Source organism: Gordonia westfalica (assembly GCF_900105725.1).
In the GTDB taxonomy this organism is placed as follows: domain Bacteria; phylum Actinomycetota; class Actinomycetes; order Mycobacteriales; family Mycobacteriaceae; genus Gordonia; species Gordonia westfalica.
Genome location: NZ_FNLM01000034.1, coordinates 1,152,262 through 1,382,947, shown reverse-complemented (window position 1 = coordinate 1,382,947; position 230,686 = coordinate 1,152,262). Strand labels below are relative to the sequence as shown.

Below are 230,686 nucleotides of genomic sequence, written 5' to 3'. Positions count from 1 at the left end.
TCACGGCGACCTCGAGCCCGGCGCGCTCGGCGATGGCGGCCCGCAGCCGCTTCGCGCTGCCGTCGGGATCCTCGGGGAGCAGGGCCAGCTGGTCGGAGCGCACGTTGGAACCGTCGATGCCTGCCGCCGCCTGCACAAGACCCAGACGGTTCTCGGTGATGAGGGTGCGGTTCTTGCGGGCGAGCACCCGCACCGACTCGGCCTCGACGAGCTTGCGACGCAGCGCATCACGCTCCTCGGGGTCGGCCGGTGCGTCCACCATGCGTCCCTCGGCCTTGGAGATGATCTTGCTGGTCACCACCAGCACATCGCCGGATTCCAACCATGGTGCGGCGGCGAGGATCTCAGCGGCGACATCGGAGTCCTCGGTGAACTCGGGGAGCCCGGCGACCGGCCGGATGTCCAGGCCGTCCGGGGCTCGATGATCGGCGAGGTCGGTCACGCGGTGCCCACGTTCCGGTCCGGCAGGGCGACGTCGACGAGTGCGCATGCGGCGCGGATCATCTGCGCGGTGGCCTGCGGGTCGGTCATCAGCAGCGGGGCGGAGCCGATGGCGATGCCGTCGACGCGGGCGTGATCGCCCTCGGCGATCAGCCAGCCGTCGAGGATGCCGTTGCCGCTGCGGGCGCCGTAGTGCCCGGCGATGGCCTCGGCCGACGACTCCACACCGATCACCGACAGGCATTCGTCGGCCATGCCGCGCAGCGGCCGGTTGTCGATGACCGGCGAGACGCCGACCACCGGTGCCTTCGCGGTCCGCAGTGCGCTGCGCATCCCCGGAACGCTCACGATGGCACCGATGCTCACCACCGGATTCGACGGTGCGAGCAGTATGACGTCGGCGTCGGCGATCGCGTCGAGCACGCCGGGTGCGGGAGTGGTGTCGTCCGAACCGACCTGCGCGAAGCCGAAGGTCGGGACCTGCGCCCGGTGGCGCACCCACCATTCCTGGAAGTGGATGGCGACCCGCTCACCCTCGTCGCCGTCCGGCTTGGCGATCACCACGTGGGTCTCGTGACGGTCGTCGGTCACCGGCAGCAGACGCACGCCCGGATTCCAGCGGCGGGACAGTGCGGCGGTCACATCGGACAAGCGGTACCCGGCGTCGAGCATCTGGGTGCGGATCAGATGGGTCGCCAGGTCGCGGTCGCCGAGCCCGAACCAGTCGGGATCGGCACCGTAGGCGGCGAGTTCCTCTTTCGCGTTCCAGGTTTCGTTGCGCCGGCCCCACCCGCGTCCCGGGTCGATGCCGTCGCCGAGGGTGTACATGCACGTGTCGAGGTCGGGGCAGATCCGCACGCCGTGCATCCACGCGTCGTCGCCGACGTTCACGATCGCGGTGATCTCGTGTTCGCCGACACCGAGTGTGGGGTCGTCGGGATGCGGTGGGAACGGGGTGACGCCGAGCAATTCGCGCAGCCCGAGGAGGAAACGTGCTCCCCCCACGCCGCCGACGAGTACGGTCACCTTCACAGCAGGTACTCCTTCACACCGCCACTCTAGTGGTCGGCCGAGATGGCTCGTACGCCGCTGTCGCGCCCGCCGCGGTGGGCGGGGAGGAGGGCTCGCCAGTGTGATCTTCACTGCGGCTTCGAGCCTTCGTCGTGTCGAGTCACAGATTTGTCGGCACGCGATGGTAAAGGGAAATCTTCGATTCAACTTGACCGCGACCACCCTCGGCGTGTCTAATCACATCAGTGTCATTCCGAGTTTGAGATCGAGAACATTCGAGGTCGAGAACCACTGGCCTCCAATGGATTCGATCGTATGTTCGAACTTGGCAAGAGGGTCGGTGCCGGCATTGAGGGGCCGTCGCTCGGGCGCTGTGTACGACTGGTGCAGGAAGTTAACGCACTTCGAGTACAAGTGGTGTGGCAGCAGTGGTGGGTACGGCAGCACGTCGTGTTCGCAAAGGACAGTCAAACGACCAACATCCCGAGCTAGGAGGCGCCGACGATGGCTTTGGAAAATCCGATCGGCAATCCGCTTGAACCACATGATCGCCCGCAATTCATCGCAGAGTCGCGCGTGATGACAACCACCCCGGAAATCGATACCGCGGAATTCCGCACCCTCGGCCCTGTCGACGAGTCGATGATCGGTGGTACCGCGCGTATCGCCGCCGTCGAATCCGGGTCCGACGCAAGCGATCTCGTCGACATCGACGCGGACGGTCCGTCCGGTCGTCGCCATCTGGCCTTGGTGTCCAACGACTTCGACGACCTGTTCGACGCGGTCGAGGAGCAGTGGCAGGACCGCGCGCTGTGCGCGCAGACCGATCCCGAGGCGTTCTTCCCGGAGAAGGGCGGATCGACGCGAGAGGCCAAACGCATCTGCCAGGGCTGCGAAGTCAAGGCCGAATGCCTGGAGTATGCGCTTCACAACGACGAACGCTTCGGTATCTGGGGCGGGCTGTCGGAGCGCGAGCGCCGTCGCCTCAAGCGCGGCATCATCTGATCGAACGGCGCCCGACGCCGTCATCCGAACAAGCGAATTCAACAGCGACAGCTGGACGCTCGACGAGCATCGTCGAACGCGATCATCGACCGCGGATCACTCTGGTCCGCGGTCGATCGTGTCTTCGTCGACACCCAGGTGCGTCGCAACCTGCTGGACGAGTACCTCGTGTACGAGCTCGAGAAGATCCGAGCCCTTCTTGGCCCGGGACTCCAGTGGGCGGCGGAACAGGATGATCTGAGCCCGCGTCGGCACCCCGTGGACGTCCATCCCCGCCGGGATCAGTCGGGCGAGCGGTACCGCGCCGTCGGCGGTCACCTCGTCGGGCCACTCGACGGTCTCGGGATCGCGGGGGAGTAGTCGCGGGATCTCGTCGACCGCGATGTCCAGTCCGGAGAGCTGGTCGTGCCACTGTGCGTCGATCTCGGCGAAGGCCTCGAGCGCGACGGCGTCGAACTCATCGGAGCGGGTGTTGTAGGCGGGGACGTTCTGGGGCAGCAGCGGGGAGCGCAGGCCGCGTCCTCGCCGGTCTCGGTATCGTCCGACCCGTCGTCGGCCACGACGGGTTCCCGGCAGGCCGTAGGAGCCGCGCGGCGTCGGCTTCGGGTGGATGCGCATGGCGCGAGTCTATGAGGTCGCGGTGGCTCATGTCGCCCCCGCCTGCCACCCGTTCTGAGCGTGTCGAGTCCGTGGTTGCGGACAGGGAGGGCTAATCTCGTCACGTGAAGCTTCCCCGTCTGTGCTGCCGACCCGGCTGCGCCCGATCCGCGGTGGCTACCCTGACCTTCGTCTACGCCGAATCGACTGCGGTGATCGGTCCGCTGGCGACCTCGGAGGAGCCGCATTCCTGGGATCTGTGCGACGACCATGCTCGTCGGATCACCGTGCCGCGGGGCTGGGAGATGTTGCGCAGTGAACGGGGATTCTCGGTGCCTGCCGAGGATCACGAACTGACCGCGCTCGCCGAGGCCGTCCGCGAGGCCGGCGCCGTCGCCGGTGGCGGGCGCCCGGGCTTCGTCGATCGCGGACCGCTCGGCCGGGGTGCCGACCGGATGCCCGTCGACTCCCTCGACGCATTCGACGACGCGCGCTCGGCCGACGATGCGGCCTACGAGGCCGCTCTCGCCGATCGCCGCTCCGGCCGTCATCGCGCCGGGCCGGTCGACTCACCGGGGCAGCAGCCGTCGGCCACCCAGGGCGTGCCGCGCCACCAGACGCGGCCCCGGCCGGGTCGCCGCGGTCATCTCCGAGTGCTCCCGGATCCGGTCGACTGACCGGACACCACCACGCGGGGGCGTGGAACCCGTTGTCGCCGTCGGGGGCCGCGGACCGTTCGTGCTCCGGTCCGAATCCGGCCTCTCGCCCGATCCCGCTCCGGGGGCCGATCGAGTGACTGTGCCGCGTACCCGGGCGCGTGTCCCCGTGGCTGGCTACGCTGGTTCCATGCGTACCGGTACACCCGACCTCGACGATGCCGAGGAGTTGTTCGCCGCGGACGTCGACGGGCTGCTGCGGGCCGTCGCGCTCGCCGGGGCGCAGGTCCGTGCCACCGCCGAAGCCGTCCGCGAGGGTGTCCTGGCCCCTCTCGCGGACCTGCGGCCGCGCAGCGTCGTGATCGTCCACGGCTCGAGCGAGGTCTCGCATCGCGCGGCCGAGCTGGGTGTCGCGACCCTTGCGGCACGCGTCGACGTCCCGGTCGTGACCGGTCCGGTCCTGCCCGGCTGGGTCGGTCCTCTCGACGTGGTGATCGTGGCCGGCGAGGACGCGGGCGACATGGCGCTGGCGGATGCCGCCGCGCGTGCCCAGCGTCGTCGGGCCGATGTGGTCGTGGCCGCGCCGATCGCCGGACCGCTCCAGGATGCACTGGGCGGCAACGGGATCAACCTCTCCCCGCGGTTCGACATCGAACCGCGCTTCCGGTTCGTCGGCTTCGTCGCCGCACTGCTGGCGGTGTTCGGTGCGCTGACCCAGGTCCGGGTCACCGGTCCGGTGCCCGCTCTCGACGACCTGGCCGACGCGCTCGACTCCGAGGCCTCGGGATCGCATCCCTCCCGCGAGACCTTCCACAACCGGGCCAAGTCGCTGGCCGTCCGGGTCCAGGGCCGTCCCGTCGTCTGGACGTCGGACTCGCCGGCGGGTTCGGTGCTGGCCGCGCATGCCGCCACGAGCCTCGTCGGCCTCGCCGGGATCGTCGGCGCCGTCGCCGAGCTGGGTGACGTGGCGAGGATGTCCCGACTCCTGGAATCGCGGCCGGGCGGAGCGCCGGCCGCCGACTCGATCTTCTACGATCCGGAATTCGACGGTCCCGCCCAGGACCCGGCCCCCAGGATCATGGTGGTGTCGACGGCCAGGCGCGAGTGGTACACGCGACAGCGGGTGATGGGACTGGGCGACGTCGATCTGGTGGTCGGGGCCGATGCCGCCGACACGACGCCGCAGGGTGACGGGCAACCGTGGGACGACCGTCGTCCGGTGCCGGGTGAGGACCCGGTGGCCGACGGCCCGGGTGACCTGCTCGACTTCCTGGTGGTGGCGTTGCGGGTTGAGATGGCGGCGGTATACCTCCGCCTGATTGGGAACACGGTGCAATGAGGATTCTCGACGGAGTGGTGCGCCCCTACGCGTGGGGTTCACGGACGGCCATCGCGTCGATACAGGGCAGGCCTGTCCCGTCGGCGCATCCGGAAGCCGAACTGTGGTTCGGCTCGCACCCGGCGGGCTCGGCGCGATGTATCGACCCCTCGGGTCCCGAACAGGACCTCGTCGAGGTGATCGACGCCGATCCGGTCGCGACACTCGGCGCGGCGAGTGCTGCCGAGTTCGGGAACCGGCTTCCGTTCCTGCTGAAAGTTCTCGCCGCCGAGGAGGCGTTGTCGCTGCAGGCGCACCCGTCCGCCGAGCAGGCGCGCGAGGGCTTCGAGCGGGAGAACGGACGCGGCCTCGCCATCGACGCCCGCGACCGCAACTACCGCGATCCGTGGCACAAGCCGGAACTGATCGTCGCCACCACGCCCTTCGACGCCCTGGCCGGATTCCGCGATCCGCACAAGACCGTCGCCCTGCTGCGCGAGCTGCAGGTCAGCGAACTCGACCATTACCTGGGGATGCTTGTCGGGCAACCTGATTCAGAGGGTCTCCGCGCGTTGTTCACCACGTGGCTGACGCTGCCGGAGTCGTTGATCCGTCAGCTCGTGCCCGCGGTACTGCACGGCGCGATCGAGGTGCTGAGCGCAGGGAAGACCGAGTTCGCCGCCGAGCTGCGCACCGTGTGCGAACTCGGGGAGGACTACCCGAACGATCCCGGAGTGCTCGCCTCGCTGTTGCTCAACAACGTGCATCTCGAGCCGGGCCAGGGCCTGTACCTGCCCGCGGGCAACCTGCACGCCTACCTCCGCGGTACCGGCGTGGAGATCATGGCCAACTCCGACAATGTCTTGCGCGGCGGCCTCACGCCCAAGCACATCGACGTGCCGGAGTTGTTGCGCGTCCTCGATTTCACTCCGGTCGACGCCGCCCAGCTGGCGCCGCCGGTGCGCACGATCGGCGCCGAACGTGTCTACCTCACGCCCGCGCCGGAGTTCCGACTGTCGCGAATCGAGTTGGACGGCACCGGATTGCACCACTCGTCGTCGATCTGCTTCGACATGCCGGGACCGCAGATCCTCGCGGTGCTGAGCGGTGCGGTCGAGGTCCGGCCCGCTGACGGCGCCCCGCTGACCGTGACATCGGGTCACGCCCTGTGGATCACCGACGACGATCCGGACGTGATCGTGCGGGCCGCCTCCGCACGGGCGGTGTTCTATCGCGCACTCGTGCCGGTCGCGGTGCCGGCCTCCGACGGGGTGTCTGCATCCGCGTCGGCCGCGGCGACCGCCGCTGAATGAACCCGCTTCGGCCGCTGCGGGATCCGGGCTAGCGCCGAACGGGTGCGGCCGGTGCCTGTGCCGCAGGTTCGGGGTAGCCGCCGATCAGGTTCCACTCGTCGGGGGTCGCGACCATCGTCACGAGGACCGGCTGTCCGCCCGTGTCGAGTGAGAGGTCCTGCGGCGCACGCGGATTCTGCATCAGGGCCACGGTGTGGCCACCGGCCGCGTCGTCGACGCCGGGTGCGGACACGATCATCCGCGTCGTATCCGGCTGCGGGGACGGGGGAGTGACACCGTCGACGATGACGAGCGCCGGTCCCGGACGGGCTGGTGTGCGATCGCCGGCGAGCGACAGGGCGCCCGGGTCGGCGACCGCCGTCACCAGCGGAGCCCAACGGTGCGGGCGGTCGGTGTGAACACGGACCGACGCGCCGACGGCGACCGCTCGCAGGGCGATCTGTGCGACGACGTGGATGCCGGCGGCGACCGAAACGGTGGCGATGCCGGGCCCGACAAGTCGGGTGGCGACGGCGCGGCCGGCATGGTCGGCGCCGATGAGCTGACCGCATCCGCCGGCCGGGAGACGCACCGATTCCAGGAAGGCCTGGGCTGCTTCGCCGGTGAGTGTCGGCAGGTTCCGGTCGAGACGCGTGGATGTGGCGATGGGGAGGCTGACGGCGAGGGCGTCGAACTGGCGGCCGTCGAGCGGTTGCAGGCCGGCCGGCCATGACGGCACCGCGCGGCGGGCGTCGGGGAACTCGTTGAACCGGACGAATGCGGACACCTCGACCTCGGGTCGCACGGTCCGGTGGCGCCGGTCGGCGGCGACGTGGCGGAGCCGGACGGTGAGCGTCGTCGAGACGGACGAGTTGACCCAGACGTCGCGGACGACCGCAGACAGTGATTCCGGTTCGACGGCGGCGGTGCGGATGCGGAGCCCGGACACCCCGACCGATTCCCATTCCTCGGTCAGGGAGTCGATACCGGCGCCCTCGGTCAGCTGGGTGGTGACCGAGGTTATCTGGGCGGCGGACAGGACGGTGGTGGTCAGTCCGCTCTCGGCGAGGCGTTTGGCGACCCGCCGGGTGGTGACCGTCGCGGTGCGCAGGGCCCCGGTCGCGCCGCCGCCTCGACGGGCCACGGCGTCGGGGCAGTCGAGCGGATCGAGTCGCAGCACGACGAACACCGAGCGCTGGGCGGTGGCCGACAGCGGGCCGAGGGTGCGGTCGTAGGTCGCCGGTGCCACACCGGAACCCCACACGCGCACACCGTGACTGATGACCTCGATGGAGCTCAGCGCGATGTCGTAGCGGTCGATGCATTCGGCGAGGACGTCGAGCGGGACGAGCTGTCCCGCCTCGTCGCCGAGCGTGCTGTCGCCGGGGGTCAGGTAGGTGACCGCGGGGCCGCCGGGGTCCACCCGCACCACGGTGACCAGGGTGTCGCCGACCCACCGGGCACCGATGGTGGTGGGTGCCGACGAACGACGCGCCGACGGGCGGGTCGAGGGGCCGGCCAGCGGGACGTCGAACGGTGCGGGATTCAGATCGGCGGCGCTCCGACGCATCCGCGACCAGGAGAACGACATCCGGGCGGCGAGCCGGCCGAACAGCGACTGCCGACCGCCGACGCCGACCAGTCCGGCCGCGATCACGACCGCCACGATCAGGGCCGACAAGCCCCACACGCTGCCCGACAGCGCCCACACGACGAGACCTGCAGCGAGGATCACCTCGATCACCACAAGTGTGCGCAACCCCGACGCACGCGTGTTCCGATCCACGATCCCCCCTCGATCCCGGTGCCGCGCCGAACGCGGCGTCGCCCGTCGGTGTGTCCACAGGCGGCGGAGCCCCGCACGTGAGGGGCATGTTTGTCGGTTAGGCTACTACCGCGCGGCAGGGGGTACGCCGCGAGACATCACAACCGGTCCACACCGTCGCGGAGTTCGTGGGCGCGTGGGATCGGTGCGGACAGGGGGAGTCGTGGCACGTCAGCTGACGACCAAGGCTCAGGTCAACGGCTATCGTTTCCTGATCAAGCGGCTCGAACACGCGCTCGTCCGCCGCGATGTGCGGATGCTGCACGACCCGATGCGGTCCCAGCTGCAGGCGCTGCTGGTCGGCACGGTTCTCGGTCTGCTCGTCCTCGGCGGTTGCGGGGTGTACGGCCTGATCCGCCCGCAGGGTTCGGTCGGCGACGCCACCATCATCGTCAGCAAGAACAGCGGCAGCATGTATGTCCTCGTCGAGGACACGCTGCACCCAGTGCTCAACCTCGCCTCGGCTCGGCTGATAACCGGGAGTTCCGAGAAGCCGACCTCGGTGGCGGACAAGAAACTCCAGCCCTATCCGCGCGGGCCGCTGCTGGGCATCCCGGGGGCGCCCGCGTCACTGCCGGGTTCGGCGCACAAGGGCACCTCGATGTGGACGGTGTGCGACTCCGCCGCCGTCTCGTCGGATACGTCGAGTGAGTCGATCCAGCAGACCGTCATCGCCGACGAGCCCGCCCTCGGCGCGTCGACCGTCGAGACCGCGCGCCCGGCCGACGCGGTGCTCGTCGATGCCGGCGACGAGACCTTCCTGATCTATCAGCTGTTCCGCGACGGTGCGTGGAGCCCGGTCCGGGCGGCGGTCGACACCGACAGCGCCCCGGTCATGCGGGCACTCGGACTCGAAGGCGTCGCACCGCGCCGGATGACGCCCGGTCTGCTCAACAGCTTCCCGCTCGTCGATCCGCTGGAGGTGCCCACGATCCCGGGCGCCGGAGCTCCGGGCGCCGTGGAGTCGGCGACCGTCGGTTCGGTGGTGAAGTCGGTCGACGTCGACGACGAGACGACCTACCACGTCGTGCTCCGCGGTGGGGTCCAGGAGATCAGTGCCCCGACGGCCGAGATCCTGCGTCTCGCCGACCGCGACGGTGCCGCACCCGTCATGACGGTGGCGCCCGGCCGGCTCGCCACCCTGAAAGTGGTGGAGGAGTTGCCGATCGGCGATTTCCCCCAGCTCACCCCGTCGATGCTCGGTCTCGCCGCCGATCCGACCCTGTGCCGCAGCTGGTCCCGCGGCACCGACGAGCCACGGGCCGAGACCGCGCTGCTGGCCGGTCGGGCACTTCCGTTGAAATCAGATGCCCGGCCCGTCCGTCTCACCTCGGCCGACGGCGCCGGACCCGGTCTCGATCAGGTCTATTTGCCGCCGGGTTCCGGGGAGTACCTGCAGGTGACCGGTAACGAGGCCGACAGTGCCCGCACCGAATCGCTGTTCTACGTGAACGATTCGGGTGTGCGCTTCGGGATCCCCGACCTCGAGACCGGTGGGACCCTCGGACTCGGCGACTCGCCGGCGCGCGCACCGTGGTCGGTGGTGTCCCTGCTGGCGCCCGGGCCGACGCTCTCCACGGAGGCGGCGCTGGTCGCACACGACGGGCTGAAGACGGCCGAGATCGACCGGGACGGCGAGTAGCGGCCCGACCCGGAGCCGGCCACCCCGCTCCTAGACGGTAGAGGGATGCGCGGTGGGCATCACCAGGGTGGTGAGATCACCGCGGTCCGCGGAACGGACGGTTGCCGGTTGTGCGTCGCCGCGGAAGTCGATCAGCACCTCCGCGCCGATCGCGGTGCTGATACCGGGGTACAGCGTGATCATCTCGAACCAGATGTCGAGCTCTGGGCCCAGGACACGAGCATCCAGCCGAATGTCGTTGCCCGACTCACCGTCCCGTAGCGTCACCGCCGATGCGCCGACGGCCAGTTCGATTCGATCCGAATGCAGGTCCTCGAGTGCCCGCAGAAGCGCGGTGGTGGAGATCTCGACGCGGGTCGTCACCGGGGGCAGGGTGTCCAGCATCGACCGGTGGTCGGGGAAGGGGTCGGCGAGCAACCGGCAATGGCGATCACCCCGGTCGGGTGATCGAAGCGACATCCCGTTCGCGGTGGCCTCGATCCCGACCCGTGGGCTCCGCCGGAGATCGGTGAGTGCGTTGCGCAGATCCTCGCCGTTCACCGTTGCAGCCCAGGCGGTCTGGCGGACGCTCGCCGGAACCAGGGTGCGGCTGGCCAGGCGGAAGCGGTCGGTGGCGGTGACCGTCAGACCATCGGGGCCGGCTTCGACCCGCACCCCGCCGAGCACCGCGATGTCGGGGTCGTCGGTGGTCGCGGTGAGGACCTGCCCGATCGCCGCAGCCAACACCGGACCACTGATGACAGCGACCGGTTCGGCGGACCTCGCGAGGAGATCGTCCTTGATGTGGACGGCCTGCCGTCGTGCGGCCGCGGCGTTGTCGACGACGGAGTCGACGTGGTCGTCGACGAGCCGGATGGCCTCGGCGGGTCCGGCGTCGAGCACGGTCTTCACCATCGGCAGCGACATCCCGATCTCGCGTAACCGGCGGAGGAGAACCGCACGTTCGAACTGTTCTTCGCCGTAGTACCGGTATCCGGACCCCGGGGCGACCTCCGCCGGGGTCAGCAGGCCGGCATCGGCGTAGAAGCGCAGCGCGCTGGCGGTCAGCCCGCATCTCTGTGCGAACGAACCGATGGGCATCAATGCGGGAGTGGTCACCGTCCCATCATTCGGCTTCGACCCGGGTGAAGGTCAACCCCGGAGAAGGCGTCAGGAAGTGAGGGGACCGCCGACGATGTTGCCGACGAGCCCGCGGATGATGTTGGTGCCGTCCTCGCCGCGCAGTTCCTCGTACCAGGCGGCGGTCTTCTCGGGGTCCTTGCCGTGGGTGACGTCGCAGCGCTTGCGGGCGCGCAGCACGAGGTCGCCGGCGCGTTCGGTGCGTGCGGACTCGTAGGCGGCGAGCGCGGCGAGCGGGTCGTCGGGGTGGTCGCGGAAGGCGAACTGCAGCGCGACCGCGTCCTCCATCGCCGAGCATCCGCCCTGCCCGATGTCGGGGGTGGTGTTGTGCGCCGCGTCGCCCAGCACGGCGACCCGTCCCTTGACCCAGGTGTCGAACGGGTCGAGGTCGAGGATCTCGACCCGATTCGTAGTCGCGGGGTCGAGCTTCTCGATGAGCGTCTGGACGCCGGGCGCCCAGTCGCCGAACTCCGCGGCGAGGACCTCGCGGGCGGTGCCGCGTTCGAACTGAACGCCTTCGGGCATCGGGACGTCGAAGAAGAAGTAGAAGCGGTTGCCCGCCACCGGCATCACCGACACGCGACGCGAATCGCCCACGTAGGTGGTCCATTCGGTGGCCGGACCGATCTTCTCGTCGACCTCGACGAGTCCGTTGAAGTTGACGTATCCGGCGTAGCGGCGCGCGACGGGGCCGCCCAGGACGTACTCGCGGGTGAGGGACTTCGCGCCGTCGGCGCCGATCACGATGTCGGCGGAATCGGTGGTCCCGTCGGCGAATTCGACGGTGGCACGGTCCTCGCCGTCGTGCACCGCGACCATCTTCTTACCGAAGTTGATGGCGTCGTATCCGTAGGCGTTCATCAGCATGAGCTGCAGTTCGGCCCGCGCGATCGGATACGGGCGCTGACCGACCTCGTCGATGAGCGGCTGCATGCTGAAGCGGCACATGGTGTCACCGGTGAATCCGTCGACGTAGCTCATCGAGTCGACGATGCCGCCGAGTTCGGCGGTCTCCTTCTCCAGACCCAGGTGGTTGAGGCACTTGACCCCGTTGGACCACACCGAGATCGCCGCGCCCACCGGCTTGTTCTCGGTGACCTGCTCGTAGACCGCGACCTCGATGCCCAGCTGCTCCAGTGCGATGGCCGCCGACATGCCACCCATACCTGCGCCGACGATCACTGCCTTCACACTCATCACCGCTTTCTCGAGATCACCTACCGGCCGCTTTCGTTCGCCGGCACGACACAAGGCTAAGGCGCGGCGGACGGTGGCGCGCGACGAAGGCGTCCGCGGTGGCGCGCGTAGATGTCAGAGCGAACCGCGGGAGGCCACGAGTGCGGTGACCATCTCCTGCCACTGCGTGGTGATGGTCTCGAGATCGAGGCCGACCTCGACCATCAGGTACCGCACCGACCCGGCCGAGAGCGGCGCCTGCACGGCCAGCGACATGAAATCGAGCCGATCCGCGAAACCCAACTGCCGCAGCAGGATCTGTACGTGCTGGGTGGACGCGCGACCCACCGGGTGGGTCATGAAGTCCTCGGCGGCGGCCCCGGCTTCGAGCAGGATGTCGAGGTGGTCGCAGGTGAGCTTGAGCCGAGCGCGGCCGTAGGCCAGCAGCCGATCGAGTGGCGGCGCGCCGGGACCCAGGGGTTCGGGTCCGGACAGGTAGGCCTGCTGCATCTCGGATTCGGAGTGGTCGAGCAGTGCGAGCATCAGCCCGGTGCGACTGCCGAAGCGACGGAACACCGTGCCCTTTCCCACCCCGGCCTCGCGGGCCACCGCCTCCATGGTCACCGCGGCGGCACCGTGGTGATCGATCAGGTTCTTGGCGGCAGCCAGCAACAGACGCCGATTGCGTGCGGCGTCGGCACGTTCGGTCCCCGAGTTGTTGAAGGAGATATGGAGCGGGGAGTGGTCAGGCCCGTTCGGCACGTGATGAGGGTAACTCTTCACCCCGATCGGGAATCAATCGGACCCGGGTCCGGTTCCTGCTTGCGTATCCACGGCCCCCACCGGGCCGGTGTCATCGTCGAAAGGAATGTCATGTCGGATCGAGTTGTCGAACTGGTAGCACTCGTCGGAAGCCTCCGTGCTGCCTCCATCAACCGGCAGCTGGCCCAGGTCGCGGCCGACAACGCTCCCGCCGGAGTGAACGTCACCGTCATCGACAACCTCGGGTCGCTGCCGTTCTACAGCGAGGACGTCGATGTCGAGGGCACCCTCGACGCCGGTGTGATCGCCCTGCGTGAGGCCGTCGCCAAGGCGGACGGCGTGCTCATCGCCACCCCGAGTACAACGGCACCATCCCGGCCGCGCTCAAGAACGCCATCGACTGGCTGTCGCGCCCGTACGGGAACGGCGCCCTCACCGGCAAGCCGGTCGCCGTCCTGTCCGCCGCGCTCGGCCAGTTCGGCGGCCAGTGGACCCGCGAGGACACCCGTAAGTCGGTCGGCATCGCCGGCGGCCGTGCGATCGAGGACGCCGACCTCGGTCTGCAGATCCCCGCGCTCCCCGAGGGCGGCCTGACCGATCCCGCGATCGTCGAGAAGGTCGTCGCCTCTGTCTCCCGCATCGTCGACGAGGTCGCCGTCACCGCCTGATTCCTCTCGCAGTGCTTCGACGCCGCGCCGGGCCACGCCCGGTGCGGCGTCGTCGTATCTGCGGGCACATGGAGAGGGGCACATATAGAGGTGCGTCGAACGGGTCGCTGTGGACCTGGCTCTGTGGACTGACGGTGGACATGTTGTGGAGCATCGCTGGACAACCTGTGAGCGACACGCCGTACCTGCCTGTGACACGCCGGAGTTTATGATCCTGCACCTCTCCGACCTGCAAGTCTTCCAACGATGTTATTCACAACCCCTTGTGGTGACCAGAAATGTCAGCCACTAGGTGTAGTGTTTGCGTTACCAGTCAGGCGGACAAGAGGAAGCGGATCCACTCCTCCGGAAACGCCAGGAATTCGGTGACGCAGGTCACCATCTTCACGCTGGGAAACTGCACGTCACTGGCGATTCCTACGACCGAGGAGAACCTCTAGATGTCTTCCATCACCGTCTACACGAAGCCGGCATGTGTCCAGTGCAACGCCACCTACAAGGCCCTGGACAAGCAGGGTCTGTCCTACGAGATCGTCGACATCAGCCAGGACCCGGAAGCCCGCGACTACGTGATGGCGCTCGGCTACCTGCAGGCCCCGGTCGTCGTGGCCGGCGAGGACCACTGGTCGGGCTTCCGTCCCGACCGCATCAAGGCGCTCGCCACCGCTGCCGCCTGATCCTCCGAAGACAGCCGTCACAGCCACCATCGACCCCGGCGCGGGTGCGATCCGAAGGGGAAGCCGGATCCGCCGCGTCGGGATGTGACAGCCCAGAATGAGTGCTCCGATCCCGGCCCCGGGAAATGGTCACGGTGGTTCCGGTGTTGGAACCAGCAGGCGTCTCGATCAGAGAGCTGATCGGCGAACGCAACGAATGTCATGGACACGGTCATCGTCAGCAGAGTTGGAGGAGACATGTCGGCCACGCCGTTGATCGTCTACTTCTCCTCGGTCTCCGAGAACACCCACCGGTTCGTCGAGAAGCTGGGCCTGCGCTCCGTGCGCATCCCGCTGACCGGCGCGGCCGGTGATTTCGGTGTCGACGAGCCGTACGTGCTGATCTGCCCGACCTACGGGGGCGGCAAGGCGACGGGGCAACCCGGCGGCTTCGTCCCCAAGCAGGTCATCCGCTTTCTCAACGACGAGCACAATCGATCCCTGATCAGGGGAGTGATCGCGGCAGGGAACACCAACTTCGGTGAGGAGTTCTGCTACGCCGGCGACATCATCTCGCGTAAGTGTCGTGTGCCCTACCTGTACCGATTCGAACTGATGGGCACCACCGACGACGTCGACCGCGTACGCGCGGGGCTCGCCGACTTCGCCCAGAGCCCGGCGTTCGCGGCGGGTGTGCCGCTCCACGCCACACCCGCCTGACCCGACCGCCGCGCGCGTCGCCGCCGATCTGTCACACCCCGCCAATACTCTGCCCATGAGGCACCTGGTAAGCCCACCACTATCCGCAGGAGTCATCTGTCGTGTCGCCCACCGCCGCCGCCGTTTCGGACACCACTTCAGCAAGCAAGTCGGGCGTGCATGCCGGCCCGTCGGGTCATGAGCCCGGCGAGCTCGACTTCCATGCGCTCAACGCGATGCTCAACCTGTACGACGCCGACGGCAAGATCCAGTTCGACAAGGATCGCGAGGCCGCGCGCCAGTACTTCCTGCAGCACGTCAACCAGAACACCGTGTTCTTCCACGATCTCGACGAGAAGCTCGACTACCTCGTCGAGGAGAACTACTACGAGCCCGAGGTCCTCGCCAAGTACGACCGCGAGTTCGTGAAGGGCCTGTTCAAGCACGCCTACGACAAGAAGTTCCGTTTCCCGACGTTCCTCGGGGCGTTCAAGTACTACACGAGCTACACGCTCAAGACCTTCGACGGCAAGCGCTACCTGGAGCGTTTCGAGGACCGCGTGTGCATGGTGGCGCTGACGCTGGCCGACGGCGACACCGCCCTCGCACGCAATCTCGTCGACGAGATCATCTCCGGCCGCTTCCAGCCGGCCACCCCGACCTTCCTCAACTCGGGCAAGAAGCAGCGCGGCGAGCCGGTCTCGTGCTTCCTGCTCCGTATCGAGGACAACATGGAGTCCATCGGCCGCTCGATCAACTCGGCGCTGCAGCTGTCCAAGCGCGGTGGCGGAGTCGCCCTGCTGCTCTCCAACATTCGCGAGCACGGTGCCCCGATCAAGAAGATCGAGAACCAGAGCTCGGGTGTCATCCCGATCATGAAGCTGCTCGAGGACTCCTTCTCCTACGCCAACCAGCTCGGCGCGCGTCAGGGCGCGGGTGCGGTGTACCTGCATGCCCACCACCCCGACATCTACCGCTTCCTCGACACCAAGCGGGAGAACGCGGACGAGAAGATCCGCATCAAGACGCTGTCCCTCGGCGTGGTCATCCCGGACATCACGTTCCAGCTGGCCAAGGACAACGACGACATGTACCTGTTCAGCCCGTACGACGTCGAACGCGTCTACGGCGTGCCGTTCGCCGACATCAACGTCACCGACCGCTACCACGAGATGGTCGAGGATCGTCGTATCCGCAAGACCAAGATCAAGGCGCGCGAGTTCTTCCAGACCCTCGCCGAGCTGCAGTTCGAGTCGGGCTACCCGTACATCATGTTCGAGGACACGGTGAACCGGTCGAACCCGATCGACGGCAAGATCACGCACTCCAACCTGTGCTCGGAGATCCTGCAGGTCTCGACGGCGTCGACCTTCAACGATGACCTGTCCTACTCCCATGTGGGCAAGGACATCTCGTGCAACCTGGGTTCGCTGAACATCGCCAAGACGATGGACTCGCCCGACATCGGTCAGACCATCGAGACCGCGATCCGCGGTCTCACCGCGGTGAGCGACCAGACCTCGATCACCTCGGTGCCCTCGATCGAGCACGGCAACAACAACTCTCACGCCATCGGCCTCGGCCAGATGAACCTGCACGGCTACCTCGCCCGCGAGCGCATCTTCTACGGCAGCGATGAGGGCGTCGACTTCACGAACATCTACTTCTACACGGTGCTCTTCCACGCACTGCGCGCGTCGAACCGGATCGCCCGCGAGCGCGGCCGGTCGTTCACCGGCTTCGACAAGTCGAAGTACGCCTCCGGGGAGTTCTTCGACAAGTACACCAACCAGGTGTGGGAGCCGGAGACCCAGAAGGTGCGGGACATCTTCGGCCAGGCCGGGATTCACATCCCGAACCAGGACGACTGGCGTGAGCTGAAGGAGGCCGTCCAGCGCGACGGCATCTACAACCAGAACCTGCAGGCGGTCCCGCCGACCGGTTCGATCAGCTACATCAACCACTCGACCAGCTCGATCCACCCGGTCGCGGCGAAGATCGAGATCCGCAAGGAAGGCAAGATCGGTCGCGTCTACTACCCGGCGCCGTACATGACGAACGACAACCTGGAGTACTACCAGGATGCGTACGAGATCGGGTACGAGAAGATCATCGACACCTACGCCGCGGCGACGCAGCACGTCGACCAGGGCCTGAGCCTGACGCTGTTCTTCAAGGACACCGCCACCACGCGCGACGTCAACAAGGCGCAGATCTACGCATGGCGCAAGGGGATCAAGACGCTGTACTACATCCGTCTGCGCCAGATCGCGCTCGAGGGGACCGAGGTGGAGGGTTGTGTTTCATGTATGTTGTGATGCCTTGTCCCACAACACCTTCGAGTAATTCCGGCCCCCACACCACCCGTTAGACGAGGAACAGTCACATGACCTCCACCGAAAGCCACAGCCCCGCCGACGGCGCACCGATCAAGCTGGTCAGCCGGGTCTCGGCGATCAACTGGAACCGTGTCCCCGACGACAAGGACGCCGAGGTGTGGGATCGCCTCACCGGCAACTTCTGGCTGCCGGAGAAGGTGCCGGTGTCCAATGACATCCCGTCGTGGGGCACGCTGACCGAGTACGAGAAGCAGCTCACCATGCGGGTCTTCACCGGCCTGACTCTGCTCGACACCATCCAGGGCACCGTCGGCGCGGTGTCGCTGATCCCGGATGCCACCACTCCGCATGAGGAGGCGGTGCTCACCAACATCGCGTTCATGGAGTCGGTGCACGCCAAGTCCTACAGCTCGATCTTCTCGACCCTGTGCTCCACCAAGGAGATCGACGAGGCCTTCCGCTGGTCGGAGGAGAACGAGCAGCTGCAGCGCAAGGCGCGCATCGTCATGGACTACTACCGTGGCGAGGACCCGCTCAAGCGCAAGGTCGCCTCGACACTGCTCGAGTCGTTCCTCTTCTACTCGGGCTTCTATCTGCCGATGTACTGGTCGAGCCGCGCCAAGCTCACCAACACGGCCGACCTGATCCGCCTCATCATCCGCGACGAGGCCGTCCACGGGTACTACATCGGCTACAAATACCAGCGCGGTCTGGAGACGCAGTCGCCGGAGCGTCGCCAGGAACTCAAGGACTACACCTTCGAGCTGCTGTTCGAGCTGTACGACAACGAGAGCGACTACACCGAGACGCTCTACGACGAGGTCGGGCTCACCGAGGACGTCAAGAAGTTCCTGCGCTACAACGCCAACAAGGCGCTGATGAACCTCGGCTACGAGGCGATGTTCCCGAAGGACGAGACCGACGTGAACCCGGCGATCCTGTCGGCACTGTCGCCGAACGCCGACGAGAACCACGACTTCTTCTCGGGGTCGGGTAGCTCGTACGTCATCGGCAAGGCCGTCAACACCGAAGACGAGGACTGGGACTTCTAGTCCCCACCCGATCTATAGCCCGGAGCCGCGCTCAGCGCGGTTTCGGGCTATAAATCTGTGGCGGTCAGGCGGTCGTAGAGATCACCGAGCTCGTCGATCGCCTCGGCGATGTCTGCCGGCGCCACACCCGTCGCCCGCAGGGCGGCACGCAGATCCGAGCCGTCGAGTGCGGTGAGGGGATTCATCCGCGGCACCGACGGCAGTGGCGGCAGCGTCGACGTGGTGCCGTAGAAGTCGTCGGGCCGCAGCGATTCCGACGACGAACTGTCTTCGACGACGGGAGATTGTGCAGGGCGCGAATCGATCTCGGCGAGCAGATCCCGCAGATCGGTACCCATCACCGTGAGCAACGTCAGCGGCGAGCGGTCGATCTCGGCGGCGATCTCGTAGCTGGTCACCAGCGCGTGAACGCAACGCGGAGCCTCGTCCGGGCAGGTGCAATCGGTGTCCACATCCGCTGATTCGGTGGGCACGAGCAATTCGCCGAGGATCGGTGGCTGCTCGCCGCGCGTGAGCCGCATGAGTTCGTCGACGCCGCCGCGATCGCGGAGCAGCCCGGCGAGGGTAGGGGTGTCGACGGTGCGGGTGGTGATGATGACGTCGAACGGTTCGAGCTGGGTGCCCTCGACCGATGCCGTCACCTGACCCGCACCGATCCGCAGACCGCGCACATGGCGGTCGCGGAAGTATCTGCGCGCCTTGGTGACATGCCGGCTGTCGGCGACCGACTCGCCGTCGGAACTGCGCCCCTCGACGACGTCGACGAACGCCCTGGACCACGGGGTGAGCCCGTATCCGCGGACGGCGATGGTGCCCCGTTCGCCCTTGCGTTGGGTGCCCTTCTTGCGCACGGTCATTCGCTCACCGCCTCGTCGCGGAGCCGGAACAGTTCGAAGAGTTCGTCGTCGGCGAGGTCGGACACCCAGTTCTCGCCGGCCGCGACGGTGAGCCGGGACAGCTCGCGCTTCTTGGCGATCATGTCGTCGATCCGTTCCTCGATCGTGCCGACACAGACGAAGCGGTGCACCGACACCTTCTGGTTCTGGCCGATCCGGTACGCGCGGTCGGTGGCCTGATCCTCGACAGCGGGGTTCCACCACCGGTCCACGTGGATGACGTGGTTGGCCGCGGTCAGGTTGAGGCCGGTGCCGCCGGCCTTGAGTGTCGCCAGCATCACCGGCGGACCGTCGTCGGACTGGAAGTCGGCGACCAGGCGGTCCCGTTCGGTGCGCCCGAGTCCGCCATGCAGCAGCGGGATCTCGGTGCCGAACTGTTCGGCGAGCCAGCCCGACAACATCTCGCCGAACGCCGCGAACTGGGTGAAGACGAGTGCGCGGTCGTTCTCGTCGGCGACTGTGGAGACGATGTCGGCCAGCAATTCGACCTTGCCCGAACGGTGTTCGCCGTCGCGGACGAGGTCGGTGCCGTCGGCGAGATAGTGCGCGGGGTGGTTGCAGATCTGTTTGAGCCGGGTGAGCGCGGCCAGCACGTTGCGGCGGCGCAGCGTGCGTTGCTGTTTGTCGCGCAGTGCGGCCATGAGTTCGTCGATCACGGCACGGTAGAGCGCGGCCTGCTCGACTGTGAGGTTGGCGCGTACCGCGAAGTCCGCCTTCTCCGGCAGATCGGCGGCGATGGCCGGGTCGGTCTTCTCGCGACGCAGGATGAACGGCCGGGTGATGGCGGACAGACGTCGGAGGGCGCCGGGATCGCGATCGCGTTCGATGGGTTCGGCATACCGGGCACGGAACACCGACGCAGACCCCAGGAGCCCTGGGTTGACCAGATCGATCACTGCGCGCAGGTCCTCGAGTCGGTTCTCCACGGGTGTGCCGGTCAGCGCGAGCCGACGATCGGCGGGGATGCTCCGGATCGCCTTGGACGCAATGGTGTTCACGTTCTTGAGATGCTGGGCCTCGTCGACGACGATCCGGTGCCACGGGTGTGCGGAGAGCAGTTCGAGGTCGCGACCGGCGATTGCAAAGGTCGTGACGACGATATCGACGGAATCGCGGATCGTGGTGAAGACCGCGCCGGCGGCTCGCGAGGGGCCGTGATGGATGGCCACACGCAGTCCGGGTGCGAACCGTGCTATCTCGCGAGACCAGTTGCCCACCAGCGACATCGGGCAGACCACGAGCGTCGGTCCGGGCCGGTCGGCGTCGTCGGCGATCACGCTGCGCTCGTGGCACTCGAGTGCGATCACCTGGAGGGTCTTGCCCAGGCCCATGTCGTCGGCCAGTACGCCTCCGACGCCGAGGTTCGACAGGTGTGCGAGCCAGTCGAGCCCACGCTGCTGGTAGGGGCGCAGGACGGCGTCGAGATCGGCCGGGGGAGTGACGGGTTCGGGTCGGATGGCGCCGCCGTCGGCGACATCGTCGAGCCACGACAGCCCCTCGACTCGGGTGACGGGCACCGGGAGCTTGTCGGACTCGCCGGTCACGAGGCCGAACAGTTCGCCGAAGTCGGCGGGCGGCTGGGATGCGGCGAGCGCACGCTGGGTCGCGACGAAGGCCGCCGCGCGCGTCAGTGCCGAACCCTCGGCGCGAACCCAGACGCCGCGCACTCGGACCAGATCGCCCTTCTGACCGGACAATTCGTCGAGATCGGCATCGGTCAGAGTGATGGCGTCGGGTGAATCACCCAGTGCCAGGCGCCATTCGAACTCGCGGATCTCGCGGAGCCCGACCATCGCCGCCGGGGCGCCACCGCCGGGTGGCGGCAGCGCACGCAGGGTGAGGGCGGGCCGGACCTCGGCGATGGTGCGGGGGAGTAGCACCGGAATCCCGGCGGCACCGAGCGCTGCGGCACCGGTGGCGAACAGATCGGCGGCGACGTCGGTGGGCAGCAGGAAGTCGAGCGAGCCGCGGTCCGGGTCGGCGCGGTCGAGTTCGGGGAACTCCCGCACCGCGGTGGCCAGAGCCGTCGTGAGTTCGTCGAGTTCGTGGGCATCGAGGCGATGGGGTGCCACCGGCTCGATCTGACCGTCGATGCTGCGCCGGCAGACCTCGAGCCGCCACCGGGAGGCGTCGGCGACCTCATCGCGAGTCGGCATGTCGAAGGAGTCGTCGTCCCACGCATCGTCCCAGTAACTCTCGGTCAGGTCGTCGTACTCGGGTTCGTGAAGACGGAAGATGAGGGACTGGTCGTCGCGCGGAACGCCGGCATTCCACCGGGACCAGCTCCCGACGGCGGCCGAGAGTCGTTCGGGAGAGCAGGGAGGGCCGACGTCGGTGCCGGGTAGCAGTGCCCGTACGACCGGCGACGCGGGTCGCGGTTCGCCGAGCCGTGGGATCGAGCGGGCGATCGTGGTGCGGCACTCGTGGTCGACGAGCTCGGCGAGGAGGTCGTCGAGTGCGGCATGGGAACCGTTGTGGAGCAGTGCATCCGGCGCGCTACCGAGGACGACGGCATGCCAGCTGCGCCACGTCGGCGTCGGGATGGCGACCCAGCGGAGCAGCCATTCGCCGGCGACCTGCTCGGCCGACGGCGCCACCGAACCGGCGGTGACGAACGCGCGCACGCCGTCGAGCAGGTACCGGTACCAGCGGACGTCGCCGGTGACCGTGACCGACCTCGACGCATCGAGGAGGGACACCGCCGAGGTCAGTCCGAGCGTCGCCGCCCGGACGAACTGCCGGCGGTTGCCGTCGCCGAGGATCGGGATCTCGCTGCGGAACCGGCGGCCGGAGAGTGCGTCCCGGAGTGGCTCCGGCAGGTCGGCCGGTTCGCCGTCGGTCCAGACGGCCATGCCCACACCGGGCCGCCACAGGACATGGAGGGGTGCGACGGAGCGGGGCCGGTTGGCTGAGGGCGAGGGGGCGGAGTCCGGCGGAGTCGGCCCACTGAGCTGCGGTTCTGATGGCATCGAGGATCGTCCGCCAGTCTAACGGCGGCCTCCGACAGAGCCGGTTTCCACGTCGTTCGACGGGGGTAAGGGAGACACAGGCCCAGGAGGCACGAGGAGTGCGAGGAGGCACCGATGGGACAGTCGAAGGACCAGCAGGCCGAACACGACGAGGGCACTGCGGAGGTATGCAAGGACCCGCCCGGTCCCAGGGACCACGGACGCGAGGGCGGCATGGCGACCCGGGAGAACGCGCCCGACGCGGTGAAGCGCACGGACGACTCCGGCAAGGACTGACGAAACGCACCCGACCGGGTACGCAGCAGATGTGCGTACCCGGTCGGTGGTGTCCGAGAGGTCAGGAGACCCTGCTGATGTGAGAGGTCAGGAGACCCCGCTGAAGTGAGAGGTCAGGAGACCTCGCGGAGAAGGCCGGTTGCGACGTCGAAGACGAACCCGCGCAGCGAGCTGGTCTTGGTGATGAACGGGCTGTTCTTGATGCGGGTGAGCGACTGGCGCACATCCTCGTCGAGATCGGTGAAGGACTCGGCGGCCCACTCCGGCTTCTGGCCGATCTCGGTCTGGATCTCGCGCTTGAAGTCGTCGTCGGTGAACGTCAGCATGCCGCAGTCGGTGTGGTGGATCAGGATGATCTCGGTGGTGCCGAGCAGCCGCTGGCTGATCGCGAGCGAACGGATCTCGTCGTCGGTGACGACGCCACCCGCGTTGCGGATGACGTGAGCTTCACCGTCGCCGAGGCCGAGGATGCGGTAGACGTCCAGGCGGGCGTCCATGCACGCGACCACGGCGACGTGCTTGCTCGGCGGCAGGGGCAGGGGACCGTTGAAGGTCTTGGCGTATTCGGCGTTGTTCGCCAGGTACTGATCGGTGACAGTCATGCGCACACAGTGATGGGTTGTGGCTGACCCGGCGAGGGTTTGACCTGGCGTGATCGAAACGGTGGACGTGGGCGTCCCGCGCCTCAGGAGTTCCCGTCCATCGAACCCTTGACGTCGTTGAGCACCAACCACGCGGCGGCCAGGCCGGAAGAGTCGTACCAGACGGCGTCGTCGACGGCCAGGACGCGCTTCCACATCGAGGCGCCCAGACCGAGCCATTCGTCGCTGAGCAGAACCTCTTCGCCGTGCTTCTGGCCCTTCTCGCCCTCGAAGCTGACGTAGATGAGGTCGCCTTCGGCGTCGCGGAAGTTCGCGGAGGTGACGGGGAAGGAGTCCGGGACACGCTGCGGGCCCGGACGCTGCACGCCGATCTCGCCGAGGATCTGGCCGGCGAAGGTGTCCACCCCGGCGATGGTCTCCGAGTCCTCGCCGAAACGCACCAGCGACACCTGGCTGTGCGCGGCGTCCATGCGCTTGCCGGTCTTGGCGGCCTCGGTCCTGAATTCGGCGAGACGCTGTTGTCCGGCCTCACCGCGGCCCAGTGCGTCGGCGACCGCCTGGAACTGCTCCTGCCAGTCGCCTGCCGGGATGGTGACCGACTGCACGCCACCGAAAGGCTTCGACGACGCGACGGTCTCGGGGTGGTGAGGACGAGTTCGGCGTCGGCCTTCGACACGGCGGCGGCGTCGGGTGTGGTCCCGATGGCCGGGACGGACGCCAGCTGCGGTCCGAGGTAGGCGGGCACCGAGCCGGGTGCCGCGGTCACCGCCGTCACCTTGTCGCCGATCCCGAGCGCACACAGGGCGTCGAGGAGCGACGGATCGGTCACGACGATCCGGGCGGCATCGGCGGTGCCGGCGTCGGCGGCGGTGGGTGCGAGGCACGTCTTCGAGAAGTCGCGGTCCGGGGAGACGATGTTGACCTCCGCGACGCGCGTCACGGTGGTCGAGATGGGGAGCCGTCGGGAGTGGTGAGCGGTTCGTCGCCGGAACAGGCCGCCGATGCGACCGCGACCACGCCGAGTAGAGCTGCACAGACGCCTCGACGACCCCGCATGCGACTGACACGACTGATAGTGACCCCGTCACCCCTGCTCTGCACCCGCCCAACCTAGCACCGGTCACATCGCGTCGAGCGTAGGCTTCGGTGGGGTCGCGAGACCGTCGGCCGCAGACGTCGCACATGGCGTCCGGGGCTCCCGGCGCGTCGTACGAAAAAGGGCTTGAGCACGGACGATGCGGTGGGCCCGGCGTCGAATACGACAGATCGTAGGACCCGTTCGGCCCGGGCGTCGGGAAGGGTTTAGGATCAGTATCCAGCGCTCGGTTTGTGTTCATGTGCCGACCGACGTTCGAAGGGGTTCGACGTCGAGCTCGCGCAAGAGGAGGATCTGTGACCGCGGTAGACCAACCCACCACGCAAGTGGCTCCAGTGCGTCCGTTCCCGGAGCGCTATCAGCCCAAGGGTTCGTTCATCTACAAGCTGCTGACCACGACCGATCACAAGTTGATCGGCATGATGTACATCACTGCATGTTTCGCGTTCTTCCTGATCGGCGGCCTCATGGCGCTGCTGATGCGTGGAGAACTCGCGCAGCCGGGCATGCAGTTCTTGTCGACAGAGCAGTTCAACCAGCTCTTCACGATGCACGGCACCGTGATGCTGCTGATGTATGCGACCCCGATCGTCATCGGCTTCGCCAACTTCGTGTTGCCGCTGCAGATCGGTTCGCCTGACGTCGCCTTCCCGCGACTCAACGCGCTCGGCTTCTGGCTGTTCGTGTTCGGTTCGACCATCGCCATCGCCGGCTTCATCACCCCGGGTGGTGCTGCCGACTTCGGTTGGACCGCGTACACGCCGCTGACCGACGCCGTGCACAGCCCCGGCCTCGGTGCCGACCTGTGGATCATGGGTCTGGGCGTGTCCGGCCTCGGCACCATTCTCGGTGCCGTCAACATGGTGACCACCGTGGTCTGCCTCCGTGCACCCGGTATGACGATGTTCCGTATGCCGATCTTCACCTGGAACATCCTGGTGACCAGCGTGCTGATCCTGCTGATCTTCCCGCTGCTGACCGCCGCCCTGATGGGCCTCGAGGTCGACCGCCAGTTCGGCGCCCACATCTACGATCCGGCCAACGGCGGTGTCATCCTGTGGCAGCACCTGTTCTGGTTCTTCGGACACCCCGAGGTGTACGTCATCGCGCTGCCGTTCTTCGGCATCGTCTCGGAGGTCTTCCCGGTCTTCTCGCGTAAGCCGATCTTCGGTTACTCGGGCCTGATCTACGCGACCCTCGCCATCGCTGCCCTCTCGGCTGCGGTGTGGGCGCACCACATGTACGTCACCGGCGCGGTTCTGCTGCCGTTCTTCTCCTTCATGACGTTCCTGATCGCGGTTCCGACCGGCGTGAAGTTCTTCAACTGGGTCGGAACGATGTGGCGAGGTCACATCACGTTCGAGACGCCGATGCTGTTCTCGGTCGGCTTCATCGTGACCTTCCTCTTCGGTGGTCTGACCGGTGTTCTGCTCGCGAGCCCGCCGCTGGACTTCCACCTGTCCGACAGCTACTTCGTGGTCGCGCACTTCCACTACGTGCTCTTCGGCACCATCGTGTTCGCCACCTACGCCGGTATCTACTTCTGGTTCCCGAAGATGACCGGACGCATGCTCGACGAGCGACTCGGCAAGATCCACTTCTGGCTGACGTTCATCGGTTTCCACATGACGTTCCTGGTGCAGCACTGGCTGGGCAACGAGGGCATGCCGCGTCGTTACGCCGACTACCTGCCGTCGGACGGCTTCACGACGCTCAACATGATCTCGACCGTGGGCGCGTTCATCCTCGGCCTGTCGACCCTGCCGTTCCTGTGGAACGTCTTCCGCAGCTACCGCTACGGCGAGGTCGTGACCGTGGACGACCCGTGGGGCTTCGGCAACTCGCTGGAGTGGGCGACCTCGTCGCCGCCGCCGCGCCACAACTTCACCGAGCTGCCCCGCATCCGTTCGGAGCGTCCGGCCTTCGAGCTGCACTACCCGCACATGATCGAGCGGATGCGTGCCGAGGCTCACGTGGGCCCGGGTCACGACGCGGGCAAGGATCGCCAGATGGAGGAGGCTCGTCGCGAGCCGTTCACCGTCGGATCGCACGAGGGTTCGCCGGATCCCGATCCGCGCTGACCTGTGGGCAACGATTCAACAAGCTATCCCGGTACGACCGTCCTCTGCACTGTCACCGGTCCCGACCGGCCAGGTGTCACCTCTGTTCTCATGGGTGCCCTGGCCGGTCAGGCCGTTGCGCTGCTCGACGTGGAGCAGGTGGTCATCCGGGGGCAGCTGACCCTCGGGGTCCTGGTTTCGGCAACGCGAGACCCGGAAGCCCTTCAGGAAGTCGTCGAACAGGCCATGGCCTCGATCGGCTTCGACGTCCGCGTGGAGATCGGTGTCGACCCGGGTAGCCGGTCGACATCCTCGCACGCCGTGGTGATCCTCGGCAGTCCGGTCACCGCCACCGCATTCAGTGCGGTCGCGGCGAAACTGGCCGGCCAGGGCGGCAACATCGACTCGATCCGCGGGATCGCCGACTATCCGCTCACCGGCCTCGAACTGATGGTCAGCGTGGCCGGTCGTGGCGGGGTCGCCGCCGACGCCGCGCTGCGCAAGGGCCTGGCCGAGGTCGCGGCCAGGCATTCGGTCGACATCGCCGTCGAGCGCGGTGGCCTGGCCCGGCGCGCCAAGCGTCTCATCGTCTTCGACGTCGACTCCACGCTGATCCAGGGCGAGGTCATCGAGATGCTCGCCGCGAAGGCCGGCCGCGAGGCCGAGGTCGCCGCGGTCACCGAGGCCGCCATGCGCGGTGAACTCGACTTCGAGCAGTCGCTGCACCAGCGCGTCGCGGCCCTCGCCGGGCTCGACGCCGGGGTCATCGACGACGTCGCGAAGTCGCTGCAGCTCACGCCGGGTGCCCGCACCACGATCCGTACGCTGCATCGGCTCGGATTCCACTGCGGTCTGGTGTCCGGCGGTTTCCGTCAGGTCATCGACGGTCTGGCTCACGAACTCGAACTCGACTTCGTGCGTGCCAACACCCTCGAGATCGTCGACGGCAAGCTCACCGGACGCGTGATCGGCGAGGTCGTCGACCGGACCGGCAAGGCGCGTGCGCTGCGTTCCTTTGCCGACCAGGTCGGGGTGCCGATGGAGCAGACCATCGCCGTCGGCGACGGTGCCAATGACATCGACATGCTCAGCGTCGCCGGACTCGGTATCGCCTTCAACGCGAAGCCTGCGCTCCGCGAGGTCGCCGACGCGACGCTCAACCACCCGTTCCTCGACGCCGTACTGTTCATCCTCGGTGTGTCCCGCGACGAGATCGAGGCTGCGGACGCCGCCGACGGTGTGTACCGCCGGGTGCCGCTCGGCTGACTCCGGGGATGATGCGTGACCGATGATCTGACGTCGACAGGCGAGCAGTCGCCGGCCGAGGTCGGTGATCCGCCCGCGCCCGTCCCGGTGGACCCGGAAGCGGTCGTGGCCGATCACCGGCGCCTCGTCGGATATGTCGGTGGTGGTGAGGATCCCGAGTATCCGGCCGATGTCCTGGCGATGGCGATGGTGCTCCGCATCGAGAAGAGTGATCCACCGGATCGCACCGATCTGCTCACCGCGGCGGCCCGGGCGGTCGCTCTGCTGTGCCTGGATCATCGGGCCGCCGGCGACGGACCGTGGGCGTCGGCGATGGACGACTGGTGCAACGCACGGATTCGCAAGATCGCCCGGCGGGCACGTGGATCGCAATGGGCTGCGGCCCAGGAGGTTTGGGGCGTCACCGCGACCGAAGGCGACGCCGAGGCGCGCGCGTTCGTGCCCGGGCGCGTCGGCGACCTCGATCGTCGGGTCAAGAAACTGCAGATCGGCGGCACCGAGGTCGACGGTCGACTACCGACCGAAGCGCCGGGACACGGCGTGGTGCTGTGGACCAACCCGGGACTCGACATGACCGTCGGCAAACTCGCCGCACAGGTCGGTCACGCTTCGATGCTCGCCGCCAAGCTGCTGACGGCCGACGAGGCGATCCGATGGCGGATCGCGGAATGCCCACTGGCGGTGCGGGAGGCAACTCCCGAACGATGGCGTGCACTACTCGACGCCGACGCTGCCGGAGCTGCGGTCGCGGTCCGCGATGCCGGATTCACCGAGATCGCACCGGGATCGGTCACCGTCATCGCCGAGATCATCCGGAACTGATCACGAGAAGGGGAGCGGATGAGCGCGACCGGGCTACCCGACTGGGCCACAAGCCTTGACCTCCAACCACACCCGGAAGGTGGCTGGTACCGCCAGACCTGGCGGAGCGAGGTCGGCCTGCCGCAGGCGGTGCTCCCGGCGGGCTACACCGGTGACCGGGCCGCCGGGACCGCCATCTACTTCGTCTTGATGCCCGGGGAACAGTCCGCCTGGCACACCGTCCGCGGCTCGGAGATCTGGCTGCACCATCGCGGGGCGCCGGTTCGGCTCGACCTCGGCGGCGACGGCGATGAACCGGGCGAGCCGAGGGCGATCATCGTCGGACCCGACATAGACGCCGGACAACAGCCGCAGGCGCTGGTGCCTCCCGGCGTGTGGCAGCGTGCCCGCCCCGTCGGCGACGAGGCGGCGCTGGTCAGCTGCATCGTGGTGCCCGGCTTCGACTTCGAGGACTTCCGACTCGAAGACTGAGGCTCAGCTCGGGGCCAGGGGTTCAGCTGCCCACGGCGACCGGCGAATTCGCGGGGGCCAGGTGTCCGAGAGTGCTCAGCGAGACGTCGCGGTTGGGTGCCAGAGACGCGACGATGAGCTCGTCGGCGTCGGCATGTCCGGCGAACCAGCTCAGGTATCGCCGCACCTCGTCGGGGGTCCCGACGCCGGCATAGGTGAGCATCTCGTCGATCTGGCGGCCCTGAGGCATGGATAGCACGGCGTCGGCCTCCTCGTCGGTGAAGGTCCGGCCGCGTCCGTAGAGCAGCGAGACGCGCTGGCGTCGAGTGATCTGCAACTGCTGCTGGGCGACGTCGGGATCGTCGTCGGCGATCACTCCGACGCCTGCGATCACGTACGGCTCGGCGAGGACCTCCGACGGCCGGAACTCGCGGCGGTACAACTCGACTGCCTGGGTCAGCGCCTGTGGCGCGAAGTGCGATGCGAAGGCGTAGGGGAGTCCGAGTGCGGCGGCGAGCTGCGCACCGAAGAGGGACGAACCCAGGATGTAGAGGGGCACGTGGGTGCCGGCACCCGGAGTTGCGCGCACACCTTCGATGCGGGACTCGTCGCCGAGGAATGCCTGCAGTTCGAGGACGTCGTGCGGGAAGCGCTCGGCTGACGCGTGCGTGCGACGGAGGGCCTGGAAGGTCTGCTGGTCGCTGCCCGGGGCGCGGCCGAGTCCGAGGTCGATCCGGCCGGGATGGAGTTCGGCGAGTGTGCCGAACTGTTCGGCGATGGTGAGCGGGGCGTGATTGGGCAGCATGACGCCGCCGGCGCCCAGGCGGATCGTCGAGGTGTGGGCCGCGATGTGCGCGATGAGCACAGCCGGCGCCGACGACGCGATCGCCGACATGTTGTGGTGTTCGGCGTACCAGATCCGCTTGTATCCCCACTTCTCCGCATGTTGCGCGAGATCGACACTCGCGGCGAGGCTTTGCGCGACGGTCTCGTCGCGGCCGACGGTGGCGAGATCGAGGATGGACAGGGGGAGCTGTTGAGCGGTCACGTAGTCCATCAACCCGGCGGACGGGTGTTCGTATTCCCTGGACCAGTCTCCGGGACAGCTCGCACACGACTCCGACACGGCTGAGCCGAACCGGTCGAACGTGCGCGCGTGAGGCAGGATAGGGGTCGTGACCGAATCCGATCCCGACCTCTTGATCGACTTCCGCGACGTCGCGATCGTGCGTGGTGGTAAGACGCTTGTCGGCCCGCTGTCCTGGCAGGTCGAACTCGATGAACGATGGGTCATCATCGGCCCCAACGGTGCAGGCAAGACGACGCTGCTCCGGCTCGCCGGTGCGGAGATCCACCCGACCTCGGGCACCGCCTTCGTGCTGAACGAGAAGCTCGGCCGGATCGAGATCCGCGAGCTGGCCACCCGCATCGGCGTCGCGAGCCCGGCGCTCGTCGACCGCGTGCCCGACAACGAGGTCGTCAGCGACGTCGTCATCTCGGCCGGTTACGCGGTTCTCGGTCGATGGCGCGAGGCCTACGACGACATGGATCGTCACCAGGCGGTCGAGTCGCTCGAGTCGATGGGCGCCGAGCACCTCGCCGAACGCACCTTCGGCACGCTGTCGGAGGGCGAACGCAAGCGCGTGATCATCTCGCGTGCGCTCATGACCGATCCAGAGCTCCTCCTGCTCGACGAACCGGCCGCCGGCCTCGACCTCGGCGGCCGCGAGGAGCTCGTCGACCGGCTCGCGACGCTCGCCTCCGACCCCGATGCCCCGGCCATCGTGCTGATCACCCATCATGTGGAGGAGATCCCGGAGGGGTTCACGCACGCGTTGATCCTGTCCGAGGGCGGCGTCGTCGCACAGGGCCTCCTCGAAGAGGTGCTGACCAGCGAGAACCTGACGGCTGCCTTCCGGCAGCAGATCATCCTCGACAAGGTCGACGGCCGGTACTTCGCTCGACGCCGTCGCCGCGCGGGCGGTCATCGTCGAGCAGGAGGCAATTGATGACATCCACCGATCAGGGCGCCGAAGTCGTGTCCGCGCCGATCCGGGACGCCGCGACGGTCGTGCTGGCGCGCGACACCGCCGACGGCATCGAGGTGTTCCTGCAGCGTCGGGTGAAGCAGATGGCCTTCGCCGGCGGCATGACCGTGTTCCCCGGCGGCGGCGTCGACAAGCGCGACGCCGGGGCCCATGTGGCGTGGACGGGTCCGGATGCCCAGTGGTGGGCCGAGCAGTTCAACGCCGGTGCCGAACTCGCCCAGGCGCTGGTCTGCGCGGCCGTCCGAGAGACCTTCGAGGAATGCGGTGTTCTGCTCGCGACCACCGCCGACGGTGCCTTCGCCGATCCGGGAGCCCTCGCCGAGGACCGGCAGCGGCTCGTCGAGAAGTCGCTGTCCTTCGCGGAGTTCCTCACCGGACGGGGCCTCACCCTGCGCGCCGATCTGCTGAGTCCGCTCGCGCACTGGATCACCCCGGTCAACGAGAAGCGTCGCTACGACACCCGCTTCTTCCTCGCCGCGATGCCCGAAGGTCAGAAAGCCGACGCCGAGACCACCGAGGCCGAGGTGGCACGCTGGGTCAACGCCCGCGTCGCGATCGACAGCTGGGCCGACGGCAAGCACTTCCTGATGCCGCCGACCTGGGCGCAGCTGCACTACGTGAGCGGCTTCGCGACGGTCGCAGAGCTGCTCGCCGCCGAGCGGACCGTCGAGTGCATCCTTCCCGACACCACCCCCGGCGCCGGGCTCGCCGGCCTCGGGTTCCCGGGCTCGGATGAGTACTTCCGCACCCTCGGCGATCAGACGCCGCCGGACATCACGCTGTAGGTCGTCAGGCCTCGTCGAGGTCCGCGGTCTCGTCCCTGCTCCTTGAGGTGCGAGGAGCGATAGCGACGAGCCTCGAAAGGCTGGTGACCAGCGGATATCACCTCTCATCGAGGTCGACGGTCTCGTCCTCGTCCTCTCCGATGTCCTCCCGGTCGGCCCATTCGAGCAGGGTGTCGAGGCGGTAGGCGACATCGTCGATCTCGGCGTGCAGATCCCCGAGCTCGGCGAACCGCGCGGGCACCGTGGCGATGGTGAAGTCGTCGGGTTCGATGTCGTCGATCTCGTCCCAGCGGATCGGCGTCGACACCGTCGCGCGCTGATTGCCGCGCACCGAATAGGCCGACGCCATGGTGTGGTCGCGCGTGTTCTGGTTGTAGTCCACGAAGACGGCGGCCGGGTTGCGATCCTTGCGCCACCACGTGGTCGTCACGTCCTTCGGAGCCCGGCGTTCCACTTCGCGGGCGAACGCGAGGGCGGCGCGCCGGACCTGCGGGAATCCCCATTCGGGTTCGATCCGGACGTAGATGTGGAGTCCGCGACCGCCGGACGTCTTCGGGAAGCCGCGCATGCCGAGCTCGTCGAGGACCTCTTCGACGACGTGGGACACCCGCTGGATGCGCGAGAACGTGCAGTCCGGCATGGGGTCGAGGTCGATGCGCCATTCGTCGGGCGATTCGGGGTCGGCGCGGCGGGAGTTCCAGGGATGGAACTCGACCGTCGACATCTGCACCGCCCAGATCACCGACGCCAGTTCGGTCACGCACAGTTCGTCTGCCGTCCGCCCGTAGCGGGGGAAGTAGATCTCGGTGGTCTCCAACCAGTCGGGGGCGCCGGCCGGGACGCGCTTCTGATGAACCTTATTGCCGCTGACGCCCTTGGGGAAGCGGTGCAGCATGCAGGGGCGGTCGCGCAGGGCCCGCACGATACCGTCGCCCACGGAGAGGTAGTACTCGGCGAGGTCGCGCTTGGTCTCGCCGCGTTCGGTGAAATAGACGCGGTCGGGACTCGACAGGCGGACGGTCCGTTCGCCCACATTTAGTTCGATCGGCTCACCTGCGGAACCCGCACCCTTCGCCATGTGGCCACTGTAGGGCGCGAGGATGTGGCGTGTGGGTTGTCCGGCAGTGACACCGGGCTGGGACACCAGGCCGACTTACCAGACGGTAGCCTTCGAGGATGCCTGAGTTCGTGACCCTCGAAACGTCCGACGACCATCCCGGCGTGGGCACCATCCTGCTGGCCCGCCCACCGATGAACGCGCTGAGCCGTCAGGTGCAGGCCGAGCTGGCCGCAGCCGCCGAGGAGGCGACGCTGCGCGACGACATCAAGGCAGTTGTCGTCTACGGCGGACCGAAGGTGCTTGCCGCGGGCGCCGACATCAAGGAGATGAACGACCTCTCCTACGCCGAGATGAGCAAGGTCGCGGGGCGCCTGCAGCGCGACCTGGGTGCGATCGCCTCCATCCCGAAGCCGACGGTCGCGGCGATCACCGGCTACGCGCTGGGCGGCGGCCTCGAAGTCGCGCTGGGTGCCGACCGCCGGATCGCGGGCGACAACGCGAAGCTCGGCGTGCCCGAGGTCCTGCTGGGGCTCATCCCCGGTGGCGGCGGGACGCAACGCCTCGCGCGGCTCATCGGGCCCGCCAAGGCCAAGGACCTCATCTTCACCGGCCGTTTCGTCGACGCCGAGGAGGCGCTGAAGATCGGGCTCGTCGACGAGGTCGTCGCCCCCGACGAGGTCTACAACGCCGCACTCGCCTGGGCGGGACAGTTCCGCAATGCCGCGTCGGTGGCGATCACCGCCGCGAAGAAGGCCGTCGACCAGGGGCTGGGCGTCGACCTCGACACCGGACTCAAGATCGAAGAGCAGCTCTTCGCCGCACTGTTCGCCACGGAGGACCGTGCCATCGGCATGAAGTCGTTCGTGGAGAACGGCCCCGGCAAGGCGGAGTTCACCGGGCGCTGAGCGCCCCGCGGTTCATCCGGCGATGGACCCGCACCGACATCAGTAGTGACCGACCCACGCGACAAGGAAGCGATCATGACCACCGACGCCACCCCGGGTATCGATCCGGCGCCGAATCCGCATGCCACCGAGGAGCAGGTCCAGGCCGCGCTCAAAGACACCAAGCTCGCCCAGGTGCTCTACCACGACTGGGAGGCCGAGACCTATGACGAGAAGTGGTCGATCAGCTTCGACGAACGCTGCATCGATTACGCGCGTGGACGTTTCGACGCCATCGCCGCCGAGGAGCCGCTGCCGTACGGGCGTGCGATGGAACTCGGCTGCGGCACCGGCTTCTTCCTGTTGAACCTCATGCAGTCGGGTGTGGCCGAGAAGGGCTCGGTCACCGACCTGTCGCCGGGCATGGTCAAGGTCGCGCTGCGCAACGCGGAGAACCTGGGCCTCGACGTCGACGGCCGGGTGGCTGACGCGGAGAAGATCCCGTACGACGACAACACCTTCGACCTCGTCGTCGGACATGCTGTGCTGCACCACATCCCGGACGTCGAGCAGGCGCTGCGCGAGGTGCTGCGCGTGCTCAAGCCGGGTGGTCGCTTCGTGTTCGCCGGCGAGCCGTCGACCATCGGTGACTTCTACGCGCGCTGGATGAGCCGCGCGACGTGGGCCATCACCACCAACGTCACCAGGTTCGGCCCGCTGCAGGGCTGGCGTCGTCCGCAGGAGGAGCTCGACGAGTCCTCGCGCGCCGCCGCCCTGGAGGCCGTCGTGGACATCCACACCTTCGACCCCGACGAGCTCGCCGGGATCGCCCGCTCCGCCGGTGCGGCCAAGGTCTCCACCGCCACCGAGGAACTGGCCGCCGCCATGCTCGGCTGGCCGGTCCGCACCTTCGAGGCCGCGGTGCCGCCGGAGAAGCTCGGCTGGGGCTGGGCGCGGTTCGCCTTCGGCGGCTGGAAGCGTCTGACCTGGCTCGACGAGAACGTCCTGCGCAAGGTCGTGCCGCCGAAGTTCTTCTACAACGTCGTGGTCACCGGCACCAAGCCCAGCGATTCGTAGAAAGCGCGGGGTCATAGCGCGCATTTTCTCTACCGATCGGGTCGTCGCTTGTCGCGGCGGCCCGATCGTCGTTTCCGGGGTCGGGCTCGTTCGCCGCGTGCAACCATGGGCTATGGCCACCCTGCTGACGTCCGACGAGTTCGAGATCCGCCTCCTCTTCGGAGAACCGGTGTCGGAGGTGAGACAGTTCCTCCACGAGCACATCGTCAATAGTGAGCCGATCGTCCTCGAGGTCGAGGGCACAGCTCACTCCCTGAATCTCGGCAACGTCAAACACTTTGCGCTGGCCGATCAGGACCCGGACGACGAGTCGCTGGCCACCGGCGATCGGACCACGATCGTCACGTCCATCGCCGAGCTGCGTCAGTAGCGACCCGCGGGCCGGGAGCGTGCATGCCGCGACGGTAGCCTGCAAGGATCATGAGCTACTCCTTCGGTCTCGACGACGTCGCCTTCCTACGGTCGCGGCATGGTGAGAAGGCGCTGGAGACGGTCTCGGGTCTCGCGCTCACGCCGTCGTCGATGCTGTCCGACATCACCGAGGTCCGCAGCCGGTATGCACCTCACGACGCCGCGCTGATCGAAATCGTGCGCTGCCGACGGCGGGCCGCGTCGAAACTGCGTGATCCCGCCGACCTGCTGCTCACCGACGACGGAGTGCAACAGGCGACCGCCTCGGTCGTCGCCGAACACCGCGCGGGCGAGATCGCGTACCGTTTCCCGGCGTCGGTCGTCCACGACATGACCTGCTCGGTCGGCGCCGAGATCCGGGAGTTGGTGCGCGCCAACGGGATCTCCGGAGTGATCGGCAGCGACCTCGACCGTGTCCGGCTCGCGATGGCGCGCCACAACGTGCCCGACGCCACGCTGCTCGTCGCCGACGCACTGACCCCGACCTCGACTGCGGACGTCCTTCTCGCCGACCCGGCCCGGCGCTCCGACGCCGGCCGGATCTTCCGGCTCGACCAGTTGACCCCGCCGCTGCTCGAACTGCTCGCCACCTACGCCGGCCGGATTCTGATCGTGAAATGCGCTCCCGGACTGGACCATCAGATGCTGCGCAACAGATTCGGATTCGACGGCGAGGTCCAGGTGACCTCGCTCGACGGCGGCGTCCGGGAGGCGTGCCTGTGGTCGGGGCCGGGAGTCGAGACCCGGCGTCGGGCAACGGTTCTCCGCACCCGGGCCGACGGATCGGTGGCGGAGTTCGAGATCACCGATCACGAGGACGACGACGTGCCCGCCGGCGAGGCGGGGGAGTGGATCGTCGACCCGGACGGCGCCATCGTGCGTGCCGGTCTGGTCAAGCACTACGCGCACCGCTTCGGGCTGTGGCAACTCGATCCGCAGATCGCTTACCTGACCGGGGATTCGGTGCCCGCAGGGGCGCGCGGGTTCCGGGTGATCGAGCAGGTCGGGGTGACTGAGAAGGTCCTTCGCAAGGCCCTTGCTGCCCATGATTGCGGACCGCTCGAGATCCTCGTCCGCGGCCTCGACGTCGACCCCGACCAGCTCCGCAAGAAGCTCAAGCCCAAGGGCGGCCGGCCATTGTCGGTGGTGCTCACCAGGATCGGACGCAAGGGGACCGCCTTCATCTGCGAGCCGGGCATCAGGTTCTGACACGATTGCTTGTAAACCGGAGCTTGACACCCAGGCGCCTGTAAATCTAATCTTTACAAGTGTCCGAGGTGGAAGAAACAGCACGTGAGATAGAGCGGTACGCGCGCAGTGTGGCAACCGGACCCGGTTCCCAACCGGGTGAGCCGGGCGCTCGCGAGGCGGCCCTGACCAGGGTTCACGACGCACTCCAACTGGGCCGTCGCGCAGAGGAATTGCTCAGTGCCACGGCTCGTTCCGCACGCGAGTTCGGGTGTACCTGGCAGGAGATCGGCGACGTCGTCGGCGTCACTCGTCAGGCGGCGTTCCAACGCTTCGGCAAACCCATCGATCCCAGAACAGGAGCACCCATGCAGAAAGTCACGATTGCCCACGCCGACGCCATGGCCCTCGACATCATCGAGAAGATCACCGAGGCCCAGTGGACGACCGTCACCGCTCGCTTCGACGAGACGATGACGGCTGCCCTGTCGGATGCTGCACTCGCCGACGCCTGGGCGTCGGTGGTCGCCCTGCAGGGCGAACTCGAGAGCACCGGAACGCCTTTCGTGCGCGGGCACGGGCTGCACACCGTGGTCGACGTCCCGCTCGAGCAGGAGGCCGGCGAACTCGTCTTCCGGGTTGCCTTCGACGCCGACGGCCGGATCGCGGGACTGTTCTTCCTCAACCCCGACGCTGCGAGCAAGGAACTCTGACCACCCACGAGAAGAATGCGGGCTGAGTGCAGGTTTCCGGCATCCAGCCCGCATTCGGTGTCCGGGCGCTTATTCCAGGTGCGCCTTGCTGTCGAAGAAGTACACCTCGCCGAGGTTGGTGGCGGTCGCGATCTGGCCCCCGTAGGAGATCGAGACACCGGTCGCGAAACCCGACGAATTCGGGAGCGGCAGAGTGCGTTTGGTCGAACCGTCGTCGGTCGAGACCTCGACCAGCGACAGGGTGTCCTTGCCGGCGTCGCGGACGACGGTCCAGGCGGTCTTCTGCTGGGTGAGTGCCGACAGGCTCACCGTGGCGAGATCGGTACGCTGCCAGACCTTTTCGGCACGGTCACCGGCGTCTCGGAGCAGGGTCAGCGGGGCGCCGAGCGAGCCGGTGGGGATGATCAGGCCGTCGGGCGACACGGTCATCGTCGCGAAGCCGTGGCCGCCGATGTCCTGCGTCCATTTGGTCGAACCGTCCTCGGCGTTCAATGCGACGATCTTGCCGTCCCGCGAGAACGCGTAGAGCGTCGCGCCGTCGGCGGACAGCGTCGGCGTACCGATCACACCGCTCGGGACGTCGGCCGTCCAGGCGGTCCGCACCTCTCGCTTGCCGCCCACCGTGTTGTACTTCATCGCCCGGATCTGCGACGTCGGCGCGCCGGACGGGAAGAAGTTGAGGTAGAAGCGTTCTCGCCCGGTGTCCACCGCCGCGGGGGCGGGGATCGCGCACTGCGGACCGTTACGCACACAGTCGCCGAAGCCGAGCAGCGGCTGATCCGGATCGGCGTCGTCGCGGAGCTTCACCTCGGGTGCGACGAGCTCATTGCGCTGGGTGTCGATCAGCAGGATCTGGCCCTGGGTCGTCGTCACCAGGACCACATTCGGCGCCGCGAACTTCGCCGACAGCGGCACACCTATGACACCGGCGCGCCAGCGGATCGCGCCACCGGCGTTGAACGCGAGGAACGTGGTCTCCTCGCCGAGGTACGGCTGGTCGTACTGGTCGACGAGCATCGCGTTGACCTCGACCCCGCACGCATGTCCTTGCAGAAGTTCTTGCGGCCCGACCGGCTGTCGAGCACCAGCACGTTGCAACCCTGGGCGGCATTCGACGTCACGCCGACGTTACCCTTGCCGGAGATGGTGACCGGTGCGGTGACCGGCCCGCCGGTCGGACGCGTCCAGCTGAGGGTGAGGTCGTCGGGCACGTCCGCGTAGGCGAAGTTCGCGTTGCCCGGGACGCCGCCGTAGCTGGGCCAGCCGACGCTCGGGATCGACCGGACGTCGATGTGGCCGTCGGAGCAGCCGGCGAGCACCAGCGAGCACACGGCCGTGACGGCGACGAACAGGCGGTTCAGCGCAGATCGGCGGGTCAGCGCAGATCGGCGGTGTCGGGACACCTGCGGTCGTGCCAGTGCCATCGGCGCTCCTCATCGTCGGGTGTTCACCGGCACGAGTCGTGCCAGGAGTGAGCCTATCGTGTGCGATTTTCGGGTCGTTTAGGGTTTGTCCCATGACCACCATGTGGAACGCCTCCTACCGGTCCCGGCGCCGTGCGGGCCGTCGCCGTGATCCCGAGCAGGCACGATTCCTCACCCTCGACTCCCTGCGGTGGGTGAAGCGCAACCGGGCGTACACGCCGTGGTACCTGGTGCGCTACTACCGTCTGGCGAAGTTCCGCCTGGCCAACCCGCACATCGTGTTGCGGGGGATGGTGTTCCTCGGCCGCGACGTCGAGATCCACTGCACGCCCGAGCTCGCCCGGATGGAGATCGGACGCTGGGTCCACATCGGCGACGGCAACTCGATCCGCTGCCACGAGGGCAGCCTGAAGATCGGCGACAAGACCGTCTTCGGCTGCAACAACGTCGTGAACGCCTACCTCGACCTCGAGATCGGCGGATCCACCCTCGTCGCCGACTGGTGCTACATCTGCGACTTCGACCACAAGATGGACGACATCACCCTGCCCATCAAGGACCAGGGCATCGTCAAGGGCCCGGTCCGCATCGGGCCGGACACCTGGGTCGCGGCCAAGGTGTCGGTGCTGCGCAACACCGTCGTCGGCCGTGGCTGCGTCCTCGGCTCGCACGCGGTGGTCAAGGGGATGATCCCCGACTACTCGATCGCCGTCGGAGCCCCGGCGCGCGTGGTCAAGAACCGCATGGACGACTGGGCCGAGAACGCCGAACAGCGCGCCGAACTCGAACGCGCACTCGCCGACATCGAACGGAAGAAGGCCGCGGCGGAGAAGGCTGCGGCCGAGGGCGGTAGCGGCCCTTCGTGGCTCGTCGCTTGCGCTCCTCGCACCTGAAGTACCCGCGGCCGGCTGGCCGGAGGTCGTGAAACACAGAAGAACCCGCATCACTGATCGGCAACGGGCTCCACGGAGCACACGCGACGGGCTCGTCACACCCGCGACCCTTGTCCCAGATGAAGTCGCATGCGACACCGCTTCGACTGTGCGACCTCGGCTGAGGTCGTTCACACGGGGCGATGTCGCACGCGACGTCATTCCGGGTGCCGTGCACCGGCTTCGGCTGGTTCTTTCGGATCAGTGCGCGGAGTGGTCGGGTTTCGCCGGGTCTCGCTCCGGCAACGGCCGCATCGGGATGTCTGGTCGCCCGATCGGGTGACGCACGCGGCGTTTGGCGGCGAGATGCACCGACGCGGTGCGTTCGGCGACCTCCGCCCAGGAGAACTCGGCGGTCAGCCGGGCCCGTGCCCGCAGGGCCCGCTGCGCCGCCGCATCCGGGTCCGACAGCGAGGCCCGCACGGCGGTGGCCAGACCTGCCACGTCGGCCGGTTCGAAGGTGAGTCCGGTGTCGGGTTCCTGCACCGCTTCACCCAGGCCGCCGGCGGTCGAGACGATCAGCGGGATACCGGTTGCGGCCGCCTCGAGGGCGACGATGCCGAACGGCTCGTACCGGCTCGGCAGCACGATGGCGTCGCAGCGGTGCATGAGCGTCACCAGTTCGTCGTGGTCGACGGCGCCGACGAACCGCACGGCCTTGCTCACCCGGTGCTTGCGGGCCTGCTCCATCAGCCAGTCGCGCTGCGTGCCCTCGCCGGCGATGGTCAGCGTGGTGCCCGGATGGCTGCGCCGGATGCGGGGGAGCGCGGCCAGCAGATCCTGCACGCCCTTCTCGTACTCGAGCCTCCCCGCGAACAACAACTCCGCGGTACCGATCGTCCGTGTACGAGCCGCGAACGGCCATGTGCGGATGTCGATTCCGTTGTGGATCACCGTGATGTCCGCGGCGTCGTAGGAGAAGAGGCGGTTCACCTCGTCGCGCATGGACGCCGAACACGTGATGAGAGCATCGGATTCGGCGACGAGCCACCACTCGACCGAGTGCACCTGTCGGTTGGTCCGGCCGCTGACCCAGCCGCTGTGCCGGCCCGCCTCGGTGGCGTGGATCGTGGAAACCAGTGGCACGTCGAAGAATTCGGCGAGTGCGATCGCCGGGTGGGCAACCAGCCAGTCGTGTGCGTGCACGACTTCGGGGATCCATCGAGTCGACGAATCCGCGAATGCCCTTTCACCGGCCAGGATCTTGAGTCCGGCGCGGATGAACGCATGGCCCATGGCGAGCGTCCAGGCCATCATGTCCTGACCGAACTCGAACTCCGGCGGATCCTCGGCGACCGCGATCACGCGAACACCCTCGACGACGGTGTCGGTCGTCGGGTGGGAGAGGGCATCGGTGCCCGACGGGCGGCGTGTCAGTACCACCACATCGTGTCCGGCGGCGGCCATCTCGGTGGCAAGGTGATGCACATGCCGGCCGAGGCCACCGACGACGACGGGTGGGTACTCCCACGACACGAACAGCACTCTCATCCCATGTCCCCCTCGCCACCGAACCCCGCGGCATTCATGATCGCGCGCAGTCGGCGCGCGTCGAGTGCGGGGAAGAGATTGTCGGCCCGCGCCCAGTTCTGCGCCAGCATCGTCGCCGCGTCGTCCCGGCCGCGCATCGCGGCGTCGCTGATCTCCCGCGTCGCGTGTGCATGCGTGTGCGCTCGGGAGACAGCGTACTGCGCGGCGGTGTCCTTCGACACCATGAACGGCCAGTCCGAGGACACCGTCAGCAGCGTCTCCCGCACGATCTGATCGGCGACGCGGCTGCGTTCGCCGCCGTCCGCCAGCAGTTTGGCGACGGCGTCGAGGGCCGTCTCCGTCACCTCGGCGTTGAGCGTCACGAGGTGTTCGACCTGCGGACCGTTCCACACCCGCCAGTCCTTGCCTGATCCCCACGACGACGCCGGGAGATCGACCGGCTCGCCGACGAGCCCGGATCGTGTTGCGCCCGCAAGGGTTCCGACCTTCACCCCGACCTCGGGCAGACGACGCAGGACACGTTCGAGCCACACCGGACCCTCATGCCACCAGTGTCCGAAGAGTTCGGTGTCGAAGGCGGCGACCACCAGTGCATCCCGGCCGATGCGTGCCGACTCCTCGATGAGGCGTTCACGGACGTGTCCGACGAAATCCTCGACGTGGCGATCGATCACGGCGTCGACGCGCGCCGGGTCGTAGGGCTTCTTCTCCTCGCCCGGCACCGAGCGGCCGGTGACGCGGAACCGTTTGAGTCCCGATTCGTGGTCGTAGGTGTGGAAGTCGCGGTAGGCGGCGTTCCCGGGGTAGCCCGACTTCGGCGACCACACCCGGTAGCTGACGGTGAGGTCTCGGCCGTAGGCGATGACGCCGCTGTCGCCGACCGGCCGGCCGAGGGCGGTGTCACCGTGCAGGGTCGGGCCGTCGACCATGAAGTGTCCGACACCGGCGCGGGCGTACTCCGCCTCCATGCCCGGTGCGAAGGCGCACTCGGGCGCCCAGATCCCGGCGGGGTCGACACCCCAGCGCGCGTGGGCGTCGGTGAGACCCTCACGAAGGAAGAACATCCGCAGACGCGGATCGAGCAGCGGGGCGAACGGATGCGCGAGCGGTCCGCCGAGGATCTCGGCCACTCCGCTGGAGGCGACGCGCCGGATCAGCGGCGACGCCCCGTGACGCCACTTCGTCTCGAAGGTCTCCAGGGCGCGCTGGGCGGCGAGGTACTCACGGCGCCCGGCGTCGGCGCGGTCGGTGTCGCTCGATGTCGCCGCGTGCATCGCGCGTAGCTGCCAGTCGGCGAGCCACTCGTACATCGACGACGCGCAGTGCGGGTCGTCGAGCTGGGCGGCCAGGACCGGGGTGATGCCGAGGGACACCTGGTCGGTGAATCCGTCGGCGGCCAGGCGCTCGAGCACGTCGAACAACGGCAGATAGGAATCCGCCCACGACTGGTAGAGCCATTCCTCGCCGACGGGCCAGCGCCCGTGATTGGCCAGCCACGGCAGATGCGAGTGCAGGACGAAGGTGAACTGTCCCGGAACCCCGGTGGTGCTGATGGTCATTCTCAGTCCCGGGTCGCCACCGCGAACAGGTCGAGAGAGGCGTCGATGTCTAAGTCGCGCGCGTCGAGCACGGCGAAGTCCTCGGCGGTGACCGCGGCGACGTCGTCGACGAGCTCGGCCGGCCACGGTTCGCCGGCGAGGGCACGCTCGATCTGGGCGTCGATCAGCGACCCGCCCCACTTCTCGTCGAGCGCGGCCAGACGTGGTCCGTGGTGCACGCCGAGCATCGCGTCGAGGGCGAAACCGCCCTCGACGAGCAGTTCGGTGAGTTCGGCGGCGTTCAGCTCACGGGTGTGGAACGGGTTGAGCGGTGTGTCTCGCCCGGGGGAGAAGGTGATGCGGTTGGGGGTCGAGATCAGCAGCCGGCCGCCCGGACGCAGCACTCGGCGGCATTCGGCGATGAACTTGGCCTGGTCCCACAGATGCTCGATCACCTGGAAGTTCACCACCAGGTCCACGGAGGCGTCGGCCAGCGGCAGGTCGATGAGATTGCCCTGGTGGACGACCAGCTCGGGGTAGCGGCGGCGGGTGTGTTCGACAGCCGAGGTGTCGTAGTCGACACAGACCACCGACGACGCCCCGGCGTCGGCGATCATCGCGGCGCCGTAGCCCTCGCCCGAACCGGCTTCGAGGACGTCGCGGCCGGAGCAGCGGTCCAGGATGTGGCGATAGGCGATCTCGTGGCGGCGGAACCAGTAGTTCTCCGCGGGGATGCCCGGAACCGTCCGTTCACCGGTCAGTGCCAGCTGCTGGTCGGTGTCGAGGGCCTCCAGACCGGTCGCCCCGGCCGCAGGTGGAGAACCGAGGTCTGCGTCAGTCACCTGCACGAGCGTAGGGCATGGGCTCGCAGGCTCCGGTTCGTCCCGGCGGCGGAGACTCCGACGAGCGGCCGGTCGCCACGATCGGCGGACTCACCAGCGGGTCCGGTGCTGCATCAAAGTGTGAGGTAGTCGATGTTTAGTGAGAACATAGGAGACGCTAAAGTGGGGAAGACCCATGGCCTTACCCGCCGGTAAGTTGCCGAACCCGACGCAGGAGGTCGACGTAGACCCATGACAAACATTGTCGTACTGATCAAGCAGGTTCCCGACACGTGGTCCGAGCGCAAGTTGTCCGACGGCGACTACACGCTGGATCGCGAGGCTGCTGACGCCGTCCTGGACGAGATCAACGAGCGTGCCGTCGAGGAAGCGCTGAAGATCAAGGAGGCCGACGGCGGCGAGGTCACCATCCTGACTGCTGGTCCCGAGCGGGCGACCGACGCCATCCGCAAGGCGCTGTCGATGGGTGCAGACAAGGCGATCCACATCAAGGACGACCTCCTGCACGGCTCGGATGCGGTCCAGACCGCCTACGTTCTGGCTCGCGCTCTCGGCACCGTCGAGGGTGTCGAGCTCGTCATCGCCGGCAACGAGGCCACCGACGGCCGCGTCGGCGCCATCCCGGCGATGATCGCCGAGTACCTCGAGCTGCCGCACCTCACCCACCTGCGCAAGCTGACCCTCGAGGGCGAGACCCTCAAGGGCGAGCGTGAGACCGACGAGGGCATCTTCCACGTCGAGGCCCAGCTCCCGGCCATCGTCTCGGTCAACGAGAAGATCAACGAGCCGCGCTTCCCGTCCTTCAAGGGCATCATGGCCGCGAAGAAGAAGGAAGTCGCTGTCGTCACGCTCGCCGAGATCGACGTCGAGCCGACCGATGTGGGCCTGGAGAACGCCGGCAGCGTCGTGAACTCCTCGACCCGAAGCCGCCGAAGACCGCGGGCGAGCGCGTCACCGACGAAGGCGACGGCGGCACGAAGGTCGCCGAGTACCTGGTCGGCCAGAAGATCATCTGATCTTCCCCACCAGACAATCCGGCGAACCCCAGACATTCAGGAGATAACCAACATGGCAGAAGTACTCGTGCTCGTGGAGCAGGACGCCGAAGGCGCCCTGAAGAAGGTCACCAGCGAGCTCATCACCGCCGCCCGCGCTCTCGGTACCCCGTCGGCTGTCGTCGTCGGCAAGCCCGGCTCGGCCGACGCGATCATCGACGGCCTCAAGGAAGCCGGCGCCGAGAAGGTCTACGTCGCCGAGTCCGACGACGCGGCCACCCACCTCATCGACCCGCAGGTCGACGTGCTGTCGTCGATCGCCGAGAGCGCCGCTCCGGCAGCTGTCCTGGTCGCGGCTACCGCCGACGGCAAGGAGATCGCCGGCCGTCTGGCCGTGCGTCTCGGCTCGGGCGTCCTCGCCGACGTCGTCGACGTCAAGGAAGGCGGCGTGGGCATCCACTCCATCTTCGGTGGCGCGTTCACCGTCGAGGCCCAGGCCAAGGGCGACACCCCGGTCATCTCGGTCCGCCCCGGTGGCGTCGAGGCCGCTCCGCAGGCCGGTGCCGGCGAGCGTGTCGACGTCGAGGTCCCGGCACCCGCCGAGAACGCCGTCAAGATCACCAAGGTCGAGCCGAACGTCGGTGGCGATCGTCCCGAGCTCACCGAGGCGTCGATCGTCGTCTCCGGTGGACGCGGTGTCGGTAGCGCCGAGAAGTTCTCGGTCGTCGAGGAACTCGCCGATGCTCTCGGCGCGGCTGTCGGTGCTTCGCGCGCGGCCGTCGACTCCGGCTACTACCCGGGCCAGTTCCAGGTCGGTCAGACCGGCAAGACCGTGTCGCCGCAGCTCTACGTCGCCCTGGGCATCTCGGGCGCCATCCAGCACCGCGCCGGCATGCAGACCTCGAAGACCATCGTCGCGGTCAACAAGGACGAAGAGGCGCCCATCTTCGAGATCGCCGATTACGGCATCGTCGGCGACCTGTTCAACGTCGCCCCGCAGCTGACCGAAGAGGTCAAGAAGCGCAAGTGATCACCTGCTGATCACGTGGTACCCACGGTGGCCCCCGACGTTCGCGTCGGGGGCCACCGTGCGTTCGCGGGTCGTTCATCTCACGGTCCGGGTGTATCCCGAGTTCACCGAGGTGGCGCCGACACGACACGTGGACGTGGCCGGGACGACGTCGGAGCTGGCTTTCATTCGGGGCATGAACGCTGTGCAATCCACCGCCTCTGCTCCGCGCAACACCGGTGTGTCGACCACACTGCTGACGGCCGGCCCGGTCCGGGTCATCATCTCCGACGACCCGGCCGACATCGTTGCCGCCCAACGCCTTCGGTACCGGGTGTTCGCCGACGAGCCCGGCTTCTCCAACCGCATCGGTGACGCCGTCGCCGAACGCGACGCCGACCGTTTCGACGCCTTCTGCGAACACCTCGTCGTCCGGCACGACGAGCACGGGATCATCGGGTGCGCACGGTTGCTCGCGCCGCCGCGAGCGATCGCGGCCGGCGGTTGGTACTCGTCCACCGAGTTCGACCTTCGCGAGATGTCCGACATCGTCTCCGAGACGGTCGAACTGGGCCGGGCATGTGTTCACGCGGAGCACCGCGACGGGTCGGTCACCGCGCTCATGTGGGCGGCCCTGCTGCAGTACATGGATCAGGCGGGTTACCGCTACCTGATGGGCTGCGTCTCGGTGCCCCTGCACAGCGCGGGGGAGTGGATGCCCGGTTCGGTGCTGCGCGCGGTGCGCGATCGGCTGCGCGAGGACTACCTCGACCCCATCCGCCGGGCCCACCCGCTGAGCCCCCCGCGCGTCGGCGGACGACTGCTCGACGACGTCACGCCGTCGGACACCATCGGCATGCCGCCGCTGCTGCGTGGGTACCTGCGGATGGGTGCCCTCATCTGCGGTGAGCCCGCCGTCGACGACGTCTTCGATGTCGCGGACTTCCTCACGGTGCTCGATCGGGAGGGCACCAACAAGCGCTACCTCGACCGTCTGCGATCGAGTGCTCAGCGCCTCGGATCGGCGGCGTCGTCGCGATGACCGCGCTCCTGGCCGGTCCGGCAGCCCCGGAACGACACCCGTGGTTCCCGGTCAGCACGTGCGGGGGCGACTGCCTCGGTCCGCGGGCCACGAAGCGGGTTCTCGACGCGGCGGTCATGAGCTGGCGGCTCTGTCGTCTCGGCGCGGTCGTCGGCTGGATCATCGGCATACTCGTTGCCGACGAGGCGATGGCGCGCCTCCGGGGACGGCCGCGGCGACCGTTGCGCGCGCGGGCTTCGGGTCCGTTGCTGGCCGCACTCGGCATCGGCGTCGTCATCGAGGACCGGCGACGAGACCCGCGTGCGACCGGACTCATCGTCGCCAACCACATCTCGTTTCTCGACGTCCTCGCTCTGGCGCTGGTGAGCTCGGCACATGTGGTGGCGAAGTCGGACGTCGTCGACATGCCCGTGGTAGCGCGGATCGCGCGGCGATTCGGCGTGATCGCCGTCGACCGTGGAACGCTGCGCGGACTCCCGGCCGCGGTGGGCGGTGTCTCGTCCCGCCTGGCCGCAGGTTCGTCGGTGATCGTGTTCCCGGAGGGCACGACGTTCTGCGGCCGCACCGGCGGCGAGTTCCGGCCGGCGTTCTTCCAGGCCGCCGTCGACGCCGGGGTGCCGGTGTTCCCGGTCCGCCTGCGCTTCCTCGGGCCGGACGGACATGCCGCCACGGCCCCGAGTTTCATCGGCGACGACTCGCCCCTCGACACCTTGCGCAGAGTGCTCCGGGCACGCGGCCTGACCGCGGCCGTCCGCCTCGAACCCGCCGAATCGCCGGGGACCGACCGTCGTGAACTGGCCCGGCGATGCGAGCGCGTGCTGAGCTCCGGCGGAAAGTGAAATCGATCGTTATCTGATATAGGTTCCTTCGGAGCGGCCGGGTATGTGGCCGAGGAGATCGCCGTATGTCGAAGGAGTCCGACGATGACGTCCACCATGACCCGAGAAGCGGCCCGCGCCAAATTCTTCGAGCTGCGGGACGCGGAAGGCCTCGTCGACGACGCGGTCCTCGACACCGTGTGGGCGGGACTCGCGACGCTGCGTCCAGAGGAGATGTTCGGCGCCTGGAAGGGCGGCGAGTTCACCACCGGCCACGCCGTCAACGGCGTACTGGGAAAGGCCAACTGGTTCGGTAAGACCTTCACCTCGCGCAGTGATGTGCAGCCGCTGGTCTGCCGGGACGAGAACGGCAAGCTGTTCTCCAACGTCAAGCTCGGCAAGGGCGAGGCGAGCCTGTGGGCGATCGAGTTCCGCGGCGAGATCACCGCGTCGATGATCTACGACGGCCAGCCGATCGTCGATCACTTCAAGCGCGTCGACGACACCACCGTCATGGGCATCATGAACGGCAAGGGCGGCGTCGTCGACGGACGTCACCTGTACTTCTACCTCGAACGCGTCTGACGGCAGGAACGCGCGGAATTTGTCGACGTCGGCCGCGCGTTTATCCTTGCTAGCGATGCCTCTGTCAACCCGCGTGCCGCCGCGCACGTCCGTCTACCTCGACCACGCTGCTTCGACGCAGATGCTGCCCGAAGCCGTCGAGGCGATGACGGCTGTCTTCGGCGACCCGGGTAACGCGTCCTCGCTGCACGGATCAGGCCGGACCGCCCGACGCCGCCTCGAGGAGGCGCGCGAGGCGATCGCCGCCGCGCTCGGTGCGCGACCGTCGGAGGTCATCTTCACCGGCGGGGGTACCGAAGCCGACAATCTCGCGGTCAAGGGCATCTATTGGGCCCGACGCCGCGCCGACGAACAGCGTCGTCGCATCATCGTGTCCGCGGTCGAGCACCACGCCGTTCTCGACCCCGCGCAGTGGCTCGCCGCCGACGCCGGAGCCGAGTTGGTGGTGTTGCCCGTCGACGCCGACGGAGTGGTGTCACCCGCCGATCTCCGTGCCGAGCTGGAGGCGCACGCCGATCAGACGGCTCTCATCTCGGTCATGTGGGCCAACAACGAGGTGGGTTCCATCCAGCCGATCGCCGAGATCTCGGCACTCGGGGCCGAGTTCGGTGTACCGGTGCATTCCGACGCCATCCAGGCCGCCGGTCATCTGCCGATCGACTTCGCGGCCAGCGGACTCTCGGCACTGAGCATCGCCGCCCACAAGTTCGGCGGCCCCCAGGGCGTCGGTGCGCTCCTGCTCGGTCGGGAGGTCGCCTGCGTCCCGCTGCAGCACGGCGGTGGCCACGAACGTGACGTGCGGTCGGGCACGCAGGACGTCGCCGGTGCCGCCGGCATGGCTGCCGCGCTGACCTGGGGCGTCGAGCACATGGACGAGAACACCACCCGCGTACGCGCCCATGCGTCGCGGCTCGCCGAGATCCTGCTCGGCGTCGAGGGCACGGTACGCAACGGCGCGGACGCCGACGCACGCCTGCCCGGCAACGTCCACGTCTCCTTCGCCGGTTGCGAGGGGGACTCCCTGTTGATGCTCCTCGACGCCAAGGGCATCGAGTGCTCCACCGGTTCCGCCTGCACGGCGGGTGTCGCGCAGGCCAGCCACGTCTTGCTCGCCATGGGACTCGACATGGCCGACGCCCGGTCGTCGCTGCGCTTCTCGCTCTCCCACACGACCACCGACGCCGACATCGACGCGGTGGCCCAGGTCATCGACGAGGTCGTGGATCGTGCTCGCGCCGCCGGCCTCGTCTCCGCACCCGGCGGAAAGGTTCTGTGATGCGCGTACTGGCAGCGATGAGCGGCGGCGTCGACTCGGCGGTGGCGGCCGCACGTGCCGTCGAGGCCGGCCACGAGGTCGTCGGCGTCCATCTCGCGCTCTCGACCGCGCCGGGCGCCCTGCGCACCGGGTCGCGCGGCTGCTGTTCGCGGGAGGATGCCTCCGACGCCCGTCGTGCCGCGGACGTGCTCGGAATCCCGTTCTACGTCTGGGATTTCGCCGACCGGTTCAAGGACGACGTCATCGACGAGTTCGTCGAGGCCTACGCCGCCGGGCGCACGCCCAACCCGTGCCTGACATGCAACGAGAAGATCAAGTTCGCCGCACTCGCAGACAAGGCGATCGCACTCGGCTTCGATGCACTCGCCACCGGTCACTACGCGCAGCTCGTGGACGGCGAACTGCGCCGGGCGGTCGACGACGACAAGGACCAGTCCTACGTGCTCGCCGTCCTGACCCGTGAGCAGCTCTCCCGTGCGCTCTTCCCGATCGGGGACACCCCGAAGAGCGAGATCCGGGCCGAGGCCGCGCGACGCGGTCTAGCCGTGGCCGACAAGCCCGACTCGCACGACATCTGCTTCATCCCCAGCGGTGACACCCGCGCGTTCCTCGGTTCCAAGATCGGGATTCGTCCGGGCGCGGTGGTCGACGCCTCGTCCGGCGAGCGTCTGGCCGACCACGACGGTGTCCACGGCTTCACCATCGGACAGCGCAAGGGCCTCGGCATCGACGCCCCCGCCGCGGACGGCAAGCCCCGCTACGTCACCGAGATCGACCCGGAGTCGGGCACGGTCACGGTCGGAACCGCAGCAGACCTGCAGGTCTGGGGCATCACCGCGACCCGTGCGGTCTGGACGTCGGGCATCACCCCCGACGAGCCGTTCGAGGCGATGGTCCAGGTGCGCGCCCATGGCGGGCTCGCACCGGTGAGGGCGACCCCGACCATCGTCGCCGGCGAACCCGCGATCGACATCGTCCTGCACGAGCCGCTGACCGGCGTCGCACGCGGTCAGGCGGCCGTCCTGTACCTGCCCGACGCGGAGCGCGGAGACCAGGTCGTCGGATGCGGTCGTATCGCGTCCACCTCGTCGCAGCCGACCGCCGTCGCGACCCGGTGACCACTTCCGGTCTGCCCACCGGCGTCGGAACCGGCGTGGGCTCGATGCCCGGCGCCGACCCGCGCGCGGCAGCGGCGGTGGTCAACGGCGAACTCGACCTCGCCCACCTCGTCGAGCTTCCCGGTCGTGGACTGGGCTCCGATCTGATCGGCCGGATGGCCGCGATCCTCGTCGACCTCCCGATGGACACCGCGATCTGGGGATACCGTCTGGCGCAGCGGGAGTCCCAGCTGACGCGACGGGCCCGGGACTTCCTCAAAGAGGATCTCGACGTCGTCGAGGAGCTGTGGGAGACAGCGGGATTCGTCGGCACCGGCCGACCGTTCAAGGTCCAGGTCGCCGGTCCGTTCACCACGTCGGCCTCGGTGGAACTGCCCAACGGTCATCGTGTGCTGAAGGATCCGGGCGCGGTCCGCGACATCGTGGCGTCGACCGCGGAAGGGCTTCGCGAACACGTCGGCGAGGTCACCCGGCGCCTGGGCGCCCGGGTCGTGGTCCAGATCGACGAACCGATGATCGGCCGGGTCATCGACGGAACCGTCAAACCCCTCACACGATTCGACCCGATACGCGCCATCCCGGCGATCGAGGCGGCGCGGGCCCTCACCGAGCTGATCGGACTCCTCGACGTGCCGGTGGTGCTCCACGACTGCAGCCGGCCGCGCTGGGACCTCCTCGAACACCTTCGGGGAGTGGCATATTCGATCGACGTCACCGCTCCCACCGACGCCGACCTCGACGGCATCGGGATGCTGATCGACCGCGGGGACGTGCTGGTCGCCGGCCGGGTGCAGTCCACCGCGCCGAAGCATCCGGTCAACGCCGACACCGTGGCGACCGGCCTCGCCGCGATCACCGACCGCATCGGCCTCAACCGGAAAGTGTTGTCGGAGAACGTCGTCGTCACACCCACCTGCGGGTTGGCCGGGGCGTCGGAGAGCTGGGCGAAGACGGCGCTCTCGGTCTGTGCCGCGGCGGGTCAACTCCTCGCCGGCGACCCGACTGCGTTGTAGCGAGTTCCGCTACCCATGGTCACCTCGGGGACTTCGACGTGACCGCGAAACGACGAAAATGGTCGAGGGCTTCGGGATCGTCGACGGTGTCGACGCCGATCACCTGACTCGACGGCCGACCCTGGATGAGTCGTTTCACCGGGATCTCTAGTTTCTTGCCGGTCCGGGTGTGCGGAATGGCGGGCACGTCGATGATGTCGTCGGGAACGTGCCGAGGCGATGCATGGGTGCGGAGTTCCTCGACTATCCGCCGGCGCAGGTTATCGTCGAGCACGTGGCCGTCCGCCATGACGACGAACAACGGCATCCAGTATTTGTCTGCGTCGAGTTCGACGCCGACGACGAGGGATTCGCGGATCTGTGCCAGAGCGTCGACCACCTCGTAGATGTCGGCGCTGCCGAGTCTGACGCCCTGTCGGTTGAGTGTCGCGTCGGATCGACCGGAGATGATGACCGAACCGCGGTCGGTGAGGGTGATCCAGTCACCGTGGCGCCATACACCGGGGTAGGTGTCGAAGTAGGCGTCCCGGTAGCGATGTCCGTCGGGGTCGTTCCAGAAGGCGACGGGCATCGACGGCATGGGGGAAACGATCACCAGTTCACCGACCTCGTCGATCACGCTCTTACCCAGGTCGTCCCACGCCTGCAGGTTCACCCCGAGCAGCGGTGCGGAGATCTCACCCGGCCAGATGGGCGTGGTGGGCGCGGAGCCGGCGAAACCGCTCACCACGTCGGTACCGCCGCTGGTGGACGCGAGCTGGATGGACGCTCCCACATTGTCGCGCACCCAGTGGTAGGCATGTGCGGGTAGCGGCGCGCCGGTGGAACCGATGGCCCGCAACGACGACAGGTCGAGGTCGACGCGGGGCCGTATGCCTGCCTTCTCGCTCGCTGCCAGATAGCCCGGACTCAGTCCCATCATCGTCACCCTGTGCTCGGCGACGATGTTCCACAATCGTGCCGGGTCAGGGTGGGTCGGAGCGCCGTCGTAGAGGACGACCGTGCTGCCGACCAGCAAGCCGGACGCCACGAGATTCCACATCATCCAGTTGGTCGTTGTGTACCAGAAGAAGCAGTCTCCTTCCCCGAGATCGTTGTGTAGTCCGAGGAGCTTCAAGTGGTCGAGCGTCACGCCGCCATGCGAGTGCATGATGCCTTTCGGCGCACCGGTTGTGCCGGATGAGAACAGGACCCACAGCGGTTCGTTGAACTCGACCCGCGTGAACACGGGTTCGCGGGGATGCGAGATGACGTCATCCCACCTCGACAGCGTCGAATTCCTGTTCGCTGCGGCAGTATCCAAGGTCTGCACGTGCAAGACCCCACGCAGGTGAGGCATCTGGGACATGAGCTGTGCGACGTCGTCCCGTCGATCGTGTGCGACGCCGTTCCAGTGGTAACCGTCGTCGGCGATCAGAACCACGGGGTCGAGTTGTGCCAGGCGGGCACCGGCGCCGGCGGCCCCGTAGTCCTGGCCGCACGCCGACCAGATCGCCCCCGACGCCGTTGTCGCCAGCATGCAGACGAGCGCGGGAAGCGAGTTCGGTAGGTAGCCGACCACCCGGTCACCCCGGGTGACACCGTGATCCCGCAGCCACTGCTGGACAGCGCCGACCATGCCGCGGAGTTCGTCTCGGGACACGTGCGTTGTGGTGCCGGCTTCGTCGACGGCGATCACCGCGGCGGCGGAACCTCGCCGGCGCAGCGCGTGTTCCGCATAGTTGATGTGGGCTCCCGGAAACCATTGCGCGCCCGGCATCGTCGGATCGGGGAGGATGTCGTCGGGCACGTCGTCGACGAGTACGTCGAAGTGGTCGACAACGCTGGACCAGAACGCGGCCGGCTGGTCCACCGACCAATGCCACAGGTCGCGATAATCCCGAACGTGCTGTCCGGTCGAGGATTCGACACGCTCGGCGAACTCTCCGATGTGCGAGGCGGAGACGGCGTCGGGTTGCCAGATCGGCGGTGGCGAGCATGACATGCGAAGTCCTCAGGGGTGCAGGGATGCGGGAGTGCGGGAGCCGGCGACCGACCACCGGCCCGGTAGAACGCGGAGTTCGCCGGGCCGGTGGCGGTGTCGATCAGACCGCGCTGTGGGCGCCGGTCATCAGGGAGGCGAGATCTTCAGGTGCGAGGAACGACGGCGGCGGGGGCGGGCCCCAGCTGAACAGTCCCTTCGCGCCTTCGACGACTTCGGGAGTCCACAGCTGATCGTCGACGATCGAATCCATGTCGGAGTAGTACTCACTGAAATTGCCCGCCGGATCCTTGAGGTACCAGAAGAAGTTGGATCCTGCGTAGTGGCGGCCGAGACCCCAGACGTGGCGGTCGGGATCGGCTTCGAGCATGCGCATCGCGCCGCGGCCCACCTCGTCGACATCGTCGACCTGCCACGACGTGTGGTGCAGGAAGTTCACCGGCGACTGCTGCACGAGAACATTGTGGTGGTCGGTGGAACAGCGGAGGAACGCCGCGAGGCCGGGGACCTCGTCGCTGATCTTGAAGCCGAGACCGTGGGTGAAGAACCGTTGGGTGACCACGTGATCGGTGCTGCCGAGGACGGCGTGTCCCAGCTTCCGCGGCCGGATCGCGTCGTCGCGGAGTACCCCGGGCGCGCGGCCGGTGCCGCGATCGATCCGGCCGGGACCGTTGTACGGCGTCGGGTCGACGGGGCGCTGGGTGATGCGCGGTTGCACGTCGACCGTCACGGTCACCTCGGTGGCCACCTCGATCGCGGTGACCTGAGAGGCGTTGCGACGGAACGGGATGTCGAGCTCGGACAGGTTGTGCGCAATGCGATCGAGGTCATCGGGATGATCGGCGCCGATGGTCATCGCGACCAGGCGCCGCGCTGGGGTCTCGACGATGCGGAGCTGGCGGCCACCATCGGTGGTGGAGAACCAGCCGTCGGCTTCGGGAGTGAGTCCGAATTCGTCGTAGTACTCAGCGGTCTGCGCGACATTCGGCACACCGATGGTGACCGAGGCGAGTCGATGGAGAGTCATGGTGTGTCCTCGTGGGATGCGATGAAGGTCTGGTGGAGTTCGCCGATTCCGGTGATCCAACTGTCGAGCTGCTCGCCGGGGGCGAGGAATCGTTTCGGGTCACGGGCTGCGCCGACTCCCGCGGGTGTCCCGGTGAAGATGACGTCGCCGGGATAGAGAGTGACATTGCGGGAGAGCTCGGCGACGAGTGCGGGAACCGGGAAGATGAGATCGCGGGTGCGTCCCTTCTGCATGCCCTCACCGTCGATGGCGCAACCCAGTTCGAGGTCGTCGGGATCGGGGAGGTGGTCGGGTGTGACCAGCCACGGTCCCTGCGGCGAGAATCCCGGATGCGACTTCCCGAGCCCGAACTGGGGTGCCGGACCGCGCAGTTGGCCGACCCGTTCGGAGATGTCCTGACCGACTGTCAATCCTGCGATGTGGTTCCACGCGTCGCCCGCACCGACGCCGCGTGTTTCGCGACCGATGACGACGACCAGCTCGACCTCCCAGTCGACGGAACCGCCTTCGGGGATCGTCACCGTGGTGTCCGGTCCGGAAAAGCTGGACACGTACTTGGTGAACACCGGCGGAAGGTGGGTGGGGGAGTCGAAGCCGGACTCCGACGCATGTGAGTCGTAGTTGAGTCCGACGGCGAAGACCTGCCGCGGTGCTGGCGACGGGGCGCCGAGGAGGGAGCGGTCGATCTCGACGGGCTCGGCGTCGGAGATGTCGGAATCGGCTGCCCACGTGATGAATGCGGTCCAGTTGTCGTAGAGAGAATGGAGATCAGGGCCAAAGCGGCCGCCGGAGGCGGTGGCGACATCGATGCCGTGCTCGGCACCGTTGTCGCCGGTCACCAGGGTTGCGCGACCATCGTGGTTTGCGATTCGCATGAGTGTTTGTGCTCCTCAGAAGTTGTCGATCGGGTCGTCAGATCATCGGGGTGATCGGCTCGTCGACGCCCAGGAGCGCCTTGCCGTATGCCTCGAAACTGACTGCGGGAGAGACGATTGCATGTCGTGCTGCGGTCGCCGAGTCGCGCCAGGTCCGCTGCAGCGGACTCGTCTCGGCGAAGGAGCCCGCACCGTGTGCGGACAGCAGGATGTCGATGGCGTGGGTGATGCACTCGGCGACATACCCGGTGTCGGAGCGGACTCGTGCGCGCACCAGGTAGTCCGGGTACTCACCTCGCGCGGCGGCATCGTCGATATCGGCGGCCGCGCGGTACGCGTGCAGGTGGGCCGTGTCGATGAGCCGCGACGCCTCGGCGACCTGGAGCTGAAACGCCGTCGAGTCCTTCTGCGAGCCGAAGAAGGTGTACGAGATCGGCTTCTTGGCAGCCTTGTCGACGACGAAGTCGAGTGCAGCCCTGCCCATTCCGAGCTGCGGTCCGATCAGCACGAGTGCGAGGACGGGTACGAGTGCCGACCGGTAGAGGACCTCGTCGGTGTGCGGAGTCGGGTATGTGCCGCCGATCGCGGGCGGCACACTGATGATCCGGTGATCGGGAACGAACACATCGTCGGCGATGAAGCAGTTGCTGCCCGACGACCGCATGCCGGCGACGAACCAGGTGTCCTCGAACGCCAGGTCCGAGCGCGGGATGAGCGCGCAACCCTGATCGACGACATTGCCGTCGCCGTCGGTGATCGGTATGCCCATGACTGCCCAGGTGCACTGGTGGGAGCCGGAGTTGTAGTACCACTTGCCAGAGACGCGGTAGCCGCCGTCGACTTTGCGGGTCTCGGCTGTCGGGGCGAGGACCCCGGACACGCGGGCGTCGGGGTCGGCGCCGAACACCTCGTCCTGGGCTTCCTGCGACATCAGCCCGACGAGCCAGTTGCAGACGTTGGTGAGGGTGACAATCCAACTCGTACCTCCGTCGGCTTCGGCGACTGCAGCGGACACGTCCAGCATCGTTCGAACCGAGGTCTCGTATCCGCCATAGCGTTTCGGTACCGAAAGCCGGAACAGTCCGGCGTCGGTCAGGGCGTCGATGGTCTCGTCGACGACTCGGCGTTCCTGTTCCCCCGCGCGCCATTGGCCGCGATCAGCGGCTTGAGTTCGACGGCGCGGGTGATCAGTTCGGCATCGCTGGGGACGGTGCGTACGGGGCTGGGAGCGGTGGTAGTCATGGCTTCTCCTGGTGTGTGTGGTGATGGGGTGTGGGGGATCGACAGCCGCGCGAGTCTCTGCTCAGCTGCTGAGACGAGTTGGGGGGGGCTTCAGCCGGCGCAGGCGACGATCTGATCGACGATCGCGGGACGCGCCCGGACGGCGAACTGCGAATGGGTACCGAAGGTTCGGTGGCTGTAGACGAGAGGCGGCCGGTGCGCGGACGCGGCCCGGGTCACGGTGCCGACGAGGAGCAGATGGTCGCCCGCTTCGATCGTCTGCGCCACCTCGCAGGTCGCCCAGCCCGTGATGTCGTCGAGGCGGGGGAGTCCGTCGCACGACGACCAGCCAGTGCTGCTGAAACGATCGACGGCTCGGGACGCGAACGTCATGGCGAGGTCGTCCTGTGCCGCGCTGAGAACGTTCACTCCGAAGGCCCCGGTGGCGATGATGCGGCTCAACAGGCGCGATCGGTGATCGAGGGCGATCGACAGGAGTGCGGGTTGCAGGGACAGCGAGGCCAGTGAGCTGACCGTGGCGCCGTGGGGGCCGTCGTCGTCGCTGGTGGTGATGACGGCGACGGGGGCGCACACCCCGGCCATCAGGTCGCGGAATTCTTGAGCGATCACCGGTGACCACCTCTCAAAAAGTAATGATTAATTGCGTAGGTCACATCATGGGGGTGAGCTGAGTCACTTGTCAAGGGATTGATCGTATTGATCATGTTTATTCCGAAATCGCGTGATGCGGAGGCATCACACAGCGAGAAAGTGCTGGTCGGAGTCGGAGGTCAGGCGTCGGCGGCCGAGGGGGCGCGCAGAATGATCGTCGGATCGGTCCGGCGGAGCGCATCAATCGCGCGGTCGGCGTCGCGGTCGGTCAAGGCGTCGACGAGATCGTCGACGACCTCGGCGAGGCGATCCGGGTAGACCGGCACCTGGGTGTCCGCGGCGTCGAGTTGAGCCCGCAGATGCGAGGTGCCGACGTCCATGATGCTGAGGTAGAGGCTGTTGAGGAGTTGGCTGTTGCCGACCCCTGCGAGGTACTCGTGCACACGCCAGGCCGCCCAGACGAAGGCGGAGAGGTCCTGCTCGTCGAGGGTGCGCCGCATGTGTGCGACTCGTTTCCTCATGACGCTGATGTCCTCATCGGTGAGCACGCCGAGCGCTTCGGCCACGAGGACCGGCGCGATGGCGTCCCGGATCTGGATCGATTCGCCGAGTGCGGCACTGTCGGCCGGAGCCGAGCGGAACCAGCCGTTCATGCGGGCGAGCGGTGAGGGGTTGGCTGCGAAGATCCCGCCACCGGGGCCGGGCCGGGAGGTGATCACACCGCGTTCCTGTGCGAGTTTGATCGCCTCGTTGACCGTCCCGACCGAGACCCCGCAGATCTGACGGATGTCGTCCTTGCTGCCGATGCGGCTCCCGCTCGGCGCGCCGGCGGCCAGTCGCGCTATCTGGTTGGCGGCCTGCTCGGCACGTGAGAGACCGATCGATACGGTCCCCGGGAGGCTGATCGGGCGCCGCCACATCTCCGGCGCATAGGCCGGGATGTCGGGGGGGCCCGGATCGGACTCGTCGGCGGACACGGTCCGATCGTAGCCAACGATCATGATCGATTGCGATGACTCGCGGGCGGCGTGCTCACCGGGGCGGGATCGTCCGCAGCGGACCGGTCACGGTAGACCTCGCGCGTCGAGTTCGGCGATCGATCGACGGGATGCCACCTGCCGGTAGCTGGCGTCGAGGAGTTCGGCGACCTCGTCCCAGTCGGTCGCGTCGTCGAGAATCAGCCCCAACCAGCCGTACGCACCGAGGTAGGCGGGTAGAAACACCCTCGAATCCGATTTCAGCGCAGGGCGTTCGGATGGGTCCGCGATGAACAGGATCGACTGGTCGTGGCGCATCTTGCTGCCCTTGACGCTGCCGCCGTAGTTGCCGAACATCTTGCCGCAACGGAAGGTGGGGCGTCCGTGGGCGATGACCTCGGTGGCATTCGGCAGTGCCAGCGCGATCTGCCGGACGCGTCCCAGGACCGGGTCGGCGTCGTCGAACATGATCGGATGCGCCATGATGTCAGCATAGTTCCGGTCCCGTCCGACCGGGCGTCGACGACGTCGGGTGTCCGAACGCTCCGATAGTCTCGTCATGTGGCAGATCAAGTCGACGCCGACCAGATGGGCGAACTCCGCGAGAAGTGGTCGGCGCTCGCCGAGGAGATCCGCGAGCATCAGTTCCGCTACTACGTGAAGGATGCGCCGGTCATCACCGACGGCGAGTTCGACGCACTCCTGCGGCGTCTGCAGGACCTCGAGGAGCGCCACCCCGAGCTCGCGACGCCCGACTCGCCGACCAAACTCGTCGGAGGCGGCTTCTCCACCGCATTCTCCCCGGTCGACCATCTCGAGCGGATGATGTCGCTGGACAACGTTTTCGACTACGACGAGATGGCCGCCTGGGTCGAGCGGGTCAACGCCGACGCCGGCACCAAGGCGGAGTTCCTGTGTGAACTCAAGATCGACGGTGTCGCGCTGGCCCTGGTGTACCGCAACGGCGTCCTCGAACGCGGTGTCACCCGCGGCGACGGGCGTACCGGCGAGGACGTCTCACTCAATGCGCGCACCATCGAAGACATCCCACATCGACTCACGGCTTCCGATGACTACCCGATCCCGGACGTCCTCGAGGTTCGCGGTGAGGTCTTCTTCCGTGTCGAGGATTTCGAGGCCCTCAACGCGTCTCTGGTGGCCGACGGCAAGGCGCCGTTCGCCAATCCCCGGAATTCCTCGGCCGGTTCGCTGCGTCAGAAGAACCCGCAGGTCACGGCGCGTCGCAAACTGCGGATGATCTGCCACGGCATCGGCCACACCGAGGGCTGGCGACCGGAGTCTCTGCACGACGCGTACCTCGCGCTCGGTGCGTGGGGTCTACCGGTGTCGACGCACACCACCAAGGCGTCGGACGTCGCCGAGATCCTCGACAAGATCTCCTACTGGGGGGAGCACCGCCACGACGTCGAGCACGAGATCGACGGCATCGTGGTCAAGGTCGACGACTTCACCGTGCAGCGGCGCCTCGGTTCCACCTCGCGTGCCCCGCGCTGGGCGATCGCCTACAAGTACCCGCCGGAGGAGGCGACGACCAAGCTGCGCGACATCCAGGTCGGCGTCGGACGCACCGGTCGCGTCACGCCGTTCGCGGTGCTCGAGCCGGTCCTCGTCGCCGGCTCGACCGTCTCCCGCGCGACCCTCCACAACGGCTCGGAGGTCAAGCGCAAGGGTGTGTTGATCGGCGACACGGTGACCATCCGCAAGGCCGGCGATGTCATCCCCGAGGTGCTGGGGCCGGTCGTCGACCTGCGCGACGGTTCCGAGGTCGAGTTCGAGATGCCCGAGCGGTGCCCGGAATGCGGGACGCCTCTGCGTCCGGAGAAGGAATCCGACGTCGACGTCCGCTGCCCGAATCAGGAGAGTTGCCCGGCTCAGTTACGGGAGCGGCTCTTTCATCTCGCCGGACGCGGTTCCTTCGACATCGAGGCGCTCGGCTACGAGGCCGCGACCGCACTCCTGTCGGCGAAGGTCCTCCGCAACGAGGGCGACCTGTTCTCCATCACCGCCGACGACCTCGTCCGGACGGAGCTGTTCGCCACCAAGGCCGGCGCGCTGTCGGCGAACGGAAAACGCCTGCTGGCCAACCTCGGCAAGGCCAAGGACGTGGCTCTGTGGCGCGTGCTGGTGGGTCTGTCGATCCGCCACGTCGGTCCCACCGCGGCGCGTGCACTTGCCACCGAGTTCGGCTCGCTGGAGGCCATCGAGGCCGCAGACGTCGAGCAACTCGCGAATGTCGAAGGTCTCGGCATGACCCTCGCGCAGTCGATCCACGACTGGTTCACCGTCGACTGGCATCGCGAGATCGTCGAGAAGTGGCGCGCGGCAGGCGTTTCTATGGAGGACGAACGTGACGAGTCGATTGCGCGCACCCTCGAGGGCAAGACCATCGTGGTGACCGGATCGCTGGTCGACTTCTCCCGGGACGGCGCCAAAGAGGCGATCCTGCAGCGCGGCGGCAAGGCATCGGGGTCGGTGTCGAAGAAGACCGACTACGTCGTCGTGGGTGATTCGCCGGGGAGCAAGGCCGACAAGGCCGAGCAGCTCGGTGTGCCGGTCCTCGACGAGGACGCGTTCAAACGCCTGCTGGAGACCGGCAGTCCCGAGTGACCCCCCTGATCCCTGAGGTGCGAGGAGCGATAGCGACGAGCCTCGAAGGGCGCTCAGCCGTTGAGCGCGGCACGGCCTTTCGCTGCCTGATCCGAAAGAACGCAACGCACCCAGCTCCGCTGCCTGAGCCTGGATCCGTGGACGGGTTGTCGGGAGGTGTAGTTTGGGCTGCTTCTGTGGTTGATCAGGTTGTGGGCGTGGGGTATTCGCTGATCTTTGTCAGCTTTTTCACTGGGGTTCCTGGTGGTGGGTGGATGTGTTGGGGTGTTGGGGTCAGGGGGTGTTCACCGCGGTCCACAGGGTGGTGAATGCGTGGTGCCAGGGCCAGTGTCGGGGTAGGTGCAGGATGGGTGTTCGTGCTGGTCGGGCCAGTCGGGCGGGTACGGCGACCAGGGTGCGTCGTAGTGTCGCTCCGCGCGCGGCGCGCAGTCTGGCCGAGCTGGTGAGCGCGGCGAGGGTGCGCATGAGGTTGTGGCTGATGGCGGTCAGGGCCAGCCAGGCGGCGTTGGCGCCGAAGACGCCGGAGGGTAGATGGGCCAGTGGTCCGTCGATGAGGTCGGCGAACACGGTCTCGATGACGGCGTGGGCGCGGTGATTGATGTCGGCGGTGATGGTGTCGTCGGTGGTGTTGGTGAAAAACGAGTGATACCGCCATGCCGGCATCAGGGTGTCGGTGTCGGCAGGGTGGTGTGCTTTGACTCGCCGCACGATGAGTCGGGCGGTGATCGGGTGTGGCGAGAGTGGTCTGACCGTGTAGGTGGTTTCGGCGATTTCGGCATCAGAGATCAACGCGCCGGTGTCGGGGTCGGTGACCGCCCCGGGATAGACCACTGGGGTCCAGGCATCCTCGCCGATGGCTGAGATCGCGCGGGTGATCGCGGTGTTGGTCCGTAGGACCAGCGAGAACGTGGCTCCCAGGCGTTGGCAGGTAGCCATCACCTCAGCTGATCCGTAGGCCGCATCAGCGCGCACGGTGATCTCACCGGCGGCCCCGCAACGCCGGGCGGTGGCGATGGTTTGCGCGATCATCGTTGCGGCCCCGGCACCGGAGGCGGCGCGGCCGGCGCGCAGCCAGGCGTTAGCGATCACCGGTGGGTACTCGGGTGCGCTGAGGGTGGCGATCAGCGGCGACAGACCCCGACGCAGCAGTTCACGTCCGGCGATCTTGGCGTGTCCGTAGGAGGCGCCGGTCTTCTGATAGCCATAGACCGGACGCAGCAGGGAATCGATATCGACGAACACTCGGGCACCGTTAGTGGGCAACAACCCTGCCCGGGCGCACATCGCCGGCAGGGAGCGGGTCATCACGGCGTTGAGTTGTCGGGCATGCCCGGGAGTGAACTCACGCAGGGTTTGTCCGATCGTGGCCGGGGCGTACACGCGGTCGAACAAGCGTCGGTGCCCGCCGCTGCGGACGATGCCGAGGTCGTCGATACTGTCCGCGCCGCAACATAACCCGGCGATCACGGTCAGCAGTTTCGCTTCCAAGTTGGCTCCGGCTGAGGCGACCCGGGTGGTGCCCAGATCGACCCGTTTGGCCAGCAGCGCGGCCACCCCGGTCGAGCGCGCCAATTCCATCACCGGTACCAGCCCGGCATGCGACACGAGATTGTCGTCGTCAAAGAGTGCGGACGTGGCCGAGAAGCTGTGTGATACTTTCACTGAAAGTGCCTTCTGAGCTGGGATGTTTTGTGTCTCAACACCACCAATCATCCCAGCTCAGAGGGCACTTTTATGTCACCGACACCCCACACCCCTCCACGGATCCAGGCTGAGGTGCGAGGAGCGCAAGCGACGAGCCTCGAAGGCATTGGTGAGATCGCCTCGTCGAAGTCCGATCAGCAATAGGTATCGCCTGGCGGAACTTACAGCTGATCGCGAGGAGCGCACGCGACGAGACGCGGACTGCCGTGAAGGGGCAAGCGACGCTAACCGTTGAGCGCCTTGTCGAACGCGCGATACGCCCGCGGGTCGAACAACACGAAGCGGATCTCGGTCACCGCGGTGTCGGCGGACCTCACGGTGTCCACGGCCCGGCGCGCACCGTCGTCCATCGGCCAGCCGTAGACACCGGTCGAGATGGCCGGGAAGGCGATCGTCGTCGCACCCAATTCGTCTGCCACGAGCAGGGATTCGCGATAGCAGGAGACCAGGTACTCCGACCGGTCCTCGTCGTAGGAGTGCACCGGACCGACCGTGTGGATGACCCAGCTCGCGTCCAGATCGCCCGCGGTGGTGGCGACCGCCTCACCGACCGGGAGTCCGCGTTTGTAGCGACCGGCCCGAAGCTCCTTGCACTCGGCGAGAATCGCCGGCCCCCCACGCCGGTGGATGGCGCCGTCGACCCCTCCGCCGCCGAGCAGCGTCGAATTGGCGGCATTGACGATCGCGTCGACCGCCTGAAGGGTGATGTCTCCCTGCACGAGTGTGATGGAGGTCATGCCCCCATCATCCTGCTATCCGTCGGCGCGCAACACCGTACTGACGATCCCCGCCAGGTAGCCGAGCCGGGCGATCTCCGAGGGCCGGAAGTCGGGGCCGCCGATGCGACCGAGCAGGATCGCCTTGTCGTTGGAGCCGATGGGCGCCGCGGCCAGGCGGGTGTCCATGTCCTGCCATGCCTCCGGCACCCAGTCGCCCTCGGAGTCGAGTTGTGCCGCATGCTCCAACGGCAGCCAGTCGGCCCTGGTGAGAGGGGTTTCCGGTGCGCCAGAGGAACCGAACAACTGCAGCACGCCGCCGCTGGCCCTGGTGATGACCATCGCCCACGACACCCGCAGGACGCGCGGGGCGCTGTCGACGAGAACCTGGAGCCGATCGTTGCGCTTCGCGGTGGCGACCTGATCGACGAGTTCGAGTTCGCGGTGGGTGTCGAGCACACCGGCATACGGACGGATCGAATCCACGCGGACGCCGTTGACCTTCTCGGCGGCGGTGATCAGGCTGTCCGGCAGTGATCCCGGGGCGACCTCGACGACGAGGTCGTCGACGGCGTAACCGTCGCCGCGTTCGACGACTTCGAGCGACAGGATGTCGGCACCGACCGAACCGAGCTGCACGGCGAGCACGCCGAGACTGCCGGGACGGTCCTCGAGGTAGACGCGCAACAGGTAAGACACGTGGGTCATTCTCGCACCCGGGATGAATGGGCGCGCAGCGCAGTGGCGATCGGGCGCAGTGCCGGGGGAGTGGACGGGCGACGCCGCGATGTGCAAACGGTGGCTGGGGTGAGTCGGTTTGGCGCGTTCCCATAGGCTGGAGAAGCACATCTGCGTCGCGACGGCGTCGCGGTGGGTGACATTCCCGAGCAAGTGATGGTGAGAAAGGGCGATGACGGTGGCTGGCGAACCGAAGTCCATATCGCGTGAAGAGGTTGCGCACCTGGCGCGACTGTCGCGACTGGCGCTGAGCGAGGACGAACTCGATGTCTACGCCAAGCAGCTGGACTCCATCCTGACCCACGTTGCGTCGGTGAAGGAGGTGGCCGCCGACGACGTGCCCGGTACCGCGCATCCGGCCGAGCTCGCCAACGTGCTGCGCCCCGACGTCGTCGTGCCCGGTCTGACCACCGACGCCGCGCTGTCCGGTGCGCCGGCCGTCGAGCAGGACCGTTTCGCCGTTCCGCAGATCCTGGGAGAAGAGCAGTGAGTCCCGCGTCGCACGCCGCAGCCCCCCGTCCCGCCGGTGACCTGACCGGTCTTTCCGCAGCCGAACTCGCCACCAAGATCGCGACCCGCGAGGTCAGCTCGGTGGAGGTCACACAGGCCCACCTCGACCGCATCGCCGAGGTCGACGGCGAGCTCGGTGCCTTCCTGCACGTCAGCGGCGCCGAGGCTCTCGTCGCCGCCAAGGCCGCCGACGACGCGATCTCCTCGGGCGACGCCGTGTCGTCGCTCGCCGGTGTGCCGATCGCGCTCAAGGATGTCTTCACCACCACCGACGCCCCCACCACATGCGGCTCCAAGATCCTCGAGGGATGGGTTCCGCCCTACGACGCCGCGGTCACCGAACGTCTCCGCGCCGCCGGCATCCCGATCCTGGGCAAGACCAACATGGACGAGTTCGCCATGGGCAGCTCGACCGAGAACTCCGCCTACCAGCTGACCCGAAACCCGTGGGACCCCACCAAGATCCCGGGTGGCTCGGGTGGCGGTAGCGCCGCGGCACTTGCTGCGTACGAGGCGCCCCTCGCGATCGGCACCGACACCGGCGGCTCGATCCGGCAGCCGGCCGCGGTCACCGCGACCGTCGGCGTCAAGCCCACCTACGGCACCGTCTCGCGCTACGGACTCGTCGCCTGCGCCTCGTCGCTCGACCAGGGTGGCCCGTGTGGCCGCACGGTCCTCGACACCGCGATGCTGCACGAGGTCATCGCCGGCCATGATCCGCGCGACTCGACGTCGATCAACGTCCCGGTGCCCGACGTGGTCGCCGCCGCCCGCGAAGGCGCCGAGCAGGACCTCAAGGGCGTCAAGATCGGTGTCGTCACCGAACTGCAGGGCGAGGGCTACCAGTCCGGCGTCCTCGACTCCTTCAACGATGCAGTCAAGCTCCTCACCGAGCGCGGCGCCGAGGTCGTCGAGGTCAGCTGCCCGCACTTCACCTACGCGCTCGGCGCCTACTACCTGATCCTCCCGTCGGAGGTGTCGTCGAACCTCGCACGCTTCGACGCCATGCGGTACGGCCTGCGCGTCGGCGACGACGGTTCGCACTCGGCCGACGAGGTCATGGCGCTGTCCCGCGAAGCCGGCTTCGGCCCGGAGGTCAAGCGCCGCATCATGATCGGCACCTACGCGCTGTCGTCGGGCTACTACGACGCCTACTACGGGCAGGCCCAGAAGGTCCGCACGCTGATCTCGCGCGACTTCACCACCGCCTTCGAGAAGGTCGACGTGCTGATCTCGCCGACCACGCCGACCACCGCGTTCCCGATCGGCGAGAAGGTCGACGACCCGCTCGCCATGTACCTGTTCGACCTCTGCACCCTGCCGGTGAACCTGGCCGGGATCGGGTCGATGTCGGTGCCGTCCGGGCTGTCCAAGGACGACGGCATGCCCGTCGGCCTGCAGATCATGGCGCCGGCGCTCGCCGACGACCGGCTCTACCGGGTCGGCGCGTCGTACGAGGCCGCTCGCGGCGCGATCATCTGACGCGAATCGCCCTCTGAGGTGCGAGCGCAGCGCACCCCTCGCTCCCTGAGGTGCGAGCGCAGCGCCCCCTTGCTCTCTGAGGTGCGAGCGCAGCGCCCCCCCTTGCTCTCTGAGGTGCGAGCGCAGCGCCCCCCTTGCTCTCTGAGGTGCGAGCGCAGCGCCCCCCTTGCTCTCTGAGGTGCGAGCGCAGCGCCCCCCTTGCTCCCTGAGGTGCGAGCGCAGCGCACCCCTTGCTCCCTGAGCCTGGATCCGTGGACGGGTTGTCGGGAGGTGTAGTTTGGGCTGCTTCTGTGGTTGATCAGGTTGTGGGCGTGGGGTATTCGCTGATCTTTGTCAGCTTTTTCACTGGGGTTCCTGGTGGTGGGTGGATGTGTTGGGGTGTTGGGGTCAGGGGGTGTTCACCGCGGTCCACAGGGTGGTGAATGCGTGGTGCCAGGGCCAGTGTCGGGGTAGGTGCAGGATGGGTGTTCGTGCTGGTCGGGCCAGTCGGGCGGGTACGGCGACCAGGGTGCGTCGTAGTGTCGCTCCGCGCGCGGCGCGCAGTCTGGCCGAGCTGGTGAGCGCGGCGAGGGTGCGCATGAGGTTGTGGCTGATGGCGGTCAGGGCCAGCCAGGCGGCGTTGGCGCCGAAGACGCCGGAGGGTAGATGGGCCAGTGGTCCGTCGATGAGGTCGGCGAACACGGTCTCGATGACGGCGTGGGCGCGGTGATTGATGTCGGCGGTGATGGTGTCGTCGGTGGTGTTGGTGAAAAACGAGTGATACCGCCATGCCGGCATCAGGGTGTCGGTGTCGGCAGGGTGGTGTGCTTTGACTCGCCGCACGATGAGTCGGGCGGTGATCGGGTGTGGCGAGAGTGGTCTGACCGTGTAGGTGGTTTCGGCGATTTCGGCATCAGAGATCAACGCGCCGGTGTCGGGGTCGGTGACCGCCCCGGGATAGACCACTGGGGTCCAGGCATCCTCGCCGATGGCTGAGATCGCGCGGGTGATCGCGGTGTTGGTCCGTAGGACCAGCGAGAACGTGGCTCCCAGGCGTTGGCAGGTAGCCATCACCTCAGCTGATCCGTAGGCCGCATCAGCGCGCACGGTGATCTCACCGGCGGCCCCGCAACGCCGGGCGGTGGCGATGGTTTGCGCGATCATCGTTGCGGCCCCGGCACCGGAGGCGGCGCGGCCGGCGCGCAGCCAGGCGTTAGCGATCACCGGTGGGTACTCGGGTGCGCTGAGGGTGGCGATCAGCGGCGACAGACCCCGACGCAGCAGTTCACGTCCGGCGATCTTGGCGTGTCCGTAGGAGGCGCCGGTCTTCTGATAGCCATAGACCGGACGCAGCAGGGAATCGATATCGACGAACACTCGGGCACCGTTAGTGGGCAACAACCCTGCCCGGGCGCACATCGCCGGCAGGGAGCGGGTCATCACGGCGTTGAGTTGTCGGGCATGCCCGGGAGTGAACTCACGCAGGGTTTGTCCGATCGTGGCCGGGGCGTACACGCGGTCGAACAAGCGTCGGTGCCCGCCGCTGCGGACGATGCCGAGGTCGTCGATACTGTCCGCGCCGCAACATAACCCGGCGATCACGGTCAGCAGTTTCGCTTCCAAGTTGGCTCCGGCTGAGGCGACCCGGGTGGTGCCCAGATCGACCCGTTTGGCCAGCAGCGCGGCCACCCCGGTCGAGCGCGCCAATTCCATCACCGGTACCAGCCCGGCATGCGACACGAGATTGTCGTCGTCAAAGAGTGCGGACGTGGCCGAGAAGCTGTGTGATACTTTCACTGAAAGTGCCTTCTGAGCTGGGATGTTTTGTGTCTCAACACCACCAATCATCCCAGCTCAGAGGGCACTTTTATGTCACCGACACCCCACACCCCTCCACGGATCCAGGCTGAGGTGCGAGCGCAGCGCACCCCTTGCTCCCTGAGGTGCGAGCGCAGCGAGCCGCGAAGGGCTGGCGAGCTCACTCACGAGGTCTTCGTGGCTCGTCGCTTGCGCTCCTCGCACCTCAGACAGCGAGGGGTGGCTCGTCGCTTGCGCCCCTTCGTCGCTCACTCGCGCAACCCGATGACCGGCCGCGCCTGCTCCGCCCCGTAGCGATGCCCGACGCCTGCGGGGCCGTCGAGCGCGGACAGCAGGTCGACGCTGGTCTGCAGGAAGCCGACCACCGGCAACCACGGGATCTCCGGGACCCGTGGACCGCCGAGTACCGTCTCGTCGGGCCTCGTCGGGGGACGCCACATCGAACTGAGCGACCAGCGGACCACCGGATCGCTGCGATTGGCCACGACGATCCGCGGCGACGCCGACGCAGTTGCCACTGTCCCCGCGGGCGGTGCGGTCAGCACCGTCTCCGCGAGCAGTGACGGGTGGTGGTCCTCGAGCCAGACACGGGCGGCGTCGGCGCCCACCGCGCCGAGGCTCTGGCCGTAGAGCACCAGTCGGGGCCGCTGACCTGCGGGTCGGCTCTCCAGCACCTCGGCCAGCTCGCGGACCAGCGCGACCGACGACCCCGTCGACGCGGCGTCGCCGGAGATGAACGCCTTCCACGACTCGACGTCGGCGTAGGGGAGTGCCAGTATCCGGACGTCGCCGTCGAAGCGGTCGACGAATCCCGCGACGGCGGCCTGGTCGACCCAGCCGGAACCGGTGGGGACGGCCACGACCACGGCCCGCGCCGACAGTCCACCGCTGCGCAGCCAGGATTCCACCAATCGTGCTGCCGCGCCGTCGAAGTCGAGCGGGGACAGCTGCCCGCGCAGCAGCGTCTGCGATTCGGAGACGACGACGGTGGTCGGCAGGGGTTGTCCGTCGTCGGCATTGGCGGGTGCGAGGAGTCCGGCGGTGAGGGCGACCGCCGACGCCGCGACCACCGCGGTGACGCGGGGGATGAGCACGATCGCGGTGACTGCCGCGGCGGGTGCGAGCGTGGCGCCGGCCCACCAGTCGAGCCCGACGGGCGGGGCCCCGACGGCGGCACGGATCAGGCTCTGCCACCACACCGCCAGGCCCGCGCCCCCGGCCGCGACCAGTACGCCGACACCGAGAACCACTCGGATGCTCTGCGGATCGGGCTCGCGAGACGCGCGTCGTGACAGCAACATCCCGATGGTCGCGCCCGCCGCGGCGAATCCGGTCGCCAGCACGGTTGTGGTCACCGCATCCCGGGGAGCGTCCCGGGGTAGAGCGCGATCAGATACGAGATCACCACGCTGATCACTAGCACGGGCCTGCACCTCACGAGAGGTCCTCGCTGTGACGGGGGTCGACGAGCGCCCGTTCGAAGGTGGTGGTCACCAGCCGCGGAACCGATTCCCGCCGGGTCGGCGGTCCGCCGTACTGGCGCCAGGTGTTCCACGCGAGGCCGATACGCGCGACGCGGGCCGCGGTCTCGCACGCAGGATTGCTGCAGGAACTCTGCATCGCGTCGATCAGCATGCGGTCCAGGGCGAATCGCGCCCACGAGCCCAGGGGGCGGCCGTCTGCGTCGGCGGCGCGCAGCAGGTCGTAACCGAAATCGTGTGTGCGGCACAGCGGCGTGAACCGGACGGGGAGCGGCACCGGCGAGGAGCAGTCGCCGTCCGGGTCGGTGGGTACGCCCGCCACGACGGTCGGCGTGTAACCCATGTGCACGGCGAAGGATGTCGGCAGTACGTCGACTGTCGTGGCCGGAGACGGTCCGGCCAGTGCGACGACAGCGGCGGCGTACGGATTTCCGGCATCCTCGGGCTGCGGTCGCACCGGTCCCGCGGTGGAACCGGCATCACCGGCCACGGCATGCGCCGTCGACATCCACTGTCCGGCAAGGAGAACAGCGAGAGTCAGGGCGGCCACGAGCCACCGCAACCGGCGCCGTGGGTGCACGGCTGAGCGATTGTCGGGTTGAGAAGTGTTGTCCGAAGACCATTTCCGAGGTGGTTCGGGAGGGTTCATGGCCATAGACGCTAGGTATGGGGACCGCCGGTCCACATCACTCCGGCGGGCGGTTCGTGCTCACCGGGTAGGGCGGGATGCCGCCGGACGGGCACTACTCGGGAACGAGGGCGTCTCCCCCGAAAGTATGAGGACTGCTCGTCCCCACCGCGCCTAGGGTGAAGGGCATGTTCGGTTTACGCAAGCATCTGCGGGCGGCGGGCAGCGATTTCGCGGATTGGGCGTCGACGGCGCCGGTCGCCCAGGACCCCGCGGTGCGTGCCTATTTCTCGTCGCGGGTCAACTGGTTCTTCCTGTTCGTCGCCCTGATCATGTACTCCATCGCCTGGCCGACGCTGCCCGTGACGCACTCTGTGCCCGTCTTCCTGCTGCCCGTCGTCTCGGCGTTCGCCGCGCTGCCGATCGCGCTCGCCTGGTCCGCGCCGATGGTGGGATGGGCGATCTCGGTGGTCTCGGCCCAGATCATCGGTCTCGTCGTCCCGGCTCGCGACGGGTGGGAACTGACCATCCAGGTCACCCATTTCATCGAATTGCTCGTGCTGACCTTCATGGTGATGCTGCGCTGTCAGTTGCGGTGGATACCGGTGGTGTGGCTCGCGACCTCGCTCGTCGTCGCCTATGCGGCGCATCCGGCATGGATCGTCGGTACCTCGGTTCTCGCGGTGGTCGTGGCACTGCTCCGCGGACTGATGGCATCACGACGACAACTCGCGGCCCGTACCAAGCAGACCGAGGAGGCCGAGGCGGAATCGGCTGTGCTCACCGAACGTGCGCGCATCGCCCGCGACCTGCACGACGTGGTGGCGCATCGGATGTCGATGGTCGTCGTCATGGCGCAAACCGCACGCTACCGGATCGATGACGTCTCGCCCGCGGCGGCAGCCGAATTCGACGCCATCGCCGACGCCGCGCGCACCTCGCTCGACGAGGTCCGGCAGCTGCTCGGGGTGCTGCGGGTGGAGGGTGCCGAGACCACCGCGGCCCCCAATCCGGGCTTGGCGCAGATCGATTCACTCGTCGCCGAGACACGTCGGGCCGGGACCGATGTGACGCTGACCCGGGAGGTCGACGACACCGAGGTCGGGGAGTCGGCGGCGCTGGTGATCTACCGGATCGTGCAGGAGTCGCTGGCCAACGCGACGCGCCACGCGCCGGGCAGCCGGACCCTGGTGAGTGTGACGCCGGGGGAGCACGGCACCGTCGAGGTGGCCGTGGTCAATTCGGCGCCGACGGCCGAGCCCCTGGGGATCGGCGGCAACGGCGTCGGCATCCCCGGCATGCTCGAACGTGCACAGGCGGTGGGCGGTTCGCTTCTCGCGGCGCCGACGGTCGAGGGCGGATTCGCGGTGCGTGCCCACATCCCGGCGACACCGCCGCGCGACGGCATCATCGCCGGGACATCGTCGTCGGTGACCGCGCCGCAGGTCTCCTCGCCGCTCGCCGACCAGTAGCCTGTCAGGCGTGCCGATCAACGCCGAACCGCAGCAAGCACAGGGCAACACCGGCCCGATCACCGTCGTCATCGCCGACGATCAGGCGATGGTGCGACAGGGCTTCTCGGCGTTGCTCGCCGCCCAGCCCGATCTGTCCGTCCTCGGGGACGCCGCCGACGGGATCGAAGCGGTCGAGGTGTGCAAGCGTGCGAGGCCTGACGTCGTACTGATGGACGTGCGGATGCCGCGCAAGGACGGCCTCTGGGCCGCCGAACAGATCCTGACGGCAGGTCTGGAGCCGCCGACCCGCGTGCTGATGCTCACCACCTTCGACATCGACGACTACGTCTACGAGGCGTTGCGGATCGGTGCGTCGGGATTCCTGTTGAAGGACGCGCCCGCCGACGAACTCGTGCGTGCGGTGCGGGTGGTGGCCGCGGGCGAGGCATTGCTCGCGCCGTCGATCACCAAGCGTCTCATCACCGAGGTGACCGCGCGGCGTCGCCGGCCCACACGGAACCCGGAGCTGGAACACCTCACCCCGCGCGAGCGGGAGGTACTCGACCTGGTGGCCGACGGGAAGTCGAATGCGGAGATCGGCGCCGACCTCTACGTCACCGAACAGACGGTCAAGACCCACGTGAGCAGTCTCCTGGGCAAACTGCGGCTGCGTGACCGCGCACAGGCCGTCGTCTTCGCCTACGAGAACGGGATCAAGTGAATTCGTGCTCAGCGGTCCGGGCATCCGGGCACTAGATTGGGTGTGTTCGTCGCGTACGAAAGGGAGGGTCTCACCACATGGCGAAGAGATTCGGCATTCTCACCTCCGGTGGCGACTGCCCCGGCCTGAACGCCGTCATCCGCGGTGCAGTGCTCAAGGGGGAGACCGTCTACGGCCACGAATTCGTCGGCTTCAAAGACGGCTGGGCCGGTCTCGTCTACGGCGACATCATGGAGTTGAACCGCTCGACCGTGCGCGGTCTGTCCAACCAGGGCGGAACGATCCTGGGGACGAGCAGGTTCGGTCCCTACACCGAACCCGACGGCGGCCCCGACAACATCAAGAAGGTCCTCCGGAACCTCGGTATCGACGGCGTCATCGCGATCGGCGGAGAGGGCACGGCCTCGGCGTCGAAAAGACTGTTCGACGACGGGATCAACATCGTCGGCGTACCGAAGACCATCGACAACGACATCGACGCCACCGATTACACATTCGGGTTCAACACGGCCGTCGAGATCGCCACCGAGGCCATCGACCGCCTGCGCACCACCGGCAACTCGCACAAGAGGTGCATGGTGCTCGAGGTCATGGGCCGGCACGCGGGCTGGATCGCACTGCACTCGGGTATCGCCGGTGGCGCGCACGTCATCCTGATCCCGGAGAACCCCGAGAGTCTCGACCAGATCTGCGCCTGGGTGACGAGTGTCAAGGCGCGCGGTCGTGCACCGATGGTCGTCGTCGCGGAGGGTTTCAAGCTCCCCGAGATGACGGAGGCGTACTCCACCAAGGGTCTCGACGGGTTCAACCGGCCCCGGCTCGGGGGCGTCGCCGAGGTGCTGGCGCCGCTCATCGAGGAACGGACCGGCATCGAGACCCGGGCCACGGTCCTCGGCCACATCCAGCGCGGCGGGGTGCCGTCGGCCTACGACCGGGTCCTCGCCACCCGCATGGGTATGGCCACCGCGGACCTCGTCGCCGAGAAGGGCTGGGGACAGATGGTCGCCCTGCACGGAACGCGAATCGATCGAATCACCTTCGACGAGGCACTCGGTGAGCTGAAGACCGTTCCGCAGGATCAGTACAAGGAGATCCGGGTCATCTTCGGCTAGACCGCGGTGATGGTCGGGACGGGCTCGCGCGGGATGACGATCCACAGGGCCAGGTAGATCAGCACCTGCGGGCCGGGGAGCAGCATCGACAGCACGAACAGGACGCGGACGAGGGTCGGGTCCCAGCCCCAGCGTTCGGCGATGCCGCCGCAGACACCGCCGAGCCAGGCGTTCGAGCGGGAGCGCGTGAGTCGCGGGGCGGCGGAAGCGGGTTGTGCGGTGGTCATCGGGGTCTCCCTGCTGATCGATGGGTCGGTGAATCGATGTCGTCGACAGTAGGTTCGACGACCGGTTTCCGGCATCGGTGATCACCCTGAACGTCTCCCTGGGATATCGCCGCATAAACTGGCAGCCATGACTTCCGCCGCCGTCGAACTGTTGGAGTACGACGAGGTCATCGCCGCTTTCGATCCGGTGATGGGCCTCGAGGTGCACGTCGAGCTGGGTACCGCGACCAAGATGTTCTGCGGATGCCCGACCGAATTCGGCGCCGAGCCCAATACCCAGGTGTGCCCCGTGTGTATCGGTCTGCCCGGTTCGCTGCCGGTCGCCAACGCCAAGGCCATCGAGTCCGCGATCCGGATCGGCCTGGCGCTGAACTGCTCGATCCGGCCGTCGAGCAAGTTCGCGCGGAAGAACTACTTCTACCCGGACCAGCCGAAGAACTACCAGATCTCGCAGTACGACGAGCCCACCTCATACGACGGCTACCTCGACGTCCTGCTCGCCGACGGCACCACGTGGCGCGTCGAGATCGAGCGCGCACACATGGAGGAGGACACCGGCAAGTCGCTACACATCGGCGGCGCCACCGGCCGAATCCACGGTGCGAGCCACTCGCTGCTCGACTACAACCGTGCCGGCGTGCCGCTCGTCGAGATCGTCACCCGACCCATCGTCGGAGCGGGCGATCGCGCACCCGAGGTGGCGCGCGCGTACGTGACGGCACTGCGCGATCTGCTCAAATCGCTCGATGTGTCGGACGTCCGCATGGACCAGGGGTCGATGCGCTGCGACGTGAACCTGTCGCTGATGGCCAAGGACGCTTCCGAGTTCGGTACCCGCACCGAGACCAAGAACGTCAACTCGCTCAAGAGCGTCGAGATCGCCGTGCGCTACGAGATGCGTCGCCAGGCCGCGATTCTGCAGGCCGGGGGCGAGATCGTGCAGGAGACCCGGCACTTCCACGAGGCCGACGGCACCACCTCCGCCGGCCGCCGCAAGGAGACCGCCGAGGACTACCGCTACTTCCCGGAGCCGGATCTGCCTCCGGTCCAGCCGGATGCGGCGTGGATCGAGGAACTGCGCGCCACCCTGCCCGAGCTGCCGTGGTTGCGCCGCGCCCGCATCCAGGAGGAGTGGGGCGTCTCCGACGAGGTCATGCGCGACCTGGTCAACGTCGGTGCCGTCGACCTGATCATCGCCACCGTCGACGCCGGCGCGTCACCCGAGGCCGCCCGCAGCTGGTGGGTGTCTTTCCTTGCGCAGCAGGCGAATTCGCGTGCCGTCGACTTGGCCGATCTGTCCATCACCCCGGCGCAGGTCGCCGAGATCATCGGACTCGTCGACGAGGGCAAGTTGACCACCAAGCTCGCCCAGCAGGTCGCCACCGCCGTTCTCGACGGTGAGGGCGAACCCGCCCAGATCGTCGCCGACCGCGGCCTCGAGGTCGTCCGCGACGACTCGGCACTGCAGAAGGCCGTCGACGACGCACTCGCCGCCAACCCCGACATCGCCGAGAAGATCCGCGGCGGCAAGGTCCAGGCCGCAGGCAAGATCGTCGGCGACGTCATGAAGGCCACCCGCGGTCAGGCCGACCCGGCGCGCGTCAAGGAACTCGTCCTCGCCGCCTGCGAGTAGACGCCGTCCCGCCGCCTGAGGTGTGAGGCGCGTGGCCTTTCGCGGCGTCAGGTGTGAGGAGTGTGCCCTTTTGCTGCCTGAGGTGTGAGGAGCGTTAGCGACGAGCCACGAAGGCCCTGGTGAGACAATGGGTCTCATCAGCCCTTCGTGGCTCGCTTCGCTCGCACCTCAGGGGGCGGTGATCCCCGTGTTCGTGGCCCTACTCGTCTGACGAACTGCTGCCGGAGGATTCGCCACCGCCGCTCGATGTGCTGGAGTCAGACGATTCACCGCTCGTTGGAATCGTCCATTTCGACGAATGATCACCATCCAATTCTTAGTTGGGCGAAGGGAATTGGATCGGCGGACAGTGAGTCCGCGTCGCGGAGATCAGGTCCGGTCGTTGCCCCCGCCCTGCGGCAGGAAGCGGAATACCCTGTCGTCGGTCGGCTTCGGGTTGCCGGCCTGCTTGTTGACCGTTGCCACCTGCAGAAGTCCGTTGGGCAGGGCGGCCATTCGGCCGAGTGCGCCGTAGCGCTTCTCGAGGGCCACGACCGGCGCGGTGATGGTCGGGTCCTCGCGGGTCGGTTCGCGGATGCCCTCGATGCGCTGCGTGCGGGTCGTGGAGACGAAGATGCTGCCGCCTGCCACACCGCATCCGGCGATCTGCGGCTTGTCGGGCCACGTCCACAGCACCTTGGGGCCGCCCTCTTCGATGACCTGGACGCGGTCCTCGGTGGTCTTCTGGTCGGCGACGTAGATGGTCCCGGTGGATTCGTTGGGGCACAGCGCAACCGATGACCCGAAGCCGGAAGCCAGGATCTGTGGGCGCGGGCTGGCACCCGACGTGAACGAGGTGATCAGCAACAGCTTCCCGGCCAGCGACGACGGGTCGTCGGCGGTCGCGGGATTCCCGGCATCGCCGGTGGCGACCACCAGTTCGGTGGGTGAGCGGAAGTACATCGAGCCCATGTTCCCGGTGGCGCCCTTGGGGATTCCGGTCAGGATCGGCTTGGGCACGTCGCCGGGTGCGAGTCGTACGACGCGGTTGTCCGACGACGTCGTGATCAGTGCGTAGATCAGGCGATCCTGGGAGTAGGTGGGCGAGAAGGCGAAGTCGATGAGTCCGCCGTCGCCCGACGCGTCGACCGGCGCCTGACCGAGGACCCGCTCGGGTCCGTAACGCTTGGTGGTGATGATCTTTCCGGTCGTGCGTTCGGCGACCACCGTCACCTCGCCCTGGTCGTCGCCGGGCATCACCCCACCGGTCGACGCGAGACATGTCGCGATCACCGCGGGGTCGGGGTCGACGCACGGGCCAGTGGGCGGCGGCTGGGTGTCCCGCGGCGTCTCCGGGGGAGGCGTCGGCTCGGGCTGACCGCTCGGACGGTTGTTGGGACTGAACGCGCCGGCCTCGCGCTGACGGTCCTGCTCGGTGAAGTTCGCACAGCCGCCCACCGCGAGTGCGATCACCGCCAGAATCGCCACCAGCATTCGGCCCGCCGGCCGCCCGTTCGACATGGCGTCCACAGTAATGGTGTGCCGACTCACCCCGTCGGGGTGCGGGGACCGCACACCGTGAGCCTCTAGAGTCGGGCCTGTGAGCGAACGCGACACGCCGAGCGCCCGGGAGCCCGATACGTCGAGCCCACCCGCAACCAGCCCGTACGACGAGCCGACGGGTCAGATCCCGGTCACGGACCATCCGCCGACCCCCGCACCGCGGCCCGCGGTCGATCGCGATGACTTCTACAACCGGCACGCGCGGCGGTCTCCGGCACCGTTCTCGCGGGTCGACGAACTGGATGACATCGATCCGGGCGATGTGGAGACCCGGCAGCTCAAGGGAAGCGCAGAGCGCCCGCCGGCGCCCGTCCCGGAACCGACGCGCACTCCGGAACCCGTACGGACCCCGGAAACGCCGCCGACCCCCGAGCCGGACGCCGAACCGACGATGGAGTTCGAGCGTCGCACCGCTGTTCAGCCGGATATCCCCGCCGACGACACCGCGACCAGGCCCGAACCCGCATTGCCGCCAGTCGGCACCGCGCGCTACGACTTCCTCGACGACGAGGACACCACCGGCCGCTACGGCGCGAGCCCGGACGAGACGCGTGCGGCGGACGCCGACCTGCTCGACGACGAGCCAGAGAGCAGGGGACTGTTCGGTCGTCGTCGGAACCGGTCGCGTGAGGACGAGTACGACACCAGGTCCGTGGCCGACGAGGATCTCGACGACGCGCTCGCGAAGTCCCGGCGCGGCACCATCGACCTCGGCCTCCTGTTGCTGCGGATCGCGCTCGGCGGTTTCGTCGGCGCCCACGGACTGCAGAAGCTGTTCGGCCTGTGGAACGGGCCCCGCCTCAGTGGGTTCGAGCAGATGCTCGTCGACGGTGGGTTCAACGCCGACTATGCCCAGATCCTCGCCATCGTCGGCGCACTGTCGGAGACGGTGGGCGGACTCATGGTCATCCTCGGCCTGCTGACCCCGATCGGTGCGTCGGCGATCCTCGGCACGATGCTCATCGCCGCGGCCTTCCGGCTGTCCGCGGCGGGCGGTTTCGAGTTCTTCGCCTCGGCACAGGGAGTGGAGTACGAGCTGTTCCTCGCGGCCACCGCGGCCGCCGTCATCCTCACCGGCCCGGGTCTGTACTCACTGGACTACCCGCGAGGCTGGGCGCGTCGACCCTTCGTCGGGTCGTTCGTCTGGCTGATCGTCGGTGTCGGTGCAGCCGCAGCCGTCTGGATTCTGGCGAACGGCACCAACCCGCTCAACTGAGCTCCTGCCCGAACACAAAGTGCGGGGTGAGTACCGGAATCCGGTACTCACCCCGCACTTTGTGTTCACAGGTGTCAGTCGACCTGACGCACGGCGCCCTTGTCGGCCGACGTCGCGAGCTTCGCATACGCGCGCAGCGCGGTCGTGACGGTGCGCTGGCGGTCCTTCGGCTGCCACGGGCGCTCCGAGGCCTCCATCTTCGCGCGGCGCTCGGCGAGCACCTCGTCGTCGACGAGGACTTCGAGGCGACGGGTCTTGACGTCGATGAGGATGGGGTCGCCGTCCTCGACGAGGCCGATCGTGCCACCCGACGCCGCCTCCGGCGACATGTGGCCGACCGACAGGCCCGACGATCCGCCGGAGAACCGGCCGTCGGTGATGAGCGCGCACTTCTTGCCCATGCCGGTGCCCTTCATGAAGGCGGTCGGGTGCAGCATCTCCTGCATACCCGGCCCGCCCGCGGGGCCCTCGTAGCGCACGACCAGCACCTCGCCGGCCTGGATGGTCTTCGACAGGATCACCTGCACGGCGTCCTCCTGGCTCTCGACCACGCGGGCCGGACCCTCGAAGTGCCACAGGTCCTCGTCGATCCCGGCGGTCTTGAGGACCGCGCCGTCGGGTGCGAGGTTTCCGCGCAGCACGCACAGGCCGCCTTCGACGGTGTACGCGTGCTCGAGGTCGCGGATGCAGCCCCCGGCGGCGTCGGTGTCGAGCGAGTTCCACCGGTTGGCGGTCGAGAACGGGGTGGTGGTGCGCACGCCGCCCGGCGCCGCATGGAACAGTTCGACGGCCTCGTCGAGCGCCTTGCCGCCACGGATGTCCCAGTCGTCGAGCGCCTGGGCCAGGGTGGGGCTGTACACCGTCGAGGTGGTGTCGTCGAGCAGTCCGGCGCGACGGAGTTCACCGAGGATCGCCGGGATTCCGCCGGCGCGGTGCACGTCTTCCATGTGGTAGTCGGAATTGGGGGAGACCTTCGACAGGCACGGGACGTTCCGGCTGATCTCGTCGATGGTCGACAGATCGAAGTCGGCGACCTCGCCCTCCTGCGCCGCGGCCAGGATGTGCAGCACGGTGTTGGTCGAGCCGCCCATCGCCACGTCGAGTGCCATCGCGTTCCGGAAGGCGGCCGGGGTCGCGATGTTGCGCGGCAGGACCGACGCGTCGTCCTCGCGGTACCAACGGTTCGCGGCGTCGATGACGACCTTGCCGGCGCGCTCGAACAGGGCGCGACGCGCCTCGTGGGTGGCCAGCGTCGAACCGTTGCCCGGCAGGGCGAGTCCGAGGGCCTCGGTGAGGCAGTTCATCGAGTTGGCGGTGAACATGCCCGAACACGAGCCACAGGTCGGGCAGGCGGACCGCTCGACCTCGTCGAGTCCGGCCTCGTCGACGGCGCTGTTGGCCGACGCGGAGATGGTGGTGATCAGATCCGACGACGGATGCGCGACGTCGCCGACGACGACGGCCTTGCCGGCCTCCATCGGTCCGCCGGAGACGAACACGGTCGGGATGTTCAGGCGCATCGCGGCATTGAGCATGCCGGGGGTGATCTTGTCGCAGTTGGAGATGCACACCAGCGCGTCGGCGGTGTGGGCGTTGGCCATGTATTCCACGGAGTCGGCGATGATCTCGCGGCTGGGCAGCGAGTAGAGCATGCCGCCGTGACCCATCGCGATGCCGTCGTCGACGGCGATCGTGTGGAACTCGCGGGGCACGCCGCCCGCGGCCCGAACCGCGTCGGCGACGATCTCACCGACATCCTTGAGGTGCACATGGCCCGGCACGAACTGCGTGTACGAGTTGGCGATCGCCACGATCGGCTTGCCGAAATCGTCGTCGGTCATCCCGGTGGCGCGCCACAGGGAGCGGGCTCCGGCGGCTTCGCGGCCGACGGTGGTGGTGCGTGACCTCAGGGCTGGCATGGCTTCCTCATATCGATCGTCGGGTCGGGCGGAGTCGGCGCCGCCGAAGGGCTTCCGGCGGTGCTGGGCCGAAGCTCTGTCGTTCGTCGGACTCCTGGGGTCAACACCGTGATCCCGGGGATTTGTTTCATTAGGCTGTGTGGCCCCGAGAACTGGGTTGAACGGCGTCGCACGCTGAGGGTGGGCGTCGCGAGTCACCGAGAGATCAGGCTACTCCGCCGTGACATGCGACAACAAAATGATTCGGACACGGCCGGCGCTGTCGGTTCTCGCGCGGCGGTGCCTAGAGTCCCAGAACCGCCTTGGCGATGGAGAAGTAGACGATGAGACCGGTTGCGTCGCAGAAGGTCGAGATGAACGGGGTCGAGAACACCGCCGGGTCCACCCGGATGGATTTCGCGACCAGCGGCATCACGCCGCCGACGGTCGCGGCCATCGTGCAGATCGACACGATCGTCAGCCCGATCACCGTGCCGATGTCGACGCCGTACACCAGTGCGGCGACGGCGAATCCGACGACGCCCAGCAGTGACCCCATGGTCAGGCCGACCCGCACCTCCTTGGCCGCGACCCGCACGACGTCGCGGGTGGTCACGTCGTCGGTGGCGAGTGCACGGGTGACGGTGGTCGCGGCCTGCGACCCGGTGTTGCCACCGATGCCGGTGAGCAGCGGGATGAACAGTGCGAGGGCGACCTTCTGTTCGAGGGTGCCCTCGAAGATCTCCAGGACGTTGACGGTGAGGATCGCCGACACCGCGAGGACGAACAGCCACACGATCCGGGCGCGGGTGATCGACAGGATCGACGCGTGCAGATATGGCTCGCGCAGCGGTTCGCGCGCACCCGCCCGCGCCTCGTCGGTGTCGCGGGCCTGCTCGACGACCTCCACCGCGTCGTCGATGGTGAGCACGCCGACCAGTCGGTTGTCGCGGTCGACGACGGGCATCGCGAGGATGCCCCGGTCGACGCATCGCTGGGCGGTGGACTCCGCGTCGTCGTCGGCGAGCGCGAACATCGGCTTGCTCATCAGGCCGACGACGGTTTCGTCGGGGTCGGCGAGTAGCAGGTCACGCAGGCTGACCACGCCGCACAGGACCCGGGCCTCGTCGAGAACGGGCACGGTGTAGATCGTCTCGGCGGCGTGGCCCCGTTCCCTGACCCGGGCGAGGGCCGCGCTGGCGGTCTCGTCGCTACGAGCATGGACGAACTCGGGGCTCATCCGACGCCCGACCGAGCCGCGCGGGTAACCCAGGACGACCGCGGTGACGTCACGTTCGGCGGGGGTGAGCTGCTGGATGAGCGCTCGTGCGACGCCGGCGGGCAGTTCGTCGAGGAGTTCGGCGCGGTCGTCGGGGTCGAGGTGATCGAAGGCGGCCGCCACCTCGACCGTCCCGAGATCGTCGATCAGCCGGCGCTGCGAGCCCGAGGACAGATCGTCGAAGACCTCGACGGCGAGATCCTTGGGAAGCAGACGGAAGGCCACGCCCCGCGCCTGGTGGGACAGGCGGTCGAGGAGGGCGGCGATGTCGCCGGCGGGGAGTGCGGACAGCGCGGTCGCGGCGGCGCCGAGGTCGCCGTCGGAGATGAGGTCGTCGAGCTGGTTCGCGTCGAGCGTCGCGTACGTCACCCGACGAGACTAACTTCTGGCGCCTGGGTCAAAGCCGTTCCCGCAGCGGCGATTCTGTGCCGCCGGGAGGGCTCCGGATCTAGTCGTCGGACTTGGCGGCGGCCTCGAACGGATCCGGGATGCGGCCCTTGCTGACCACGTTCAACACCGGGAGGTCGCGAAAGGCGATGGCGGGCAACTTGACTCGTTCACCGTTCTGGCGGACCGCCCGCACCGAGCTCCACTTGGGGAACTGCAGGCCGGCGATGTCGGCCCAGGGGATGTCGGTCGTCGACAGACCGCCGACCGCGCTGAGGCCGTCTTCGGTGACGACGGTGCGCAGACGGTGGATCCACATGTACAGCGCCACCGGGACGACGAAGAGGAAGGCGAACCAGTAGGAGGCGCCGAGCAGCAGGACCACCACGAGCGCGACCATCGGGACCGTGAAGTAGGCGACGCGGTTGATGCGGAAGATCACCGGGTAGGGGATCTCCGCCGAGTCGTCGGGTGTCGAGGGGGTCGGGTCGCTGGAATCAGTCGGCACCCATCCATTGTGCCAACCCGGCCTCGGCGACCTCGGCGTCGGGTGGACTCGCTCGCACTGGGTGAGACGTCCGTCACCACCTGTGCGTTCCCATCATGTGGGACGGCATGGTCCGGAGTTTGACTCAGAACGACGCGCGGTCCTACCGTGATCTCGTGATGACAAACGGGATCCTCGTAGTAATCGGCTGGCGCGTCGCCTGACCGGTCACCTCGCAGACCCCTACCGGCATCGACGCGCCACCCTCGCACAGCTGAAGCTGTCGGGGGTTTTTTCATGTCAGGTAGTCACATCACCCAACCACCGAATTTCAGACAAGATGAGGATCGTGCAGTGAGCGCACCAACAGCACGCACCGACGCCGGCCGCAATGAGCCGACGCGTAACGCCGGACTGCGTCAGCAGTCTCCCGCGGCGGGCAACCTCCGTGCGGTAGGGCAGCACACCGTCGCGCCGGAGCGCGTCAGCGGTGCGCAGTCGGTGGTCCGATCCCTCGAGGAGCTCGGTGTCGAGGTCGTCTTCGGCATTCCCGGCGGCGCGGTCCTGCCGGTCTACGACCCGCTTCTCGACTCCACCAAGGTCCGTCACGTCCTCGTCCGCCACGAGCAGGGCGCCGGCCACGCCGCCACCGGTTACGCACAGGTCGCCGGTCGCGCCGGTGTCATGATGGCGACCTCGGGTCCGGGTGCCACCAACCTGGTGACCCCGCTGGCCGACGCTCAGATGGACTCCGTCCCGGTCGTCGCCATCACCGGACAGGTCGGCCGTGCGCTGATCGGCACAGACGCCTTCCAGGAAGCCGACATCTCCGGCATCACGATGCCGATCACCAAGCACAACTTTCTGGTGAGTCGCGCGATCGACATCCCGAAGACCATCGCCGAGGCCTTCCACATCGCCGAGAGCGGTCGTCCCGGTGCGGTTCTCGTCGACATCCCCAAGGACATCCTGCAGAGCCAGACCACCTTCTCCTGGCCGCCGCAGATCGACCTGCCCGGCTACCGTCCGGTCACCAAGCCGCACGGCAAGCAGGTCCGTGAGGCGGCTCGCCTGATCAACGCCGCGAAGTCGCCGGTCCTCTATGTCGGTGGCGGTGTCATCAAGGCCAACGCGTCCGAGGAGCTGCTCGAACTCGCCGAGCTGACCGGCATCCCGGTCGTCACGACGCTGATGGCCCGCGGCGCATTCCCCGACAGCCACCAGCAGCACCTCGGCATGCCGGGTATGCACGGCACCGTGGCGGCCGTCGGCGCGCTGCAGCGCAGCGACCTGCTGATCACGCTCGGCGCACGGTTCGACGACCGCGTGACCGGTCAGCTGGATTCCTTCGCCCCCGACGCCAAGGTCATCCACGCCGACATCGACCCGGCCGAGATCGGCAAGAACCGGCCGGTCGACGTGCCGATCGTCGGCGACTGCAAGGCGGTCATCGCCGAGCTCACCGAGACGCTGCGCGACGAGCGGGCGACCACCGGGGCCACTCCCGACCTGTCGGAGTGGTGGACCTACCTCGACGGCATCCGCAAGACGTACCCGCTGAGCTACGACCGTCAGACCGACGGTTCGATGTCGCCGGAGTTCGTCATCCAGGCACTCGGCAAGGCCGCCGGACCCGACGCGGTCTACTGCGCCGGCGTCGGCCAGCACCAGATGTGGGCCGCGCAGTTCATCTCCTACGAGAAGCCGCGCACCTGGCTCAACTCGGGCGGTCTGGGCACGATGGGCTATGCGGTGCCCGCCGCGATGGGCGCCAAGGCGGCCGCACCCGACACCGAGGTGTGGGCCATCGACGGCGACGGCTGCTTCCAGATGACCAACCAGGAGCTGGCGACCTGCGCGATCGAGGGCATCCCGATCAAGGTCGCGCTGATCAACAACGGCAACCTGGGCATGGTCCGGCAGTGGCAGACCCTGTTCTACGAGGAGCGGTACTCCAACACCGATCTGTCGACGCACTCGCGGATGATCCCGGACTTCGTGAAGCTGTCAGAAGCGTTGGGCTGTGTCGCTTTCCGTGTCGAGCGTGAGGAGGACGTCGACGACGTCATCGCTCAGGCACGCGCGATCAACGACCGTCCGGTCGTCATCGACTTCATCGTCGGCAAGGACGCCCAGGTGTGGCCGATGGTCGCCGCGGGCACCGGCAACGACGAGATCATGGCGGCCCGCGACATCCGGCCGCTGTTCGACGACGACGAGTCGGCCTCCGACCCGGTCGACATCCACGAGACCATGACCAAGCCTGATGCAGCGGCCCCGGCCGACGCGGCAGCAGCGAAGAAGGACCAGAAGTGAGCACCACCCACACCCTCAGCGTCCTGGTCGAGGACCGGCCGGGCGTCCTGGCCCGCGTCTCCAGCTTGTTCTCGCGTCGCGGGTTCAACATCGAGTCGCTGGCCGTCGGACCGACCGAACTCAAGGGGATCTCGCGGATGACCATCATGGTCTCCGTCGAGGACTTCCCGCTCGAGCAGGTCACCAAGCAGCTCAACAAGCTCGTGAACGTGATCAAGATCGTCGAGCAGGACCCGGCCAACTCGGTGTCCCGCGAGCTGATGATGGTCAAGGTCCGTTCGGATTCGACGGTGCGCACCGAGGTCATCGAGGTGGTGAACCTGTTCCGCGCCAAGGTCATCGACGTGTCGCCGGAGTCGCTCACCATCGAGGCCACCGGTACGTCGGAGAAGCTCGAGGCTCTTCTGCGGATGCTCGATCCGTACGGCATCCGTGAGATCGCACAGTCCGGCGCGGTTGCGCTCGGACGCGGACCGAAGAGCATGTCGGCCAATCGCTGACCGCTAAACTCCGCTGGAAACAGCGGCGAAGAATTTATATGTCCCTCGGCGAGAGAGAAAATCGCGAGGGGCGCCACAAATCGAAGGGAAACAAAGTGGCCATCGAACTGTTCTACGACGACGACGCGGATCTGTCGATCATCCAGGGTCGCAAGGTCGCGGTGATCGGCTACGGCAGCCAGGGCCATGCGCATTCGCTGTCGCTGCGTGACTCGGGCGTCGACGTCGTCATCGGTCTGCGTGAGGGTTCCAAGTCCAAGGCCAAGGCCGAGGAGCAGGGCCTCAAGGTGCTGACCGCCGCCGAGGCTGCTGCCTGGGCCGACGTCATCATGGTCCTCGCACCCGACACCTCACAGGCACAGATCTTCACCGAGGACATCGAGCCGAACCTCAATGACGGCGACGCGCTGTTCTTCGGCCATGGCCTGAACATCCACTTCGGCCTGATCAAGGCTCCGGCCAACGTCACCGTCGCCATGGTCGCCCCGAAGGGCCCCGGCCACCTGGTGCGCCGTCAGTTCGTCGACGGCAAGGGCGTCCCCGCGCTCATCGCGGTCGCCCAGGACCCGAAGGGTGAGGGCCAGGCTCTCGCCCTCAGCTACGCCAGCGCCATCGGTGGTGGCCGCGCCGGAATCATCAAGACCACCTTCAAGGAAGAGACCGAGACCGACCTCTTCGGTGAGCAGGCCGTGCTCTGCGGCGGCACCGAGGAACTGGTCAAGGCCGGCTTCGAGGTCATGGTCGAGGCCGGTTACGCACCGGAGATGGCCTACTTCGAGGTCCTGCACGAGCTCAAGCTCATCGTGGACCTCATGTACGAGGGTGGCATCGCCCGCATGAACTACTCGGTCTCCGACACCGCCGAGTTCGGTGGCTACATCTCGGGCCCGCGCGTCATCGACGCCGACACCAAGGAGCGCATGCGCGCCATCCTTAAGGACATCCAGGACGGCACCTTCGTCAAGCGCCTCGTCGCCAACGTCGAGGGCGGCAACAAGGAGCTCGAGGGCCTGCGCAAGCAGAACGCCGAGCACCCGATCGAGGTCACCGGCAAGAAGCTGCGCGACCTGATGAGCTGGGTTGATCGCCCGATCACCGAGACCGCCTGAGTCTCTCCGCTCTGAACCGCGGGCCCGCATCTCTTCGGAGGTGCGGGCCCGCCGTCGTCTGCGCGCTCGCAAACCCACCCTTTTTCGGCAAACCCACCCCGTTACAAGGGGGTGGAAATGCCGAAAAAGGGTGGGTTTGCGCGCGACCCCGGAAAGCACGACGCCCCGGGTGTGAACCCGGGGCGTCGTCAGGGAAGTCGGTGCGGAGCGTCAGGCGATCTGGAATCCCTTGTACGCGGGGAGCGAGGCGATCCGATTGAGGATCGGCTTGATGTTCGTCCCGGTCTCCGGGCCGAAGCAGCCCAGGAAGTAGTACGCGTTCACCATTCCGACGAGGCGGTCGCCGACGACGACCGGGCTGCCGGAGTCGCCCTCGATCACACACAGCTGGCTCAGGTGGACGTCACCCTCGGAGAACCAGGCGATGCCACAGGTGTTGCCGGTGGTGCGGCCTTCCTTGCAGGCGATGGTGGGGAACCCGATGGGCCGGGGATCGACCGAGCGGATCGTCACGCCACGGACGGTGCGCAGCGGCACGACACGTGAGGCGTCCATCTCGATGATCGCCATGTCGAGGTCGGAGGCCGAGTAGGTGATGGTGCCGGCCTGCCCGCGGTCCTGGAAGGTCTCGGAGTACACCTTCTGGCCCGGGGTACCGCAGTGGCCCGCGGTGATGCCGATGAGCTTGCCGGTCTTCGAGCGGCCGATCGTCGTCAGGGTGCACGCAGCGGCGGAGTTCCCACCCTTGAGGACCAGAATTCCTGAGCCGCCCCCGAGGTAGATCTTCGCCGGGGCCGCGACCGCGACGCCTGCTCCCCAGCCGGCCAGCACCGCCGCAGCCAAGACCGCCAACAGTGCCGTCAGCTTCTTCGTCATCCGCTCTCCACTTCTCATTTCGCAATGCGCCGAAACGCCTGCCGGAACTCGTCGCGGCAGGCGGTCAAAGCACACCGTACCGGGACTCTCCGGCATTCGCTCCTGCGTGGGATCGACCCGGGGTCGCTTTGCAACCCTTCCGTGATGCGCACGGCAGCGCGTCGTAATGCCGGTCACACTCTACCCACCCGCGAGGACACGCCTCCTCTTTTGGGGTAGACCGCCTGTTCGGGGCCATCTACCAGACCTTTAAGCTGTGACACGGAGAGTCCACGACGCTCCGTCCTGCCAAAGGTGAGTAATCGCACCTGCCCCGATCCTGGAGATAAGACTGTGAGCTCTGCTGGCCGCCCGGTTGTACTCATCGCCGACAAACTGGCGCCGTCCACCGTGGAAGCACTCGGTGACGGTGTCGAGGTGCGGTGGGTCGACGGCCCGGACCGTCCCAAGCTGCTCGAGGCCGTCGTCGACGCCGACGCGATCCTCGTGCGTTCCGCGACGACTGTCGACGCCGAGGTCCTCGACGCCGGCAAGAAGCTGAAGATCATCGCGCGCGCCGGTGTCGGTCTCGACAACGTCGACGTGCCCGCGGCCACCGCCCGCGGCGTCATGGTCGTCAACGCACCGACCTCCAACATCCACACTGCTGCCGAGCACGCCGTCGCGCTCCTGATGTCGGCAGCGCGCCAGATCCCGGCCGCCGACGCCACCCTGCGTGAGAAGACCTGGAAGCGTTCGGCGTTCAACGGTGTCGAGATCTTCGACAAGACCGTCGGCGTCGTCGGCCTCGGCCGCATCGGTCAGCTGGTCGCCGCTCGTCTGGCCGCCTTCGAGACCCACATCATCGCGTACGACCCCTACGTCTCGCCGGCCCGCGCCGCGCAGCTCGGCATCGAGCTGGTCAGCCTCGACGAGCTCCTCGAGCGCGCCGACTTCATCACCGTGCACCTGCCCAAGACCCCCGAGACTCTCGGTCTCATCGGCGCCGAGCAGCTCGCCCGCACCAAGAAGGGCGTCGTCATCGTCAACGCCGCCCGCGGTGGCCTGATCGACGAGCAGGCACTGGCCGACGCCATCAAGTCCGGTCAGGTCCGTGCCGCGGGCCTCGACGTCTTCGCGACCGAGCCCTGCACCGACTCGCCGCTGTTCGAGCTCCCGCAGGTCGTCGTGACCCCGCACCTCGGTGCCTCCACCAGCGAGGCCCAGGACCGTGCCGGCACCGACGTCGCCAAGAGCGTGCGTCTCGCCCTGGCCGGCCACTTCGTGCCCGACGCCGTCAACATCACCGGCGGCGCGGTCGACGAAGAGGTCGCACCGTGGCTCGAGGTCGCCCGCAAGGCCGGTGTCCTCGTCGGCGCCGTCAGCAAGGAGCCGCCGACCTCGCTGGTCGTCGACGTCCGCGGTGAACTGGCCGCCAAGAACGTCGAGGTCCTCGGACTCTCGGCATTGCGCGGTCTGTTCTCGGCCGTCCTCGACGAGCCGGTCACCTTCGTCAACGCCCCGGCGGTCGCCGAGAGCCGTGGCGTCACCAGCGAGGTGACCACCGCGCCGGAGAGCCCCAACCATCGCAGCGTCGTCGACGTGAAGGCCGTCTTCGCCGACGGTTCGGTCCACAACGTCTCCGGCACGCTCACCGAGCCGCGTCTCGTCGAGAAGATCGTCAACATCAACGGACGCAACTTCGACCTCCGCGCCGAGGGCCACAACTTGATCGTCAGCTACGCGGATCGTCCGGGCTCGCTCGGCAAGATCGGCACCCTGCTCGGCGACGCCGGGGTCGACATCCTCGCCGCCGGTCTGTCGCAGGACGCCGAGGGAAGCGGCGCGACCATGATGTTGCGCGTCAGCAGCGCGCTCGCCGACGACGTCGTCGAGGCCATCGGTTCGGCCGTGGGCGCCACCCTGATCGAGCAGGTGGACCTGTCGTGAAGCTCGCGGTCATCGCCGGCGACGGCATCGGTCCCGAGGTCATCGGGGAGGCGCTCGGCGTCCTCGAGACCGTCGTCCCGTCGGTGAGCACCACCGAGTTCGATCTCGGCGCTCGCCGCTACCACCGCAACGGTGAGCTCCTCACCGAGGACGACCTCGAGTCGCTGCGCCGCCACGATGCAATCCTGTTGGGCGCCATCGGCGATCCGTCGGTGCCGCCCGGCATCCTCGAACGCGGCCTGCTGCTCACCATGCGCTTCGCGCTGGACCACCACGTCAACCTGCGCCCGTCGCGCCGGTTCCCGGGTGTGTCCTCGCCGCTGGCCGGCGACCCCGAGATCGACTTCGTCGTGGTCCGCGAGGGTACCGAGGGTCCCTACACCGGCAACGGCGGCTCGATCCGCGTCGGCACCCCGCACGAGGTGGCCACCGAGGTCAGCGTGAACACCCGCTTCGGCGTGGAACGCGTGGTGCGCAACGCTTTCGGGCGTGCACAGCAGCGTCGTAAGAAGCTCACGCTGGTCCACAAGACCAACGTGCTGGGCTTCGCCGGATCGTTGTGGAGTCGTGCGGTCGACGAGATCGGCGCCGAGTTCCCCGACGTCACCACCGATTACTGCCACGTGGACGCGGCGACCATCTACCTGGTCACCGATCCGGGCCGCTTCGACGTGATCGTCACCGACAACCTGTTCGGCGACATCATCACCGACATCGCGGCTGCCGTCAGCGGAGGCATCGGACTCGCGGCGTCGGGCAACATCGATGCCACCGGCGCGAATCCGTCGATGTTCGAACCGGTTCACGGTTCGGCACCCGACATCGCGGGCCAGGGCAAGGCCGACCCGACCGCGGCGATCCTGTCGACGGCGCTGCTGCTGCAGCACCTCGGCGAGAACGATGCCGCGGCACGGATCGAGAAAGCCGTCGCCGACGACCTCGCCGAGCGCAGCGGACCGGTCGCCACCAGCGAGGTCGGCAAGCGCATCCGCGAACGGCTCAGCTGAGTTCGCAAACCCACCAGCGTTGGCCAAACCCACCACCCGATCGGGTGGTGGGTTTGGCCATTTGCGGTGGTTTTGTTTGTGGCTCAGATCTTCACGGGTTCTTCGACGAGCCGCTGCGGGTCGCGGGGGACCAGGGGAGCGGCCACCAGCGGGGCGAGAGCGGTGACGGCGAACGCGGCCGGGAAACCGACGGCGGCGATCAATGCGCCGAGCATGGGCGTCGTCGCGGCCGTCACCAGATACTGACCGGTGTTCTGCACCGCCAGTCCGCGTCCGCTCCAGTCGGGGCCGGCGTACTCGGCAATCGCGGTGAACGCCAGGCCGTTGTCGGCCACCGAGATGATGCTCGCCACCGCCATCAGCGCCGGTGCGACGGGGCTGTCGAACCAATCCGCGAGTGCCAGAGCGAACATCGATGCGACGCCGGCCACCGCGATGACGCGGATCGGGCGCATCCGCGACAGCCAGGCATCCGACCATCTGCCCGCGGCTATTCGCCCGAGCGCCCCGATCACCTGTGTCACCGTGATCAGGATCCCGGCGGCCGCGGGGGACCACTCGTGCGCCACGATCAGCCAGGTGGGCACGAAGGTCCACATCATCGATTGGGGGATGACCAGCAGCATGCTGACCGCGTGGACGCGCCCGAGGAATGAACTGCCCCGGTAGGGGTTTCGTGCGGCGGTCACCGTGTCCGCGCGCGGGGCGCGTGCGCTGTGTCGTGGGGGGTCGGTGATCCCGACGATCACCGCCACCAGTCCGGCTGCGGTGATCACTGCCGGGATCGCCAGTGCCGCGGCCGGTCCCTGGGTCGCGGCGACGACCGGCATGGTCAGCGCACACGCGCCGATGCCCAGGGGTTGCGCCATCTGCCGGACGCCCATCGCGGTGCCGCGCTGGCGAGCGGGGAACCAGCCCACCACGATCCGGCCGCTCGCGCCGTTGGCGGCGCCGGAACCGATTCCGCCGACCAGGAGAGCCGCACCGACAACGACATACGACGCATCCGCGGCCGCGGCGACTGCCGCACCGGTGGCGCCCGCCAGCGAGATCGACAGGGAGATGATCAGGATCCGGCGTTCGCCGTAGCGGTCCAACAGGATTCCCCAGAGGATGGTCGCCGAGGTGAGTCCGATCGTGGGGACCGCCGCCAGGGCCGACGCCTCGGTCAGCGTGAGCCCGGCGTCGGTGTGCAGCGACGGGATCAGATAGGCGACGCCGCTGACGACGCACGTCGTCGTCAGCGCGGCGAGCAGTGAGCATCCGAGGATGACCCACCTCCTGGTGCTGGAAATGATGTCGTTGCCATCCATCCGAACTCACCTCACTCTCAACGCTGGTTCTCATAATGTGAAACGAAGTGTTCACATTCTAAAACGGGCGGCAAGGTCCGCCAATTCGGCTCCCAACGGATGGGATTGGTGGGTGCGATAAGGTCTGGACATGCGCTTAGGTCGAATTGCGAGTCCCGACGGGGTGGCTTTCGTGTCCGTCGAGGGTGAGGGCGACGACGCCGTCGCCAAGGAGATCGCCGAGCATCCGTTCGGCACCCCGACGTTCACCGGACGTTCCTGGCCGCTGGCCGACGTCCGGGTACTGGCCCCGATCCTGGCCAGCAAGGTGATCTGCATCGGCAAGAACTACGCCGCCCACGCGGCCGAGATGGGTGGTGAGGCGCCGCAGGACCCGGTGATCTTCATCAAACCCAACACCTCGATCATCGGACCCGAGGTCCCGATCGTGCGGCCGCCGTCGTCGGAACGCGTGGACTACGAAGGTGAGCTCGCCGTCGTCATCGGCCGGCCGTGCAAGGACGTCAAGGCCGCGCAGGCCAAGGACGTCATCCTCGGCTACACGATCGCCAACGACGTCACCGCCCGTGATCAACAGAAGGTCGACGGTCAGTGGACGCGTGGCAAGAGCTACGACACCTTTTGCCCGCTCGGCCCCTGGATCGAGACCGCCTTCGATCCCTCCGACGTCGAGCTCGTCACCGAGCTCGACGGCGAGGTCAAACAACGCACGCGAACGTCGTTGATGCTGCACGACATCGGTGAGATCGTCGAGTGGATCACGCGGATCATGACCCTGCTGCCCGGCGACGTCATCCTCACCGGCACGCCCGAGGGAGTGGGACCCATGGTTGCCGGACAGCGGGTCTCGGTGACCGTCAACGGAATCGGCACACTCTCCAACCCGGTGGTGGACAAGGCATGACAGCTCCCAACACGGCACGCGTCAACGGCATCGACATCTCCTACAGCGTGGCCGGGAGCGGCCCGCTGGTCGTGATGGTCATGGGCACCGGCAGTCCCGGCCGTGTGTGGAAGGCCAATCAGGAACCGGCGCTGGTGAAGGCCGGCTTCACCGTCGTCACCTTCGACAATCGCGGTATCGCGCCATCGTCGGAATGTGCCGAGGGTTTCGGCCTCGACGACATGGTCGCCGACACCGCCGCGCTGATCGAACATCTCGGACGCGGTCCGGCGATCGTCGTGGGAACCTCGTTGGGCGCGCGGATCACCCAGGAACTCGCCCTGGCGCGGCCCGACGTCGTCAAGGCCGCCGTCCTGATCGCCACATACGGCCGCAACACGCCACTGCAGGAAGCGATCTCGGCCGGTGAGCGCGCGCTCTACGACAACAAGATCAAGCTGCCGCCGGAGTACGAGGCCGCGATCACGGCGCATCTGAATCTGTCGCCGCACACGCTCGACGACGATCGTTCCGCACGTGACTGGCTCGACATCATCGGCTTCTCGCCGCAGACGATCACCCCGGGTGTGCGCGCTCAGCTCGAGCTCCACCACAAGGAGGCGGACCGGCTCTCGGCGTACCGCAACATCACCCGTCCGACGCTTGTCGTCGGGTTCGCCGACGACCGCACCCTGCCGCCCAAGCTCGCGCGTGAAGTGGCCGAGGCGATCCCGGGTGCGGAGTACCTCCAGGTCGAACGTGCCGGACATTTCGGCTATCTCGAACAACCGGCCGAGGTGAACCGGATCCTCGTCGACTTCTGCGGGCGTTTCCGGGACTGAACGCGCCGGTCAGGGCCTGAGGCGGTTTCGATACGCTGAGCCCATGACCAGTAGTGAAGCCGTACGCGTCCGTTTCTGCCCGTCCCCGACCGGTACACCCCACGTGGGACTCGTACGGACCGCACTGTTCAACTTCGCCCAGGCGCGCCACGACGGCGGTACTTTCGTCTTCCGCATCGAGGACACCGACTCCTCGCGCGACAGCGAAGAGTCCTACCAGGCCATTCTCGACGCCCTGCGTTGGCTCGGGATGGACTGGGACGAGGGGCCCGAGGTCGGCGGACCCTACGGTCCCTACCGCCAGTCGGAGCGCCGTGACATCCACGCCGACGTTGTCGCGCGTCTCCTCGCGGCCGGCGAGGCCTACGAGGCGTTCTCCACTCCGGAAGAGGTCGAGGCCCGGCACAAGGCGGCCGGGCGCGACCCGAAGCTCGGCTACGACAACTTCGATCGCGACCTCACCGACGAGCAGCGTGCGGCATACATCGCCGAGGGTCGCAAACCGGTTGTGCGCCTGCGTATGCCGAACACCGATCTCTCCTGGGACGACCTGGTGCGCGGTACGACGACGATCAAGGCCGGCACCGTTCCGGACTTCGCGCTGACACGTGCCTCGGGTGACCCGCTGTACACACTGGTCAATCCCGTCGACGACGCGATGATGAAGATCACTCACGTCCTCCGCGGTGAGGATCTCCTCTCGTCGACGCCGCGTCAGCTCGCGCTGTACCAGGCGCTCATCCGGATCGGTGTCGCCGACTTCGTCCCGCAGTTCGCCCATCTCCCGTTCGTGATGGGGGAGGGCAACAAGAAGCTGTCGAAGCGCGATCCCCAGTCGAACCTCTTCCATCACCGCGATCGCGGCTTCATCCCGGAGGGTCTGCTCAACTACCTGGCCCTTCTCGGGTGGGGTTACTCCAAGGACGTCGACGTCTTCTCGCTCGACGAGATGATCGCGGCTTTCGATGTGCGACAGGTGAATTCGAATCCAGCCCGCTTCGATCAGAAGAAGGCAGACGCGATCAACGCCGAGCACATCCGCCGGCTCGAGCTCGGCGATTTCACGGCGCGGCTCAAGGAATTCCTGATCGGTCACGGGCACCTGTCCGAGCCGGTCGACGATGCGGGTTTCGCCGCACTTGCCGAACTCGTGCAGACGCGCATCCAGGTTCTCGGTGACGCGTGGGACCTCATCAAGTTCGTCTACGTCTCCGACGATGAGTTCGCGATCGACGAGAAGGCCGCGAGCAAGAACCTCGGTGCCGATGCGGTGGCCGTTCTGGACGCCACGATCGCCGCCATCGAGCCGTTGGCGTCGTGGACCACCCAGGAGCTGCAGGATGCCCTCAACGCGGCTCTGGTGGACGGTATGGAGCTCAAGCCGCGTAAGGCGTTCGGTCCTGTGCGCGTCGCCGTCAGCGGTTCGCAGGTGAGTCCGCCGCTCTTCGAATCGATGGAGATCCTGGGCCGCGACAAGACCCTCGCCCGACTGGCCGCAGCTCGTGAGATCGCCGCGAAATAGGCCTCTGAGCTGCACGTTTGTGGACTTCCGGTAACCCTTTGATATTGTCTTTCTCGGCGCTTTTCCCCAGGGAAAAGCAAGCCAGTGGGGTATGGTGTAATTGGCAACACAGCGGTTTCTGGTACCGCCATTCTAGGTTCGAGTCCTGGTACCCCAGCGGACTGAAGAAGATCGAGTCTGGTCAGACTCGATCGCTGGAAGTTCCTTGGCCCCGTCGTCTAGCGGCCTAGGACGCCGCCCTCTCAAGGCGGTAGCGCGGGTTCGAATCCCGTCGGGGCTACAGAAGCTCCCTCTTCCTGCTCAGGCAGGCGGGGGGAGTTTTTCACTGCAAGGTGAGTGGAACCGGGCTCATGTAGGGTCTGGTTCGCCGGAAGTTCCAAGGGCCCCGTCGTCTAGCGGCCTAGGACGCCGCCCTCTCAAGGCGGTAGCGCGGGTTCGAATCCCGTCGGGGCTACAGATACACCCTTCCTCTGTTCAGCAGGGGGAGGGTGTTTTTCTATGTGCGACAGAAGAACTCGCCCGCATTGCGATGTGATGATCACAACACGGGCGAGTTCTCGGGTTCGTGGTCCGGTTACAGGAACTGTGCGGTGCTTCCGGACGGCGGCATCTCCGGGATGCCGAGCTTGCGGTGATCCCACGAACGCGTGCGTGACGGCACCAGTCGTACGGCCACCCGCTTGTGCATCATCTGTTCGACGAAGGGGCGTGATTCCTCGGTGTAGGGAGCCGTGTAGCGCTCCCAGACGCTGATCCCGATCTTCAGGCACGAGTCCGGGTCGTCGAGGATCTCAGCGGTCCCCTCGAAGCTCACGCCGCGCAATGTGTCGTAGGTGTCGCCGTCCTCGATCATCACGGTGCACCGGTTGTTGCGGCGGAGGTTGACCGCCTTCTGCGACTTCGCCTTGGTCTCGAACCAGATCTCGCCGTCGATGACGCCGTACCACATGGCGACGAGGTGGATGCCGCCGTCGGGGCCCGTGGTGGCGAGGGTGGCCGTGCGGCTGCGCGCGACGAATTCCTCGATCTCGGCGTCGGACATGACGATCTGGTTGCGTTGGTTGACTCCCATGTGACGAAGCTATCCGACAGGCCCGTCACGCGAAACGGTCATGGCGGGATCGCCGTCCGCGAGGAGTCAGGCGCGGGAGGTCTGCAGCCGCTTGTGGATCGCGTCGGCTGCGGCGAGGAGATCGGCGGCCCATCGTGCGCCCGGACGCCGTCCCATGCGGTCGATGGGTCCGGAGACCGAGATCGCGGCCACGACCTCGCCGTTGCCGTCGCGCACGGGGGCGGAGACACTGGCGACGCCCGCGGCGCGCTCGCCGGCGCTCTGGGCCCAGCCGCGGCGTCGGATCTCGTGCAGGGCGCGTTCGCTGAACACGCTGTCGTGGAGGAGTGCACGTTGCGTCGTCGGGTCCGCCCAGGCGAGCAGAACCTTCGCCGCGGAGCCTGCGCTCATCGGGAAGCGCGTTCCGACGGGCACGGTGTCGCGGAGGCCGGTGGGCGGTTCCATCGCGGCCACGCACACGCGTTCGGCACCCTCTCGGCGATAGACCTGAACGGATTCGCCGGTGATGTCGCGGAGTCGGGGGAGGACCATCAGTGCGGACTCGGTGACGGGATCGTGGGCGGAGGCGGCCAGTTCGCCGAGTACCGGACCCGGTTGCCAGCGGCCGGTGACGTCACGCGCGAGGAAGCGATGCGTCTCGAGTCCGACCGCCAACCGGTGCGCGGTGGCGCGCGGGAGCCCGGTCCGCTCGCACAACTCCGACAGGTTGCACGGGGCCTCGGCGATGGCGTGCAGCACAGCCACGGATTTGTCGAGTACGCCGATTCCACTGCTGACCGTGGATGCGCTATCCTTTCCCATAGGACGATACTAGCTGTCCAAATAGTGAGATGCACGTTCCGCTCTCGAGCTGAGCGTGCACCGTCCGCCGAACCCTAGAAGAATTTGAGTGGAGCCATGAGCAACAGCCCAGCCCAGCCGCTTACTCTCGCCGAGAAGGTCTGGCGCGACCATGTTGTCGTGCCCGGCGACGTGGATGCGTCCGGAAACAGCAATCCCGACCTCATCTACATTGACCTCCATCTCGTGCACGAGGTCACCAGTCCGCAGGCCTTCGAGGGCCTCCGGCTGGCCGGGCGCCCCGTACGACGCCCCGACCTGACGATCGCGACCGAGGACCACAACGTCCCGACCATCGACATCGACAAGCCGATCGCCGATCCGGTGTCGCGCACCCAGGTCGACACCCTCCGCAAGAACTGCGAGGAGTTCGGTGTCCGGCTGCACCCGATGGGTGACGCCGAGCAGGGCATCGTCCACGTGGTCGGTCCGCAGCTGGGTCTGACCCAGCCGGGTATGACCGTGGTGTGCGGCGACAGTCACACCGCCACCCACGGTGCCTTCGGTGCGATCGCGATGGGAATCGGCACCAGCGAGGTGGAGCACGTCCTCGCGACGCAGACCCTCTCCCTGCGTCCGTTCCGGACGATGGCGATCAACGTCGACGGCGAGCTGCCCCCCGGCGTCACCGCCAAGGACCTGATCCTCGCGATCATCGCGAAGATCGGCACCGGCGGTGGACAGGGATATGTCCTCGAGTACCGCGGCGAGGCTATCCGCAAACTGTCGATGGAAGCACGGATGACCGTGTGCAACATGTCGATCGAGGCCGGCGCCCGCGCCGGGATGATCGCGCCGGACGAGATCACCTACGAATTCCTGAAGGGTCGCCCGCACGCCCCACAGGGTGCTGAATGGGATGCGGCTGTTGCCTATTGGGACAGCCTGCGCACCGACGACGACGCCGTCTTCGACGCCGAGGTCCACATCAACGCCAGTGAGTTGACGCCGTTCGTGACCTGGGGGACCAATCCGGGTCAGGGTGCGCCGCTGGGATCGACCGTTCCGGACCCCGCCGATTTCGGCGACGAGGTCGCGTCGAGTGCCGCGACGAAGGCTCTCGAGTACATGGATCTCCAGCCGGGTACGCCGTTGCGTGACATCAAGGTCGACACGGTGTTCGTCGGATCGTGCACCAACGGTCGCATCGAGGACCTGCGCGCCGTCGCCGACATCCTCAAGGGACGCAAGATCGCCGACGGCATGCGGATGCTCGTCGTGCCCGGTTCCATGCGGGTGCGTGCGCAGGCCGAGGAAGAGGGCCTCGGGGAGATCTTCCTGAACGCCGGCGCCGAGTGGCGTCAGGCCGGATGCTCGATGTGTCTGGGCATGAACCCGGATCAGCTCGCGCCCGGCGAGCGGTGCGCCTCGACGTCGAACCGCAATTTCGAAGGGCGGCAGGGCAAAGGCGGACGGACCCACCTGGTGTCGCCGGCCGTCGCGGCCGCCACCGCGATCCGTGGGACGCTGTCCGCTCCCGCCGATCTCGGTTGAGTAACCCCCAGACCACATTCCAGACAACTTCCGAACAGGGGCTTTGAAAAATGCAGCCGTTCACCGAACACACGGGCATTGGCGTCCCGCTGCGCCACAGCAACGTCGACACCGACCAGATCATCCCGGCCGTCTACCTGAAGCGCGTGACCCGCACGGGCTTTGAGGACGGCCTGTTCGCCGGGTGGCGCACCGACCCGGGCTTCATCCTCAACAACGAGCCGTGGAGCCACGGCTCCGTGCTGGTCGCCGGTCCGGACTTCGGTACCGGTTCCTCACGCGAGCACGCGGTGTGGGCACTGTCCGATTTCGGCTTCCGCGTGGTGATCTCGTCTCGCTTCGCCGACATCTTCCGCGGGAACGCCGGCAAGGCCGGTCTCGTCGCCGCACAGGTCGAACAGTCCGACGTCGAGTTGCTGTGGAAGCGGCTCGAGGAGAATCCTGGGCTGGAAATCACGGTGAGCCTTGTCGATAAGACGGTCTCGGCAGGAGACCTCGTGGTGCCGTTGGCAATTGATGACTACACGCGGTGGCGTCTGATGGAGGGCCTCGACGACATCGGCCTGACGTTGCGCCAGGTAAAAGCGATTTCCGCGTACGAGTCCACCCGTCCGTCGTTCAAACCGAAGACCCTCGCGGACTGACCGCGAACCCCTTCGGAGGCCGCGCGACGGCCTGGTCCCGCCGACGCGGAGACCCTGTGAGCTGCTATGCGATTTCGCAACACGGCGTCTTAATTGGCGTGGAAGATGGACGTTTTCAAATTCGACGTTTACCGTGTGTTGGTAGCTGGCCGAAAACCGGTCAGATCAGCTTGCGGAGGTACTCATGAACAAGGCGGAGCTCATTGATGAGCTGACCAAGAAGCTCGACGCGGATCGCAAGACTGCGACTGAAGCCGTCGAGCTCGTCGTCGACACGATCGTTCGCGCGGTCAACAAGGGCGAGAGCGTGACGATCACCGGCTTCGGTGTTTTCGAGAAGCGGAAGCGCGCACCGCGCGTCGCCCGTAACCCGCGCACGGGCGAGACCGTGAAGGTCCGTGCGACTTCGGTTCCCGCGTTCCGTCCGGGCGCACAGTTCAAGGCCGTCGTGGCGGGCAAGCAGAAGCTCGCCGCCACCGGTCCGGCTGTGAAGCGCGGCAGCGGCACCACCACCACGGCGGCCAAGAAGGCTGCTCCGGCCAAGAAGACCGCGGCCAAGAAGGCAACCCCGGCGAAGAAGACCGCGGCGAAGAAGGCTCCGGCCAAGACCACGGCGGCCAAGAAGACCACCGCGGCCAAGAAGACCACCGCGGCCAAGAAGGCCACTCCGGCCAAGAAGACCACAGCGGCCAAGAAGACCACCGCGGCCAAGAAGGCCGCTCCGGCCAAGAAGACCACCGCAAAGAAGGCTCCGGCCAAGAAGACTGCGGCCAAGAAGGCTCCGGCCAAGAAGGCGACGCGTCGCTGAACCGGCCCGGTAGGGCACAGCTCTTCAGATCAACCCCTGGTGACTTCCCCACCAGGGGTTGATCTGTGTTCGGGGCCTCTCAGCCGGACGGCAGTGGGCTCGCGATGTGATCGGCCGCCACGAGCCGACCGTCGAGGAGCGAGCACACCCACACACTGCCCTTGCGGTTCGAGGCCTTCGGCAGGGTGACGCCGTCCTGCTCGGCCCACCACTCCATCAGTGGTGGAATCACTTTGCCCTGGCTGCACACCGCCAGGGTGTCGGGCATTTCGGACGCGAGTTCCCGGATTCGGCGTTGTGCCGCGGTCGGATCCGCGCGATAGACCTCCTCGGAGAGGTCCGGTTCGCTGTGGCACTCGACATCGAGATGGGCCCGGAGCGGCTCGAGGGTCTGCTCGCAGCGCACGCGATCGGCGGAGTGGATCCGTTGCGCGCCGAAGGCCAGCAACAGCGGAACGAGCGCCGACGCCTGCGTTCGCCCGAGTGCGTCGAGCGGCCGCAGGCGGTCGTCGCCCTTGTAGGCCGAGCGTCGTCCCGCCTTGGCGTGGCGGACCAGCAACAGGGTGTGCAGATCGGCCGGCAGCCGCGTGAACTCGTGCAGGATCTGCCGATCCAGCTCGTAGCTCAGCGTCTTACGCGCCTTCTCGACGGTGAGCCAGCGCAGCTCGTCGACCTCGTCGTCGGCGGCGAACACACCGTCGTCGCCGCGCGCCGACCAGTAGCGCACGTGCTTACGTCCTGCTTCGACGTCGTAGTGGACATCGCCGAGGTGCCGTCCGAGAACGACGTGTTGTCCGGTCTCCTCGGCGATCTCACGGACCGCGGTGTCGATGAGCGTCTCGCCCGGCTCACCCTTCCCCTTGGGGATGGTCCAGTCGTCGTAGCGCGGTCGATGGACGACCGCGATCTCGACATCCTCCGGGCCGGTGGAGCCCGACGTGCCCGGCCGCCAGACCACGGCTCCGGCGGCCCACACGCTCTTCGGTCGCTTCTTCGTCATCGGTGATCGCTGTCGGGATGTCGCGTCGAAACCGGGGCGGTCACGAATTGATCTCCGGCCGACGACGATTGCGGCGCATCATCTGTCGCTGGTGATCGCGGACCTCTTCGCCGGCGGCGGGGGAGGCCACCCAGCTGCCGTCGGTCTGCAGGACCCAGCAACGCGTACGCGGGTCGAGCGCAGAGGCGAAGATCTCGCCCAGTTCGCCGGCGAGGCGATCGTCGCGGACGTTGACCATCACCTCGACACGACGGTCGAGGTTGCGGTGCATCATGTCGGCGCTGCCTATCCAATACTCGTTCTGGGCACCGAAATGCAGGATTCGGGAGTGCTCGAGGAACTGGCCCAGGATCGATCGGACGTGGATGTTGTCGCTGACACCTTCCATCCCGGGACGCAGCGCGCTGATGCCGCGGACCACGACATCGACCGGTACCCCGTTCTGCGACGCCCTATACAGCGCGTCGATCACCTGCTCGTCGACGAGCGCGTTGGCCTTGAGTTGCACGCGAGCACGGTCGTCCCCGGCACGGAACAGCTCGATCTCACGGTTGATGCGTTCGATGATCCCCGCCCGGATGCCCTGCGGGGCAACGAGGATGTTGCGGTACTCCTTCTTGCGTGAGTATCCGGTCAGAGTGTTGAACAGGTCGGTCAGGTCTGCGCCGATGTCGGGTGCGGCGGTCAGCAGGCCCACGTCCTCGTACAGTCGCGCGGTCTTCGGGTTGTAGTTGCCGGTGCCGATGTGGCAGTACCGCTTGATCGTCGAACCCTCGCGCCGCACCACGAGACAGGTCTTGCAGTGCGTCTTGAGTCCCACGAGTCCGTAGACCACGTGGACGCCCGCCTGCTCGAGTTTGCGGGCCCACTTGATGTTGGCCTGTTCGTCGAAGCGCGCCTTGATCTCCACCAGCGCCACGACCTGCTTGCCGGCCTCCGCCGCGTCGATGAGCGCGTTGACGATCGGGGAGTCACCCGAGGTGCGATACAGGGTCTGCTTGATCGCCAGGACCTGCGGGTCGGCCGCCGCCTGCTCGATGAAGCGCTGCACGCTCGTGGAGAAAGAATCGTAGGGATGGTGAACGAGGACATCACCCTCGCGCAGCGTCGAGAAGACGCTCTTGGGCGTCTCGCGTTCGCCGAAGGCCGGATGGGTTCCCGGTACGAACGGGCGGTCCTTCAGATGGGGCCGGTCGAGGTCGTAGATCTCGAAAAGCGAAGACAGATCGAGCAGACCGGGCACCTGGATGACGTCGGCCGGGTTCACGTCGAGTTCGCGTAGCAGCAGCTCGAGCATGTGCTCGCTCATGTCGTCGGCGACCTCCAGCCGCACCGGCGAACCGAATCGGCGTCGGGCGAGTTCCCGCTCGAGTGCCTGCAGGAGGTCCTCGTCGCGGTCCTCCTCGACCTCGAAATCGGCGTTGCGGGTGATCCGGAAGGCGTGATGCTCAACGACTTCCATGCCCGGGAACAGGTTGCCGAGGTTGGCGGCGATGAGATGCTCCATCGGCAGGAACACCGCGCGCTTGGGGTTCTCGTCGTCGTCGGGTCCGCGGTAGGGAGCCAGCTGATCGACCCGGATGAATCGATTCACATTGTCGGGGACCTTGACTCGGGCGAAGTGCTCGCCGCTCTCGTTGACGTCCTTGACGGTCACCGCGAGGTTCAGCGACAGGCCACTGATGTACGGGAACGGGTGTGCCGGGTCGACGGCGAGCGGGGTCAGGACGGGGAAGACCTCGTCCTGAAAGTAGTCGACCATCCGGGCGCGCTGCTCATCGGTCAGCTGCGACCAGGAGACGACGTAGATGTCGTTGGCGGCCAATGCCGGTCGGACCGAGTCGAGGAAGACCCGGGCGTGACGGTCGGCGATGCTCTGGGTGCGACCCGCGATGCGCATCAGCTGTTCCCGCGGGGACAGCCCGTCGGCCGATCTGACCGACAATCCCGTCTCGTCGCGGCGTTTGAGGCCGGCGACCCGCACCATGAAGAACTCGTCGAGGTTGGAGGCAAAGATGGCGAGGAACTTCGCACGTTCGAGCAGCGGTAGCGAGGTGTCCTCGGCGAGTGCCAGCACCCGCGAGTTGAAGTCGAGCCAACTCAATTCACGGTTGAGATACCGGTCTTCGGGCAGGTCCGCGGACTCGTCGGGCACGAGCGTCGCGGCCGGCGGGGCATTCGGGATCGGCGTGGTCGTGACCGTGGCGGTGGTCGATGAGATGTCGTCGGCAGGGCTCACCCATCAATCATGACCCATACCGGGTGCCGTTGGGATGGGTAGGCGGCGTGAACCGGGTCGACACCCCGCGATGTCCGAATCGCCGTCGGTCACAGCTGACGCAGAGCGTCGGTCACATGTGACGCAGAGCGTCGGCGGTGTGGGGGCCGAGGCCGAGCGCGCGGGCGGCGGCGAGATCGGTTGCGGTGTCGACATCCGTGCGCAGATCGATCCATCGTGAGTGCGCGGGGTCGAGTTCGACGGCGCCGGTGGCCCGATGCGCAGCCGCCGAACCCGGGCCGAACCGCGGTGCGTCGTCGAGCGCCTCGGCACCGGCCCGATCGGGGGTGAGATTGCCGAGCAGCAGCACCGTGCCGGTGCCGTCGCGGTCGGTGAGGAAGCTGAGGCGGTGTGCCGGCGCCTCCCGCAGGACCTCGCGCAACGAGGCACTCGTCGCGGCCGGCAGGTCGGCCTGCACGAACATCAGGCGCGTCGAATCCGGCCACCTCCCACGGGCCCACCGCGCACCGTGACCGAAGGCGACGTTGAGTCCCGATGCGGTGGTCGGGGAGACCACCTCGGGCAGTCCGTGCATGCCTGCTCGCCGGGCCGCGTCGAGTACCTCGTCGTCGGGACTGACGACCACCACTCTCGTGACGCCGGCACCGCGCAGGGCCTCGACGGTGTCGAGGAACATCGCCAGGACGAGTGACCCGCGCGACGTCGGATCGTCGTGGCCGGCGGCGGACGACAACGTGGCCGCCAGCCTCGACTTCGCGCGTTGCAGACTCTTCACGGCCAGCACCGCCGCGACCGTCGCCCCGCCGGCCGCGGGGCTCCCCGTGGCGGCGCTGAGGTCGACGCTCATGTCGACGGCGCTGTGGTCCATGCTGACCATCATGGTGCACCGGGGGACCGCGGGTGACATTCCGGGTCGGTCGGCCGCTGCGTGGCATTAGGGTGGGCAGGTAGTCGTTCGGTCCGGTGAAACGGACTCGGGGCAGGAGGAGTGCGGTGCGCGCGGCGGTCATGGGTGCGGGTTCCTGGGGTACGGCGGTGGCGAAGGTCCTCGTCGACGCGGGAACCGACACGGTCATCTGGGCACGGCGCCCGGAACTGGCCGATGCGATCAACTCCGAACACGTCAATCCGAACTACCTCACGGACATCACGTTGCCCGCCGAGCTGGTCGCCACCAGTTCTCCGGTGGACGCACTGACCGGTGCCGACATCATCGTGTGTGGCGTGCCGTCGCAATCGCTGCGCGAGAACCTCAAGGAGTGGACCCCGCACATCGGCCCCGACGCGTCGCTGGTGTCGCTCGCCAAGGGCATCGAGACCGGCAGCCTGTTGCGGATGAGTGAGGTCATCGCCGAGGTCACCGGAGTGCCCGACGACCGGATCGCCGTCCTCACCGGACCCAACCTCGCCCACGAGGTCGCCGAGGGGCAACCGGCGGCCACCGTCATCGCCTGCTCCGACGAGTCCCGTGCGGTCACGTTGCAGAGCGCATTCAGCACCCGCTACTTCCGGCCCTACACCAACACCGACGTCGTCGGCTGTGAGATCGGCGGGTCGGCCAAGAACGTGATCGCGCTCGCCTGCGGTATGGCCAGCGGCGTTGGGTTCGGTCAGAACACCCTCGCCACGATCATCACCCGCGGACTGGCCGAGACCATCCGGCTCGGCGTCGCCGTGGGCGCACAGATCGAGACCCTCGCCGGCCTCGCGGGCGTCGGCGATCTCGTCGCGACCTGTTCGTCGCCGCTGTCGCGGAACCGGACCTTCGGAGCCCGCCTGGGTGAGGGCGCGACGATGGCCGAGGCGCAGGCGGCCACCAACGGTCAGGTCGCCGAGGGCGTGAAGTCGTGTTCGTCGGTGCGCGCCCTGGCCGAGAAGCATCAGGTGCCGATGCCCCTGACCGACGCGGTCCACAAGGTGTGCCACGACGGACAATCGGTCGCCGACGCCATCAACTCACTGCTCGGCCGAAGCCCCAAGCCGGAGATCTACCGGGACTGAGTTCCTGCGTCAGCCGAAGTCGAGCGGGCCCCGTTCGAGTGTCTGGTCGATCAGGCCGGAGATGTCGGTGATCGGGCCGTTCCCGGCGTTGGACGGAACCCACAGCGCGACGTAGGGGCGATGGTCGACGCTCACGTAGGCCTGGCCCGAACCGTCGACGGTGTCGGTGATGAACCACTGCACACCCGCCCGCCCGGCCGCGTGGATCTCCTGCAGGTTGCTCGTCGGGGACAGCTCCGCCGGTCGCGTCACGCCGCAGCGCAGCGTCATGTCGTCGCCCGACGCGTCCGCCGGCCAGGTGGCGCGGTCACCGGAGATCTCCTTGTCACCGAACCCCTCGAAGGTCTTCGGTGCCGCCTCCAGCAGTCGCGTGCATTCCGCCGACGGGGTGCCGTCCGCGGCATACGACTCGACCGGGTTCACCGGCTCGGGACGCAGTGCGGCGTAGGCGATGAAACCCGCGATCACCATGACCGGGATGGTGACGAGGGTCGCGATGAGCGCAGGACTCAGCCGCGAGCCGCCGCCGTAACGCTCGTCGGCGGCAGCGTCCTCGGTGGTGGCGGTGTTGTCGATGCCGGCGGGGTCGCCGGGGTCGCCGGTCACCGGGTCGTCCGTCCCGTTCACGGGATCCTGCGGGGTGTCATCCGAACCTGCTGACGTCACGCCACCACACTAGGAGTCGCCCGCGTCCGGGCCGACGCCGGGACCGGCGAACCGGCGTCGAACCTAGCGGGTGTGGCTGACGACCGGGCAGGTCAGAGTGCGGGTGATCCCGTCGACCTTCTGGATCTGCGGGACGACATTCTCGGTGAGGTGCGTGGCATCGGCGGCATCCACCCGGACGATCACGTCATAAGGTCCGCTGACCTCTTCGGATGAGGCGACCCCCGAGATCTCGGCGATCGTGGCCGCCGCCAGGGCGGCCCTACCGACCTCGGTCTGGATCAGTATGTATGCCTGAACCACGGACATCCTCTCGGTTTATGCCCCATCGCCGACACGGGCTGTCGAATCCGGCGGCAGTGGGCGCTGCGCGGCGAACACCGTTCGCCGTGAGCCCAATACACTGTGGCTCACATTGTCACCGACAACCCCGGTCGCGCGCGACTCAAAGGGGACCCGACGAGAGTGAGACCGGACAAGTGAGCCCCGACGAAGTCGGCACTGATCGCCCCGACGAAGTCGGCATCCATCACACAGACGAAGTCGGCATCCATCACACAGACGAAGTCGGCATCCATCACACAGACGAAGTCGGCATCCATCACACAGACGAAGTCGGCATCCATCACACCGACGAAGTCGGCACCCATCACACAGACGAAGTCGGCATCGATCGCACCGACTCGGTGGGCGACATCGGGGAGCGGGCGATGATCGCCGCTCTCACCGCGGCAGCGACCGCGGCAGGCCCCGCCGACGACATCGTGATCGGCTCCGGCGACGACGCAGCCGTTCTCGACATCGGCGGCTCCGCGGTCATCAGCACCGACACGGTCGTCGAGGGACGGCACTTCCGGTTCGACTGGTCGACGCCGCAGCAGATCGGGGCGAGGGCGGTGGTCCAGAGTTCGGCCGATGTCGCCGCGATGGGCGGTCGGACAACGGGGCTCGTCGTGTCCATCGCCTGCCCGGCCGCGACGCCCGTCGGCGTCATCCTCGACCTCAACGACGGTGTCGTGGGCGCCGCGCACGCTCTCGGCGCACGGGTGCTCGGTGGGGATCTGGTGGCGGCGGAGCAGGTGGTCGTCAGTGTCACCGCCGTGGGCGCGCTCGAAGGTCGGCGGCCGGTGTCGCTGGGCGGCGCCCGGAGCGGCGACGTCCTCGCCGTGAGTGGTCCGCTGGGAGCGAGCGCCGCCGGTCTCGCGGTGCTGTCGACGCCCGACGCCGACGAGTCGCAGTGGTCGGAAGTCGTTGCTCTGCATCGTGTTCCGATGCCAGACCTGACCCAGGGGCCGGCCGCGGCTGCGGCCGGCGCGCATGCGATGACCGACATCTCCGACGGTCTCGTCGAGGAGCTGATCACCATGTCGCGTGCCGCGCGGGTGGCGATGGCCGTCGAGGTCGACGCGGTGCCGCGACGACCCGATCTCGCGCCTCTGGCAACGCAACTCGGCGCCGACGTGGACGAGTGGGTCCTGGCGGGCGGCGAGGATCATCACCTGCTCGCCGCCTTCGACGCCGCGTCGGTGCCCGACGGTTGGACCGTGATCGGGTCGGTCCGCGAGACCTCGTCGCCGGCACCCGAGGTGTGGGTCGACGGCCGGCGCGTCGGCGGCCCCGACGGGCCCGACCTGAGCGGCTGGCAGTCGTTCTCCGCTCCGCGCGGATGATGTGGGCGGTTCCGCCACCGGAAACGCCGCGCTCCACGACACTGTGGACATGGTCTCGCGCCCGGATTCCGTCGACGACTCATCGTCGTCGATCCTTCTCGCGACGGTCGTCAATCCGGCCGGACTGACGCTGGCGAAGACGGTCACCCCCGACCGTGTCCCCGCGTTCGCGTCAGTGGGTCTCGGGGCCAGCCCGTCCTGGCATGCGTTCGCGATCGACCAGACCGGGATCGCGTTCAGCGACGAGGTCGGGGTGGTGGGAGACCAGCGCATCCGGATCGATCTCGACGCCCGTGTGGACGTGGACCCGACCCTGAGTTGGGCACCTGGAGAGTTCTTCACACTCACGGGCGACCCGGTCCCGCAGTGTGCCCGCGGCACGCTGCGACGCGTCGTCGCCGAACTGGCCGACGTCGGACTGCGGGCGACCGTGGGCCATGAACTCGAATTCGTGCTCGTCGCCCTTGATGGGACGCCGCTGCCGTCCGCCCCGTGGACGCCGTACGGTGCGGCCGGGCTCCTCGAGTACGAGGGATTCGTCCGGGATGTCCTCGCCTCGTGCCGGGCCGCGGGGATCGTCGTCGAGCAACTGCATCCCGAGCACGCACGCTGGCAGTTCGAGGTGTCGCTCGGTCCGGCCGATCCCGTCACCGCGGCCGATCAGCTCGTGCTCACGCGAGTTCTGATCGGACGACTCGCCCGCGAACACGGTCTGCGTGCCAGCTTCTCGCCCAAGCCCTTCGTCGACGAGGCCGGATGCGGTGCCCACCAGCATGTCTCGTTCCACCGCGATGACCGGCCGTTGCTGTCCGGGGGAACCGGCGTCGCCGGGATGACGCCCGACGGCGAGCATGCGGTCGCCGGAATCCTCGACGCCGTTCTCGAGTTGCAGGGCGTGCTGTGCGGGTCGGTGGTGTCCGGGTTGCGCATGCTGCCCGGCCAATGGGCCGGCGCTCATGTCTGCTGGGGCGTGGAGAACCGGGAGGCGGCGATCCGGCTGGTCCGTGCGGATACCGAAGGCGACACGAGTGCCGTTGCTGCGCAAGCGGATACCCCGGGAATGCGGGGGCGAGGCGCCAACGTCGAGGTGAAGATCACCGACCCGTCCGCGAACGTCTACTTCGCCACCGCCGCCATCCTGGGTGTGGCGGCCGCCGGGATCGAACGCAAGGCGACCCTGCCGCCCGAGGTCGGCGTCGACCCCGGGACACGTCCTGCCGGCGAGCGCACACTGCTGTCCACCGAGCAGAGCGACGTCGTCGACCGGATGGAGGTGTCTCCGCTGCTGCGCGGGATTCTGGGAGATCCCGCGGTCGATGCTCTCGTGGCGGTCCGCCGGTACGAGGTCGTCCATTTCCCCGACCACACACCCGAGGCGCTCACCGAGAGGTTCCGGCTGGCCTGGAGTGTGTGACGGGCGCGGGTGGGCACGGGGTCGGCGTCTGCCCGTGGCTAGAGTCTCCGTATGGCGATCTACGCACTCGACGACCGCGAACCCGTTCTGGGCAGCGACACCTACGTACACCCCGACGCGGTGGTGATCGGCGCCGTCACGCTCGGCGACGGTGTCTCGGTGTGGCCCGGCGCCGTTCTGCGCGGCGACTACGGCACCATCACCATCGGTGAGCGCAGCAACATCCAGGACGGCACGGTCATCCACTGCACCGTCTTCGAACCGACCGTGATCGGCGCACGCTGCATCGTCGGACACAATGCGCACATCGAAGGTGCGACCATCGGCGACGACTGCCTCATCGCCTCCGGATCGGTGGTTCTGAACGGTTCGACGGTCGGCAACGGTGCGATCGTCGGGGCCGGCGCCGTCGTCCCGTTCAAGTTCGACGTGCCGTCGCGTCGCATGGCACTCGGCGTGCCCGCTCGTCTGCGGGAGAACTACGAGGTCCCCGAGGGGCACACGGAACTCAACAGCGAGATGTACTTCCAGAACGCCAAGTACTACCGCGAATCGCTGCGGCGACTCGACTGACACACATGACCGCACCGACGGAACCGATGGGGAGACCGGAGTGACCGCACCACCCAAACCGCTCGCCGAGATCATCGACCCGGGCTGGGCCGAGGCCCTTGCCCCGGTGGAACCGATCATCACCGAGATGGGGCAGTTCCTGCGCAACGAGATCGCCGAGGGCCGGCGCTATCTGCCCGCCGGACAACACGTCCTGCGGGCGTTCACCCGCCCGATCGACGACGTGCGCGTGCTCATCGTCGGGCAGGACCCGTACCCGACCCCGGGACATGCAGTCGGACTGAGCTTCTCGGTGGCCCCCGACGTGCGCCCGCTGCCACGTTCACTGGGCAACATCTACACCGAGTACTGCTCGGATCTCGGATATCCGATGCCCAGCAACGGAGACCTCACCCCGTGGGCCGACAACGGCGTGCTGCTGCTGAACCGGGTGCTGACGGTCGCACCGGGGGAGCCCGCATCTCACCGCAAGAAGGGCTGGGAAGCGGTCACCGAGTGCGCGATCAAGGCGCTCGTCGCGCGCGACGAACCGCTCGTCGCGATCCTGTGGGGAAAGGACGCGGCCGGGCTGCAGGAGTGGCTGCCGGACGTCCCGACCATCGTCTCGGCACATCCCTCACCGCTGTCCGCCTCGCGCGGATTCTTCGGCTCGCGGCCGTTCAGCCGCGCCAACGAAGAACTCGAAGACCTGGGCGCCGACCCGGTGGACTGGCGTCTGCCCTGACCGACTGCTCCCTGAGGTGTGAGCGACCCCTCAGGGAGCAGCAGCGAGGAAAATCAGCGCGTCTTGCCGAACTCGGGTGCGCGCTTGCCGACGAAGGCGTCGACGCCTTCGATGCCCTCGGGGCGCCCCGACCGTTCGGAGATGGAACGCCCTTCGAGGGCGAGCTGCTCGATGAGCGAGTTCTCCGAGGAGACCGACAGCAGATGCTTGGTGCCGGAGTCGGCGGAACGCGGACCTGCGGCGATCGTCTCGGCATTGGCCCGGGCCATGGCCTCGACGTCCTCGTCGGCGACGATCTCGGAGAAGATTCCCCAGTTCAGCGCGTCGTCGGCGGAGAGGACGCGGTCGGTGAGGATGATCTGACGTGCGCGAGCTGCGCCGACGACGCGGGGGAGAGTCCAGGTGAGTCCGCCGTCGGGGTGAGCCCGATGCCGCGGTAGGCGGGGCGGAGCTTGGAGGAGGCGCCGCCGATCGCTACGTCGGCGTGCAGGACCAACGACATGCCGGCGCCGGCTGCCCAACCCTTCGCGGCGACCACGACCGGGACATCGGCCTCGTGGAGGGCGGTGACGAAGGCATGGAAGTTGTCGGCGATCAGACGCAGGTAGGTGGGTCGGTCGTCGGCGGCGGCGAAGGCCCGCACGTTGCCGCCGGCACAGAAGTTCTTGCCCGCGCCGACGAGCAGCACCGCGCCCACGTCGCGACGGCCACGGGCCACCTCGCGCAACGCCTGGGTGCCGGCGGCGATCCCGTCGTCGTCGAGTGAGTTGCCCGCGCCGACAGCCGATACCGCGATCGTCAGGACGCCGTTGGCCTCGCTGACGAGGACCGGGGCGTCGGGCTGAGGGGTGTCGGAGGAGGCGGGGGATTGCGTGGAAGTCATGCGCGAAACACTATCCCGCGCACACCAAAGACCCGACGCCTGGGAGCTTGCGCTCGGTGGCATCGGGTCTTGTGCTCTCGGAACCCCTGATCACCCGCATGCGGGTGTCGGGAAATCAGACAGCTGCGGTCTTGCCGGCCTTCAGGCAGGAGGTGCAGACGTTCTTACGCTTGCGGTTGCCCGGGGCGACCTCGACGCGAACAGACTGGATGTTCGGGTTCCAGCGGCGGTTGGTACGGCGGTGCGAGTGAGACACCGACTTGCCGAAGCCCGGGCCCTTGCCGCAAATGTCGCAGACGGCAGCCATCGTCGAACTCCCTTGATAGATGAATATGGTCTGGTGGTCAGCCTCTCGGATCGGCACCACCGGAAAGTGTGCGCGTGGACCGAAAGGCAACCCTGCAAGGATAACCAGCTCGGGCGGGCGTGGCCAAATCCGGGTCGGGGTGCCCCACCCGGTGACACGGACGTCACCTGGGCGTCGGGCATGCCGAGTAACCTTGCACACATCCTTCCGTCCCGTCCCGTCGGCCGGCGACGCGAACCCGTCGTATGCCCACGTCAGAGCGAGAAAGAGTCACCGCGTGATCGCCCGCAACATCAATCCGCAGCTGCTGCGCGACTGGGCTCGTGTCTGCGTCGACCAGCTCGAGGAGTTACGGGGCGAGATCAACGATCTCAACGTTTTCCCGATCCCCGATTCGGACACCGGCAGCAACATGCTGTTCACCATGCGTGCGGCTGCCGAGGCCGCATACGCGACGCCCGACGACGCGTCGTTGCCGCAGGTCGCCCGCGCGATGGCCGATGGTGCGGTGGCGCAGGCGCGCGGTAACTCGGGCATCATCCTGTCGCAGGTCCTCGTCGGCCTGGCCGATGGAGCCGAGATCCTCGGTGACACGGACTCCCTGACCTTCGGCGACCTGGCATCACTCGGACTGCGCCTGGGATCGCTGGCGGCGACCCGTGCGGTCAGCGAACCCCGGGAGGGCACGGTGCTGACCCTGGTGCGTGTGGCCGCCGAGTCGGCCGCGGCCCACGAGAAGGAGACCGCCGCCGACATCGTCCGGGCCATCGCCGACGACTGCGCCGAGGCGCTCGAACGCACCCCGGAGCAGTTGGCGGTCCTCGCCTCCGCGGGAGTCGTCGACGCCGGCGGCCGAGGCTTCCTGGTGATCGTGGACGGGATGGTCCGGGTGATCACCGGTGTGGCCAACCGCCGCCGCCGCTACCGCGGCATCCTGACCGACAGCGCGACCCTGGGACATGGCGTCGACGACAGTTGCGCCGACGGCAGTGACCAGGACTTCGAGGTCATGTACCTGCTCGACGGTGCGGCCGGCGAACAGATCGCCGAACTCCGACGGCAGCTCGACGACCTCGGCGACGCAGTGGTCATCGTCGGCGACAGCTCGAGCGGCGAGGGTGAGCGGTTCTCCGTCCACGTCCACACGTGCGAGCCCGGTGCCGCGGTCGAGGCGGGCGCCGGGCTCGGCCGGCTGTCGGACATCCGCATCAGCTGTTTCGCCCTCGATGCCATTCGCGCACAGGTCGATTCGAACGATCCGCCGCCGCGACACAAGCGTGCGGTGGTGGCGGTCGCGCTCGGTGAGGGTGCCGCCGAGCTCTTCGCCGAGGCCGGGGCGACCGTGCTGCGCGGCGACGACGGTGTGACCGCACAGGCATTGGGGCAGGCGATCCGCGACACCGACAGCGCCCATGTGGTGGTGATGGCCAACGGCACGTTGAGTTCTCAGGATCTCGTCACCGTCACCACCGAGGTGCGGTCGACGCAGCGTTCGGTGCTGATGCTCCCGACGTCGTCGATGACCCAGTGCCTGGCCGCGTTGGCGGTGCACGATCCGAGTGAGGTCCCGGACATCGACGCGTATGCGATGGCCGAGGCAGCCGCCGGTGCGCGGTGGGGGTCGCTGCAGCTGGCGACCACCAAGATGATGACGCTGGCCGGGATGTCCGACGTCGGCGACGTCCTCGGGCTCATCGGCGACGACGTCCTGGCGGTGGCGCCGGACCAGACCTCCGCGGGGACCGCGCTCATCGACCTGATGCTCGCGACCGGAGGTGAGCTGGTGACCGTACTCGCCGGAACCGATGTCGACGAGGACGCGCTGGAGGCCGTGGGGGAGCAGATGCGCCGCAGTTACCCCGGTATCGAACTCGCGGTCTACCGCACCGGACAGAGCAGCGACCTTCTCCAGGTGGGTGTGGAGTGACCGAACTGGCGCTGGCGGATTCGCTGTCGGACGTGCTCGGCCCCAAACCCGCCGAGAAGCTGGCCGGGCTCGGCGTGACCACCGTCGGGGAACTGCTGCGTTACACGCCGCGGCGGTACATCCGCCGTGGTCTCGTGGCCGACCATCAGCGACCCGAACCGGGGGAATGGCTGACCATCGTCGGCCGGATCACCAAGTCCGACCTGATCCAGATGAAGAGTCGTCGCGGCCAGTTCCTCAAGGTCAAGGTCACCGACGACAACGAGGTCTACGAGGCCAGCTTCTTCAACCCGAAGTACATCAGGCACCAACTGCGCCCCGGTGCACGGGTGATGATGGCCGGCACGGTCAAGTACTTCCGCGAGCAGATCCAGCTGTCGCATCCCGAGTGGATGATCCTGCCCGACGGTGATCCCGAGATCGACCACGTCGTCGGTTCCAAGATGCTGACCGAGATGTACGCGATCGAGGAGGAGGTCACCCGGGAGCACAGCGGTGCGCATCCGCTGGTCGCGATGTTCGACCGGGAGATCCTGCCGATGTACCCGGCCACCAAAGAGGTACAGACCTGGGACATCCTGGGCGCGGTCCGGCGGGTCCTGGACCACTGCGCGCCGATCCCCGATGCGCTGACCGATGCGCAGCGTCGCGAACGCGGACTGGTCTCGACCGACGAGGCGATCCGCAAGATCCATCTGCCCGACTCCGAGGACGATGTGAAGGTCGCCTCCCATCGGCTGAAATTCGATGAGGCGCTGGCCATTCAGACCGTGCTCGCCCAGCGTCGGCTCGCCGGGCGCAGTGAGTCGGCGCCCCCGTGTCCGCATGTGCCCGGCGGTCTCGAGGACAAGCTGCGGGAGCGTCTTCCGTTCACCCTCACCGAGGGGCAGCTCGCCGTGGGGAGGAGCTCGCCGAGGATCTGGCTCGTGCGCAACCGATGTCGCGGCTGCTACAGGGCGAGGTCGGTTCCGGTAAGACCCTCGTCTCGCTGCTGGCGATGCTGCGGGTCGTCGACAACGGCTACCAGTGCGCGATTCTCGCTCCGACCGAAGTGCTTGCCGCGCAGCATCATCGAACGATGAGGAAGATGCTCGGCGATCTCGCCGAGGGTGGTGAGCTGACCGCCGCCGAGGGGGCCACCCGGATCGCGCTGCTGACCGGATCGATGAAGACGAAGGGTCGGCGCGAGACGCTGCTCGACGTGGTGACCGGAACGGCGGGCATCGTCATCGGTACGCACGCCCTGCTGGAGGAGAAGGTCGAGTTCTTCGATCTCGGCCTCGTGGTGATCGACGAACAGCACCGGTTCGGTGTCGAGCAACGTGATGTGCTGCGCAACAAGGGACGCGACGGACGTATCCCGCACTTTCTGGTGATGACCGCGACCCCGATCCCGCGCACGGTCGCGATGACGGCCTTCGGCGACCTCGAGACGTCGGTCCTGCGTGAACTCCCGCGCGGCCGTCAGCCGATCTCGACGTCGGTGGTGCCGATGGGCCGGAAGAACTGGGTCGACCGGGTGTGGTCGCGAGCCAACGAGGAGATCGACGCCGGCCGGCAGGTCTACGTCGTGTGTTCGCGCATCGGCGACGACGACTCGCCAGAACCCGCGCCGGAACCCGAGGAGCAGAAGGGCCCCAAGACCACCTCGGTCGTCGAACTGTACGAGACGCTGGTCGAGGGACCGTTCGCCCACCGACGGGTCGAGATGCTGCACGGCCGTCTGGCTCCCGATGAGAAGAACGCGGTCATGGACGCGTTCGGTCGCGGCGAGGTCGATGTCCTGGTGTCCACCACCGTGATCGAGGTCGGTGTCGACGTGCCCAACGCGACCACGATGGTGATCGTCGACGCCGAACGGTTCGGTGTGAGTCAGCTCCACCAGCTCCGCGGCCGTGTCGGTCGTGGGCAGCATGCGGGGTTGTGTCTGCTGATGACCAACAGCAACGAGATCTCGCAGTCCATGCAGCGGCTGCGCGCGGTGGCCGGGTCGAACGACGGTTTCGAACTCGCCCGCGTCGACCTCGAACAACGCCGCGAAGGTGACCTGCTGGGTTCGTTGCAGTCCGGCGTCAACACCTCGCTGCGGTTCCTGTCTCTCCTCGAGGACGTCGAAGTCATCGAGGACGCACGCGGACTCGCCGAGGACGTGATGAGCGAGGACATCACGCTCCTGCACCACCGCCCGCTGGCGGACCTCGTCGACGGGATCCTGGTTCCGCAGAAGATCGCGTATCTCGACAAGTCCTGAGCTCGCTCCCTGATCCGAAGGAACGCGACGCACCCAACTCCGCTGCCTGACACCGGTCGACGTCAAACCCGACCCGCAGACGTTGATCGACGTCTGCCGGTCGAGTTGAGGTTCGGCAGTCGGGAACCGGAGGTGTGAGGAGCGTCAGCACCGCCACCCGCGCTCCCTGAGGTGTGAGGAGCGATAGCGACGAGCCTCGAAGGGCTCGCGAGGTAAATCGTTGCGCGGTAACAAGTGTCGAATTCGTGGAACCGTGCCTGCGTTCGCTGCGTCGAATATGCATGGTCCTCCACGACGCGGCGTTCCGATCCCCGACGCTGCGGCGACTCCGCATGCGCGTGCGGTGGATCTCCTGGAACGGGGCGACGTCAGGCTGGTCGGCGAGGCAGTGGTGGCTGCTGGTGTTCGCGGTCGTCACGGCGATCGTGGTCGCGGTGGGCTCCGGTGGGTTCGGTTCGCCTTCGGAGGTCGATCCGCGCGTCCAGGCGATGGCGCGAGAGGCGTTGGCGCACTTGGCCTCGATCCCGGTGTACCCGCAGCGTCCCGACCGCGACGACTACGACCGAAGCGCGTTCGGTGCCGCCTGGACTGACGCGGTGGCGGTGACCGGTGGTGGCAACGGGTGTGACACCCGTAACGACATCCTGGCCCGCGATCTCCAGGACATCAGGGCTGGGCCGGTGTCGAGTTGTCCGAAAGCGGTTCTGGAGGGGGAGTTCCGGAGTCCGTACAGCGGCGAGTTCCTCGTGTTCCGGCGTGATCGCGGGGCGTCGAGTGTGCAGATCGATCACATCGTGCCGCTTGCTTACGCCTGGGACATGGGTGCGTGGTCGTGGGAACTGCGCCGCCGGTTGGACTTCGCCAACGACCCCGCCAATCTCGTCGCGGTCGACGGGGCGTCGAACCAGGACAAGAGCGACGCCGAACCGGGCCGGTGGATGCCGCGGGCGCGTGGCTTCTGGTGCCAGTACGCGATTCAGTTCGTGATGGTCAGCGCGACATACGGGTTGACGATCGACGCACGTTCGCGTGAGGTGCTGGCCGATGCACTGCGACGCGGGTTCTGACGACGCGGACGGTTACCCGTTGCTTGTCGGCTTCGGGCGGTGGATGCTTGAAGTCGAGTCGGGGGTGCTGGGACTCGAATCCTTCCGGAGGTCACCATGACCCACATGTCCGATCCGGTCAGCACCGCTGTCCGGGCGATGACCGCGATCGGCAGCGGAACGCGTGCCGACGTCGAGGCTGTCACCCACCCCGACAACGTGAATCGGGAGGCGATCAACGAACCGCCGGCATGCCGAGGGCGGGGGCCCGACGCGACGTGGGCGACTGCGATCTGGCTCCGCGCCGCTTTCTCGAACCTTCGTCACACTCCGCACGACGTGGTGGCCGACGGAGATCTCGTCGTGATCCACGCGACCATGTCGGGCAAGCAGACAGGTCCTTTCGTCACTTACGACGAGAAGGCCAGGATCGCACAGGTTTTCGCGCCGACCGGACGGGACTTCGCCGTGACCCAGACGCATTGGTTCCGGTTACGGGACGGTCTGTGCATCGAGCACTGGGCGAATCGCGATGACCTGGGGATGGGGCAGCAATTGGGATGGGTGCCGCCGACGCCGCTCTATCTGCTGCGATGCGCGAGGGCGAAGCGGACTGCGCTCCGAGCGGAGAGGACGTGACTCAGGCAGCTTCGCCACCGGAAGCGTTGTGCAGCAAATTCAATCCCACGACGCCGATCAGGATGAGGAAGATGCACCCCAACCTGGCGAGGCCGGCCGGTTCGCGGAGGAACAGCATGCCGTAGATCGAGGTGCCGACGGCGCCGATGCCGACCCATACCGCGTAGGTGGTGCCCAGCGGAATGGATCGGATCGCATACGCGACGCCGGCCATGCTGGTGACGACGCCCACGACGAAGATGACGGTGGGCCACAACCTGGTGAACGTGTCGGACTTCTCCAGCGCCGCCATGTAAACGATCTCGATCAACCCGGCGATCACCAGCACAACCCACGGCACGTCCCGACACTCCTCACAAACCCGTCACCACATTCGTTCGTCACCCTAAGGGCGGTGGCGCCCGTCCGCTGATCGGAACGGCACGGGAGGGAGGGGACGTGATCAGCAAGTGCCGATGAGGCGGGCGACGATTCCGCGTGCGCCGACCCAGAAGGCCATCGCGCCGAACGTGGCCGCAGTCAGCGAGCCCGCTAGTACCCCCATCGACGCCCATGTGGCCGACTCCCGCCCGACTTCGGGAACGTGCGACGCAGCGATGAACAGCATCAGGCATCCGATGACGAATGCACCCGCGCGTACGGCTGACGAAGTGCCCACGCGCCGGATGCGCTCGAAGGCATGTGAAAGAAAGGCATGTGAAAAACCGGTCATCGAATCTTCTCCCCGCGGCAGAAACGACAGCTGCCTCCACGTCGGAGTACAGCGAATTCAAAATAGCAAAGTCTGATGCGCGATCTGAATGGAGCGTGAGAGGGCCCACATATCCCTTTGGGGACGAATCGCCCACAGCGTTACTCTTGAGAACGGCATATCTCCCGCGGCGGCCTCGTCGCGGCGACCACCCGCGAAGTCGAGGATGTTGATGAGCGCACCCACCGCAGAGCCCTCTGTCTCAACTGGCGAGTCCGACACCGAGAAGGTTGTCCTCGGGCTCGCGAGGGCGGCGAAATCGGCGTCCCGCTCGCTGGGCGGCCTGACGACGGCGGACAAGAACGAGGTCCTGCTCGCGGCTGCCGACGCCATCGAGGCCGCCACGGAGACGATCCTCGCAGCCAACGCCGAGGACATCGCGCGTGCCGAGGAAGCGGACACCGAGGCGAGCCTGCTCGATCGCCTGCGTCTCGATTCCTCGCGCGTCGTCGGCATCGCCAACGGTCTGCGTCAGGTCGCGGTCCTGCCGGACCCGATCGGGGAGATCGTCGCCGGCAAGACCCTGCCCAACGGACTGCAGCTTCGACAGCTGCGGGTCCCGCTCGGCGTCGTCGGCATCGTCTACGAAGCGCGCCCCAACGTCACGGTCGACGCCTTCGGTATCGCCTTCAAGTCGGGTAACGCGGTGCTGCTCCGCGGTTCGTCGTCGGCCGCGTCGTCGAACGCCGAACTCGTACGCGTCCTGCGGGAGACCCTGTCCTCGAAGGGGGTCAGCGCCGACGCGGTGTCGTTGTTGCCCAGTACGGACCGTTCGAGCGTCACTGCTCTCATCCGAGCGCGCGGTCTCGTCGACGTCGTGATCCCGCGAGGTGGTGCCGGCCTGATCGAGGCCGTCGTCTCCAACGCGACCGTCCCGACCATCGAGACCGGCGTCGGCAACTGCCACGTCTATGTGCACGCGCTCGCCGACCTCGATGTCGCCGTCCGTGTGATCCTCAACTCCAAGACCCGCCGGCCGAGTGTCTGCAACACCGCCGAGACGGTCCTCATCGACAAGGCGGTCGCGGCCGACGCGCTTCCCCGCATCACCCAGGTGCTGCAGTCGCAGGGCGTCGTGATCCACGGCGACGAACCCGGCATGGAACCGGCCACCGAGGACGACTGGACCAGGGAATACCTGTCGATGGACATCGCGATGAAGGTGGTCGACGGCCTCGAGGCCGCGGTCTCCCACATCGACACCTACGGCACCGGGCACACCGAGGCGATCATCACGACCGACCTCGCCGCCGCGGACGAGTTCACCCGCCGCGTGGACGCCGCAGCCGTCATGGTCAACGCCTCGACCGCGTTCACCGACGGTGAGCAGTTCGGTTTCGGTGCCGAGATCGGCATCTCCACCCAGAAGCTGCATGCCCGCGGCCCGATGGGCCTGCCCGAACTGACCTCCACCAAGTGGCTGGTCTGGGGCAACGGCCACGTTCGGCCGGCGTGATGACAAGCCCCACGGAGTACACCGGGTCCGGTCCGCAGGTCGTCCCGTCGTTCACCTCGGTCGACGACGTCGTCACAAGGCTGCGTGAGACCGGCTACCTCGCCGACGACGCGACCGCGACATCGACCTTCCTCGCCGACCGGTTGGGCAAGCCGCTGCTCGTCGAGGGGCCCGCAGGCGTCGGCAAGACCGAACTGGCCAAGTCGATCGCCGCGGCCACGGACGCCGAATTCGTCCGCCTCCAGTGCTACGAGGGCATCGACGAGGCCCGCGCGCTGTACGAGTGGAACCACGCCAAGCAGATCCTGCACATCCAGGCGACGGGAAACCGCGCGTGGGATGAGGCGAAGACCGACATCTTCTCTGACGAGTTCCTGCTGCCGCGTCCGCTGCTGAAGGCGATCTCCCGGGAGGGCTCGACCGTGCTGCTGATCGACGAGGTCGACAAGGCCGACGTCGACATGGAAGGTCTGCTCCTCGAGGTGCTCAGCGACTTCGCGATCACCATCCCCGAGATGGGAACCGTTGCCGCGCAGCGTCGTCCGATCGTGCTGCTCACCTCGAACGCCACGCGGGAACTGTCCGAGGCGCTCAAGCGTCGCTGCCTGTACCTCTACATCGACTTCCCCGACGCCGAGCGGGAGAAGGAGATCCTCGCGTCGCGGGTGCCGAATCTGTCGGCGTCGCTGAGTGCGGAACTGGTGCGCATCGTCGGTGTGCTGCGGACGCTGGACATCCGCAAGAAGCCCTCGGTGGCCGAGACGATCGACTGGGCCAACACGCTGCTCGCGCTCGGTGCGGGCGAGCAGGCCGACACCAAGACCAGCGGTCTCGACGACGGACTCATCGCGCGCACCCTCGGCGTGGTGCTCAAGCATCGGCCCGACCTGAAGACGGCTCTCAAAGAACTCAAGCTGGGCTGATGACGGCTCCGCTCGTCGCGCACCTCACCGATTTCGTCGATGAGCTGCGTCGTCGTGGGATCGTCGTCGGGCCGTCGGCCCTGATCGACGCGGCGAGTGCGATGGAGGTGCTTGACCTACTCGAGCGCTCGCGACTCCGTGAGGGGCTGGCGACGACGCTGCTCGTCGACAATGCGCATCGCGGTGTCTTCGACCGCGTCTTCGACCTGTGGTTCCCCGTCGGCGCGGGAATGCGCACCGTCACCGAGGACCTCCCGCGCGACGAGGACGGAAACCTCGACGTCGAGGCGGTGCGGGACGCGCTCGCCGAGATGCTTGCCGACGACGCGGCGGCCAGTGACGGCCGGCTCGAGCAGGCGATCGCGATGATCGTCGACGAGCTGGGGCGCTACGGGTCGACCAAGGGCGAGGCCTTCTCGGCGTATCAGGCGATCTCCGCGGTCAGTCCGCAGACGCTGATCGCCAAGATCGCCGCGGCGATGGCCGGTGGCGAGGGCGACGGTGGCCGGCCGGGTACCGAACCGCTGTATCGGCAGGCCGCACGTCAGAAAGCGGCCGACCTGCGGGCGGCGATCGAGCGCGAGACGCAGCGGCGGATGGCCGATCGCAACGGTCGTGACAAGGTCGGCGCGTACGCGGTGCCGCCGCTGCCGGAGAACGTCAACTTCCTTTCCGCCGGCGCCAAGGAGCAGGTGGAGATCCGCAAGACCATCGAACCCCTCGCACGGTTGCTGGCGGCGAAGCTCGAGACGCGGCGTCGTCGTGCCCATCGTGGCGCGGTCGACGTGCGCAAGACGCTACGTGCGTCCATGTCGACCGGCGGTGTCCCGATCGAGCTCAGCCACCGCAAGCCGCGTCCGGGCCGCCCGGAACTGATCGTCATCTGTGATGTGTCGGGATCGGTAGCCGGCTTCAGCCAGTTCACGCTGCGGCTGGTATATGCGCTGCGCCAACAGTTCTCGAAGGTGCGGGTGTTCGCGTTCGTCGACACCGTCGACGAGGTCACCGACTTCTTCGACCACGGCGAAGAGGATTTCGGCGCGGCGATGCACCACATGATCTCGACCGCGCGGATCTCCACGCGCGACGGACATTCGGACTACGGGAACATGCTCGCCGGGTTCGTCGCCGACTACGGCGAGACGCTCACTCATCGGGGCGCGCTGCTGGTGCTCGGCGACGGCCGCAACAACTACCACGACGCGCACGTCGACGCGCTTGCGGAACTGGTGGAACGTGGCCGCCACGCGTACTGGCTGAACCCCGAGGCCAAGGAGCACTGGGGGACCGGCGACTCGGTTGCCACCGATTACGCGGAGGTCATCGACATGTTCGAATGCCGCAATGCGACGCAGCTCGGAACCGTCATCGCCGACCTGCTGCCGATCTGATCCCCGAGCCACCGCGTAGACTGACCGTCCATGTCAACCGACCGCCGTCGTGCGCGCCGTATCGGCGTGATGGGTGGCACGTTCGACCCGATCCACAACGGGCACCTCGTGGCGGCGAGTGAAGTCGCGCATCGTTTCCACCTGGACGAGGTGATCTTCGTCCCGACGGGGCGTCCGTGGCAGAAGCTCGGCGAGCACACGATGGTCAGTCCGCCCGAGGACCGGTACCTGATGACGGTCATCGCGACGGCGTCGAATCCGCAGTTCAGCGTGAGTCGCGTCGACGTCGACCGCGAGGGTGACACCTACACCGTCGACACGTTGCGCGACCTACGGAAGCAGTTGCCCGACGCCCAGCTGTACTTCATCACCGGGGCCGATGCGCTGGAGTCGATCCTGTCGTGGCAGGACTGGGAAGAACTCTTCGAACTCGCGAAGTTCGTGGGGGTGAGCCGGCCGGGGTATGAGCTCGACGCCACGCATCTGGCCCAGCACCTCGCGCAGATGCCCGACGACACGCTACACCTGCTGGAGATCCCGGCGCTGGCGATCTCGTCGACCGAATGCCGCACGCGAGCGGCGAAGGGGCGGCCGGTCTGGTACCTGGTGCCCGACGGCGTCGTGCAGTACATAGCCAAGAGGAAGCTGTATCGTGCGCCTCGGGCGTCATCGCCTGGTGTGGCCGCGCCGGGAGCGGAGCGAGCGGGCGGAAGAGAACCTGCGCCGGGAGCGGAGCGAGCGGGCGGAAGAGAACCTGCGCCGGGAGCGTCTGCGGCCTCGGCCGGTAAGTGAATTTTCGAGAGGACTTGTGTGACTGCGTCAGCTGAAGCGTTGGAGATGGCCAAGGTGGCTGCTCTGGCGGCCGCGGAGAAGCTCGCCCATGAGGTGACCGTGATCGATGTGTCGGAACAGTTGGTGATCACCGACGCATTCGTCATCGCGTCGGCGGACAACGAGCGGCAGGTCAATTCGATCGTCGACGAGGTCGAGGACAAGCTGCGGGAGGCCGGGCACAAGCCGCTGCGTCGTGAGGGCACCCGTGAGGGGCGTTGGGCGCTGCTCGATTACGCCGACATCGTCGTGCACATCCAGCACACCGACGAGCGTCGCTTCTACGCGCTCGAGAGTCTGTGGAAGGACTGCCCGGTCGTCGAGGTCGAAGGACTTTCGTGAGCGGGGGTCCCGATACCCACGACACCTCGGTCGAGCGTCTGACGCCGGTCGTCCGGCGCCTGATCTTGTTGCGCCACGGGCAGACCGAGTACAACGCGGGCAGCCGTATGCAGGGCCAGCTCGACACCGATCTCTCCGAGCTCGGTGTGCGGCAGGCGAGTTCGGCTGCGGTCGAACTCGCCAAACGGCAGCCGCTGGCGATCTGGTCGTCGGATCTCAAGCGCGCCCGCGACACCGCGGAGGCACTGGCCCAGCGGACCGGTCAGTCGGTGACAACCGATGTGCGCCTTCGCGAGACGCATCTGGGCGAGTGGCAGGGCCTCACGCATCTCGACGTCGACGAGGTGATGCCGGGTGCGCGTAAAGTGTGGCGCGACGACGCGACGTGGACGCCGCCGGGCGGCGAGAGCCGCGTCGACGTGGCGAAGCGTTCCACCCTGCTGGTGGACGAACTGATCGAGCAGCTGCCGGACTGGGGTGTCGGTGACAACCCCGAGGCGCCGGTGGTGCTGGTGGCTCACGGTGGGGTGATCGCGGCGATGACCGCGGCCCTGCTCGGACTGCCGGTGGACAACTGGCCGGTCTTCGGTGGTCTCGCGAACACCAGCTGGGTGCAGCTGTCGGGTCACGGTAAGCCCGGCGACCTTCCGCGCTGGCGGCTCGACGTGTGGAATGCGTCGGCCGAGGACTCGGATCCCGCCGTTCAGTGACCGACGTGAAGGGCGGTGCCCCCGCGGGGGAGCGCTGCATGATGGTCCTGTCCGATTCGCTGGCCTACTACGGCCCGGTCGGCGGGCTGCCCGCGAACGATCCACGGATCTGGCCGTCGCTGGTCGGCGCCGATGTGGGCCTGCCGGTGAAGCTGTTCGGCCGGATCGGCTGGACGAGCCGTGACGTGTGGTGGGCACTGACCCAGGACCCGAACATCTGGGCCACCGTCCCGCACACCGACGTCGTCGTGCTGGCGTTCGGCGGGATGGACACGTTGCCGTCGCCGCTGCCGACCGCGCTGCGCGAACAGATCCGCTACGTGCGGCCGAATCGACTGCGGCAGTTGGTGCGTGACGCGTACTCATGGGTGCAGCCGCGTGGGGCGCGGCTGGGATGGCCGCTGGCGTTGCCGCCGAAGGTGACCGTCGAATACCTGGACAAGATCCGGGACGCGCTGACCCAGCTCCGCCCGGATCTGCCGATCGTCATGTGTCTGCCGCCGACGCATCGCAGCCCGTACTACGGCTACGTGCACACGGGCCGGATTCCGACGACGGCGGCGATCGCGCGGTGGGCGGAGCAACACGGGCTGCCCTGTGTCGACTTCTATCCGGCGACCCGGGACGCCTTCGAGGACCCGGCGGCGGAGATGAACCCGGACGGCATCCACTGGGGCTTCTCGTGTCATCGTCAGATCGCCGATCTGGTGGTGCCGGTGGTCGAGACGAGCCGGGCGACCCGGTAGTCGACGGACGTCTCGATCCCGTGTGAGGTCCGGCCGGTGAACCGGCTAACGTAGACGCGTGCCTGTCGTCGTCGTCACAGATTCGTCGTCTCGGTTGCCGGAGTCGGTCACCGAGCACTACGGGATCCGGCAGGTCCCGCTGCATGTCACGGTCGAGGACAAGGACTACCGCGAGGGCGTCGACCACATCCCCGAGGATGTGGTCTCGATGCCCGGTGTGACCACCTCGGGTGCCAATCCCAGCGAGCTCACCGAGTACTTCGAATCGGCTCTCGAAGCCAGCGAAGGTGCCGGTGTGGTGGCCGTGCACATGTCGCGCAAGCTGTCGGGTACCTGGAGTTCGGCGCGGCTGGCGGCGGAGAAGTTCTCCGGGCAGGTCCGCGTCGTCGATTCCCGATCTGTCGGTCTCGCAGTGGGTTTCACCGCCATCGCCGCCGCGCAGGCGGCCGCGGGCGGCGCCGATCGTGATCGCGTGTACGAGTCCGCGATCCGTCAGGCCGCGACCGTCGACTCGCTGCTGTGCGTCCAGCAACTCGACAACCTCCGACACAGCGGCCGGATCTCCGCGGCCGGCAAGCTGTTCGGATCGGCGTTGTCGATCAAGCCGATCCTGCACATGGTCGACGGCACGCTGCAGCTCAAGGAACGCCACCGCACCTTCTCCAAGGCGCTCGACAAGATGGTCGACGCGGCGGTCGAGTCGGCGGGTGGTCGCGCGGTCACCGTCGGCGTCCAGCACTGTGAGACCCCGGACGTCGCGGCAGAACTCCTCGCCACGCTGCGCAACCGGCTGCGGATGGTGACCTCCGAACTGACCGTCGACCTCGGGCCGATCCTCGGCTCCCACGTGGGCCCCGGATCGGTGGGCGTCGTCATCGCATCTCATCTCGACCCGATCGAGGGGCTCGAGGAGAGCTGAGTCCAGTCGGCGGCCAAACTGCGTGACGTGCCGGGCGCAAGAGCTAGCTGTAACTCTTGGGGAGGTTGTGAACGGCGTGGTGCCGGTCAACAGGTGAGGGCCTCCGGTATCGATGTGGTTACCACACACACGCCGATCACCAAGAGGCCCTCATGACCCACCGTAATGCCTTCCTCACCGAACGTGGCCGTCTGCCCCTGGCTCAGTGCGTCGTCGATAAGAACTGGCCTCTACGACGGGCCGCCGAACGGTTCAACTGCTCACCGGCCACGGCCAAGAAGTGGGCCGACCGCTACCGGCAGACCGGTGAGCTCGGCATGGCAGATCGGTCCAGCCGCCCCTACCGGTCACCCCATCAGCTTCCCGTGCGCCGGGAACGTCGAATCATCAAGTTGCGGTTCCTGCGTCGCTGGGGCGCTGCACGAATCGCTGCGCACCTGCGGCTAGCAAAATCGACCGTTGAGGCGGTGTTGCGCCGGTATCGGATGCCGCTGTTGCGTCACCTCGACCAGGCCGCCGGGCTTCCGGTACGCCGGACACCGCCACGACGCTACGAGCACGACGCTCCCGGCGACCTGATCCACATCGACATCAAGAAACTCGGCCGCATCCCCGAAGGCGGCGGCCACCGCAAACTCGGGCGCACGATCGGCAACCGGCACAACAAGAAACACCGCCCGGGATACGCGTATCTGCACCACGCCGTCGATGACCATTCCCGGCTGGCATACTCCGAGATCCTCACCGACGAACGCAAAGAGACCGCCGCGCAGTTCTGGGACCGCGCCAACGCCTTCTTCAGCCAACATGGGATCACTGTGAGACGAGTGATGACCGACAACGGCGCCTGTTACCGCTCAAAGGTTTTCGCAGAATCCCTCGGCGCCGAGATCAAGCACAAGAAGACCCGTCCCTACCGTCCGCAAACCAACGGCAAGGTCGAACGATTCAACCGCACCCTGGCCTCGGAATGGGCCTACGCCGAGTTCTACAGCTCAGAGACCGCCCGCGCAGCCACCTACGACGACTGGCTACACCACTACAATCACCACCGAGCCCACACCGGCATCGGCGGACTCACCCCGATCGAACGCCTACACGTTCACAGCCTGCCCAGGTCTTACAGCTAGCACTGAGCGAAAGTTCAGAGAGCAGCGCTCTAGCCAGTCGTCGACTCAACCTTCTGTCAACGTTAAGTTGGTGTCAAACTGGTAGTTCTCGTGCTCAGTTGGGTAGGTCATCAGCACAACGCGGATGGGGCTACCCGCGCCTTCGTTAACTATCGTGTCGATGTCTTCCCAGATGGGCCAGTGGAATTCGCGCTCTTCGCCAGTGGGGATGAGAAGTGGGAATTTATAGCATCGGATGTCGCTATTGTTGGTGCAGTCGTCGATGGCATCGTACGTTCGAGTCCGAATCCAGTTGGCGGTCCCTTTTGCGGGATTGGTCAAGATTCCCAGATCAATGATGGTTAATGGCGTGTTTGAGGTGTTTGCGACACTTACTCCCAGCCACACGCCAGGAAAGACCCTGGACTGAGATATGACCAGGTCGTCGCGGCTCCGATCGAAGTCTGTTGCTTCCCACTCTTTGTACTCTCCGTTGGTCCGCAGGGTCACCACAAAAGAGATGGTGAAGTCGGCCATTCTCTGTTGTCTTGCGACGCTCAGAGCCGACTCGGCGATGTCGTTTGCTTCATGGCTTCTGTTTGCCGCTGAGCATGACGATGAGATTGAGACCGCCAGCGCGGCGATGCTTATTAGGATAGTAAGGGCAGTCGTCACATTCTTAATTGCGTCGTGGGTTTCATCCGCCATGGGATTCCCCTTAGTTTTCCTTATCAACGACATCTGAACGGATCCCGACGGAGTTCATTATCGGTGGTTTCAACTATGTTGGCACCTATGTGATGAATTTCGTGCCTACACTGTTAGCGTTCAGTGTCTGAACCAGTATTGGCGCGATTCGGACAATTTCGATGGATCGGGTGTCGGCTATTGATTGCTCAGTCCTAGTGCCAAGTGAAGACGGCGGCCTCGGGTTGTGCGCCTGTGAGTGTGGCGATGATCCGCCAGGACGACACGTATAGTCCCCCGTGTTGCCAGGTGTGGAGTTGTGAGCGAGCGGCGGGCGTCCACAATAGTCAGGCCTGTCCACAGATCTGGTGTGGATCAGGTTCAGGCCGTCCGAGTCGGTCTTGTTCGGGCCTAGCGTGTGGCGCCATGAGCGCATCAGGACGGCGGAATCCGCTGGACCGTCTGGGGCCGGTCGTCGAGTCGCCCCCGCGGCGGGTCGATCTGTCGCCGGCCGCCGCCGAATCCGACCCACCATCCGGTGCCGGCGACCCTTCTGCTGCGGTCGCGGTCGAGGAGCCCGAACATCCGGGGTGGGGGATCGGTGGGATGCCGACCTGGCTGGACGCGCCGCCCTCGACACCGCAGCCCGTTCGTGGTGGACGCTTCGACGATGTGCTCGATCCCGAGGACGACCGGCCGGGCCGGGACGACGACGATCCCGTCCCGCGTCGACGCTTCGCGGTCGCACCGCCCGCGGCGATCGCGTTGATCGCGGTCGGGGTGATCGCCTGCGTCGTCGCCGGATTCGGACTGTTCCGCGGAACGGATGCGGCGCCGGTCGTGGACTTCGGCGCACCCGGACCGTCGTCGATGGCAGATGCATCGGCGCCTCCGGCTGCCGCGCAGCCGAGTACGACGCCGGCGCAACTGGTGGTGAGCGTCGTCGGGCTGGTGAACAATCCCGGGTTGGTGCGTCTCGCTCCCGGAGCCAGGGTCGCCGAGGCGATCGACCAGGCCGGTGGCGCGCGTAAAGGGGCGGACCTGTTGTCGCTCAATCTCGCTCAGGTTCTGCGCGACGGGGATCAGATCCTCGTCGGCTATTCCGGTGGTGAGGGCCAGATGTCGTTGCGCAGTGCGGTCGTCGGTGCGGAAGGTGCTTCTCCTGTCCCCGGCCCCTCGGCGGGCCCGGGCAGTTCTCCACCGGCATCGTCGGCGGCGGAGGCCGGCGGTCGGATCAACCTGAACACGGCGACCGAGACCGAACTGGATGCGCTGCCCGGGATCGGGCCGGTGACGGCGAAGGCGATCCTCGCCTGGCGAGAACGCAACGGCCGCTTCGGTTCTGTGGACCAGCTCGCCGAGGTCGACGGTATCGGTCCGGCGCGACTGGCGAAACTGCGTGACCTCGTGACGGTCTGACGCGATGGACTTCCGGCTGCTCGTGCCGGCGGCGATGGTGTGGGCGGTGACGGCGTGCGGTCTCTTGGCCCCGGCCGGGGTCGGCGTCGGTATCGCGATCGTCTCGGCGGTGGTGGCCGCTGCCGGGGCGGTCGGTACTCGCCGGCTCGGTTGGGGAGCGGTGGGGCTCGTCGTCGTGGGAGCAGGCCTGGCCGCTGCCTGTGCGACCTCGCTCGCGCTTCGGCAGGAGGCACGTGCCGATCATCCGCTGGCGCATGTGTCAGGGAAGGCGACGGTGGTCATGACCCTCCGCAGCGATCCGACGCCGATCGGGCCGACAGGGCAGGGGCGCATTCGCGCGCGAGTGGACGTGGAACAGATCGGAAATCAGCGGGTCTCGACCGCGCCGGCGGATCTCCGCGGTACAGCGCAGGGGTGGCTGGGGCTGCTGCCTGGTCAGCGGGTGATAGTGGTGGTGAAGGTACGGCCACCACCGCCCCGCACGCTGCTCGTGGTGTCCTTGACAGCTCAGTCGCCGAAGCTCGTCGGCGAGCCGCCCGCGTATCAGGCCGTTGCCGGATCGATCCGGCAACGGTTGCAACTGGTGGCGGCGCGCGGTCTCGCGCCCGACGCCGCAGGTCTGCTGCCGGGTCTGGTGCTCGGTGACGAGAGTGGCCTGGACGAGGAATTGCGTGATGACTTTCGAGCAGCGGGCCTGAGTCATCTCACGGCGGTGTCCGGCGCCAACTTCGCGATCGTCTGCGGTGCGGCGCTTCTCATCGTCCGAAGTGTCGGGGTGCCGCCGCGGGCGGCGGCGGTCGTCGGGCTGGTGGTGATCGTCGGGTTCGTGATGCTCGTACGGCCCACGCCGAGCGTGCTGCGAGCGGCGCTGATGGGCGCGGTCGGGGTGTTGGCGCTGTTTGCGTCGCGGCGCTCGCAGTCGTTGCCGGCGCTGGGGGCCGCGGTGATCGGTGGTCTGCTGTGGTGGCCGGAGCTGGCCCTGCAGCCGGGCTTCGCGCTGTCTGTGGCAGCCACCTGCGCGATCGTGTTGTGGGCGCCGCGGTTGCGGGATCGGCTGCGGGCGTGGCGTTGTCCGACGGGATTGGCCGAGGTGATCGCGATGGCGGTCACCGCGCAAGTGGTGACGGCGCCGATTGTCGTCCTGGTGACCGGTCAGTTGTCCGTGGTCGGGATCGTCGCCAATCTGCTCGTCGCACCCGTCGTCGCCATCATCAGCGTCGTCGGTACCGTTGCGGCGCTCATCGGTGCACTCGGTCCGCCCGACGGCGTCGGTGCCGGGATTGCCGAACTGCTCGTACGTGCACTCGGGCCGGAAATGTGGTGGATGATCTGGTGCGCCCAGACCCTCGGCGGACCTGGATGGGCGAGTGTCGAGGTGTTCGGGTGAGCCGAAGTTGAGGCAGATGCCCCACGCGGGTGCGGCGCGTCGGGGAAGACCCTGGGGTCATGAACACACAAACACCCCGCCAGGTCGTCGCCGACCTGCGTACACATCCACAACTTGCGGACGGAAACGACGAACGATTCGCCGGATGCGGCGTCATGGGACTGCCGTTCGCGTCGGGCCACTATCTGGCCCTGCGCGACATGATCGCCAGTTCCATCGGACCTGCATACCGGTCCATCTGGCATCGGGATCCGAACGGGCACTGGACGATCTACACGACAACCGAACCCGAACAGAGTTGCCCGCGCTACTTCGGTAAGGGGGCGGCCACCCGGCACGTTCCGTCGATCGACGTCCGATGGACCGATGACCGGACGATCGAGGTGACGATGGGCCAGACGTTCCGCTGGCAGATCGAGCTGACCTCATCACCCGCGACGCGCCTGATGACCACCGAGAGCAGCGCGACGCCGGCAGCGGCGTGGCGGAGTCGGGCACTACTGCATGCGGTCGGGCCGATGGCGACCGTGATGTTGCGCGCCGGCCGAGTCCGGATGTGCGCACGAACCCCCAACGGGCCGGAGTTCCGCGGGACACCGTTGCACGTCTGGCGCGTCGCCGACAGCAGGGCATCGCTCGACGGCGAGACATTCGGCGCTCCCGCACCACTCGACGAACAGATCAGCATCGGCGACATCCCGCTCCCGCAACGCGGGCTGTTCTTCGTCGGCCGATCGGCTTTCGACGCACCCGAACCCACCGACGACACCCAGCATCATCTCACCGACACGGGAGTACAGACATGACCACCACAGAAGTCCCTTCGTCAGCAGAAACCGCCCCGCCCACAACCGTTCTCACGCGCGCCGGTTACCTCGCCTACGGCTTGGCGGCCTATGTCGCGTTCCTGGTGGTGTTCCTGTGGGCCATCGCCTTCGTCGAGAACGCCTCGATCGTCATCGGCGGCGTGTAGATCGTGCCGCGGACCGTCGATCGGGGCGGACCGTCGGTGGGGGTGCTGATCGCGCTGGCGATCGACCTCGGACTGCTGACGCTGTTCGCCGCGCAGCACAGCGTGATGGCCCGCGACGGCTTCAAACGACGGTGGACCCGGATCGTGCCCCAGCCGATCGAGCGCAGCACCTACGTGCTGGCGGCAACGGCCTGCCTCGCAGCCCTCCTGTGGTGGTGGCATCCGATCACGGCCACCGTCTGGGACGTCTCCACGCCGGCCGTCCGGTGGATTCTCGTAGCCGTGTCGTTGTTCGGCTGGGTTCTCGTCCTGACCTGGACGTTCCTCATCAACCACTTCGACCTGTTCGGCCTGCGGCAGGTGGTCGCCAACGCCCGCCGGCGGCCGCTCCCGCCGTATCGGTTCATCACGCCCCTCTGGTACGGGATCGTGCGTCATCCGATCTATCTCGGCTTCGTCATCGCATTCTGGGCGGCCCCGACGATGACCGTCGGACATCTGGTGTTCGCCGGCGCGACAACGGTATACATTCTCGTCGGCATCCACTTCGAGGAACGGGATCTGATCCGGGCCTTCGGGAACGACTACGTCGACTATCGCCGTCGCGTCCCGATGCTGCTGCCGGGTCTGCGTGCGCGCCGCTCGTCCCGCCCGGAGCAGGCGCCGGTCTGCTGACACCCGGGACGATGAGCGCGACAATGAACGACATGAGCCCGCAGACGGTGCTGCCGCGTCGTGTCGAGGTTGTTGGCCGGCCTGTCGGTCGCGATCGACCTCGGGCTCGGTCAGCCGGCTGAGCACATGCTGCGATCGGCGGTCATCGCCACACGGCTGGCCCGCCGCCTCGGACTCGACCGCTCGCAACAGGACACCGTCTACTACGCGACCCTCGTCATGTGGATCGGATGTCACGCCGACTCCGCGGAGTACGCGCGGTGGTTCGGCGACGACATCGCGGTACGGCGCGACGCCTACCTCGTCGACTGGTCGGGGCTTCCGTACCTGCGTTTCCTCGTCGGGAACCTGGGCAGGGGAGAGTCGCTGCCGCATCGGGTGAAGACCATGGCCGAACTGTTCCGCGACTCGCGCGGGCAGATCGCGGCGCTCGTGCACTCGCACTGTCTGTCGGCGGCGGCCCTGGCCGGCCACATCGGGCTCGGCGCCGACGTCGAACAGGCGATCACGTACACGTTCGAGCGTTTCGACGGGGGAGGGATGCCCGTCGGGGTGTCGGGTGCCGAGATCCCGATCGAGATGCGGGTGGCACAACTCGCCGACATGGCCGAGGTCCACCAGCGCACCTACGGCGTCGACGGTGCGGTCGCGATGGCGCGGAGTCGTCGGGGCGGCCACTTCGATCCCGACGTCGTCGACGTGTTCGTCGACGACCCGGCGACACTGTTCCCGGCCGACTCCGACGATCCCTGGGAGCTGGCGCTTTCCATCGCACCCGACGCCGAGCTGCGCCTCGACGATCCGGGTCTCGACCACCTACTGCTTGCCATCGGTGACTTCGTCGACCTGAAATGTCCTTTCGCGCTGGGGCATTCACGTGGAGCGTCGGCGCTCGCCGAGTCGGCCGCGGGGCACCTCGGGCTCGACCGACCCGACATCGATGCGATCCGTCGCGGGGGCTGTCTCCACGACGTCGGACGGATCGGGGTGTCCAACCAGATCTGGTCGAAGGCCGCCGACCTCACCGCGGCCGAGTGGGAGCGGGTTCGGATGCACCCGTACCTCACCGACCGCGTTCTCACGCGCATCCCGGGTCTGCGGGAGGTGGCACGTATCGCCCGGACCCATCACGAGCACCTCGACGGGACCGGCTATCCGCTGGGACTCGGCGGGCCGGCGCTCGGACGACCGGAACGGATTCTCGCCGTGGCCGTCGCGTATCGGTCGGCGGTCGAACCACGTCCGTACCGGGAGGCGATGTCGACGGACGATGCCGCGGCCCGGCTCGAGCGTCGAGCCCACCGTGGAGAACTCGACGCCGACTGCGTCGAGGCCGTCCTCACCGCCGCCGGGCACGCGCGGACCCGGGTACGACGCACCGACACACTCACACCCCGGGAGAGCGAGATCCTCGGGCTCGTTGCGCGAGGGCTGTCGAATAGGGAGATCGCCTCGAAGCTGGTGCTGAGCGAGAAGACGGTTCGGAATCACGTCGAGCGCACGTACACGAAGATCGGGGCGTCGAACCGGGTGGGTGCGAGCCTCTATGCGCTGGAGAACGGGCTTGCGGGTCCGTCGTAGGCCCGCGGTCTGAAAGCGCCCCTGGAATAGGTCCTCCAGACCGCGGCGGATGACACTCTATCGGGCTGTTGCGTAATCGGTTCGGGTTCGCGGTTGTCGGTCGGGGCCGGGTGGGTGGCTGCTGACCCGGCCAGGTCGGTATGTCAGGTGAGGGCGGGCGCCAGGGCGGGGTTTGCGATGGCTTTGAACAGGTTATGGACCAGGGCGTGGAAGCTGAATTCGGCTGTGGCTCTGTCGAGTCCGCGGCTGGTGAAGCGACGGAACCCGAGGTTGTGTTTGGCGTGGCCGAACGGGGTTTCAGCGATATGGGCGCGTTGGGAGTAGAGCGCGTGCCCCTCGGGGGTGGCCAACCGGTGGGCCATGGCTTCGATCGGCGAGGCTTGTGGGGGTGGCGCCCCGTGGGTCGGTGTGTGTTTCGCGGCTTCTGAAACTGCCCGGTTTTTGCCGGTCGCGATGAGCCGATCGGGTCCGGGGGGTGGTGAGGTTGTGTTCGGAGAGATATCCGGCATCGGCGAGCACCACTCCGATCCCGGTGGTCTCCGGCGGGTGGGGGCGATGGGTATCGATGAGTGCTGCGGCGGTGACGGCTTTGTCGAGCATCGCGCTGAAGGTGGGGGCATCGGCGGGACTGTTGCCCACTCCGGTGGCGATGATCAGGCCGTCGTCGCTGGTCACAGCCTGACAGTTGAAGCCCTGGAGCCAACCACCGCCACGCAACGGCATCATCCGCGATTGCGGGTCGGTGATGTTGCGTCGTGGGTGCTTGTCGCTGGGGGTATGTGCGCGGGTGGTGGCGGCATCGACGGCGGCCTCAGCGGCATCGACGGCAGCTTGGGCTGCATCGAGGGTTCTGTTCTCAGCGCGAACCACGTGTGCCTCGGCCTTGGCCGCAGCGGCTCGCAGGCGCTCATTTCGGCGCATGACCGCGCGTTCTAAGTTCCGGCGGGCCCGCACCACGTCGTAGCTTTCCTCGACCGGGGTGGGCGCGCGGCCACGCTGCCCGGGCCGGTATCGATCGATCACGGCCTGCTGATCGGCGATGGCTTTATCCAGGGTCCTGGTCAACGTCGCGTACTCGGCGGCCGAAATTTCCGGCGGCGGGGTGCCGCGACGCTGGGCGCGGGTCCGTTCGACCTCCGCAGTGGTCGTCTCCAGCAACGACCGGGCCGTGTCGGCACGCTGTTGCGCTTGCTCAACAGCTTTGACGTGGGGTTGACGCACAGCCCGGTCATGGGCCTGTACCTCGGCCAGAGCCGCAGCGATGCGCTCCCGCCGTGACCCCGGATCGTGGAGCTGAGGAGGCAGATGATCGTTGTCGTCGTCCTCAGTGACGTCAGCGGCAGCGTGCTCGGCTGCGGCGCGCGCAGCCTCGGCGGCCAACGCCTCTTGCAACCCGCGCTCGCTACGGTTAGCGCTGAGTGAGGCGTTCGAGGCGATCTTGACTCCGTCGAGGGCCACCACACCCAACCGCCCCATCCCGACCCGCGCACACAGCATCAACACTTGCGTGAACAAGACTTCGATAGCGGGTGCGCAGTCGGCGCGGAACCGGGCGATCGTGACGTGGTCAGGGACGTCACCAGCGCAAATGATGCGGTAGGTGACGTCGCGGTGGCATAACCGTTCCAGCTGCCGCGAGGACCGTTGACCTTGTGCCCAACCCCAGATCAACAGCGTCAACAACATATCCGGGTGATAGGCGGCGCGACCGGCTCCGCCGGTCTTGCGCACCGCCTGCACCGCCGAGGTATCCAACGACGCGACCGTATCGATGACCAGCCACACCGGATCATCCGCGGACAACCATTCCCGCATACTCGGTGGCATCAGAAACTGTTGATCACGCTGCACCGGACGATAACCCTTGGCCACCAACACATCATCGCCGGAATCCACCACCAACCACCCACGACAGGCCGGGCCAGAGGTGCCGAATTACGCAACAGCCCGATATGTCGCCGGCGCCGCTGCACCGGGCCTTCTTCAGGCGCGTATTTCAGCGAACCGTCGACGCGGGGATCGTCACCGTGGCCACCGCCGGCCTGTCGGCCCGATCTGGCACGATGAGCACGTGACCGATCGCCTGCACCTGCTCCTCGGAGACGACGACTTCCTGACCGGCCGGGTGATCTCCGCGGTGGCCGAGGCGACGTCGAAGGAAGCGGGTACCCCGGTCCCGGTGACCCGGGTGCGCGCGGGTGACGTCAGCGAACACGAACTCGCTGAATTGCTGAGCCCGTCGCTGTTCGCCGAGGAGCGCATCGTCGTCGTGGAGGCTGCGGCCGAGGCGGGCAAAGAGCCCGCGGCGCTGATCGCGTCGACGGCCACGTCGCTGCCCGAGGGCATCACGCTGATGGTGATCCATTCCGGCGGCGGTCGCGCGAAGTCGATGGTGCCGGCACTGAAGAAGGCCGGCGCGGAGGAACACGCGACCACGGCACCGAAATGGGCCTCGGACCGGATGACTTTCGTACGCAACGAGTTCCGCTCGCTCGGTGTGAAGGTCAGCGCCGACGTCGTCGAACAGGTCGTCGAGAGTGTGGGTTCGGAACTGCGTGAGCTCGCCGCCGCATGTGCCCAGCTCGTCGCCGACACCGGCGGCAAGGTCAACCGCGACAGCGTGGCGCTCTACTACCAGGGCCGGTCGGAGGTGACCGGCTTCGAGGTCGCCGACAAGGCGGTCCTGGGGGACCGGGCCGGTGCGCTCGAGTCACTCGCCTGGGCGATGCACCACGGCGTGCCGCGGGTCCTGCTGGCCGACGCCCTCGCCGAGGCCGTGCACGCCATCGCCCGCATCCGGCCGATGGGTTCGATCGATCCCTTCGCGGCGGCCTCCGAGCTCGGTATGCCGCCGAATCGGGTCAAGAGCGTGCAGGCGAAGGCCAAGGCGTGGGATTCGGAGTCGATCGCCCGCGCGGTCGGGGTGGTCGCGAAGCTCAACGGCGACGTCAAAGGCCAGGCCGCAGACGCCGATTACGCACTGACCCACGCGGTCGCCGCCGTCGCCGATCTTCGTCCGGACGGGCGTCGACGGAGCTGAGGTTTCGACACGGCTCTCGCTGCGCTCGTGGCCGGCTCAACCGGCGGAGGACACGGCTCTCGCTGCGCTCGTGGCCGGCTCAACCGGCGGAGGACACGGCTCTCGCTGCGCTCGTGGCCGGCTCAACCGGCGGAGGACACGGCTCTCGCTGCGCTCGTGGCCGGCTCAACCGGCGGAGGGCACGGCTCTCGCTGCGCTCGTGGCCGGCTCAACCGGCGGAGGGCACGGCTCTCGCTGCGCTCGTGGCCGGCTCAACCGGCGGAGGACGCGGCTCTCGCTGCGCTCGTGGCCGGCTCAACCGGCGGAGGACGCGGCTCGCTGGCGAGCTGATTTCCCGCGGCTCCGATTCCTTCCCGCTTGGCGGATCTGGGCAGCGGGAAGGAGACAGGTCGGCGGGAGGGAAAAGTGCACGCGGGAGGAGATTCCCGCGGACGACGATCACCCCGGCAACCGCGTGGATGCTACCGGGGTGATCGTGTGTATGAAGATATGGCGGCGCTATGCGCCGGGGTGACCCGGAGGTCGGGGAGCGTCAGCTCAGAGCTTGTTGACCGCGAGAGCGATGGCCGACTTCTTGTTGGCGGCCTGGTTGGCGTGGATGACGCCCTTGCTGGCGGCCTTGTCGAGCTTGCGGCTCGCGGCCTGGCCGAGCTCGGCAGCCTTGGCCTTGTCGCCGGACTCGACGGCCTCGCGGAAGCTACGGATCGAGGTACGCAGTGCCGACTTCTCCGCCACGTTGCGCTGACGGTTCTTCTCGTTGGTGCGGTTGCGCTTGATCTGAGACTTGATGTTCGCCACGCGTTCTACCTCTGTCGTTGCTGGTGGATATGTCTGTCTGTTCAGGGTCGGGCGGCGGACCGGGTGGCCCGAACTCGCACCGCGCGGCGTCGGCGCGTGAATCAACTTCACGGCGTCACCGCAACAGCGGACAACATTACCAGTCGGGATCAGCCAGCCCAAAATCCGTGGCGCGGGCGACGCGTGCCGGAAAGAACCATCGTGCGCAAAAGTCTAGGCTCGAATCATCATGTCCGTCGTTTATGTACACATCGGTCTCCCGAAGACCGGCACCACGCACCTGCAGGATCGGCTCTGGCGTAATCGTGACCTGGCGTTACAGACGTCAGGTCTGCTGTATCCGGGCAATGTGATCTCCGATCACTTCCATGCCGCGGTCCATCTCCAGCCGGAGCGCTACCTCGACTGGGCCGATCCGGCCTTCTCGGGGGTATGGCCGACGCTGCTCAAGCAGATGCGGGCCTGGCCGAAGACCTCACTGCTCTCGCACGAGCTCTACAGCACCGCGACGAGCGGGCAGATCGAGCGGCTGATGGCCGACCTGTCGTTCGCCGACGAGGTGCACGTCATCGCGACCGTTCGCGACCTCGCCCGTCAGCTTCCCTCGGTGTGGCAGGAGAACGTCAAGAACCAGCGTCGGGCCTCCTTCGACGAGTTCGTCGACGCGGTCGCCTTCGCGGCCGAGTCGAACGCCGTGGGCGAGGCGGCCGCAGAGGATGCCGGTCCACTCGTCGAGGACGAACCGTTCTGGGAGTTCCAGGACCACGTCGGCATCCTCGCGAAGTGGGCGAAGTTCGTCGGTCCCGAGCGGGTTCACGTGGTGACCGTGCCCCGCGGCCGGCCGGAGAAGGGTGACACCCTGTGGGACCGGTTCCTGCGGGCCATGAACGTCGATCCCGAACCGCTGAACGTCCCGGTTCCCAGCCTCAACAGTTCGCTGTCGGCCGCTCAGGCCGAGTTCCTCCGCGGACTCAACCAGCGCCTCCAGCCCGACACCATCGAGTGGCGTCGCTACGAACGCGTCATCAAGGGGCAGCTGATCGGCGAGATCCTGTTCGAGGCGCGCTCCGGCGCACCGCAGGGGCTGACGGTCAAACACCGGCAGTGGGCGGCCGGGCAGGCGGCCACGATGGTGGACGCGGTGCGCAGCGCGGGATACGACGTCGCCGGCGACCTCGCCGACCTCGAGGTGCCCGAGGACGGCGCCGCCGACGACGCGCCGATGCCGTCTGATCGGGAGGTGCTCGACGTGGCCCTCGACACGATTGCCTCGATGGTGCTCGCGGCACCGCTACCCAAAGTGGGGCCACCGATGAAGACCCGCGCGGCCAATGTCCTGCGGAGAGTCAAGCGCCGCGCCCTCGCCATGCGCAGTTCGCGCTGAACGGTCGCCGCGTGGTGTGCGCGACACAGGTGACCAACCGTCGTGCCGATTGCTCGGTTATGCGGCACCATGGCACTTTATGACCCCCGCATCGACAAGTGCGCCCGCCAAGAAGGCGGCGCGTAAGTCCGCACCCGCGAAGTCGACGTCGTCGAGCTCGTCCGGGAAATCGGCTTCCGGCCGTTCCGGCTCGACGAAGAGTGCCGGGTCGAGCGGCAAGTCGAGCAGGTCCGGTGGCGACGGCAATTTCACCGGGAACTTCGGCGGGTACTCAAAAGGCCCGTACGGCAAGGCATATGACGAGATGTTCGATGCCACCGGGGACGTACGTACGCCCTATCGCGGCATCTACAAGGCGATGGCCGACGAGGACTCGTCCGATCTGGTCGAGGCCCGCGTCGAAGCGCTGGGCCGCGCCTACCTCGACCAGGGTGTGACCTTCTCGCTGTCCGGCAAGGAGCGTCCGTTCCCGTTGGACATTGTGCCGCGCGTGATTTCGGCCGGAGAGTGGAGCAAGCTCGAGGCGGGTATCACCCAGCGCGTGCAGGCGCTCGAGCTGTTTCTCGACGACATCTACGGCGAGCAGGAGATCCTGCGCGACGGTGTGCTGCCGAAACGCCTCGTCCACTCGTGTGAGCATTTTCATCGCCAGGCGGCAAACATCCGGCCTCCCAACGGTGTTCGCATCCACGTCGCCGGCATCGACCTGATCCGCGACGAGAACGGCGACTTCCGCGTCCTCGAGGACAACCTGCGGTCGCCGTCGGGTGTGTCGTACGTGCTCGAGAACCGCCGTGCGATGGCACGCGTGTTCCCGGACCTGTTCTCCAAGCACCGCGTCCGAGCGGTGGCCGACTACCCGAGTCACCTGCTGCGCGCGCTGCGGGCGTCGGCGGCGTTCAACGAGGCCGATCCCAACGTCGTGGTGCTGACACCCGGCGTGGCGAACTCCGCATACTTCGAACACTCGCTGCTCGCACGCCTGATGGGCGTCGAACTCGTCGAGGGCCGAGACCTGTTCTGCCGCGACAACGTCGTCTACATGCGCACCACCGAGGGCGAGCAGCGCGTCGACGTCATCTACCGCCGCATCGACGACGACTACCTCGATCCGATGCAGTTCCGGCCCGACTCGATGCTCGGCGTCGCCGGACTGCTCAATGCGGCTCGCGCGGGCAACGTGGTCATCTCGAGCGCGGTCGGCAACGGCGTGGGCGACGACAAGCTGATCTACACCTACGTACCGGAGATCATCGAATACTACCTCGGCGAGAAACCGAGCCTGCAGAACGTCGACACCCTGCGCTGCTGGCTTCCCGAGGAATGCGAGGAAGTGCTCGACCGGATCGACGAACTCGTCGTGAAACCGGTTGAGGGTTCTGGTGGTTACGGCATCGTCTTCGGGCCGGAGGCCACCAAGGCGGAGCTGGACACGCTGGCGCGCAAGGTGCGAAACGACCCGCGCGGCTGGATCGCCCAGCCCGTCGTGCAGCTGTCGACGGTGCCGACGAAGATCGGCGACGAGCTCCGCCCGCGCCACGTCGATCTGCGGCCCTTCGCCGTCAACGACGGCGAGTCGGTCTGGGTCCTGCCCGGCGGCCTGACGCGCGTCGCGCTGCCGGAGGGCTCGTTGGTGGTGAACTCCAGCCAGGGCGGCGGGTCCAAGGACACCTGGGTCCTGGCCAGCCGGTCCTCGGAGGCCGAACGCGAACTGTCCGGAGCCAAGGTCGTGACCACCAGTGGCGTCGCGGCGGCCCGACCCGCCGACAATGCCCCCGATCCGGTCCACACCCAGACCCAACAGCAGCAGCAGCAGGGCGGTGATCCCCGATGATGTTGGCGCGTAACGCCGAATCCCTGTACTGGATCGGACGATACGTGGAGCGCGCCGACGACATGGCGCGCATCCTCGACGTCGCGATCCATCAGCTGCTCGAGGACACCACCGTCGACGTCGACCAGCAGGCGCGCCTGATCATCCAGGTGCTGGGGCTCGACGCGCCGGAGACCGACGAGGAAATCGATGTCTGGTCGCTCACCGAGCGCGTCGCATACGACGCCGATGCGGTCGGGTCGATCGTCGACCTCATCCGGGCGGCGCGCGAGAATGCTCGCGGTGCAAGGGAAGTCACGTCGAGTGAGCTGTGGGAGTGCCTCAACACCACCTACAACGGGCTCGACGCCGCCGAACGACGGTCACGTCGCCTGGGTCCGCACGAGTTCCTCTCGTACGTGAAGAACCGCGCGGCGATGTTCGCCGGCCTCGCCGACGCCACCCTCAGCCATGACGACGGTTACCGCTATCTGTTGCTCGGGCGTTCCGTCGAACGCGTCGACATGACGATCCGGATGTTGTTGTCGCGAGCGGGGGATCGGACGTCGTCACCGGCCTGGGTCAACGTGCTGGTCTCCGCGGGTGGGCACGACACCTTCCTGCGCACCTACCGCGGTGTGCTCGACGCGGAGAACATCGTCGAGTTCATGCTTCTCGACCGGCTGTTCCCGCGGTCGATCTTCCACGCGCTCAGCGTCGCCGAACACAACCTCGGCCAACTCGAGAAGGGGCCCAGCCGCGTCGGCGCACAGGCCGAGGCGCAGCTGCTGCTGGGCCGTGCCCGGAGCTCGCTGGAGTTCCTCGAACCCGGCAAGCTGCTCGACGATCTGGAGGAGCGGCTCGTCGACCTCCAGGACACCTGCCGCGCGGTCAACGAGGCCGTCACCAAGCAGTACTTCCATGTGTCGCCGTATGTATCATGGGCCGACGCCCGGGTCAGCGATGGTCAAGTCATCGAGGAGAGTGAACTGTGAGCTGGCGTCTGCGCGTTGTCCATTCCACCGGATTCGCCTACAACAGTCCGGTCACCTCGTCGTACAACGAAGCCCGGCTGACACCCCGCAGCGACGCCCGGCAGAACGTGATCGTCAACCGCGTCGAGACGGTCCCGGCCACCAGGTCGTATCGGTACACCGACTACTGGGGCAGCGCCGTCACCGCCTTCGATCTCCATGCGCCGCATGAGGAACTCGAGGTGTCGGGCATGTCGGTGGTCGAAACCGAGGCCGGTCAACGACCTTCGGCGGACGACCAGGTGACGTGGGAGGAGATCGTCGGCGAGGCCATCATGGACCGCTACGACGAGATGCTCTCCAACACCACGTATGTGCCCAAGAACCGGCAGCTGATCTCGGCGGCCAAGAAGGTGGCCAAGGGGCTCACACCGCAGGAGACGGTGGAGGCGATCTCCCGGTTCGTCCACCAGGAGATGGAGTACGTGCCCGGTACGACCGGCGTGCACACCACCGCGGTCGACGCCTGGAACGAGCGCAAGGGCGTCTGCCAGGACTATGCGCACCTCACCCTGGTGATGTTGCGCGGCCTGGGGATTCCGGCCCGCTACGTGTCGGGGTACCTGCATCCGAAGCCGAACGCGGCGATCGACAAGACCGTCCAGGGGCAGAGCCACGCGTGGATCGAGGCGTGGACCGGCGGCTGGTGGGGCTATGACCCGACCAACGACACCCCGATCACCGAGCAGCACGTGTCGGTGGGCGTGGGCCGCGACTACGCGGACGTGTCACCCCTCAAGGGCATCTACACCGGCGGTGGCGCAACGGATCTCGACGTCATCGTGGAGATCACGCGGCTGGCCTAACGCCAGCCGAAGCGCGACCGTAGTTCGTCGGCGACCGCGTCGAAGCGGCGACGGTCGAGGATGGCTCCCTCGCGTCGGATGCCGTCGGCGTCGACGACGAGGACGCGGTCGAGCCGCACGAAGCTCGGCCGATTCTGCGAGTCCCAGGATCCGGACCCGATGGCGAACCAGTCGTCGTCGTCCCGTCGCCGGGAGCGGAGCGAGCGGGACGATTTCTCACCGTGGTGGTCCTTGCTCGACAGCATGAGCCCCAGCACGTCGTCGGCGGTCTCGTCGTTGGCGTCGCGACCCACGACGAGCACCGGTCGGTCCTTGCCCTGGTCGGGGTCGTCCTCGTAGGCGACCCACGTCCACACGATCTCACCGGGATCGGCGTCGCCGTCGAGTTCGGGGTGATAGCTGATCGTGCGGGCGACCTCGGCGGTGGCCCGGAGGCGGGATCGGATGCTGCGGGGAGTCACGCCACGGATTCTCTCACCGGGCTGTTCCCATCAGGAACTCGTCCACCGCGTCGGCGGTCAAAGCGGCGGTCGGCTTCTTCTTCGGGTTCAGGTCGTGGCCGACCTTCTCGAGTTCGACGATCCGCGTCGGCGCGTCGATCAGGCCGATCGCCTCGGCCATCTCCTCGGTGGTGCCGAACGGGTCGGTGCTGCCGTGGACGACCAGGGTAGGCACCGTGACGGACGGCAGGTGTTCGGTGCGCAGCCGGTCGGGTTTGCCCGGCGGGTGCAGCGGATAGGAGCTGAGCAGGAGGCCGTCGGCGAGATCTGTCCCGTCCTCGGCGACGGCCATCGACGCCTGGCGTCCGCCGTAGGAGTGGCCGCCGACGAACAGCGGCCCGTCGGACTCGCCCCGGAACATCGCGCAGGCGGCACGGATGCCGTCGCGGTCGGCCGGCGAGGTCGACGGACTCGGCGGGCCCTTGGGCCGGCGCTGCCGGTAGGGGAGGTCGATCCGGGCGACGACATACCCGCGCGAACACAGCTCGTCGGCCAGCGCGCGCAGGATGACGGCGGAGCGGTTGCCGCCGGCGCCGTGCGCGAGGACGATCGTGGCGCGCGGTGTGCCGTCGGGACGGTGCACGTCGGCGGCGACGTCGTCGGTCTCGACGACGGTGATGGTGGTCCCTGGCTTTTCCGACTCGTCGGACTCGGTTGTCACGGCTGTCACGGTATCGCCCCGCCATCCGCTTGGGCACCATTCGCGGCGCTCATGAGAACATGGTGGTCAACGCCCGTGTCCATCTCGAGGAGTAGTTCCAATTCCCACCTTCGCCGACCAGACCTTCACCGACCCGGCGCGCATCCGGAACTTCTGCATCATCGCCCACATCGACCACGGAAAGTCGACGCTGGCCGACCGGATGCTGCAGCTCACCGGTGTCGTGGAAGAGCGCCAGATGCGGGCGCAGTACCTCGACCGCATGGACATCGAGCGCGAGCGCGGCATCACCATCAAGGCGCAGAACGTGCGTCTGCCGTGGCAGCTCGACGGCGACGACTACGTCGTGCACCTCATCGACACCCCCGGCCACGTCGACTTCACCTACGAGGTGTCGCGCGCACTCGAGGCGTGTGAAGGTGCGGTGCTGCTCGTCGACGCCGCGCAGGGCATCGAGGCGCAGACCCTGGCCAACCTCTACCTGGCGATGGAGAACGACCTCACCATCATCCCGGTCCTCAACAAGATCGACCTGCCCGCGGCCGACCCCGAACGCTACGCCGCCGAGCTCGCCCACATCGTGGGCTGTGAGCCCGAGGACGTCCTGCGGGTGTCGGGCAAGACCGGCGTCGGCGTGTCCGAGCTGCTCGACGAGGTCATCCGCAAGGTGCCCGCACCCGTCGGCGACGCCGACGCCCCGGCGCGCGCCATGATCTTCGACTCGGTCTACGACACCTACCGCGGTGTGGTCACCTACGTGCGTGTGGTGGACGGCAAGATCGTGCCGCGCGAGAAGATCCAGATGATGTCGACCGGCGCCACCCACGAACTGCTCGAGGTGGGCATCGTCTCGCCGGAACCGAAGGCCACGCAGGGTCTCGGCGTGGGCGAGGTGGGCTACCTCATCACCGGTGTGAAGGACGTGCGGCAGTCGAAGGTCGGCGACACCGTCACCAGCGCCCGCAACGGCGCGACCCAGGCACTCACCGGTTACCGCGAACCGCGGCCGATGGTCTACTCGGGTCTGTATCCACTGGACGGCTCGGACTATCCGGTGCTGCGTGAGGCGCTGGAGAAGCTGCAGCTCAACGACGCCGCGCTCACTTACGAACCGGAGACGTCGGTGGCGCTGGGCTTCGGATTCCGTTGCGGCTTCCTGGGCCTGCTCCACATGGAGATCACCCGCGAGCGTCTCGAGCGCGAGTTCAACCTGGACCTCATCTCGACCGCGCCCAACGTGGTCTACCGCGTCGTCATGGAGGACGGCTCGGAGCACGTCGTCACCAACCCGTCGGACTGGCCGGAGGGCAAGACCCGGCACATCTACGAGCCGGTCGTGAAGACCACCGTGATCGCGCCGAGCGAGTTCATCGGCGCCATCATGGAACTCTGCCAGTCGCGCCGCGGCGAGCTCGGGGGCATGGACTACCTCTCCGAGACCCGCGTCGAACTCCGGTACACACTGCCCATGGCAGAGATCATCTTCGACTTCTTCGACTCGCTGAAGTCGCGGACCCGCGGTTACGCCTCGCTCGACTACGAGGAGGCGGGCGAGCAGGAAGCGGACCTGGTGAAGGTCGACATCCTGCTGCAGGGTGAGGCCGTCGACGCGTTCAGTGCGATCGTCCACCGCGACGCCGCGTACGCCTACGGCAACCGGATGGCGCTCAAGCTCCGGGAACTCATCCCGCGTCAGCAGTTCGAGGTCCCGATCCAGGCGGCCATCGGCTCCAAGATCATTGCGCGCGAGAACATCCGGGCGATCCGCAAGGACGTGCTCGCGAAGTGCTACGGCGGCGACATCAGCCGTAAGCGCAAACTGCTCGAGAAGCAGAAGGAAGGCAAGAAGCGGATGAAGACGATCGGTCGCGTCGAAGTCCCGCAGGAGGCGTTCGTCGCGGCGCTCTCCACCGATGCAGCAGGTGACAAGCCGAAGGGGAAATAGATGACGGGGCAGGACAGCGCAACCAATCCGGTACTGGCACAGAGCGATCTGCCCTACGAGCTACCGGATTTCGCGTCGATCTCCGACGACGACTTCCTGCCCGCGTTCACCGCGGCGATGGCGTCGCACCTCGCCGAGGTCGAGGCCATCGCGGCCGACCCCGCGGAGCCGACGTTCGCCAACACCGTCGAGGCGCTGGAATTGTCGGGCCGTGATCTGGCCCGCGCGTCGGGGATCTTCTTCAACCTCGTAGGCCCCGACACCAACCCCAAGCGCAACGAGATCTCCCAAGAACTCTCGACACTGCTCACCGATCACGGCAACACCATCGCGATGAATCCGGTTCTGTTCGGCCGGATCTCGGAGCTCGCCTCGCGCGCCGACGAACTCGACCTGACCGAGCCGCAGCGTCGACTCCTCGACAAGCGGTATCGCGAGTCGGTGCGCGCCGGCGCCGGCCTGCCCGACGCGGAGCAAGAGGAGATGCGCCAGATCGCCTCTCGGCTGGCGTATCTCACGACCACGTTCTCGCAGAAGATCCTCGACGACACCAACTCGTCGGCGGTGCTCGTCGACGACGCGGCCGACCTCGACGGTCTGTCGTCCGGCCAGATCGCGGCCGCTCGACGCGCGGCGGCCGACGCCGGACACGACAGCGGACACCTGCTCACCCTGGAACTGCCGACCAGTCAGTCCGTGCTCACCGAGCTGACGAACCCCGCTGTGCGTCAACGGGTCTTCGACGCCTCGGTGAACCGCTGCTCGCGCGGCAACGACCACGACACCCGCGATCTCGTTCTCGAGATCGTGCGCCTGCGTGCCCGTCGCGCGGAACTCCTCGGGTACCGCGACCACGCCGAGTTCGTGATCGCCGAGCAGACCGCACCCGACCCGTCCGCGGTCGACGACCTGCTGCGCGAACTCAACGAGTCCGCGATGCGTGCCGGCGGCCGGGAACTGACCCGCCTCACCGAGTTCGCCGGCGACGCCGAGATCGGTCCCGCCGACCTGACCTTCTGGCTCGAACGCGAGAAGCAGGCCAAGGCGTCGGTGCCGCTCGACGGTTTCGCCGACTACTGCGAGCTCGACACCGTCCTGACGCGCGGCGTCTTCCACGCCGCGAACAAGTTGTACGGCCTGCAGTTCGTCGAGCGGACCGGCCTGCCCGTCTATCACCCCGACGTACGTGTCTGGGAGGTGCGGGATGACACCGGCACCGGCATCGGCCTGTTCCTCGGTGACTTCTACGCCCGGCCGTCGAAGCGCGGCGGTGCCTGGATGAACAACATCGTCGACCAGTCGTCGGTGTTGCAGACCCAGCCGATCATCGTGAACGTGCTGAACCTGACGAAACCCGATGAGGGACAGCCCTGTCTGCTGAGCATCGATCAGCTCACGACGCTGTTCCACGAGTTCGGGCACGCGCTGCACGGTCTGCTGTCGTCGGTGGAGTACCCGTCGCAGTCGGGGACGTCGGTGCCCCGTGACTTCGTCGAATTCCCCTCGCAGGTCAACGAGATGTGGGCGCTGCACCCGGAGGTGCTCGCCAATTATGCGCTGCACCACGCGACCGGCGAACCCATCCCGGCCGAGCTGGCCGCCGCCGCACGGGAATCCGCAGGAGCCGAGACCGCACACGGGACCATCGAGTATCTCGCGGCCTCGTCGCTGGACCTCGCCTGGCACCGGCTGACGGTGGAGGAGGCCGCGGCGGTCACCGACGTCGAGGCCTTCGAGGCGAAGGCACTCAGCGAGGCCGGGCTGCAGACCGACCTGATCCCGCCCCGCTACCGCAGCGCGTACTTCAACCACATCTTCGGCGGCGGTTACTCGGCCGGCTACTACAGCTACATCTGGTCGGAGGTCCTCGACGCCGAGACCGAACAGTGGTTCCTCGCCTCGGGCGGTCTGGAGCGGGACAACGGACGACGGTTCGCCGAGGCGACGCTGTCGCGCGGTGACAGTGTCGACCCGCTGGTGTCGCATGAGGCGCTGATCGGCCGTAAGCCGCGGATAGAGCCGTTGCTGCGCCGTCGGGGGCTGGCGGCCTGAGTAGGGTCCGGCCATGACGAACAACCAACGTCGCAACCTGTCGCGGTTCGCGATGCTCAGCATCGTGACCGCCGTTGCGGTCTTCGGGCTCAAACTGCTCGCCTGGTGGGTCACCGGGTCGGTGGGGTTGCTGTCCGACGCACTCGAGTCGATCGTCAACGTCATCGCCGCAGTTGGTGCGTTCGTCGCCCTGAGGGTCGCGGCGAAGCCGGCGGATCACCGACACAACTTCGGGCACACCAAAGCCGAGTACTTCTCGGCGGTCTTCGAGGGTGTGCTCATCGTCGTCGCGGCGGTCATCATCGTCGCGACCGCGGTGGACCGGCTCATCAACCCGCGCGAGCTCGAGGAGGTCGGCCTCGGCCTCGGCATATCCGTGGGGGCAACGGTCCTGAACGCGGCGGTGGCCATGATCCTCATCCGCGCCGGCCGGAAGCACCGGTCGCTGACCCTCGAGGCCGACGGCAAGCACCTGATGACCGACGTGTGGACCACGGCCGGAGTCGTCGTCGGTGTGTTCCTGGTCGCCTGGACCGGTTGGCTCCCTCTCGACCCGCTGATCGCGATCGCGGTCGCCGTCAACATCATGGTCGTCGGCGGTCAGCTCGTGTGGCGGTCGGGCGCCGGCCTGATGGACTCCGCGCTGCCCGGCGAGCAGCGCACCGCCATCGACGCGGTGCTCGATCGGCATCGCGCGGACGGCATCGTCTTCCATGACATCCGCACCCGCGAGGCCGGGCACGAGCGCTTCCTGCAGCTGCACATGCTCGTCCCGGGAGACTGGTCGGTGCAGCGTGCGCACGACCTCACCGAGGTCGTCGAAGACGAACTACACGATGCGGTGCCGGATCTGAACATCACCACGCACCTCGAACCGGTCAACGATCCGCGCGCCTACGAGGACTGGCGACTCGAGTGATGCCGACGATGTTTCCGTCGATCGGCGGTTTGGCCTGCGCGGAGTTCTAATCTCGCTGATTGGAACTCCGAAGATGGCCCCGCGGGTTGTTAGCGTAGTCCGGTCCCGCCGGTCACAGCCCAGTCTCGACCGGTCCCGGTGAGTCTTGGAGGAAGAGTGAGCGCTGGCGCAGTCACGCGGCCCACGATCCGCCGGGCGAGCACCCGGCTGCTGGTGAGCGTTCTGGCGCTGGTGATGGTGTTCGTCGCAGGTTGTGGTGGCGGATCGACCGACGAACCCGGCGGAGTGGACATCTCCAGCGGTAGTCGGCACCTCGATCTGGTTGCCTATGCCGTTCCCAAGATCGGTTTCGACGAGATCATCCCGGCGTTCCGCGACACCCCAGAAGGCCACGACATCGGCTTCTCGGCGTCGTACGGCGCCTCGGGCGACCAGTCCCGCAAGGTGGCCCGGCGTGTTCCGGCCGACGTGGTGAACTTCTCCGTCGAACCCGACATCACCCGTCTGGTGAAGGCCGGCCTGGTCGACGAGGACTGGAAGGAACAGGCGCCCAACAACAGCACCCCGTTCGGCTCGGTCGTCGCGCTGGTGGTGCGCAAGGGCAACCCGAAGAACATCCGCGACTGGGATGATCTGCTGAAGCCCGGCGTCCAGGTGGTGACCCCGAACCCGGGCAGCTCCGGCTCGGCGAAATGGAATCTGCTGGCTCCCTACGCTGCGATGAGCGACGGCGGACGCAACTCGCAGGCCGGCCTCGACTACGTGGCCGAACTGGTGCGTGACCACATCAAGGTCGTCCCGAAGTCGGGCCGCGAGGCCACCACGGCGTTCGAGCAGGGGCAGGGCGACGTCTTGATCAGCTACGAGAACGAGGCGATCATGCTCGACAAGGCCAACGCCACGGCGGGGGAGAACGGCCAGGTCGAGTATGTGATCCCGCCGCAGACGTTCAAGATCGAGAACCCGGTGGCCGTCGTGAACACCTCCGACGACCTCGCCGGCGCGAAATCCTTCGTGGACTTCCTCTTCACGCCCGAGGCGCAACTGATCTGGGCGGAACAAGGATTCCGGCCGGTCGATCCCGCCGTCATCGAGGCGACCCGGGAACTCTTCCCCGGAGACATCGCCAAGCTGTGGACGATCTCCGAGCTCGGCAAGGTGCTCGGCGAGGGCACCGCCGAGGAGAACGACGGCAAGGATCTGAAGGGCTGGAAGGCCGTGGACGAAGCGCTCTTCGGCAAGAAGGGCGCCATCACGAAGATCTACGACTCAGGGGGTAAGCAGTGACCTCGGTTGACTCGACGGCGTCGGCGGCAACCGGTTCGCCGGTTCCCGACTCCCGGCCGCCGGGCGGATTCCTCGGACGCTCGCGGACCTTCGCCGGCGTGAGCCCGATGACCATCGGTGTAGCCTGGCTCTGGCTCAGCGTCATCGTCCTGCTGCCGCTGGCCGCGATCACGGTGCAGTCCTTCGAGGACGGCTGGAGCGGCTTCTGGGATGCGATCTCGGCGCCCGCGGCGGTGGACACCATCTGGATCACGGTCCTCGTGTCCGTGGTCGCGGCTCTGATCAACGTCGTGTTCGGCACGCTGATCGCGTGGGTGCTGGTCCGTGATGAGTTCCGCGGCAAGGCGTTCGTCAACGCGATCATCGACCTGCCGTTCGCGCTGCCGACGATCGTCGCCAGCCTCGTGCTGCTGTCGCTGTACGGGCCGAACAGTCCCATCGACATCCAGCTCAACGCCACCAAGCCCGCCCTGGTGATCGCGCTGACCTTCGTCACCCTGCCGTTTGTGGTGCGTCAGGTGCAGCCGGTCCTGATCGAACTCGACGTCGACGTCGAGGAGGCCGCGGCGGTACTCGGCGCCAACAACGCCACGATCTTCCGCAAGATCGTCCTGCCGGCCCTGCTCCCGGCGATCCTGACCGGCGCCGGTCTTGCGTTCACCCGCGCCATCGGCGAATTCGGCTCGGTGGTGCTCATCGGCGGCAACATCCCCGGCGACACCCAGGTCGCATCGCAGTACATCCAGCAGCAGATCGAGATCGACGCGCCGGTCGACGCCGCGGCGATCTCGGTGGTGCTGCTGCTGATCGCCTTCGTCACCCTGCTCGTCCTGCGCGTCGCGGGCCGCTGGCAGTCCAAGCGGGAGGACGCAGACCGATGAAGGTTGCACCGCTGACCAAGTACGGGTTGCGCACCGTCGCGCTCGTCTACCTGTTGATCCTGCTGGTCGTCCCGGTCGGCACGATCTTCTACCGCTCCTTCGAACACGGCATCGTCCAGTTCTGGGAGTGGATCACCACCCCGGCGGCCATCTCGGCGCTGCAGCTCAGCCTGCTGATCGTCGCGATCGTGGTGCCGCTCAACGTGATCTTCGGCGTGATCACGGCGCTGGCCCTGGCCCGCGGCCGGTTCCCCGGCAAGGGCCTGCTGCAATCGGTCGTCGACCTGCCGTTCGCGGTGTCACCGGTGGTCGCCGGCGTCGCGCTGATCCTGTTGTGGGGATACGGGGGCTGGTTCGGCGGAGTCGAGAGCCTCGGATTCCGGGTCATCTTCGGCTTCCCGGGCCTGGTGCTGGCCACGCTGTTCGTCACCCTGCCGTTCGTCGCACGCGAGGTCGAACCGGTGTTGCGTGAGATCGGTACCGAACAAGAGGAAGCGGCCGCGACGCTGGGCGCGAACTCGTGGCAGGTCTTCTGGCGGGTCACCCTGCCGGCGATCCGGTGGGGCCTGACCTACGGAATCGTCCTGACCGTCGCCCGAGCGCTCGGTGAATACGGTGCGGTGGTGATGGTCTCGTCGAACTATCCCGGTGTCTCCCAAACCCTGACGCTGCTGGTCCACTCTCGCTACACCGACGACTACAACGAGTTCGGCGCCTACGCGGCAGCGACCCTGCTGATGTTCGTCGCGATCCTGGTGCTCGTGCTGATGTCCCTCATCGAGCGGCGCGCCAAGTCCCGTCTCGTCGACGCCAGCGAATCCACCTCGGGCAGTGTCGAGAACACCGAGGTCGAACTCACCCCGCCGCACGGGCCCGAGTCCGTCGACGCCAAGCAGGTAATCCACGAGTACGCCCAGAACAAGGAAGGCGTCTGACATGTCCATCCAGGTGATCGGCGCGAACAAGCGCTACGGCGACTTCGCCGCCCTCGACAATGTCTCCATCGACATCCCCGACGGGCAGCTGACCTCGCTGCTGGGTCCGTCGGGTTCCGGCAAGTCGACGCTGCTGCGCGCGATCGCCGGTCTGGACACACTGGACTCCGGCATCGTCCGGATCAACGACAACGACGTGTCGCAGAAGTCGCCGCAGAAGCGCGACATCGGGTTCGTGTTCCAGCACTACGCCGCGTTCAAACATCTCACCGTGCGCGAGAACATCGCCTTCGGCCTCAAGATCCGCAAGCGGCCCAAGAAGGAGGTCGACGCCAAGGTCGACCAGCTCCTCGAGGTCGTCGGGCTGACCGTCTTCCAGAAGCGGTTCCCGGCGCAGCTGTCGGGCGGTCAGCGGCAGCGTATGGCGCTGGCCCGTGCCCTCGCCGTCGACCCGAAGGTGCTGCTCCTCGACGAACCGTTCGGCGCGCTCGACGCCAAGGTGCGAGATGACCTGCGCCGCTGGCTGCGTCGCCTGCACGAGGAGGTGCACGTCACCACCGTGCTGGTCACCCACGACCAGCAGGAGGCACTCGACGTGAGCGACCGGATCGCGGTCCTCAACAAGGGACGGATCGAGCAGGTCGGCACGCCTGACGATCTCTACGACCGTCCGGCCAACGAGTTCGTCGCGTCGTTCCTCGGCTCCACGGTCCGCCTGAACGGCGAACTCGTCCGCCCCCACGACATCCGGATCGGACGCACCCCGGAGATGGCGTCGCCCGTCGACGCGTCGCTCGACACCGGCGTGATCAAGGCGACCGTGCTGCGCGTGGTGAACCTCGGCTTCGAGACCCGGGTGGAGCTCGTCGCCGCGACGACGGGCGACGAGTTCGCGGCCCAGATCACCCGCGGTGACCAGAACGCGCTCAACCTTCAGGCGGGCGAGACCGTGTACGCGCGCGCCACCAAGGTCGCGGCGCTGACCGAGGGCTGACAACCGGCCCGGTACAAGCACTCCGGCTGACGACCGCCACTGAAAACCGCCCCTGGAGACGGCCCTCCACAGCGGGGCCGATATAGGTCGTCGGCCTCGGCCTGAAGGGTGTTCTGCAGGGGCGGATTTCAGTTGCCGGCAGGCGTCAGTGGTTGGCCGGCTGGAACGTGTGCAGGTGCTCGGCCTCCTCGGCGCGGATCACGTGCATGACGGCGTTGATCAGCGCCAGATGGGTGAAGGCCTGCGGGAAGTTCCGAGGTGCTGACCGGTCTTCGCGTCGATCTCCTCCGCGTACAGCTTGAGCGGGCTCGAGTAATTGAGCAGCCGCTCGCACAACGCCTTGGCGCGCTCCAGCTCACCGATCTCGACCAGCGCCGACACCAGCCAGAACGAACAGATCGTGAAGGTGCCCTCCTCGCCGGTGAGGCCGTCGTCGGTCTCCTCGACCTTGTAGCGCAGGACGAGACCGTTGTCGGTGAGCTCGTCGGCGATCGCGAGAACCGTTGCGCGGACGCGGTGGTCGTCGGGCGGGAGGAACCGCAGCAGCGGCACGAGGAGCAGTGAGGCGTCGAGGGCGTCGTCGCCGTAGCGCTGGGTGAAGACCCCGCGCTCGTTGACGCCGTGTTCCAGGATGTCGGCCTTGATCTCGTCGGCGATCGCCGCCCATTCCCGCGCGTGGGTTTCCTCGCCGTGCATCGTCGCGAGTCGGGAACCGCGATCCAGCGCCACCCAGCACATCACCTTCGACGAGGTGAAGTGCTGCGGTTCGCCGCGGACCTCCCAGATGCCCCGGTCGGGGTCGCGCCAGTGCTTGATCGCCTCCTCGACCTGCGCCTTGAGGACGGGCCACAGGGTCTCGGGAACGGCCTCGTGGGACTTGATGTTGAGGTACACCGAGTCCAGCATCGTGCCCCAGATGTCGTGCTGCGCTTGGTTGTACGCGCCGTTGCCGATACGGACGGGCCGTGCGCCGTCGTAGCCGGAGAGGTGGGTGAGTTCCTCCTCCTCGAGCGTCCGCTCGCCGCCGACGCCGTACATCACCTGCAGCGGATGGCGTTCGCCGTCGGTGATGCCGGAGACATCGGCGATGAAGGAGAAGAAGTCGTCGGCCTCACGATCGAGGCCCAGCGTGTACAGACCCCACAGAGCGAATGTCGAGTCGCGCACCCAGGCATAGCGGTAGTCCCAGTTGCGTTCGCCCTGAGGCGTTTCCGGCAACGAGGTGGTCGCGGCGGCCAGTAGTGCGCCGGTCGGGGAGTAGGTGAGTCCCTTGAGGGTCAGCGCGGAGCGTTGCAGATGCGAGCGCCAGGGATGGTCGGGGAAGGTGCCGATGTTGATCCACTGCCGCCACGATTCGGCCGTGGACCACATCTTCTGGGCCGCCTCGTCCCAGTTCTGCGGTGCGGGGAATCGAGACCAGCTCAACGCGACGAACCGGTTGTCGCCCTCGACGAGACGGGTTCGGGCTCGTGCCTCCCGGCCCTCGAGTCCGAGGCGGAGGTCGGTGGTGAGCTTGAGGGTCGGGGTGTCGGCCTCGGTGTCGCGGGCGGTGGCGATCGCCTCGCCGTAGGCCGGACCCGAGTACTCCCACTTGGTGGTCCCGCGGTGGTAATCGAACGCCGGCTCGCAGCTCATGTGCAGCTCGACGGTACCCGAGACACAGCGCACGGGGCGGAGCAGGATGTGTTCGGCATCCCAGTCGGTGGGGGTGCGGCGATGCGTACGGGAGCGTCGCTCGTTGTCGTGCCACGGACCCATCACCAGGGCGTCGCGCACGATGATCCAGCCGGTGTCGGTCTGCCACGTCGTCTCGACCATCAGACTTCCCGGCAGGTACCGGCGGTCGACGGGCACGCTGACGCCGTACGGCGCGAGGCGGAAGTGGCCGGCGCTCCGATCGAGCACCGCCCCGAAGACGCTCGGCGAATCAGGTCGTGGCACGCACATCCACTCGACCGAACCGTTCCGCGCGATGAGGCAGTTGGTCTCGGTGTCGGAGAGGAACGCGTAGTCGCCGATGGGCGGGAAGGCGCTCCGGTGCGCCGGGTTGGTCGGGGCGATCGGCGCCGGCCCCGGGACACTGACTCGTGCGGCGTCGGTGCCGGCACCCTGAGCGGGAGTCGCGGTCGGCAGGGACGTTACGGTGGAGTCATCTGCAACAGACATGGGATCTATCATTGCGACGGGCGCTGTCCGACGCCAGTCGGCCTCGACGAGGCCGGGCAGACGGATGATCCGCATCGGATGGACGAGGTGATGAGGTGACGGCGTTCTTCGCCTGGTGGGACGGGGTGGAGGAGTGGCTGACCGGTCTTTCCTTCGTGCCGCAGCTCTTGGTCACCGTCGCCGTGGTGAACCCCGTCGCGATCCTCATCGCCTATGTGTTGAATCTCCTCGTGGACCTGGCGGCGAATCTGATCGACCGCCGCCGCTTCGCCGACGACGACGGGACCGGACTGTGAAGATTCTGCGCTCGCCGGTCACCCTGGCGTTGCTCGCCCTGCTCGTCCTCGTCGTGATCGCCTGGCTCGTCACGATCTGACCGGGCGTCGAACCGGCCCGGGCGTCAGCGTCCGGCGATCACCGTGCGACGCTGTGCGGCCGTGCGATAGAGGCCGCAGATCCCCTCGATGACATCGGGGTGCGCGCCGAGCGGTCCGGCCACGAGTGTCTCCTCGGCCAGTGCGTCCAGAGCGGTTTCGACCCGCTCGATCAGCAGACCCGCCGACAGGAAGTACGGACTCAGCGCGATGCGCTGCGCACCGGCCGCGCGGAGTCGTCGGACCGCCGCGGCGACCGCACGGTTGCCCGGACCGAGCTTGGTCGCGAAGACCACCTCGACCGGGCGATGCAGGTACGTCGACAGTTCGATGGCCCGCCGCCGGACGTGACCGTCGGCGGATTCGTCGGAGGAACCCACCGCGGACAGGACCACACCGTCGCGCTCGTCGAGGCCGGCCTCGAGCAGTCGGTCGGCGAGGGCGGCAGTGAACGACCGCGTACCGATGACGTCGGTCTGGTGCGCGAACGGACGGTGCGCGGCGATGATCGCCGGCAGGTCGACCTTGTGGTGATACCCCGCCGAGAGGAGCAACGGGACCACAACAGGATCCCCGCCCGCCCCGGCACGGCCGGTCTCGCCCTCGGTCGCGTCGAGAGCATCGCCGACGAGCGGCTCGTCGAGATCGAGGTAGGAGAGAACCACCTCGACGCCCGGGAGAGTCGCCGCGACGGCGTCGCGCACACGGCGCGCGGTCGCGCCGAAGCGCGGATCGCGACTGCCGTGTGCGACGAGGACGAGAGCCGGACTCACACCAGCTCTTTGAGGTGCAGCGGCGCCAGTGCGTCGCCCACCAGTCCGGCTGCGAGGGTGTTGCCACCCTGCGGGTCGATCAGCAGGAAGCTGCCGGACTCGCGGTTCACCTGGTAGTCGTCGGCCGGGATCGGCTCGGCGGTCTGCACCGAGATCCGCACGATCTGGTTGAGCTCCACCGATTCCGGGGCGTCCACGAGAGCCAGGTTCTGCTCGTCGAAGAGGGCGTCGAGCCCGCCGACGATGGCCTGCGTGGTCTTGGTGCCGTGCTTGAGCAGCAGCCGGGCGCCGGGGCGCAGCGGCTTCTCGGCGAGCCAGCACACGGTCGCGGTGAACTGCTGCACCGACTCCGGGGCGTCGGCCGCGGCGGCGATCAGATCGCCACGCGAGATGTCGACGTCGTCGGCGAGCAGGATCGTGACACTGCGTCCGGTGTGCGCGGTCTCGAGCGGTCCGTCGGCGGTGTCGATCTGGCTGACGGTGGACCGCCGGCCGGACGGCAGGACGACGACCTCGTCACCCACCGACACCCGGCCGGCCGCGATCTGACCCGCGTAGCCGCGGTAGTCGGGGTAGTCGGGTGTGCGGGGACGGATCACGTACTGCACCGGGAAACGCAGACCCACGGGGGCGCGCTCGGTCAGGTTCGGGACCGTCTCGAGATGCTCGATGAGAGTCGGGCCGTCGTAGAACGGGGTGGTCTCCGAGCGGTTGGCGATGTTGTCGCCGTGCAGTGCCGACACCGGGATCGCGGTGACCTGCTCCGCCGACCAGCCGAGGGAACGGGTGAGTTCGGCGAATTCGGCGGAGATCTCGGCGAACACCGAGGCCTGGTCGTCGACGAGGTCGATCTTGTTGACCGCCAGCACGAGCTGCGGGACACCGAGTAGCGCCATCACCGCGGCGTGGCGACGGGTCTGCGAGACGACGCCGTTGCGGGCGTCGACCAGCAGGATCACCAGCTGGGCGGTGGAGGCACCGGACACCGTGTTCCGGGTGTACTGCACGTGTCCCGGGGTGTCGGCGAGCACGAAAGAGCGTGCGGGCGTTGCGAAGTAGCGGTACGCCACGTCGATGGTGATGCCCTGTTCGCGCTCGGCGCGCAGGCCGTCGACGAGCAGCGAGAGGTCGGGGCCCTCGAGGCCGCGGTCGACCGAGGCTTTGGTGACGGCGTCGATCTGGTCGGCCAGAACGGATTTCGTGTCGTACAGCAGACGGCCGACGAGCGTCGACTTGCCGTCGTCCACACTGCCGGCGGTGGCGATGCGGAGAAGGTCGGGAGCGTGCCTCATCAGAAATATCCTTCGCGCTTGCGGTCTTCCATGGCGGCCTCGGAGACCCGGTCGTCGCCACGGGTGGCGCCGCGCTCGGTCAGCCGGGACGCGGCGACCTCGTCCAGCACGGCCTCGTTGTCGGCGGCGTCGGAGAGCACCGCGCCGGTCGACGAGCCGTCGCCGACGGTGCGGTAGCGCACCGAGAGACGCTGCAGCTCTTCGCCTTCGCGGGGTCCGCCCCAGACACCGGGGGTCATCCACATGCCGTCCCGCAGGAAGACGTCGCGTTCGTGGGCGTAGTAGATCGAGGGGAGCAGGACCTGCTCGCGGGCGATGTAGCGCCAGATGTCGAGCTCGGTCCAGTTCGACAGCGGGAACACGCGAACGTGCTCACCCGGTGCGTGGCGGCCGTTGTAGAGGTTCCACAGCTCGGGCCGCTGACGCTTCGGGTCCCACTGGCCGAAGGCGTTGCGCAGCGAGAAGATCCGCTCCTTGGCGCGCGAGCGCTCCTCGTCGCGGCGGCCACCGCCGAAGACCGCGTCGAAGCGGTTCTCGGTGATCGCGTCGAGCAGGGGGATGGTCTGCAGCGGGTTGCGGACGCCGTCGGGGCGCTCGGTCAGCCGGCCGTCGGCGAGGTAGTCCTCGACCTTGGCGACGTGCAGGCGCAGGTTGTGACGCTCGACGACGTTGTCGCGGAACTCGAGGACCTCGGGCAGGTTGTGCCCGGTGTCGACGTGCAGCAGCGAGAACGGCAGCGGCGCAGGCCAGAACGCCTTGAGTGCGACGTGGAGCAGGACGGTGGAGTCCTTGCCGCCGGAGAACAGGATCACCGGGCGCTCGAATTCGCCTGCGACCTCACGGAAGACGTGGATCGCCTCGGATTCGAGCGCGTCGAGGGTGGTGAAGTCGTCGGCCTCGGCGGAGACGGCATCGCGGATGGGTTCGGTGACGGTCATGCGTGGAGCCCACATTCTGTCTTGGCGCGACCGGCCCAGCGGCCACTGCGCGGATCGGATCCGGGTTCGGGTTTGGCGGTGCACGGTGCACAGCCGATGGAGGGATAGCCCTCGTCGACCAACGGGTTGACCAGCACGCCGTTGGAATCGATGTAGTCCTGCATCGTCTCGTCGGACCACGCTGCGATCGGGTTGATCTTGACCAGCCCGAAGCCCTCGTCGAACGAGATGAGCGGTGCGTTGGCGCGGGTCGGCGCCTCCACGCGGCGGATGCCGGTGATCCAGGCGTCGTAACCGGCCAGACCCGCCTTGAGCGGGACGACCTTGCGCATCCGGCAGCACTCACCCGGATCGCGCGCGAACAGGTTGCGGCCCAACAGCTCGTCCTGCTCGGCGACGGTGTGCTCGGGGGTCAGGTTCACCATCTGCACGCCGTACACCTGCTCGACGGCGTCGCGGGTGCCGATGGTCTCGGCGAAGTGGTAACCGGTGTCGAGGAACAGCACCTTGACCGGGTCGCCGCCCAGGAGCTCGCGGTCGATGTTCTTGACCGCGAGGTCGACGAGAGCGGCGTCCTGCATGTTCGACGCGACGACGAAGTCGGTGCCGAAGGTCTCCGCGGTCCACCGGATCAGTTCTTCCGGGGTGGCGTCGGTGCCGAGGTCGGCGGCACCCTTCGCCGCGATCGCCCGGAGCTCCTCCTCGCTGTGACGACGACCGGTGGCGGACTCCGTCGTGCTGATCGTCATCGGAGAGCCTCCTCATCGGCACGAACGGCCCACTGCGCGAACCGTTCACCTTCTTCACGCTGGTCGACGAAGTTGCGGACCACACGCTCGATGTAGTCGCCGAGCTCGGTGCCCATCACCTTGTGCTGACGCAGCTTGCGACCGAAACCCGAGTCGAGGCCGAGGCTGCCGCCCAGGTGGACCTGGAAGCCGTCGGTCTGGTTGCCGTCGGCGTCCTCGACGAGCTGTCCCTTGAAACCGATGTCGGCGATCTGCGACCGGCCGCAGGAGTTGGGGCAGCCGTTGATGTTCACCGTGATCGGCACGTCGAGCTTCGAGTTGATGTCGGCGAGACGCTCGTCGAGCTCGGGGGCGAGGACCTGCGAACGCTTGCGGGTCTCGGTGAACGAGAGCTTGCAGAACTCGATGCCGCTGCACGCCAAGAGGTTCCGGCGCCACTGCGTCGGCCGGCCGTGCAGGCCGAGCGGCTTGAGCTCGTCGATCAGCCACTCCACCTTGTCGTCGGGGACGTCGAGGACGATCAGCTTCTGGTACGGCGTGAAACGGACCCGGTCGGAACCGACGGCGGCGACCGCCTCGGCGGTCTTGGTCAGGATGGTGCCCGAGACGCGTCCGGCGATGGGGGAGAAGCCGATCGCGTTGAGTCCGTTGCGGAGCCTCTGCACGCCGATGTGGTCGATCGGGCGTTGGGGCTGTTCCGGAGCCGGGCCGTCGATCAGCTTGCGGCCGAGGTACTCGTCCTCGAGCACCTGACGGAACTTCTCGATGCCCCAGTCCTTGATGAGGAACTTGAGACGGGCCTTGGCGCGGAGACGTCGGTATCCGTAGTCGCGGAAGATCGAGACCACGGCCTCCCAGACATCGGGCACCTCGTCGAGCGGGACCCACGCGCCGACGCGCTGGGCGAGCATCGGGTTGGTGGACAGGCCGCCGCCGACCCAGAGGTCGAGGCCGGGGCCGTGCTCGGGATGGACCACACCCACGAAGGCGACGTCGTTGATCTCGTGCACCACGTCCTGCTGGCCCGAGATCGCGGTCTTGAACTTGCGCGGCAGGTTCGAGTACTTCGGGTCGCCGATGTAGCGGCGGACGATCTCGTCGATGGCCGGGGTGGGGTCGAGGACCTCGTCGAAGGACTCGCCGGCGAGCGGCGAGCCGAGCACGACGCGCGGGCAGTCGCCGCAGGCCTCGGTGGTCTTGAGTCCGACGCCTTCGAGGCGCTCCCAGATCGTCGGGACGTCCTCGATCCGGATCCAGTGGTACTGGACGTTCTCACGGTCGGAGAGGTCGGCGGTGTCGCGGGCGAACTCGGTGGAGAGTTCACCGAGCGTGCGCAGCTGCGCGACGTTGAGTGCACCCGCGTCGCAGCGCACCCGCATCATGAAGTGGCTGTCCTCGAGGATGTCGATGTTCTCGTCGCCGGTCCAGGTTCCGTCGTAACCCTCGGCGCGCTGGGTGTAGAGGCCCCACCAGCGCATGCGGCCACGCAGGTCCTGCTTGTCGATCGAGTCGAAGCCCTGCTTCGAGTAGATGTTCTCGATGCGCGCACGCACGTTGAGCGGGTTGTCGTCCTTCTTGACCTGCTCGTTCGGGTTCAGCGGCTCGCGGTAGCCGAGCTTCCACTGGCCTTCGGCGCGGCGCTTGACCGGGCGTGCCTTGCGGGCGGGACGAGCGCGCTTCTCGGTGCCGGGTTCTGCTGCGGCGGCAGGCCTGGCGGCATCCGGCTCGGAGCCCGTGCCGGGGGCAGCAGGGGCGTCGGTGGTAGACGTCATGAAGAATCTCCTGTGCCGGCGCACAGGGCCGGCTTCAATCGCACGAAAAGGTGGGCTGAAACGTGCCGGCATCCCTGAGACAGGGACGAATTCGGGGCCGAGACGTCGCTAGACGCGACAGAAAGCGCTGTTGACGCGCTTGAGATCAATGTGGCGTCGAGCTGCGAGCCACACCCCGGGGAAAATCACGGGGTCCATAGTGCCACGACCATCATCGCCTCGTCTACTTGGGGTTATTTTCCATCATGATGATGGAAACGCGCTGACCCTGACGGGGCTCGGTTCCCGCCTGCGTCGGACAAGGCCACAGGTGGCCGGGTTATTCCCGCGCGGCATGATGGAACGGTGAAGGTCGACGTCGAAGCACCCACCCCGGAGCTCACCGCGCAGCTCATCGAAGGGGCGTGCCGTGACGTCGACCCCGAGGTGCCGTTCGGCCTCTACCTGCACGTCCCGTTCTGTGCGACCAGGTGCGGCTACTGCGACTTCAACACCTACACCGCCGGGGAGTTGGGATCCTCTTCGTCGCCGGAGTCCTGGCAGGAAGCGGTGGCCGCCGAACTCGAGTCGGCGGCGCGTCTGCTGCAGCCGAAGCGGGAGGTGTCGACGATCTTCGTCGGCGGCGGCACGCCGTCGCTGCTCGGCGCGGACGGCCTGACGCGTCTGCTCGACGCGGTGCGCGCGAACTTCGACCTCGCCCCCGACGCGGAGGTCACCACCGAATCGAACCCGGAGTCGACGTCGCCGGAGTTCTTCGAGAAGCTGCGCGCCGCGGGGTTCACCAGGATCTCCCTCGGCATGCAATCGGCGGCCCAGCACGTGCTCAAGATCCTCGACCGGGTGCACACGCCGGGTCGGGCGGTCGCCGCCGCCCGCGAGGCCCGGGCGGCGGGTTTCGAGCACGTCAACCTCGATCTGATCTACGGCACCCCCGGCGAGACCGACGCCGATCTGCACACCACCCTCGACGCCGTGTTGTCGGCGGGCGTCGACCACGTGTCCGCCTATGCGCTCATCGTCGAGGACGGTACGGCGCTGGCGCGTCGAATCCGGCGCGGCGAGATGCCCGCCCCCGACGACGATGTGCTCGCCGACCGATACAAGATCCTCGACGATCGGTTGAGCGCCAAGGGTTTCGACTGGTACGAGGTGTCGAACTGGGCCCTCGACGACGCCGGTGCCTGTCGGCACAACCTCGCCTACTGGCACAGTTCCGACTGGTGGGGGATCGGCCCCGGTGCGCACTCGCACGTCAACGGAGTGCGTTGGTGGAACGTGAAGCATCCGGCGCGCTATGCGCAGGCCCTCGTCGACGGCGCTCTGCCCGCCGCGTCGTCGGAGGAACTCACCGCCGAGGACCGCCACATGGAGTCGGTCATGCTCACCACGCGATGCCGCAGCGGGCTTCCGCACGGGTTGCTCGACGACGCCGAGCGCGTGAACGCCGAGAAGCTCTGCGCCGATGGCCTGCTCACCGCGACCGGGGACGCCTACGTCCTCACCGACGCCGGCCGGTTGCTCGCCGACGGAGTGATCCGCCGCGTGCTCTGGGGTTAGACCCGCTCCACAAACCCACCCCTTTTCGGCAAACCCACCACCCGCGCGGGTGGTGGGTTTGCCGAAAAGGGGTGGGTTTGCCGGCGGATTCGCGGACTACCAGGGCCGGTCGGGGCGCGTCGGGCTGGTCCATCCGGTCGACCGGGGTCGACGATGTGCTCCGCCGCCGGGAGGGACATTGCCGGGCGGAACACTGCCGGGGTGGGGCGGCCGGGGCGTCTCGAGGACATCCGGCGCTCGTCGAGTGGGGATCTCCGCGGTGACGTCGAGTTGTTCTTCGAGCGGCTTGGCTCCCTCGGACAGGTCCAGGGAGTCGAGGTCGAGGGTGCGTGCGTGGATGATGTTCCGGTTCCGCAGCGCCGACCGCACGGCGCGGTGCAGTCCGTCCTCGAGGTAGAGCTCGCCCTCCCAGCGCACGACATGCGCGAAGAGGTCGCCGTAGAACGTCGAGTCCTCGCTGAGCAATTTGTCCAGCGCCAGCACCTTGGTGAGCGTGGTCAGCTGGTCGAGCCGCAGCTGGCGCGGCGGGATCTTGGCCCAGCCCCGCGTCGACAACTTGTGGTCGGGATAGGGCTTGCCCTCCCGCACCCCCTTGAAGATCATGTGACTCCGCGCCGGTTTCGTAGTATGGGCCGTACCCAGTATGGGACGTACCCAACTCTATGGCCCAACTCCATGGACGGGACTCGGATCAGGAGGTGTACCGCGTGTCCACAACGGACGACCGTCGATTCGAGATCCTCCGCGCGATCGTGACCGACTACGTCGAATCGCAGGAACCCATCGGATCGAAGGCTCTCGTCGACCGGCACCAACTCGGGGTGTCGAGCGCAACGGTCCGCAACGACATGGCGGTGCTCGAGGCCGAGGGCTACATCACGCAGCCGCACACCAGCTCGGGCCGTGTCCCCACGGACAAGGGCTACCGGATGTTCGTGGATCGCATCAGCGAGATCAAGCCGCTGTCCTCCGCGGAACGACGCGCGATCCTGTCGGTCCTCGACTCCGGTGTCGACCTCGACGACGTGCTGCGACGTTCGGTGAAGCTGCTGGCCCAGCTGACCCGACAGGTGGCCGTGATCCAGTATCCGGTGCTGTCGGCGGCCCGGGTCCGACATCTCGAGGTCGTGTCGCTGTCGCCGTCGCGGCTGCTGCTGGTGGTGATCGTCGACAACGGCCGCGTCGAGCAGCGGATGGTCGCGCTGAGCGAGGATCACGACGAGGAGGACATCGCACGCCTGCGCGACATGTTCTCGGTCGCGCTGCACGGCAAGCGGCTCGCGGAGGCGTCGGCGGCCGTGGCCGAACTCGCCAACTCCGCGGCCGACGACATCCGCGGGGCGGTGCTGAGCATCGCGACGGTTCTCGTCGAGACCCTCGTGGAACGGGGCGACGACCGTCTGGTACTCGGCGGCACGTCCAACCTGGCGCGGTCGGCAGCCGACTTCACGCCCGTCGTCGGCGGCATGGACACCGTCCTGGAGGCGCTCGAGGAGCAGGTCGTCGTGCTCAAGATCCTCGCCACGACGCAGGACATGGGCCAGGTCACAGTGCAGATCGGGGAGGAGACGCAGACCGAGAACCTGCGTGGGACCTCGGTGGTGTCGACAGGGTACGGTGCATCGGGAACCGTGTTCGGCGGCGTCGGTGTGCTCGGCCCCACACGGATGGACTATCCGGGAACCATCGCCTCGGTCGCAGCCGTTGCCAAGTACATCGGTGAGGTGCTCGCCGAGCGATGACCGCCGCCCTGTGGCGGAGGTCGGGCGAGAGCCGGAACCGGTTGTCGGCAGAATTGGATGGTTCCACTGCGTACCGCGCGGTCGTGCGTCCACACCGATGAGGCACGCACCGCGTGGGCACCAACTGAGACCGCTTGGGTACCGATTGAGACCGAAGGATCACTACAACCGTGGCACGTGACTATTACGCAATCCTGGGTGTGGCAAAGGGTGCCAGTGACCAGGAGCTCAAGCGCGCCTACCGCAAGAAGGCACGCGAACTGCACCCCGACGTCAACCCCGGCAAGGAAGACGAGTTCAAAGAGGTCAGCACCGCCTACGAGGTGCTGACCGATCCGGAGAAGCGTCGCATCGTCGATGCCGGTGGCGACCCCCTCGCGGGCGCGGGCGCCGGTGGCTTCGGCGGTTTCGGTGGCGGGGGCGGCGGCTTCGGCGACGTCTTCGAGGCCTTCTTCGGCAACGGCGGCGCCTTCGGCGGAGGCGGCGGATTCGGGTCGGGGCGCGGTCCCCGCTCGCGCGTCCAGCCGGGTGAGCCCGCGCTGGTCAACATCAAGCTCGATCTCGCCGAGTGCGCCAAGGGCGTCAACAAGGAGATCACCGTCGACACCGCGATCCTGTGTGACGCGTGCACCGGGTCGGGAACCAACGGCGACAGCAAGCCGGTCGCCTGCGACACCTGTCATGGCGCTGGCGAGATCCAGTCGGTGCAGCGGTCGTTCCTCGGTCAGGTGATGACCGTCCGCGAGTGCCCCACCTGTCACGGCGTCGGCGAGGTCATCCCCGACCCCTGCCACAAGTGTGGCGGCGACGGCCGGGTGCGCTCGCGTCGCACCATGACCGTCCGCATCCCGGCCGGCATCGAGAGCGGTATGCGGGTCCGGCTCAGCGGCCAGGGCGAGGTCGGGCCCGGCGGCGGTCCCGCCGGCGACCTCTACGTCGAGGTCACCGAACGTCCGCACGACGTCTTCCTGCGCGACAAGGACGACCTGCACTGCACCGTGAAGGTCCCGATGGTCGACGCCGCGCTGGGCGCCGAGTTCGACGTCGAGACCATCCTCGGTGACCCGGTCACGGTCACGATCGCACCGGGCACGCAGCCCGGCCAGGTGGTCAAGCTGCGCGGCCAGGGCATGCCGCATGTCAGTTCGGGTGTCCGCGGCAACCTGCACGTCCATCTCGACGTGGTGGTGCCGACCAAACTCGACAGTGCCCAGACCGACGCGCTCAAGAAGCTCAAGAAGGTGGCGCAGGACGAGATCGAGGTGGTCAACACCTCGGCCGCGGCAGCTCCGGGCGGACTCTTCTCACGACTGCGCAACGCGTTCGCAGGCAAGTGAGCCCACCGCTTTTCTGGGCGGACTCCGTTCCCGCCCCGGGTGCCGACCTCATCCTCAGCGGGCCGGAAGGCCGGCATGCGGTGACGGTCGCCCGCCTCGGGGTGGGGGAGCGCATTTTCGTCGGCGACGGGGCAGGTTCCGTCGCGGGCTGCGAGATCCGGGAGATCACCGCGAAGGACACCCTCGTCGCGTCGGTGCGTGAGCTGCACTTCCAGGCGCGGCCCACCCCGCAGGTGACCGTCGTCCAGGCGCTGCCGAAGTCCGAACGGTCAGAGCTCTCCGTCGACCTCGCGACCGAGGCGGGGGTCGACGTCATCGTGCCCTGGCAGGCCATGCGCTGTGTCGCCCGCTGGACGGGCAAGGCGGACAAGGGTGTTGCCAAGTGGCGGGCCGCGGCGTCGGCCGCCGCGAAGCAGAGCCGCCGACCCTGGATTCCCGAGGTCACCGACCTCGCCTCGACGATCGACGTCCGTGCGCGGTGCGCTGACGCCGTCGCCGCCGGCGGTGTGGTCGCAGTGCTCCACGAGGAGGCCGCCCGCCCTCTCGCCGAACTGCCTCTCGCCGATGCGACCGAGATCGTGCTGGTCGTGGGTCCCGAAGGCGGGCTCGACGACACCGAGGTCGCCGATCTCACCGCGCTCGGCGCCCATTCGGTGGTGCTCGGTCCGGAGGTGCTGCGTACTTCGACGGCGGCCGCGGTCGCACTCGGTGCGATCGGCGTGCTGACCGGCAGGTGGTCGCGTTGAGTGCTGTCCGGCGCTGCGCCGTGCGGCGCGCCAAGATCGAATACGGCACCGAGCCTTCACAATTCGGCCACCTCTACGTCCCCCGCGACGGCATCGACGCCGCGGCCCCTGCCCGGGTGGTCGTGCTGATCCACGGCGGCTCGTGGTCGGTGGAGTACGGCTCGACGATCCAGACCGCGGTCGCGCGCACGATGTCCGAACGCGGCGCGGTGGTGTGGAACATCGAGTACCGCCGCGTGGGGGAGCCCGGCGGCGGCTGGCCGAACACCGGACGCGACGTCCTCGACGCGATCCGTGCCCTCGACGGCCCGGTGCGCGAGACGCTTCAGGAGCAGGAGGTCGATCTCACCGCGATCGACTTCTCCTCGGTCGGCGTCGTCGGGCATTCGGCCGGTGGCCAGCTCGCGGTGTGGGCCGTCGGCAAGCTCGGCGCGCGTACCGCCACGACCACCATCACCACCGTCGTCGCCCAGGCTGCGGTACTCGACACGGTCGCCGCGGCCGACAAACAATCCTTGCGCGCCCTCATGGGACGGCCCTACAGCGAGTCGCCGCGCCGCTACGAGGAGGCCTCGCCCATGCTCGCGCCGGTCTTCGACGCGCACGTCGTCGCGATCACCGGTGACGACGACGATCTGGTGCCCGACATCGTGAGCCGCCGCTACGTCGACGACGCGATCTCCCGCGGGCAGTCGGCCGAACTGATCGTCGTACCGGGGGAGGGTCACGAGGCGTTCGTCGATCCGCGCACCGGCTGTGCGCGGCAGACGATCCGGGTCCTGGGGATCTGATCGACCGGAATACTCGATTGGCAGGCATACTGAGACGCTGACGATTGACTTACGCACATGAAGTGGTGGGGGCCCGTGCTAGTAGATCCAGATGCGTTGCGTGGACTGTCCGATAGAACGTCGAATGCAGCAGATGTTATCGAAGCCAACACACTGGCCGGGGTCGTCCTGGGGGCATTCTCTGAGATGCAGGGTTCAACCTCTGAGTGGAGTGCTCGGGCGGTTGACGAATTCGTGACTCCACTCGTCAAGGCTTTGTCCCAGGGCTTCGACGAGCTATCGCGCGCAGCCAAAGGTGCTGCAGGCAATTACGAGGCGACCGATGAGTATGCGAAGTCGAAGATCGAGGCTTGCTTCGAACGATGATCCCTTCGCGCACTCGGTTGACGAGTTGGAGATTCGGGTCCATCTCGGCTGCGGCAGACATAGTCAGGACCAGGGCGGCTGCCATCGAGAAGACAGGCCGTGACATCGAGAGCTCGTGTGAGGCTCTACCTGCCATTAGGGCGTGGGACGGTCCTGGCCACGCTGCAGCGACATCCGCTTTCGGTCGTGCACGACGCCGCACCGGTGACATCGGGAAACTGGGTGACCGTCTCGTCGATTCTCTGTCACAGGGGTATTGGACGTTGACCTCTGCGAAGGACAAGCTGATGGGAAAGGTCGCAGAAATAGAGGGCGGCAGACTATTTATGGTCCATGACCATTGGGCCGTCACTCTTCGTCCGATGCCGATGACTCGCGCACGCGCACAGGAACTCTTCGCACAACGCGACAGTCTGCAGGAGCAATTGAACCCGCTGGTGACGGCGATGGGGCAGGCGGACGATTCGGTGTCCGAAAGTCTGCAGAACGCTGTTAGCGCTGCGGGTTTCGAGATGCGGTCGTCGTCGATACCCCAAGTGACACCCTGGCTTATGAAGCCGGAAGACGACGTCCCTGACCCAGCCACGCTGCCCGGCAAGCTTTATCAGCGTTCGATATCGGAAGCAGACGCATCGGTCACGGTGGCAGAGAAAATTACGGGTATCAACTCGGACGGCCAAGAATTCACGACGCTGATCATGCAGGACGGAAGCAGGGTGGTCAGGGCCGAGATCGGTCAGTCCCGCGGGGTGCTGTGGACGGAGGAACGGTACGACCCGAGAGGTGAGCTCGTTTGGAGTACCAGTGCGACGGATTGGCTCGATGGTCGGACGATGGTGTCAACGAGATATGCAGACAGAACGTTGGTCTCGGTGCTCTACGACGAAGACGGACGGGCCATCAGTGGCGAGGTCTTGCCGAACGGAGAATCCGATGATGGGCAACCGCTGGACAGTACCTTCTTCTCGCATCCTGCGTTGGCAACGGTCGGCGGGGTCTTGGCCGGGGCCGAGGAACACAGCGATAACGCGCTCAAGAAGGAGCTCCCCACCCTGACGAAGAATCAGTTCCAGAACGTCAAAGCGGGTGCGAAATTCGGGGGGTATGGCTTGGGGGTGGGCATTGCTCTCTATGACGTGGCGACCGCGGATGAACCCGAGGAGAAGTGCCAGGCAGCGATTTCGGGGTTGGCGAGCGTTGTCGGTGGTACTGCCCTAGGAACTGCCGGCGGCCTGGTGCCCATTCCCGTCGTCGACGTCGCAGCTGCTGGAGCCGGCACGGTTGCAGGGTCATGGTTGTTCGGATTTCTGGGCTCGGAGCTGGGAAGGGCTGTCTGCTATGACTGATGATCAGACGGTTCCGGAATGGGACAGGCTCCGCGTACAAGCCCGATGGACGTATGTTGCCCTGATCCTCTTCGGCTCTCTCGGTCTCTTCTGGCTGTGGCACCTGGTGCGATCGCTGGCTGACGGTCGCTATTTGGATGCCGCGTTCTACGCGTGTGCGTCGGCGGCTTGCGCATCGGTGCTCTGGGCGTCTGGGCTCGTGCTGAGGAACCGTGTGCGGTACACCGCGGTACCAGGGACGGCTGATTCGGTACCGGGCGGGATTCGATTCGTGACCTCGCGTCGACTGCGGGTGGCGTATCGAGGGGCTCTCACGCTGATCGCCCTCTCGTCCGGCTTGTTCGCGGTCGGTATGTGGCTGGGACAGTCCAATTTTCCGATGAGCCCTGGACAGGCGTTGATCTTTCCCTGGGTCGCGGTCGCGATCGCCGGGTACTCGGCTGGTGCCCTCGCCTGGTTCGCGGTGGGGTTCCTGCGCTTTCCCTGTGTCGATGTTTCCCCTGCCGGTCTGGACATCACCGGGTTTCGGTCGAAGCAAACGGTCAGATGGGACGACGTTGCAGACATCGTTCCGCTTGCGGACGGCAAGAACCCGGAGATCGACATCGTCCTGAAGGATCGGGCACGAGCCGGTGTGGATATCTTCTACCGGGGCCCCTTTGCTCCGGCATATATGCAGGCTCAGCGCTCCGTGCGCATCACGGCCGATCTCTTCGCCGTCGGAGCCGTGCCGCTCCTCGACTTCATCGACTACTACGCGTTCAGCCCCGACGATCGAGCCGAGCTGGCTGATGGGCGTGCACTCCGACGGTTGGCTTCGATGGGTCAACCGACACTCGACCGGTGAGGCGGCTGAGAAATATTGCCTGCTGATCGGCTGTTGCATAGCGATACACTGACCACACAACTGCACGTTTCCTTCCGTGAATCCTCACTGTGAGGTGACGGACGCGCAGCCCACAATCGCAGACCACCAGGAGTGATTTCATACGTGAGTGACGACAACCCCGACCCGAGCGGGCAATCCAGCCGTACGCAGCCGCGCCGGTCTGGGGTCACATCCACCGTCGAAGTCTCTCCCGGAGTGGTGTTCGGGCTGCTCGGCGCCAGTGACGTCAACCTACGGACGCTCGAACAGCTGCTGCCCGCCGACATCCATGTCCGTGGCAACCAGGTGACGCTGACCGGCGAGCCCGCCGATGTCGCGGCCTCCGAGCGCGTCATCGCCGAACTCACCGACCTCGTCGGACGTGGCACCCCGCTGACCCCGGACCTGGTCCGGCACAGCGTGTCGATGCTGTCCGACGGCAGCCAGGAATCGCCCGCCGAGGTGCTGTCGCTGGACATCCTCTCGCGCCGCGGCAAGACGATCCGGCCCAAGACGCTGAACCAGAAGCATTACGTCGACGCCATCGACAACCACACCATCGTGTTCGGCCTGGGTCCGGCCGGTACGGGTAAGACCTACCTCGCGATGGCCAAGGCCGTGCAGGCGTTGCAGTCGAAGTCGGTCAACCGCATCATCCTCACCCGTCCCGCCGTCGAGGCCGGCGAACGCCTCGGCTTCCTGCCGGGCACGCTGAGCGAGAAGATCGATCCCTATCTGCGTCCGCTGTACGACGCGTTGCACGACATGATGGACCCCGAAGCGATCCCGAAGCTCATGGCTGCCGGGGTCATCGAGGTCGCTCCGCTGGCCTACATGCGAGGCCGCACCCTCAACGACGCCTTCATCATTCTCGACGAGGCGCAGAACACGACGAGTGAGCAGATGAAGATGTTCCTGACGCGCCTGGGCTTCGGCTCCAAGGTGGTCGTCACCGGTGACGTGACCCAGGTGGACCTCCCGGGCGGCGCGAAGAGCGGCCTGATGGCGGCGACCGCGATCCTCGAGGGCATCGACGACATCCACTTCTCCCGCCTCACCAGCGCCGACGTCGTGCGGCACCGTCTGGTCGCCGACATCGTCGACGCCTACGGGCGTGCGGAGGAATCCCAGCGCACCAACGAGCGCCTCGACGCCGCGATCGGCGGCAACCGCGCCTCGCGTCGTGCGGCCGGCCACCGGCGTCGCTCATGAGCATCGAGCTGGCCAACGAGTCCGGGGTCGAGATCCCGGCCGAGCTGATCATCGACGCCGCGCGTTTCGCCGTGAACGCGATGGACGTGAACCCCGGCGCGCTGCTGTCGGTCCTCTGCGTCGACGAGGACACCATGGCCGACATGCACGTGCAGTGGATGGATCTGCCCGGGCCCACCGACGTGATGAGCTTCCCGATGGACGAGCTCGTCCCCGGCGGCCGTCCCGACGCCACGGACCTGGGTCCGGCGATCCTGGGCGACATCGTCCTGTGCCCCGAGTTCGCACGGAAGCAGGCCCGCGAAGCGCGCCGCTCCTTCGATCACGAACTCGCGATGCTCACCATCCACGGTGTGCTCCATCTCCTCGGCTACGACCATGCCGAACCCGAGGAAGAGCGCGAGATGTTCGGGCTGCAGAACGAGATCCTCGACTCCTTCTACGCCGACCGGCATCGACGCGCGCAGGATCAGCGGCAGACCGACCGTGACTCGCGGCTGTTGTCCAACATCGGATTCACCGGAACCGAAGAGGGGTCCGGGGAGACGGGAACGACCGGACGGTCCGAGGAGGACTGAGCGTGTCCTCCGACTATTGGTTCATCGTGGCCGCAGTCGTACTGATCGGGCTCGGCGGGTTGTTCGCCGCCGTCGACACCGCGGTCTCGACTGTCTCCAACGCCCGCGTCGACGACATGGTCCGGGAGGGTCGGGCCGGGGCTCGCCGCCTCGCGATCATCCTCGACTCCCGCGCCACCTACCTGGGACTCGTGGTCCTGCTACGAGTGGCCTGCGAGGCCGCGGCCGCCGCACTGATCGCCGTGTCGGCGACCCGATGGCTCGGCGTCGGTTGGGGACTCGTCGTCGCTATCACCGCGATGACGGTCATCTCCTATGTCGCCATGGGCGTCGGGCCGCGCACCCTCGGCCGGCAGCATGCGTACACGATCGCGCTGTCGACGTCGTACCTGTTGTCGGCGCTGGGCGTGCTGCTCAAGCCGGTGACCCGCCTGCTGATCCTCATCGGTAACGCCCTCACCCCGGGCCGCGGCTTCCGAAACGGCCCGTTCGCCACCGAGATCGAGCTGCGCGAGGTCGTCGACCTCGCCGAGGCACGCGGGGTGGTCGCCGCCGACGAGCGCCGCATGATCCATTCGGTGTTCGACCTCGGCGACACCAGTGCGCGTGAGGTCATGGTGCCGCGTCCGGAGATGGTGTGGATCGAGGCCGACAAGAACGTCCTGCAGGCCACCAATCTCGCGACACGGTCGGGACATTCGCGAATCCCGGTCATCGGCGAGAACACCGACGACGTGCTGGGCATCGTGTACCTGAAGGACATGGTCGCGCGGACGGTCGCCAAACGCACCGACCCGACGACGCTGCGGGTCGCCGACATCATGCGCGACGCGGAGTTCATCCCGGATTCCAAGCCGCTCGACAAAGTCCTCGCCGACATGCAGCTCACGCGCAACCACATGGCGATCCTCGTCGACGAATACGGCGGCATCGCCGGTCTCGTCACGATCGAGGACGTGCTCGAGGAGATCGTCGGCGAGATCACCGACGAATACGACACCGACGAACTCGCGCCGGTCGAGGATCTCGGCGACGGGTCGTACCGGGTGTCGGCCCGGCTCCCCGTCGAGGATCTCGGCGAGCTGTTCGACGTCGAGATCGAGGAGGAAGAGGTCGAGACGGTCGGCGGACTCGTCGCCCTCGAACTCGGACGCGTCCCGCTGCCCGGGGCCCGGGTCAAGTCCCACGGTCTGCAACTGGTGGCCGAGGGAGGTCCCACCCGAAAGGGGCGCCAGCGCATCATCACGGTGCTCGTCACCCGTGTCCCGGGGGACGACGCCGACATGCAGGACCAGCAGCGACACGAATCCTCCGGCGGTCGCGGGCATTCCGGCCGTCACGGACGTCACGACCGCACCGCGGGCCGGGAACACGAGGACGACGCCCGTCGCAGTACGCACGAGCAATCGACAGCAAGGATGAATCAGTGACCGAGACCCTCGCAGACGAGGATCAGAAGCTCGTGGTGCTCGCCCGTGGCGCGCTCGCGCGTGCCGAAGCGCGTTCGGGAGCGGCCGTTCGTGACGGCGACGGCCGTACCTATGCGGGCGCCGACGTCCGTACCGAGACCCTCACACTCAGCGGCCTCCAGGTGGCGGTCGCCTCGGCGATCTCGAGTGGGGCCAGTTCCTTCGAGGCGGCGGTGCTCGTCAACGGCGACGCCGATGATCCCGGCCTGGCGACCCTGCACGAACTGAGCCCGCTGGCCTACGCGTACGTCACCGATGCCGCCGGCCGGCCGCAGCAGCGACTGGGCGGCGCCGATGTCTGAGTCCGGCCCCGAGTTCCGTTCCGGTTTCGTCTGTTTCGTCGGCCGCCCCAACACCGGCAAGTCGACACTCACCAACGCGCTGGTGGGGGAGAAGATCGCGATCACCTCCAACCGGCCGCAGACCACGCGCCACACGATCCGCGGGATCGTCAACCGGCCGGACGCCCAGCTCATCCTCGTCGACACGCCCGGACTGCACCGGCCGCGCACGCTGCTCGGCAAGCGGCTCAACGAACTGGTCCGCGACACCTACTCCGAGGTCGATGTGATCGGCGTCTGTATCCCGGCCGACGAGGCGATCGGCCCAGGTGACCGGTGGATCATCTCGCAGGTGCGCGAGATGGCTCCGCGCACCACGCTTCTCGGCATCGTCACCAAGATCGACCGGGTCGGCCCCGAACAGGTCGCCAAGCAGCTCATGGCGCTCTCCGAACTCCTCGGCCCGGACTCCGAGGTCGTCCCCGTGTCGGCGAAGTCGGGCAAGCAGGTCGACGTCCTCGGCGATGTACTCGTCAGCCTGATGGAAGAGGGCCCGGCGTTCTATCCCGACGGTGAGCTCACCGACGAACCCGAACAGGTCCTGATGGCCGAGTTCATCCGCGAGGCCGCGCTCGAAGGCGTCCACGACGAGCTGCCGCATTCGCTCGCCGTCGTCATCGAGGAGGTCATCGATCGTGAGGACCGGCGTCCGGACCAGCCGCCGATGGTCGACGTCCACGCGGTGCTCTTCGTCGAGCGGGACAGCCAGAAGGGCATCATCATCGGGCGGAAGGGTGCGCGCCTGAAAGAGGTCGGTACAGTTGCCCGCGCACAGATCGAGCGTCTGCTGGGGACCAAGGTCTACCTGGATCTGCACGTGAAGGTCGCCAAGGACTGGCAACGCGACCCCAAGCAGCTACGCCGACTGGGCTTTTAGACGAGCAGATTGGCGGCACCGTCCTCGCGGACACGGGCCGCGGGGGAGGTTGTCGATGGGAACGCACGCGTCGCAGGAGGCCGCCGACACCGGTCGCGGGGCGCACGAGGTGCCGGAGGTCGAGGAACCGACTGGACGGACCATCGCCGGGGTTCTCGGATCACCACGGTTCTGGCTGGCACCGCTGATCCTCGTCGCGGTGCTGTTCTCGCTCATGGCCGCGTTGTACATGTCGGCCGTCGTCGACCCGCAGCGCCACCTCCACGACTTCCCGATCGCCCTCGTCAACGAGGACTCCGGCGGCGAGGTGACCGGCGCCGACGGCAAGGCCACCGAGCAGAACATCGGCGATCAGGTCGCCGACGGCATCATCTCCTCGGCCGCCGACAACGGCATCGTCGTCCGACGCACCGATCGGTCGACCGCTCTCGGCGAACTGAACAGCGGCAAGGTGTACGGCGTCGTCGTCATCGGTTCGAACTTCACCAATCGTGCGGTCGCGCTGGGCCGTTCGACGGTGCTCCCGGCGCAGCCGACGCGCCCCGCCATCGACATCTTCATCAACCGCGGGTCCGGCGCCTTCGCGTCGTCGATCACCTCGACCTTCGCCGAGCAGGTGACCACCCGGGTCAACGCCGAGGTCGGGCAGCAGCTGACCGCGCAGGTGCGCGATCAGCTCGACCGCAACGACGTCACGTTCACCGGCGCCGCCCAGCTCGCGCTCGCCAGTCCGGTTGCGGTCTCGGTGTCGGAGCCGACGCCGCTGCCACAGGGCGCCGGAAATGGATTGTCGGCGTTCTACCTCACGCTGCTCCTGGTGCTGGCCGGTTTCACCGGCGCGATGATGGTGAGCATCGTCGTCGACGGCATGCTGGGCCAGACGCCCATCGAGTACGGCCCGTTCTACCAACTCCGCGAACGTCTCGCGATCAGCCGCTGGGCGACGCTCGCCGCCAAGTGGACCATCATGTTCCTCGTCGCGGTGGTCCTCTCGACCCTGTTCATCGCGGTGGGCTCGTGGGTGGGCACGTCCCTGCCGAACGCCTTCGTGCTGTGGCTGATCTCGATCCTCGCGATCTTCGCGGTCGGGGTGAGCGCAAGCGCGATGATGGCCGTTTTCGGCAATGCCGGCCTGCTGTTCAACCTCGTCTTCTTCGTGGTGTTCGGCCTGCCGTCCTCGGGCGGGACCCTGCCGCTGGAGGCCAGTCCGCGGTTCTTCGAATGGATCGCGGCGATCGAGCCGATGCACGTCATCTACCTCGGGGTGCGGTCGATCCTGTACTTCGACGCCGACCTGTCCGCTGGCCTGGCCCGCTCGATCATCCAGTGCCTGATCGGTCTGCTCGTCGGTGTGCTGCTGGGTCTGCTCGGCACCAAGTATTACGACCGCAAGGGCTGGCACCGGTACCCGGGTGGCATGACGCTGCCGCCGAAGCTCGACAAGATCGTGAACGCCGGCTGAAAAGGCAGTTCGGGCCGCCCCCGTTTCGGGGAAACCTGGCACGGTGGACGTATGGGTACCCCGGTGGAGATGTCGATCGAGGAGGTGTCGGCTGCTCTGCATGACCTGCGAGACGAGCTCGACCGTGCCGAGGAGATGGCCGGGCCGCTGATCTCAGCAGTCGCCGAGCAGCACCGGCAGAGTGCACGCAATCTCGTGCACTACGTGACGGTGCGCCGTCGCGACCTGCGGCCGCTGCAGGCGTCGATGGCCGCCCACGGACTCTCGAGCCTCGGCCGGATGGAGTCAATCGTCCACTCATGGATCGAGACGGTCATCGAAACCGTCGATGCGCTCGTCGAAGGTCGACGGCGGCAACCGATCTGGGGTGATCTCGCCGACGGTGTGCGGGTCCTCAGCGCCAACCGGGATCAGTTGCTGGGAAGTGTGCACCCCGGCGGAAGCGACGACGCCAGCGCCGATCGACCCGGCGACGAGCACGGTGAGCGGTCGAGCCGGGTGATGGTCACGATGCCGACGCAGGCCGCCGACGAACCCGACCTGGTGCGGCGCATGGGCGCGGCCGGCATGGACGTGGCACGGGTGAACTGCGCCCACGACGGACCCGCGGAATGGGCGCGGATGATCGAGTCGGTGCGTGCGCTACCCGGACACGTGCGCGTGGCGATGGACCTGGCCGGACCCAAACTCCGTACCGGACCGCTCGAACCGGGCCCGAAGGTCGTGAAGGTCAAACCGGTGCGCGCCGACGACGGGACCGTCGAACGGCGATCCCGGGTGCGGTTCAGCACGACGCCACCGGCGCCTGACCACGAACTGCCCGAAGGCCTCGACGCGATCATCCCGGTCGCCGGCGTCGACACCGTGTTCGACGGTGATGCACTCGAACTGCGCGACGCGCGTGGTCGGCATCGCCGTCTCGACGTCGTCGGGGTGTCCGAGGCCGGGATCGACGCCGAGTGCGACCGCACCGTCTACTACCGGTCGGGGGCGTCGATCTCGATCACACGGTCCGGTGACATGGTCGTCGTCGGAGATCTGCCCGAGAAGCGTCAGCATCTGCTGATCCGCACCGGCGACGAGATCCGGCTCCAGCGCAACCTGTCGCCGATGCCGGCGACCAGGGTCGGACCTCATCGGATCGGATGTGAACTCGGTGAGGCCTTCGACGATGTGCAACCCGGACATCGGGTGCTCTTCGACGACGGCAAGATCGCCGGCCGGGTGCTGGAGAGGCTCGACGACGAGATCGTCGTCGACGTCGAACGTGCCGGCCCGAAGGGTTCGAAACTGCGCGCGGAGAAGGGCATCAACCTCCCGGATACGACGCTGCACATCCCTGCGCTGACAGCGGACGACCGCGCGGCTCTCGAGTTCGTGGCGACGCACGCGGACATGGTCAACTTCTCGTTCGTCCGGTCGCCGGAGGACGTCGCCGACCTGATCGCCGAACTCGAACGCCTCGATGCCGGGAACGTCGGGATCGTGCTCAAGGTCGAGACCCGCGCCGCGTTCGAATCGCTGCCGCAGATGCTGCTCGAGGCGATGCGGTGGGACGCGGTCGGTGTGATGATCGCGCGCGGGGACCTCGCCGTGGAGGTCGGGTTCGGTCGGCTCGCGGAGGTCCAGGAGGAGATCCTCTGGTTGTGCGAGGCAGCCCACATCCCGGTCATCTGGGCCACACAGGTTCTCGACGGTCTGGCGAAAAAGGGTGTGCCGTCGCGCGCGGAGGTCACCGACGCCGCGATGGGTCGTCGTGCCGAGGGGGTCATGCTCAACAAGGGTCCGTACATCGTCGAGGCCATCGAGGCGCTGACCTCGATCCTCGACCGGATGGGTGGTCACGTCGAGAAGAAGCGGTCGCTGTTGCGCCCCCTGACCTCGTTCGACATCAGCCCACGCTGACTACGCTGGCATGTCGGGGTCGGCGGTGTCGGTAGACGGTGGGACAATCGGCGGGTGAGGTTCTACCGGGATGAGGCCGTCGTGCTCCGCCAGCACAAGCTGGGCGAGGCCGACCGCATCATCACCCTGCTGACCGCGGAGCACGGGCTCGTGCGCGCGGTCGCCAAGGGGGTGCGCCGGACCCGGTCGAAGTTCGGCGCCCGTCTCGAACCGTTCGCCCACATCGACGTGCACCTGTATCCGGGTCGCAGCCTCGACGTCGTCACCCAGGTGCACAGCCTGCACGCCTTCGCCGACGCGATCGTCGCCGACTACGGCCGCTACACGACGGCCTGTGCGGTTCTCGAGACCGCCGAGCGGCTCGCGGGCGAGGAGCGGGCCCCGACGCGCCAGCTCCACCGTCTCACCGTGGGTGCGTTGCAGGCGCTGGCCGAGGACCGTCGGGCGCGGGAACTGATCCTCGACGCCTACCTGTTGCGCGCGATGTACAGCGCCGGGTGGATGCCCGCGCTGGAGGAGTGCGCGCGATGTGCCACGCCCGGCCCGCACCGTGCCTTCCACGTCGCCGCGGGTGGGGCAGTGTGCCTGCACTGCCGGCCGCCCGGCTCGGCCACGCCGTCGCCCGGCGTCCTCGACCTGATGGACGCGTTGTTCCGCGGTCAGTGGGAACACGTGGAGGAGTCGTCGAACTCCCTGCGCCGCCAGGCCAGCGGCCTCACCGCCGCGCATCTGCAATGGCATCTCGAACGTCAGCTGCGAACCCTGCCGCTCATCGAGCGCACGGCGCCTCATAGGCTGATGGAAACGGGTGTCGAACCAGGTGCGGATCACGGGGTGAGGAGAGTCGACGATGGCGTTGCGGCCGGGTAGTTCGTCGAAGGGTCGCAAGCCGACGAGCCCACGCACGGAGGTTCGTCCGCCGGATCCTCATCCCAGCGGAGCGCGGCCCCCGGCCATCCCCGCCCAGTTCGTGCCGAAGCACGTGGCTTTGGTGATGGACGGCAACGGGCGCTGGGCCACCGATCGCGGCCTGCCCCGCACCGAGGGACACAAGCGCGGCGAAGCCGTTCTGATGGACACCGTGTGCGGCTGCATCGAATTGGGCGTGGGTTGGCTGTCGGCGTATGCCTTCTCGACCGAGAACTGGTCGCGGAGCCCCGACGAGGTGCGCTTCCTGATGGGCTTCAACCGCGACGTCATTCGTCGTCGACGCGACGAGATGCACGAGATGGGTGTGCGGGTCCGCTGGGCCGGCCGCCGACCCCGCCTGTGGCGCAGCGTCATTCGTGAGCTCGAGATCGCCGAGGAGCTGACGAAGGACAACACCGTGATGACGCTGACGATGTGCGTCAACTACGGTGGGCGTGCCGAGATCGCCGACGCGGCCCGCGAGATCGCCCGGCGCGCGGCACGCGGAGAGATCGATCCCGAGCGCATCTCCGAGTCGACCTTCGCCCGCTACCTCGACGAACCCGACATGCCCGACGTCGACCTGTTCCTGCGTCCGTCGGGTGAGCAGCGGATCTCGAATTTCCTGCTGTGGCAGTCCGCCTACGCCGAGATGGTCTATCAGGAGAAGCTGTTCCCCGACTTCGATCGGCGGGATCTGTGGGATGCCTGCCTGGAGTACGCATCCCGTGACCGTCGCTTCGGTGGGGTGAAGCCGTCGTGACCGATGCCGCCGCGCTGCTCGAGCGCGCCGCCGCCATCGTGGCCGAGTTGGGTCCCACCGACCGTCCCGACGCGGAATCCGTTGTGGTGCAGGTGGGTCCGACGCGTGCGTCGATCCGCGTGCTCACCCTGTCGGACGGTCTCGACGTGCTGGCCCTGACCCAGATGGTGGCGATGGACCTGCCGAACACCCCGACCCTGCGTGACGACGTGGAGACCTTCGGCGCACAGCTGAGTTTCGGCAGCCTGCGACGTTCCGATCCGGACGGCGTCACCACAGATGTCCTGCAGTACTACACCTTTCCCGCCGGAAAGCTCGACGACCTGCCGCTGCTGACGGTCCTGCACATCGTGCTCGCCGCCGGGGTCGACGCCGCCGAGCGACTGGTGGCCAAGTAGCCGTCCCGCCCTGACGTCGCACGCGACGTCGATCAGGCGGGAGTCAGTTGCGCTGGCACCCTTGGCAATCCGAGCAGAGCCCGAAGACCTCGACCGTGTGGTTGATGTCGGTGAAGCCGTGTTCGGCGGCGATGGTGGCGGCCCACTTCTCGACCGGATCGGCCTGCACCTCGACGGTGGTGCCGCAGCTGCGGCACACCAGGTGATGGTGGTGCCCGGAGGAGCAGTGGCGATAACGGGTCTCGCCGGAACCGTCCCACAGCACGTCGATCTGACCGGCCTGGCTCAACGCCTGGAGGTTTCGATACACAGTGGTCAGACCGATGGATTCGCCACGGCCCTTGAGGATCTCGTGGAGTTCCTGCGCGGAGCAGAAGTCGTCGGTGCCGGCGAGGGCGTCGGCGATGGCGGCACGCTGACGCGTCGAACGGACTCCGGTGACCGGCTGCGGGCCGGGCGCCTCGACGCCGGTCATTCGGACACCGCCGACGGGCCGGGGTGGGTCTCGTTCGCGTGGACCAGTGCGTCGACGACGATGTGGGCGACGTGGTCGTCGAGCAGTTCGTAGGTGATCTCGCGGCCGTTGCGCTGACCGCGGACCACGCCGGCGTCCTTGAGGACGCGCAGGTGCTGGCTGACGAGGGGCTGGCTCAGGCCGAGGTGGCCGACGAGTTCGTGTACGCACTGCACGCGCTCGCGCAGCGACAGGACGATCGCGACCCGGGTGGGGGAGGCGAGGGCCCGCAGGAGATCGGCAGCCGCCTCCCGTGCGGCCGCGTCGGAGTCCGCGACCGGCCCGGACGCGCCGAGCCGGCCGGACCCCTCGATCGGTTCAGTCGACATCTTCACTCCTTCCGGGCTGCTCGCGTCAGCAACGTGGCCATTCTAACGGAAATGGTTTTCAAACAGCGACGGTGGATGAACGGCGATGGTGGATTCAGCCTTCGGCTCGCTGCCGCGTTCCGACCGCCGGAACGCCGTCGGGGCCGTTCGTCGAGAGAGCATAGGTGGCCACCGCATGGGCGACGGCTGCGGAGTTGACGGCCAGCAGTTCGGTGTTGACGTTGTCGATGGTGTCGCGCGGGCTGTGGTAGTCGGGATCGAAGGGCTCGCCCGCCTTGCCGCCCCACATCTCCACCTGCTTCTCGCTCTTCTTCCGTTCCGCGCCGGTCAGCACGCCGCCGGAGGGGATACCGACCTCGATGAACGGGCCGTAGTCGGATCGGCCGTCGAAGTCCGTCGAACCGAGGGGGATTCCGCGATCGGCGTAGAACTTCGCGAAGACGCGTTCGATGCCGTCGGAGCCGGCGGGACCCGCCCCGGCACCCTTGCGTTCGGAGTCGTCACCGTCGTAGGTGAAGTACCCGCCGTTGGGGGAGGCGAGCATGTCGAAGTTCAGATACAGCGCGACGGCGCGTCGTCCGGCGGTGTCGAGGCCGCGAACGTACTCCGTCGATCCGACCAGTCCGTCCTCCTCGCCGCCCCAGAAGGCGAATCGCAGCCGATGGGGGACCTGCGGTGACGATCCGAGCCGCAACGCGGTCTCGAGGACCGCCGCGCTGCCGCTCGCGTTGTCGTTCATACCGGGGCCTTCCACGACGCTGTCGAGGTGGGCGCCGGTCACCACGACGTCGTCGGCCGACCCGGTGCGGGTCTCGGCGATGACGTTGCGGGTCGTGATCGGGGTGGTCTCCGCGTCGACCGACAGGCGTACCTCCGGTGCCGACCGCACCCGCTGCCGGTCGTCGGAGCTGATCCCGACCACCGGGATGGTCGGCCGGTCGTCGGGGCCGAGGGTCGAGCCCAGCATCGCCTGCGGTTCGGTGTTGACCACGATGACCCCCACCGCGCCGGCCGCCTGGGCGGTGCGGGCCTTGTCGACGAAGGTGCATTCGCCGCGGGTGACCACGGCGACGGAGTCGCGCACGGTGGGCGGGTAGTCGCCCGGGGTGCATCCGAGGCCGCCCACCTCGACAGGTTTCGCGGTGACCGGCTTGTCGCCGGTCCCCGCCGAGTACTCGAGGACGTTCGCGTCGATCTTGTCCCCGCCTGCGGTCAGCTCGACCGGTCCGGCGTCGAACCGCTGGTAGCCGAACTCAGGGGTCGTGACCTCGAATCCGGCGGTGCGCAGGAGTCCGGCGACGTAGTCGACCGAGGCGTCGTATCCGGGTGTGCCCGATGCCCGGGTCCCGCGGTGGTTGTCCGCGATCTGCTGCAAGGCCCGGACATGACCCATGACGCGGTCGAGGGTGACCGCGCCTGCGAGTCCGGCAGGGGTGACCTCGCCGACCGGCGGGGCGACGACCGGGGTCGACACCGGAGCCGGGGGTCGGGATGGTGCGCCCGGGGGCACTTCACCGGAGCAGCCGGCGATGGCGAAGACCACAGCGGTCATCGCCAACATCTTCATCGGGGCACGAGTCACCATCAGCTGCGTGCTCGGGGTGGTCAGGCGTCCCCGGCGCTCTGTCGCATGGCGGTCAACGCGTCGCGGAGTCGCTTGACGTCTTTCGGGGTGCTGCCCTGCATCCCGAATCCGACGTCGGTCAGGCCACGTGTCGCACCGGCCACGACCTTCCGTCCCTGGGATGTGATCGTCACGCACGTGGCCCGACGGTCGGTCGGGTGAGGGCTGCGCTCCAGGAGCTTTCGGGCTTCCAGCCGATCGGTCGCCAGTGTCGCGGTGGTCGCGTGCACCATCAGGTTGCGGGCGAGGCTGGAGATCAGGCGGGTGCCGTGCTCCGAGAGCTGCAGGGTCATGAGCAGGAGGTAATCGGTCATGTTGAGTCCGTGCTTCTTCAGCTCGGTCTCCACCTCGTCGGCCACGATGCGCTGATAGCGCAGCAGGGACGTCAACGCCAGGAAACGCTGTTCGTCGCCGTCGAGTTCCTGCTGCTCCCAATAGTGGCGTGCCCAGTCCACAGGGTCGCTGAGCGTGTCCGGCGTCTTCTGCTTGCTCGTCACTGATGTGCCTCTCGTGGCGTGGCCTCTGCTGTCGGCCGAGTTGGTTGTGCCTTGAGTGTCGACACAGGACAGCGGACTGCGTCGCTGTGTTCGCAGGCGAGGCGACATCCTCTGGTCCCCGACCTTTGAAAAATGGTACGTCGCACGACTGACCGGTTCCGGTAGGCCGGGTCGGAGTACCCGAAACCAGGGTCGTATATGTGGCCCAAAACATTCTCTCCGGCACCTGTGATCTAGGTCATAGGTAGGAACCTAGGTACTTTTGCGAATAGAAGCGGGCTTCCGCGCCGACCAAGGTGGGAGGTGGCAAAAGGAGGCCCTGACACATGAATGCTATGCAGCTGGATGTTCTGGAGCGGGTGGCCGTCGACCAATTGGCCGCACAGGTCGGAGGGTCGCGCAACGCGAGGTCGTCGATGTCCGTCGATGTCGACGCCGTGGCCGTGCGGAGACTCGTCGAGATGGGCTTGATCACCGATGCCGACGACTCGCCGTTCGGGCCCCGCGTCCGGATCACGCCGGCCGGAGTCGAAGCGCTGGCATACCTGGCGTCGGTGGCCTGACAAAGATCAGCCGTCGTCGCCCGCGCTGACCCACCGGGCGATCTGGGTTCGTGAACGGAAACCCAGTTTCGTCAGGATGTGGTCGACGTGGGCGTCGACGGTGCGAGGCGAGATCGTGAGCTTGGTGGCGATCTCCTTGTTGGTCAGGCCTTCCGCCACGAGCGCTGCCACCTGGTTCTCCCGGCGGGTGAGGGTGGTGCGCGGCGCCGGTGCCTCCGGACGGGGCTCGATGGTGGCGCCCGCGAGCCGAAGCGCGTCGTCGAGGGTCAGGGCCTGCCCCTTGTCGAAGGCCACGTCGAAGGTCTCGTTCCCCAGCTTCTGGCGCAGTCTGGTCTCGACTCGTCTCGTGACGGTGGCGAGCGCGGACTGAGCGAGTTTCAACTGGCTGTGGCGCTGCCACACGGTGCGGGCCGCGCCGAGCAGGGTGGCCGCCCGATCGGGGGCGCTCTGCGCCTGGCACCACCCGATCACCTCGATGCACACGGCGACCATGCCGGGATGGTCGAACTCTGCGTACAACTCGATCGCCGTGGAGATGAGCGACTCCGCTTCGCCCGTGTCGCCTCGGTTCCAGCACACGATTCCCATCGGGCCCAGTGCGATGGCCTTCACCAGATGCGCACCGTGACGCTCGGCGTACTCCAGGTAGGCTCGGCGACCTCGTCGACCGCGCGGCGAGACCACTGGAAACCCTCCAGCAGGGTGCCCGACTGCGTCCAGTACGGGAGCAGGGCGTGCACCATCTCGACCGCGGCTCCGGCTTCGCCCGGTGTGGTCAGGCTGAATGCCAGGGCCTCGCGGATGTTCGCGTGCTCGGACCGCGTACGTCTGAACCACTCGACATCGTTCGGACTGCAGTAGTCGGCGTCCGAGCGCTTCGCCAGACGCCGGAAATAGTCGCGATGGCGCAACCGGACGGTCGCAGCCTCCGTCGACGATTCGAGCTTCTCGAGTGCGTATTGGCGCATCGGTTCGAGCAGGCGATAGCGGCCCTGTTGTGCATGGTTGTCTTCGACGCGGACGATCATCGATTTGTCGAGCAATCCGATGAGCTCGTGTAGTACCCCTTCGCCGGTGGCGGACGGGAGGCAGACGCCGTCCGCGGTTTCGGCCGTGAAGCCGCCGGCGAACACCGAGAGCTGTTCCCACACCTGACGTTCGCGCGGCGAACACAGGCGGTAACCCCAGTCCACCACGGACTCGAGGGTTCGATGACGTGCCGCCCGGGTGCGTCCGCCCGCCATCACCAGCGTGTTGTCCTCGAGTCGTGCGGCGATCTCGACGGGGCCGAAGATCCGGATGCTGGCGGCCGCCAGTTCGATCGCCAGCGGCAGACCCTCGAGTCGCAGGCAGATCGCCTCGACCGCGGCGCGGTTGTCGTCGGTGATCCGGAAGCCGGGTTGTGCAGCCGACGCCCGCTCTTCGAACAGGAGCATCGCCTCGCCCAGGGCGCCGGAGGATTCGACGGTCAGGGGGCTGACCGGGAACAGCTGCTCACCTTCGACGCCCAGTATCTGGCGGCTGGTCGCGAGGATCCTGAGGGCGGGGGCGACCGACAGCATCCGCGCGATGACCTCGGAGCATGCGTCGATCAGGTGCTCACAGTTGTCGAGTACCAGGAGCAGCTTCTTCGTCCGAAGGTGCTCGGCGAGCGGGGCGAATGCGTCGGAGGAATCGCTGGGCAGGCCGAAGTGGCGGCAGAGGGTCTGTACCAGGAGGCCGCCCTGACGTAGATCCGCGAGTTCGACGACCCAGACGCCGTCGGGGAAGTCCCGACGCACACCGGCGGCGACCGCGAGCGCCAGGCGGGTCTTCCCGACGCCGCCGACCCCGGTCAGCGTCAACAGATGAGTGGTGCCGAGCAGGGCTCGGGCTCGGGTCAGATCGTCACGCCGACCGACAAAGCTCGTCAGTTCCACCGGCAGGTCGCCGGCGGTCGGGCGCGCAGTCACGGGGCCGGTATTGCACTACGTGTGAACGGCATCTCACTTCATGCGGACTGTGAGCGGCACGTCGGCCCGATTTTGGTGCCGGAGACGTCAAGCCCCTTGGTCACGGGCCCGTCGAGGTGCCACTGCATTCGGGAACACAGGCCCCGCTCGGTAGTCTGTAGGGGTTGCCGTGCGCGCGCCTGACCCCATCCGGTCGCACCGCGCATCAGCAGGACAGTTCGAAGCCGAATACCTCAACCCGTGGAGAGCAGTTAACCGTGGCCGCCCAGTCCAATGTGGAATCCGTCGTCAACCTCGCCAAGCGCCGGGGTCTGGTCTACCAGTGCGGTGAGATCTACGGCGGCACCAAGTCGGCCTGGGATTACGGGCCGCTCGGCGTCGAGCTCAAGGACAACATCAAGCGGCAGTGGTGGCGCAACATGGTCATCAGCCGTGAGGACGTCGTCGGTCTCGACTCGTCGGTCATCCTGCCGCGCCAGGTCTGGGAGGCGTCGGGCCACGTCGAGGTGTTCTCCGATCCGCTCGTCGAATCGCTGCACACCCACAAGCGCTACCGCGCCGATCACCTGATCGAGGCCTACGAGGCCAAGCACGGTCACCCGCCGGAGAACGGCCTCGCCGACATCAACGACCCCGAGACCGGTCAGCCCGGCAGCTGGACCGAGCCCAAGGCGTTCAGCGGTCTGATGAAGACCTTCCTCGGTCCGGTCGACGACGAAGAGGGCCTGCACTACCTCCGCCCGGAGACCGCGCAGGGCATCTTCGTGAACTTCAAGAACGTGATGACCACCGCGCGCAAGAAGCCGCCGTTCGGTATCGCACAGATCGGCAAGAGCTTCCGCAACGAGATCACGCCGGGCAACTTCATCTTCCGCACCCGCGAGTTCGAGCAGATGGAGATGGAGTTCTTCGTCAAGCCGGGCGAGGACGAAGAGTGGCACCAGTACTGGATCGACCAGCGCTTCGACTGGTACGTCAACCTGGGCATCGATCCGGAGAACCTGCGACTCTACGACCACCCCAAGGAGAAGCTGTCGCACTACTCCAAGCGGACCGTCGACGTCGAGTACAAGTTCGGTTTCGCCGGCAACCCGTGGGGTGAGCTCGAGGGCGTGGCCAACCGCACCGACTACGACCTGTCGACCCACAGCAAGCACTCCGGCGAGGACCTGTCGTTCTTCGACCAGGCCACCGGCGAGCGTTACACGCCATACGTCATCGAGCCGGCCGCGGGCCTGACCCGTTCGCTGATGGCATTCCTGTGCGACGCGTACACCGAGGAAGAGGTGCCGAACGCCAAGGGCGGCACCGACACTCGTACCGTGCTGCGCCTCGACCGTCGTCTCGCGCCGATCAAGGTCGCGGTGCTGCCGCTCTCGCGCAACGAGAAGCTGTCGCCGAAGGCGCGCGACCTCGCCGCGGAACTGCGCAAGCACTGGAACGTCGAGTTCGACGACGCGCAGGGCATCGGCAAGCGCTACCGCCGTCAGGACGAGATCGGTACGCCGTTCTGCGTCACCGTCGACTTCGACACCCTCGACGACCAGGCCGTGACCGTGCGTGAGCGCGACACCATGAGCCAGGAGCGCGTCGCCCTCGACAAGGTCGCCGAATACCTCGGCGGCAAGCTGCTCGGCGCCTGACCTCACCTCCGTCACACCTGGCATCCAGGTGTGGCGGAACGGTCACGATTCCGCCTGACCTGCGGTTGTCTGTCACAATTGATGGCGAGTTGTCGCGTGGAGGAGGACATGGGGTCCGTCATGCGCGCGACGAGAGAGTGAGTGGAGTCGTGTCTGTCAGCGGGAAAGTCGTTCATTACGACGCGAATCGGGGATTCGGGTTCTTGGCGCCGGAGTCGGGCGGTGCCGATGTGTTCCTCCACATCAACGACATCGACATCGACGAGAACTCGCTGAAACCGGGTGCCAAGGTGTCCTTCGACATCGAGGAGACCGACCGCGGTTCCAAGGCGATCAACGTCGCCGTGACCGAGGCGGCTCCGGCCGACGATTCGGCGGGGGCGCGTGCCCATCGCCGCGACGACCACCACGGACGCAGCGATCGCGGCGATCGCGGCGACCGGGGTCATCGTCGTGACGATCGGGAGGATCGCGGCGGGCGTCGTCCGCGCGGCGGCAGCGGTTCGCTCGACGCCGGCGCGTTCACCGAGGAGCTCACCGAACTCCTTCTCGACGCCGACGACGATCTGACCGCGCGTCAGATCGTGGCCATCCGTCAGCGGGTCACCGACTTCGCGGTCGGCCGGGGCTGGGTGCTTGACTAGCACCCATTCCGGTTCCGGCGCCGCGGGCCATGTGCTTCCGGCCGTGGCCGGTTACGGCGACGAGGCCGTCGAACGGTTTGTTCCCGAAGGTGCCAAGGTCGCGAGCCTGCCGGGCACCCGAACGGATCACCGCAGTGACTTCGCGCGCGATCGTGCGCGCGTCCTCCACTCCGCGGCATTGCGGCGCCTCGCCGACAAGACGCAGGTCGTCGGGCCCCGCGAGGGCGACACCCCACGTACCCGCCTGACCCACTCGCTCGAGGTGGGACAGATCGGGCGGGGTATCGCCATCGGTCTGGGCGCCGATCCCGATCTCGTCGAACTCGCCGGCCTGGCCCACGACATCGGGCACCCGCCCTACGGGCACAACGGTGAACGGGCGCTCGACGAGGTGGCCGCCGACTGTGGCGGTTTCGAGGGCAACGCGCAGAACCTGCGCATCCTCACGCGCCTGGAACCGAAGCTGCTCGACGCCGACGGCGCCAGTGCGGGACTGAATCTCACGCGCGCCTCGCTCGACTCGACGCTGAAGTACCCGTGGACACGACGTACCCCCGGGGGCAAGTTCGGCGCGTATGACGACGACGCGGCGACGCTCGAGTGGGTTCGCCGGGACGCTCCCGGGACCCGGCAGTGCATCGAGGCGCAGATAATGGACTGGTCCGACGACGTCGCCTACTCCGTGCACGACCTCGAGGACGGCGTCATCGGCGGCCGCATCGACCTGCGCAGCCTCGGCGACCCGCAGGACCGGCGGGAGATGGCGGAGATCGGCGCCAAGGAGTTTCCGGGGCTCGATCCCGAGGCCCTCGTAGACGCCGCGCAGCGACTCTACGAGATGGACATCGTTCGGGCGGTCGGGGTCTTCGACGGCACGCTCGACTCCTACGTCGCCCTCAAGCGACTGACCAGTGAGCTCATCGGGCGATTCGCCTCGGCCGCGATCACCGGTACCCGTGCGGTGGTCGGGGACCGGCCGGTGTCACGGTACGACGCCGATCTCGAGGTGCCCCCGCTCATCGCGGCCGAGGTCCCGATGCTCAAGACGATGGCGCTGCGGTTCATCTTCTCCAACGAACGGCACAAGGCGACCCAGCAGCGGCAGCGCGAGCGGATTCACCGCGTCGCCAACTGGTTCGTCGAAGCCGCGCCCGGGGGACTCGACCCGATCTTCGTGCCGTGGTGGAACGCCGCGGCCGACGACGCGGCCCGGATGCGGGTCGTCGTCGACCAGATCGCGTCGATGACCGAGGGTCGTCTGGAGCGCACCGACAAGCAGAACTCGGGAGCTCAGGCGCACCTGGGGTGATCTGTCCCGCACTGAAAACCGCCCCTGGGAACCGCCCCTGGTTTTCAGCGCAGGGGACCCGGTGAGGCCTACCGGAACGCTCGTTGTCGGCGCGTGTTGAGTGCCTGGGCGGACCGGCTGCGCCTGTCACTACACTGGACGCGTGGCAGGCCGAATTCCCGATCGTGACATCACGGCGATCCGTGAGCAGACGAGGATCGAGGACATCGTCGGCGACTACGTCGCACTGCGGCGCGCGGGGGCCGACAGCCTCAAGGGATTGTGCCCGTTCCACGACGAGAAGTCGCCGTCGTTCCACGTCCGCCCCAACCACGGTCACTTCCACTGCTTCGGCTGCGGGGAGGGCGGCGACGTCTACAGCTTCCTGCAGAAGCAGGAGCACATCAGCTTCGTCGAGGCCGTGGAGCAGCTCGCCGACCGGCTCGGCTACCAGATCAACTACGAGGGCGGCGGCACCGCGATCAAACGGGATCGCGGCACTCGAGCCCGGCTCGTGGCCGCCAACGCCGCCGCCGCGAAGTTCTATCAGGCCGCGCTGCAGTCCCCGGAGGCGCAGGCGGCCCGGGATTATCTGTCCGAGCGCGATTTCGACGCCGCGGCCGCCATCCAGTTCGGATGTGGGTACGCACCCGCCGGCTGGGACACGATGACCAAGGCGCTGCTGTCGCAGGGTTTCGAGTTCAGCGAGCTCGAGGCGGCCGGCCTCTCCAAGCAGGGACGCAAGGGCCCCATCGACCGATTCCACCGCCGACTCCTGTGGCCGATCCGCAACCTCGGTGGCGACATCATCGGGTTCGGTGCGCGCAAGCTCTACGACGACGACAACCTCGGCAAGTACATGAACACGCCGGAGACCATGCTGTACAAGAAGTCTCAGGTGCTGTTCGGTCTGGATCACGCGAAGAAGAGCATCGCCAAGGGGCATCAGGTGGTGGTGGTCGAGGGCTACACCGACGTCATGGCCATGCACCTGGCCGGCGTGACCACCGCTGTCGCGTCGTGTGGCACCGCCTTCGGCGAGGACCACCTCTCGCTGATCCGGCGTCTGATGATGGACGACTCCTACTTCCGCGGCGAGGTCATCTACACCTTCGACGGTGACGACGCCGGAAAGGCCGCCGCGCTCAAGGCTTTCGAGGGTGAACAGTCGATCTCGGGCCAGACCTTCGTGGCGATCGCGCCCGACGGCATGGACCCGTGTGAACTCCGCCAGAGCAAGGGCGACTCCGCCGTGCGCGACCTCATCGCGCGCCGGGTGCCGATGTACGAGTTCGCCATCAAGACCCTGCTGGCCGGACACGACCTGGACACCGCCGAGGGGCGCGTGCACGCCTTGCGTGACACGGTCCCGGTGGTCGCGCGGATCAAGGACATCGCGCTGCGCGACGAGTACGCGCGGCAGCTCGCCGGCTGGGTCGGCTGGGAAGAGGTCGCCCAGGTCCTCGGTCGGGTGCGCGAAGAAGGCGCGCGGATTCGGAAGGCGCAGGGTGGTGCCGATTCCGGGCGGGGCGGCCGTCGTGGCAGTCCCGCGCGCAACCGTCCGGAGGCGGAGACGGCGCCGACCTCCGCACGCCCGCAGCCCAACGATCCCCGGCTGTGGCCCCAGCGTGAAGCGCTCAAGGCTGCGCTGCAGTACCCCGCGATCGCCGGGACCGTCTTCGACTCGCTGCCCGTCGAATGCTTCAACGAACCCGCGTATGCCATTGTGCGGCAGGCGATGATCAGTGTCGGCGGCACGTCGTCGGGGCTGGGCGGAGCGGCCTGGGTCGACTCCGTGCGCAACGCCGTCGACGACCCGGTCATCGACCCGCTGGTCACCGAACTGGCGGTCGAGACGATGCGCGTCGACGAGGACAACATCGCCCGCTACATCTCCAGCGTCCTCGCGCGGCTGCAGGAGGTGTGGGTCGGTTCGCAGATCGCCGACATCAAATCGCGCCTGCGCCGGATGGCGCCGAGCGACGACCCGGACGGCTACAACGCCGTCTTCGGCGACCTCGTCGCGCTGGAGTCCTATCGCCGTAGCCTGCTGGAGCAGGCCCTGGATCCGTCCGCCGGCGTCGGCTGAGCCGGTTTCCCGCTGAGAGGATCTCCGCCGACGCGATGAGTCCTAACGGTTCGGGTGGTCTGTACATCGACCACGACTGAACGGAGAACTTCATGGCGACCGCGATCTACTCGGCGACCGCATCTCTCGACGGGTTCATCGCCGGTCCGGGCGGCGACATGTCCTTGCTGACGCGATTCTTCGGCGAGGACGACGACAACCAGGCCGCCCGGCGGCTCATGGAGGGGGTCGGCTCCCTGCTGGTGGGCAACCGCAGTTTCGGGGGCGACGACCCGAACAAGGGCACCGATCGGGAAGGTGCCTTCGAGGGTGAATATCAGGGACCGACAGTGGTTCTCACGCACAACCCGCCCGCCGACGCGGTGGAGGGCGTCACCTTCGTCACCGACCTGCGGGGCGCCGTCGAGGAGGCCACGCGACTCGCGGGAGACGGCTACGCCACCGTCATCGGGGCCGACGTCGCGCGGCAGATGATCGACGAAGGGCTGCTCGACGAGGTTCTCGTCTTCTACGTCCCGGTGTTCCTGGGCGACGGGGTCCGGCTCTTCGACCGTCCCGGCGGCGGAGAGGTGCGACTGACGCGCATCCCCGGCGAGACCGAGTTCTGGTGTCGGGTCGAGAAGTGAAACCCGCCGGGCGTCGAGGACCGGCAGCCCACGGTGTGAGAGCCTGAATACATGACAACGGTGTCGATCGGCGATCTCACGGTGAACTACACGGAGCAGGGGAGCAGCGAATCAGCTTCCGTACCAATTGTTCTGGTGCACGGTCTGGGGCAGGACGGTGGTAGCTGGGCGCACACGCAGCACGACCTCGCCGACCATCACACCTACGCCTACGATCTTCGCGGACACGGCTCGACGACGGTCGGGGAGGCCGAGGGAACGCTGGAACAGCTCGGCCGGGATCTCGTCGGTTTCCTCGAGGCCGTGTCGGGCCCCGCGATCGTCGTCGGTTTCTCCGCCGGCGGGACCGTCGTGCTGTGGGCAGCTGCCGAACGGCCCGATCTGGTGAGCGGAGCCATCGTCCTCGGCACGTCGTCGGTGGTGGGGCGAGCGGCCGCCGAGTTCTACACGCAGCGCGCCGGTCTGGCCGCCGACACCTCCAGTGATGAGTTCCGCTCGGCGATGCGCGAGGACACGGTCGCAGGACTGGTGTCCGCTCATGATCGCGTCGACGAGCTGACCGAGCTCAGGCTGGCAGCGGTCGGGGACGGCGCCGGCTATGCGAACGCGGCCCGCGCGATGGCCGGAGTGCGCGAGCAACCCCTCACCCCACGGCTTTCCGAGATCCGTCAGCACGTCGACGTCATCGCCGCGCAGGGCGACAAGCTGTGTCCGGAGAAGGCCGCGCGCATGATCGTCGACGGACTGACGGACGTGACCTATCGCGTGATCCCGGACGCCGGGCACCTGATGAACGTCGACAACCCCGACGCGGTCACGGCGGCGTTGAAGGCCGCGATCAGCGGCGAGTAGCGTCGCCGCCCGTGGTGGGGAGTGCGGGACTTGAACCCGCGACCAATCGATTATGAGTCGACGGCTCTAACCAACTGAGCTAACTCCCCGTGCGGGCACCCGGCCCGCGGGGAGGAGATTACCGCACCCGACATCGGGGACTGCAGCCAAGTGTGGTGGAAAACGGTCGACAGTCGACGGCGCTACACTGGCCGAAAATCGGACACGGTGCGATGGGAGAGTGTGCGGATGACGGTCGGGGAGGGTTCCCACGGCGGCGGCGAGCTGCCGGAGAGCCTTGTCGACGTGGCCGGCCGCCGCATCCGGGACGCCATCATGAGCGGCGCCCTGGCCCCGGGGCAGAAGATCGTCGAGGAGACGCTGTGCGCCGACCTCGGCATCAGCCGGGCTCCCGTACGCGAGGCGTTGCGGCTGCTCGCGCAGCAGGGGCTCGTCGAGCATCAGCCGCGTCGTGGGGTCCGCGTCGCGGAGTGGTCGCCTCGGGACATCCTGCAGCTGTTCGAGCTGCGTCAGGTGCTCGAGCGGTACGCCGTCGAGGCCGCCCTGCCGTTGACGGACCCGGAGTCACAGCTCGCACCTCTGCGTGCAGCGATCGATGCGATGCGCCGTGCCACAGACGATCTCGCGCGCGACGATGCGCACCGTCGATTCCATGCAGCCGTCGTCGGACTCGCCGGGAACCGGCAGCTCGACATCACCCTCGAGCCGATTCTGCTGAAGCTCCAGTTGCCGATGGCGGTCAACCTGCGGACCGAGACCGCCGACCACCACGGACCCGACGACGGCTTCAACCGGCATCAGGCGATCCTCGACGCGCTCGAACGCAACGACCCCGCGGCCGCCATCGCAGCGCTCCACGACCACGGTCACCTCCACTATCTGGACCTGGTGTCGGCGACGGCCGGGGACGAACACCCGCGCTGACCAGCTAACACAATCGACACACAGCCGTTCCGCAGGCGCCATTATTCTGTCGACAATCGACGGTATGACACTTTCGGGCGGGCCCACCACGGGTCCCACGGTTGCCGAGGTCCTCGACTCGCACCTGCACGGCAGCGGGTCCCCGACCCGGACCGCACGCATGGTCCTCGACGCCATCGAGGCGTGGGGCGACGACGGGACCTGGCTGTCGACGGTGCCGCGCGACGAGGTCCTCGGTGCGGCGGCCGAACTCGAGAGCCGACCCGGCGCGCGCGACCTGCCGCTGTACGGAGTCCCATCGGCGTCAAGGACTCCATCGATGTGGCCGGCGTCCCGACGACCCTCTCCTGCCCCGGCTACGCGTACTTCCCGACGCCACCGCGCCCGTCGTGCAGCGTCTGCTCGATGCCGGGGCGCTCTACATCGGCAAGACCAACCTCGATCAATTCGCGACCGGCCTCAACGGCACACGAACCCCGTACGCGATGCCGCGCGGGGTGTACGGAAACGAGATGATCTCCGGCGGTTCGAGTTCCGGCTCGGCGCTCGCGGTCGCGCTCGGCAACGTGCCCTTCGCCGTCGCCGCCGTCACCGCCGGCTCGGGGCGCGTGCCCGCCGCGCTCAACGGCATCATCGGATACAAGCCGTCGCGCGGCCTGATCAGCACCGTGGGACTGGTACCGGCGTGTAAATCCCTGGACTGCATCACGGCGATGACCGCGACCGTCGACGACATGGACCGCGTCATGAGCGTGATGATGGGCCGGGACGACGCCGATCCCTGGTCGCGCGATCGCGGGCCCGGTTTCGACGGGTCGACGATCACGATCGGTCTCCCGCCGGTCGAGGAACTGGAGTTCTTCGGCGACGACGCCATGCGGGAGGCGCATCTGGCGTTCCGAAACCGACTGGCGCACCTGGCCTTACCGGGTGGGGTCGAGATCGTCGACGTATCCCTGGCTCCGTTCCTTGCCGCGGGCGAGTTGCTGTACTCGGGGCCGTGGGTCGCCGAGCGGCTCGTCGTGTTCGGCGACTTCCTCGCGGAGAAGCCCGACGAGATCCACCCCGTGGTCCGCGACATCCTCCGCAGTGGTGAGAAGTACACCGCAGTCGACGCTTTCGCCGCGCTGCAGAGATTGCAGGAGCGCAAGGCCGAGATCGGGCGGGTGTGGCAGGGGATCGATGTCCTCGTGGTCCCCACGATCGGGCGGACCTTCACCGTCGACGAGGTGCTGGCGCAACCGATCGCGACCAACACCATGCTCGGTCACTACACGCATTTCGGAAACCTCCTCGACCTCATCGGGATCGCGGTTCCGTAAGGTGTGACATCCGACGGCCGTCCTCACAGCGCGATGCTCCCCGGGGCGGCGCTCACCGACGACACCGTGCTCCAGCTGGCGGCCGCGCTGCTCGACGAGCCGCGCGACCGGACGTCGTCGACCAGCGCTGCCCACACCTCGACAACGCTTCCCGCGTCCTGAAATCCGAACATCCATAACGGAAGGCCATCCGATGTCCGAGACCGTCACCCTCGAGGCACTACCCGGTCCGATCGAACTCGACCTGGACCGCACCGCACTGATCATCATCGACATGCAGCGGGGCTTCCTGTTGCCGGGCGGTTTCGGCGAAACCCTCGGCAACGACGTCTCGCAGTTGCAGCGCGTCGTCGAACCGCTCGCGGCGCTGCTCGACGCGGCACGGGCGTCCGGGATGCTCGTCATCCACCCTCGGAAAGGGCACCTGCCCGACCTGTCGGATTGCCCGCCGGCCAAGCTCAATCGCGGCGAGCCGTCGAAGCGGATCGGGGACCCGGGCGCGTTCGGGCGGATCCTGATCCGCGGCGAGTACGGGCACGACATCATCGACGAACTCGCGCCGCTCGACACCGAGGTCGTCATCGACAAACCCGGCAAGGGTGCGTTCTATGCGACCGGACTGTCGAAGGTGCTGGCCGACAACGAGATCACTCAGCTACTCGTGGCCGGCGTGACCACCGAGGTGTGCGTCCACACCACCACGCGCGAGGCCAACGACCGCGGATTCGAGTGCGTCGTCGTATCCGATTGCGTCGGTTCGTATTTCCCCGAGTTCCAGCGTGTGGGACTGGAGATGGTCGCCGCGCAGGGCGGCATCTTCGGCTGGACCGCCCCCGGCACCGCGATCATCCCGCTCCTGAAGGAGAGTGCGCCGGCCGAACCCGCTGTCTGACCTCACCGCCCACCCAGTCGAGACATCGGCGTCTCGCTTCCCCGACAACCCCCAGCATTCCGGAGGAATTCATGAGCGCCGCAACCGATCCAGCCCCGACCACCGACCCGCCGTCACCGACCCCGGCCACGAAGGTCGCGTGGTGGACGCGCGGAGACACCAACGCCTTTTCGGGTCTCGGCTTCAACATCCTGGTCAACGTCCTGACGTTGACGGGCCTGATGAACGGCGTCATCGGCCTCAGCCCAGACAACGTCCTCGGCACGGTGCTGCCGGCGCTGGGCGTCGCGCTGATCCTGGGCAACCTCTACTACACGTTCCTGGCCCGACGCCTCGCCGCGCGGGAGGGACGCGACGATGTGACCGCCCTGCCCTACGGGCCGAGCGTGCCGCACATGTTCATCGTGGTGTTCGTCGTCATGCTGCCGGTGTATCTGAACACCAAGGACGCCATTTAGGCCTGGCAGGCCGGTCTGGCATGGGCATTCATGATCGGCGTCATCGTCATGATCGGCGCCTTCGTCGGACCGTATGTGCGGAAGCTGACGCCCCGCGCAGCGATGCTCGGCACCCTGGCCGGTATCTCGATCACGTTCATCTCGATGCGTCCGGCAGGGCAGATCTGGGAGGCCGCGTGGATCGGTCTGCCGGTGCTCGCGATCATCCTCATCGGCTTCTCCACCGATGTGAAGCTGCCCGGCAACGTCCCCGTCGGACTCGCCGCACTGCTCGTCGGTACCGCGATCGGCTGGGCCGGCGGGTACATGTCGGTGCCCGACCTGACCGCGGCCGTCGAGGACATCGCCGTCGGCATCCCGGATCAACGAATCGACCTGTTGTTCAACGGCCTCGGTGATCTTGCGCCACTGCTCGGCACCGCGATACCGCTGGGCGTCTACAACTTCACCGAGGCGATGAGCAACGTGGAGTCCGCCGCGGCGGCGGGGGACAACTACAACCTGCGCAGCGTCCTGCTCGCCGATGGTGCCGGCGCGTGCATCGGCGCGGCGTTCGGGTCGCCGTTCCCCCCGGCGATCTACATCGGGCATCCCGGCTGGAAGGACGCCGGTGGTCGTGCGAGTTACTCGCTGGCCAGCGGCGTCGCGATCGGTCTGCTGTGTTTCCTCGGGCTATTCGGGGTGCTGAACTACCTGCTACCGGTGTCCGCGATCGCGCCGATCCTGCTGTTCATCGGCTTGCTGATCGGCGCACAGGCGTTCCAGGCGGTGCCGCGCCTGCACGCGGTCGCGGTGGTCGCGGCGCTGCTGCCGAACCTCGCCGAGTGGGGACGTGGGCTCATCGACAACGCGTTGTCGGCGGCGGGCACGACGGTCGACGAAGTGGGTATGGAGGCGATGAACGGTGCCGGCGTGATCTACGAGGGACTCAAGACCCTCGGCGAGGGCGCGGTGCTGTCGTTCATCGGCCTCATCCCGCGCCGGAGGTGTCCTGGGCGGCCGCTCCGGAGGTCTCGCTCGGCTACCTGTTCTTCGGCGTCGTGTGCCTGGCCTACTGGTTCCTGCCCGGAGCGCGCACCCCGGTGGAGGTCGACGAATCCGACGTCGTGGCCGGTCACTGATCGGGTGAGATGCCTCAACTCCCTGGAGCGGTGACCTGCCGTTTTGTTGTCCGACGGCGGCATGCGCTAGAGTCTGTCCTCGGTTCGAGTGATGCGCTCACGGCGCATGATGAGGGCCAGAGCAATCCCCCATAGCTCAATTGGCAGAGCATTCGACTGTTAATCGAACGGTTACTGGTTCGAGTCCAGTTGGGGGAGCAGAGAAGTAGCAGGTCAGGCCCGGTATCCACCGGGCCTTTTCTGTTTCGTGCGGAATACGTGCGGAATCCGAGCGGGTCGCCCGGCATACAAGTCGGCCCCGCTCGGTGTTCGTAGCACCGCCGGGGCCTCGATCCACGGAGGTAACCGTGAACCGTCCCCGCACTCTATCCCTCGTTGCCCGCGTGGCGACATTTCTACTCGCGATGTACTTCGTTCCGCTGACGGTCATGGCCGTCTGCATCGAGCTCGGGTGGCACGCATGATCGTGCCGACCACCGAGCCGGCCGAACTCCTGATTCGCCACGCCTGGGACCTCTACGAGCAAGACACCGAGTGCGACCACGCGGCCGAACTGCGTCACGCCGTCTGGCAGCTCGAGGAGGCCGTCGACTACGACCACGACGACGTGACGCGGCTTGCCCGCCGGGTCGTGCAGGCCCTCTCTACAGCGACCGGGGAAGAGGTCGACGACATCCTGTCACCAATTGGTGACGTCGCCGCATGGTTGGGGCTGGACCAGTGAGCGTGTACAACGCCGGGGTGCGTGCCGCCCGCGAGGAACTCGCAGAGCGTGCAGCCACGTCAGGCGATGACGAGCAGCACGTCGCCGAGCAGATGCTGGCGACAATGACGTTGCGAGACGACGACGATTTCGAACAGGGCTACCGCGACAAGCTCGCGGACGTGCTTAACCGGTGGTGCAAGCACTGTCGGCGGGTGTTCGACGTCCCCAACTATTGGCGGACGTGCCCCGAGTGTCTGCCCATCGAATACGCCGATGGGGAGGGATACACGATTCTTGACGACCACCGCATATTCGAGATGGTCGACGGCTACTTCATTCACACACTCATCGGGTCCGAGGGCGGCGAACTGCTCTACGTCGTTGATGGCGATGACAAGAATGCACCCTGCAAAGGCCTTCCAGTCCCGGACCACGAACATCTCGGCAAGCTCCCCGCCAAGTACACGATCAACGTGTTGCGCGCGAAGTGTGGCCGCATGACCCGCTCGGGCAAGCCATGCCGCAATGGCCCGTGGTGCCGACTGCACCGCTGCTAATGGATTGGGGGGTACTCGACAGCGAGTACCCCTAATCGAGAAAGTCTACGGTAGACGTTCTCGTCAGGCCGCCCGGGCAATTCGCCGCCCCATACCCCGCTCGGCGAAATTGCCGGGCATCGCCCGAGATGCACTTCCCCGTTCGGCAGGGTCTTGACGAGAGCAAGACCGTATCGAAGCCCCGCCCAACGGACTTCGCGGGCGCAGGCGAGAAGTCCATCTCGAAAAGTGGTCAATCTGACCACTTCCCGGCACCGGGAAGCTAGCCCTGACGGTCGACCACCGCCGTAACAGCAGTGGTTGCCGGGTTCGACTCCCGGCGGGGCACTAAGCGCGCACCAACCACCCTGACCGCGTGCGCCCGTCGTCATCGCCTCGCCCGACGAAAACCAGCAGGCTCCCCGTAGCCCAGTCGTACGCCGGGGACGTACGCCACCGCTCGTGTCGTCGCGAAACACGAGCTGGTGCCATGACGAGAACACCTGTCCATCGGACACGGTGCTAGCAGTCGTGGCCTGACGCGATAGGTAGGCAAGGTTCGTGGGACGTTCGGGATGGGGTACAGCTTCTGCCACCCGTAGGGTGTCAGTCCCGTTCCTCTGGTCAGACCCGAGTGTCATCCGGGAGTTCGTTGCGGCCCAGTAGGCCGCCCTCTACGCCCCCGACTTCCGAAACCTCGCCGTATCGACCGGCACCAGCCGGCCCGAAGAGGTCGCAGGCTTCGACTTCCTGGCCGCCCGCAACCGCAGAATCTCGGCCTTCACGCGCTCCAACTGACCATTCATGTTGCCGCGCAGCTGGGGCATGTCCGTGAACGTCTCGGCCAGCAGCCGGTACCGAATCTCAGCCTCAGCCAGCTCATCGCCAGCGGCCATCGCCGCGCTCAACGTGTCGTACTTACGCGCCATGACTCTCGGGCTCCCAATCGAATCGAGGATTCACATACGTCGGACGGACGGTCGGCCCTGTAGGAGCACGGCCCGCCGACTTCTCGCGGTTGCACTGCCGACACACGCCGGCACAGTTGTCCAACGCGTCGGCCTCGAGCACTGACCAACCCATATGCCGAGCCTCCTCAGACGAAACGATGTGGTCGACCTGAAACGACCGCGGATCAAGAGGGGGCGCGTCGTAATCGATCTGCCCATTGGCGGACTGGCAGTCCGCCGTGATCTGGAGGGCGCAAGGTGCATTACCGTCGCGCCTGCGAACCTCGGCGCGACGACGGTTACGGATAGTGGTCGAAGCGAACGGCATCGAGCCTCCATTTCGTTGGCGGAACCCATGGCGGGTCGCGCAGGTTTTCAAGTACTACAGGTGCCCTTGAACCCAGGGGGGAGGGGGTCACACACACGGAGGCCTATGACCACGAGGGGCCGGTTTGTGCTGGTCAGGGGTCCCTGTCCCCTGGGGTTTGTGGGTGCGCAGCCGGGGCGCAGGTGCATCCTTGAGGCCCGAAATAGCCTCGTCGTGGGATGTCCTTGCCGTGTCTCATGTGTCGCGGTTTGACGCCTGCGGCTGCGCGGTTTGTGCGGGCTATTCGGGTGCGGTGACGGTGAACTTGCCGATGCGGTTGGGTTTGACGACGTTGGCTCCGAAGCGCCAGATGCAGCGGACGGCGATGCTGTCGGCGGCGAAGTAGGCGTGTTCGCTGATGGAGACTTCGACGTTGCCGACGGCGCTGACGACGGCGGTTTTGTCGATGACGAGGCCGCTTCCGCTTGGTGCTGCGGGGGTGACGAGGACGGGAAGGTCGAGGAGGAACTTCTGGGCGTCGGTCGCGCCGGTGCCGAGCAGGCTGGTGTTGTAGTCGGCGGCGGTCTTGAACTTGCGCAGTGATGCCCATGCGGTGGGTGACAGGACGATGTGCGATGGGTCGGCGCCGTTGCCCGCGAGGGTTGCGAGGAGGTCGACGAGGCCGTCGAGGCTATCGGCTACGGCTCCCCCGTTGACGATGCCGGGGATGTTGAGCAGCCCGGCGGGTGGTGTGACGGCGGGACTGGTCGGTGCGGCCTGCGCGATGTAGGCGGTGTTGCCGGCCTTGGTGACGGCTCGGGCGACGGACGCCGACAGCAGCTCGGATGCGTTGGGCTGGGCGAACTGTTCCCGGCTGAGCCGGATGATCTGTGCGACCTTGCCGGTGTGCACCAGGGCTTCACTCAGGCCGGGGTTGGCCTCGTCGATGGTCACACCTTCTGCGGTGAACGAGGCCGTGGCGTCGTCGACGTACTGGACGCGGACGGCGGGGGCGTCGCCTTCGATGGTGCCTGAGACGGTGGAGGTCTCGAGGATGAGCGCGTCGGGGACGGCGTCGGCCGGGGGAACGGCGGTGAGGTCGGGGCTCCAGGCTTTGGCGCTGGTGATTGTGGTTTCGACAGCCATTGTTGTTCCTTACGGGGTGTGGGAACGCGGCGAGCCGCGCACCTGTGAGTGGTTCTCGGTGCGCGGCTCGCGTCGATCCGTTGCCCGCGTGGGCGGTATGTCGTCGAACCTGGTGTCTCACCGCGGTTCTGGTGGTGATTGTACTACTTGTTGAAGGCGTCTTTCCACGCGTTGTGTGTTGACCGGTCTGCGCCGGTGCCTTCGCGGGGTACGACGGGTCCGCGCTTTTTGCGTTCTCCCGCACCGAGTTCGAGGCCGAGCTTCTCCTTGGCGGCGTGGGCGGCGGCTTTCACTTTGTCGGGGCTGACGAGTCCGGTGTCGTCGAGGAGGTCGGTGAGGTTGATGTCGGCTGCCCAGAGCGCGTCAGGCTTGTGGATCACGTCGGCGGCGAGGCGTTCGGCTTCGGTGCGTTGCAGTGTTTCGAGCAGGCCGGCGAGGGTGTCGCGTTCGGCTTCGGTTTCGCGGAGTTGGACGCGGTAGCGCGCTTCGCGTTTGCTCTGCGGTTCGGTGCCCTCCGGCTGGGAGTCAGGCTCTGGCTGAACCTCGGTTGCCGGGTCCTGCGGGGACCCGTCTGCGGTCTGGTCAGATTCGGTTGTGCTGTCGTTGATTTCAGTACTCATTGGTTCTCCTGTGTTGGGGACGGCTGCTGTGGCGTAGAAGAGCGGGGAGCGCCAGTAGCGTGTCATCGGTTGAGCAGATGTGCGGGCGTACAGTTCTCGCTGTAATTGCCTATCCATTGCGGCGGGGCTGCGAGGTCGCCGTCACGGCGTGATTGATCTCGGCACGTTCGGGTGTTCCAGGGCAATCCCGCCCGCTCCACCCGTTCCTTGCAGCCGCTGAGCCAGTCGACGTGGGCGTGGAGGATGTCGACGATTTCGGCGGCCATGTCGGCTGCGGCGGTGGCATGCTCCACGCTTCCGTCCCACGGTCGGCCTGTGTATTCCTCGCAATGGCGGATCAGGTTGTCGAGGTGTTCGGGGTTCATCGCTGGTGTCCCTTTCCGAGGATTTCGAGGACGCGTGGGGTGAGTCCGGGGGTGTTTTCGGTGACGTCACCGGGAACTTGGGTTTCGGTTGTAGCTGCGGGGAACGCGTGGGGAACAGTCTCCTGTTCGTGCTGGTCAGGCGTGTTCCTCTGTTCCTGGGTATAGGGGTCGGGGAACGGGGAACATGAGGTGTCAGCCGCTCGTTCCGTGTTCCGTTCCTGTTCCTCGGGAACAGGGATCGTGAGGTGTTCGCCGGCCCGCAAACCTTTGAGAGCGGCGTTCGCGCGATTGCTGCCCCAACCCATTCGCTCCTTCACGTCGCGAACAGTCTCGGGCTGCGGATCAAGCGCAGCCAGAGCAGTCACGTCTGCGAGTGGGGCCGACTCGGATAGTCGTTCCCCCGCGAGTGGCGCTCGTAGCTTCCACGCGATGGAGGAACCGTCACCGACTCCCATCTCAAAGATTCCGGCGGTCGGTTCTTTTGAGCCCTCGTCGAGGTGCGCATGTTCACGGACACCTCCATGGCGGTCTTTGTTGACGGTGATGACCGCCGACCCACCACGTCCTGGGGTGAACGCGCTTCGGATACGGACCCGAAGCGCGGCACCGTCGATAGCGCGTCGTTTCGCGCCCGTGCCAGTCGCCCCGTACCGCTGCGACTCAGTCGACTTGGAAACGTGGTCGATGAGTACGACACACGCGCCTAGCTTGGCCAGGCGAGTGGCAACCTGACGGTGAACGCGGGTGTAATCGTCCGACGAGTTCGAGTCGCCGCGGAACAAGGGCACCAGTTCGCCTACGGAGTCGATCACCACAATGGTGGGCCGCCACTCTTCGCAGTCAGCGACGACGGCCATCACCTCGTTTGCCCCTTCGGGTTCGGCGTACCGGAACCGTTGAGGATCGGCGAGCACCTGGCGCGGTGCCCCGAGTCCGACGAGACGGTTGGCCACGGATCGGACCCCGTTGTGGTCGAGATCGAGGAAGAGCCCACGTCCAACTGGGCTGCGCAGTTCTTCGGCGATAGCGGCGAGACTGAGCCACGTCTTGCCTCCTTCGGGTTCGCCGAAGACGGAGTTCACAGCCTCTCCGTACAGCAGCCCGTGGCCGTCGAGTCGGGTCAGAAAGTCCGGTTCGGGAGACGCGGGCAGAGTGCCGGAGAACAGTCCAGCGATGTCGGCATAGGTACCGTGAACAGTCATGCGCTCACCCGCCCAATGTAGGCACCAGATCGCAGTGCTTGATCGCGGTCCCGGACTCGGCGGGCAACGTCTGACCAGTTCGCAGCCTGGGCCACCTCGATAGCGGTTGCCTTGGCGGCACATCGGCGGGCATCGAGCGCTGCGAGTTCGTCCTCGAGGACGGCGCGTGTGCCTGCGGTGAGGACGGCAATGAGCTTGGCCTGGTCGCCGTCTGCGAGCGCACACCATGCGGGTGAGCCTGCGTCGGGGGTCGGTCCGCCAGCACGACCGACGAGCCGTTGCACGTACTCGCGAACTTCTGTGTAACGGTCAGGCATCAGCGACCACCCGCTTACGGCAGTCGGGACCAACGCCTAGGACGCGGGATCGTTTAGCAGTCAGAGGCTTTCCGCACACACGGCACACCACGGCGAGGACATAGTGGCCGTCGCGCAACGCCGCTAACATGAGTCGGTCGGCAGGCTCCAAGTACGCGTCAAGGTTGATAGAATCGACCTCGAGATTCCGCCCGCCTGCTGAACTCTCACGCTCGCCCTCGGTTGCCCGGCCGGGGGCGGCGGCATTTCCGGGGCTCATTCGATGTCACCGCCGATCTCATCGGCCTGGTGATCGATGACGCCGAGATCTTCGAGTTCGGCGAACTGCGCGTAGTCGGGACCGCTCATGCTGCACCCCCGAACGGGGTCATGGAAGCGTCGATCTCGTTGAGATCGAGGCGGATCATTCTGGGGCCGTTACGGTAGCCGCGTAACCTGCCGTCAGCGATCATCTGACGAACAGTGCGCGTGCTTACTCCGAGGTACTCGGCGGCTTCGTTCGGATTGGCCCATCGGCGCTGAGGCGAATTCGATACAGAGGGTTTGGGTTTGGACACGTGGTACTCCAAAGGCAAGGATCTTTGCGGGGGACCCGTCATTACCGTTGACGTACACGTATCCGGAGAAGGTGACTCTCCGGGCCGTCACTTAACCGCTGACGTTCACGTAACTCCGACTGTAGCAAACTATTTCCGCGTGGTGCCGCACAACAGCTATTGCGTGTCGCCACCGACGAGTTTCGACAGCGCCTCGGCAATCTTCTTGTCGCGACCCTTCGCCGCGTGCTGGTACTTCATCGCCGCCGATACCGTCGAATGACCAAGGCGCTGTTGAAGTTCAGCGAGAGTGGCGCCCGTGAGAGCTGCCAGGACAGCGCCGGTATGGCGGAGGTCATGAAACCGGAGGTCGTCGCGGCCAGCAGCCCGACGAGCGGGGTAGTACCAGCGGTACAGCGAGGTAGGGGTGAGGTAGCCGCCGTTGCCGGCCTCGAATAGCAGTGCGTCGCGGCCTCGCCCGACGTGTTGCTCTAGGTGGTCGGTCGCGAGCGGAATCAGGTGCGGCGGAATGTGGACGACACGGACGCCGGCCTCAGACTTGGGAGTCGTCACGACGTACTGCCCATCGGCGCGACGGATTGCTGCTCGGGTGATCGACACCGTACCGTTCGCGACGTCAATGTCCTTGCGTCGCAACTCGATCAGCTCGCCGTAGCGTAGCGCGCACCAGGCGGCGAGCTGCACCATGAGGCGCAGTCGTTCGGGCATGTTCTCGACAATCGTCATCAGTTCTTCGACGGTCGCAGGTGTCGTGCGTGACTTGCGTTGGGCCGATCCGGCTCCCTCCACGCGGCAGGGGTTCGCGTCGATGTACTCGGCGCTCACAGCCGAACTCATGATCGTCCGCATCAGGGAGTATGCATGGGCTCGCATCGTGGCCTTGGTCGGCAGGAGATGCGCGTGCCACTGGCGGACCATCGCGGGAGTGATCCCGTCGAGGGTTGAGTCTCCGAACTCGGGCACCAGGTGCCGGTCGAGGAGTTCGCGGTAGTGGTCACGCGTCCTGGTCTTGAGAGGTCGGCCACGCACGGTGCGGGTCTCGAGCCACTCGTCGGCGTAGTCGCCGAACAGGGGAACGGCGGGACGGTCGGCGTCGACCGGGTTCCACAGATTGCGGTCGATCTCGCGCCGTCGGTCGGCGAGCCACGCCTCGGCGTCGAGCTTGGTCTCGAAAGTGGAGGGGCCTTATGAAGCGCACCGTCGGGGCCGGTGTAGTTCGCCTGATATCGGCCACTCGGAAGCTTTCGGAGTCCGCCGAACGCGCGCCGGGTCCGTCTCTGTGCCATGCGATGTCCCCTCGGCGTGCAGAATACGTGCAGAATCAGCTTACAGAAACTTCCGCTTGCTTCCGCAACGTGCACAAGTTACTGTCAGGCGTGTTGGCAGGTCACAGACGTGAACATGCTGACCAGCGGCCCGATCGACACTTCGCTCCGTTTACTGGTTCGAGTCCAGTTGGGGGAGCAGAACGAGAAGCCCGCCCCTGCGAAAGCAGGCGGCGGGCTTTTTCGTCGGCCCGTGAACCCACCCTTTTTCGGCAGAATCACCACCCTGCGACGGGGCGGGTTTGCCGAAAAAGGGTGGGTTTGGCGAGGGCGTCAGACTGCGTCTGGACGTCGTGCGTCGTACTCCGCCTGCGCTTCCAGAACCGTCGGCATGCTGCCCTGCACCAGATCGATCAACCCTTGCAGCTGGTCGGCGACCTGCCGCCCGAGCGGGGTGAGGTGGTACTCGACCTTCGGCGGGATCGCCTCCAGGACGGTCCGCACGATCATGCCGTCGCGCTCGAGGTTCTGGAGCGTCTGCGACAGCATCCGTTCACTCACGCCGTCGACGCGGCGTCGTAGGGCGCTGAAGCGATAGTTGCTCTCTCTCAACGCGATCAGAACCAGTGTGCCCCAGCGGCCGGTGACCGTCTGCAGCGTCGACCTCGAGGAGCAGTCGCGTGCGAAGACGTCGGCTTCGAGGGTCGGGTCGTGGTCGGACATGGACCCCAGGTTAGCGAAGGTCACACCGATACGCTAACCATCGGTGTTGCACTTACGAAAAGTAAGTGGCAGTGTGGGCGCCGACCGCAACGACAAGGAGAACGACATGACCACAGCAGTGACAGGCGCAACCGGGCAGCTCGGCGGGCTGGCGATCGGTGAACTCCTCGCGCGGGGTGTTCCCGCCGCGGACATCGTGGCCGTCGTGCGCGACGAGGCGAAGGCCGCCGACCTCGCGTCGAAGGGCGTCCGGATTCGCGTCGCCACCTACGACGATCCGGCCGCGCTCCGACGCGCACTCGACGGTGTCGACAAGCTGCTCCTGGTCTCGGGTTCGGAGGTCGGGCGTCGAGTTCCCCAGCACACCAACGTGATCGAGGCGGCGGAGGCGAACGGAGTCGGGCTGATCGCCTACACCAGCCTTCTCAATGCCTCCACGAGCGGCCTCGCATTGGCGCCCGAACACGTCGCCACCGAGAAGAGGCTGGCGGAGTCGTCGATCCCGGCGGTGTTCCTCCGCAACGGCTGGTACTGGGAGAACTACCTCCAGTCCATCGGGCAGGCGGTCGCCACCGGCACGCTGCTCGGTGCTGCGGGTGACGGCAAGGTCGCAGGTGCGGCCCGAGTCGACTATGCCGCCGCGGCCGCCGCGGTCCTGACCTCCGACGCCGACCAGGGCGGCAAGATCTACGAACTCGGCGGCGACGAACGTCTCACCTACGCCGAACTCGCGAAGGTGATCGGTGACGTCGCCGGCAAGACCGTCGAATACCGGGATCTGCCGGAAGCCGACTACGCCAAGGTGCTCGCCGACAACGGCATCCCCGAGCAGTTCGCCGCCGTGCTGGCCGGCTCCGACGCCGGTATCGCCCGCGGCGAACTCGACACCACGTCCGGAGATCTGCAGGCGCTGATCGGGCGGTCGTCGACGCCGGTCGCCGAGATCGTCAGGGCCGCCATCTCCTGAGGAGCACTGCACCGATGAGTTCTGCTGCGATTGACGAGTCTGTCCTGGTTGGATTGCCCGACGACGACAGAAATGGATGGCCATGCCGCAGCTACTCAGAGTGCAGAACTTCGGGGTCTCGCAGGACGGGATCGGTGCCGGTGAGAATCAGACCTTCGAGAGGCCCTTCGGCGACACCGTCGAACCCTGGGAGCTGATGTCGTGGGCCGGCGCCACCGCGAGCTGGCCCAACCGCACCGACCCCGGCGGCTCGCGGGGACTCGACGACTACTTCACCCGCGACTTCACGCACAGCATCGGCGCGGAGATCATGGGCCGCAACAAGTTCGGACACCAGCGCGGTCCGTGGACCGACCACGAATGGCAGGGGTGGTGGGGCGACGAGCCGCCGTTCCACACCCCGGTCTTCGTCCTGACCCACCACATCAGACCGTCGTTCACTTTGGGTGAGACCACTTTCCACTTCCTCGAAGCCACGCCGGCCGAGGCGGCGGAGAAGGCGAAGGCTGCGGCCGACGGCAAAGACGTTCGGATCGGCGGCGGCGTGAGCACCGTGCGCGAGTTCCTCGACGCCGACCTCATCGACACTCTGCACGTCTCGGTCGCGCCCGTCACGTACGGCAAGGGGCTGCGCCTGTGGGATTCGCCGGAGGACCTCGAAGACCGCTTCGAGCACGAGGTGATCCCGAGCCCCAGCGGAGTCACCCACCATTTGTTCTTGCGCAAGTAGTCTTTCGCCAACCCCCCCGGAATGTGTGGGCCGACCGGCGTAGTTGTAGGGGACATGACGGAACTCGCCGGCAAGGCCAAGACTCTGCTCGAACTCCACAAGCCCGGAGACCCGGTGATCCTGCCGACGGTGTGGGACGCGTGGTCGGCGAACCTGGCGGTGTCCGCCGGGTTCACCGCACTCACCGTCGGCAGCCACCCGGTGTCGGACTCGATCGGCAAACCCGACAACGAGGGCATCACCTTCGACGAGCTGACCACCCGGATCAAGCAGATCACCGCGGCGGTCGACGTACCGATCTCCGTCGACATCGAATCCGGCTACGGCGAGGACCCCAAGACCCTGATCGACGGCCTCATCGAGGCCGGGGCCGTCGGACTCAACATCGAGGACACCGTCCACAGCGAAGGCGGCCGACTCCGCGAAGCGCAGGAACACGCCGACTTCGTGGGCGCTCTGCGCGCAGCGTCCGATGCCACCGACGTCCATGTCGTCATCAACGCCCGCACCGACCTGTTCCTCAAGCAGGTCGGCGACGAGTCCGACCGCGTCGACCGCGCCATCGCCCGGATGAAGCTCTGCGCGGAGGCCGGAGCCGACGTGCTCTATCCCGTCGGATTCCACGACGACGCGACGCAGAAGCGGCTCACCGAGGAACTCCCGCTCCCGGTCAACGCCATCGGGCACCCGACCCAGAACAACAAGGCGGCGCTCGCCGCGCTCGGCGTCGGGCGCGTGAGCTTCGGGCCGCTGTTCCAGATGGTGCTCGCCGAACGTGCCGCCGAGGTCCTCGCGCCCTGGAAGTAGTCCGACGGCACGTGTCGTGGATCGTGACGGTCGACGCCACGTTTCGCGACTTCTGCGAACTGGGCGGAAACGGCGCCGGGCGAATCGGGCACAAGTGTCAGAAGCCGGGCTTACCGTCGGGACATGGCACTCACGAAGAGCGAACGAGAAGCATTTCTGGCAGAACCGCACGTCGCGGCGCTGTCGGTGGAAGCCGAACCGGGCAGGGCACCGCTGACGGTGCCGATCTGGTACCACTACACACCCGGCGGGCGACCCTGGGTGCTCACCGGCACCGAGTCCCGGAAGCTGAACCTCATTCGCGCTGCGGGAAGGTTCACCCTGATGGTCGACGAGGTGGCGCCGCGGCTGCAGTACGTCTCGGTGTCCGGCAACGCCGTCGACATGGTCGCCGGAACCCGAGACGACCTGCGCGAGATGGCATCTCGTTACCTCCCGCCCCAGGCCGTGGAGCCGTACATCGAGATGGCGGAGAAGGAGCACGGCCCGCAGACCAAGCTGTACCTCGAACCCGAGCAGTGGGTGTCGCTCGACCTCGGCAGCCTCGGAGATCTGCCGGCGGTATGACGCCGGACACAATGCCCCACGCGGCATCGCTACATTGAACGCATGCCGAAGCCTCGCCAGACCTCCGACGCCCCCACGGTGACGCCCGACGTCGAAGACGGCGTGACCTCGCTCGACGGCGAGCAGTTCCTGCAGGCAAACCGCACGAACCGGGACAAGTACCGCGCCGAGGCGGAGGCCAAGGCGGCGAAGGCCGCCCGCAAGGCGGCGCGCCGCGGAGACCGAGAGCCGGCCGCCGAGGACGATGACGAGCAGGACGCCACCGAGCAGGACGACGCAGACGCCGCGAGCACGACGTCGGGGGAGTCCGCCGCGGACCGTGCTCCCCGCAAGCTGGACCCGACAGCCGCTACCAGCGGAAACAGTCGTTGGACCGGGTGGGCGACGAGTCTCGGGAAGAAGACCTGGGCGGTCGTCGCGCTGGTCGCCGTGGCCGTCGTGCTCGCGGCGTCGACCGCCGTTCTGGCCGTCGCCTACGTCAACGCCGACAGTCGTGCGGACACCGCGGTGAGCACAATCGACACGACGATCCTCGACACCGCCCGCAAGTACGCCACCGAGATCACGACCTACAACTCGGCCGACTACTCCGACCTGGACCGTCGTATCCGCGAGATCTCGACGACCGCGTTCACCCAGACCTACATCGAGTCCTCGCAGGACGCCCGAAAAGGCTCCACCGAAGCGGAGGCAGTGTCGACCGCGAAGGCCGACAACGCCGGGATCATGTCCCTCGACGACGGGAAGGCCGTCGTGCTGGTGACACTCGACCAGACCATCAAGTCGCCGCAGACCGCGCAGGAGTTCCCCGAGGGATTCCCGTACCAGTCGCGCGTCCAGGTGACTCTGGTGCAGAAGGACGGTCGGTGGCTGATGGACGACTTCGCGGTGCTGTAGGGCGGGTTTCGACGCGACGCCTCGCTGCGCTCGGTGTCGGCTCAACCGGCGGGGGGCGGCTCCTCGCTGCGCTCGGTGTCGGCTCAACCGGCGGGGGGCGGCTCCTCGCTGCGCTCGGTGTCGGCTCAACCGGCGGGGGGCGGCTCCTCGCTGCGCTCGGTGTCGGCTCAACCGGCGGGCAGGGCCGTATCGAGGTCAGTCCTTCCCGCCCAACAGGATTCGGGCCGACAATGCCTCGATGCGTTCGGGGGACGGTTGCGGCTGCAGCCGCGACAGGTCGGTGACGACGTTGAGCGCGGCGTGCACCAGGAAGCGGGCGTGGGTGATCGAGAGGTTTTCGCGTTCGCGGCTCACCCAGGTGGCCCACTCTTCGACCGTGATGCGCTGCTGGTTGCGCAGCGCGGCCCGTGCCTCGGGCGTCGCGTGCCCGATCTCGGTCTCGTAGACGCTGATCAGATCGGTTGTGCTGCAAGTCAGTTGAACGTACCGGCGAATCATGCCGAGGATCGCCTCATGCGGCGTCGTCGAGGCGGCGAGGGCGTCGGAGATCGCGGTGGTGACGCGGTCGGTCGCCCGCCAGAACGCGGCCTCGAGGATGGCGACCTTGCTGGGGAAGTGGCGGTACACGCCCGACGCCGGCAGGTCGGCGGCATGGGCGATGTCCTCGATGGTCACGTCGCGGAATCCGCGGGCGGCGAACAGATTGATCGCCTCGGTCAGGATGATCTCGCGTTTCGCGGCCGGTGCGAGCCCGTGAACGCCGGGCGCTGCTGGTTGCACCGGACCGGGGAGGTCGACGTCGAGCAGGTTGAACGCGGCGTCGGGGATCAGGGTGGTGACCTCGCGTGCGGGCAGCGACGCCCTGTGTGTGGTCGGACTGGCGGCGACACTGGTCATCGCGGCGGCGATCAGATTCGCGTCGGCGTCGCCGAGGCCGGGGCGGAGTCGTCGGGCGGCCGCCCGGACGCGCCGGTGCTGATGCACCACGACGTCCCGGACGATCGCCAGGTCGGCGGGCTCGAGGTACCGCGACTCCCACCGGTACAGGCCGCCCTTGCGGCGATTCTCGAAGGAGGCGGCCGTGATCGCCACGAGCAGCGCGCGCAGTTCGTCGTCGCCGTCGGTGTCCACCGCGTCCAGCGCCGACCGCAGGGATCGGGCGAGGGCGGAGGTGGTCTCGGCGAACAGTGCGTACTTGTTCGGGAAGTGACGGTAGAGCGCGGGCGCGGAGATGCCGACCGCCTCGGCGATGTCGTCGAGCCGTACCGCGTGATAGCCGCCGTCGCTGAACGCCTTGGCGGCCGCGTCGACGATGAGTCGTCTGCGGTCGGCCGGGCGGCGTCGTCGGGTGCCCGGCGCATCGGTCTGGGACGTCTCAGATGTCGACGTCCCCGGGCGCACGGTCATGGCGACCCACTCTAGCCGGATACGACGTTCACGAGACATTTTCCGGGGCTCGAGGCAAAAACTGCAGGAAGGGTCCCTAAGTGGCGAGAATAAGTTAACCTGAATTCTCGTGATCTGCGTCGCATTGTGGTAGTAATCTAGGCGATGGCACAGATGCGACAAGTTGTGTCTATCCAACCGGTCACGAGTGGGGAGAACAGTGAGCGACGAGATCAGCCAGAAGGCAATCGTGACCTCGGTCGACGACCGTGGGGTCGCGCGGCTGACGATTTCCCGTCCGGAGAAGATGAACGCTCTGGACACCGAGGCCAACCTCGGCATCAAGGCCGCAATGGAGGAGTGGTCCGAGCGCGACGACGTCCGGGTCATCGTCATCGACGGGGCCGGCGGCAGTTTCAGCGCCGGAGCGGATGTGGTCTCGATCAACTCCCAGTCCGCCGGTAACGGCGCCTCGGGCCTCGACGCCGGGCAGGCGCGCGGAATCATCTCGGCCGGTTCCGAACTCGCACGCGCGGTGCGATCGGTCCAGGTCCCGGTCATCGCCTCCGTCGACGGACCGGCCGCGGGGATCGGTGCCTCCCTCGCGCTGGCTGCCGATCTCATCTACACGACGCAGCGGTCGTACTTCCTGCTCGCCTTCATCAACATCGGCCTGATGCCCGACGGCGGCGCGTCGATGCTGTTCGCCTCGGCGGTGGGCCGCGTCCGCGCCAACGAACTGGCTCTTCTCGGTGAGAAGCTCCGTGCCCCGGAAGCCCTCGCCGCAGGCCTGATCAACGGGGTCTACGACGACCGGCCCGCCCTCGACGAAGCCGTCGAGAAGGTCACCGCGAAGCTGGCCGGCAAGAGCCGCTCCGCGCTGCGCCTGACGAAATCGGCCCTCGACGCCCACACCATGTCCGGCTTCGACGCCGCCATCGAACGGGAGCTCGAAGGCCAGACCGAACTGCTGCAGTCGCCGGAGTTCCAGGCCGCCATCGCCGCTTTCGCCGGCGCCAAGAAGTGAGCCTCGGTCCACGCCGAAGACATAGCGCCACAAACGTTTTCACCCATCGCTCGACACGACGACAGACAACAAGGAGACCGATCGTATGACCGCGACCGTCGACACCGTCACCGACCTCGCCACCGAACCGCTGCGCTCGCGCCGCAATCACTGGAACAACCAGGTGAAGCGCCACGCGTTCATGAACCCCGACGGCGCGGCGCTGAAGTTCCTGGGAAATGTCACCACCTGGAAGCAGCTCGACGAGCGGAGCCGCGGCTTTGCCGCCGCCCTCACGCGTCGTGGAGTCCAGTTCGGTGACCGCGTCCTCGTCGTCCTCCTGAACCGCAGCGAATACGTCGAAGCGGTGATGGGCGCCAACCTGATCGGCGCCATCCCGGTGCCGGTGAACATCCGCATGAGCCCCGCCGAGATCGCCTTCCTGGTCAACGACAGCGGTGCGAAGGTCATCGTCACCGAGACCCTGCTCGCCCCGCTGGCCGATGCCGTCGCGGCGTCGACCAACGCGATCGACCACATCGTCGTCGTCGGCGGATCGGACAAGGAGAGCCACCTCGACTACGAGGCGCTCGTCGCCGAGGACTCCTCGGATCTGCCGGAGATCGATGTTCCCGAAGAGACCGTCGCACTGATCATGTACACCTCGGGCACCACCGGAAAGCCCAAGGGCGCCATGCTCACCCACACCAACCTGCAGGCGCAGGCCGCGACTTGTATGCAGGCCCTGCACACCCGGTCCGACGACATCGGCTCGTGCGTCGCCCCGATGTTCCACATCGCCGGCCTCGGCGCGATGGCGCCGCTGTTCTACATGGGCGCGCTGTCGGTCATCCACCCGCTCGGTGCCTTCGACCCGAACGACATGCTCGACACCATCGAGAAGGAGGGCACCACCTCGATCTTCCTGGTGCCCGCCCAGTGGCAGGCCGTGTGCGCCGCACAGCAGGCGAAGCCGCGTGACCTGAAGCTGCGCGTCATCAGCTGGGGCGCCGCCCCCGCGTCGGACACCGTGCTGCGCGCGATGAACGAGACCTTCCCCGACGCACTGAACGTCGCCGTCTTCGGCCAGACCGAGATGTCGCCGATCACGTGCGTGCTCGAGGGCAAGGACGCCCTGGACAAGATCGGTTCCATCGGCAAGGTCGTGCCCGCGGTGACCGCGCGCATCATCGACCCAGAGGGCAACGACGTCGCGCAGGGTGAGGTCGGCGAGATCGTCTACCGCGGACCCAACATGATGAAGGGCTACTGGCAGAACGAGCAGGGTACCGCCGACGCCTTCGCCGGTGGCTGGTTCCACTCCGGCGACCTCGTGCGCCAGGACGAGGACGGCTTCATCTACGTCGTCGACCGCGCCAAGGACATGATCATCTCGGGCGGCGAGAACATCTACTGCGCCGAGGTCGAGAACGCGCTCTTCGGTCACCCGAGCATCAGCGAGGCCGCGATCATCGGTCGCGCACACGAGAAGTGGGGCGAGGTGCCGGTCGCGGTCGTCGTCCTCGCCGCCGGGGTGGAGGACCTGACCCTCGCCGATCTCGAGCCCTACCTGAACGAGAACCTGGCCCGCTTCAAGCACCCGAAGGACCTCGTCATCGTCGACGAGCTGCCGCGCAATGCCGGCGGTAAGGTCGTGAAGCCGACCCTGCGGGCGAGCTACGGCTCGAAGGACGCCGGTCTGGCGAACTGACCGTTCCCATCGCTCTCCGGCCCGTTCCGGGCCCGCGCCGACCGGCGCACACAACCCGACTTGGGCGCGCGCGACCACGCGTGCCCAGGTCGTCGTGTCTCGGCGTCGGATCGATCGATCCGACGGTGACCTGAAGCGATGGAACGCAGACTAGAACACGTTCCAATTTTGTGATTGAGTGACTACAGTCACAAGCGACGGCAACGTCGCTGTGGGCGGACTTCCCGGGGCGAAGTTGTTGCCGGGTTCGAACGGAGGAGACCAGTGAAGACAAAGGGTGCGCTGCTGCGCGAGCACAACAAGCCGTGGGCGATCGAGGAGATCGAGATCGGCGATCCCAAGGCCCACGAGATCAAGATCAGGATGGAAGCGGCGGGCATGTGCCACTCCGACCATCACCTGATGACCGGTGGCATCCCGATGGCCGGATTCCCGATTCTGGGCGGCCACGAGGGTGCGGGCGTCGTCGCCGAGGTCGGCGAGGGTGTCACCGATTTCGAGGTCGGCGACCACGTCGTGCTGTCGTTCATCCCGTCGTGCGGAAAGTGTCCCTCGTGTCAGTCGGGCATGGCCAACCTGTGCGACTTCGGCGCCATGCTGCTGCAGGGTGAAGCCGTGTCGGACAACACCTTCCGTATCCAGACGGCGGCCGGCGAGAACGTCTACCCGATGACCCTGCTCGGCACCTTCGCGCCGTACATGGTGGTGCACGAGGCGTCGGCGGTGAAGATCGACAAGGACATCCCGTTCGAGGTCGCTGCACTGTGTGGCTGTGGCATCCCCACCGGTTACGGCTCGTCGACGCGCAGCGGCGACGTCCGCCCGGGTGAGGACGTGGCGATCGTCGGTGTCGGTGGTGTCGGTACCGCGGCTCTGCAGGGCGCGGTGATCTCCGGTGCCCGCAACGTGTTCGCGATCGATCCGGTGGAGTGGAAGCGTGAGCAGGCGTTGAAGTTCGGCGCCACCGCGGCGTTCGCGTCGGTCGAAGAAGCTGCCATGGCGATCGCGGAGACCACCCACGGCGGTATGTGCCAGAAGGTGATCGTCACCGTCGGCGAGGTCCACGGCAAGGATGTCGACCTGTGGATGGGAATCACCGCCAAGGGCGGCACCTGCGTGCTGACCGGCATGGGCAACATGCTCGAGAGCGACGTGACCCTGAACCTCGCGATGCTGACGCTGCTGCAGAAGAACCTGCAGGGCTCCATCTTCGGCGGGGCCAACCCCAAGCTCGACATCCCGCAGCTGCTCTCGATGTACAAGATCGGCAAGCTCAACATCGCCGACATGATCACCCGTCAGTACCGTCTGGACCAGATCAACGACGGCTACCAGGACATGCTGGACGGTCGCAACATTCGTGGCGTCATCCGCTACACCGAGGAGGATTGGTGAGTCCTGCACTCACCGGCCGGGACGCGGGCACGGGTAACGTGACCCGATGTGTCGGTCCTTGAATCTCTGACGGAATGGCCCGTCGACCATGTGTCGGCGGCGATCATCACCCGCGACGGGGTCGCCGAGGAATTCGGCGACCCCGTTCGCGTCTACGAACTCGCCTCGGTCACCAAACTCCTCGTCGCCGAGACGGTTCTCGTGGCTGTCGAGGAAGGGGCCGTCGAACTCGACGACCCCGCGGGCCCGCCCGGGGCGACCATCGCTCATCTCCTCGCACACGCCTCGGGGCTCGCGTTCGACTCGCGGGAGGTCGAGGCGGGTGTGGGGGAGAAGCGCATCTATTCGAGCGCCGGATTCGAGATCCTGTCCGAGGTGGTGGCCGAGGCGACGGGCATCGCCTTCGATCGGTACCTCGCCGACGCGCTCTGTACGCCGCTCGGAATGGGGTCGACGGAGTTGTACGGCCCGGCCGGCCACGCGGCACGGTCCAGCGTCGCCGACCTGGCGCGTTTCGCTCGGGAACTGCTCGCGCCGCAGATCCTTGCTCCCGAGACGCTCGCGAACGCGACATCGGTGCAGTTCCCGGGGATCGACGGCTTCGTGCCGGGATACGGCAGGCATCGGCCCAACGACTGGGGTCTCGGTTTCGAGATCCGGTCCGAGAAGTCCCCGCACTGGACCGGGGCGGGCAACTCGCCCCGGACATTCGGCCACTTCGGCCAGGCGGGTACCTACCTCTGGGTCGATCCCGACCTGCAGGCCGCCTGCGTCGTTCTGACCGACCGCGCCTTCGGGCCGTGGGCGAAGCCGCTGTGGAGCGAGTTCAACGACCACGTCGTCAGTGAACTTTCGTCACAGAAATGAACTTTTCTCGCACAGAAAACTAGCGCAACACGTGCATCATGGGGCACAATAAATCCCACGAGTGTGATATCCGTCAGTCGCGAGGTGTGTTGGGGAAGACGTTCCTCGTCGACAACGGAGGTGAAAAGGTGCGCAATCTGAACCAGTTTGCGGACATGACAACGGGAGTGGTGTACATCCACTCGGCGCCCGTGGCGCTGTGCCCGCACGTGGAGTGGGCTCTGTCGTCGACCCTGAATGCGCGCGCGAACCTGAAATGGTCGGCACAGGACGCCGACCCGGGTATGCAGCGTGCGACTGTCGACTGGGCGGGGCCGGTCGGGACAGCGGCACGTTTGGTGACCGCTCTGCGCGAATGGTCGGCACTGCGGTTCGAGGTCACCGAGAACGCCAGTGAGGGTGTCGACGGCGAGCGCTACAGCTATGTCCCCGGCCTGGGACTCTGGCGTGGATCGACCAGCGCCAACGGTGACGTCATCATCGGCGAGAACCAGCTGCGTTCGATGATCGAATCACAGCCCGACAGTGCCGGTCTCGCCGGCGAACTCGAAGCAGCCCTAGGCACCGCCTGGGACGACGCCCTCGAGCAGTACCGCATGGGCGGTGCCGGCGCCGAGGTCACCTGGCTGCAGCAGCGGGTGGGCTGACCCTTCGATACGCCCCTCCGCAAGCTCCGAGGCTACTCAGGGAGCGAGGACCTACGCCTGTGCGCGGACTCCTTGGCTACTCAGGGAGCGAGGACCTACACCGGTGCGCAAGCTCCGGGGCTACTCAGGGAGCGAGGACCTACGCCCGTGCGCGGACTCCTTGGCTACTCAGGGAGCGAGGTCCTACGCCTGTGCGCAGGCTCCGAGCGCCCCTCTGGGAGAGGATGTTTCGCCGAGTTGAGTTGAGGGAAAGCAGTACAGCGAGCGAGAGGGAGAAGCTTCCCGGGGAGCGTGGTGAGTTCGCCCCGCGGTCTCAGGGACATACGAGAAACGCCACCGGTGGGAACCGGTGGCGTTTCTCGTATGCGTCGACTGATCAGAGCGGGATGTTCTTGTGCCGGCCGCGTCGGGCGGGAGCCGCCGCGAGTGCGTCGGCGATGATGCTGCGTGTACGGGCGGGATCGATGATCTCGTCCACGACGCCGATCGACTGGGCGCGGCCGACGCCACCGGCGATGGCCTCGTGTTCGGCGGCGAGGCGCTCGTGGAGAGCCTCACGCTCGTCGTCGGGGGCGGCGGCGAGGGCCTTCTTGTGCAAGATGCCGACGGCGGCCTTGGCGCCCATGACGGCGACCTCGGAACCGGGCCAGGCGAAGACGGCGGTGGCGCCGAGGGCACGCGAGTTCATCGCGATGTAGGCGCCGCCGTAGATCTTTCGGGTCACGAGCGTGACGCGGGGGACGGAGCACTCGGCGAAGGCGTGGAGCAGCTTCGCGCCGCGTCGGACGACGCCGTTCCATTCCTGGCCGACACCCGGCAGGTAGCCGGGGACGTCGGTGAGGACGATGAGGGGGATGCCGAAGGCATCGCAGAGCCGGACGAACCGGGAGGCCTTCTCGGCGCTCTCCGAGTTCAGACAACCGCCCATGCGCAGCGGGTTGTTGGCGATCACGCCGACACTGCGGCCGGACAGCCGGCCGAACCCGATGACGATGTTCGGGGCCCACTTGGCCTGCAGCTCTTCGAAACTGGAGATCTCGGTCTCGCCGTCGGCGGCGAGCGCCGTGTCGAGGAGCTTCTCGATGACCGGGTGGACGTCGTAGGCGCGCCGGGCCGACTCGGGCAGCAGGGCCTTGAGGTCGGTGTCGCCGGCGGCGGCCAGTTCGCGGTTGAAGTGGCCCTGCCGGCTGAACGTCGAGACGAGACGTCGTGCGCGCCACAGGGCGTCGGACTCGGAGTCTGCGACGATGTGGCAGACGCCGGACTTCTTGCCGTGGGTGGTGGGGCCGCCGAGCGACTCCATGTCGACGTCCTCGCCGGTGACGCTGCGGACCACGTCGGGTCCGGTGACGAAGACGCGACCGGCCGGAGCCATGATCACGATGTCGGTGAGGGCGGGTCCGTAGGCCGCGCCGCCGGCCGCGAAGCCGACCACAACGGAGATCTGCGGGATGTACCCGGAAGCGCGGACCATGGCCTCGAAGACCTGACCCACCGCGTGCAACGCCTCGACACCCTCGGCGAGGCGGGCGCCACCCGAGTGCCAGATGCCGATGACCGGCGCCTGCTCGGAGATGGCGGTGTCGATGGCGTTGACGATGTGAGCACACCCGACCACACCCATGGCACCACCCATGACGGTGCCGTCGGTGCAGTAGGAGACCGTGCGAACGCCGTTGACCAGGCCGACAGCGGCCTGGACCCCGGACTTGTCGCGAGGATGCAGCAACGACATGGTGCCTTCGTCGAAGAAGTTCGTCAGCCGCAACAGGGGGTCGCGGGGATCGGCGGCTTCTTCGCGGCCGGCCATGGGAGCCAATGTCGTCATCGCAGTCTCCTCCAAGGGTGTCGGGGCGTGGTCCATCTCTGGCACCACCGAGTTCGGCGCGAAGCCGAGGACTCAGTAGCGACCGAAGGCGAGCGCCACGTTGTGCCCACCGAAACCGAACGAGTTGTTGATCGCGTAGTCGATCTGTCCGTAACGGGGTTCACCGTGGACGACGTCGATGTCGCATTCCGGATCCAGGTTCTCGAGGTTGAGGGTCGGCGGGATGACGCCTTCCTCGACGCTCTTGATCGTGAGAACCGACTCGAGCGCACCGACCGCACCGATGGAGTGTCCGAGAGCGGACTTCGGTGCGTACACCGCGGCGTGCTGACCGATCGCGGCGGTGATGCCGGCCGCTTCGGCAGTGTCGCCGATGGGGGTCGACGTCGCGTGCGCGTTGATGTGCGTGATGTCGGACTTCTGGAGGCCGGCGGTCTGCAGGGCCCGGGTCATCGCACGTGCGTTGCCCTGACCGCTGGGATCCGGGGCAACCAGATGGAACCCGTCGGAGGTGATGCCGGAGCCGAGGAGGCGCGCGTGGATGTGCGCACCGCGGGCCCGAGCATGCTCCTCGCGTTCGAGGATCAGCATCGCGGCACCTTCGCCGAAGACGAAGCCGTCGCGGTCCTTGTCGAACGGACGGGACGCGGCAGCAGGATCCTCGTTGCGGGTGCTCATCGCGCGCATCATCGAGAATGCCGCGATCGGCACCGCGTCGATGTGGCCCTCGACGCCACCGGTGACGACCATGTCGGCGTCACCCATGACGATGTGGCGCCACGCGTGTGCGATCGCCTCGGCACCCGACGAGCACGCCGAGACCGGGGTGATGACGCCTGCGCGTGCACCCACGTTGAGGCCGACGACGGCCGCGGGGCCGTTGGGCATGGCCATCGAGACGGCGAGCGGGGACACCTTGCGGTAGTTGCCGGTGGTCTCCATGGCCTGGACGGCGTCGACCATTGCGTCGCCGCCACCCTGACCGGTACCGATGACGACGGCGAGGCGATCCTTGTCGACCTCGGGCTCGCCGGCCTGCGCCCAGAGGCGCTTGCTCAGCACGTGCGCGATGCGCTCGACGTAGGCCATCCGGCGGGCCTCGACTCGCGTGACCTCGTCGGACGGGTCCTTCAGCAGGCGGCCGCCGATGCGCACCGGCAGGTTGTACTTGGTGATGAAATCGTCGGTCAGCTCGCGGATGCCCGACTCACCCGCCAGCAGGTTTTTCCACGTCGAGTCGAGATCCTCGCCGAGCGAGGTGGTCGCCACCATGGAGGTGACGACCACGCTCGGGAAGTTCCCACCCAGCGTCGAGTAGTCGCGGAGGGAGGGGGAGCTCATCAGTTCTGGTCTGCCTCGACCTGAGCCTTGATGGCAGCCGCAGCCTCGGGGTTCTCGCTCTCGAGCTTTTGGATGTAGCCGACGGCGTCACCGACGGTGCGCAGACCGGCGAGATCCTCATCGGGGATCTTCACGCCGTACTTGTCCTCGGTCTGCACCGCGATCTCGACCATGGACAGCGAATCGATGTCCAGATCGTCGACGAACGACTTCTCCATCGTCACCTCGGACGGCTCGATGCCGGTGACTTCCTCGATGATCTCGGCGATGCCGGCAATGAGTTGTTCCTGGGTGGCAGCCACTGTGTGGTTCCCTTTCGTCTATCGGGTGAATTGTTTCCGGAGCGCAGGACGGACCCGGGAGTCCGCGCGCTTGGACACATCGGCGGCGGGCGCCGATATTCCGGGGGTCGCGGACTGACCGCGACCGCTATCCAAGTTCAGTGATCTTCGCGATGTCGCCCGGCTCCTTGAGAGCCAGCGATGGGGTGCCCTTCAGCTCGCGCTTGGCGATCCCCACGAGCGTGCCCGCCGGTGGCAGTTCCACGACGGCGGAGGCCGAGTTCTCACGCAGGTACGCCGAGCAGAGATCCCAGCGGACCGGACTGGTCACCTGGCCTACCAGTTTTGTCAGTGCTTCGGCGCCATTCGTTACAGGCTGCCCGTCGGAGTTCGAGAGCAGCGTGCGAGTCGGGTCGGCCGGGGTGATCTTCGCGGCCGCCGCGGCGACGGCGTCCTGCGCCGGGGCCATGAAGTGGGTGTGGAAGGCGCCGGCGACCGCGAGCTTGCGGATACGGGCCTTCTCCGGCGGGGAGGCGATGAGCTCGTCGATCTTGTCGACGGCACCGGCCGCGACGATCTGGCCGACCGCGTTGCGGTTGGCGGGGACGAGTTCGAGTTCCTCGAGGCGTGCGAGCACGGCGGCTTCGTCACCGCCGAGGATCGCGGCCATGGTGGTCGGCGCGAGGGCGCAGGCCTTGGCCATCTCGGCACCGCGGATCGCGGCGAGGGTGACGGCCTCGTCGGCCGAGATCACACCGGTGATGGCGGCGGCGGCGAGCTCGCCGACCGAGTGGCCGGCGACGACCGCGTCCGCGGGCAGTTCGCCGTTCTTACGCACCTCGTCGAAGGCGAGGAGAGCCGCGACGACGACCAGCGGTTGGGTCACCGCGGTGTCGGTGATCTCCTCCGCGGTGGCGGTGGTACCGAGCCGTTCGAGGTCCAACTGGGTGAGCTTGGACCACGTGGCGATCTGGTCACGGGCGCCGGGCAGATCGAGCCACGGCGTGAGCATGCCGGGTGTCTGTGAACCCTGGCCGGGAGCAAGCATCGAAAGCACGTGACCAGAGAACACCCTTTACCGGTCCGATGTGGGTGTAGAGAAGCATGAACCTTGTCGCGGGGTTTTGTAGGGTTCCCACAAACGTCACCGAAGTGCCACCTGCTTCGTCATCAGGCTGAGATTCGTTACCGAACCGTTGTCTTAAGGCTTCTATCAGCAGAAATGGCGAATCGGACAGTTACCCGTGTGACTCATGGTGCAGGAGAGTCCGATTTGTGCCGTAAGTGTGTCAGACGACCGACAGTCGTCGCGATACGTAGTACATACGCGTCGCGGGGGTTCGTCGGATCGCGTCGTGTGATTTCCGCAATTTTCTTCAGTCGGTACCGGACCGTATTTGGATGTATGTACAGAACTCGCGCGCAGGACTCGACCGATCCGCCGGAGTCGAGGTAGGCCTCGAGCGTCGTGGTCAGTGTGGGACCGCCCGCGGAGAGTGGACGGACGACCGATTCGACGAGAGCGGTCACCGCCGCCTCGTCGCCGTTGAGCGCCCGTTCGGGTAGCAACTCGAGGCTGTGAACCGGGCGCGGCGCGTTCGGCCAGCCCACCACCGCCTCGATCGCGGACATGGCCTCGGCGGCGCTGGCATGGGCGCTTCCGAGGTTCGGCATGGTCGGTCCGATGACCACCGGCGCGTCGGCGAAATGGGAGAGCAGGGCCGAGACGAACTTCTCCGTCGGCCGGGCCGGGCCGCTCACGATGGCGACCAGCACCGAGCCCTGGACCACCGACAGCGCCGAGCGGTCGAACTGTCGAGCCGTGTTGTGGATGGCCAGCGGCACCGACACGTTCTGCTCGGGCGGCGGTGTCCCGACGATCACCGTCGCCGGGGCATCGGAATCCCAGTTCAGGGCGGCCGCACGGGAGAGGAGCTGGGGGCCGGTGTCGCCGCGGACCACGGCGTCGACGACCAGTGCCTCGAGCCGGGAGTCCCAGGCGCCGCGCGATTCGGCGGCGGAGGCGTAGATGGCCGCCGCGGCGAACCCGATCTCACGTCCGTAGCGCAGGACCGACTCGGTGAGTGCGCGGAGCTGGGCGTCGTTGCGAGCCAGCAGCGGCAGCCACTTCTCGAAGAACTCCATCGCCACACGGACCATCTCGACGGTCTGCAGGAGCGTGATGCGTCGGGCGAGGTCCTGCGGCACCACCTGGAACGCCTGGACCGTGAACTTCACGTTGCCCTCGGGATCCTGGATCCACTCGACGAAGTTCACGACGGCCGTCTGCACGACCAGCTGCACACTCGCGCGCTGCGCGGCGTCGAGGTCGCCGAAGTAGGGCAGCTGGTCCTGCATCGAGTGGACCGCCTCGGTGGCGAGGCGGCCGCTGTACTGCTTGACGCGCCGGAGCAGCGTGTCGGGCAGCGCGTCGTGCACGGTGGCGGGGGCCGGTACATGCGCACCCCGCTCACCGAACACGTCAGCCGGTGGGTTCTTGGGCTGATTCACTCGCGCGTCGGACACGCCCTCAATCTAGCCCCAGGATCAGGCGACGCCGGGATCGCTGGTCTGCTCGGGAGCGGCGGCGACGTCGTCGATCTTGTACTTGTCCGCGGCCTGCTTGGCCACCGACATGTCGATGTGGCCGTCGCGGGCGAGGGCGACGAGCACCGCGACCACGATCGACTCGGCGTCGACGTTGAAGAAACGTCGCGCGGCCGGACGGGTGTCGGAGAAGCCGAACCCGTCGGTGCCGAGCGTCAGGTAGGTACCGGGCAGGTACGCGCGGATCTGCTCCTGGACGCCGCGCATGTAGTCGCTGACGCCGACGAACGGTCCGGCCGCGTCGGCCAGCAGTTCGGTCAGATACGCCGGTGCGGGCTCGCTGCCGGGATCGCGCAGGGCCTCCCGGTCGGCGCGGATGCCGTCGCGGGCCAGCTCGCTCCACGAGGTCACCGAGTACACGTTCGCGCCGACGTTCCACTCCTCGGCGAGCAACTCGGATGCACGCAGCGCGTCGGGCATCGTGACGCCGGAGACCAGGATGTTGGCCGGGTACTCCTTGTTCTCGGGAGCCTTGTGGAACAGGTATCCGCCCTTGACGATGCCCGTCGTGTCGAGGCCCTCCGGCTTCGGCGGCTGGCTGATCGGCTCGTTGTAGACGGTGATGTAGTAGAAGACGTTCTCCGGTTCCTCGCCGTACATGCGCTTGAGGCCGTCGTCGACGATGTGGCCGAGTTCGTAGGCGAACGCCGGGTCGTAGGCGACGACCGCCGGGTTGGTCGAGGCAAGCAGCGGCGAATGGCCGTCGGCATGCTGCAGACCCTCACCGGTGAGCGTCGTACGGCCGGCGGTCGCGCCGATGACGAAACCGCGGGCCATCTGGTCGGCGGCCGCCCAGAAGCTGTCGCCGGTGCGCTGGAAGCCGAACATCGAATAGAAGATGTACAGCGGGATCATCGGTTCGTCGTGCGTCGCATACGACGTGCCGACCGCGGCGAAGCTGGCCGCCGAACCGGCCTCGTTGATGCCCTCGTGCAGGATCTGGCCCTCGGAGCTCTCCTTGTAGGCGAGCATAAGCTCGGCGTCGACCGAGGTGTAGAGCTGTCCGTTGCGGTTGTAGATCTTCAGGGTCGGGAACCACGAGTCCATGCCGAAGGTGCGGGCCTCGTCGGGGATGATCGGCACGATGCGCTTGCCGACCTCCTTGTCGCGCAACAGGTCCTTGAAGACGCGGACCAGCGCCATGGTGGTCGCGACCTGCTGCTTGCCCGAACCCTTCGCGGTGGCCTTGAGGGCCGAGGAGGTGTCGGCCTTGAGGACCTTGGACTTGGTGCGCCTGCTGGGCAGGAACCCGCCGAGCGTCTTGCGGCGGTCCAGCATGTACTGGAGTTCCGGGGAATCCTCGCCGGGGTGGTAGTACGGCGGCAGATACGGATCCTTCTCGAGCTGTTCGTCGCTGATCGGGATGCGCGTGCTGTCGCGGAACGCCTTGAGGTCGTCGAGCGTCAGCTTCTTCATCTGGTGGGTCGCATTGCGTCCCTCGAAGTGCTTGCCGAGCGTGTAGCCCTTGATCGTGTGCGCCAGGATGACCGTCGGCTGGCCCTTGTGGGTCATCGCCGAGGCGTAGGCGGCGTGGATCTTGCGGTAGTCGTGGCCGCCGCGCTTGAGGTTCCAGATCTCCGCGTCGGATAGGTCCTTGACGAGTTCCTTGGTCCGCGGGTCGCGGTTGAAGAAGTGCTCGCGGACGAAGGCGCCGTCGTTGGCCTTGTAGGTCTGGAAATCGCCGTCGGGGGTGGTGTTCATCAGGTTGACCAGGGCGCCGTCGCGGTCGGCGTGCAGCAGCGCGTCCCACTCGCGGCCCCAGATGACCTTGATGACGTTCCAGCCGGCGCCGCGGAAGAACGACTCGAGCTCCTGGATGATCTTGCCGTTGCCGCGCACCGGGCCGTCGAGCCGCTGCAGGTTGCAGTTGACGACGAAGGTGAGGTTGTCGAGGCCCTCGGTGGCCGCGAAGCTGGCGAAGCCGCGCGATTCCGGCTCGTCCATCTCGCCGTCGCCCAGGAACGCCCACACGTGCTGGTCGGAGGTGTCCTTGATCCCGCGGTCGTGCAAATAGTGGTTGAAGCGCGCCTGGTAGATCGCGTTCATCGGGCCGAGGCCCATCGAGACGGTCGGGAACTCCCAGAAGTCGGGCATCAGGCGCGGATGCGGATACGACGGCAGGCCGCCGCCCTCTCCGGCGTGACTGTGCTCCTGACGGAAGCCGTCCATCCGGGTCTCGTCGATGCGGCCCTCGAGGTAGGCGCGGGCGTAGATGCCGGGGGAGGCGTGTCCCTGGATGAAGATGTGGTCGCCGCCGCCGGAGTGGTTCTTGCCGCGGAAGAAGTGGTTGAAGCCGACCTCGTACAGCGACGCCGACGATGCATAGGTCGAGATGTGGCCTCCCACACCGACTCCCGGGCGCTGGGCGCGATGCACCATGATCGCGGCGTTCCAGCGGATCATCTGGCGGAAGCGGCGCTCGAACTCCTCGTCACCGGGGAACCACGGTTCCGCCTCGGTGGGGATGGTGTTCACGTAGTCGGTGGAGGTCAGTGCGGGGATCGACACCCGCTTCTCGCCGGCGCGTTCGAGGAGCCGCAGCATGAGGTAACGGGCTCGGCCGGGGCCGGCGGAGTCGAGAAGTGCATCGAACGAGTCGAGCCACTCGGTGGTCTCGTCGGGATCGATGTCGGGCAGATAGGACGCGACGCCTTCGCGGATGACGCGGACTCGGTGTCCGCTCCGCCCGGCAGTACGTCCGTTGGAGCTCGGGTCGGAGCCGTGCTCGCTCGGAATCGTGTCCTGCGTCGCCTGGTCCATCTGGTCGGTCACGGTGATGCCTACTCCCTCTGACAGGCCGGACTCGGGGTGGTGGTCCGGCTGCATGGCGTACGACACTGCACTCCGATGTTGTGCGGCGTCACCACTCATCGTGCCCCATGTGAGGTGGCTTGGCACCGGGTGGATCTGTGTAGGCTGTCGCGATCGCGAAGGTGCTGTAGCGTCCTTGCAGCGTTACTGATGAGTAGGGGGAGAGCGATGCTGGGCACAGGGGAGGCCACGCCCGGCCGCACAGGGCACCGGGGTGTCCGGGCGAAGGTTACCGTCGGCATGGCATTCGGGGGCATCATGTTGTCGGCGTGCACGTCCACGGTCGGAGGTACGGGTGTGCCGGCGCCCGGTGAGGTGGCGGTCTACCGTTCGGAGGTGTCGGCGTCGGCGGTCGCGCAGGTGCGTGCCGAGGGCGTCGAACTCTGCCGGGAGTCGATGTCGTCGATGGTCGTGATGGTGCGCGGCTACAACACCTTCATCAAGCGGCTCAACACAACGCATTCGTACCCGGAGGTCGGGGACCTCGCCGACAAGGCGCGGGCGAGCCTGATCGCGGGTGCCGATCAGATCCGGCCGAAGATCACCGAGACGTCGCCGCCCGAGGTCGCGACGCCGGCGCGGACGTTCCTCGACGCGACGGCACGTCTCGAGAATGCGATCCGCAAGGAGCAGCGCACCGAGCTCAACCCGGTGGCGGGGCAGTGGACGCGTGACAAGGCGCGACTCCTCGAGGTGTGCGGGGGCTTCACGCCGCTCCCGGCGGCCTCGTCGGCCACACCGCGGTCGTCGGTCACCACCAGCCCGGCTCCGACGAGCCCCGGACGTTGATGCGCGGTCGCGGGTGTCGGGGGTCCGTGCGATCGTCGTTCATGCGATCGTCGAAAAAGAAACGCCCGAAATCGGGTGACGTCGGTCGGCTTGCAATGTGAGGCTTTAGGCTGTTGCCTATGCTGACAAGCGAGTTGGCGTACACAGACGTACAGACCAGCGACGAAAACAACGTCCCAACACCTTCAGGAGGTCACGCGCGGTGGTAGCCGCCACAGACGGTACGGGCAGCAACGCCCAAAAACTGGGCTTGAAGGCCGGCTTGGTCGTGCAGGAGGTCGGTTGGGATGAGGACACGGACGACGAGCTCCGGGCCGACATCGAAGACGCGATCGATGCCGAGATGGTCGATGAGGACGCCGACGACGTCGTAGACGTGGTTGTCCTCTGGTGGCGTGAAGGCGACGGAGACCTCGTCGACGCGCTGATGGACGCCATCGGACCGCTGGCCGAAGACGGATACGTGTGGGTGTTCTCGCCCAAGACCGGACAACCGGGATACGTGGATCCGAGCGAGATCGCCGAGGCGGCGCCCACTGCGGGCCTGACCCAGACATCGGCGATCAGCCTGGGGGACTGGTCGGCAGCCCGACTCGTCCAGCCCAAGGCCCGCTCGGGCAAGAAAGCATGAGCGATGCTCTGCCCGTCGCGCCACTGAGTGTCGGCGACCAGGCACCTGATTTCGAACTCCGGGATCAGAACAATCAGCTCGTGTCCCTGAGCGCGTTGCGCGCCGATCGCAACGTGCTCGTGGTTTTCTTCCCACTCGCGTTCACCGGCACCTGCCAGGGCGAGCTGGGCTACATCCGCGATCAGCAGCCGCGGTTCGACAACGACGACGTGACCACCGTGACGGTCTCGGTGGGTCCCTCGCCGACGCACAAGGTCTGGTCGGCGGCCCAGGGCTTCCTGTTCCCGCTGCTGTCGGACTTCTGGCCCCACGGCGACGTGGCGAAGGCCTACGGCGTCTTCAACTCCGATCGCGGGTACGCGAACCGCGGAACCTTCCTCGTGAACCGCGAGGGCGTCATCGTCTACGCCGACATGGTCGGGCCGGGCGAGGTGCGCGAGAACGACGTCTGGGACAAGGCGCTCGGCGCTGTCGGCTGACCTATAGCTCCAAGCCGCGCCGGGCGCGGGTTGGAGCTATGAGAGTGCCGGGCCGCCCGTGGGCGACCCGGCACTGGTGTTCGGAGCCTCAGTTGCCGGTCAACTTGTCCTTGATGTTCTCGGCGGCGTCCTTCACCTTCTCGGCACCGTTCTTGACTGCGGCCGACAGCTGGTCGCCCTTGCCCTCGCTCTTGAGCTGGTCGTCACCGGTGACGTCGCCGGCCGCCTCCTTGGCCTTGCCCCCGAGGTCCTCGGCCTTGTTGCTGATCTTGTCGTTCAATCCCATTCCTCTCTCCTTCTCTTCTTCTCTGTCGGTCTTTCTCATTTCTCGAAGTGGACGAACGCCTGCACGTGCACGTCCGAAGCCCCGAGAGCTGTCGTGATCGATTCCACCGCCGCCTCGACCGGTCCGCTGATCTCGTCGTAGGAGCGGTTGGGCCGTGACCACGACCCGGATGATGCTGCGGGCACGGTCGTCGATCGCGGTGGCGGACACCTTGTGCAAGAGGGGATCACCCTCGAGTTCGTCGGTGACCGCGGCGGCGATCAACTTCGGGGCGATGGTGAGGGCGCCCGTCTCGTCGGAGTCCGGGAGAGTGACGTCGTCGACGGCGCGCGGAGCGATGTTGGTGGAGATCAACAGCAGTCCCCACCCCACCGCGACGACCGCCACCGCGACCAGCACCCACATCCCCCACGGTTGTGCGATGGAACGCGAGATCGCGGTCTCGTCGATCCGGTCGATCCACTCGTGTACCGGGTCGATACTCGCGCGCCAGGCGATGGCGCCGCCGCCGACGGCGATCAGGGCCAGCGCGATCAGTGCGATCGACAGCCGGTGGAAGGTGGCCGGTAACCGGTTCATCGGACCCTCCTTCCGTCCCGAAAACGAAGCCGCACAACGACTCGGGGTGGCGATTCGAGGACGGACACGACGTCGGCGAGTGTCGAGGCGATCAGATCCCGGTCGGCCAGTGCGGCGCGTCCCTGAACAGTGGACTTCACCTTGCGGCGCGTGACGATCGTGTCGGCGTCGTAGACGCCGGGTAGCTCGGTCACCGCGGCGCTGCATCGGCGGGCGAGGTCGCCGAGGCGGGTCCACATGTCCGGAGCGGCCAGGCGTAGATGCGATCGTCGCCGTGGCTTGACGGCGATCCAGGCCAGGGCCAGTCCGACGATGACGAGACCCACCGCCGTCGGCCACATCCAGTCCTGCCGGCTCAGCTCGGCGATCCATTCCGCCGCGGTGAGCGACCACTGTTGTCCGTCGAGCCACTCGGCTCGTACCGCGATGTCGCGGATCGCGGTGACACCCAATCCGATGAGTGCGAGCCCGAGTACGGCGCCGGCGATGGCTGCACCGGGGTGCCTTGCGAGAGTGAACACGCACTCTGCGGGCTCGGAGCCGGCCCGGCCCGGTTCGGTATGTGTACTGCTCAGCGTCACGACGGCACCTCCTCTGCGCCGGCGGGCTCCTCAGGTGGTGCGGGCAGGTCGATGAACCCGTACTTGCGGCGTTGCACCTCGCGGCGGGGGACCAGCTGGCACACCGTGACGTCCACCTGCACCGGCCTTGTGCCGGTGAGCCTTTCGACCTCGTCGATCACATGGTCGCGGGACCGCCGGCTCACATCGGCGACCGCGCAGGGCCATTCGAGGGCATGTCCAGCGAGATCCGCAAGGCGGAACCCGAGGATCGGAGGGTCGCCCGGGGGAGGTCGGAGCCGATGATCGAGCGACCGGCAGTCGAACCGAGCAGCGATCCGACGGTGCCCTGATGTCTTGTGGCACCGGGGATGTCGAGGACCGCGCGGGTGGCGATCCGCTCGATGACCCGGTCCTCGATCGTGAGGGTGCCGACCGGGCCGGGCGGGGCCGTCATCTCAGCCACGTCCTCTGCTCCGCAGCAGCGCACCGAGATCGATGGTGCCGTCGCGGTTGAGTCCGAGGACCAGTCCCGCCGCACCGAGCGCGAGGGCGAGGAGGAACCCGGCGAGGCCGCCGGCGACCGCCGCGAGTGCCAGAAGCAGTCCGACGAACATCCCGATCATCGCGTTGTTCACTATGCGTCACCTTCTTTGGGCGTAGGGGTGGGGTCGATGGCGATGTCTTCGACAACGACCGCGAACGGGCGTCCGGCGATGCGTTCGGCGGTGTCCCGCACGGTGGCGGCCACGGTCTGCAGATCGGAGGACATGTCGGCGACGATGTGTATCTCACCCACATCGGCGTCGAGGACGATCCCGGCGACGCGGCGACCGGGCAGATAAGTGGCGACCTCGCCGAGTAGCCCGCCGTGCAATCCGGTCACCCCGGGGACGGCGAGAACCACGTCGGCCAGCTCGTCGACGGGATCACGGGGCGTCGAATGCTCCGCGCGTGCCTCGGGGAGATCCGCCGGCGTCACTGGACCCGGGGAGCGTCGTCGGTCTGCTCGTCGTCGTCGCCGAATGCGATGTCGTGGACGGTGACGTTGACCTCGGTCACCTCCAGGCCGGTCATCTGCTCGATCGCGGAGATCACGTTGCGGCGGATGGCGGCGGCCAGCTGGTGAATCGCGACGCCGTACTCGGCGACGATCGAGACGTCGACCGCGGCCTGGCGTTCTCCGACCTCGACCTCGATGCCCTGGGTGGTGCTCACCGAGGTACCGGGCAGGACGTCGCGCACCTTGCCCACCACGCGCTCGGTGGTCCCGCCCAGGTCGTGGACGCCGTCGATCTCACGTGCGGCGATCCCGGCGACCTTGGCGACGACGACGTCGGCGATCGACGTGCGGCCGCGCTCCCCGCCGGTGTCGCGTCGTGCCAGGGCGCGGCCGGTGGTGGAGTCGGTGTCCGCGGACACGGTCGTGTCGGTCCGCGCATCGTCGTCGGTCCGGGCGTCCTTGGTAGCCGTTGCGCTCGAGCTGGCAGCCATGTCGTTTTCCTTCGGTCGTGTTTCTCCTGGGCGGACCGCTGCAATGCGCTATCGCAAAGGTTGTGTGCGATCCGTCTGTAGGGTGAGTCGGTTGGGACGGGGGAGTTGCACACATGAACTGGAGTGATTTGGCTCACAGGGAATCGATCGACCTGGACGACCTGGGCGACGACGAGCTGGCCGGCGCGGCAGCGGTCGGGGACACCGAGGCGTTTGCGGTGCTCGTCCGACGAGTGACGCCGCCTCTGGCCCGGTACATGGGTCGAATGGTCAACGTGCCCCAGACGGCCGAGGACCTCACACAGGAAACGCTGCTGGACGCGTGGAAGGGACTGCCGAACTTCGCGTTCCGCAGTACGTTCCGGACCTGGGTCTTCACCATCGGGCATCGGAAGTCGGCCGACCATCACCGGCGCCGCCGGGATGTGTCGTTCGACGACGAGCGATTCGCCGAGCTCGAGGCCGCGGGCCCGCTGCCGGCAGAGGAGGCCGAGCGGCAGGAGCTGATCGACGCCCTGCGTGCCGAACTCGACAACCTGCCGTCCGGTTCGCGAGCTGCATGGTGGCTCAAGGAAGTGGAGGGCCTTACGCTCTAGGAGATATCCCAGGTGCTGCGCATCAGCACGGGATCGGTTCGCGGGCATCTGCAACGGAGCCGCAGATTCCTCCACACCGCCTGGCGCCGTGGGACCCTGGGAGACGATCATCGACGTCGAGCGCCGACGAGCGGGAAGGAGGGGTTCATGCCTGAGGCACACGACCTCACCGACGCCTGGCTCGTCGACGCCACCCGGCAGCTCGCCGATCCGCCCGGCGACGTGGACCGGTTGATCTCGTCGATCTCCGCCGGACTCAATCGAATTCGACGCCCCGCCCGGGCCCTTGCGACCGATGGTCTGCGCATCAAGATCACTGACGCGATCCTCAAACAGATGATCGCGATCCGGACCCGACGGCAACTCGGGCGTCTGGTGGTGTTCGCGGCCATCGACGGCGCCGGCGACACCATCACCGGCATCCGCGTCGGATTGGTCGCTCGCTACGCCGACGACCTCATCGCCCTGTCCGATCGCGTACGCGACATCGTCGAGGACATCCTCCTCGAGACGATCGGACCCGACAGCAGTGCCGAGGCGCGACGGAACATCGCGGTTCGCTGGCAGGACGTCTACACGCGGGAGTGGCTGAGCGGTTTATAGCTCGAAACCGCGCGGCGCGCGGGTTGGAGCTATGGATTTGGGTGATGTGGTGCGCGCAAAGGGATTCGAACCCCTGACCGCTGGTGTGTAAGACCAGAGCTCTACCGCTGAGCTATACGCGCGTGCAGCGCCGCGTGGCGGCGCATGCGACAACGAATCTAGTCGGTCGACGCCGAACGCCCAAACCTGCCCTTCGATACGCCCCTCCGCAAGCTCCGGGGGGACTCAGGGAGCGGGGGTGGTCGCCCCTCCGCAAGCTCCGGGGCTACTCAGGGAGCGGGGGTGGTCGCCCTCCGCAGGCTCCGGGGCTACTCAGCCGCCCCGCCGTGACCGGCGAACCTCACCTCGACCTGCAGACGTCGATCGACGTCTGCAGGTCGAAATGAGGTTCGCCGGTCAGGCGAAGATCGGCGGGAGCGCGAGGACCATGATCGCGCCCCAGATGACGTGAGTGATCGCGGGGGCGAGGACACCGGCTGTGCTGCGACGCAGGATCGCGCACACCGTGCCCAGGATGACGCCGGCGAAGCCCAGCATCACATTGCCGCTGGCCATGGTGACCAGCACGTAGATGACGGTCGACACCAGCACAGGGTTGTGGGGGCGGGCTGCCGAGTAGACCGACCCGCGGAAGAACAGTTCCTCGGCGAGGCCGTTGATCATCGTGATCGCGGCGACGACGGCGAGGTTGCCGTAGTCGGCGAAAGCGAGCACCTGGTTCGCCAGGTCGCTCACGCCGGGGATCATCCGGGCGATCAGACCGCCGACGACGAACGCCCCACCGACCGCGAGGCCGACGACCACGCCCAGCCCGATGGCCCCGAGACGATCCGGCGGCCGGGCGGCGACCGGGCTGTAGGCACCGAGCCGCAGCGGGCCGGAAACGAGCGCACCGACGATCCACACCACGGCCATGGCGGCCGTCAGCGGGTAGAACGCGGCGTCGCCGGGCTCCACACGGAGCGAGACGCCCAACATGACGGCTCCGATGACAAGGAAGATGCCGACGAGCCAGCGGCGTCGAACGTAGTTGGAGCCAGGATCGGGATCACGATCCAGGGCTATCGAGTTGTAGAGGTCGCGCGCCAGTGCAGTCACCAGCACTCATCACCACCTAGGTCGGTCGTCCACGGACACCAGTCACTCACGGTCTGTGCGGCAGGAAAGTTCCGGCGATCTTCGCCGACACCCGCAGCGTGCCACCGATCGTCTCACCGATGGTGCGTTTCACGCGCAGCCAATCGCCGCCGGCCCAGGCGGGATCGGTGTCGGCTAGGTGGTGCAGATCGTTCAGATCGCAGACGGAACGCGGATACGGGGACTCGACAGAGGCCCGG

213 protein-coding genes, 6 tRNA genes and 14 pseudogenes (2 of these 233 running past the window's edge) are annotated in these 230,686 nt (G+C 67.4%); 136 read left to right on the top strand and 97 right to left on the bottom strand.

The genetic code is table 11. From position 1 onward, the window contains the following. Together BLU62_RS11715 and cofD are read right to left on the bottom strand one after the other, a co-directional pair. Positions 1-442: the beginning of a coenzyme F420-0:L-glutamate ligase gene (locus BLU62_RS11715; RefSeq protein WP_074849759.1), read on the bottom strand. The gene continues 908 nt to the left of window position 1, outside the view; 442 of the gene's 1,350 nt are visible here — the first part of the coding sequence; it begins with the start codon at positions 440-442; its stop codon lies off the left edge, out of view. After that, positions 439-1,473 (bottom strand): 2-phospho-L-lactate transferase, encoded by a 1,035-nt coding sequence (gene cofD / locus BLU62_RS11710; protein ID WP_074849758.1) that lies wholly within the window; start codon positions 1,471-1,473, stop codon positions 439-441. The genes BLU62_RS11715 and cofD overlap by 4 nt, the downstream gene beginning before the upstream one ends. Positions 1,474-2,193: 720 nt before the next feature. Here cofD and BLU62_RS33230 point away from each other — a divergent pair. Further along, entirely contained in the window at positions 2,194-2,457 is a 264-nt protein-coding gene (locus tag BLU62_RS33230; RefSeq protein ID WP_208863680.1) for a WhiB family transcriptional regulator, read from the top strand. A gap of 96 nt (positions 2,458-2,553) precedes the next feature. Here BLU62_RS33230 and BLU62_RS11700 read toward each other — a convergent pair whose 3' ends face one another. Then, positions 2,554-3,075: a metallopeptidase family protein gene (locus tag BLU62_RS11700; protein ID WP_074849754.1), complete on the bottom strand. Its 522-nt coding sequence runs from the start codon at positions 3,073-3,075 to the stop codon at positions 2,554-2,556. 104 nt (positions 3,076-3,179) lie between these two features. Here BLU62_RS11700 and BLU62_RS11695 point away from each other — a divergent pair, with 104 nt between their 5' ends. The 3 genes from BLU62_RS11695 (at position 3,180) to manA (ending at position 6,341) form a co-directional block, all read left to right on the top strand. Continuing rightward, positions 3,180-3,731, top strand: coding sequence for a DUF3499 domain-containing protein (locus tag BLU62_RS11695; protein WP_099047850.1), 552 nt, complete (start codon positions 3,180-3,182; stop codon positions 3,729-3,731). A gap of 169 nt (positions 3,732-3,900) precedes the next feature. Continuing rightward, on the top strand, positions 3,901-5,049 hold the full coding sequence (locus BLU62_RS11690; RefSeq protein WP_074852851.1) for a hypothetical protein: 1,149 nt from the start codon (positions 3,901-3,903) through the stop codon (positions 5,047-5,049). After that, positions 5,046-6,341 carry a mannose-6-phosphate isomerase, class I gene (gene manA, locus BLU62_RS11685; protein ID WP_074849752.1) on the top strand — a complete coding sequence of 432 codons (1,296 nt, stop codon included), beginning with the start codon at positions 5,046-5,048 and terminating at the stop codon, positions 6,339-6,341. Before BLU62_RS11690 ends, manA begins: the two co-directional genes overlap by 4 nt. Before the next feature lie 28 nt (positions 6,342-6,369). On the opposite strand, the gene eccE is transcribed toward manA, so the two are convergent. Beyond that, on the bottom strand, positions 6,370-8,106 hold the full coding sequence (gene eccE, locus BLU62_RS11680) for a type VII secretion protein EccE (RefSeq protein WP_074849751.1): 1,737 nt from the start codon (positions 8,104-8,106) through the stop codon (positions 6,370-6,372). 202 nt (positions 8,107-8,308) lie between these two features. Here eccE and eccB point away from each other — a divergent pair, with 202 nt between their 5' ends. Further along, positions 8,309-9,787 (top strand): type VII secretion protein EccB, encoded by a 1,479-nt coding sequence (gene eccB / locus BLU62_RS11675; RefSeq protein WP_074849749.1) that lies wholly within the window; start codon positions 8,309-8,311, stop codon positions 9,785-9,787. 30 nt (positions 9,788-9,817) lie between these two features. On the opposite strand, the gene BLU62_RS11670 is transcribed toward eccB, so the two are convergent. From BLU62_RS11670 to BLU62_RS11660, 3 genes are all read right to left on the bottom strand, one after another. Then, positions 9,818-10,885 carry a DNA polymerase III subunit beta family protein gene (locus BLU62_RS11670; RefSeq protein WP_244278133.1) on the bottom strand — a complete coding sequence of 356 codons (1,068 nt, stop codon included), beginning with the start codon at positions 10,883-10,885 and terminating at the stop codon, positions 9,818-9,820. A 51-nt stretch (positions 10,886-10,936) separates the two neighbouring features. Continuing rightward, complete coding sequence (hpxO, locus tag BLU62_RS11665; RefSeq protein ID WP_208863626.1) at positions 10,937-12,103, bottom strand: FAD-dependent urate hydroxylase HpxO; 1,167 nt, start codon at positions 12,101-12,103, stop codon at positions 10,937-10,939. 114 nt (positions 12,104-12,217) lie between these two features. Then, positions 12,218-12,844 carry a TetR/AcrR family transcriptional regulator gene (locus tag BLU62_RS11660; protein ID WP_074849745.1) on the bottom strand — a complete coding sequence of 209 codons (627 nt, stop codon included), beginning with the start codon at positions 12,842-12,844 and terminating at the stop codon, positions 12,218-12,220. Between the two features lie 111 nt (positions 12,845-12,955). Here BLU62_RS11660 and BLU62_RS11655 point away from each other — a divergent pair. The 5 genes and pseudogenes from BLU62_RS11655 (at position 12,956) to nrdF (ending at position 18,258) form a co-directional block, all read left to right on the top strand. Further along, a pseudogene (locus tag BLU62_RS11655) lies at positions 12,956-13,512 on the top strand (NAD(P)H-dependent oxidoreductase). A gap of 440 nt (positions 13,513-13,952) precedes the next feature. Next, positions 13,953-14,189 (top strand): redoxin NrdH, encoded by a 237-nt coding sequence (locus BLU62_RS11650; RefSeq protein WP_074849743.1) that lies wholly within the window; start codon positions 13,953-13,955, stop codon positions 14,187-14,189. A 237-nt stretch (positions 14,190-14,426) separates the two neighbouring features. After that, complete coding sequence (gene nrdI, locus BLU62_RS11645) at positions 14,427-14,888, top strand: class Ib ribonucleoside-diphosphate reductase assembly flavoprotein NrdI (protein ID WP_074849741.1); 462 nt, start codon at positions 14,427-14,429, stop codon at positions 14,886-14,888. 101 nt (positions 14,889-14,989) lie between these two features. Then, complete coding sequence (gene nrdE / locus BLU62_RS11640; protein ID WP_074849739.1) at positions 14,990-17,185, top strand: class 1b ribonucleoside-diphosphate reductase subunit alpha; 2,196 nt, start codon at positions 14,990-14,992, stop codon at positions 17,183-17,185. 68 nt (positions 17,186-17,253) lie between these two features. Beyond that, a complete protein-coding gene (gene nrdF / locus BLU62_RS11635; protein ID WP_024500569.1) occupies positions 17,254-18,258 on the top strand; it encodes a class 1b ribonucleoside-diphosphate reductase subunit beta in 1,005 nt (334 codons plus the stop codon). A 47-nt stretch (positions 18,259-18,305) separates the two neighbouring features. Here the strand turns inward: nrdF and BLU62_RS11630 are convergent, their stop codons facing one another. Together BLU62_RS11630 and BLU62_RS11625 are read right to left on the bottom strand one after the other, a co-directional pair. Further along, complete coding sequence (locus tag BLU62_RS11630) at positions 18,306-19,115, bottom strand: SWIM zinc finger family protein (RefSeq protein WP_074849737.1); 810 nt, start codon at positions 19,113-19,115, stop codon at positions 18,306-18,308. Continuing rightward, complete coding sequence (locus BLU62_RS11625) at positions 19,112-22,006, bottom strand: DEAD/DEAH box helicase (RefSeq protein WP_244278132.1); 2,895 nt, start codon at positions 22,004-22,006, stop codon at positions 19,112-19,114. Before BLU62_RS11625 ends, BLU62_RS11630 begins: the two co-directional genes overlap by 4 nt. Before the next feature lie 231 nt (positions 22,007-22,237). On the opposite strand from BLU62_RS11625, the gene BLU62_RS33040 reads away from it, so the two are divergent. Then, positions 22,238-22,399, top strand: a complete 162-nt coding sequence (locus BLU62_RS33040) for a hypothetical protein (RefSeq protein WP_099047849.1) — start codon at positions 22,238-22,240, stop codon at positions 22,397-22,399. A 113-nt stretch (positions 22,400-22,512) separates the two neighbouring features. Here the strand turns inward: BLU62_RS33040 and BLU62_RS11620 are convergent, their stop codons facing one another. Continuing rightward, positions 22,513-23,001 (bottom strand): beta-class carbonic anhydrase, encoded by a 489-nt coding sequence (locus BLU62_RS11620; RefSeq protein ID WP_074849733.1) that lies wholly within the window; start codon positions 22,999-23,001, stop codon positions 22,513-22,515. 83 nt (positions 23,002-23,084) lie between these two features. Next, positions 23,085-24,057, bottom strand: a pseudogene (locus BLU62_RS11615) (ABC transporter substrate-binding protein). Positions 24,058-24,393: 336 nt separating this feature from the next. On the opposite strand from BLU62_RS11615, the gene ctaD reads away from it, so the two are divergent. The 4 genes from ctaD to BLU62_RS11595 are packed head-to-tail and all read left to right on the top strand — an operon-like array spanning position 24,394 to position 28,716. Further along, on the top strand, positions 24,394-26,178 hold the full coding sequence (ctaD, locus tag BLU62_RS11610; RefSeq protein WP_074849731.1) for an aa3-type cytochrome oxidase subunit I: 1,785 nt from the start codon (positions 24,394-24,396) through the stop codon (positions 26,176-26,178). A 3-nt stretch (positions 26,179-26,181) separates the two neighbouring features. Continuing rightward, entirely contained in the window at positions 26,182-27,423 is a 1,242-nt protein-coding gene (serB, locus tag BLU62_RS11605; RefSeq protein ID WP_074849728.1) for a phosphoserine phosphatase SerB, read from the top strand. 15 nt (positions 27,424-27,438) lie between these two features. Beyond that, complete coding sequence (locus BLU62_RS11600) at positions 27,439-28,245, top strand: peptidyl-tRNA hydrolase (RefSeq protein ID WP_425284552.1); 807 nt, start codon at positions 27,439-27,441, stop codon at positions 28,243-28,245. A gap of 18 nt (positions 28,246-28,263) precedes the next feature. After that, entirely contained in the window at positions 28,264-28,716 is a 453-nt protein-coding gene (locus BLU62_RS11595) for a cupin domain-containing protein (protein ID WP_074849726.1), read from the top strand. Between the two features lie 22 nt (positions 28,717-28,738). On the opposite strand, the gene BLU62_RS11590 is transcribed toward BLU62_RS11595, so the two are convergent. After that, positions 28,739-29,752, bottom strand: a complete 1,014-nt coding sequence (locus BLU62_RS11590; protein WP_074849724.1) for an LLM class flavin-dependent oxidoreductase — start codon at positions 29,750-29,752, stop codon at positions 28,739-28,741. 118 nt (positions 29,753-29,870) lie between these two features. Between BLU62_RS11590 and BLU62_RS11585 the strand changes: the two genes are divergently transcribed. Continuing rightward, positions 29,871-30,704, top strand: coding sequence for an ABC transporter ATP-binding protein (locus tag BLU62_RS11585; protein ID WP_074849722.1), 834 nt, complete (start codon positions 29,871-29,873; stop codon positions 30,702-30,704). Then, on the top strand, positions 30,704-31,528 hold the full coding sequence (locus BLU62_RS11580; RefSeq protein ID WP_074849720.1) for an NUDIX hydrolase: 825 nt from the start codon (positions 30,704-30,706) through the stop codon (positions 31,526-31,528). Before BLU62_RS11585 ends, BLU62_RS11580 begins: the two co-directional genes overlap by 1 nt. Positions 31,529-31,625: 97 nt before the next feature. On the opposite strand, the gene ligD is transcribed toward BLU62_RS11580, so the two are convergent. Then, positions 31,626-32,606, bottom strand: coding sequence for a non-homologous end-joining DNA ligase (ligD, locus tag BLU62_RS11575; protein WP_074852848.1), 981 nt, complete (start codon positions 32,604-32,606; stop codon positions 31,626-31,628). A gap of 98 nt (positions 32,607-32,704) precedes the next feature. Here ligD and BLU62_RS11570 point away from each other — a divergent pair, with 98 nt between their 5' ends. The 5 genes from BLU62_RS11570 (at position 32,705) to BLU62_RS11550 (ending at position 36,861) form a co-directional block, all read left to right on the top strand. Beyond that, positions 32,705-33,493 carry an enoyl-CoA hydratase/isomerase family protein gene (locus BLU62_RS11570; RefSeq protein ID WP_074849719.1) on the top strand — a complete coding sequence of 263 codons (789 nt, stop codon included), beginning with the start codon at positions 32,705-32,707 and terminating at the stop codon, positions 33,491-33,493. A gap of 75 nt (positions 33,494-33,568) precedes the next feature. After that, positions 33,569-34,549, top strand: a complete 981-nt coding sequence (locus BLU62_RS11565; protein ID WP_074852847.1) for a class I SAM-dependent methyltransferase — start codon at positions 33,569-33,571, stop codon at positions 34,547-34,549. Positions 34,550-34,661: 112 nt separating this feature from the next. Beyond that, positions 34,662-34,919 (top strand): hypothetical protein, encoded by a 258-nt coding sequence (locus tag BLU62_RS11560; RefSeq protein ID WP_074849717.1) that lies wholly within the window; start codon positions 34,662-34,664, stop codon positions 34,917-34,919. 50 nt (positions 34,920-34,969) lie between these two features. After that, positions 34,970-36,169 carry a THUMP-like domain-containing protein gene (locus BLU62_RS11555; protein WP_074849715.1) on the top strand — a complete coding sequence of 400 codons (1,200 nt, stop codon included), beginning with the start codon at positions 34,970-34,972 and terminating at the stop codon, positions 36,167-36,169. A 110-nt stretch (positions 36,170-36,279) separates the two neighbouring features. Beyond that, positions 36,280-36,861 carry a DUF3887 domain-containing protein gene (locus BLU62_RS11550; protein WP_244278130.1) on the top strand — a complete coding sequence of 194 codons (582 nt, stop codon included), beginning with the start codon at positions 36,280-36,282 and terminating at the stop codon, positions 36,859-36,861. 69 nt (positions 36,862-36,930) lie between these two features. Here the strand turns inward: BLU62_RS11550 and BLU62_RS11545 are convergent. Then, a pseudogene (locus BLU62_RS11545) lies at positions 36,931-38,285 on the bottom strand (outer membrane protein assembly factor BamB family protein). Positions 38,286-38,377: 92 nt separating this feature from the next. Between BLU62_RS11545 and BLU62_RS11540 the strand changes: the two are divergent. Then, positions 38,378-39,178 (top strand): acyltransferase, encoded by an 801-nt coding sequence (locus BLU62_RS11540; protein ID WP_074849711.1) that lies wholly within the window; start codon positions 38,378-38,380, stop codon positions 39,176-39,178. Between the two features lie 240 nt (positions 39,179-39,418). Here BLU62_RS11540 and BLU62_RS11535 read toward each other — a convergent pair whose 3' ends face one another. From BLU62_RS11535 to BLU62_RS11525, 3 genes are read right to left on the bottom strand one after another with little or no spacing between them, the layout of a single operon-like run. Beyond that, the gene (locus tag BLU62_RS11535) at positions 39,419-40,708 is read right to left on the bottom strand and encodes a glycosyltransferase family 4 protein (RefSeq protein ID WP_074849709.1); all 1,290 of its coding nucleotides are present in this window, start codon (positions 40,706-40,708) and stop codon (positions 39,419-39,421) included. Further along, the gene (locus BLU62_RS11530; protein WP_074849707.1) at positions 40,705-42,267 is read right to left on the bottom strand and encodes a 1,4-alpha-glucan branching protein domain-containing protein; all 1,563 of its coding nucleotides are present in this window, start codon (positions 42,265-42,267) and stop codon (positions 40,705-40,707) included. Before BLU62_RS11530 ends, BLU62_RS11535 begins: the two co-directional genes overlap by 4 nt. Before the next feature lie 2 nt (positions 42,268-42,269). Continuing rightward, positions 42,270-43,088: a class I SAM-dependent methyltransferase gene (locus BLU62_RS11525; protein WP_074852846.1), complete on the bottom strand. Its 819-nt coding sequence runs from the start codon at positions 43,086-43,088 to the stop codon at positions 42,270-42,272. Positions 43,089-43,319: 231 nt separating this feature from the next. Between BLU62_RS11525 and BLU62_RS11520 the strand changes: the two are divergent. The 8 genes and pseudogenes from BLU62_RS11520 (at position 43,320) to BLU62_RS11485 (ending at position 50,944) form a co-directional block, all read left to right on the top strand. Continuing rightward, a pseudogene (locus BLU62_RS11520) lies at positions 43,320-44,104 on the top strand (electron transfer flavoprotein subunit beta/FixA family protein). A gap of 52 nt (positions 44,105-44,156) precedes the next feature. Then, positions 44,157-45,113 (top strand): electron transfer flavoprotein subunit alpha/FixB family protein, encoded by a 957-nt coding sequence (locus BLU62_RS11515; protein WP_074849705.1) that lies wholly within the window; start codon positions 44,157-44,159, stop codon positions 45,111-45,113. A gap of 175 nt (positions 45,114-45,288) precedes the next feature. Beyond that, positions 45,289-46,134: a GNAT family N-acetyltransferase gene (locus BLU62_RS11510; protein WP_244278128.1), complete on the top strand. Its 846-nt coding sequence runs from the start codon at positions 45,289-45,291 to the stop codon at positions 46,132-46,134. Next, entirely contained in the window at positions 46,131-46,973 is an 843-nt protein-coding gene (locus BLU62_RS11505; protein WP_139180028.1) for a lysophospholipid acyltransferase family protein, read from the top strand. Before BLU62_RS11510 ends, BLU62_RS11505 begins: the two co-directional genes overlap by 4 nt. Before the next feature lie 84 nt (positions 46,974-47,057). Continuing rightward, on the top strand, positions 47,058-47,537 hold the full coding sequence (locus BLU62_RS11500) for a DUF4334 domain-containing protein (RefSeq protein WP_074849703.1): 480 nt from the start codon (positions 47,058-47,060) through the stop codon (positions 47,535-47,537). A 55-nt stretch (positions 47,538-47,592) separates the two neighbouring features. Continuing rightward, positions 47,593-48,813 carry a cysteine desulfurase family protein gene (locus BLU62_RS11495; protein WP_074849701.1) on the top strand — a complete coding sequence of 407 codons (1,221 nt, stop codon included), beginning with the start codon at positions 47,593-47,595 and terminating at the stop codon, positions 48,811-48,813. Continuing rightward, the gene (mnmA, locus tag BLU62_RS11490) at positions 48,813-49,931 is read left to right on the top strand and encodes a tRNA 2-thiouridine(34) synthase MnmA (RefSeq protein WP_074849699.1); all 1,119 of its coding nucleotides are present in this window, start codon (positions 48,813-48,815) and stop codon (positions 49,929-49,931) included. The genes BLU62_RS11495 and mnmA overlap by 1 nt, the downstream gene beginning before the upstream one ends. After that, entirely contained in the window at positions 49,877-50,944 is a 1,068-nt protein-coding gene (locus tag BLU62_RS11485) for a uroporphyrinogen decarboxylase/cobalamine-independent methonine synthase family protein (protein ID WP_074849697.1), read from the top strand. Before mnmA ends, BLU62_RS11485 begins: the two co-directional genes overlap by 55 nt. Before the next feature lie 19 nt (positions 50,945-50,963). Here the strand turns inward: BLU62_RS11485 and BLU62_RS11480 are convergent, their stop codons facing one another. The 8 genes from BLU62_RS11480 to BLU62_RS11450 all read right to left on the bottom strand — a co-directional run bounded on the left by BLU62_RS11480 (position 50,964) and on the right by BLU62_RS11450 (position 58,120). Beyond that, positions 50,964-52,928, bottom strand: a complete 1,965-nt coding sequence (locus BLU62_RS11480) for an acetoacetate--CoA ligase (protein ID WP_074849695.1) — start codon at positions 52,926-52,928, stop codon at positions 50,964-50,966. A 100-nt stretch (positions 52,929-53,028) separates the two neighbouring features. Continuing rightward, the gene (locus tag BLU62_RS11475; RefSeq protein WP_074849693.1) at positions 53,029-53,952 is read right to left on the bottom strand and encodes a VOC family protein; all 924 of its coding nucleotides are present in this window, start codon (positions 53,950-53,952) and stop codon (positions 53,029-53,031) included. After that, positions 53,949-54,827: a fumarylacetoacetate hydrolase family protein gene (locus BLU62_RS11470; RefSeq protein WP_074849691.1), complete on the bottom strand. Its 879-nt coding sequence runs from the start codon at positions 54,825-54,827 to the stop codon at positions 53,949-53,951. The genes BLU62_RS11475 and BLU62_RS11470 overlap by 4 nt, the downstream gene beginning before the upstream one ends. Positions 54,828-54,864: 37 nt before the next feature. Further along, on the bottom strand, positions 54,865-55,923 hold the full coding sequence (locus tag BLU62_RS11465; protein ID WP_244278359.1) for an acyl-CoA dehydrogenase family protein: 1,059 nt from the start codon (positions 55,921-55,923) through the stop codon (positions 54,865-54,867). After that, positions 55,920-56,069, bottom strand: a complete 150-nt coding sequence (locus tag BLU62_RS33810; RefSeq protein ID WP_244278126.1) for a hypothetical protein — start codon at positions 56,067-56,069, stop codon at positions 55,920-55,922. Before BLU62_RS33810 ends, BLU62_RS11465 begins: the two co-directional genes overlap by 4 nt. A gap of 90 nt (positions 56,070-56,159) precedes the next feature. Next, a complete protein-coding gene (locus BLU62_RS11460) occupies positions 56,160-56,678 on the bottom strand; it encodes a flavin reductase family protein (protein WP_244278124.1) in 519 nt (172 codons plus the stop codon). Positions 56,679-56,839: 161 nt separating this feature from the next. After that, entirely contained in the window at positions 56,840-57,637 is a 798-nt protein-coding gene (locus BLU62_RS11455; protein WP_244278122.1) for a FadR/GntR family transcriptional regulator, read from the bottom strand. An 87-nt stretch (positions 57,638-57,724) separates the two neighbouring features. Beyond that, a complete protein-coding gene (locus BLU62_RS11450; RefSeq protein WP_074852843.1) occupies positions 57,725-58,120 on the bottom strand; it encodes an MmcQ/YjbR family DNA-binding protein in 396 nt (131 codons plus the stop codon). A gap of 105 nt (positions 58,121-58,225) precedes the next feature. Here BLU62_RS11450 and ligA point away from each other — a divergent pair, with 105 nt between their 5' ends. Further along, complete coding sequence (gene ligA / locus BLU62_RS11445; protein WP_074852842.1) at positions 58,226-60,265, top strand: NAD-dependent DNA ligase LigA; 2,040 nt, start codon at positions 58,226-58,228, stop codon at positions 60,263-60,265. 273 nt (positions 60,266-60,538) lie between these two features. On the opposite strand, the gene BLU62_RS11440 is transcribed toward ligA, so the two are convergent. The 3 genes from BLU62_RS11440 to BLU62_RS11430 all read right to left on the bottom strand — a co-directional run bounded on the left by BLU62_RS11440 (position 60,539) and on the right by BLU62_RS11430 (position 63,393). Further along, the gene (locus tag BLU62_RS11440) at positions 60,539-61,927 is read right to left on the bottom strand and encodes an IS1380 family transposase (protein ID WP_084811776.1); all 1,389 of its coding nucleotides are present in this window, start codon (positions 61,925-61,927) and stop codon (positions 60,539-60,541) included. A 266-nt stretch (positions 61,928-62,193) separates the two neighbouring features. After that, positions 62,194-62,706: an O-acetyl-ADP-ribose deacetylase gene (locus BLU62_RS11435; protein ID WP_074849687.1), complete on the bottom strand. Its 513-nt coding sequence runs from the start codon at positions 62,704-62,706 to the stop codon at positions 62,194-62,196. Positions 62,707-62,721: 15 nt separating this feature from the next. Continuing rightward, positions 62,722-63,393 (bottom strand): ACT domain-containing protein, encoded by a 672-nt coding sequence (locus BLU62_RS11430; protein WP_074849685.1) that lies wholly within the window; start codon positions 63,391-63,393, stop codon positions 62,722-62,724. Positions 63,394-63,601: 208 nt separating this feature from the next. Here BLU62_RS11430 and gatC point away from each other — a divergent pair, with 208 nt between their 5' ends. Both gatC and gatA read left to right on the top strand, forming a co-directional pair. Continuing rightward, complete coding sequence (gatC, locus tag BLU62_RS11425) at positions 63,602-63,913, top strand: Asp-tRNA(Asn)/Glu-tRNA(Gln) amidotransferase subunit GatC (protein WP_074852841.1); 312 nt, start codon at positions 63,602-63,604, stop codon at positions 63,911-63,913. Further along, entirely contained in the window at positions 63,910-65,415 is a 1,506-nt protein-coding gene (gene gatA, locus BLU62_RS11420) for an Asp-tRNA(Asn)/Glu-tRNA(Gln) amidotransferase subunit GatA (protein ID WP_074849683.1), read from the top strand. The genes gatC and gatA overlap by 4 nt, the downstream gene beginning before the upstream one ends. 387 nt (positions 65,416-65,802) lie before the next feature. Here gatA and BLU62_RS11415 read toward each other — a convergent pair whose 3' ends face one another. The 3 genes from BLU62_RS11415 to BLU62_RS11405 all read right to left on the bottom strand — a co-directional run bounded on the left by BLU62_RS11415 (position 65,803) and on the right by BLU62_RS11405 (position 69,243). Next, positions 65,803-67,191 (bottom strand): IS1380 family transposase, encoded by a 1,389-nt coding sequence (locus BLU62_RS11415; RefSeq protein WP_084811776.1) that lies wholly within the window; start codon positions 67,189-67,191, stop codon positions 65,803-65,805. A 269-nt stretch (positions 67,192-67,460) separates the two neighbouring features. Further along, entirely contained in the window at positions 67,461-68,567 is a 1,107-nt protein-coding gene (locus BLU62_RS11410; protein WP_342028622.1) for an alpha/beta-hydrolase family protein, read from the bottom strand. A 79-nt stretch (positions 68,568-68,646) separates the two neighbouring features. After that, positions 68,647-69,243 carry a hypothetical protein gene (locus BLU62_RS11405; protein WP_244278120.1) on the bottom strand — a complete coding sequence of 199 codons (597 nt, stop codon included), beginning with the start codon at positions 69,241-69,243 and terminating at the stop codon, positions 68,647-68,649. 266 nt (positions 69,244-69,509) lie between these two features. Between BLU62_RS11405 and BLU62_RS11400 the strand changes: the two genes are divergently transcribed. The 3 genes from BLU62_RS11400 to BLU62_RS11390 all read left to right on the top strand — a co-directional run bounded on the left by BLU62_RS11400 (position 69,510) and on the right by BLU62_RS11390 (position 72,608). Then, positions 69,510-70,793, top strand: coding sequence for a sensor histidine kinase (locus BLU62_RS11400; RefSeq protein WP_074852840.1), 1,284 nt, complete (start codon positions 69,510-69,512; stop codon positions 70,791-70,793). A 10-nt stretch (positions 70,794-70,803) separates the two neighbouring features. Further along, positions 70,804-71,496 (top strand): response regulator, encoded by a 693-nt coding sequence (locus tag BLU62_RS11395; protein WP_074849679.1) that lies wholly within the window; start codon positions 70,804-70,806, stop codon positions 71,494-71,496. A 77-nt stretch (positions 71,497-71,573) separates the two neighbouring features. Further along, positions 71,574-72,608 carry a 6-phosphofructokinase gene (locus BLU62_RS11390; RefSeq protein ID WP_074849677.1) on the top strand — a complete coding sequence of 345 codons (1,035 nt, stop codon included), beginning with the start codon at positions 71,574-71,576 and terminating at the stop codon, positions 72,606-72,608. Here the strand turns inward: BLU62_RS11390 and BLU62_RS11385 are convergent. Beyond that, complete coding sequence (locus BLU62_RS11385; protein ID WP_074849675.1) at positions 72,605-72,835, bottom strand: PspC domain-containing protein; 231 nt, start codon at positions 72,833-72,835, stop codon at positions 72,605-72,607. The genes BLU62_RS11390 and BLU62_RS11385 overlap by 4 nt on opposite strands. A gap of 127 nt (positions 72,836-72,962) precedes the next feature. On the opposite strand from BLU62_RS11385, the gene gatB reads away from it, so the two are divergent. Further along, a complete protein-coding gene (gene gatB / locus BLU62_RS11380; RefSeq protein ID WP_074849673.1) occupies positions 72,963-74,468 on the top strand; it encodes an Asp-tRNA(Asn)/Glu-tRNA(Gln) amidotransferase subunit GatB in 1,506 nt (501 codons plus the stop codon). 369 nt (positions 74,469-74,837) lie between these two features. Here the strand turns inward: gatB and BLU62_RS11375 are convergent, their stop codons facing one another. Next, positions 74,838-75,941 (bottom strand): PQQ-dependent sugar dehydrogenase, encoded by a 1,104-nt coding sequence (locus tag BLU62_RS11375; protein WP_074849671.1) that lies wholly within the window; start codon positions 75,939-75,941, stop codon positions 74,838-74,840. 106 nt (positions 75,942-76,047) lie between these two features. On the opposite strand from BLU62_RS11375, the gene BLU62_RS11370 reads away from it, so the two are divergent. Then, entirely contained in the window at positions 76,048-77,226 is a 1,179-nt protein-coding gene (locus tag BLU62_RS11370; RefSeq protein ID WP_074849669.1) for a DoxX family membrane protein, read from the top strand. A 74-nt stretch (positions 77,227-77,300) separates the two neighbouring features. Here BLU62_RS11370 and ilvD read toward each other — a convergent pair whose 3' ends face one another. The 3 genes from ilvD to BLU62_RS11355 all read right to left on the bottom strand — a co-directional run bounded on the left by ilvD (position 77,301) and on the right by BLU62_RS11355 (position 81,298). After that, a complete protein-coding gene (ilvD, locus tag BLU62_RS11365) occupies positions 77,301-79,145 on the bottom strand; it encodes a dihydroxy-acid dehydratase (protein ID WP_074849667.1) in 1,845 nt (614 codons plus the stop codon). Positions 79,146-79,428: 283 nt separating this feature from the next. Further along, positions 79,429-80,772, bottom strand: a complete 1,344-nt coding sequence (gene mgtE, locus BLU62_RS11360; protein WP_074849665.1) for a magnesium transporter — start codon at positions 80,770-80,772, stop codon at positions 79,429-79,431. A gap of 79 nt (positions 80,773-80,851) precedes the next feature. Continuing rightward, on the bottom strand, positions 80,852-81,298 hold the full coding sequence (locus BLU62_RS11355; RefSeq protein WP_074849663.1) for a PH domain-containing protein: 447 nt from the start codon (positions 81,296-81,298) through the stop codon (positions 80,852-80,854). 333 nt (positions 81,299-81,631) lie between these two features. Between BLU62_RS11355 and BLU62_RS11350 the strand changes: the two genes are divergently transcribed. From BLU62_RS11350 to ilvC, 3 genes are all read left to right on the top strand, one after another. Beyond that, the gene (locus BLU62_RS11350) at positions 81,632-83,593 is read left to right on the top strand and encodes an acetolactate synthase large subunit (protein WP_074849661.1); all 1,962 of its coding nucleotides are present in this window, start codon (positions 81,632-81,634) and stop codon (positions 83,591-83,593) included. Continuing rightward, positions 83,590-84,093 (top strand): acetolactate synthase small subunit, encoded by a 504-nt coding sequence (gene ilvN / locus BLU62_RS11345; protein ID WP_074849659.1) that lies wholly within the window; start codon positions 83,590-83,592, stop codon positions 84,091-84,093. The genes BLU62_RS11350 and ilvN overlap by 4 nt, the downstream gene beginning before the upstream one ends. A gap of 95 nt (positions 84,094-84,188) precedes the next feature. Further along, a complete protein-coding gene (gene ilvC, locus BLU62_RS11340; protein WP_074849657.1) occupies positions 84,189-85,202 on the top strand; it encodes a ketol-acid reductoisomerase in 1,014 nt (337 codons plus the stop codon). Positions 85,203-85,412: 210 nt separating this feature from the next. Here ilvC and BLU62_RS11335 read toward each other — a convergent pair whose 3' ends face one another. After that, positions 85,413-86,078, bottom strand: coding sequence for a chymotrypsin family serine protease (locus tag BLU62_RS11335; protein ID WP_074849655.1), 666 nt, complete (start codon positions 86,076-86,078; stop codon positions 85,413-85,415). A 333-nt stretch (positions 86,079-86,411) separates the two neighbouring features. Here BLU62_RS11335 and serA point away from each other — a divergent pair, with 333 nt between their 5' ends. Both serA and BLU62_RS11325 read left to right on the top strand, forming a co-directional pair. Next, positions 86,412-88,007 (top strand): phosphoglycerate dehydrogenase, encoded by a 1,596-nt coding sequence (gene serA, locus BLU62_RS11330; RefSeq protein WP_074849654.1) that lies wholly within the window; start codon positions 86,412-86,414, stop codon positions 88,005-88,007. Beyond that, complete coding sequence (locus BLU62_RS11325) at positions 88,004-89,014, top strand: 3-isopropylmalate dehydrogenase (protein WP_074849652.1); 1,011 nt, start codon at positions 88,004-88,006, stop codon at positions 89,012-89,014. Before serA ends, BLU62_RS11325 begins: the two co-directional genes overlap by 4 nt. 83 nt (positions 89,015-89,097) lie before the next feature. Here the strand turns inward: BLU62_RS11325 and BLU62_RS11320 are convergent, their stop codons facing one another. Beyond that, positions 89,098-90,327 carry an MFS transporter gene (locus BLU62_RS11320; protein WP_074849650.1) on the bottom strand — a complete coding sequence of 410 codons (1,230 nt, stop codon included), beginning with the start codon at positions 90,325-90,327 and terminating at the stop codon, positions 89,098-89,100. Positions 90,328-90,457: 130 nt separating this feature from the next. Between BLU62_RS11320 and BLU62_RS11315 the strand changes: the two genes are divergently transcribed. The 6 genes from BLU62_RS11315 to BLU62_RS11290 all read left to right on the top strand — a co-directional run bounded on the left by BLU62_RS11315 (position 90,458) and on the right by BLU62_RS11290 (position 94,028). After that, on the top strand, positions 90,458-91,231 hold the full coding sequence (locus BLU62_RS11315) for a fumarylacetoacetate hydrolase family protein (protein WP_074849648.1): 774 nt from the start codon (positions 90,458-90,460) through the stop codon (positions 91,229-91,231). Continuing rightward, positions 91,228-92,052, top strand: coding sequence for an alpha/beta fold hydrolase (locus BLU62_RS11310; protein ID WP_074849646.1), 825 nt, complete (start codon positions 91,228-91,230; stop codon positions 92,050-92,052). Before BLU62_RS11315 ends, BLU62_RS11310 begins: the two co-directional genes overlap by 4 nt. A gap of 43 nt (positions 92,053-92,095) precedes the next feature. Continuing rightward, positions 92,096-93,574 carry a glutamate--tRNA ligase gene (gltX, locus tag BLU62_RS11305; RefSeq protein ID WP_074849644.1) on the top strand — a complete coding sequence of 493 codons (1,479 nt, stop codon included), beginning with the start codon at positions 92,096-92,098 and terminating at the stop codon, positions 93,572-93,574. 85 nt (positions 93,575-93,659) lie between these two features. Further along, a tRNA-Gln gene (locus BLU62_RS11300) sits at positions 93,660-93,731 on the top strand. A 50-nt stretch (positions 93,732-93,781) separates the two neighbouring features. Further along, positions 93,782-93,854 (top strand) — tRNA-Glu (locus BLU62_RS11295). A gap of 101 nt (positions 93,855-93,955) precedes the next feature. Further along, a tRNA-Glu gene (locus BLU62_RS11290) sits at positions 93,956-94,028 on the top strand. A 120-nt stretch (positions 94,029-94,148) separates the two neighbouring features. On the opposite strand, the gene BLU62_RS11285 is transcribed toward BLU62_RS11290, so the two are convergent. Continuing rightward, positions 94,149-94,646, bottom strand: coding sequence for a PPOX class F420-dependent oxidoreductase (locus BLU62_RS11285; RefSeq protein WP_074849643.1), 498 nt, complete (start codon positions 94,644-94,646; stop codon positions 94,149-94,151). Positions 94,647-94,712: 66 nt separating this feature from the next. Then, positions 94,713-95,447: an IclR family transcriptional regulator gene (locus BLU62_RS11280; protein ID WP_074849641.1), complete on the bottom strand. Its 735-nt coding sequence runs from the start codon at positions 95,445-95,447 to the stop codon at positions 94,713-94,715. A gap of 96 nt (positions 95,448-95,543) precedes the next feature. Here BLU62_RS11280 and leuC point away from each other — a divergent pair, with 96 nt between their 5' ends. From leuC to BLU62_RS11265, 3 genes are all read left to right on the top strand, one after another. After that, entirely contained in the window at positions 95,544-96,980 is a 1,437-nt protein-coding gene (gene leuC / locus BLU62_RS11275) for a 3-isopropylmalate dehydratase large subunit (RefSeq protein ID WP_074849639.1), read from the top strand. Between the two features lie 50 nt (positions 96,981-97,030). After that, the gene (leuD, locus tag BLU62_RS11270) at positions 97,031-97,624 is read left to right on the top strand and encodes a 3-isopropylmalate dehydratase small subunit (protein WP_074849637.1); all 594 of its coding nucleotides are present in this window, start codon (positions 97,031-97,033) and stop codon (positions 97,622-97,624) included. 184 nt (positions 97,625-97,808) lie between these two features. Beyond that, the gene (locus BLU62_RS11265; RefSeq protein WP_074849635.1) at positions 97,809-98,432 is read left to right on the top strand and encodes an HU family DNA-binding protein; all 624 of its coding nucleotides are present in this window, start codon (positions 97,809-97,811) and stop codon (positions 98,430-98,432) included. Between the two features lie 79 nt (positions 98,433-98,511). Here the strand turns inward: BLU62_RS11265 and BLU62_RS11260 are convergent, their stop codons facing one another. The 3 genes from BLU62_RS11260 to cofC all read right to left on the bottom strand — a co-directional run bounded on the left by BLU62_RS11260 (position 98,512) and on the right by cofC (position 102,539). Then, entirely contained in the window at positions 98,512-99,432 is a 921-nt protein-coding gene (locus BLU62_RS11260; protein WP_074849633.1) for an NUDIX hydrolase, read from the bottom strand. 40 nt (positions 99,433-99,472) lie between these two features. Further along, the gene (locus BLU62_RS11255; RefSeq protein WP_074849631.1) at positions 99,473-101,671 is read right to left on the bottom strand and encodes an RNA degradosome polyphosphate kinase; all 2,199 of its coding nucleotides are present in this window, start codon (positions 101,669-101,671) and stop codon (positions 99,473-99,475) included. Between the two features lie 112 nt (positions 101,672-101,783). Continuing rightward, entirely contained in the window at positions 101,784-102,539 is a 756-nt protein-coding gene (gene cofC, locus BLU62_RS11250; RefSeq protein WP_074852839.1) for a 2-phospho-L-lactate guanylyltransferase, read from the bottom strand. Positions 102,540-102,664: 125 nt separating this feature from the next. Here cofC and BLU62_RS11245 point away from each other — a divergent pair, with 125 nt between their 5' ends. Further along, a complete protein-coding gene (locus BLU62_RS11245; RefSeq protein ID WP_074849630.1) occupies positions 102,665-103,672 on the top strand; it encodes an NAD(P)H-dependent glycerol-3-phosphate dehydrogenase in 1,008 nt (335 codons plus the stop codon). Positions 103,673-103,681: 9 nt separating this feature from the next. Here the strand turns inward: BLU62_RS11245 and BLU62_RS11240 are convergent, their stop codons facing one another. The 3 genes from BLU62_RS11240 to BLU62_RS33035 form a co-directional block, all read right to left on the bottom strand. Next, positions 103,682-104,338 (bottom strand): DUF3515 domain-containing protein, encoded by a 657-nt coding sequence (locus BLU62_RS11240; RefSeq protein WP_074849628.1) that lies wholly within the window; start codon positions 104,336-104,338, stop codon positions 103,682-103,684. Between the two features lie 63 nt (positions 104,339-104,401). Beyond that, entirely contained in the window at positions 104,402-104,647 is a 246-nt protein-coding gene (locus tag BLU62_RS11235) for an Lrp/AsnC ligand binding domain-containing protein (protein WP_074849626.1), read from the bottom strand. A gap of 101 nt (positions 104,648-104,748) precedes the next feature. After that, positions 104,749-104,988, bottom strand: coding sequence for a hypothetical protein (locus BLU62_RS33035; protein WP_167544015.1), 240 nt, complete (start codon positions 104,986-104,988; stop codon positions 104,749-104,751). 60 nt (positions 104,989-105,048) lie between these two features. Between BLU62_RS33035 and thiL the strand changes: the two genes are divergently transcribed. From thiL to BLU62_RS11215, 4 genes are read left to right on the top strand one after another with little or no spacing between them, the layout of a single operon-like run. After that, the gene (gene thiL, locus BLU62_RS11230) at positions 105,049-106,008 is read left to right on the top strand and encodes a thiamine-phosphate kinase (RefSeq protein WP_342028621.1); all 960 of its coding nucleotides are present in this window, start codon (positions 105,049-105,051) and stop codon (positions 106,006-106,008) included. Between the two features lie 49 nt (positions 106,009-106,057). Next, complete coding sequence (locus tag BLU62_RS11225) at positions 106,058-107,422, top strand: type I glutamate--ammonia ligase (protein WP_074852837.1); 1,365 nt, start codon at positions 106,058-106,060, stop codon at positions 107,420-107,422. A gap of 51 nt (positions 107,423-107,473) precedes the next feature. Continuing rightward, the gene (locus BLU62_RS11220) at positions 107,474-107,995 is read left to right on the top strand and encodes a gamma carbonic anhydrase family protein (protein ID WP_074849624.1); all 522 of its coding nucleotides are present in this window, start codon (positions 107,474-107,476) and stop codon (positions 107,993-107,995) included. Between the two features lie 40 nt (positions 107,996-108,035). Continuing rightward, on the top strand, positions 108,036-108,719 hold the full coding sequence (locus tag BLU62_RS11215) for a uracil-DNA glycosylase (RefSeq protein WP_074849622.1): 684 nt from the start codon (positions 108,036-108,038) through the stop codon (positions 108,717-108,719). Between the two features lie 53 nt (positions 108,720-108,772). Here BLU62_RS11215 and BLU62_RS11210 read toward each other — a convergent pair. Both BLU62_RS11210 and rpmB read right to left on the bottom strand, forming a co-directional pair. Then, positions 108,773-109,602: pseudogene (locus tag BLU62_RS11210) on the bottom strand (enoyl-CoA hydratase-related protein). 115 nt (positions 109,603-109,717) lie between these two features. Continuing rightward, entirely contained in the window at positions 109,718-109,909 is a 192-nt protein-coding gene (gene rpmB / locus BLU62_RS11205; protein ID WP_004023092.1) for a 50S ribosomal protein L28, read from the bottom strand. A gap of 277 nt (positions 109,910-110,186) precedes the next feature. Between rpmB and BLU62_RS11200 the strand changes: the two genes are divergently transcribed. From BLU62_RS11200 to BLU62_RS11185, 4 genes and pseudogenes are all read left to right on the top strand, one after another. Continuing rightward, positions 110,187-111,836: a DAK2 domain-containing protein gene (locus tag BLU62_RS11200; protein ID WP_074849620.1), complete on the top strand. Its 1,650-nt coding sequence runs from the start codon at positions 110,187-110,189 to the stop codon at positions 111,834-111,836. Beyond that, positions 111,833-114,087, top strand: a pseudogene (gene recG / locus BLU62_RS11195) (ATP-dependent DNA helicase RecG). Before BLU62_RS11200 ends, recG begins: the two are co-directional and overlap by 4 nt. A gap of 281 nt (positions 114,088-114,368) precedes the next feature. Beyond that, a complete protein-coding gene (locus BLU62_RS11190; RefSeq protein ID WP_074849618.1) occupies positions 114,369-115,154 on the top strand; it encodes an HNH endonuclease family protein in 786 nt (261 codons plus the stop codon). A 105-nt stretch (positions 115,155-115,259) separates the two neighbouring features. Then, complete coding sequence (locus tag BLU62_RS11185; protein WP_310951472.1) at positions 115,260-115,772, top strand: ester cyclase; 513 nt, start codon at positions 115,260-115,262, stop codon at positions 115,770-115,772. A gap of 1 nt (position 115,773) precedes the next feature. Here BLU62_RS11185 and BLU62_RS11180 read toward each other — a convergent pair whose 3' ends face one another. Together BLU62_RS11180 and BLU62_RS11175 are read right to left on the bottom strand one after the other, a co-directional pair. Continuing rightward, positions 115,774-116,112, bottom strand: a complete 339-nt coding sequence (locus tag BLU62_RS11180; protein ID WP_074849614.1) for a DMT family transporter — start codon at positions 116,110-116,112, stop codon at positions 115,774-115,776. 102 nt (positions 116,113-116,214) lie between these two features. After that, the gene (locus BLU62_RS11175; RefSeq protein ID WP_074849612.1) at positions 116,215-116,430 is read right to left on the bottom strand and encodes a hypothetical protein; all 216 of its coding nucleotides are present in this window, start codon (positions 116,428-116,430) and stop codon (positions 116,215-116,217) included. Between the two features lie 265 nt (positions 116,431-116,695). Here BLU62_RS11175 and BLU62_RS11170 point away from each other — a divergent pair, with 265 nt between their 5' ends. From BLU62_RS11170 to BLU62_RS11130, 9 genes are all read left to right on the top strand, one after another. Next, positions 116,696-117,979 carry a glutamate-5-semialdehyde dehydrogenase gene (locus BLU62_RS11170; protein ID WP_074849610.1) on the top strand — a complete coding sequence of 428 codons (1,284 nt, stop codon included), beginning with the start codon at positions 116,696-116,698 and terminating at the stop codon, positions 117,977-117,979. Next, a complete protein-coding gene (locus BLU62_RS11165; RefSeq protein WP_074849608.1) occupies positions 117,979-118,902 on the top strand; it encodes an AAA family ATPase in 924 nt (307 codons plus the stop codon). The genes BLU62_RS11170 and BLU62_RS11165 overlap by 1 nt, the downstream gene beginning before the upstream one ends. Beyond that, positions 118,902-120,293, top strand: coding sequence for a vWA domain-containing protein (locus BLU62_RS11160; RefSeq protein WP_074849606.1), 1,392 nt, complete (start codon positions 118,902-118,904; stop codon positions 120,291-120,293). Before BLU62_RS11165 ends, BLU62_RS11160 begins: the two co-directional genes overlap by 1 nt. Before the next feature lie 30 nt (positions 120,294-120,323). Further along, entirely contained in the window at positions 120,324-121,085 is a 762-nt protein-coding gene (gene nadD, locus BLU62_RS11155; RefSeq protein ID WP_074849605.1) for a nicotinate-nucleotide adenylyltransferase, read from the top strand. 18 nt (positions 121,086-121,103) lie between these two features. Next, positions 121,104-121,466: a ribosome silencing factor gene (rsfS, locus tag BLU62_RS11150; protein WP_074849603.1), complete on the top strand. Its 363-nt coding sequence runs from the start codon at positions 121,104-121,106 to the stop codon at positions 121,464-121,466. Continuing rightward, entirely contained in the window at positions 121,463-122,176 is a 714-nt protein-coding gene (locus BLU62_RS11145; protein ID WP_074849601.1) for a histidine phosphatase family protein, read from the top strand. The genes rsfS and BLU62_RS11145 overlap by 4 nt, the downstream gene beginning before the upstream one ends. Positions 122,177-122,214: 38 nt before the next feature. Next, positions 122,215-122,922 carry a diglucosylglycerate octanoyltransferase gene (gene octT, locus BLU62_RS11140; RefSeq protein WP_074852836.1) on the top strand — a complete coding sequence of 236 codons (708 nt, stop codon included), beginning with the start codon at positions 122,215-122,217 and terminating at the stop codon, positions 122,920-122,922. 58 nt (positions 122,923-122,980) lie between these two features. Next, the gene (locus tag BLU62_RS11135; protein ID WP_074849600.1) at positions 122,981-123,841 is read left to right on the top strand and encodes a DegV family protein; all 861 of its coding nucleotides are present in this window, start codon (positions 122,981-122,983) and stop codon (positions 123,839-123,841) included. Positions 123,842-123,993: 152 nt separating this feature from the next. Continuing rightward, positions 123,994-124,971 (top strand): IS481 family transposase, encoded by a 978-nt coding sequence (locus tag BLU62_RS11130; RefSeq protein ID WP_074849597.1) that lies wholly within the window; start codon positions 123,994-123,996, stop codon positions 124,969-124,971. 45 nt (positions 124,972-125,016) lie between these two features. Here the strand turns inward: BLU62_RS11130 and BLU62_RS11125 are convergent, their stop codons facing one another. Further along, entirely contained in the window at positions 125,017-125,658 is a 642-nt protein-coding gene (locus tag BLU62_RS11125) for a hypothetical protein (protein ID WP_139180027.1), read from the bottom strand. A 405-nt stretch (positions 125,659-126,063) separates the two neighbouring features. On the opposite strand from BLU62_RS11125, the gene BLU62_RS11120 reads away from it, so the two are divergent. From BLU62_RS11120 to BLU62_RS11100, 5 genes and pseudogenes are all read left to right on the top strand, one after another. Next, positions 126,064-127,056: a ComEA family DNA-binding protein gene (locus BLU62_RS11120; protein WP_074849593.1), complete on the top strand. Its 993-nt coding sequence runs from the start codon at positions 126,064-126,066 to the stop codon at positions 127,054-127,056. Between the two features lie 4 nt (positions 127,057-127,060). Next, positions 127,061-128,443 (top strand): ComEC/Rec2 family competence protein, encoded by a 1,383-nt coding sequence (locus tag BLU62_RS11115; protein WP_074849591.1) that lies wholly within the window; start codon positions 127,061-127,063, stop codon positions 128,441-128,443. Positions 128,444-128,502: 59 nt separating this feature from the next. Continuing rightward, positions 128,503-129,249: a hypothetical protein gene (locus tag BLU62_RS11110; RefSeq protein ID WP_074849590.1), complete on the top strand. Its 747-nt coding sequence runs from the start codon at positions 128,503-128,505 to the stop codon at positions 129,247-129,249. Beyond that, positions 129,246-130,091: pseudogene (mddA, locus tag BLU62_RS11105) on the top strand (methanethiol S-methyltransferase). The gene BLU62_RS11110 and the pseudogene mddA overlap by 4 nt, the downstream one beginning before the upstream one ends. Before the next feature lie 23 nt (positions 130,092-130,114). Further along, a pseudogene (locus BLU62_RS11100) lies at positions 130,115-131,672 on the top strand (HD domain-containing phosphohydrolase). A 143-nt stretch (positions 131,673-131,815) separates the two neighbouring features. Here BLU62_RS11100 and BLU62_RS34920 read toward each other — a convergent pair. Together BLU62_RS34920 and BLU62_RS11095 are read right to left on the bottom strand one after the other, a co-directional pair. After that, positions 131,816-132,034, bottom strand: a complete 219-nt coding sequence (locus BLU62_RS34920) for a transposase (protein ID WP_425284548.1) — start codon at positions 132,032-132,034, stop codon at positions 131,816-131,818. Beyond that, complete coding sequence (locus tag BLU62_RS11095) at positions 131,970-133,544, bottom strand: transposase (RefSeq protein WP_425284601.1); 1,575 nt, start codon at positions 133,542-133,544, stop codon at positions 131,970-131,972. The genes BLU62_RS34920 and BLU62_RS11095 overlap by 65 nt, the downstream gene beginning before the upstream one ends. Positions 133,545-133,743: 199 nt before the next feature. On the opposite strand from BLU62_RS11095, the gene holA reads away from it, so the two are divergent. Then, complete coding sequence (gene holA / locus BLU62_RS11090) at positions 133,744-134,712, top strand: DNA polymerase III subunit delta (RefSeq protein ID WP_074849586.1); 969 nt, start codon at positions 133,744-133,746, stop codon at positions 134,710-134,712. A gap of 537 nt (positions 134,713-135,249) precedes the next feature. On the opposite strand, the gene rpsT is transcribed toward holA, so the two are convergent. Beyond that, complete coding sequence (rpsT, locus tag BLU62_RS11085; protein WP_074849584.1) at positions 135,250-135,510, bottom strand: 30S ribosomal protein S20; 261 nt, start codon at positions 135,508-135,510, stop codon at positions 135,250-135,252. A 229-nt stretch (positions 135,511-135,739) separates the two neighbouring features. Between rpsT and BLU62_RS11080 the strand changes: the two genes are divergently transcribed. From BLU62_RS11080 to BLU62_RS11065, 4 genes are all read left to right on the top strand, one after another. Next, positions 135,740-136,894: a sulfotransferase family protein gene (locus BLU62_RS11080; protein ID WP_074849582.1), complete on the top strand. Its 1,155-nt coding sequence runs from the start codon at positions 135,740-135,742 to the stop codon at positions 136,892-136,894. 79 nt (positions 136,895-136,973) lie between these two features. Beyond that, on the top strand, positions 136,974-138,728 hold the full coding sequence (locus BLU62_RS11075; protein WP_074849581.1) for a circularly permuted type 2 ATP-grasp protein: 1,755 nt from the start codon (positions 136,974-136,976) through the stop codon (positions 138,726-138,728). Continuing rightward, positions 138,725-139,702: an alpha-E domain-containing protein gene (locus BLU62_RS11070; protein ID WP_074849579.1), complete on the top strand. Its 978-nt coding sequence runs from the start codon at positions 138,725-138,727 to the stop codon at positions 139,700-139,702. Before BLU62_RS11075 ends, BLU62_RS11070 begins: the two co-directional genes overlap by 4 nt. Continuing rightward, the gene (locus BLU62_RS11065) at positions 139,699-140,547 is read left to right on the top strand and encodes a transglutaminase family protein (protein ID WP_074849577.1); all 849 of its coding nucleotides are present in this window, start codon (positions 139,699-139,701) and stop codon (positions 140,545-140,547) included. Before BLU62_RS11070 ends, BLU62_RS11065 begins: the two co-directional genes overlap by 4 nt. Here the strand turns inward: BLU62_RS11065 and BLU62_RS11060 are convergent. Both BLU62_RS11060 and BLU62_RS11055 read right to left on the bottom strand, forming a co-directional pair. Continuing rightward, positions 140,544-141,008, bottom strand: a complete 465-nt coding sequence (locus BLU62_RS11060) for a type II toxin-antitoxin system PemK/MazF family toxin (RefSeq protein ID WP_074849575.1) — start codon at positions 141,006-141,008, stop codon at positions 140,544-140,546. The genes BLU62_RS11065 and BLU62_RS11060 overlap by 4 nt on opposite strands. Positions 141,009-141,021: 13 nt before the next feature. Next, positions 141,022-141,717: an alpha/beta hydrolase family protein gene (locus BLU62_RS11055; RefSeq protein ID WP_074849574.1), complete on the bottom strand. Its 696-nt coding sequence runs from the start codon at positions 141,715-141,717 to the stop codon at positions 141,022-141,024. Positions 141,718-141,808: 91 nt separating this feature from the next. Here BLU62_RS11055 and lepA point away from each other — a divergent pair, with 91 nt between their 5' ends. The 7 genes from lepA to BLU62_RS11020 all read left to right on the top strand — a co-directional run bounded on the left by lepA (position 141,809) and on the right by BLU62_RS11020 (position 150,721). After that, positions 141,809-143,653, top strand: coding sequence for a translation elongation factor 4 (lepA, locus tag BLU62_RS11050; RefSeq protein WP_074849572.1), 1,845 nt, complete (start codon positions 141,809-141,811; stop codon positions 143,651-143,653). Further along, entirely contained in the window at positions 143,654-145,705 is a 2,052-nt protein-coding gene (locus BLU62_RS11045; protein WP_074849570.1) for a M3 family metallopeptidase, read from the top strand. A gap of 13 nt (positions 145,706-145,718) precedes the next feature. After that, the gene (locus BLU62_RS11040) at positions 145,719-146,624 is read left to right on the top strand and encodes a cation diffusion facilitator family transporter (protein ID WP_074849568.1); all 906 of its coding nucleotides are present in this window, start codon (positions 145,719-145,721) and stop codon (positions 146,622-146,624) included. Between the two features lie 234 nt (positions 146,625-146,858). Beyond that, positions 146,859-147,911 carry a sulfate ABC transporter substrate-binding protein gene (locus BLU62_RS11035; protein WP_244278358.1) on the top strand — a complete coding sequence of 351 codons (1,053 nt, stop codon included), beginning with the start codon at positions 146,859-146,861 and terminating at the stop codon, positions 147,909-147,911. Next, on the top strand, positions 147,908-148,792 hold the full coding sequence (gene cysT, locus BLU62_RS11030) for a sulfate ABC transporter permease subunit CysT (RefSeq protein WP_074849567.1): 885 nt from the start codon (positions 147,908-147,910) through the stop codon (positions 148,790-148,792). The genes BLU62_RS11035 and cysT overlap by 4 nt, the downstream gene beginning before the upstream one ends. Continuing rightward, positions 148,789-149,727: a sulfate ABC transporter permease subunit CysW gene (cysW, locus tag BLU62_RS11025; protein WP_074849565.1), complete on the top strand. Its 939-nt coding sequence runs from the start codon at positions 148,789-148,791 to the stop codon at positions 149,725-149,727. The genes cysT and cysW overlap by 4 nt, the downstream gene beginning before the upstream one ends. Before the next feature lies 1 nt (position 149,728). Next, positions 149,729-150,721 (top strand): sulfate/molybdate ABC transporter ATP-binding protein, encoded by a 993-nt coding sequence (locus tag BLU62_RS11020; RefSeq protein WP_074849563.1) that lies wholly within the window; start codon positions 149,729-149,731, stop codon positions 150,719-150,721. A 145-nt stretch (positions 150,722-150,866) separates the two neighbouring features. On the opposite strand, the pseudogene BLU62_RS11015 reads toward BLU62_RS11020, so the two are convergent. After that, positions 150,867-152,887, bottom strand: a pseudogene (locus BLU62_RS11015) (glycoside hydrolase family 15 protein). A gap of 95 nt (positions 152,888-152,982) precedes the next feature. Between BLU62_RS11015 and BLU62_RS11010 the strand changes: the two are divergent. Continuing rightward, complete coding sequence (locus BLU62_RS11010; RefSeq protein ID WP_074849561.1) at positions 152,983-153,183, top strand: hypothetical protein; 201 nt, start codon at positions 152,983-152,985, stop codon at positions 153,181-153,183. Positions 153,184-153,287: 104 nt separating this feature from the next. Here BLU62_RS11010 and BLU62_RS11005 read toward each other — a convergent pair whose 3' ends face one another. From BLU62_RS11005 to BLU62_RS10985, 5 genes are read right to left on the bottom strand one after another with little or no spacing between them, the layout of a single operon-like run. Next, entirely contained in the window at positions 153,288-154,034 is a 747-nt protein-coding gene (locus BLU62_RS11005) for a sirohydrochlorin chelatase (RefSeq protein ID WP_074849559.1), read from the bottom strand. Further along, the gene (locus BLU62_RS11000) at positions 154,031-155,326 is read right to left on the bottom strand and encodes a sulfate adenylyltransferase subunit 1 (RefSeq protein WP_074849557.1); all 1,296 of its coding nucleotides are present in this window, start codon (positions 155,324-155,326) and stop codon (positions 154,031-154,033) included. The genes BLU62_RS11005 and BLU62_RS11000 overlap by 4 nt, the downstream gene beginning before the upstream one ends. Beyond that, a complete protein-coding gene (gene cysD, locus BLU62_RS10995) occupies positions 155,326-156,279 on the bottom strand; it encodes a sulfate adenylyltransferase subunit CysD (protein WP_099047848.1) in 954 nt (317 codons plus the stop codon). Before cysD ends, BLU62_RS11000 begins: the two co-directional genes overlap by 1 nt. After that, complete coding sequence (locus BLU62_RS10990) at positions 156,261-157,013, bottom strand: phosphoadenylyl-sulfate reductase (protein ID WP_074849553.1); 753 nt, start codon at positions 157,011-157,013, stop codon at positions 156,261-156,263. The genes cysD and BLU62_RS10990 overlap by 19 nt, the downstream gene beginning before the upstream one ends. Further along, positions 157,010-158,785 (bottom strand): nitrite/sulfite reductase, encoded by a 1,776-nt coding sequence (locus tag BLU62_RS10985; RefSeq protein WP_074849551.1) that lies wholly within the window; start codon positions 158,783-158,785, stop codon positions 157,010-157,012. The genes BLU62_RS10990 and BLU62_RS10985 overlap by 4 nt, the downstream gene beginning before the upstream one ends. Before the next feature lie 345 nt (positions 158,786-159,130). On the opposite strand from BLU62_RS10985, the gene hemW reads away from it, so the two are divergent. After that, the gene (gene hemW, locus BLU62_RS10980; RefSeq protein ID WP_074849550.1) at positions 159,131-160,342 is read left to right on the top strand and encodes a radical SAM family heme chaperone HemW; all 1,212 of its coding nucleotides are present in this window, start codon (positions 159,131-159,133) and stop codon (positions 160,340-160,342) included. A gap of 96 nt (positions 160,343-160,438) precedes the next feature. Here hemW and BLU62_RS10975 read toward each other — a convergent pair whose 3' ends face one another. After that, positions 160,439-160,945, bottom strand: coding sequence for a type II toxin-antitoxin system VapB family antitoxin (locus tag BLU62_RS10975; protein ID WP_074849548.1), 507 nt, complete (start codon positions 160,943-160,945; stop codon positions 160,439-160,441). Between the two features lie 104 nt (positions 160,946-161,049). Here BLU62_RS10975 and hrcA point away from each other — a divergent pair, with 104 nt between their 5' ends. From hrcA to BLU62_RS10890, 17 genes are all read left to right on the top strand, one after another. Next, positions 161,050-162,084, top strand: coding sequence for a heat-inducible transcriptional repressor HrcA (hrcA, locus tag BLU62_RS10970; RefSeq protein WP_074852834.1), 1,035 nt, complete (start codon positions 161,050-161,052; stop codon positions 162,082-162,084). 170 nt (positions 162,085-162,254) lie between these two features. Then, positions 162,255-163,421, top strand: coding sequence for a molecular chaperone DnaJ (gene dnaJ / locus BLU62_RS10965; protein ID WP_074849546.1), 1,167 nt, complete (start codon positions 162,255-162,257; stop codon positions 163,419-163,421). After that, positions 163,418-164,167 carry a 16S rRNA (uracil(1498)-N(3))-methyltransferase gene (locus BLU62_RS10960; protein WP_074849544.1) on the top strand — a complete coding sequence of 250 codons (750 nt, stop codon included), beginning with the start codon at positions 163,418-163,420 and terminating at the stop codon, positions 164,165-164,167. The genes dnaJ and BLU62_RS10960 overlap by 4 nt, the downstream gene beginning before the upstream one ends. Continuing rightward, positions 164,164-164,958 (top strand): alpha/beta hydrolase family protein, encoded by a 795-nt coding sequence (locus BLU62_RS10955; RefSeq protein ID WP_074852833.1) that lies wholly within the window; start codon positions 164,164-164,166, stop codon positions 164,956-164,958. Before BLU62_RS10960 ends, BLU62_RS10955 begins: the two co-directional genes overlap by 4 nt. 75 nt (positions 164,959-165,033) lie before the next feature. Then, positions 165,034-165,324: a type VII secretion target gene (locus BLU62_RS10950; protein ID WP_159441553.1), complete on the top strand. Its 291-nt coding sequence runs from the start codon at positions 165,034-165,036 to the stop codon at positions 165,322-165,324. 287 nt (positions 165,325-165,611) lie between these two features. Next, on the top strand, positions 165,612-166,670 hold the full coding sequence (locus BLU62_RS10945) for a hypothetical protein (protein ID WP_244278118.1): 1,059 nt from the start codon (positions 165,612-165,614) through the stop codon (positions 166,668-166,670). Positions 166,671-167,049: 379 nt separating this feature from the next. Continuing rightward, positions 167,050-167,517 (top strand): hypothetical protein, encoded by a 468-nt coding sequence (locus BLU62_RS10940; protein WP_244278117.1) that lies wholly within the window; start codon positions 167,050-167,052, stop codon positions 167,515-167,517. Positions 167,518-167,661: 144 nt separating this feature from the next. Then, complete coding sequence (locus tag BLU62_RS10935) at positions 167,662-168,750, top strand: PhoH family protein (RefSeq protein ID WP_074849539.1); 1,089 nt, start codon at positions 167,662-167,664, stop codon at positions 168,748-168,750. Then, entirely contained in the window at positions 168,747-169,328 is a 582-nt protein-coding gene (gene ybeY / locus BLU62_RS10930; protein ID WP_074849537.1) for an rRNA maturation RNase YbeY, read from the top strand. Before BLU62_RS10935 ends, ybeY begins: the two co-directional genes overlap by 4 nt. 2 nt (positions 169,329-169,330) lie before the next feature. Continuing rightward, the gene (locus BLU62_RS10925; protein ID WP_074849535.1) at positions 169,331-170,758 is read left to right on the top strand and encodes a hemolysin family protein; all 1,428 of its coding nucleotides are present in this window, start codon (positions 169,331-169,333) and stop codon (positions 170,756-170,758) included. Then, a complete protein-coding gene (locus BLU62_RS10920) occupies positions 170,755-171,099 on the top strand; it encodes a cytidine deaminase (RefSeq protein WP_074849533.1) in 345 nt (114 codons plus the stop codon). Before BLU62_RS10925 ends, BLU62_RS10920 begins: the two co-directional genes overlap by 4 nt. Then, on the top strand, positions 171,092-172,015 hold the full coding sequence (gene era, locus BLU62_RS10915; RefSeq protein ID WP_074852830.1) for a GTPase Era: 924 nt from the start codon (positions 171,092-171,094) through the stop codon (positions 172,013-172,015). The genes BLU62_RS10920 and era overlap by 8 nt, the downstream gene beginning before the upstream one ends. A 55-nt stretch (positions 172,016-172,070) precedes the next feature. Then, positions 172,071-173,477: a YhgE/Pip domain-containing protein gene (locus tag BLU62_RS10910; protein ID WP_074849531.1), complete on the top strand. Its 1,407-nt coding sequence runs from the start codon at positions 172,071-172,073 to the stop codon at positions 173,475-173,477. 51 nt (positions 173,478-173,528) lie between these two features. After that, complete coding sequence (locus tag BLU62_RS10905) at positions 173,529-175,382, top strand: pyruvate kinase (RefSeq protein ID WP_084811778.1); 1,854 nt, start codon at positions 173,529-173,531, stop codon at positions 175,380-175,382. A gap of 54 nt (positions 175,383-175,436) precedes the next feature. Further along, entirely contained in the window at positions 175,437-176,252 is an 816-nt protein-coding gene (recO, locus tag BLU62_RS10900; RefSeq protein WP_074849529.1) for a DNA repair protein RecO, read from the top strand. After that, positions 176,233-177,054 carry an isoprenyl transferase gene (locus BLU62_RS10895; RefSeq protein ID WP_074849526.1) on the top strand — a complete coding sequence of 274 codons (822 nt, stop codon included), beginning with the start codon at positions 176,233-176,235 and terminating at the stop codon, positions 177,052-177,054. The genes recO and BLU62_RS10895 overlap by 20 nt, the downstream gene beginning before the upstream one ends. Then, positions 177,051-177,452 (top strand): hypothetical protein, encoded by a 402-nt coding sequence (locus BLU62_RS10890; RefSeq protein ID WP_074849525.1) that lies wholly within the window; start codon positions 177,051-177,053, stop codon positions 177,450-177,452. The genes BLU62_RS10895 and BLU62_RS10890 overlap by 4 nt, the downstream gene beginning before the upstream one ends. Before the next feature lie 43 nt (positions 177,453-177,495). Here the strand turns inward: BLU62_RS10890 and BLU62_RS10885 are convergent, their stop codons facing one another. The 4 genes from BLU62_RS10885 to BLU62_RS10870 form a co-directional block, all read right to left on the bottom strand. Then, positions 177,496-177,927 (bottom strand): Fur family transcriptional regulator, encoded by a 432-nt coding sequence (locus BLU62_RS10885; protein WP_074849523.1) that lies wholly within the window; start codon positions 177,925-177,927, stop codon positions 177,496-177,498. Beyond that, positions 177,924-178,295 (bottom strand): ArsR/SmtB family transcription factor, encoded by a 372-nt coding sequence (locus BLU62_RS10880; RefSeq protein ID WP_074852828.1) that lies wholly within the window; start codon positions 178,293-178,295, stop codon positions 177,924-177,926. The genes BLU62_RS10885 and BLU62_RS10880 overlap by 4 nt, the downstream gene beginning before the upstream one ends. 94 nt (positions 178,296-178,389) lie before the next feature. After that, positions 178,390-179,847, bottom strand: a complete 1,458-nt coding sequence (locus BLU62_RS10875) for a M28 family metallopeptidase (protein ID WP_244278116.1) — start codon at positions 179,845-179,847, stop codon at positions 178,390-178,392. A 53-nt stretch (positions 179,848-179,900) separates the two neighbouring features. Further along, positions 179,901-180,416, bottom strand: a complete 516-nt coding sequence (locus tag BLU62_RS10870) for a MarR family winged helix-turn-helix transcriptional regulator (RefSeq protein ID WP_074849519.1) — start codon at positions 180,414-180,416, stop codon at positions 179,901-179,903. 326 nt (positions 180,417-180,742) lie between these two features. Between BLU62_RS10870 and BLU62_RS10865 the strand changes: the two genes are divergently transcribed. Beyond that, the gene (locus BLU62_RS10865) at positions 180,743-180,979 is read left to right on the top strand and encodes a hypothetical protein (RefSeq protein WP_074849518.1); all 237 of its coding nucleotides are present in this window, start codon (positions 180,743-180,745) and stop codon (positions 180,977-180,979) included. Between the two features lie 6 nt (positions 180,980-180,985). Here BLU62_RS10865 and BLU62_RS33805 read toward each other — a convergent pair whose 3' ends face one another. Continuing rightward, positions 180,986-181,591: a helix-turn-helix transcriptional regulator gene (locus tag BLU62_RS33805; protein WP_244278115.1), complete on the bottom strand. Its 606-nt coding sequence runs from the start codon at positions 181,589-181,591 to the stop codon at positions 180,986-180,988. Beyond that, positions 181,588-182,931, bottom strand: coding sequence for an ATP-binding protein (locus tag BLU62_RS10860; protein ID WP_244278114.1), 1,344 nt, complete (start codon positions 182,929-182,931; stop codon positions 181,588-181,590). Before BLU62_RS10860 ends, BLU62_RS33805 begins: the two co-directional genes overlap by 4 nt. A gap of 257 nt (positions 182,932-183,188) precedes the next feature. Between BLU62_RS10860 and BLU62_RS10855 the strand changes: the two genes are divergently transcribed. The 6 genes from BLU62_RS10855 (at position 183,189) to BLU62_RS10830 (ending at position 190,073) form a co-directional block, all read left to right on the top strand. Then, positions 183,189-184,574 carry a glycine--tRNA ligase gene (locus BLU62_RS10855; protein ID WP_074849516.1) on the top strand — a complete coding sequence of 462 codons (1,386 nt, stop codon included), beginning with the start codon at positions 183,189-183,191 and terminating at the stop codon, positions 184,572-184,574. A 149-nt stretch (positions 184,575-184,723) separates the two neighbouring features. Further along, positions 184,724-185,218: a cold-shock protein gene (locus BLU62_RS10850; protein ID WP_074849514.1), complete on the top strand. Its 495-nt coding sequence runs from the start codon at positions 184,724-184,726 to the stop codon at positions 185,216-185,218. Beyond that, positions 185,211-186,527, top strand: a complete 1,317-nt coding sequence (locus BLU62_RS10845) for a deoxyguanosinetriphosphate triphosphohydrolase (protein ID WP_074849512.1) — start codon at positions 185,211-185,213, stop codon at positions 186,525-186,527. Before BLU62_RS10850 ends, BLU62_RS10845 begins: the two co-directional genes overlap by 8 nt. A gap of 142 nt (positions 186,528-186,669) precedes the next feature. Then, positions 186,670-188,595 carry a DNA primase gene (gene dnaG, locus BLU62_RS10840; RefSeq protein WP_074849510.1) on the top strand — a complete coding sequence of 642 codons (1,926 nt, stop codon included), beginning with the start codon at positions 186,670-186,672 and terminating at the stop codon, positions 188,593-188,595. Between the two features lie 92 nt (positions 188,596-188,687). Next, positions 188,688-189,221 carry a dihydrofolate reductase family protein gene (locus BLU62_RS10835; RefSeq protein ID WP_074849509.1) on the top strand — a complete coding sequence of 178 codons (534 nt, stop codon included), beginning with the start codon at positions 188,688-188,690 and terminating at the stop codon, positions 189,219-189,221. Positions 189,222-189,272: 51 nt separating this feature from the next. Then, positions 189,273-190,073, top strand: a complete 801-nt coding sequence (locus BLU62_RS10830) for an alpha/beta fold hydrolase (protein ID WP_074849507.1) — start codon at positions 189,273-189,275, stop codon at positions 190,071-190,073. Between the two features lie 12 nt (positions 190,074-190,085). Here the strand turns inward: BLU62_RS10830 and BLU62_RS10825 are convergent. Next, positions 190,086-190,162 (bottom strand) — tRNA-Ile (locus tag BLU62_RS10825). 139 nt (positions 190,163-190,301) lie between these two features. Here BLU62_RS10825 and BLU62_RS10820 point away from each other — a divergent pair. The 7 genes and pseudogenes from BLU62_RS10820 (at position 190,302) to BLU62_RS10790 (ending at position 196,053) form a co-directional block, all read left to right on the top strand. Beyond that, complete coding sequence (locus BLU62_RS10820) at positions 190,302-190,997, top strand: GntR family transcriptional regulator (protein WP_074849506.1); 696 nt, start codon at positions 190,302-190,304, stop codon at positions 190,995-190,997. Between the two features lie 64 nt (positions 190,998-191,061). Continuing rightward, a pseudogene (locus tag BLU62_RS10815) lies at positions 191,062-192,481 on the top strand (allophanate hydrolase). Positions 192,482-192,512: 31 nt separating this feature from the next. After that, a complete protein-coding gene (locus tag BLU62_RS10810) occupies positions 192,513-193,211 on the top strand; it encodes a cysteine hydrolase family protein (protein ID WP_074849504.1) in 699 nt (232 codons plus the stop codon). A gap of 71 nt (positions 193,212-193,282) precedes the next feature. Further along, positions 193,283-194,790, top strand: a pseudogene (locus tag BLU62_RS10805) (SulP family inorganic anion transporter). A 125-nt stretch (positions 194,791-194,915) separates the two neighbouring features. Further along, positions 194,916-194,988 (top strand) — tRNA-Asn (locus tag BLU62_RS10800). A 262-nt stretch (positions 194,989-195,250) separates the two neighbouring features. After that, positions 195,251-195,514, top strand: coding sequence for a hypothetical protein (locus BLU62_RS10795; RefSeq protein ID WP_074849502.1), 264 nt, complete (start codon positions 195,251-195,253; stop codon positions 195,512-195,514). A gap of 17 nt (positions 195,515-195,531) precedes the next feature. Next, a complete protein-coding gene (locus BLU62_RS10790) occupies positions 195,532-196,053 on the top strand; it encodes a hypothetical protein (protein ID WP_139180026.1) in 522 nt (173 codons plus the stop codon). A gap of 653 nt (positions 196,054-196,706) precedes the next feature. Here BLU62_RS10790 and BLU62_RS10785 read toward each other — a convergent pair. The 10 genes and pseudogenes from BLU62_RS10785 to BLU62_RS10740 all read right to left on the bottom strand — a co-directional run bounded on the left by BLU62_RS10785 (position 196,707) and on the right by BLU62_RS10740 (position 203,484). Beyond that, positions 196,707-196,961, bottom strand: coding sequence for a hypothetical protein (locus tag BLU62_RS10785; protein ID WP_074849498.1), 255 nt, complete (start codon positions 196,959-196,961; stop codon positions 196,707-196,709). Positions 196,962-197,589: 628 nt separating this feature from the next. After that, positions 197,590-198,435 carry a phage major capsid protein gene (locus BLU62_RS10775; RefSeq protein WP_074849494.1) on the bottom strand — a complete coding sequence of 282 codons (846 nt, stop codon included), beginning with the start codon at positions 198,433-198,435 and terminating at the stop codon, positions 197,590-197,592. Positions 198,436-198,578: 143 nt separating this feature from the next. Then, on the bottom strand, positions 198,579-199,055 hold the full coding sequence (locus BLU62_RS10770; protein WP_074849492.1) for a hypothetical protein: 477 nt from the start codon (positions 199,053-199,055) through the stop codon (positions 198,579-198,581). Between the two features lie 62 nt (positions 199,056-199,117). Further along, positions 199,118-199,420 carry a hypothetical protein gene (locus BLU62_RS10765; protein ID WP_074849490.1) on the bottom strand — a complete coding sequence of 101 codons (303 nt, stop codon included), beginning with the start codon at positions 199,418-199,420 and terminating at the stop codon, positions 199,118-199,120. Further along, positions 199,417-200,622, bottom strand: a complete 1,206-nt coding sequence (locus BLU62_RS10760; RefSeq protein WP_074849488.1) for an AAA family ATPase — start codon at positions 200,620-200,622, stop codon at positions 199,417-199,419. Before BLU62_RS10760 ends, BLU62_RS10765 begins: the two co-directional genes overlap by 4 nt. After that, positions 200,619-200,939, bottom strand: a complete 321-nt coding sequence (locus BLU62_RS10755; RefSeq protein WP_074849486.1) for a DUF2742 domain-containing protein — start codon at positions 200,937-200,939, stop codon at positions 200,619-200,621. The genes BLU62_RS10760 and BLU62_RS10755 overlap by 4 nt, the downstream gene beginning before the upstream one ends. After that, positions 200,932-201,069 carry a DUF6011 domain-containing protein gene (locus BLU62_RS34915; RefSeq protein WP_425284600.1) on the bottom strand — a complete coding sequence of 46 codons (138 nt, stop codon included), beginning with the start codon at positions 201,067-201,069 and terminating at the stop codon, positions 200,932-200,934. The genes BLU62_RS10755 and BLU62_RS34915 overlap by 8 nt, the downstream gene beginning before the upstream one ends. Before the next feature lie 214 nt (positions 201,070-201,283). Then, a complete protein-coding gene (locus tag BLU62_RS10750; protein ID WP_244278113.1) occupies positions 201,284-201,496 on the bottom strand; it encodes an excisionase family DNA-binding protein in 213 nt (70 codons plus the stop codon). A 156-nt stretch (positions 201,497-201,652) separates the two neighbouring features. After that, a pseudogene (locus BLU62_RS10745) lies at positions 201,653-202,782 on the bottom strand (tyrosine-type recombinase/integrase). A gap of 312 nt (positions 202,783-203,094) precedes the next feature. After that, on the bottom strand, positions 203,095-203,484 hold the full coding sequence (locus BLU62_RS10740) for a winged helix-turn-helix transcriptional regulator (protein ID WP_074852827.1): 390 nt from the start codon (positions 203,482-203,484) through the stop codon (positions 203,095-203,097). Between the two features lie 106 nt (positions 203,485-203,590). On the opposite strand from BLU62_RS10740, the gene BLU62_RS10735 reads away from it, so the two are divergent. The 5 genes from BLU62_RS10735 (at position 203,591) to BLU62_RS10715 (ending at position 207,452) form a co-directional block, all read left to right on the top strand. Continuing rightward, positions 203,591-204,451 carry an SDR family oxidoreductase gene (locus BLU62_RS10735; protein WP_074852826.1) on the top strand — a complete coding sequence of 287 codons (861 nt, stop codon included), beginning with the start codon at positions 203,591-203,593 and terminating at the stop codon, positions 204,449-204,451. Positions 204,452-204,533: 82 nt separating this feature from the next. Next, positions 204,534-205,181, top strand: a complete 648-nt coding sequence (locus tag BLU62_RS10730; RefSeq protein WP_074852825.1) for a dihydrofolate reductase family protein — start codon at positions 204,534-204,536, stop codon at positions 205,179-205,181. Between the two features lie 54 nt (positions 205,182-205,235). Further along, positions 205,236-205,988 carry an isocitrate lyase/PEP mutase family protein gene (locus tag BLU62_RS10725; protein WP_074849482.1) on the top strand — a complete coding sequence of 251 codons (753 nt, stop codon included), beginning with the start codon at positions 205,236-205,238 and terminating at the stop codon, positions 205,986-205,988. Positions 205,989-206,111: 123 nt separating this feature from the next. Beyond that, a complete protein-coding gene (locus BLU62_RS10720) occupies positions 206,112-206,555 on the top strand; it encodes a pyridoxamine 5'-phosphate oxidase family protein (protein ID WP_074849480.1) in 444 nt (147 codons plus the stop codon). A 42-nt stretch (positions 206,556-206,597) separates the two neighbouring features. Beyond that, positions 206,598-207,452 (top strand): hypothetical protein, encoded by an 855-nt coding sequence (locus BLU62_RS10715; RefSeq protein ID WP_074849478.1) that lies wholly within the window; start codon positions 206,598-206,600, stop codon positions 207,450-207,452. A gap of 195 nt (positions 207,453-207,647) precedes the next feature. Here the strand turns inward: BLU62_RS10715 and BLU62_RS10710 are convergent, their stop codons facing one another. Then, positions 207,648-208,859: a TetR/AcrR family transcriptional regulator gene (locus tag BLU62_RS10710; RefSeq protein ID WP_074849476.1), complete on the bottom strand. Its 1,212-nt coding sequence runs from the start codon at positions 208,857-208,859 to the stop codon at positions 207,648-207,650. Between the two features lie 199 nt (positions 208,860-209,058). Here BLU62_RS10710 and BLU62_RS10705 point away from each other — a divergent pair, with 199 nt between their 5' ends. The 5 genes from BLU62_RS10705 (at position 209,059) to BLU62_RS10685 (ending at position 214,464) form a co-directional block, all read left to right on the top strand. Then, the gene (locus tag BLU62_RS10705) at positions 209,059-209,865 is read left to right on the top strand and encodes an enoyl-CoA hydratase-related protein (protein WP_074849474.1); all 807 of its coding nucleotides are present in this window, start codon (positions 209,059-209,061) and stop codon (positions 209,863-209,865) included. Positions 209,866-209,950: 85 nt separating this feature from the next. Further along, positions 209,951-211,555: a fatty-acid--CoA ligase FadD5 gene (fadD5, locus tag BLU62_RS10700; protein ID WP_074849473.1), complete on the top strand. Its 1,605-nt coding sequence runs from the start codon at positions 209,951-209,953 to the stop codon at positions 211,553-211,555. Positions 211,556-211,819: 264 nt separating this feature from the next. Then, on the top strand, positions 211,820-212,950 hold the full coding sequence (locus tag BLU62_RS10695) for an NDMA-dependent alcohol dehydrogenase (RefSeq protein WP_074849471.1): 1,131 nt from the start codon (positions 211,820-211,822) through the stop codon (positions 212,948-212,950). A gap of 48 nt (positions 212,951-212,998) precedes the next feature. Then, positions 212,999-213,817 (top strand): serine hydrolase domain-containing protein, encoded by an 819-nt coding sequence (locus tag BLU62_RS10690; protein WP_074849469.1) that lies wholly within the window; start codon positions 212,999-213,001, stop codon positions 213,815-213,817. Between the two features lie 128 nt (positions 213,818-213,945). Then, positions 213,946-214,464 (top strand): DUF3145 domain-containing protein, encoded by a 519-nt coding sequence (locus BLU62_RS10685; RefSeq protein WP_074852824.1) that lies wholly within the window; start codon positions 213,946-213,948, stop codon positions 214,462-214,464. A 376-nt stretch (positions 214,465-214,840) separates the two neighbouring features. On the opposite strand, the gene BLU62_RS10680 is transcribed toward BLU62_RS10685, so the two are convergent. From BLU62_RS10680 to aceE, 6 genes are all read right to left on the bottom strand, one after another. Further along, the gene (locus BLU62_RS10680) at positions 214,841-216,292 is read right to left on the bottom strand and encodes an acyl-CoA carboxylase subunit beta (protein ID WP_074852823.1); all 1,452 of its coding nucleotides are present in this window, start codon (positions 216,290-216,292) and stop codon (positions 214,841-214,843) included. Between the two features lie 72 nt (positions 216,293-216,364). After that, the gene (locus BLU62_RS10675) at positions 216,365-217,633 is read right to left on the bottom strand and encodes a KasA/KasB family beta-ketoacyl-ACP synthase (RefSeq protein ID WP_074849467.1); all 1,269 of its coding nucleotides are present in this window, start codon (positions 217,631-217,633) and stop codon (positions 216,365-216,367) included. Then, the gene (gene acpM, locus BLU62_RS10670) at positions 217,633-217,935 is read right to left on the bottom strand and encodes a meromycolate extension acyl carrier protein AcpM (RefSeq protein ID WP_074849465.1); all 303 of its coding nucleotides are present in this window, start codon (positions 217,933-217,935) and stop codon (positions 217,633-217,635) included. Before acpM ends, BLU62_RS10675 begins: the two co-directional genes overlap by 1 nt. 127 nt (positions 217,936-218,062) lie before the next feature. Continuing rightward, positions 218,063-218,971, bottom strand: a complete 909-nt coding sequence (locus tag BLU62_RS10665; RefSeq protein ID WP_074849463.1) for an ACP S-malonyltransferase — start codon at positions 218,969-218,971, stop codon at positions 218,063-218,065. Between the two features lie 194 nt (positions 218,972-219,165). Continuing rightward, positions 219,166-220,440: a PucR family transcriptional regulator gene (locus BLU62_RS10660; protein ID WP_074849461.1), complete on the bottom strand. Its 1,275-nt coding sequence runs from the start codon at positions 220,438-220,440 to the stop codon at positions 219,166-219,168. 21 nt (positions 220,441-220,461) lie between these two features. Continuing rightward, entirely contained in the window at positions 220,462-223,347 is a 2,886-nt protein-coding gene (gene aceE, locus BLU62_RS10655) for a pyruvate dehydrogenase (acetyl-transferring), homodimeric type (RefSeq protein ID WP_244278112.1), read from the bottom strand. 153 nt (positions 223,348-223,500) lie between these two features. On the opposite strand from aceE, the gene BLU62_RS10650 reads away from it, so the two are divergent. From BLU62_RS10650 to BLU62_RS10640, 3 genes are all read left to right on the top strand, one after another. After that, positions 223,501-224,121 carry a hypothetical protein gene (locus BLU62_RS10650; RefSeq protein ID WP_074849457.1) on the top strand — a complete coding sequence of 207 codons (621 nt, stop codon included), beginning with the start codon at positions 223,501-223,503 and terminating at the stop codon, positions 224,119-224,121. Between the two features lie 202 nt (positions 224,122-224,323). Continuing rightward, on the top strand, positions 224,324-224,752 hold the full coding sequence (locus tag BLU62_RS10645; protein ID WP_006867889.1) for a DUF3052 domain-containing protein: 429 nt from the start codon (positions 224,324-224,326) through the stop codon (positions 224,750-224,752). Continuing rightward, the gene (locus BLU62_RS10640) at positions 224,749-225,231 is read left to right on the top strand and encodes a peroxiredoxin (protein ID WP_074849456.1); all 483 of its coding nucleotides are present in this window, start codon (positions 224,749-224,751) and stop codon (positions 225,229-225,231) included. The genes BLU62_RS10645 and BLU62_RS10640 overlap by 4 nt, the downstream gene beginning before the upstream one ends. An 88-nt stretch (positions 225,232-225,319) precedes the next feature. On the opposite strand, the gene BLU62_RS10635 is transcribed toward BLU62_RS10640, so the two are convergent. From BLU62_RS10635 to BLU62_RS10605, 7 genes are all read right to left on the bottom strand, one after another. Further along, entirely contained in the window at positions 225,320-225,517 is a 198-nt protein-coding gene (locus tag BLU62_RS10635; RefSeq protein ID WP_074849454.1) for a CsbD family protein, read from the bottom strand. A gap of 575 nt (positions 225,518-226,092) precedes the next feature. Continuing rightward, positions 226,093-226,677, bottom strand: a complete 585-nt coding sequence (locus tag BLU62_RS10625) for an Asp23/Gls24 family envelope stress response protein (RefSeq protein ID WP_074849452.1) — start codon at positions 226,675-226,677, stop codon at positions 226,093-226,095. Next, positions 226,674-226,862, bottom strand: a complete 189-nt coding sequence (locus BLU62_RS33800; RefSeq protein WP_244278111.1) for a hypothetical protein — start codon at positions 226,860-226,862, stop codon at positions 226,674-226,676. The genes BLU62_RS10625 and BLU62_RS33800 overlap by 4 nt, the downstream gene beginning before the upstream one ends. Continuing rightward, positions 226,859-227,122 carry an Asp23/Gls24 family envelope stress response protein gene (locus tag BLU62_RS33795; protein WP_244278110.1) on the bottom strand — a complete coding sequence of 88 codons (264 nt, stop codon included), beginning with the start codon at positions 227,120-227,122 and terminating at the stop codon, positions 226,859-226,861. The genes BLU62_RS33800 and BLU62_RS33795 overlap by 4 nt, the downstream gene beginning before the upstream one ends. Then, complete coding sequence (locus BLU62_RS10615; RefSeq protein WP_074849450.1) at positions 227,115-227,294, bottom strand: DUF2273 domain-containing protein; 180 nt, start codon at positions 227,292-227,294, stop codon at positions 227,115-227,117. Before BLU62_RS10615 ends, BLU62_RS33795 begins: the two co-directional genes overlap by 8 nt. Continuing rightward, on the bottom strand, positions 227,294-227,638 hold the full coding sequence (locus tag BLU62_RS10610) for a hypothetical protein (protein WP_074849448.1): 345 nt from the start codon (positions 227,636-227,638) through the stop codon (positions 227,294-227,296). Before BLU62_RS10610 ends, BLU62_RS10615 begins: the two co-directional genes overlap by 1 nt. Next, entirely contained in the window at positions 227,635-228,150 is a 516-nt protein-coding gene (locus BLU62_RS10605) for an Asp23/Gls24 family envelope stress response protein (RefSeq protein WP_074849446.1), read from the bottom strand. The genes BLU62_RS10610 and BLU62_RS10605 overlap by 4 nt, the downstream gene beginning before the upstream one ends. A gap of 113 nt (positions 228,151-228,263) precedes the next feature. Between BLU62_RS10605 and BLU62_RS10600 the strand changes: the two are divergent. Continuing rightward, positions 228,264-228,901: pseudogene (locus BLU62_RS10600) on the top strand (RNA polymerase sigma factor). Continuing rightward, positions 228,894-229,349, top strand: coding sequence for a hypothetical protein (locus BLU62_RS10595; protein ID WP_074849444.1), 456 nt, complete (start codon positions 228,894-228,896; stop codon positions 229,347-229,349). Before BLU62_RS10600 ends, BLU62_RS10595 begins: the two are co-directional and overlap by 8 nt. Before the next feature lie 47 nt (positions 229,350-229,396). Here BLU62_RS10595 and BLU62_RS10590 read toward each other — a convergent pair. From BLU62_RS10590 to BLU62_RS10580, 3 genes and pseudogenes are all read right to left on the bottom strand, one after another. Beyond that, positions 229,397-229,471: transfer RNA gene (locus BLU62_RS10590), tRNA-Val, on the bottom strand. Positions 229,472-229,745: 274 nt separating this feature from the next. Beyond that, the gene (locus BLU62_RS10585; RefSeq protein WP_074849441.1) at positions 229,746-230,453 is read right to left on the bottom strand and encodes a CPBP family intramembrane glutamic endopeptidase; all 708 of its coding nucleotides are present in this window, start codon (positions 230,451-230,453) and stop codon (positions 229,746-229,748) included. A gap of 40 nt (positions 230,454-230,493) precedes the next feature. Next, a pseudogene (locus BLU62_RS10580) lies at positions 230,494-230,686 on the bottom strand (NAD(P)H-binding protein); it runs 883 nt beyond the window's last position.

Bases quoted from the DNA above. Each gene is read 5' to 3' on its own strand.
- BLU62_RS11590 (WP_074849724.1), bottom strand. From the start codon at position 29,752: ATGGACTACGTGACCGCTCAACAGCTCCCCCTGTCCATCCTCGATCTC.
- ligD (WP_074852848.1), bottom strand. From the start codon at position 32,606: ATGGCGAAGGGTGCGGGTTCCGCAGGTGAGCCGATCGAACTAAATGTG.
- BLU62_RS11530 (WP_074849707.1), bottom strand. From the start codon at position 42,267: ATGACCATCAGCACCACCGGGGTTCCGGGACAGTTCACCTTCGTCCTG.
- BLU62_RS10765 (WP_074849490.1), bottom strand. From the start codon at position 199,420: ATGAACCCCGAACACCTCGACAACCTGATCCGCCATTGCGAGGAATAC.
- BLU62_RS11020 (WP_074849563.1), top strand. From the start codon at position 149,729: ATGTCCATCCAGGTGATCGGCGCGAACAAGCGCTACGGCGACTTCGCC.
- BLU62_RS33035 (WP_167544015.1), bottom strand. From the start codon at position 104,988: ATGGGTGCCGACTTCGTCGGTGTGATGGATGCCGACTTCGTCTGTGTG.
- BLU62_RS11385 (WP_074849675.1), bottom strand. From the start codon at position 72,835: ATGACCACCGCACAACCCGCTTCCGCCGCCCCGCGACTCACGCGCTCC.
- era (WP_074852830.1), top strand. From the start codon at position 171,092: ATGTCTGAGTCCGGCCCCGAGTTCCGTTCCGGTTTCGTCTGTTTCGTC.
- BLU62_RS11315 (WP_074849648.1), top strand. From the start codon at position 90,458: ATGCGCTTAGGTCGAATTGCGAGTCCCGACGGGGTGGCTTTCGTGTCC.
- BLU62_RS11515 (WP_074849705.1), top strand. From the start codon at position 44,157: ATGGCAGAAGTACTCGTGCTCGTGGAGCAGGACGCCGAAGGCGCCCTG.
- BLU62_RS10595 (WP_074849444.1), top strand. From the start codon at position 228,894: ATGCCTGAGGCACACGACCTCACCGACGCCTGGCTCGTCGACGCCACC.
- BLU62_RS11110 (WP_074849590.1), top strand. From the start codon at position 128,503: ATGAACACACAAACACCCCGCCAGGTCGTCGCCGACCTGCGTACACAT.
- BLU62_RS10940 (WP_244278117.1), top strand. From the start codon at position 167,050: ATGAGCCCTGGACAGGCGTTGATCTTTCCCTGGGTCGCGGTCGCGATC.
- hpxO (WP_208863626.1), bottom strand. From the start codon at position 12,103: ATGAGTGTGAAGGCAGTGATCGTCGGCGCAGGTATGGGTGGCATGTCG.
- ilvD (WP_074849667.1), bottom strand. From the start codon at position 79,145: ATGCCAGCCCTGAGGTCACGCACCACCACCGTCGGCCGCGAAGCCGCC.
- BLU62_RS10910 (WP_074849531.1), top strand. From the start codon at position 172,071: ATGGGAACGCACGCGTCGCAGGAGGCCGCCGACACCGGTCGCGGGGCG.
- BLU62_RS11430 (WP_074849685.1), bottom strand. From the start codon at position 63,393: ATGACCCACGTGTCTTACCTGTTGCGCGTCTACCTCGAGGACCGTCCC.
- BLU62_RS11650 (WP_074849743.1), top strand. From the start codon at position 13,953: ATGTCTTCCATCACCGTCTACACGAAGCCGGCATGTGTCCAGTGCAAC.
- BLU62_RS11700 (WP_074849754.1), bottom strand. From the start codon at position 3,075: ATGCGCATCCACCCGAAGCCGACGCCGCGCGGCTCCTACGGCCTGCCG.
- BLU62_RS11115 (WP_074849591.1), top strand. From the start codon at position 127,061: ATGGACTTCCGGCTGCTCGTGCCGGCGGCGATGGTGTGGGCGGTGACG.
- BLU62_RS10895 (WP_074849526.1), top strand. From the start codon at position 176,233: ATGGCGTTGCGGCCGGGTAGTTCGTCGAAGGGTCGCAAGCCGACGAGC.
- BLU62_RS10785 (WP_074849498.1), bottom strand. From the start codon at position 196,961: ATGGCGCGTAAGTACGACACGTTGAGCGCGGCGATGGCCGCTGGCGAT.
- BLU62_RS10605 (WP_074849446.1), bottom strand. From the start codon at position 228,150: ATGGCTGCCAGCTCGAGCGCAACGGCTACCAAGGACGCCCGGACCGAC.
- BLU62_RS11620 (WP_074849733.1), bottom strand. From the start codon at position 23,001: ATGACTGTCACCGATCAGTACCTGGCGAACAACGCCGAATACGCCAAG.
- BLU62_RS11555 (WP_074849715.1), top strand. From the start codon at position 34,970: ATGAGCTACTCCTTCGGTCTCGACGACGTCGCCTTCCTACGGTCGCGG.
- BLU62_RS11120 (WP_074849593.1), top strand. From the start codon at position 126,064: ATGAGCGCATCAGGACGGCGGAATCCGCTGGACCGTCTGGGGCCGGTC.
- BLU62_RS11035 (WP_244278358.1), top strand. From the start codon at position 146,859: ATGGTGTTCGTCGCAGGTTGTGGTGGCGGATCGACCGACGAACCCGGC.
- BLU62_RS11075 (WP_074849581.1), top strand. From the start codon at position 136,974: ATGACCCCCGCATCGACAAGTGCGCCCGCCAAGAAGGCGGCGCGTAAG.
- BLU62_RS10905 (WP_084811778.1), top strand. From the start codon at position 173,529: ATGGGTACCCCGGTGGAGATGTCGATCGAGGAGGTGTCGGCTGCTCTG.
- mnmA (WP_074849699.1), top strand. From the start codon at position 48,813: ATGCGCGTACTGGCAGCGATGAGCGGCGGCGTCGACTCGGCGGTGGCG.
- BLU62_RS10740 (WP_074852827.1), bottom strand. From the start codon at position 203,484: ATGTCCGACCACGACCCGACCCTCGAAGCCGACGTCTTCGCACGCGAC.
- BLU62_RS11595 (WP_074849726.1), top strand. From the start codon at position 28,264: ATGAGCGCGACCGGGCTACCCGACTGGGCCACAAGCCTTGACCTCCAA.
- BLU62_RS11165 (WP_074849608.1), top strand. From the start codon at position 117,979: ATGACAAGCCCCACGGAGTACACCGGGTCCGGTCCGCAGGTCGTCCCG.
- BLU62_RS10755 (WP_074849486.1), bottom strand. From the start codon at position 200,939: ATGCCTGACCGTTACACAGAAGTTCGCGAGTACGTGCAACGGCTCGTC.
- BLU62_RS33040 (WP_099047849.1), top strand. From the start codon at position 22,238: ATGGGACAGTCGAAGGACCAGCAGGCCGAACACGACGAGGGCACTGCG.
- BLU62_RS11225 (WP_074852837.1), top strand. From the start codon at position 106,058: ATGGTCTCGCGCCCGGATTCCGTCGACGACTCATCGTCGTCGATCCTT.
- BLU62_RS10680 (WP_074852823.1), bottom strand. From the start codon at position 216,292: ATGACGACATTGGCTCCCATGGCCGGCCGCGAAGAAGCCGCCGATCCC.
- BLU62_RS11045 (WP_074849570.1), top strand. From the start codon at position 143,654: ATGACGGGGCAGGACAGCGCAACCAATCCGGTACTGGCACAGAGCGAT.
- BLU62_RS10675 (WP_074849467.1), bottom strand. From the start codon at position 217,633: ATGAGCTCCCCCTCCCTCCGCGACTACTCGACGCTGGGTGGGAACTTC.
- BLU62_RS10835 (WP_074849509.1), top strand. From the start codon at position 188,688: ATGGCGACCGCGATCTACTCGGCGACCGCATCTCTCGACGGGTTCATC.
- BLU62_RS10945 (WP_244278118.1), top strand. From the start codon at position 165,612: ATGGGAAAGGTCGCAGAAATAGAGGGCGGCAGACTATTTATGGTCCAT.
- BLU62_RS11260 (WP_074849633.1), bottom strand. From the start codon at position 99,432: ATGACGAAGAAGCGACCGAAGAGCGTGTGGGCCGCCGGAGCCGTGGTC.
- BLU62_RS10830 (WP_074849507.1), top strand. From the start codon at position 189,273: ATGACAACGGTGTCGATCGGCGATCTCACGGTGAACTACACGGAGCAG.
- BLU62_RS10820 (WP_074849506.1), top strand. From the start codon at position 190,302: ATGACGGTCGGGGAGGGTTCCCACGGCGGCGGCGAGCTGCCGGAGAGC.
- octT (WP_074852836.1), top strand. From the start codon at position 122,215: ATGATGGTCCTGTCCGATTCGCTGGCCTACTACGGCCCGGTCGGCGGG.
- BLU62_RS34920 (WP_425284548.1), bottom strand. From the start codon at position 132,034: ATGGCCCACCGGTTGGCCACCCCCGAGGGGCACGCGCTCTACTCCCAA.
- BLU62_RS10760 (WP_074849488.1), bottom strand. From the start codon at position 200,622: ATGACTGTTCACGGTACCTATGCCGACATCGCTGGACTGTTCTCCGGC.
- BLU62_RS10985 (WP_074849551.1), bottom strand. From the start codon at position 158,785: ATGACGTCTACCACCGACGCCCCTGCTGCCCCCGGCACGGGCTCCGAG.
- BLU62_RS11690 (WP_074852851.1), top strand. From the start codon at position 3,901: ATGCGTACCGGTACACCCGACCTCGACGATGCCGAGGAGTTGTTCGCC.
- BLU62_RS33810 (WP_244278126.1), bottom strand. From the start codon at position 56,069: ATGACTACCACCGCTCCCAGCCCCGTACGCACCGTCCCCAGCGATGCC.
- BLU62_RS11470 (WP_074849691.1), bottom strand. From the start codon at position 54,827: ATGCGAATCGCAAACCACGATGGTCGCGCAACCCTGGTGACCGGCGAC.
- BLU62_RS11160 (WP_074849606.1), top strand. From the start codon at position 118,902: ATGACGGCTCCGCTCGTCGCGCACCTCACCGATTTCGTCGATGAGCTG.
- manA (WP_074849752.1), top strand. From the start codon at position 5,046: ATGAGGATTCTCGACGGAGTGGTGCGCCCCTACGCGTGGGGTTCACGG.
- rpmB (WP_004023092.1), bottom strand. From the start codon at position 109,909: ATGGCTGCCGTCTGCGACATTTGCGGCAAGGGCCCGGGCTTCGGCAAG.
- BLU62_RS11185 (WP_310951472.1), top strand. From the start codon at position 115,260: ATGTCCGATCCGGTCAGCACCGCTGTCCGGGCGATGACCGCGATCGGC.
- BLU62_RS10730 (WP_074852825.1), top strand. From the start codon at position 204,534: ATGCCGCAGCTACTCAGAGTGCAGAACTTCGGGGTCTCGCAGGACGGG.
- BLU62_RS10865 (WP_074849518.1), top strand. From the start codon at position 180,743: ATGAATGCTATGCAGCTGGATGTTCTGGAGCGGGTGGCCGTCGACCAA.
- BLU62_RS10720 (WP_074849480.1), top strand. From the start codon at position 206,112: ATGGCACTCACGAAGAGCGAACGAGAAGCATTTCTGGCAGAACCGCAC.
- leuC (WP_074849639.1), top strand. From the start codon at position 95,544: ATGAGCAACAGCCCAGCCCAGCCGCTTACTCTCGCCGAGAAGGTCTGG.
- cysW (WP_074849565.1), top strand. From the start codon at position 148,789: ATGAAGGTTGCACCGCTGACCAAGTACGGGTTGCGCACCGTCGCGCTC.
- BLU62_RS11320 (WP_074849650.1), bottom strand. From the start codon at position 90,327: ATGGATGGCAACGACATCATTTCCAGCACCAGGAGGTGGGTCATCCTC.
- BLU62_RS11390 (WP_074849677.1), top strand. From the start codon at position 71,574: ATGGCGAAGAGATTCGGCATTCTCACCTCCGGTGGCGACTGCCCCGGC.
- nrdF (WP_024500569.1), top strand. From the start codon at position 17,254: ATGACCTCCACCGAAAGCCACAGCCCCGCCGACGGCGCACCGATCAAG.
- BLU62_RS11265 (WP_074849635.1), top strand. From the start codon at position 97,809: ATGAACAAGGCGGAGCTCATTGATGAGCTGACCAAGAAGCTCGACGCG.
- BLU62_RS10990 (WP_074849553.1), bottom strand. From the start codon at position 157,013: ATGACGATCAGCACGACGGAGTCCGCCACCGGTCGTCGTCACAGCGAG.
- BLU62_RS11565 (WP_074852847.1), top strand. From the start codon at position 33,569: ATGACCACCGACGCCACCCCGGGTATCGATCCGGCGCCGAATCCGCAT.
- BLU62_RS11580 (WP_074849720.1), top strand. From the start codon at position 30,704: ATGACATCCACCGATCAGGGCGCCGAAGTCGTGTCCGCGCCGATCCGG.
- BLU62_RS34915 (WP_425284600.1), bottom strand. From the start codon at position 201,069: ATGTTAGCGGCGTTGCGCGACGGCCACTATGTCCTCGCCGTGGTGTGC.
- BLU62_RS11495 (WP_074849701.1), top strand. From the start codon at position 47,593: ATGCCTCTGTCAACCCGCGTGCCGCCGCGCACGTCCGTCTACCTCGAC.
- aceE (WP_244278112.1), bottom strand. From the start codon at position 223,347: ATGCAGCCGGACCACCACCCCGAGTCCGGCCTGTCAGAGGGAGTAGGC.
- BLU62_RS11500 (WP_074849703.1), top strand. From the start codon at position 47,058: ATGACGTCCACCATGACCCGAGAAGCGGCCCGCGCCAAATTCTTCGAG.
- BLU62_RS11540 (WP_074849711.1), top strand. From the start codon at position 38,378: ATGACCACCATGTGGAACGCCTCCTACCGGTCCCGGCGCCGTGCGGGC.
- BLU62_RS10640 (WP_074849456.1), top strand. From the start codon at position 224,749: ATGAGCGATGCTCTGCCCGTCGCGCCACTGAGTGTCGGCGACCAGGCA.
- BLU62_RS10975 (WP_074849548.1), bottom strand. From the start codon at position 160,945: ATGATCTTCAAGGGGGTGCGGGAGGGCAAGCCCTATCCCGACCACAAG.
- fadD5 (WP_074849473.1), top strand. From the start codon at position 209,951: ATGACCGCGACCGTCGACACCGTCACCGACCTCGCCACCGAACCGCTG.
- thiL (WP_342028621.1), top strand. From the start codon at position 105,049: ATGATCGCCGCTCTCACCGCGGCAGCGACCGCGGCAGGCCCCGCCGAC.
- BLU62_RS11630 (WP_074849737.1), bottom strand. From the start codon at position 19,115: ATGACCGTGCGCAAGAAGGGCACCCAACGCAAGGGCGAACGGGGCACC.
- BLU62_RS11220 (WP_074849624.1), top strand. From the start codon at position 107,474: ATGGCGATCTACGCACTCGACGACCGCGAACCCGTTCTGGGCAGCGAC.
- BLU62_RS11130 (WP_074849597.1), top strand. From the start codon at position 123,994: ATGACCCACCGTAATGCCTTCCTCACCGAACGTGGCCGTCTGCCCCTG.
- BLU62_RS11510 (WP_244278128.1), top strand. From the start codon at position 45,289: ATGAACGCTGTGCAATCCACCGCCTCTGCTCCGCGCAACACCGGTGTG.
- BLU62_RS11235 (WP_074849626.1), bottom strand. From the start codon at position 104,647: ATGTCCGTGGTTCAGGCATACATACTGATCCAGACCGAGGTCGGTAGG.
- leuD (WP_074849637.1), top strand. From the start codon at position 97,031: ATGCAGCCGTTCACCGAACACACGGGCATTGGCGTCCCGCTGCGCCAC.
- BLU62_RS11080 (WP_074849582.1), top strand. From the start codon at position 135,740: ATGTCCGTCGTTTATGTACACATCGGTCTCCCGAAGACCGGCACCACG.
- BLU62_RS11625 (WP_244278132.1), bottom strand. From the start codon at position 22,006: ATGGCCGTCTGGACCGACGGCGAACCGGCCGACCTGCCGGAGCCACTC.
- ybeY (WP_074849537.1), top strand. From the start codon at position 168,747: ATGAGCATCGAGCTGGCCAACGAGTCCGGGGTCGAGATCCCGGCCGAG.
- ligA (WP_074852842.1), top strand. From the start codon at position 58,226: ATGGGCGAACTCCGCGAGAAGTGGTCGGCGCTCGCCGAGGAGATCCGC.
- BLU62_RS11375 (WP_074849671.1), bottom strand. From the start codon at position 75,941: ATGCTGGTGGCGATTCTGGCGGTGATCGCACTCGCGGTGGGCGGCTGT.
- BLU62_RS11485 (WP_074849697.1), top strand. From the start codon at position 49,877: ATGCGGTCGTATCGCGTCCACCTCGTCGCAGCCGACCGCCGTCGCGAC.
- BLU62_RS10795 (WP_074849502.1), top strand. From the start codon at position 195,251: ATGATCGTGCCGACCACCGAGCCGGCCGAACTCCTGATTCGCCACGCC.
- gatB (WP_074849673.1), top strand. From the start codon at position 72,963: ATGACTTCCGCCGCCGTCGAACTGTTGGAGTACGACGAGGTCATCGCC.
- BLU62_RS11475 (WP_074849693.1), bottom strand. From the start codon at position 53,952: ATGACTCTCCATCGACTCGCCTCGGTCACCATCGGTGTGCCGAATGTC.
- BLU62_RS11535 (WP_074849709.1), bottom strand. From the start codon at position 40,708: ATGAGAGTGCTGTTCGTGTCGTGGGAGTACCCACCCGTCGTCGTCGGT.
- BLU62_RS11560 (WP_074849717.1), top strand. From the start codon at position 34,662: ATGGCCACCCTGCTGACGTCCGACGAGTTCGAGATCCGCCTCCTCTTC.
- BLU62_RS10650 (WP_074849457.1), top strand. From the start codon at position 223,501: ATGCTGGGCACAGGGGAGGCCACGCCCGGCCGCACAGGGCACCGGGGT.
- BLU62_RS11170 (WP_074849610.1), top strand. From the start codon at position 116,696: ATGAGCGCACCCACCGCAGAGCCCTCTGTCTCAACTGGCGAGTCCGAC.
- BLU62_RS10880 (WP_074852828.1), bottom strand. From the start codon at position 178,295: ATGTCGACTGAACCGATCGAGGGGTCCGGCCGGCTCGGCGCGTCCGGG.
- BLU62_RS11505 (WP_139180028.1), top strand. From the start codon at position 46,131: ATGACCGCGCTCCTGGCCGGTCCGGCAGCCCCGGAACGACACCCGTGG.
- BLU62_RS11435 (WP_074849687.1), bottom strand. From the start codon at position 62,706: ATGACCTCCATCACACTCGTGCAGGGAGACATCACCCTTCAGGCGGTC.
- BLU62_RS11570 (WP_074849719.1), top strand. From the start codon at position 32,705: ATGCCTGAGTTCGTGACCCTCGAAACGTCCGACGACCATCCCGGCGTG.
- BLU62_RS10885 (WP_074849523.1), bottom strand. From the start codon at position 177,927: ATGACCGGCGTCGAGGCGCCCGGCCCGCAGCCGGTCACCGGAGTCCGT.
- gltX (WP_074849644.1), top strand. From the start codon at position 92,096: ATGACCAGTAGTGAAGCCGTACGCGTCCGTTTCTGCCCGTCCCCGACC.
- cysD (WP_099047848.1), bottom strand. From the start codon at position 156,279: ATGTGGGCTCCACGCATGACCGTCACCGAACCCATCCGCGATGCCGTC.
- nrdI (WP_074849741.1), top strand. From the start codon at position 14,427: ATGTCGGCCACGCCGTTGATCGTCTACTTCTCCTCGGTCTCCGAGAAC.
- BLU62_RS11000 (WP_074849557.1), bottom strand. From the start codon at position 155,326: ATGAGGCACGCTCCCGACCTTCTCCGCATCGCCACCGCCGGCAGTGTG.
- BLU62_RS11190 (WP_074849618.1), top strand. From the start codon at position 114,369: ATGGTCCTCCACGACGCGGCGTTCCGATCCCCGACGCTGCGGCGACTC.
- BLU62_RS11070 (WP_074849579.1), top strand. From the start codon at position 138,725: ATGATGTTGGCGCGTAACGCCGAATCCCTGTACTGGATCGGACGATAC.
- BLU62_RS10775 (WP_074849494.1), bottom strand. From the start codon at position 198,435: ATGGCTGTCGAAACCACAATCACCAGCGCCAAAGCCTGGAGCCCCGAC.
- BLU62_RS10710 (WP_074849476.1), bottom strand. From the start codon at position 208,859: ATGACCGTGCGCCCGGGGACGTCGACATCTGAGACGTCCCAGACCGAT.
- BLU62_RS10715 (WP_074849478.1), top strand. From the start codon at position 206,598: ATGCCGAAGCCTCGCCAGACCTCCGACGCCCCCACGGTGACGCCCGAC.
- BLU62_RS11125 (WP_139180027.1), bottom strand. From the start codon at position 125,658: ATGGCGGATGAAACCCACGACGCAATTAAGAATGTGACGACTGCCCTT.
- BLU62_RS11280 (WP_074849641.1), bottom strand. From the start codon at position 95,447: ATGGGAAAGGATAGCGCATCCACGGTCAGCAGTGGAATCGGCGTACTC.
- BLU62_RS10635 (WP_074849454.1), bottom strand. From the start codon at position 225,517: ATGGGATTGAACGACAAGATCAGCAACAAGGCCGAGGACCTCGGGGGC.
- nadD (WP_074849605.1), top strand. From the start codon at position 120,324: ATGTCAACCGACCGCCGTCGTGCGCGCCGTATCGGCGTGATGGGTGGC.
- BLU62_RS10725 (WP_074849482.1), top strand. From the start codon at position 205,236: ATGACGGAACTCGCCGGCAAGGCCAAGACTCTGCTCGAACTCCACAAG.
- BLU62_RS10735 (WP_074852826.1), top strand. From the start codon at position 203,591: ATGACCACAGCAGTGACAGGCGCAACCGGGCAGCTCGGCGGGCTGGCG.
- BLU62_RS10770 (WP_074849492.1), bottom strand. From the start codon at position 199,055: ATGAGTACTGAAATCAACGACAGCACAACCGAATCTGACCAGACCGCA.
- BLU62_RS10810 (WP_074849504.1), top strand. From the start codon at position 192,513: ATGTCCGAGACCGTCACCCTCGAGGCACTACCCGGTCCGATCGAACTC.
- BLU62_RS11040 (WP_074849568.1), top strand. From the start codon at position 145,719: ATGACGAACAACCAACGTCGCAACCTGTCGCGGTTCGCGATGCTCAGC.
- cofC (WP_074852839.1), bottom strand. From the start codon at position 102,539: ATGGACCACAGCGCCGTCGACATGAGCGTCGACCTCAGCGCCGCCACG.
- BLU62_RS11400 (WP_074852840.1), top strand. From the start codon at position 69,510: ATGTTCGGTTTACGCAAGCATCTGCGGGCGGCGGGCAGCGATTTCGCG.
- BLU62_RS11335 (WP_074849655.1), bottom strand. From the start codon at position 86,078: ATGACGAAGAAGCTGACGGCACTGTTGGCGGTCTTGGCTGCGGCGGTG.
- BLU62_RS11450 (WP_074852843.1), bottom strand. From the start codon at position 58,120: ATGGCGCATCCGATCATGTTCGACGACGCCGACCCGGTCCTGGGACGC.
- BLU62_RS11285 (WP_074849643.1), bottom strand. From the start codon at position 94,646: ATGGGAGTCAACCAACGCAACCAGATCGTCATGTCCGACGCCGAGATC.
- BLU62_RS11310 (WP_074849646.1), top strand. From the start codon at position 91,228: ATGACAGCTCCCAACACGGCACGCGTCAACGGCATCGACATCTCCTAC.
- BLU62_RS11480 (WP_074849695.1), bottom strand. From the start codon at position 52,928: ATGTCATGCTCGCCACCGCCGATCTGGCAACCCGACGCCGTCTCCGCC.
- BLU62_RS10875 (WP_244278116.1), bottom strand. From the start codon at position 179,847: ATGACCGCTGTGGTCTTCGCCATCGCCGGCTGCTCCGGTGAAGTGCCC.